Source organism: Actinoplanes sp. CA-252034, assembly GCF_050956125.1.
In the GTDB taxonomy this organism is placed as follows: domain Bacteria; phylum Actinomycetota; class Actinomycetes; order Mycobacteriales; family Micromonosporaceae; genus Actinoplanes.
Map to the genome: position 1 here is coordinate 5,754,931 of NZ_CP191846.1, position 223,005 is coordinate 5,977,935.

Annotated in this window: 223 protein-coding genes, 1 tRNA gene, 3 pseudogenes and 1 riboswitch (2 of these 228 cut by a window edge); of the genes and pseudogenes, 114 read left to right on the forward strand and 113 right to left on the reverse strand. The window is 70.3% G+C overall.

From position 1 onward, the window contains the following. From ACQPZW_RS26435 to ACQPZW_RS26465, 7 genes are all read left to right on the forward strand, one after another. Nucleotides 1–1,201, forward strand: the 3' portion of a protein-coding gene (locus ACQPZW_RS26435) for an MFS transporter (RefSeq protein ID WP_433788712.1). Its footprint begins 68 nt before the window's first position; only the last 1,201 of its 1,269 coding nucleotides appear in the window; the start codon falls outside the window, past its left edge; it ends in the stop codon at nt 1,199–1,201. A gap of 20 nt (nt 1,202–1,221) precedes the next feature. Further along, on the forward strand, nt 1,222–2,016 hold the full coding sequence (locus tag ACQPZW_RS26440; protein ID WP_433788713.1) for a nitroreductase family protein: 795 nt from the start codon (nt 1,222–1,224) through the stop codon (nt 2,014–2,016). Then, nucleotides 1,973–3,736 carry an asparagine synthase (glutamine-hydrolyzing) gene (gene asnB, locus ACQPZW_RS26445; protein ID WP_433788714.1) on the forward strand — a complete coding sequence of 588 codons (1,764 nt, stop codon included), beginning with the start codon at nt 1,973–1,975 and terminating at the stop codon, nt 3,734–3,736. Before ACQPZW_RS26440 ends, asnB begins: the two co-directional genes overlap by 44 nt. Continuing rightward, nucleotides 3,736–4,749, forward strand: coding sequence for a PrpF domain-containing protein (locus ACQPZW_RS26450; RefSeq protein ID WP_433788715.1), 1,014 nt, complete (start codon nt 3,736–3,738; stop codon nt 4,747–4,749). Before asnB ends, ACQPZW_RS26450 begins: the two co-directional genes overlap by 1 nt. Continuing rightward, entirely contained in the window at nt 4,746–4,982 is a 237-nt protein-coding gene (locus ACQPZW_RS26455; protein ID WP_433788716.1) for a hypothetical protein, read from the forward strand. The genes ACQPZW_RS26450 and ACQPZW_RS26455 overlap by 4 nt, the downstream gene beginning before the upstream one ends. A 68-nt stretch (nt 4,983–5,050) precedes the next feature. Further along, entirely contained in the window at nt 5,051–6,166 is a 1,116-nt protein-coding gene (locus ACQPZW_RS26460; RefSeq protein ID WP_433788717.1) for a dihydroorotase, read from the forward strand. A gap of 9 nt (nt 6,167–6,175) precedes the next feature. Then, a complete protein-coding gene (locus ACQPZW_RS26465; RefSeq protein WP_433788718.1) occupies nt 6,176–7,345 on the forward strand; it encodes a cupin domain-containing protein in 1,170 nt (389 codons plus the stop codon). Nucleotides 7,346–7,352: 7 nt separating this feature from the next. Here the strand turns inward: ACQPZW_RS26465 and ACQPZW_RS26470 are convergent, their stop codons facing one another. Next, entirely contained in the window at nt 7,353–7,886 is a 534-nt protein-coding gene (locus ACQPZW_RS26470; protein WP_433788719.1) for a GNAT family N-acetyltransferase, read from the reverse strand. Between the two features lie 119 nt (nt 7,887–8,005). On the opposite strand from ACQPZW_RS26470, the gene ACQPZW_RS26475 reads away from it, so the two are divergent. Next, a complete protein-coding gene (locus ACQPZW_RS26475; RefSeq protein ID WP_433788720.1) occupies nt 8,006–8,338 on the forward strand; it encodes a DUF1330 domain-containing protein in 333 nt (110 codons plus the stop codon). 74 nt (nt 8,339–8,412) lie between these two features. Next, complete coding sequence (locus ACQPZW_RS26480; protein ID WP_433788721.1) at nt 8,413–9,555, forward strand: cellulose binding domain-containing protein; 1,143 nt, start codon at nt 8,413–8,415, stop codon at nt 9,553–9,555. A gap of 47 nt (nt 9,556–9,602) precedes the next feature. Here the strand turns inward: ACQPZW_RS26480 and ACQPZW_RS26485 are convergent, their stop codons facing one another. Then, complete coding sequence (locus ACQPZW_RS26485; RefSeq protein WP_433788722.1) at nt 9,603–10,205, reverse strand: response regulator transcription factor; 603 nt, start codon at nt 10,203–10,205, stop codon at nt 9,603–9,605. Beyond that, a complete protein-coding gene (locus ACQPZW_RS26490; protein ID WP_433788723.1) occupies nt 10,202–11,314 on the reverse strand; it encodes a sensor histidine kinase in 1,113 nt (370 codons plus the stop codon). Before ACQPZW_RS26490 ends, ACQPZW_RS26485 begins: the two co-directional genes overlap by 4 nt. 109 nt (nt 11,315–11,423) lie before the next feature. Here ACQPZW_RS26490 and ACQPZW_RS26495 point away from each other — a divergent pair, with 109 nt between their 5' ends. Then, nucleotides 11,424–12,302, forward strand: a complete 879-nt coding sequence (locus tag ACQPZW_RS26495) for an ABC transporter ATP-binding protein (RefSeq protein ID WP_433788724.1) — start codon at nt 11,424–11,426, stop codon at nt 12,300–12,302. 11 nt (nt 12,303–12,313) lie between these two features. Further along, nucleotides 12,314–13,033, forward strand: a complete 720-nt coding sequence (locus ACQPZW_RS26500; protein ID WP_433788725.1) for a hypothetical protein — start codon at nt 12,314–12,316, stop codon at nt 13,031–13,033. Between the two features lie 119 nt (nt 13,034–13,152). Here ACQPZW_RS26500 and ACQPZW_RS26505 read toward each other — a convergent pair whose 3' ends face one another. Next, the gene (locus ACQPZW_RS26505; protein WP_433788726.1) at nt 13,153–13,614 is read right to left on the reverse strand and encodes a hypothetical protein; all 462 of its coding nucleotides are present in this window, start codon (nt 13,612–13,614) and stop codon (nt 13,153–13,155) included. A 342-nt stretch (nt 13,615–13,956) separates the two neighbouring features. On the opposite strand from ACQPZW_RS26505, the gene ACQPZW_RS26510 reads away from it, so the two are divergent. From ACQPZW_RS26510 to ACQPZW_RS26520, 3 genes are all read left to right on the forward strand, one after another. After that, the gene (locus ACQPZW_RS26510) at nt 13,957–15,411 is read left to right on the forward strand and encodes a cellulase family glycosylhydrolase (protein WP_433788727.1); all 1,455 of its coding nucleotides are present in this window, start codon (nt 13,957–13,959) and stop codon (nt 15,409–15,411) included. A gap of 47 nt (nt 15,412–15,458) precedes the next feature. Next, nucleotides 15,459–16,451, forward strand: a complete 993-nt coding sequence (locus ACQPZW_RS26515; protein WP_433788728.1) for a PaaX family transcriptional regulator — start codon at nt 15,459–15,461, stop codon at nt 16,449–16,451. Between the two features lie 137 nt (nt 16,452–16,588). Beyond that, on the forward strand, nt 16,589–17,890 hold the full coding sequence (locus ACQPZW_RS26520) for an extracellular catalytic domain type 1 short-chain-length polyhydroxyalkanoate depolymerase (protein ID WP_433788729.1): 1,302 nt from the start codon (nt 16,589–16,591) through the stop codon (nt 17,888–17,890). Between the two features lie 99 nt (nt 17,891–17,989). Here ACQPZW_RS26520 and ACQPZW_RS26525 read toward each other — a convergent pair whose 3' ends face one another. The 4 genes from ACQPZW_RS26525 to ACQPZW_RS26540 form a co-directional block, all read right to left on the reverse strand. Then, nucleotides 17,990–19,261, reverse strand: coding sequence for an ABC transporter substrate-binding protein (locus tag ACQPZW_RS26525; RefSeq protein WP_433788730.1), 1,272 nt, complete (start codon nt 19,259–19,261; stop codon nt 17,990–17,992). An 8-nt stretch (nt 19,262–19,269) separates the two neighbouring features. After that, complete coding sequence (locus ACQPZW_RS26530; RefSeq protein WP_433788731.1) at nt 19,270–20,361, reverse strand: hypothetical protein; 1,092 nt, start codon at nt 20,359–20,361, stop codon at nt 19,270–19,272. 117 nt (nt 20,362–20,478) lie between these two features. Continuing rightward, a complete protein-coding gene (locus ACQPZW_RS26535) occupies nt 20,479–22,569 on the reverse strand; it encodes a M14 family zinc carboxypeptidase (RefSeq protein ID WP_433788732.1) in 2,091 nt (696 codons plus the stop codon). Nucleotides 22,570–22,796: 227 nt separating this feature from the next. After that, nucleotides 22,797–23,480, reverse strand: a complete 684-nt coding sequence (locus ACQPZW_RS26540) for an L-2-amino-thiazoline-4-carboxylic acid hydrolase (protein ID WP_433788733.1) — start codon at nt 23,478–23,480, stop codon at nt 22,797–22,799. 176 nt (nt 23,481–23,656) lie between these two features. Between ACQPZW_RS26540 and ACQPZW_RS26545 the strand changes: the two genes are divergently transcribed. Both ACQPZW_RS26545 and ACQPZW_RS26550 read left to right on the forward strand, forming a co-directional pair. Beyond that, nucleotides 23,657–25,279, forward strand: a complete 1,623-nt coding sequence (locus tag ACQPZW_RS26545) for a phospholipase D-like domain-containing protein (protein WP_433788734.1) — start codon at nt 23,657–23,659, stop codon at nt 25,277–25,279. Between the two features lie 73 nt (nt 25,280–25,352). Further along, on the forward strand, nt 25,353–26,993 hold the full coding sequence (locus ACQPZW_RS26550; protein WP_433788735.1) for a glycoside hydrolase family 9 protein: 1,641 nt from the start codon (nt 25,353–25,355) through the stop codon (nt 26,991–26,993). Nucleotides 26,994–27,058: 65 nt separating this feature from the next. On the opposite strand, the gene ACQPZW_RS26555 is transcribed toward ACQPZW_RS26550, so the two are convergent. Further along, nucleotides 27,059–28,018: an ArsR family transcriptional regulator gene (locus ACQPZW_RS26555; RefSeq protein ID WP_433788736.1), complete on the reverse strand. Its 960-nt coding sequence runs from the start codon at nt 28,016–28,018 to the stop codon at nt 27,059–27,061. A gap of 106 nt (nt 28,019–28,124) precedes the next feature. Here ACQPZW_RS26555 and ACQPZW_RS26560 point away from each other — a divergent pair, with 106 nt between their 5' ends. Beyond that, nucleotides 28,125–28,997 (forward strand): alpha/beta hydrolase family esterase, encoded by an 873-nt coding sequence (locus ACQPZW_RS26560; protein WP_433788737.1) that lies wholly within the window; start codon nt 28,125–28,127, stop codon nt 28,995–28,997. Nucleotides 28,998–29,001: 4 nt separating this feature from the next. Here ACQPZW_RS26560 and ACQPZW_RS26565 read toward each other — a convergent pair whose 3' ends face one another. Then, nucleotides 29,002–29,874, reverse strand: coding sequence for an AraC family transcriptional regulator (locus ACQPZW_RS26565; RefSeq protein ID WP_433788738.1), 873 nt, complete (start codon nt 29,872–29,874; stop codon nt 29,002–29,004). 122 nt (nt 29,875–29,996) lie between these two features. Here ACQPZW_RS26565 and ACQPZW_RS26570 point away from each other — a divergent pair, with 122 nt between their 5' ends. The 4 genes from ACQPZW_RS26570 to ACQPZW_RS26585 all read left to right on the forward strand — a co-directional run bounded on the left by ACQPZW_RS26570 (nt 29,997) and on the right by ACQPZW_RS26585 (nt 32,913). After that, on the forward strand, nt 29,997–30,302 hold the full coding sequence (locus ACQPZW_RS26570; protein ID WP_433788739.1) for a putative quinol monooxygenase: 306 nt from the start codon (nt 29,997–29,999) through the stop codon (nt 30,300–30,302). Then, the gene (locus ACQPZW_RS26575; protein WP_433788740.1) at nt 30,302–31,228 is read left to right on the forward strand and encodes an alpha/beta hydrolase; all 927 of its coding nucleotides are present in this window, start codon (nt 30,302–30,304) and stop codon (nt 31,226–31,228) included. The genes ACQPZW_RS26570 and ACQPZW_RS26575 overlap by 1 nt, the downstream gene beginning before the upstream one ends. 2 nt (nt 31,229–31,230) lie before the next feature. Beyond that, nucleotides 31,231–31,986, forward strand: coding sequence for an SDR family NAD(P)-dependent oxidoreductase (locus tag ACQPZW_RS26580; RefSeq protein ID WP_433788741.1), 756 nt, complete (start codon nt 31,231–31,233; stop codon nt 31,984–31,986). 93 nt (nt 31,987–32,079) lie between these two features. Beyond that, the gene (locus tag ACQPZW_RS26585) at nt 32,080–32,913 is read left to right on the forward strand and encodes a hypothetical protein (RefSeq protein WP_433788742.1); all 834 of its coding nucleotides are present in this window, start codon (nt 32,080–32,082) and stop codon (nt 32,911–32,913) included. A 55-nt stretch (nt 32,914–32,968) separates the two neighbouring features. On the opposite strand, the gene ACQPZW_RS26590 is transcribed toward ACQPZW_RS26585, so the two are convergent. Together ACQPZW_RS26590 and ACQPZW_RS26595 are read right to left on the reverse strand one after the other, a co-directional pair. Continuing rightward, nucleotides 32,969–33,946, reverse strand: coding sequence for a glycoside hydrolase family 26 protein (locus ACQPZW_RS26590; protein ID WP_433788743.1), 978 nt, complete (start codon nt 33,944–33,946; stop codon nt 32,969–32,971). Between the two features lie 339 nt (nt 33,947–34,285). Further along, on the reverse strand, nt 34,286–35,038 hold the full coding sequence (locus ACQPZW_RS26595) for a class I SAM-dependent methyltransferase (RefSeq protein ID WP_433788744.1): 753 nt from the start codon (nt 35,036–35,038) through the stop codon (nt 34,286–34,288). A 115-nt stretch (nt 35,039–35,153) separates the two neighbouring features. Here ACQPZW_RS26595 and ACQPZW_RS26600 point away from each other — a divergent pair, with 115 nt between their 5' ends. Together ACQPZW_RS26600 and ACQPZW_RS26605 are read left to right on the forward strand one after the other, a co-directional pair. Further along, nucleotides 35,154–35,309 (forward strand): hypothetical protein, encoded by a 156-nt coding sequence (locus ACQPZW_RS26600; protein ID WP_433788745.1) that lies wholly within the window; start codon nt 35,154–35,156, stop codon nt 35,307–35,309. Nucleotides 35,310–35,653: 344 nt separating this feature from the next. Beyond that, nucleotides 35,654–37,258 carry a ricin-type beta-trefoil lectin domain protein gene (locus tag ACQPZW_RS26605; RefSeq protein ID WP_433788746.1) on the forward strand — a complete coding sequence of 535 codons (1,605 nt, stop codon included), beginning with the start codon at nt 35,654–35,656 and terminating at the stop codon, nt 37,256–37,258. A 42-nt stretch (nt 37,259–37,300) separates the two neighbouring features. Here ACQPZW_RS26605 and ACQPZW_RS26610 read toward each other — a convergent pair whose 3' ends face one another. Continuing rightward, complete coding sequence (locus ACQPZW_RS26610; protein ID WP_433788747.1) at nt 37,301–40,753, reverse strand: PQQ-dependent sugar dehydrogenase; 3,453 nt, start codon at nt 40,751–40,753, stop codon at nt 37,301–37,303. A gap of 167 nt (nt 40,754–40,920) precedes the next feature. Between ACQPZW_RS26610 and ACQPZW_RS26615 the strand changes: the two genes are divergently transcribed. After that, nucleotides 40,921–42,957 (forward strand): MMPL family transporter, encoded by a 2,037-nt coding sequence (locus ACQPZW_RS26615; RefSeq protein WP_433788748.1) that lies wholly within the window; start codon nt 40,921–40,923, stop codon nt 42,955–42,957. Here the strand turns inward: ACQPZW_RS26615 and ACQPZW_RS26620 are convergent. Further along, entirely contained in the window at nt 42,857–44,491 is a 1,635-nt protein-coding gene (locus tag ACQPZW_RS26620; RefSeq protein ID WP_433788749.1) for a tetratricopeptide repeat-containing diguanylate cyclase, read from the reverse strand. The two genes, ACQPZW_RS26615 and ACQPZW_RS26620, sit on opposite strands and share 101 nt — an antisense overlap. Before the next feature lie 121 nt (nt 44,492–44,612). On the opposite strand from ACQPZW_RS26620, the gene ACQPZW_RS26625 reads away from it, so the two are divergent. Next, nucleotides 44,613–45,830 (forward strand): lycopene cyclase family protein, encoded by a 1,218-nt coding sequence (locus ACQPZW_RS26625; protein ID WP_433788750.1) that lies wholly within the window; start codon nt 44,613–44,615, stop codon nt 45,828–45,830. On the opposite strand, the gene ACQPZW_RS26630 is transcribed toward ACQPZW_RS26625, so the two are convergent. Continuing rightward, a complete protein-coding gene (locus ACQPZW_RS26630; RefSeq protein ID WP_433788751.1) occupies nt 45,775–46,560 on the reverse strand; it encodes a glycosyltransferase family 2 protein in 786 nt (261 codons plus the stop codon). The two genes, ACQPZW_RS26625 and ACQPZW_RS26630, sit on opposite strands and share 56 nt — an antisense overlap. A gap of 155 nt (nt 46,561–46,715) precedes the next feature. Between ACQPZW_RS26630 and ACQPZW_RS26635 the strand changes: the two genes are divergently transcribed. From ACQPZW_RS26635 to ACQPZW_RS26645, 3 genes are all read left to right on the forward strand, one after another. Then, a complete protein-coding gene (locus tag ACQPZW_RS26635; RefSeq protein WP_433788752.1) occupies nt 46,716–47,450 on the forward strand; it encodes a S16 family serine protease in 735 nt (244 codons plus the stop codon). Then, nucleotides 47,444–47,800 carry a cyclic-phosphate processing receiver domain-containing protein gene (locus ACQPZW_RS26640; RefSeq protein WP_433788753.1) on the forward strand — a complete coding sequence of 119 codons (357 nt, stop codon included), beginning with the start codon at nt 47,444–47,446 and terminating at the stop codon, nt 47,798–47,800. The genes ACQPZW_RS26635 and ACQPZW_RS26640 overlap by 7 nt, the downstream gene beginning before the upstream one ends. A gap of 238 nt (nt 47,801–48,038) precedes the next feature. Further along, nucleotides 48,039–48,437, forward strand: coding sequence for an OsmC family protein (locus ACQPZW_RS26645; protein WP_433788754.1), 399 nt, complete (start codon nt 48,039–48,041; stop codon nt 48,435–48,437). A gap of 1 nt (nt 48,438) precedes the next feature. Here the strand turns inward: ACQPZW_RS26645 and ACQPZW_RS26650 are convergent, their stop codons facing one another. The 3 genes from ACQPZW_RS26650 to ACQPZW_RS26660 form a co-directional block, all read right to left on the reverse strand. Then, a complete protein-coding gene (locus ACQPZW_RS26650) occupies nt 48,439–48,906 on the reverse strand; it encodes a DUF4440 domain-containing protein (protein ID WP_433788755.1) in 468 nt (155 codons plus the stop codon). 341 nt (nt 48,907–49,247) lie between these two features. Beyond that, nucleotides 49,248–51,380: an ATP-binding protein gene (locus tag ACQPZW_RS26655; RefSeq protein ID WP_433788756.1), complete on the reverse strand. Its 2,133-nt coding sequence runs from the start codon at nt 51,378–51,380 to the stop codon at nt 49,248–49,250. A gap of 201 nt (nt 51,381–51,581) precedes the next feature. Further along, nucleotides 51,582–52,772, reverse strand: coding sequence for a sensor domain-containing phosphodiesterase (locus ACQPZW_RS26660; RefSeq protein ID WP_433788757.1), 1,191 nt, complete (start codon nt 52,770–52,772; stop codon nt 51,582–51,584). A gap of 233 nt (nt 52,773–53,005) precedes the next feature. On the opposite strand from ACQPZW_RS26660, the gene ACQPZW_RS26665 reads away from it, so the two are divergent. Together ACQPZW_RS26665 and ACQPZW_RS26670 are read left to right on the forward strand one after the other, a co-directional pair. Continuing rightward, a complete protein-coding gene (locus ACQPZW_RS26665) occupies nt 53,006–53,578 on the forward strand; it encodes a hypothetical protein (protein WP_433788758.1) in 573 nt (190 codons plus the stop codon). A gap of 43 nt (nt 53,579–53,621) precedes the next feature. Beyond that, a complete protein-coding gene (locus tag ACQPZW_RS26670) occupies nt 53,622–54,284 on the forward strand; it encodes a hypothetical protein (protein ID WP_433788759.1) in 663 nt (220 codons plus the stop codon). A gap of 135 nt (nt 54,285–54,419) precedes the next feature. On the opposite strand, the gene ACQPZW_RS26675 is transcribed toward ACQPZW_RS26670, so the two are convergent. The 4 genes from ACQPZW_RS26675 to ACQPZW_RS26690 all read right to left on the reverse strand — a co-directional run bounded on the left by ACQPZW_RS26675 (nt 54,420) and on the right by ACQPZW_RS26690 (nt 57,559). Next, nucleotides 54,420–54,572: a hypothetical protein gene (locus tag ACQPZW_RS26675; protein ID WP_433788760.1), complete on the reverse strand. Its 153-nt coding sequence runs from the start codon at nt 54,570–54,572 to the stop codon at nt 54,420–54,422. A gap of 461 nt (nt 54,573–55,033) precedes the next feature. Further along, nucleotides 55,034–55,288 carry a hypothetical protein gene (locus tag ACQPZW_RS26680; protein ID WP_433788761.1) on the reverse strand — a complete coding sequence of 85 codons (255 nt, stop codon included), beginning with the start codon at nt 55,286–55,288 and terminating at the stop codon, nt 55,034–55,036. 136 nt (nt 55,289–55,424) lie between these two features. Continuing rightward, a complete protein-coding gene (locus tag ACQPZW_RS26685) occupies nt 55,425–56,588 on the reverse strand; it encodes an IS110 family transposase (RefSeq protein ID WP_433788762.1) in 1,164 nt (387 codons plus the stop codon). Nucleotides 56,589–56,956: 368 nt separating this feature from the next. After that, nucleotides 56,957–57,559: a DUF998 domain-containing protein gene (locus tag ACQPZW_RS26690; RefSeq protein ID WP_433788763.1), complete on the reverse strand. Its 603-nt coding sequence runs from the start codon at nt 57,557–57,559 to the stop codon at nt 56,957–56,959. Between the two features lie 216 nt (nt 57,560–57,775). Here ACQPZW_RS26690 and ACQPZW_RS26695 point away from each other — a divergent pair, with 216 nt between their 5' ends. The 3 genes from ACQPZW_RS26695 to ACQPZW_RS26705 all read left to right on the forward strand — a co-directional run bounded on the left by ACQPZW_RS26695 (nt 57,776) and on the right by ACQPZW_RS26705 (nt 59,729). After that, nucleotides 57,776–58,342 (forward strand): hypothetical protein, encoded by a 567-nt coding sequence (locus tag ACQPZW_RS26695; protein WP_433788764.1) that lies wholly within the window; start codon nt 57,776–57,778, stop codon nt 58,340–58,342. 102 nt (nt 58,343–58,444) lie between these two features. After that, nucleotides 58,445–58,756, forward strand: coding sequence for a hypothetical protein (locus tag ACQPZW_RS26700; protein WP_433788765.1), 312 nt, complete (start codon nt 58,445–58,447; stop codon nt 58,754–58,756). Between the two features lie 127 nt (nt 58,757–58,883). After that, nucleotides 58,884–59,729 (forward strand): hypothetical protein, encoded by an 846-nt coding sequence (locus tag ACQPZW_RS26705; RefSeq protein WP_433788766.1) that lies wholly within the window; start codon nt 58,884–58,886, stop codon nt 59,727–59,729. Between the two features lie 284 nt (nt 59,730–60,013). Here the strand turns inward: ACQPZW_RS26705 and ACQPZW_RS26710 are convergent, their stop codons facing one another. After that, nucleotides 60,014–60,310 carry a hypothetical protein gene (locus ACQPZW_RS26710; RefSeq protein ID WP_433788767.1) on the reverse strand — a complete coding sequence of 99 codons (297 nt, stop codon included), beginning with the start codon at nt 60,308–60,310 and terminating at the stop codon, nt 60,014–60,016. A gap of 166 nt (nt 60,311–60,476) precedes the next feature. On the opposite strand from ACQPZW_RS26710, the gene ACQPZW_RS26715 reads away from it, so the two are divergent. The 3 genes from ACQPZW_RS26715 (at nt 60,477) to ACQPZW_RS26725 (ending at nt 62,703) form a co-directional block, all read left to right on the forward strand. Then, nucleotides 60,477–60,644, forward strand: coding sequence for a hypothetical protein (locus ACQPZW_RS26715; RefSeq protein ID WP_433788768.1), 168 nt, complete (start codon nt 60,477–60,479; stop codon nt 60,642–60,644). A 412-nt stretch (nt 60,645–61,056) separates the two neighbouring features. Further along, nucleotides 61,057–61,722, forward strand: a complete 666-nt coding sequence (locus tag ACQPZW_RS26720) for a hypothetical protein (RefSeq protein ID WP_433788769.1) — start codon at nt 61,057–61,059, stop codon at nt 61,720–61,722. Between the two features lie 291 nt (nt 61,723–62,013). After that, the gene (locus ACQPZW_RS26725; RefSeq protein ID WP_433788770.1) at nt 62,014–62,703 is read left to right on the forward strand and encodes a hypothetical protein; all 690 of its coding nucleotides are present in this window, start codon (nt 62,014–62,016) and stop codon (nt 62,701–62,703) included. A 47-nt stretch (nt 62,704–62,750) separates the two neighbouring features. Here ACQPZW_RS26725 and ACQPZW_RS26730 read toward each other — a convergent pair whose 3' ends face one another. The 7 genes from ACQPZW_RS26730 to ACQPZW_RS26760 form a co-directional block, all read right to left on the reverse strand. After that, a complete protein-coding gene (locus ACQPZW_RS26730; RefSeq protein ID WP_433788771.1) occupies nt 62,751–63,107 on the reverse strand; it encodes a hypothetical protein in 357 nt (118 codons plus the stop codon). Between the two features lie 153 nt (nt 63,108–63,260). After that, on the reverse strand, nt 63,261–63,851 hold the full coding sequence (locus ACQPZW_RS26735) for an SMI1/KNR4 family protein (RefSeq protein ID WP_433788772.1): 591 nt from the start codon (nt 63,849–63,851) through the stop codon (nt 63,261–63,263). Between the two features lie 163 nt (nt 63,852–64,014). Next, nucleotides 64,015–65,178, reverse strand: a complete 1,164-nt coding sequence (locus ACQPZW_RS26740; RefSeq protein ID WP_433788773.1) for an IS110 family transposase — start codon at nt 65,176–65,178, stop codon at nt 64,015–64,017. A 360-nt stretch (nt 65,179–65,538) separates the two neighbouring features. After that, entirely contained in the window at nt 65,539–67,905 is a 2,367-nt protein-coding gene (locus ACQPZW_RS26745) for a hypothetical protein (protein WP_433788774.1), read from the reverse strand. 1,024 nt (nt 67,906–68,929) lie between these two features. Next, on the reverse strand, nt 68,930–69,709 hold the full coding sequence (locus tag ACQPZW_RS26750) for a hypothetical protein (protein ID WP_433788775.1): 780 nt from the start codon (nt 69,707–69,709) through the stop codon (nt 68,930–68,932). Nucleotides 69,710–69,842: 133 nt separating this feature from the next. After that, nucleotides 69,843–70,244 carry a hypothetical protein gene (locus ACQPZW_RS26755; RefSeq protein WP_433788776.1) on the reverse strand — a complete coding sequence of 134 codons (402 nt, stop codon included), beginning with the start codon at nt 70,242–70,244 and terminating at the stop codon, nt 69,843–69,845. A 66-nt stretch (nt 70,245–70,310) separates the two neighbouring features. Further along, nucleotides 70,311–71,710 (reverse strand): IS3 family transposase gene (locus tag ACQPZW_RS26760; protein WP_433788777.1). Its coding sequence is split into 2 segments (ribosomal slippage): nt 70,311–71,377 and nt 71,377–71,710, totalling 1,401 coding nucleotides; the frame shifts between segments, so codons are not numbered across the junction. A 503-nt stretch (nt 71,711–72,213) separates the two neighbouring features. Here ACQPZW_RS26760 and ACQPZW_RS26765 point away from each other — a divergent pair. Continuing rightward, a complete protein-coding gene (locus ACQPZW_RS26765; RefSeq protein WP_433788778.1) occupies nt 72,214–73,113 on the forward strand; it encodes a hypothetical protein in 900 nt (299 codons plus the stop codon). Nucleotides 73,114–73,302: 189 nt separating this feature from the next. Here ACQPZW_RS26765 and ACQPZW_RS26770 read toward each other — a convergent pair whose 3' ends face one another. Then, nucleotides 73,303–73,992: an SMI1/KNR4 family protein gene (locus ACQPZW_RS26770; RefSeq protein ID WP_433788779.1), complete on the reverse strand. Its 690-nt coding sequence runs from the start codon at nt 73,990–73,992 to the stop codon at nt 73,303–73,305. Nucleotides 73,993–74,122: 130 nt separating this feature from the next. On the opposite strand from ACQPZW_RS26770, the gene ACQPZW_RS26775 reads away from it, so the two are divergent. Continuing rightward, the gene (locus ACQPZW_RS26775) at nt 74,123–75,220 is read left to right on the forward strand and encodes a hypothetical protein (protein WP_433797892.1); all 1,098 of its coding nucleotides are present in this window, start codon (nt 74,123–74,125) and stop codon (nt 75,218–75,220) included. A gap of 312 nt (nt 75,221–75,532) precedes the next feature. On the opposite strand, the gene ACQPZW_RS26780 is transcribed toward ACQPZW_RS26775, so the two are convergent. From ACQPZW_RS26780 to ACQPZW_RS26790, 3 genes are all read right to left on the reverse strand, one after another. Further along, the gene (locus ACQPZW_RS26780; protein ID WP_433788678.1) at nt 75,533–76,696 is read right to left on the reverse strand and encodes an ISAs1 family transposase; all 1,164 of its coding nucleotides are present in this window, start codon (nt 76,694–76,696) and stop codon (nt 75,533–75,535) included. Nucleotides 76,697–76,983: 287 nt separating this feature from the next. Continuing rightward, a complete protein-coding gene (locus tag ACQPZW_RS26785) occupies nt 76,984–77,703 on the reverse strand; it encodes a hypothetical protein (RefSeq protein ID WP_433788780.1) in 720 nt (239 codons plus the stop codon). 753 nt (nt 77,704–78,456) lie between these two features. Further along, a complete protein-coding gene (locus ACQPZW_RS26790) occupies nt 78,457–78,738 on the reverse strand; it encodes a hypothetical protein (protein WP_433788781.1) in 282 nt (93 codons plus the stop codon). A gap of 366 nt (nt 78,739–79,104) precedes the next feature. Here ACQPZW_RS26790 and ACQPZW_RS26795 point away from each other — a divergent pair, with 366 nt between their 5' ends. From ACQPZW_RS26795 to ACQPZW_RS26810, 4 genes are all read left to right on the forward strand, one after another. Then, nucleotides 79,105–79,962, forward strand: a complete 858-nt coding sequence (locus tag ACQPZW_RS26795; protein ID WP_433788782.1) for a tyrosine-type recombinase/integrase — start codon at nt 79,105–79,107, stop codon at nt 79,960–79,962. Between the two features lie 973 nt (nt 79,963–80,935). Continuing rightward, on the forward strand, nt 80,936–81,319 hold the full coding sequence (locus ACQPZW_RS26800) for a barstar family protein (RefSeq protein ID WP_433788783.1): 384 nt from the start codon (nt 80,936–80,938) through the stop codon (nt 81,317–81,319). A gap of 389 nt (nt 81,320–81,708) precedes the next feature. After that, nucleotides 81,709–82,877 (forward strand): IS3 family transposase gene (locus tag ACQPZW_RS26805; RefSeq protein WP_433788784.1). Its coding sequence is split into 2 segments (ribosomal slippage): nt 81,709–81,993 and nt 81,996–82,877, totalling 1,167 coding nucleotides; the frame shifts between segments, so codons are not numbered across the junction. A gap of 347 nt (nt 82,878–83,224) precedes the next feature. Further along, nucleotides 83,225–84,085 (forward strand): hypothetical protein, encoded by an 861-nt coding sequence (locus tag ACQPZW_RS26810; RefSeq protein WP_433788785.1) that lies wholly within the window; start codon nt 83,225–83,227, stop codon nt 84,083–84,085. Between the two features lie 175 nt (nt 84,086–84,260). Here ACQPZW_RS26810 and ACQPZW_RS26815 read toward each other — a convergent pair whose 3' ends face one another. The 4 genes from ACQPZW_RS26815 to ACQPZW_RS26830 form a co-directional block, all read right to left on the reverse strand. Next, nucleotides 84,261–84,794, reverse strand: a complete 534-nt coding sequence (locus tag ACQPZW_RS26815; protein WP_433788786.1) for a DUF6985 domain-containing protein — start codon at nt 84,792–84,794, stop codon at nt 84,261–84,263. 259 nt (nt 84,795–85,053) lie between these two features. Further along, entirely contained in the window at nt 85,054–85,998 is a 945-nt protein-coding gene (locus ACQPZW_RS26820) for a hypothetical protein (protein WP_433788787.1), read from the reverse strand. A gap of 46 nt (nt 85,999–86,044) precedes the next feature. After that, nucleotides 86,045–86,893 carry an NAD(P)-dependent oxidoreductase gene (locus ACQPZW_RS26825; protein WP_433788788.1) on the reverse strand — a complete coding sequence of 283 codons (849 nt, stop codon included), beginning with the start codon at nt 86,891–86,893 and terminating at the stop codon, nt 86,045–86,047. Then, on the reverse strand, nt 86,886–87,755 hold the full coding sequence (locus ACQPZW_RS26830) for an NAD(P)-dependent oxidoreductase (protein WP_433788789.1): 870 nt from the start codon (nt 87,753–87,755) through the stop codon (nt 86,886–86,888). Before ACQPZW_RS26830 ends, ACQPZW_RS26825 begins: the two co-directional genes overlap by 8 nt. Before the next feature lie 92 nt (nt 87,756–87,847). On the opposite strand from ACQPZW_RS26830, the gene ACQPZW_RS26835 reads away from it, so the two are divergent. Then, nucleotides 87,848–88,183, forward strand: a complete 336-nt coding sequence (locus ACQPZW_RS26835; protein WP_433788790.1) for a winged helix-turn-helix transcriptional regulator — start codon at nt 87,848–87,850, stop codon at nt 88,181–88,183. Nucleotides 88,184–88,200: 17 nt separating this feature from the next. Here the strand turns inward: ACQPZW_RS26835 and ACQPZW_RS26840 are convergent, their stop codons facing one another. The 4 genes from ACQPZW_RS26840 to ACQPZW_RS26855 form a co-directional block, all read right to left on the reverse strand. Then, the gene (locus ACQPZW_RS26840) at nt 88,201–88,710 is read right to left on the reverse strand and encodes a hypothetical protein (protein ID WP_433788791.1); all 510 of its coding nucleotides are present in this window, start codon (nt 88,708–88,710) and stop codon (nt 88,201–88,203) included. A gap of 21 nt (nt 88,711–88,731) precedes the next feature. Next, nucleotides 88,732–89,565 (reverse strand): hypothetical protein, encoded by an 834-nt coding sequence (locus tag ACQPZW_RS26845; RefSeq protein ID WP_433788792.1) that lies wholly within the window; start codon nt 89,563–89,565, stop codon nt 88,732–88,734. A gap of 74 nt (nt 89,566–89,639) precedes the next feature. Continuing rightward, on the reverse strand, nt 89,640–90,236 hold the full coding sequence (locus tag ACQPZW_RS26850) for a MarR family winged helix-turn-helix transcriptional regulator (protein WP_433788793.1): 597 nt from the start codon (nt 90,234–90,236) through the stop codon (nt 89,640–89,642). A 99-nt stretch (nt 90,237–90,335) separates the two neighbouring features. Further along, on the reverse strand, nt 90,336–90,878 hold the full coding sequence (locus tag ACQPZW_RS26855; protein WP_433788794.1) for a carboxymuconolactone decarboxylase family protein: 543 nt from the start codon (nt 90,876–90,878) through the stop codon (nt 90,336–90,338). A gap of 210 nt (nt 90,879–91,088) precedes the next feature. Here ACQPZW_RS26855 and ACQPZW_RS26860 point away from each other — a divergent pair, with 210 nt between their 5' ends. The 3 genes from ACQPZW_RS26860 (at nt 91,089) to ACQPZW_RS26870 (ending at nt 96,173) form a co-directional block, all read left to right on the forward strand. After that, complete coding sequence (locus ACQPZW_RS26860; protein WP_433788795.1) at nt 91,089–94,043, forward strand: family 16 glycoside hydrolase; 2,955 nt, start codon at nt 91,089–91,091, stop codon at nt 94,041–94,043. A gap of 73 nt (nt 94,044–94,116) precedes the next feature. After that, nucleotides 94,117–95,433 (forward strand): GNAT family N-acetyltransferase, encoded by a 1,317-nt coding sequence (locus ACQPZW_RS26865; protein ID WP_433788796.1) that lies wholly within the window; start codon nt 94,117–94,119, stop codon nt 95,431–95,433. A 179-nt stretch (nt 95,434–95,612) separates the two neighbouring features. After that, nucleotides 95,613–96,173, forward strand: a complete 561-nt coding sequence (locus ACQPZW_RS26870) for a hypothetical protein (RefSeq protein WP_433788797.1) — start codon at nt 95,613–95,615, stop codon at nt 96,171–96,173. Between the two features lie 159 nt (nt 96,174–96,332). Here the strand turns inward: ACQPZW_RS26870 and ACQPZW_RS26875 are convergent, their stop codons facing one another. From ACQPZW_RS26875 to ACQPZW_RS26895, 5 genes are all read right to left on the reverse strand, one after another. After that, the gene (locus ACQPZW_RS26875; RefSeq protein WP_433788798.1) at nt 96,333–96,854 is read right to left on the reverse strand and encodes a hypothetical protein; all 522 of its coding nucleotides are present in this window, start codon (nt 96,852–96,854) and stop codon (nt 96,333–96,335) included. Continuing rightward, nucleotides 96,847–99,063, reverse strand: a complete 2,217-nt coding sequence (locus ACQPZW_RS26880) for an Orn/Lys/Arg decarboxylase N-terminal domain-containing protein (protein ID WP_433788799.1) — start codon at nt 99,061–99,063, stop codon at nt 96,847–96,849. Before ACQPZW_RS26880 ends, ACQPZW_RS26875 begins: the two co-directional genes overlap by 8 nt. Before the next feature lie 99 nt (nt 99,064–99,162). Next, the gene (locus ACQPZW_RS26885) at nt 99,163–99,789 is read right to left on the reverse strand and encodes a DUF4352 domain-containing protein (RefSeq protein WP_433788800.1); all 627 of its coding nucleotides are present in this window, start codon (nt 99,787–99,789) and stop codon (nt 99,163–99,165) included. A gap of 120 nt (nt 99,790–99,909) precedes the next feature. Continuing rightward, nucleotides 99,910–100,221 carry a hypothetical protein gene (locus ACQPZW_RS26890; protein ID WP_433788801.1) on the reverse strand — a complete coding sequence of 104 codons (312 nt, stop codon included), beginning with the start codon at nt 100,219–100,221 and terminating at the stop codon, nt 99,910–99,912. A gap of 64 nt (nt 100,222–100,285) precedes the next feature. Further along, nucleotides 100,286–101,356 (reverse strand): cellulose-binding domain-containing protein, encoded by a 1,071-nt coding sequence (locus ACQPZW_RS26895; RefSeq protein ID WP_433788802.1) that lies wholly within the window; start codon nt 101,354–101,356, stop codon nt 100,286–100,288. A gap of 150 nt (nt 101,357–101,506) precedes the next feature. On the opposite strand from ACQPZW_RS26895, the gene ACQPZW_RS26900 reads away from it, so the two are divergent. Next, complete coding sequence (locus ACQPZW_RS26900; protein ID WP_433788803.1) at nt 101,507–103,480, forward strand: cellulase family glycosylhydrolase; 1,974 nt, start codon at nt 101,507–101,509, stop codon at nt 103,478–103,480. Nucleotides 103,481–103,538: 58 nt separating this feature from the next. Continuing rightward, complete coding sequence (locus ACQPZW_RS26905; protein WP_433788804.1) at nt 103,539–104,789, forward strand: SMI1/KNR4 family protein; 1,251 nt, start codon at nt 103,539–103,541, stop codon at nt 104,787–104,789. Nucleotides 104,790–104,796: 7 nt separating this feature from the next. Here the strand turns inward: ACQPZW_RS26905 and ACQPZW_RS26910 are convergent, their stop codons facing one another. Beyond that, nucleotides 104,797–105,276 carry a hypothetical protein gene (locus ACQPZW_RS26910; protein ID WP_433788805.1) on the reverse strand — a complete coding sequence of 160 codons (480 nt, stop codon included), beginning with the start codon at nt 105,274–105,276 and terminating at the stop codon, nt 104,797–104,799. Nucleotides 105,277–105,412: 136 nt separating this feature from the next. Here ACQPZW_RS26910 and ACQPZW_RS26915 point away from each other — a divergent pair, with 136 nt between their 5' ends. From ACQPZW_RS26915 to ACQPZW_RS26925, 3 genes are all read left to right on the forward strand, one after another. Further along, entirely contained in the window at nt 105,413–105,769 is a 357-nt protein-coding gene (locus tag ACQPZW_RS26915) for a YciI family protein (protein ID WP_433788806.1), read from the forward strand. Further along, nucleotides 105,766–107,007, forward strand: coding sequence for an RNA polymerase sigma factor (locus tag ACQPZW_RS26920; RefSeq protein WP_433788807.1), 1,242 nt, complete (start codon nt 105,766–105,768; stop codon nt 107,005–107,007). Before ACQPZW_RS26915 ends, ACQPZW_RS26920 begins: the two co-directional genes overlap by 4 nt. A 292-nt stretch (nt 107,008–107,299) precedes the next feature. Then, entirely contained in the window at nt 107,300–107,833 is a 534-nt protein-coding gene (locus ACQPZW_RS26925; RefSeq protein WP_433788808.1) for a hypothetical protein, read from the forward strand. 15 nt (nt 107,834–107,848) lie between these two features. Here ACQPZW_RS26925 and ACQPZW_RS26930 read toward each other — a convergent pair whose 3' ends face one another. Then, nucleotides 107,849–109,471 carry a diguanylate cyclase domain-containing protein gene (locus tag ACQPZW_RS26930; protein ID WP_433788809.1) on the reverse strand — a complete coding sequence of 541 codons (1,623 nt, stop codon included), beginning with the start codon at nt 109,469–109,471 and terminating at the stop codon, nt 107,849–107,851. A 141-nt stretch (nt 109,472–109,612) separates the two neighbouring features. On the opposite strand from ACQPZW_RS26930, the gene ACQPZW_RS26935 reads away from it, so the two are divergent. Continuing rightward, nucleotides 109,613–112,573, forward strand: coding sequence for a glycosyl hydrolase (locus ACQPZW_RS26935; RefSeq protein ID WP_433788810.1), 2,961 nt, complete (start codon nt 109,613–109,615; stop codon nt 112,571–112,573). 60 nt (nt 112,574–112,633) lie between these two features. After that, nucleotides 112,634–114,649 (forward strand): hypothetical protein, encoded by a 2,016-nt coding sequence (locus tag ACQPZW_RS26940; protein ID WP_433788811.1) that lies wholly within the window; start codon nt 112,634–112,636, stop codon nt 114,647–114,649. Between the two features lie 121 nt (nt 114,650–114,770). On the opposite strand, the gene ACQPZW_RS26945 is transcribed toward ACQPZW_RS26940, so the two are convergent. Next, nucleotides 114,771–115,610: a Vgb family protein gene (locus ACQPZW_RS26945; protein ID WP_433788812.1), complete on the reverse strand. Its 840-nt coding sequence runs from the start codon at nt 115,608–115,610 to the stop codon at nt 114,771–114,773. A 49-nt stretch (nt 115,611–115,659) separates the two neighbouring features. Between ACQPZW_RS26945 and ACQPZW_RS26950 the strand changes: the two genes are divergently transcribed. Continuing rightward, nucleotides 115,660–116,232, forward strand: a complete 573-nt coding sequence (locus tag ACQPZW_RS26950; protein WP_433788813.1) for a TetR/AcrR family transcriptional regulator — start codon at nt 115,660–115,662, stop codon at nt 116,230–116,232. A gap of 60 nt (nt 116,233–116,292) precedes the next feature. Here ACQPZW_RS26950 and ACQPZW_RS26955 read toward each other — a convergent pair whose 3' ends face one another. Beyond that, nucleotides 116,293–116,817: a TetR/AcrR family transcriptional regulator gene (locus ACQPZW_RS26955; RefSeq protein ID WP_433788814.1), complete on the reverse strand. Its 525-nt coding sequence runs from the start codon at nt 116,815–116,817 to the stop codon at nt 116,293–116,295. 111 nt (nt 116,818–116,928) lie between these two features. Between ACQPZW_RS26955 and ACQPZW_RS26960 the strand changes: the two genes are divergently transcribed. Together ACQPZW_RS26960 and ACQPZW_RS26965 are read left to right on the forward strand one after the other, a co-directional pair. Continuing rightward, nucleotides 116,929–117,822, forward strand: coding sequence for a TIGR03564 family F420-dependent LLM class oxidoreductase (locus tag ACQPZW_RS26960; RefSeq protein WP_433788815.1), 894 nt, complete (start codon nt 116,929–116,931; stop codon nt 117,820–117,822). Between the two features lie 10 nt (nt 117,823–117,832). Next, nucleotides 117,833–118,465, forward strand: a complete 633-nt coding sequence (locus ACQPZW_RS26965) for an MBL fold metallo-hydrolase (RefSeq protein WP_433788816.1) — start codon at nt 117,833–117,835, stop codon at nt 118,463–118,465. Here the strand turns inward: ACQPZW_RS26965 and ACQPZW_RS26970 are convergent. The 4 genes from ACQPZW_RS26970 to ACQPZW_RS26985 form a co-directional block, all read right to left on the reverse strand. Further along, on the reverse strand, nt 118,426–119,208 hold the full coding sequence (locus tag ACQPZW_RS26970) for a class I SAM-dependent methyltransferase (RefSeq protein WP_433788817.1): 783 nt from the start codon (nt 119,206–119,208) through the stop codon (nt 118,426–118,428). The genes ACQPZW_RS26965 and ACQPZW_RS26970 overlap by 40 nt on opposite strands. Nucleotides 119,209–119,279: 71 nt before the next feature. After that, nucleotides 119,280–119,768: a peptide deformylase gene (locus tag ACQPZW_RS26975; protein ID WP_433788818.1), complete on the reverse strand. Its 489-nt coding sequence runs from the start codon at nt 119,766–119,768 to the stop codon at nt 119,280–119,282. A 21-nt stretch (nt 119,769–119,789) separates the two neighbouring features. After that, nucleotides 119,790–120,332 carry a sigma-70 family RNA polymerase sigma factor gene (locus ACQPZW_RS26980; protein ID WP_433788819.1) on the reverse strand — a complete coding sequence of 181 codons (543 nt, stop codon included), beginning with the start codon at nt 120,330–120,332 and terminating at the stop codon, nt 119,790–119,792. A gap of 175 nt (nt 120,333–120,507) precedes the next feature. Next, a complete protein-coding gene (locus ACQPZW_RS26985; RefSeq protein WP_433788820.1) occupies nt 120,508–121,713 on the reverse strand; it encodes a chorismate-binding protein in 1,206 nt (401 codons plus the stop codon). 119 nt (nt 121,714–121,832) lie between these two features. Between ACQPZW_RS26985 and ACQPZW_RS26990 the strand changes: the two genes are divergently transcribed. Beyond that, complete coding sequence (locus ACQPZW_RS26990; protein WP_433788821.1) at nt 121,833–122,033, forward strand: DUF5999 family protein; 201 nt, start codon at nt 121,833–121,835, stop codon at nt 122,031–122,033. A gap of 114 nt (nt 122,034–122,147) precedes the next feature. Here the strand turns inward: ACQPZW_RS26990 and gcvP are convergent, their stop codons facing one another. Beyond that, on the reverse strand, nt 122,148–124,958 hold the full coding sequence (gene gcvP, locus ACQPZW_RS26995; protein WP_433788822.1) for an aminomethyl-transferring glycine dehydrogenase: 2,811 nt from the start codon (nt 124,956–124,958) through the stop codon (nt 122,148–122,150). A 76-nt stretch (nt 124,959–125,034) separates the two neighbouring features. Continuing rightward, nucleotides 125,035–125,122: riboswitch (glycine riboswitch) on the reverse strand. Between the two features lie 15 nt (nt 125,123–125,137). Here gcvP and mgrA point away from each other — a divergent pair. From mgrA to ACQPZW_RS27010, 3 genes and pseudogenes are all read left to right on the forward strand, one after another. Next, nucleotides 125,138–126,166, forward strand: coding sequence for an L-glyceraldehyde 3-phosphate reductase (gene mgrA, locus ACQPZW_RS27000; RefSeq protein WP_433788823.1), 1,029 nt, complete (start codon nt 125,138–125,140; stop codon nt 126,164–126,166). 17 nt (nt 126,167–126,183) lie between these two features. Further along, nucleotides 126,184–126,857 (forward strand): annotated as a pseudogene (locus ACQPZW_RS27005) (nucleotidyltransferase domain-containing protein). Next, a complete protein-coding gene (locus ACQPZW_RS27010) occupies nt 126,854–127,642 on the forward strand; it encodes a nucleotidyltransferase domain-containing protein (protein ID WP_433788824.1) in 789 nt (262 codons plus the stop codon). The pseudogene ACQPZW_RS27005 and the gene ACQPZW_RS27010 overlap by 4 nt, the downstream one beginning before the upstream one ends. On the opposite strand, the gene ACQPZW_RS27015 is transcribed toward ACQPZW_RS27010, so the two are convergent. Further along, on the reverse strand, nt 127,597–128,277 hold the full coding sequence (locus tag ACQPZW_RS27015; RefSeq protein ID WP_433788825.1) for a hypothetical protein: 681 nt from the start codon (nt 128,275–128,277) through the stop codon (nt 127,597–127,599). The genes ACQPZW_RS27010 and ACQPZW_RS27015 overlap by 46 nt on opposite strands. Nucleotides 128,278–128,315: 38 nt before the next feature. On the opposite strand from ACQPZW_RS27015, the gene ACQPZW_RS27020 reads away from it, so the two are divergent. Both ACQPZW_RS27020 and ACQPZW_RS27025 read left to right on the forward strand, forming a co-directional pair. After that, nucleotides 128,316–129,320, forward strand: a complete 1,005-nt coding sequence (locus tag ACQPZW_RS27020; protein WP_433788826.1) for an aldo/keto reductase — start codon at nt 128,316–128,318, stop codon at nt 129,318–129,320. 33 nt (nt 129,321–129,353) lie between these two features. Beyond that, nucleotides 129,354–129,935 (forward strand): pentapeptide repeat-containing protein, encoded by a 582-nt coding sequence (locus tag ACQPZW_RS27025; protein ID WP_433788827.1) that lies wholly within the window; start codon nt 129,354–129,356, stop codon nt 129,933–129,935. 61 nt (nt 129,936–129,996) lie between these two features. On the opposite strand, the gene ACQPZW_RS27030 is transcribed toward ACQPZW_RS27025, so the two are convergent. Beyond that, the gene (locus ACQPZW_RS27030) at nt 129,997–130,308 is read right to left on the reverse strand and encodes a DUF899 family protein (RefSeq protein WP_433788828.1); all 312 of its coding nucleotides are present in this window, start codon (nt 130,306–130,308) and stop codon (nt 129,997–129,999) included. A gap of 122 nt (nt 130,309–130,430) precedes the next feature. On the opposite strand from ACQPZW_RS27030, the gene ACQPZW_RS27035 reads away from it, so the two are divergent. Beyond that, nucleotides 130,431–130,772 carry a hypothetical protein gene (locus tag ACQPZW_RS27035; RefSeq protein WP_433788829.1) on the forward strand — a complete coding sequence of 114 codons (342 nt, stop codon included), beginning with the start codon at nt 130,431–130,433 and terminating at the stop codon, nt 130,770–130,772. Between the two features lie 102 nt (nt 130,773–130,874). Here ACQPZW_RS27035 and ACQPZW_RS27040 read toward each other — a convergent pair whose 3' ends face one another. Beyond that, a complete protein-coding gene (locus ACQPZW_RS27040) occupies nt 130,875–131,660 on the reverse strand; it encodes a hypothetical protein (protein WP_433788830.1) in 786 nt (261 codons plus the stop codon). Between the two features lie 25 nt (nt 131,661–131,685). Here ACQPZW_RS27040 and ACQPZW_RS27045 point away from each other — a divergent pair, with 25 nt between their 5' ends. The 3 genes from ACQPZW_RS27045 to ACQPZW_RS27055 all read left to right on the forward strand — a co-directional run bounded on the left by ACQPZW_RS27045 (nt 131,686) and on the right by ACQPZW_RS27055 (nt 133,756). Next, nucleotides 131,686–132,327, forward strand: a complete 642-nt coding sequence (locus ACQPZW_RS27045; RefSeq protein ID WP_433788831.1) for a nucleotidyl transferase AbiEii/AbiGii toxin family protein — start codon at nt 131,686–131,688, stop codon at nt 132,325–132,327. Further along, nucleotides 132,324–132,869 (forward strand): alpha/beta hydrolase, encoded by a 546-nt coding sequence (locus tag ACQPZW_RS27050; protein WP_433788832.1) that lies wholly within the window; start codon nt 132,324–132,326, stop codon nt 132,867–132,869. The genes ACQPZW_RS27045 and ACQPZW_RS27050 overlap by 4 nt, the downstream gene beginning before the upstream one ends. 116 nt (nt 132,870–132,985) lie before the next feature. Continuing rightward, nucleotides 132,986–133,756, forward strand: coding sequence for a class I SAM-dependent methyltransferase (locus tag ACQPZW_RS27055; RefSeq protein WP_433788833.1), 771 nt, complete (start codon nt 132,986–132,988; stop codon nt 133,754–133,756). Here ACQPZW_RS27055 and ACQPZW_RS27060 read toward each other — a convergent pair. Both ACQPZW_RS27060 and ACQPZW_RS27065 read right to left on the reverse strand, forming a co-directional pair. Then, nucleotides 133,738–134,142 (reverse strand): hypothetical protein, encoded by a 405-nt coding sequence (locus tag ACQPZW_RS27060; protein WP_433788834.1) that lies wholly within the window; start codon nt 134,140–134,142, stop codon nt 133,738–133,740. The genes ACQPZW_RS27055 and ACQPZW_RS27060 overlap by 19 nt on opposite strands. A gap of 30 nt (nt 134,143–134,172) precedes the next feature. Beyond that, entirely contained in the window at nt 134,173–134,514 is a 342-nt protein-coding gene (locus tag ACQPZW_RS27065) for an ADP-ribosylation/crystallin J1 (RefSeq protein WP_433788835.1), read from the reverse strand. Nucleotides 134,515–134,642: 128 nt separating this feature from the next. Between ACQPZW_RS27065 and ACQPZW_RS27070 the strand changes: the two genes are divergently transcribed. Next, nucleotides 134,643–135,761, forward strand: coding sequence for a winged helix DNA-binding domain-containing protein (locus ACQPZW_RS27070; protein ID WP_433788836.1), 1,119 nt, complete (start codon nt 134,643–134,645; stop codon nt 135,759–135,761). A 159-nt stretch (nt 135,762–135,920) separates the two neighbouring features. On the opposite strand, the gene ACQPZW_RS27075 is transcribed toward ACQPZW_RS27070, so the two are convergent. After that, nucleotides 135,921–136,328 (reverse strand): DUF6069 family protein, encoded by a 408-nt coding sequence (locus ACQPZW_RS27075; protein ID WP_433788837.1) that lies wholly within the window; start codon nt 136,326–136,328, stop codon nt 135,921–135,923. A 304-nt stretch (nt 136,329–136,632) separates the two neighbouring features. Here ACQPZW_RS27075 and ACQPZW_RS27080 point away from each other — a divergent pair, with 304 nt between their 5' ends. Both ACQPZW_RS27080 and ACQPZW_RS27085 read left to right on the forward strand, forming a co-directional pair. Then, complete coding sequence (locus ACQPZW_RS27080) at nt 136,633–137,838, forward strand: histidine kinase (protein ID WP_433788838.1); 1,206 nt, start codon at nt 136,633–136,635, stop codon at nt 137,836–137,838. After that, the gene (locus ACQPZW_RS27085) at nt 137,826–138,491 is read left to right on the forward strand and encodes a response regulator (protein ID WP_433788839.1); all 666 of its coding nucleotides are present in this window, start codon (nt 137,826–137,828) and stop codon (nt 138,489–138,491) included. The genes ACQPZW_RS27080 and ACQPZW_RS27085 overlap by 13 nt, the downstream gene beginning before the upstream one ends. On the opposite strand, the gene ACQPZW_RS27090 is transcribed toward ACQPZW_RS27085, so the two are convergent. Further along, nucleotides 138,488–139,216, reverse strand: coding sequence for a hypothetical protein (locus tag ACQPZW_RS27090; RefSeq protein ID WP_433788840.1), 729 nt, complete (start codon nt 139,214–139,216; stop codon nt 138,488–138,490). The two genes, ACQPZW_RS27085 and ACQPZW_RS27090, sit on opposite strands and share 4 nt — an antisense overlap. Before the next feature lie 194 nt (nt 139,217–139,410). On the opposite strand from ACQPZW_RS27090, the gene ACQPZW_RS27095 reads away from it, so the two are divergent. From ACQPZW_RS27095 to ACQPZW_RS27110, 4 genes are all read left to right on the forward strand, one after another. After that, nucleotides 139,411–141,756 carry an ATP-dependent Clp protease ATP-binding subunit gene (locus tag ACQPZW_RS27095; RefSeq protein ID WP_433797630.1) on the forward strand — a complete coding sequence of 782 codons (2,346 nt, stop codon included), beginning with the start codon at nt 139,411–139,413 and terminating at the stop codon, nt 141,754–141,756. A 29-nt stretch (nt 141,757–141,785) separates the two neighbouring features. After that, on the forward strand, nt 141,786–142,691 hold the full coding sequence (locus ACQPZW_RS27100) for a hypothetical protein (protein ID WP_433788841.1): 906 nt from the start codon (nt 141,786–141,788) through the stop codon (nt 142,689–142,691). A 122-nt stretch (nt 142,692–142,813) separates the two neighbouring features. Then, on the forward strand, nt 142,814–143,794 hold the full coding sequence (locus ACQPZW_RS27105) for an alpha/beta hydrolase (RefSeq protein WP_433788842.1): 981 nt from the start codon (nt 142,814–142,816) through the stop codon (nt 143,792–143,794). A 100-nt stretch (nt 143,795–143,894) separates the two neighbouring features. Further along, nucleotides 143,895–144,863 carry a helix-turn-helix domain-containing protein gene (locus tag ACQPZW_RS27110; RefSeq protein WP_433788843.1) on the forward strand — a complete coding sequence of 323 codons (969 nt, stop codon included), beginning with the start codon at nt 143,895–143,897 and terminating at the stop codon, nt 144,861–144,863. Here the strand turns inward: ACQPZW_RS27110 and ACQPZW_RS27115 are convergent, their stop codons facing one another. The 3 genes from ACQPZW_RS27115 to ACQPZW_RS27125 form a co-directional block, all read right to left on the reverse strand. Further along, on the reverse strand, nt 144,864–145,640 hold the full coding sequence (locus ACQPZW_RS27115; protein ID WP_433788844.1) for a hypothetical protein: 777 nt from the start codon (nt 145,638–145,640) through the stop codon (nt 144,864–144,866). It abuts the gene before it with no gap. Nucleotides 145,641–145,648: 8 nt separating this feature from the next. After that, complete coding sequence (locus ACQPZW_RS27120; protein WP_433788845.1) at nt 145,649–146,146, reverse strand: SigE family RNA polymerase sigma factor; 498 nt, start codon at nt 146,144–146,146, stop codon at nt 145,649–145,651. A 307-nt stretch (nt 146,147–146,453) separates the two neighbouring features. Beyond that, nucleotides 146,454–146,882 carry a YybH family protein gene (locus tag ACQPZW_RS27125; RefSeq protein WP_433788846.1) on the reverse strand — a complete coding sequence of 143 codons (429 nt, stop codon included), beginning with the start codon at nt 146,880–146,882 and terminating at the stop codon, nt 146,454–146,456. Nucleotides 146,883–146,945: 63 nt separating this feature from the next. Between ACQPZW_RS27125 and ACQPZW_RS27130 the strand changes: the two genes are divergently transcribed. After that, nucleotides 146,946–147,317: a YciI family protein gene (locus tag ACQPZW_RS27130; protein ID WP_433788847.1), complete on the forward strand. Its 372-nt coding sequence runs from the start codon at nt 146,946–146,948 to the stop codon at nt 147,315–147,317. Next, nucleotides 147,305–148,507 (forward strand): RNA polymerase sigma factor, encoded by a 1,203-nt coding sequence (locus tag ACQPZW_RS27135; protein WP_433788848.1) that lies wholly within the window; start codon nt 147,305–147,307, stop codon nt 148,505–148,507. Before ACQPZW_RS27130 ends, ACQPZW_RS27135 begins: the two co-directional genes overlap by 13 nt. A 144-nt stretch (nt 148,508–148,651) precedes the next feature. Here ACQPZW_RS27135 and ACQPZW_RS27140 read toward each other — a convergent pair whose 3' ends face one another. Continuing rightward, on the reverse strand, nt 148,652–149,281 hold the full coding sequence (locus tag ACQPZW_RS27140) for a phosphotransferase (protein ID WP_433788849.1): 630 nt from the start codon (nt 149,279–149,281) through the stop codon (nt 148,652–148,654). 201 nt (nt 149,282–149,482) lie between these two features. On the opposite strand from ACQPZW_RS27140, the pseudogene ACQPZW_RS27145 reads away from it, so the two are divergent. Then, a pseudogene (locus tag ACQPZW_RS27145) lies at nt 149,483–149,737 on the forward strand (transposase family protein); the annotation flags it as partial. 24 nt (nt 149,738–149,761) lie between these two features. On the opposite strand, the gene ACQPZW_RS27150 reads toward ACQPZW_RS27145, so the two are convergent. Further along, nucleotides 149,762–151,024 (reverse strand): PQQ-binding-like beta-propeller repeat protein, encoded by a 1,263-nt coding sequence (locus ACQPZW_RS27150; RefSeq protein WP_433788850.1) that lies wholly within the window; start codon nt 151,022–151,024, stop codon nt 149,762–149,764. Between the two features lie 344 nt (nt 151,025–151,368). Between ACQPZW_RS27150 and ACQPZW_RS27155 the strand changes: the two genes are divergently transcribed. The 3 genes from ACQPZW_RS27155 to ACQPZW_RS27165 all read left to right on the forward strand — a co-directional run bounded on the left by ACQPZW_RS27155 (nt 151,369) and on the right by ACQPZW_RS27165 (nt 153,054). Continuing rightward, complete coding sequence (locus tag ACQPZW_RS27155; RefSeq protein ID WP_433788851.1) at nt 151,369–151,500, forward strand: hypothetical protein; 132 nt, start codon at nt 151,369–151,371, stop codon at nt 151,498–151,500. 75 nt (nt 151,501–151,575) lie between these two features. Continuing rightward, nucleotides 151,576–152,214 carry a PCRF domain-containing protein gene (locus ACQPZW_RS27160; RefSeq protein ID WP_433788852.1) on the forward strand — a complete coding sequence of 213 codons (639 nt, stop codon included), beginning with the start codon at nt 151,576–151,578 and terminating at the stop codon, nt 152,212–152,214. Between the two features lie 141 nt (nt 152,215–152,355). Further along, a complete protein-coding gene (locus ACQPZW_RS27165; RefSeq protein WP_433788853.1) occupies nt 152,356–153,054 on the forward strand; it encodes a DUF1963 domain-containing protein in 699 nt (232 codons plus the stop codon). Between the two features lie 34 nt (nt 153,055–153,088). Here the strand turns inward: ACQPZW_RS27165 and ACQPZW_RS27170 are convergent. The 3 genes from ACQPZW_RS27170 to ACQPZW_RS27180 all read right to left on the reverse strand — a co-directional run bounded on the left by ACQPZW_RS27170 (nt 153,089) and on the right by ACQPZW_RS27180 (nt 155,776). After that, nucleotides 153,089–153,882 (reverse strand): IS5 family transposase gene (locus tag ACQPZW_RS27170; RefSeq protein WP_433797631.1). Its coding sequence is split into 2 segments (ribosomal slippage): nt 153,089–153,552 and nt 153,552–153,882, totalling 795 coding nucleotides; the frame shifts between segments, so codons are not numbered across the junction. 143 nt (nt 153,883–154,025) lie between these two features. Beyond that, entirely contained in the window at nt 154,026–154,844 is an 819-nt protein-coding gene (locus tag ACQPZW_RS27175) for an IS5 family transposase (RefSeq protein ID WP_433797632.1), read from the reverse strand. Between the two features lie 113 nt (nt 154,845–154,957). After that, entirely contained in the window at nt 154,958–155,776 is an 819-nt protein-coding gene (locus ACQPZW_RS27180) for an IS5 family transposase (protein WP_433797632.1), read from the reverse strand. A gap of 240 nt (nt 155,777–156,016) precedes the next feature. Between ACQPZW_RS27180 and ACQPZW_RS27185 the strand changes: the two genes are divergently transcribed. The 3 genes from ACQPZW_RS27185 (at nt 156,017) to ACQPZW_RS27195 (ending at nt 159,475) form a co-directional block, all read left to right on the forward strand. Continuing rightward, nucleotides 156,017–157,018, forward strand: coding sequence for a hypothetical protein (locus ACQPZW_RS27185; protein WP_433788854.1), 1,002 nt, complete (start codon nt 156,017–156,019; stop codon nt 157,016–157,018). 175 nt (nt 157,019–157,193) lie between these two features. After that, complete coding sequence (locus ACQPZW_RS27190; protein ID WP_433788855.1) at nt 157,194–158,048, forward strand: hypothetical protein; 855 nt, start codon at nt 157,194–157,196, stop codon at nt 158,046–158,048. A 263-nt stretch (nt 158,049–158,311) separates the two neighbouring features. Continuing rightward, nucleotides 158,312–159,475 (forward strand): IS110 family transposase, encoded by a 1,164-nt coding sequence (locus ACQPZW_RS27195; protein WP_433788856.1) that lies wholly within the window; start codon nt 158,312–158,314, stop codon nt 159,473–159,475. Between the two features lie 28 nt (nt 159,476–159,503). On the opposite strand, the gene ACQPZW_RS27200 is transcribed toward ACQPZW_RS27195, so the two are convergent. From ACQPZW_RS27200 to ACQPZW_RS27210, 3 genes are all read right to left on the reverse strand, one after another. Then, a tRNA-Ser gene (locus tag ACQPZW_RS27200) sits at nt 159,504–159,630 on the reverse strand. Between the two features lie 108 nt (nt 159,631–159,738). Next, nucleotides 159,739–160,332: an IS630 family transposase gene (locus tag ACQPZW_RS27205; RefSeq protein ID WP_433788857.1), complete on the reverse strand. Its 594-nt coding sequence runs from the start codon at nt 160,330–160,332 to the stop codon at nt 159,739–159,741. Continuing rightward, nucleotides 160,257–160,802, reverse strand: a complete 546-nt coding sequence (locus tag ACQPZW_RS27210; RefSeq protein WP_433788858.1) for a helix-turn-helix domain-containing protein — start codon at nt 160,800–160,802, stop codon at nt 160,257–160,259. Before ACQPZW_RS27210 ends, ACQPZW_RS27205 begins: the two co-directional genes overlap by 76 nt. A gap of 232 nt (nt 160,803–161,034) precedes the next feature. Between ACQPZW_RS27210 and ACQPZW_RS27215 the strand changes: the two genes are divergently transcribed. Continuing rightward, on the forward strand, nt 161,035–161,499 hold the full coding sequence (locus ACQPZW_RS27215; RefSeq protein WP_433788859.1) for a hypothetical protein: 465 nt from the start codon (nt 161,035–161,037) through the stop codon (nt 161,497–161,499). Nucleotides 161,500–161,914: 415 nt separating this feature from the next. Here ACQPZW_RS27215 and ACQPZW_RS27220 read toward each other — a convergent pair whose 3' ends face one another. Both ACQPZW_RS27220 and ACQPZW_RS27225 read right to left on the reverse strand, forming a co-directional pair. After that, the gene (locus tag ACQPZW_RS27220; RefSeq protein WP_433788860.1) at nt 161,915–162,904 is read right to left on the reverse strand and encodes a DUF4240 domain-containing protein; all 990 of its coding nucleotides are present in this window, start codon (nt 162,902–162,904) and stop codon (nt 161,915–161,917) included. A 306-nt stretch (nt 162,905–163,210) separates the two neighbouring features. Beyond that, on the reverse strand, nt 163,211–163,432 hold the full coding sequence (locus ACQPZW_RS27225; RefSeq protein WP_433788861.1) for a hypothetical protein: 222 nt from the start codon (nt 163,430–163,432) through the stop codon (nt 163,211–163,213). A 109-nt stretch (nt 163,433–163,541) separates the two neighbouring features. Here ACQPZW_RS27225 and ACQPZW_RS27230 point away from each other — a divergent pair, with 109 nt between their 5' ends. Next, the gene (locus ACQPZW_RS27230; RefSeq protein ID WP_433788862.1) at nt 163,542–164,084 is read left to right on the forward strand and encodes a DUF2716 domain-containing protein; all 543 of its coding nucleotides are present in this window, start codon (nt 163,542–163,544) and stop codon (nt 164,082–164,084) included. Between the two features lie 82 nt (nt 164,085–164,166). On the opposite strand, the gene ACQPZW_RS27235 is transcribed toward ACQPZW_RS27230, so the two are convergent. Further along, entirely contained in the window at nt 164,167–164,475 is a 309-nt protein-coding gene (locus ACQPZW_RS27235) for a hypothetical protein (RefSeq protein ID WP_433788863.1), read from the reverse strand. 385 nt (nt 164,476–164,860) lie between these two features. On the opposite strand from ACQPZW_RS27235, the gene ACQPZW_RS27240 reads away from it, so the two are divergent. The 6 genes from ACQPZW_RS27240 to ACQPZW_RS27265 all read left to right on the forward strand — a co-directional run bounded on the left by ACQPZW_RS27240 (nt 164,861) and on the right by ACQPZW_RS27265 (nt 172,077). Next, on the forward strand, nt 164,861–165,265 hold the full coding sequence (locus tag ACQPZW_RS27240) for a contact-dependent growth inhibition system immunity protein (protein WP_433788864.1): 405 nt from the start codon (nt 164,861–164,863) through the stop codon (nt 165,263–165,265). A 2,432-nt stretch (nt 165,266–167,697) separates the two neighbouring features. Beyond that, nucleotides 167,698–168,906, forward strand: a complete 1,209-nt coding sequence (locus tag ACQPZW_RS27245) for an acyl-CoA dehydrogenase family protein (protein WP_433788865.1) — start codon at nt 167,698–167,700, stop codon at nt 168,904–168,906. After that, nucleotides 168,903–169,676 carry an SDR family NAD(P)-dependent oxidoreductase gene (locus tag ACQPZW_RS27250; protein ID WP_433788866.1) on the forward strand — a complete coding sequence of 258 codons (774 nt, stop codon included), beginning with the start codon at nt 168,903–168,905 and terminating at the stop codon, nt 169,674–169,676. Before ACQPZW_RS27245 ends, ACQPZW_RS27250 begins: the two co-directional genes overlap by 4 nt. Further along, the gene (locus ACQPZW_RS27255; protein WP_433788867.1) at nt 169,669–170,403 is read left to right on the forward strand and encodes an SDR family oxidoreductase; all 735 of its coding nucleotides are present in this window, start codon (nt 169,669–169,671) and stop codon (nt 170,401–170,403) included. The genes ACQPZW_RS27250 and ACQPZW_RS27255 overlap by 8 nt, the downstream gene beginning before the upstream one ends. Next, a complete protein-coding gene (locus tag ACQPZW_RS27260; protein ID WP_433788868.1) occupies nt 170,400–171,422 on the forward strand; it encodes a phosphotransferase family protein in 1,023 nt (340 codons plus the stop codon). The genes ACQPZW_RS27255 and ACQPZW_RS27260 overlap by 4 nt, the downstream gene beginning before the upstream one ends. Before the next feature lies 1 nt (nt 171,423). Beyond that, on the forward strand, nt 171,424–172,077 hold the full coding sequence (locus ACQPZW_RS27265) for a histidine phosphatase family protein (protein WP_433788869.1): 654 nt from the start codon (nt 171,424–171,426) through the stop codon (nt 172,075–172,077). On the opposite strand, the gene ACQPZW_RS27270 is transcribed toward ACQPZW_RS27265, so the two are convergent. Continuing rightward, nucleotides 172,068–173,075 carry an AraC family transcriptional regulator ligand-binding domain-containing protein gene (locus ACQPZW_RS27270; RefSeq protein ID WP_433788870.1) on the reverse strand — a complete coding sequence of 336 codons (1,008 nt, stop codon included), beginning with the start codon at nt 173,073–173,075 and terminating at the stop codon, nt 172,068–172,070. The genes ACQPZW_RS27265 and ACQPZW_RS27270 overlap by 10 nt on opposite strands. 42 nt (nt 173,076–173,117) lie before the next feature. Here ACQPZW_RS27270 and ACQPZW_RS27275 point away from each other — a divergent pair, with 42 nt between their 5' ends. The 3 genes from ACQPZW_RS27275 (at nt 173,118) to ACQPZW_RS27285 (ending at nt 174,980) form a co-directional block, all read left to right on the forward strand. Then, nucleotides 173,118–173,825 (forward strand): MarR family transcriptional regulator, encoded by a 708-nt coding sequence (locus tag ACQPZW_RS27275; RefSeq protein ID WP_433788871.1) that lies wholly within the window; start codon nt 173,118–173,120, stop codon nt 173,823–173,825. A 2-nt stretch (nt 173,826–173,827) separates the two neighbouring features. Further along, entirely contained in the window at nt 173,828–174,211 is a 384-nt protein-coding gene (locus tag ACQPZW_RS27280; protein WP_433788872.1) for a VOC family protein, read from the forward strand. Between the two features lie 391 nt (nt 174,212–174,602). After that, nucleotides 174,603–174,980: a PRC-barrel domain-containing protein gene (locus ACQPZW_RS27285; RefSeq protein ID WP_433788873.1), complete on the forward strand. Its 378-nt coding sequence runs from the start codon at nt 174,603–174,605 to the stop codon at nt 174,978–174,980. 105 nt (nt 174,981–175,085) lie between these two features. Here the strand turns inward: ACQPZW_RS27285 and ACQPZW_RS27290 are convergent, their stop codons facing one another. Next, nucleotides 175,086–176,246 carry a pilus assembly protein TadG-related protein gene (locus ACQPZW_RS27290; RefSeq protein ID WP_433788874.1) on the reverse strand — a complete coding sequence of 387 codons (1,161 nt, stop codon included), beginning with the start codon at nt 176,244–176,246 and terminating at the stop codon, nt 175,086–175,088. A gap of 166 nt (nt 176,247–176,412) precedes the next feature. Here ACQPZW_RS27290 and ACQPZW_RS27295 point away from each other — a divergent pair, with 166 nt between their 5' ends. From ACQPZW_RS27295 to ACQPZW_RS27305, 3 genes are read left to right on the forward strand one after another with little or no spacing between them, the layout of a single operon-like run. Then, entirely contained in the window at nt 176,413–176,763 is a 351-nt protein-coding gene (locus ACQPZW_RS27295; protein ID WP_433788875.1) for a VOC family protein, read from the forward strand. A gap of 4 nt (nt 176,764–176,767) precedes the next feature. Further along, a complete protein-coding gene (locus tag ACQPZW_RS27300) occupies nt 176,768–177,112 on the forward strand; it encodes an ArsR/SmtB family transcription factor (protein ID WP_433788876.1) in 345 nt (114 codons plus the stop codon). Between the two features lie 2 nt (nt 177,113–177,114). Continuing rightward, nucleotides 177,115–177,588: an SRPBCC domain-containing protein gene (locus ACQPZW_RS27305; RefSeq protein WP_433788877.1), complete on the forward strand. Its 474-nt coding sequence runs from the start codon at nt 177,115–177,117 to the stop codon at nt 177,586–177,588. A 20-nt stretch (nt 177,589–177,608) separates the two neighbouring features. Here ACQPZW_RS27305 and ACQPZW_RS27310 read toward each other — a convergent pair whose 3' ends face one another. After that, the gene (locus tag ACQPZW_RS27310) at nt 177,609–178,307 is read right to left on the reverse strand and encodes a hypothetical protein (protein WP_433788878.1); all 699 of its coding nucleotides are present in this window, start codon (nt 178,305–178,307) and stop codon (nt 177,609–177,611) included. 180 nt (nt 178,308–178,487) lie between these two features. Here ACQPZW_RS27310 and ACQPZW_RS27315 point away from each other — a divergent pair, with 180 nt between their 5' ends. Next, nucleotides 178,488–179,180, forward strand: coding sequence for a SprT-like domain-containing protein (locus ACQPZW_RS27315; protein ID WP_433788879.1), 693 nt, complete (start codon nt 178,488–178,490; stop codon nt 179,178–179,180). A gap of 18 nt (nt 179,181–179,198) precedes the next feature. On the opposite strand, the gene ACQPZW_RS27320 is transcribed toward ACQPZW_RS27315, so the two are convergent. Both ACQPZW_RS27320 and ACQPZW_RS27325 read right to left on the reverse strand, forming a co-directional pair. After that, nucleotides 179,199–179,465, reverse strand: coding sequence for a tetratricopeptide repeat protein (locus ACQPZW_RS27320; protein ID WP_433788880.1), 267 nt, complete (start codon nt 179,463–179,465; stop codon nt 179,199–179,201). Between the two features lie 260 nt (nt 179,466–179,725). Then, a complete protein-coding gene (locus ACQPZW_RS27325) occupies nt 179,726–180,565 on the reverse strand; it encodes a hypothetical protein (RefSeq protein ID WP_433788881.1) in 840 nt (279 codons plus the stop codon). Between the two features lie 231 nt (nt 180,566–180,796). Here ACQPZW_RS27325 and ACQPZW_RS27330 point away from each other — a divergent pair, with 231 nt between their 5' ends. Beyond that, nucleotides 180,797–181,270, forward strand: a complete 474-nt coding sequence (locus ACQPZW_RS27330) for a DUF2231 domain-containing protein (RefSeq protein ID WP_433788882.1) — start codon at nt 180,797–180,799, stop codon at nt 181,268–181,270. 75 nt (nt 181,271–181,345) lie between these two features. Here the strand turns inward: ACQPZW_RS27330 and ACQPZW_RS27335 are convergent, their stop codons facing one another. From ACQPZW_RS27335 to ACQPZW_RS27355, 5 genes are read right to left on the reverse strand one after another with little or no spacing between them, the layout of a single operon-like run. Further along, nucleotides 181,346–181,888, reverse strand: coding sequence for an HdeD family acid-resistance protein (locus ACQPZW_RS27335; protein WP_433788883.1), 543 nt, complete (start codon nt 181,886–181,888; stop codon nt 181,346–181,348). 5 nt (nt 181,889–181,893) lie between these two features. Beyond that, nucleotides 181,894–182,292 carry a DUF7144 family membrane protein gene (locus tag ACQPZW_RS27340; RefSeq protein WP_433788884.1) on the reverse strand — a complete coding sequence of 133 codons (399 nt, stop codon included), beginning with the start codon at nt 182,290–182,292 and terminating at the stop codon, nt 181,894–181,896. Continuing rightward, on the reverse strand, nt 182,289–182,966 hold the full coding sequence (locus ACQPZW_RS27345; RefSeq protein ID WP_433788885.1) for a potassium channel family protein: 678 nt from the start codon (nt 182,964–182,966) through the stop codon (nt 182,289–182,291). The genes ACQPZW_RS27340 and ACQPZW_RS27345 overlap by 4 nt, the downstream gene beginning before the upstream one ends. Beyond that, the gene (locus ACQPZW_RS27350) at nt 182,956–183,183 is read right to left on the reverse strand and encodes a hypothetical protein (RefSeq protein ID WP_433788886.1); all 228 of its coding nucleotides are present in this window, start codon (nt 183,181–183,183) and stop codon (nt 182,956–182,958) included. Before ACQPZW_RS27350 ends, ACQPZW_RS27345 begins: the two co-directional genes overlap by 11 nt. Before the next feature lie 56 nt (nt 183,184–183,239). Further along, complete coding sequence (locus tag ACQPZW_RS27355) at nt 183,240–184,094, reverse strand: M48 family metallopeptidase (RefSeq protein ID WP_433788887.1); 855 nt, start codon at nt 184,092–184,094, stop codon at nt 183,240–183,242. 146 nt (nt 184,095–184,240) lie between these two features. Between ACQPZW_RS27355 and ACQPZW_RS27360 the strand changes: the two genes are divergently transcribed. Next, nucleotides 184,241–185,554: a diacylglycerol/lipid kinase family protein gene (locus ACQPZW_RS27360; protein ID WP_433788888.1), complete on the forward strand. Its 1,314-nt coding sequence runs from the start codon at nt 184,241–184,243 to the stop codon at nt 185,552–185,554. A 104-nt stretch (nt 185,555–185,658) separates the two neighbouring features. Here the strand turns inward: ACQPZW_RS27360 and ACQPZW_RS27365 are convergent, their stop codons facing one another. Continuing rightward, the gene (locus ACQPZW_RS27365) at nt 185,659–186,198 is read right to left on the reverse strand and encodes a hypothetical protein (protein WP_433788889.1); all 540 of its coding nucleotides are present in this window, start codon (nt 186,196–186,198) and stop codon (nt 185,659–185,661) included. 116 nt (nt 186,199–186,314) lie between these two features. On the opposite strand from ACQPZW_RS27365, the gene ACQPZW_RS27370 reads away from it, so the two are divergent. The 3 genes from ACQPZW_RS27370 to ACQPZW_RS27380 all read left to right on the forward strand — a co-directional run bounded on the left by ACQPZW_RS27370 (nt 186,315) and on the right by ACQPZW_RS27380 (nt 188,076). Further along, nucleotides 186,315–186,713, forward strand: a complete 399-nt coding sequence (locus ACQPZW_RS27370) for a hypothetical protein (protein ID WP_433788890.1) — start codon at nt 186,315–186,317, stop codon at nt 186,711–186,713. Nucleotides 186,714–186,735: 22 nt separating this feature from the next. After that, a complete protein-coding gene (locus ACQPZW_RS27375) occupies nt 186,736–187,149 on the forward strand; it encodes a DUF7144 family membrane protein (RefSeq protein WP_433788891.1) in 414 nt (137 codons plus the stop codon). A 159-nt stretch (nt 187,150–187,308) separates the two neighbouring features. Further along, the gene (locus tag ACQPZW_RS27380; RefSeq protein ID WP_433797633.1) at nt 187,309–188,076 is read left to right on the forward strand and encodes a YhjD/YihY/BrkB family envelope integrity protein; all 768 of its coding nucleotides are present in this window, start codon (nt 187,309–187,311) and stop codon (nt 188,074–188,076) included. Nucleotides 188,077–188,119: 43 nt separating this feature from the next. On the opposite strand, the gene ACQPZW_RS27385 is transcribed toward ACQPZW_RS27380, so the two are convergent. Continuing rightward, complete coding sequence (locus ACQPZW_RS27385) at nt 188,120–189,517, reverse strand: MFS transporter (protein ID WP_433788892.1); 1,398 nt, start codon at nt 189,515–189,517, stop codon at nt 188,120–188,122. A 21-nt stretch (nt 189,518–189,538) separates the two neighbouring features. Continuing rightward, nucleotides 189,539–190,090: an Rv1733c family protein gene (locus ACQPZW_RS27390; protein WP_433788893.1), complete on the reverse strand. Its 552-nt coding sequence runs from the start codon at nt 190,088–190,090 to the stop codon at nt 189,539–189,541. A gap of 104 nt (nt 190,091–190,194) precedes the next feature. Between ACQPZW_RS27390 and ACQPZW_RS27395 the strand changes: the two genes are divergently transcribed. Further along, nucleotides 190,195–190,683 carry a hypothetical protein gene (locus ACQPZW_RS27395; RefSeq protein ID WP_433788894.1) on the forward strand — a complete coding sequence of 163 codons (489 nt, stop codon included), beginning with the start codon at nt 190,195–190,197 and terminating at the stop codon, nt 190,681–190,683. Here ACQPZW_RS27395 and ACQPZW_RS27400 read toward each other — a convergent pair. The 6 genes from ACQPZW_RS27400 to ACQPZW_RS27425 form a co-directional block, all read right to left on the reverse strand. Further along, complete coding sequence (locus tag ACQPZW_RS27400) at nt 190,655–191,533, reverse strand: metallophosphoesterase family protein (RefSeq protein WP_433788895.1); 879 nt, start codon at nt 191,531–191,533, stop codon at nt 190,655–190,657. The genes ACQPZW_RS27395 and ACQPZW_RS27400 overlap by 29 nt on opposite strands. Next, a complete protein-coding gene (locus tag ACQPZW_RS27405; protein ID WP_433788896.1) occupies nt 191,499–192,446 on the reverse strand; it encodes a carbamate kinase in 948 nt (315 codons plus the stop codon). The genes ACQPZW_RS27400 and ACQPZW_RS27405 overlap by 35 nt, the downstream gene beginning before the upstream one ends. Then, nucleotides 192,446–193,447 (reverse strand): ornithine carbamoyltransferase, encoded by a 1,002-nt coding sequence (gene argF, locus ACQPZW_RS27410; RefSeq protein WP_433788897.1) that lies wholly within the window; start codon nt 193,445–193,447, stop codon nt 192,446–192,448. Before argF ends, ACQPZW_RS27405 begins: the two co-directional genes overlap by 1 nt. Nucleotides 193,448–193,548: 101 nt before the next feature. Further along, nucleotides 193,549–194,766, reverse strand: coding sequence for an arginine deiminase (locus ACQPZW_RS27415; protein ID WP_433788898.1), 1,218 nt, complete (start codon nt 194,764–194,766; stop codon nt 193,549–193,551). Next, entirely contained in the window at nt 194,763–196,094 is a 1,332-nt protein-coding gene (locus ACQPZW_RS27420; RefSeq protein ID WP_433788899.1) for an amino acid permease, read from the reverse strand. The genes ACQPZW_RS27415 and ACQPZW_RS27420 overlap by 4 nt, the downstream gene beginning before the upstream one ends. 61 nt (nt 196,095–196,155) lie before the next feature. Further along, nucleotides 196,156–196,992: a class II glutamine amidotransferase gene (locus tag ACQPZW_RS27425; RefSeq protein WP_433788900.1), complete on the reverse strand. Its 837-nt coding sequence runs from the start codon at nt 196,990–196,992 to the stop codon at nt 196,156–196,158. A gap of 180 nt (nt 196,993–197,172) precedes the next feature. Between ACQPZW_RS27425 and ACQPZW_RS27430 the strand changes: the two are divergent. After that, nucleotides 197,173–197,775 (forward strand): annotated as a pseudogene (locus ACQPZW_RS27430) (ribonuclease BN); the annotation flags it as partial. 27 nt (nt 197,776–197,802) lie between these two features. On the opposite strand, the gene ACQPZW_RS27435 reads toward ACQPZW_RS27430, so the two are convergent. Beyond that, nucleotides 197,803–198,399, reverse strand: a complete 597-nt coding sequence (locus tag ACQPZW_RS27435) for an HdeD family acid-resistance protein (protein WP_433788901.1) — start codon at nt 198,397–198,399, stop codon at nt 197,803–197,805. Between the two features lie 57 nt (nt 198,400–198,456). Then, complete coding sequence (locus tag ACQPZW_RS27440; protein WP_433788902.1) at nt 198,457–201,027, reverse strand: LuxR C-terminal-related transcriptional regulator; 2,571 nt, start codon at nt 201,025–201,027, stop codon at nt 198,457–198,459. Nucleotides 201,028–201,327: 300 nt separating this feature from the next. On the opposite strand from ACQPZW_RS27440, the gene ACQPZW_RS27445 reads away from it, so the two are divergent. After that, nucleotides 201,328–201,711: a DUF7144 family membrane protein gene (locus ACQPZW_RS27445; RefSeq protein ID WP_433788903.1), complete on the forward strand. Its 384-nt coding sequence runs from the start codon at nt 201,328–201,330 to the stop codon at nt 201,709–201,711. Here the strand turns inward: ACQPZW_RS27445 and ACQPZW_RS27450 are convergent. From ACQPZW_RS27450 to ACQPZW_RS27480, 7 genes are all read right to left on the reverse strand, one after another. Next, on the reverse strand, nt 201,708–204,326 hold the full coding sequence (locus ACQPZW_RS27450) for a LuxR C-terminal-related transcriptional regulator (RefSeq protein WP_433788904.1): 2,619 nt from the start codon (nt 204,324–204,326) through the stop codon (nt 201,708–201,710). The two genes, ACQPZW_RS27445 and ACQPZW_RS27450, sit on opposite strands and share 4 nt — an antisense overlap. A 112-nt stretch (nt 204,327–204,438) precedes the next feature. After that, nucleotides 204,439–205,410: a hypothetical protein gene (locus tag ACQPZW_RS27455; RefSeq protein ID WP_433788905.1), complete on the reverse strand. Its 972-nt coding sequence runs from the start codon at nt 205,408–205,410 to the stop codon at nt 204,439–204,441. Further along, entirely contained in the window at nt 205,407–205,604 is a 198-nt protein-coding gene (locus ACQPZW_RS27460) for a hypothetical protein (protein ID WP_433788906.1), read from the reverse strand. Before ACQPZW_RS27460 ends, ACQPZW_RS27455 begins: the two co-directional genes overlap by 4 nt. Nucleotides 205,605–205,607: 3 nt before the next feature. Continuing rightward, nucleotides 205,608–205,907: a hypothetical protein gene (locus ACQPZW_RS27465; RefSeq protein WP_433788907.1), complete on the reverse strand. Its 300-nt coding sequence runs from the start codon at nt 205,905–205,907 to the stop codon at nt 205,608–205,610. Next, nucleotides 205,904–206,542 (reverse strand): MGH1-like glycoside hydrolase domain-containing protein, encoded by a 639-nt coding sequence (locus ACQPZW_RS27470; RefSeq protein WP_433797635.1) that lies wholly within the window; start codon nt 206,540–206,542, stop codon nt 205,904–205,906. The genes ACQPZW_RS27465 and ACQPZW_RS27470 overlap by 4 nt, the downstream gene beginning before the upstream one ends. Next, entirely contained in the window at nt 206,500–208,326 is a 1,827-nt protein-coding gene (locus ACQPZW_RS27475; protein ID WP_433797636.1) for an MGH1-like glycoside hydrolase domain-containing protein, read from the reverse strand. The genes ACQPZW_RS27470 and ACQPZW_RS27475 overlap by 43 nt, the downstream gene beginning before the upstream one ends. Nucleotides 208,327–208,693: 367 nt before the next feature. Continuing rightward, on the reverse strand, nt 208,694–209,188 hold the full coding sequence (locus tag ACQPZW_RS27480) for a DUF1269 domain-containing protein (RefSeq protein WP_433788908.1): 495 nt from the start codon (nt 209,186–209,188) through the stop codon (nt 208,694–208,696). Nucleotides 209,189–209,323: 135 nt separating this feature from the next. On the opposite strand from ACQPZW_RS27480, the gene ACQPZW_RS27485 reads away from it, so the two are divergent. Genes ACQPZW_RS27485 through ACQPZW_RS27505 form a run of 5 tightly spaced genes read left to right on the forward strand, consistent with a single transcriptional unit; the run spans nt 209,324 to nt 212,984 of the window. Next, a complete protein-coding gene (locus ACQPZW_RS27485) occupies nt 209,324–209,551 on the forward strand; it encodes a hypothetical protein (protein ID WP_433788909.1) in 228 nt (75 codons plus the stop codon). Nucleotides 209,552–209,590: 39 nt separating this feature from the next. After that, entirely contained in the window at nt 209,591–210,034 is a 444-nt protein-coding gene (locus ACQPZW_RS27490) for a DUF7144 family membrane protein (protein ID WP_433788910.1), read from the forward strand. 19 nt (nt 210,035–210,053) lie between these two features. Continuing rightward, nucleotides 210,054–211,163, forward strand: a complete 1,110-nt coding sequence (locus ACQPZW_RS27495; RefSeq protein WP_433788911.1) for an AI-2E family transporter — start codon at nt 210,054–210,056, stop codon at nt 211,161–211,163. Next, nucleotides 211,126–211,620 carry a DUF1269 domain-containing protein gene (locus ACQPZW_RS27500; RefSeq protein WP_433788912.1) on the forward strand — a complete coding sequence of 165 codons (495 nt, stop codon included), beginning with the start codon at nt 211,126–211,128 and terminating at the stop codon, nt 211,618–211,620. The genes ACQPZW_RS27495 and ACQPZW_RS27500 overlap by 38 nt, the downstream gene beginning before the upstream one ends. Then, complete coding sequence (locus ACQPZW_RS27505) at nt 211,617–212,984, forward strand: DUF2252 domain-containing protein (protein ID WP_433788913.1); 1,368 nt, start codon at nt 211,617–211,619, stop codon at nt 212,982–212,984. The genes ACQPZW_RS27500 and ACQPZW_RS27505 overlap by 4 nt, the downstream gene beginning before the upstream one ends. Here ACQPZW_RS27505 and ACQPZW_RS27510 read toward each other — a convergent pair. Then, a complete protein-coding gene (locus ACQPZW_RS27510) occupies nt 212,957–214,366 on the reverse strand; it encodes a hypothetical protein (RefSeq protein ID WP_433788914.1) in 1,410 nt (469 codons plus the stop codon). The genes ACQPZW_RS27505 and ACQPZW_RS27510 overlap by 28 nt on opposite strands. Nucleotides 214,367–214,509: 143 nt before the next feature. Between ACQPZW_RS27510 and ACQPZW_RS27515 the strand changes: the two genes are divergently transcribed. From ACQPZW_RS27515 to ACQPZW_RS27525, 3 genes are read left to right on the forward strand one after another with little or no spacing between them, the layout of a single operon-like run. Then, nucleotides 214,510–214,929 carry a DUF6325 family protein gene (locus ACQPZW_RS27515; RefSeq protein WP_433788915.1) on the forward strand — a complete coding sequence of 140 codons (420 nt, stop codon included), beginning with the start codon at nt 214,510–214,512 and terminating at the stop codon, nt 214,927–214,929. Between the two features lie 9 nt (nt 214,930–214,938). Then, nucleotides 214,939–215,388 (forward strand): DUF6325 family protein, encoded by a 450-nt coding sequence (locus ACQPZW_RS27520; RefSeq protein WP_433788916.1) that lies wholly within the window; start codon nt 214,939–214,941, stop codon nt 215,386–215,388. Nucleotides 215,389–215,393: 5 nt separating this feature from the next. Further along, complete coding sequence (locus ACQPZW_RS27525) at nt 215,394–215,669, forward strand: SHOCT domain-containing protein (protein ID WP_433788917.1); 276 nt, start codon at nt 215,394–215,396, stop codon at nt 215,667–215,669. 73 nt (nt 215,670–215,742) lie between these two features. Here ACQPZW_RS27525 and ACQPZW_RS27530 read toward each other — a convergent pair whose 3' ends face one another. The 6 genes from ACQPZW_RS27530 to ACQPZW_RS27555 all read right to left on the reverse strand — a co-directional run bounded on the left by ACQPZW_RS27530 (nt 215,743) and on the right by ACQPZW_RS27555 (nt 221,845). Continuing rightward, entirely contained in the window at nt 215,743–216,774 is a 1,032-nt protein-coding gene (locus ACQPZW_RS27530) for a carboxylate-amine ligase (RefSeq protein ID WP_433788918.1), read from the reverse strand. Next, nucleotides 216,743–217,249 carry an RDD family protein gene (locus tag ACQPZW_RS27535; protein WP_433788919.1) on the reverse strand — a complete coding sequence of 169 codons (507 nt, stop codon included), beginning with the start codon at nt 217,247–217,249 and terminating at the stop codon, nt 216,743–216,745. Before ACQPZW_RS27535 ends, ACQPZW_RS27530 begins: the two co-directional genes overlap by 32 nt. Next, complete coding sequence (locus ACQPZW_RS27540; RefSeq protein WP_433788920.1) at nt 217,246–217,620, reverse strand: hypothetical protein; 375 nt, start codon at nt 217,618–217,620, stop codon at nt 217,246–217,248. Before ACQPZW_RS27540 ends, ACQPZW_RS27535 begins: the two co-directional genes overlap by 4 nt. After that, nucleotides 217,617–220,298, reverse strand: a complete 2,682-nt coding sequence (locus tag ACQPZW_RS27545; protein WP_433788921.1) for a cation-translocating P-type ATPase — start codon at nt 220,296–220,298, stop codon at nt 217,617–217,619. The genes ACQPZW_RS27540 and ACQPZW_RS27545 overlap by 4 nt, the downstream gene beginning before the upstream one ends. A gap of 9 nt (nt 220,299–220,307) precedes the next feature. After that, a complete protein-coding gene (locus ACQPZW_RS27550) occupies nt 220,308–220,805 on the reverse strand; it encodes a DUF6069 family protein (RefSeq protein ID WP_433788922.1) in 498 nt (165 codons plus the stop codon). Nucleotides 220,806–220,915: 110 nt separating this feature from the next. Then, nucleotides 220,916–221,845: a DUF3800 domain-containing protein gene (locus ACQPZW_RS27555; RefSeq protein WP_433788923.1), complete on the reverse strand. Its 930-nt coding sequence runs from the start codon at nt 221,843–221,845 to the stop codon at nt 220,916–220,918. Nucleotides 221,846–222,148: 303 nt separating this feature from the next. On the opposite strand from ACQPZW_RS27555, the gene ACQPZW_RS27560 reads away from it, so the two are divergent. Further along, nucleotides 222,149–222,511, forward strand: coding sequence for a MerR family transcriptional regulator (locus tag ACQPZW_RS27560; protein WP_433788924.1), 363 nt, complete (start codon nt 222,149–222,151; stop codon nt 222,509–222,511). Nucleotides 222,512–222,579: 68 nt separating this feature from the next. On the opposite strand, the gene ACQPZW_RS27565 is transcribed toward ACQPZW_RS27560, so the two are convergent. Next, a protein-coding gene (locus tag ACQPZW_RS27565) for an ABC transporter permease (protein ID WP_433788925.1) crosses the window boundary here: on the reverse strand, nt 222,580–223,005 show its 3' portion. It continues 357 nt past the right edge of the window; the window shows 426 of its 783 coding nt (coding positions 358–783); its start codon lies off the right edge, out of view — the gene reads right to left on this strand; the stop codon is at nt 222,580–222,582.

Sequence of the window (223,005 nt, forward strand, 5' to 3'; positions counted from 1 at the left end):
ATCCACCTGGACGATGCAGATAGCGCTGTTCGTGGCGGTGCTGCGAGACCACGACGTCGCGACCCTGGCCGTCGTCGAGCTGGCCGGCACGGTGCCCGCACTGGTGGTCATGCCGCTGGCCGGCACTCTGGCGGACCGGTTCGACCCGCGCCGCCTGGCGATCGCGTCGATGGTGTCGCAGGCGGTGTGTGTCGCGGGCATCGCGGCGCTGCTCGGCACCGGCGCCCTGTGGGCGGTGACCGCGCTCTACGCCGCACAGGGCGTCTGCAACACGGTGTGGGCGCCGGCCCGCCAGCTGTGGCTGCACCGGCAGGTCGAGCCGGCCGGGGTGGCCGGGGCCAACGCGGCTCTCGGCTCGATCAGTGGGCTGACCATCATCATCGGCGCCACTCTCGGCGGTGTGCTGTCGGCCTGGAGTCCGGCGTACGCGATGGTGGTGGCGACGCTCCTGCAGATCGCCGCGGCGGTCCCGTTGCTGCTGATCATGCGGCTGCCCGCGGCGCACACCGAACCGGCCGAGCCGGCCGGGGCCGCGCGCGCCACGTTCCGCCGGCAGTTGGCCGACGGGCTGAGCGCCGTCCGTCATCACCGGCTGGCCGCCTCCGTCGTGTGGATCGGGATCGCCTGGGGGTGCATCGGCGGCGCCTACTCCGTCCTGCTCGCCGGGCACGCCCTGGACGGCCTGCACATCAGCAGCGCCATGCTCGGCGTCCTGTACGCCGTCGACGGCGCCGCGGTCATCGCCGGCACCGTACTCGCGGCCCGGCTGCCGGCCCGCCACCACCTGCCCGCCTACGCCATCGCCTACATCGTGCAGGGCGCCTCCTGGGCACTGTTCTTCGTCGCCGGAGACGTCGTGCCGGCGGCGGCCGCGCTGGCCGTCATGCGGCTGAGCAGCGGTGTGATCATCGCGCTGGACACCACGATCCTGCTCGCCACCGTCCCGGCAGGGTTGCGAGGGCGGATCACCGGCCTGCACATCACGACCTATTCCGCCATGGCACGCGCCTCCCTGGCGCTGTACGGCGTCCTGCTGACCGTCGCCGACACACGGGCGCTGGGCATCGCCTCCGGGGCGGTGTCCATGGTGATCGGGCTGGCCTGGTGGTGGACGCAACGACGAGACAGCCCCCGCGCCTATCTGGCGGCGGTGAGCCCGCCCCACGCGGCGGCGACCTCCTCCAGACCGGGCGACCCCTGAGATCGATCGATCGGAGCGAGATGGAAACGATCGCCACCGACGTCCTCGCCACGATGCGCCGACGGGCGAGCTGCCGCCGGTTCACCGATCAGGACGTCCCGCCCGGGCTCCTCGACGAGATCATCAACGCCGGTCTCCGGGCGCCGACCTCCTTCAGCCTCCAGCCGTACGCGCTGATCGTGGTCCGTGAGCAGCGACGCCGGGCCGCGCTGGCCCGGGTGGCCAACGGCCAGGCCCACGTGGAATCCGCCCCGGTCTTCGTCGTGGTCTGTGTCGACCTGCCGCGCGTCGAGCGGCTGACCGGCCTGCACGGTCAGCTTGGCCGGGGCCGCCACGACGACGCCCTCCTCAACAGCGTCATCGACGCCTCGCTGGTCGGCATGTGCCTGTCGTTGGCCGCGGACTCGCTCGGGCTCGGCAGTGTGATGGTCGGCGCGATCCGTAACGACGCCCGCCGGGTGTCGCAGATCCTGCGGCTACCCGACGGCGTCTATCCGCTGTTCGGCGTCTGTCTCGGCTGGCCGGCTCGACCGGTCGCGGCGCAGCCCCGCCAGGGCGGCCCGGCGCTGGTGCACCACGAGCGCTACCACCCACCGGACGTCGGGGTCGAGGCCGGGCTCAGCCTGCCCGACGGCACCCCGGCCGGGTCCGCCGACGTCGACCACTGGCGGCGACAGGTCCGCAGCGGCGGCCAGAAGCTGCGTTCCAGCCGGCCGGTGCCCTGGCATCCCGACAATCTCGCACCCCTTCCGAGCGACGACGGAGATCACGATGTGCCGCATCATCGGTCAACTGGGCACCACGCTGTCCACTGAGGTGCTCCAGGCCGCCGCCAACCGGCAACGCGCCGGCGGCCCGGACGGGCAGTACCTGATCAGTGCACCCGGCTGGGCGCTCGGCGCCAACCGGCTGGCCGTCACCGATCTGCTGGGCGGGCGTCAGCCGTACTCCCTCGGTGGGGTCCATGTCGTGTTCAACGGCGAGATCTACAACCACCGGGAGCTGCGGGCCCGCCTCGACGGGCTCGGGTACCGGTTTCCCGACGTCTGCGACGGCTCCATCCTGCCCGCCCTCTACGTGGAGTACGGCGAGCGGTTCACCGACCACCTCGACGGCATGTACGCCATCGCCGTCGTCGACCTGCGCGCCGAACCGACCCTGCTGCTGACCGTCGACCACGCCGGGATGAAGCCGCTGTACCACCACTGCCACGAGGGTGTGCTGACGTTCGCCTCGGAGCCGGCGGCGCTGCTGGCCCTGCCGGGTGTCCGCCCCGACCCGCGCCCGGACGGGCTGGAGCGCTACCTCGCCACGAAGACGGTCTTCGGTGCGCGGACCATGTACGCCCACATCGACGTGCTCGAACCGGGAACGACCCTGACGTTCCGGGCCGGTGGAGTGCCGACGATCCGGCAACGGCAGCAGGACCCGACGCCGGCCGGCGGCCCCACGACGCTGGCGGAGGCCGGCTGGGCGGTGCAGGAGGAGCTGCGCCGTCAGGTCCGGGCGCTGAGCGTCGCCGACGTCCCGATCGCCGCCGTGCTCAGCGGCGGCCTGGACTCCAGCCTGGTCAGCGCCCTGCTTCGCGAGTCGGTGCCGGAGCTGCACACCTTCACCGTCGCCTATGCCGGCGACTGGCCCTTCGACGAGCGGCGGTACGCGACGGCGGCCGCCGAGCACATCGGATCGGTGCACCACACGGTGACCGTGGACCCGGCGGATCTGCCGGGTCTGATCCAGCAGTCCGTGACCAGGATGGGACAGCCGAACGCCGATCCCATCACGGTCAGCACCCTCGCCCTGTTCCAGGCCGTGCGGGAGAGCGGCTTCCCGGTCGCGCTGACCGGGGACGGCGCCGACGAGGTGTTCCTCGGCTACCGGCGGATGTCCGAGGCGTGGAGCACCGACGGCGACTGGCGGGGCCCGTACCGCGACGCTCTGGCCGCGATCACGACCGCCGGCCGCGACGCCCTCTACACCGGGGACTTCCTCGAGGGGGTACGGGCGACGCGCGGCGATGTCCTCCCGACCGGCTCGCGAGTCGCGGCGGTGACCGGGCTGGAGGTCGGCCGCCGGCTGCCCGCGTACCACCTGCGGCGGGTCGACCACCTCGCGATGGCGCACGGCGTCGAGGCACGCCTGCCGTTCTGCCAGCGGGCCCTGCAGCAGACCGCCCTCGCGCTGCCGGAGGAGCTGCGCATCGCCGGGACCGACGTGAAACGGGCACTGCGGGCAGCCGCCACGGAACTGGTGCCCGACATCGTGCTGAACCGGCCCAAGCAACCGTTCACCCTGCCGGTGACCTCGATGCTCAGTCCCGGCTCGGCCCTGCTGTCGTACAGCTTCGACGTGCTCAGCCCGTCCGCGTTGCGCCGCGGCGGACAGCTGCGGCCGGAGGCGGTCCAGAGACTGCTGCGCCGCCAGATCGTGCGCCCGAACGACGCCGACGCCGCCGCCATCTGGGCGCTGGTGGTCTACCAGACGTGGGTGGACGACGTCATGCCCGCACTGACCCGGCAGGAGGTGTCCGCCTGATGTGGGCCGACATGGCACGCGCGGCCGGCAGCCCCAGCGCCACCCTGGTCCTCGGGTTCGGCCGGCTGCCCGATCCCGGCGTCACGGCCACGCCCGCTCTGACCGCGCTACGGTACGCGGCCCTGGACGCCGGGCTCGGTGACGTCTCGAAGATCGCCCTGATCGGCCCGTCCCAGCGGCCCGGATGCGACCTCGACTACCGCTTCGTGCAGGTGCTCGCCGGTGACGAGCCCCGCTTCGAGCTGCGGGGCAGCTGCGGCCACTCGATCCTGGCGGCGTGCTGCGTCGCCCGGCGGCGGGGCTGGACGACGGCCGACACGGTTCGCGTCAACGTGCTCAACAACGGCGACCTGATGACGTGCCGGCTGACCGGCGAGTCCGCCGGGGAGCAGATCTGGGACGTCGCCGTCGAGCAGCCGCCGCACACCGTCGTCACCGACCTGCTGCTCACCCCGGACCCGCAGATCCGTCTGCGACATTCCGGCCGTGCGGTGCGGGCGTCGCTGGTCTCGGCGGGCAACCCCTACGTGTTCGTGCCCGCCGCCGACATCGGTGTCACCGACCCGAGGCGGCTGCTCGCCCTCGACGAGCCGCTGTTCGCCGGCATGTCCGCGCTGCGGGAGCAGGCCGAGGCGCTGCTCGGCTGGCCGGCCGGCGGCGCGTTCCCGAAGATCGCCGCGCTGCTGCCGGCCGGGCCCGGGGCGGTCGCCGTCCGTGCCGTCTCGGTGCCGCGCTGGCATCCGACGATGGCCGTGACCGGCGCGCTGTGCCTGGCCGCCGCGGTCAACATCCCGGGCACCACGTCGCACCTGGCCGCCGGCGCCGACCCGGCCGGCTATCCGAGCGTGACCATCCACACCGCGGGCGGCCGCCGGGTGGCCACCGCCGACGTCGACCGGGCTAGCGGCGCCCTGCGTTCCGTCGGCATCCGGCACAGCAGGGTCCGGGCGCTGCCACCCGTACCACTGCCGTTGCCGGCTCCCGCCGACGCGGTGAGCGGGGCCTACCGGTGACCCGGCCGGGCACCGGGGACCTCGACACCCCGTACGACCTGTTGGTCCGCGGTGGGATCGTCGTCTCGCCGGAGTCGGCCGTGCGCCGCGACGTCGCGGTCCGCGACGGGCGGATAGCCGCCCTCGCCGAGCCGGGCACGCTCCGGCGGGCCCACCGCGTCGTCGACGCCACCGGCCGGTACGTCCTGCCCGGGCTGGTCGATGCGCACGTGCACTTCCGCACCCCGGCCTGACCCACAAGGAGGACTGGGCGCACGGATCGCGGGCCGCCGCGGCCGGTGGGGTCACCACCGCGCTGGACATGCCGAACACCGTTCCGCCGCTGTTCACGCCGGAGGACCTGGAGAAGAAGGTCACCGAGGTCGCCGGCACCAGCCTGGTCGACTACGGGTTCCACGCCGGTGTCGACCCACGCCGCCCGGCGCTGGTCCGCGAGTTCGCCGGCGCCGGCGTCGCCTCGGTCAAGGCCTTCCTCACCGGGCACCACACGGCCCCGCACTTCCTGCGCGGCCCGGACGCCCTGCGGGACTTCTTCGCGCACGTCGAGGGCACCGGCCTGCTCGCGCTCTTCCACGCCGAGTGCGCCGAGGTCTTCGCGCTGCTCGACGGCTGGCGCGGCGAGCCGGACAGCTGGCGCGACTACGAGCGGCACCGCCCCCGCACCGCCGCCATCGTGGCGGTCAGCCGCCTGATCGACCTGTGCCGCGACACCGGCACACCGATCCACGTGCTGCACGTGTCGACGAGGGAGGAGGCGGACCTGCTCACCGCCGCCGGCGCCGCCGGGCTGCCGGCAACCTTCGAGGTGACCGGCCACCACCTCACCTTCACCGCCGACGACACCGCCGCCCTGGGCGCCCGCATCCGGTTGAGCCCGGCCATCCGCGAACGCGCCGACCAGGACCGGCTCTGGGACGCCGTCCGGTACGGGCACGCCCGTACCGTCGGCAGCGACCACGCGCCGCACGAACACGCCGACAAGCTACGGCCCCCGGCCCAGGCGCCGCCGGGACTGCCCGGCGTGCAGGAGCTGCTCGCGGCCCTGTTCACCGGCCTGCGACTGCGCGACCCCGGCGCCGACCCGGGCGAGTTGCTGCGCCCGGTCACCCGGCTGCTGGGCGCGGCGCCGGCCGCCCTGTTCGGGCTGGGCCACCGCAAGGGCCGGATCGAGGTGGGTCTCGACGCCGATCTGGTCCTCTTCGACGCCGAGCCCACCTGGTCGCTGGCCGAGGCCGACATCCGCAGCAAGTGCGGCTGGTCGGCGTACCAGGGGCGCGCCTTCGTCGGCCGGGTGACCACCACGCTGCGGCGAGGCGAGGTCGTCTACCAGCGCACCCCCGAGACGACCGTCTTCGGCACACCCTCCGGGGAGTGGATCCGCCCCCGGCCGGCGCCGCACCCGACCACCAGCATGTGAGGAGCAATCGTGTCCCCTTCGAGCCGCCGTGCCACCCTGCTCGACACCATCGGCCCCGACACCCTTCTCGGCCTCTACCTGGCGAAAGAGCCTCGCGTGTGGACCGGCATCGCCACCCAGGACGATCTGCTGAGCTGGGACGACCTCAACGAGCTGCTCAACTACCGGCCCTTCGACCCGGCGCGGATGCGGCTCGCACGGGATCGCCGGACGGTGGCGCACGAGTCGTACACCGTCGCGGGCCCGTACGGCCGGACCGTCAACCCGTCGCTGTTCCACACTCTGCTCCAGGAGGGGGCGTCACTGGTCGTCGACGCCGTGGACCGCATGCACCCCGGCACCGGAGACACCGCCGCGGCCCTGGAACGGCTCACCCGCTGCAACGTCCTGACCAACCTGTACGCCAGCTGGACCGCCACCCAGGCCTTCGGGCTGCACTTCGACGACCAGGACGTGCTGGTCGTACAACTGGCGGGCGCGAAGCGCTGGCAGTTCTACGCTCCGACCCGCGCGGCGGTCATGTTGCACGACCCGGTCGCCGCGCCGAGACCCACCGGGGAACCCGACCGCGACTTCGTCCTGCACGCAGGCGACGTGCTGTTCCTGCCGCGCGGCTGGTGGCACGGGGCCGCCGCCGGCGAGGGCACGCACTCGCTGCACGTGACCCACACGATGATCCCGGTCACCGGCATCGACCTGATGCGCTGGATCATCCCGCAGTTGCACGCCGAGGAGGTGTTCCGCCACGATCTGCCGGCGCACGCCGGCCCGGACGCCCGCGCCGCGTGGGCGCAGAAGCTGGCCGACTCGGTGCGGGCGATCGCCGCCGCACCGGACGTGCTGGACCGCTTCCTCGCCGAACGGGACGTGCGCTACGACGCCCGCCGGTCGACCGCGCTGCCCTACGCCGTCGACCGGGGGGAGCCGCCGGCCGGCCGGCTGCGCCTGATCGCGTCGCGCAGCCTCGTCGTGACCGGCCCGGACGGCTCGCCGCTCTTCGCGGCCGGTGGCATGCACTGGCGGCTGACGGCGCCCCGGCACCAGGTCGCGCTCACCCTCGCCGACGGTGCCGCGCACGACCTGGCCGAGTTGCGCGCCGTGGTGAAGCCGGAGGACTGGGACGACGTGCACACCTATCTCGGGGAGCTGGTGTTCCACGGCGTCGCCGTGTGGGAGTGACCGGCTCTCACCTGCCGTATCGGTCCCGGGTGATGGCGTAGACGTCGACCACCTGGCCGTTGCCCGGCACGGTGGTGCGCCGGTCGAAGGTCAGGCCGATCTTCTCCATCACCCGCGCCGAGCGCACGTTCGCCACCTGGCGGATGCTGACCAGGCGCTCCAGCCCCTGATCGACCAGTCCGAAGCGCAGCGCCGCCCGCGCGCCCTCGGTCGCCAGCCCGGCGCCCCAGAACGACCGTCCCAGCCGCCATCCGATCTCCACGGCCGGCATCACCTCGGGCAGGAAGTGCGGCACCGCCAGCCCGACCCAGCCGGTCAACTCGCCGGTCGCCGCCAGCTCGGCCGCGAACAGCCCGAAGCCGTGCTCGTCCCAGTGCTGCCGCATCCGGTCGAGGTGCGCGGCGGTCTCCTCGCGGCTCTGCACCGAACCGTCCCGGATGTAGCGCATCACCTCGGGATCGGCATACATCGGCGCGAGGGCGTCGACGTCGTCGTCCTTCCACTGTCGCAACACCAGGCGCTCGGTACGAAGCTCGATCATGCCCCGATTGTCACCGGCGCCCGCCCGCCGGGCGAGCCCTCGGCGTTACCTCGCGGGTAATCGTCACCGCCGTGCGGCGGCGGCACGATCAGGCGCATCACCACACCGGGAGGATCACCATGACCGCCTATGCCGTCGCCCACCTGCACACCCCGTCGAACCACGAGGACGTGCTGACCTACATCGAGTCGATTCAGGAGACCATGGAGCCGTACGGCGGGCGCTTCCTCGTGCACGGCGCGGACGTCGAGGTCGTGGAGGGCGTCTGGCCGGGTGCTCTGGTCGTGCTGTCGTTCCCGGACATGGCGTCCGCCCACGACTGGTACGCGTCGCCGGCGTACCAGAGGATCCTGCCGTTGCGCACCGACCACATCGCCGGTGACGTGGTCCTCGCCGAAGGCGTGGGCCCGGATTACGACGCCCGCACGACCGCCGCCGCCCTGCGCTCCTGATTTTAGGAACCTTTACTTATAGACTGTCGTCGATCTGCGGATCACCCCCGTCCCCCGCGAGGAGAGGTAACCGTATGAACGACAACAGGCGCCTGGGCGCCGCCCTCGGCATCGCCGTCGCATTGATTATCACCGGCTCCCCCGCCCCCGCCGGCGCGCAACCGGCCGCCCCGCAGCCGGCACCGCAGCGGTTCGAGTTCCCCGCCGAGGCACGCCGGCAGATCCCGTTCGTACAGGCCGCCACCACGATCCGACGCGTCCTCGAGCAGGGCGCGAGCACCGGTTACGCCGGGCTCGAGCTCCAGGACGACCGGGTCGTGCTGTGGTGGAAGGGCACGGTGCCCGCCCCGGTCCGCCGGGCCGTCGACACCGCACGGCGCACCGCTCCCGTCCGGATCGCCACCGCCACCCACTCGCTCAGCGAGCTGCGTGCGGCCGGCGCCCGGATCCGCACCTCCCTCACCGCCGGACAACCGCGGATCAAGTACGCCGTGGACGGCAGCCGCGTGGTCGTCGACGTCGCCGGGGCCACCGGCCTCACCACGGCGCGGATCCCGCAGGTGGGGGTGCCGGTCGAGGTCGTCGACCAGGGCGCGAGGGTCCTGACCAGCCGCCGCGACGACTGGCCGCAGTGGAAGGGCGGCGCCGACCAGATCAACGGCAACTCCCGCTGCACCACCGGCTTCCCGGTCCGCAACGCCGACGCGGAGTTCATCCTCACCGCCGGGCACTGCGGCAGCAACGGCGACACGATCCGCGACGGCGTCGGCGAGTTCGTCGGCACGTTCACCGGCGACCGCGACGATCACGACATCGCGCTGGTCCACACCCCGGGCGGGGCCGACAACGTGATGTACGTGAGTGGCCTGGACAGCAACCTCGTCACCACCGTCGAGGGCTGGGACTGGGTGTTCCCCGGCGAGTACCTGTGCCAGTCCGGGGGCTCCTCGGCCCGCGACACCGGCGGCCCGGTGTGCGGCCTGCGGGTCGAGAAGTTCAACACCGACTCCGGAGACGCCGTCGAGGCCCGGCAGGTCGACGGCCGGCCGGCGGTGCGCGGCGGCGACAGCGGCGGCCCCGTCTTCGGCCCGTCGGCCAGCGGCAACGTCATCGCCAAGGGCATCAACAACTACACCTACGTCGGCAACAACACGATCCTGGGCTTCCAGGACTTCGGCACCGCGACCCGCGACTACGGCATCTGGATCACCGACTGACACGGCGAGCGCCTGACCGGGGATTCCGCCGCCCGGTCAGGCGCTCGTCAGATCCAATCGTGTTCGCGGGCGTAGCGCGCCGCCTCGTGCCGGGTCTGGGTCTGGGTCTTCTGCATGGCGTTCGACAGGTAGTTGCGCACCGTCCCCTGCGCTAGGTGCAGCCGGGCGGCGATGTCCGCGACCGAGTAGCCCTCCCCGGTCACCCGCAGCACGTCGAGCTCACGGTCGGTGAGCGGGCAGTCGTCCATCACGGCGAGCGCGGACACGTCCGGGTCGATCCACCGCCGGCCGGAGTGCAGGACACCGATCACCGTCGCGATGTGCGCCGGCTCCGCCGACTTGCTGACGAAACCCTGCACCCCCGACTTCAAGGCCCTGCGGAGTACGCCGGGACGGGCGTGCCGGGTCACCATGAGGATGACCTGCCCGGGCAGGGCCGCACGGATCGTGGCGACCGCGGCCAGCCCGCCGACACCCGGCATCTCCAGGTCGATGACGAGCACGTCGGGCCGGTGCCGCAGGGTCGCCTCGACCGCGGCCGCGCCGTCGGCAGCCTCGGCCAGCACGGTGATGTCGGACTCCAGCGGCAGCAGCGCGGCCAGGGCCTTACGCAGCAGCGCCTCGTCGTCGGCGAGCACCACGGTGGTCATCGCGGCGCCGCCGTCGGAAAGGCCGCGGCCGTGACGAACTCGCCGCCGCCGACGGTGACCGTCAGCGTGCCACCGTCGTCACCCAACCGCTGCCGCAACGCCGCCAGGCCGCGCAACTCCGGCACCGAGTCCCCGGCGAATCCGTCGTTGCCGATCGTGATGCCGGACGGTGACACCACGATGCGGACCCGGGTGGCCTCGGAGTGCCGCAGGATGTTCGTCGTGGTCTCCCGCAGCACCTGACCGAGCAGCTCCCCGGCACGCGCGTCGACCTCGCCCTCGCGCGTGACCCGCACCCGGATCCCGGCCGCCTCGAACAGGTTCTTCGCGTTCTCCAACTCCGCGGACAGGTTCAGCCGGTGCTGGGCGTACGCCAGCTTCCTGGTCTGTTCGATGGTGTCGCTGACCAGCGCGTGGATCTCGCGCAGCTCCTCCTCGGCGCGGGCCGGGTCGCGGTGCACCAGCTTGCCGGCGAGCACCGCCTTGAGCTTCACCACGTGCAGGGTGTGGCCCTGGATGTCGTGCAGGTCGCCGGCGAAGCGGACCCGTTCCCGGATGACGGCCAGCTCCGCCTCCCGTTCCTTGCCCATCTCCAGCTCCTGGACGATGTCGTAGAACCGCTCCCCGACGAACGACAGCACCATGACCACCGCGCTGACGACGGTCGGTGTCAGGACGTAGCCGACCAGCACGTCACCGGAGTCGACCAGCAGTCGCGCCGCGCCGACCACGGCGACGTAGCCGACGAGCGCGGCCGCCGCCGTGTACCGCAGGCGCGGCAACCGCGGCACGACCAGGGAGGCGACGCTCGAGACCCCCCAGTACGCGTTGGGGGCGTCGATCACCAGCGCCCCGACCGGCCACACCGCCGCCGCGACGATCACGCACGGCAGGGCGACGCGCCCGACGTCGTTGGCCGTCCACCGCTCGAAGGCCACCAGCGCCGCGACGACGCCGGGCACCAGGACGAGCACGTGCCACCGGGTGTGCGCGTCGACCGCCACCACGACCACCGCGGCCAGCGTGAGCGGCGGCAGCGCGGTGGCCAGATTGAGCCTGCGCAGCCGACCCTGCGTCGCCTTGGTGATACGCAGCGATCTTGCGTTCATGCCCCCCAGTATTCGGGCGGCGCGGCCCGTCGGACAGTGACACCACGTCACATGTCGCCGTGACGTGACGGCCCTGACCAGGCGGCGGGCCCGCTGATGTCATCGAGTCATGTCAACGCCAGTCATCGAAGTCGAGAAGCTGAACCTGCGGTACGGCGACTTCCACGCCGTCCGTGACCTGTCCTTCGAGGTACGCCCCGGTGAGCTCTACGCCCTGCTGGGCACCAACGGCGCCGGGAAGACCTCGACACTGGAGATCGTCGAGGGCCACCGGACACCGACCTCCGGCACGGTACGGGTGTTCGGCCACAGCCCGCGCGACCGTGCCGCGGTCCGCCCCCGGATGGGCATCATGCTGCAGGAGAGCGGCTTCTCCCCGGACCTGACCGTGGCCGAGTCGATCCGCCTGATCGGCGCGCTGACCCGCCGTACCGACGATGCCGGCCGGGTGCTCGACGTCGTCGGGCTCACCGGCAAGGCCGGCACCGTCGTCGCCCAGCTCTCCGGCGGCGAGAAACGGCGCCTCGACTTCGCCACCGCGGTGTACGGCAGCCCGGAGCTGCTGTTCCTGGACGAGCCGACCACCGGCCTCGACATCCAGTCCCGGGACGCGCTCTGGGAGTCGGTCGACCGGCTCCGCGAGAACGGCACGACGATCGTGCTGACCACGCACTACCTGGAGGAGGCACAGCAGCGCGCCGACCGGATCGGGCTCATGCACCAGGGCGTCCTGCACCGGGAGGGCACGGTCGGCGAGCTGACCCGCTCCCTGCCCTCGCACATCCGCTTCCGGCCGGCCGGCCCCACCCCGGCACTGCCGCTGCCCGCCACCGCCGACGGTGACGGCACGGTCGTCATCGACACGTTCGACCTGCAGAAGGACCTGCACCTGCTGCTCGGGTGGGCGCACGACCACGCCGTCGAGCTCAGCGACCTGTCGGCCGGCGCGACCCGGCTCGACGACGTCTTCCGTACCCTCAACCGCTAAGGAGCCCGGCCGTGCTCGCCATCGCCCGCAGTGAGCTCATCCAGATCTTCCGCAACCGCCTGGTGCTGGTCACCGGCCTCATCATGCCGGTCGCGGTCAGCGCGTTCTTCATCTACCGCCACGAGGTGTTCGCCGCCCTCGGCAGTCTCGGCTACATCGCGGCCGTCGTCATGGTGACCGTCGGCGCGTTCGGCCTCTACACCTCCACGGTGACCACCCTGGCGTCGCGCCGGCAGAACCTCTTCCTCAAACGGCTGCGCTCGACCGCCGCGAGCGACGCCGGGATCCTCACCGGCCTGATCCTGCCCGCCACGGCCCTGGCCGTCGTGCAGGTCACCGCGATCCTGACGGCGCTGGCCGTGGTCTCGGACCGTCCGGCCGACGTCGCGCTGCTGGCCGCGGCGGTCGTCGCCACCCTCGCCATGATGGTCGGGCTCGCCCTGGCCACGGCCGGCCTGACGAACTCCCCCGAGCACGCCCAGGTGACCACGCTGCCGGTGAGCCTCGGCGTCATCTCGGTGGCGAGCTGGGTCGGCATCAGCGGCACCGAGGACCTGACCCTGCTCAAGCGCCTGCTGCCGGGCGGCTCGGCCACCGAGCTGGTGCTGAACGCCTGGAACGGCGGCGTCGCCCTCGGCGACTCCCTGCTGCTGCTGGCGCCGACCGCCGCCTGGGTCGTCGTCGCGGGCGTCCTGGCCGCCCGGATGTTCCGCTGGGAACCGCGCCGCTGAGCACGTGACCCCGCGGCGCCGCCAGGCGCGGGCGTGGCCCCTGTCGCGTCGATGCCCCTCACCGCCAACGGTAATGACGACGTGGCGGTGAGGGGCGTCGACAGGTCGGCGACCGAGGATCAGCAGTTCTTGAGATGCGGGCGGACCGCCGCCGGGACGACGTCGTCGCAGTAGCCGGAGGTGCCGCCGTTGACCGCCTGCCAGGCGCCACCGGTGTACTGGAAGACCACCTGGGCGTTGTCGGCCTGCTTCGGGTGCGTCAGGCCGAGCGCGTACCCCTGGTAGCAGGTGATGTCGGTCAGCGTGTCGGTCGGCGCGAGGTCCTCGCCGACCTTGCTGGAGCGCAGCGCCTTGAGCAGCGTCGCCTCCGACGGCGTGCAGTCGCCGCCGCCCGAGGGCTTCGCGCTGGTTTTCGGGGTGGCGGAAGCCGGCGCGGCCGGGGATCCCGCGGTGGGGGTGCCACCGGCCGCCGGGCTGCCGGCCGCCGAGCCGGGCGCGGTGGTGGCCGGGGCCGCGCTGCCGGTGGTCGTGGTGCTGGTGCTGCTGCACCCCACGAGAGCGACGGCGACTACAGCGGCCACGGCGAATGGCATACGAACGTTCACGATTCTTCTTCTCCCCGAGGTACCTGTCCCGCATCCCGTGATGCGCCGGACGACCATCAGCATCGTTGCCCGGTGCGACCGGCGAATCACGTGAACGTGCCAAGGCGGACCGGGACGGGTTCCGGACACCGCGGGATCCGGGGTGGACGGCGCGGGCCGTCGAGTCGGCGGCGGATCACAGTCGGTGACCGAAATTGCCCACCAGTACGACCAATCCGGCACACAGCGTCACCATCTGGCACACGGCTCGCGTTGCCGACCACGCCGACGACACCTACCGTCATCGATAGATGCTTCCGGCACGAAAGCGTGGTCCCCATGCGCCGTCTGTGCACCCTCACGCTGGCCGGCCTCCTGGCACTGAGCCTGACGCCGCAGGCCTCCCCCGCCCACGCCGCCGCCCTCGCGCCGACCCGGGCGAGCCGGATGGCCGAGGTGCTGACCGACAAGACGATCAACTACTACCCGTCGAACGCGGCCTGGACCTTCATGTGGACCAACTTCGACCCGGTGCGCATCGACACCGACCTGGCCCGGGCCGCGACCCTCGGCGCCACCGGCGTGCGGGCCATCATCTTCCCGCAGACTTTCGGATACCCCACCCCCACCACGGCGTACGCCCAGAAGCTCAGCCAGTTCATCGGCATCGCCGACGCGCACGGGCTGAGCGTGAAGCTGACCCTGTTCGACTGGTGGTCCGGCTACTCCGACGTGGCCGGGAGCACCGCCTGGGCACAGGCCGTCGTCGGGCCGTACGCCGACGATCCTCGGGTGATCGCCGTCGAGGTGAAGAACGAGTTCCAGCCCGGCGACGCCGCCGCGATCACCTGGGTCCGCCAGGTGATCCCCGCGCTGCGGGCCACCGCCCCGGCCATGCCGCTGACCCTCTCCGTCGACGGCGGCACCGGCGCCGCCGGCATGACGAGCATCAGGTCGCAGCTGGCCACCACCCCGCTCGACTACTACGACTTCCACTTCTACGGCGCCTCGGAGCGCTCGCTCGCCGAGATCCGCCGCGCCCAGAACGCCGTCACCCCGGACCCGATCGTGATCGGCGAGACCGGCCTGAGCACCCATACCGGCACCGACGGTGAACAGGCCGCCTACCTCGCCCGGGTGTTCCGCGCGGCCGGTGTGGCGGGGGTCGGCTCGGTGGCGCCGTGGACGCTCAACGACTTCGCCGCCGGCGCCATTCCGCCCAACTCGGCGGTGTCCACCATGCCCGCCCAGTACAAGTTCGGGCTCTACCGCACCGACACGAGCCCGAAGTTCGGCGCCGGCGTCGTCGGCGGCGCGTGGACGACCGGCGCGACCCCGAACAGCATCCTGAACCCCGGCTTCGAGGCCGCCGCGATCGACTCGCCGTGGCGCAACTACCTGCCGGCGGCCGGCACCGCCGTGATCACCGGCGAGCAGGCGCGCACCGGCACCAGGTCGGCGCGGTTCTCCGGCACCACCCGCAGCGGCAGCAATCTGCCGTCCCTGCTCGTCTCGCCGATCACCCCGGTGCAGGGCGGCCAGCCATGGCACGCCGAGGCGTACGCCCGGGGCGTCAACGCGACAGGCATCACCGAGATCGCGCTCAGCTGGTTCGACATCAACGGCGCCTGGATCAGCCAGAACACCTCCAACCGGCTGCCGGTCGGCAACTCCGGCTGGACGAGACTGTCGGTGGACGCCGTCGCCCCGGCCACGGCGACGAGCGTCCAGCTGCATCTGAAGTGCGGCGACAACACCGGGACCGTCTACTACGACGACGTCGCGATCAACTGAGACACGATCCGCCGCGGCGACCGGGAGATCGTCTACAGTGCGTATCCGTGGCCGTACCCGCCGGTGGTGTTCCGGCTGTCGATCCCTTCGATATCGAGGAGATCTTCCCCGACGTCGACACCGGATCGGTGCTGCCGCGCAGGCAGGCCGGCAGTTCTCCGCAGGGTCTGGCGGTCACCCTGGTCGCCGACTACACCCTGATCGCCCGGTCCTGGTTGCCGTCCGCGGCGATCGTGGCACTGCTGGGCGAGTCCGGGGTGAGCAGCGCCAGTGCCCGCACCGCGGTGAGCCGGCTGGCCCGTCGCGGAGTCCTGGAGGGCAACCGTCACGGGCGGCACAGCTCCTACCGGCTGACACCGGCCGCCGCGGCCAGCCTGGCGGCCGGAGGCACCCGGATCGCGGCCTTCGCGGCACCGGCCGACTCCTGGGACGGCTCCTGGACACTCGTCGCCTTCTCCCTGCCCCAGGAGCAGGGCACCCGACGGCGTGCCCTGCGCGGACAGCTGCGGTGGCTGGGCTACGCGCCGCTGTACGACGGACTGTGGGTGTCCCCACACGCACCGGGCCCCGCGGCCGCGGCACAGCTGGCAGCCGTGGGCATCGGCGCGATGACCGTGTTCCGCGCACGCCATCTCGACGTGGGCGCCGTCGCCGGCCGTGACCCCATCACCGCCTGGGACCTCGTCGCCGTCGCGCGGCAGTACGAGGCGTTCCTGCAGAACTGGGAGCCGCTGCTGCCTCGGATCCGGTCCGGCGCGGTCTCCGGCGCCGAGGCGGTGCAGGCCCGCACCGAGGTGATGGACACCTACCGGCGCTTCCCCGTGGTGGACCCGCTGCTGCCCACCCGGCTGCTACCGGCGGGATGGCTGCGCGGGCGCGTGCGCGAGACGTTCGCCGCGGTCTACGACGGGCTGGCCGACCATGCGCAGGAACACGTCCGGGCGGTGGTCACCCGCTGCGCCGGGGGGCCGTGGCCGGGAATCCGCGCCCACACGGTCGCCGAGCTGAGGACCGGGGCGGACCGGGCCGCGCGAGCCTGACCCGGAGCGTTCGGCGCGGTGCCGTCACCTCGCATAACAATCCACTTATGTCGATTGACAGTTGCTGTTCCCGGAGAGAGCTTAAGTGACATGTAACGGACCCGCGCTCCATCCCCCATCCCCGAGGAGTTCGGCACATGAGAATCCGACGCCTGCTACTGATCGCGGCGGCCGCCTCGCTGGCCACGGCCGGCCTCGTCGTCCCGGCACTACAGCCCGCGTACGCGGCCTCGCTCGTCGAGGTGACCGACTTCGGCGACAACCCGGGCGGCATGCGCATGCACCTCTACGCACCGGACAACCGGCCCGCCAACCCGGCCGTCGTCGTGGCCATGCACGGCTGCGGCGGCTCCGGCCCCGGCTTCTACCAACAGAGCGAGTTCGCCCGCCTCGCCGATCAACGCGGATTCCTCGTGATCTACCCGAGCGCGGAGCAGGAAGCCGGCTTCGGCAAGTGCTTCGACACGTGGTCGGACGCGGCCAAACGACGCGGCGGCGGCAGCGACCCCGTCTCCATCGTCTCGATGGTGACCTACGCCCAGCGGCGGTACGGCGCCGACCCGAACCGGGTCTACGCCACCGGCAGCTCCTCCGGCGGCATGATGACCCAGCACATGCTGGCCGTCTACCCCGACGTGTTCAAGGCCGGCGCGTCCTTCATGGGCGTGCCGTTCAACTGCTTCTCCGGGGCCGCCGACTATCCGCCCGGAAGCAGCCGGTGCACCGGCGGCAGCATGAACCGCACCCCGCAACAGTGGGGTGACGCCGTCCGGCAGGTCAACCCCGGTCACACCGGCCCCCGGCCACGCATCCAACTCTGGCACGGCACCAACGACACCCTCGTGCCGTACTCCCTGCTCGACGAATCCATCGAACAATGGACGAACGTCTTCGGGCTCGGCCAGACGCCCACCTCCACCGACACTCCACAGCCGGGTTGGAACCGCAGCCGCTACGCCGATGCCGCCGGCACCGTCCAGGTCGAGGCCTACCGCATCCAGGGCGCCGGGCACACCCTGCCCTCCACCGGCATGGCCGCGTACGCACTGGCGTTCTTCGGCATCACCACCGGCGGGCCCAGCAACCCGCCCAGCAGCCCGGCCGGCCCCTCCCCCGGCACCGGCACCTGCCGGGTCACGGCGACGGTCAACGCCTGGAGCACCGGCCTCACCGAGAGCCTGACCATCACCAACACCGGCGCCACCACGGTCAACGGCTGGTCCCTGGCCTTCACCCTGCCCGGTGGGCAGACCATCACGTCCGGCTGGAACGCCACCTACACGCCCTCCTCCGGACAGGTGACGGCCGGCAACGTCACCTACAACGCCGCCATCGCACCCGGCGCCTCGGTCGGCATCGGCTTCCAGGCCACTCACACCGGTGACTCCGCCAGACCGCCGGCGTTCACCCTCAACGGCAAGCCCTGCTCGACGACCTGACCGTTCCCGGTGACACCGCCGGCGCCCGCCACTCGGCCGGCGCCGGCGGTCACTGCGGCGGGTGCGAGACCTTGCCGACCGCGGTCGCCGACCACACCCTCAGCCGCAGGGGACGTTCAGCCAGTCGGTGCCGGGGATCGCGGCGCGGACCTGCTCGAGCTGGGCCAGGATGGCGTCGAGGCGGTCGGGTGACTGCACGTAGTCGAGCACGGCCCGGTAGAAGGCGTTCGTCATGGCGCTGGGCATCAGGTCGGACGCGTCGAAGCACAGCGCCGCCTGGCCGGTGAGGGTCTCCGCGATACGCCGGGTCACCGGGTCGCCGTAGATCGCCGGGTCGACGGCCCGGTTCGCGGAGAACACCGACCCCCTGCTCACCGTCGGCCAGATGCTCTGCGCCTCGTCGGTCGCCAGGAAGCGCATCAGCTCGCGCGCCTGCGGCTTGTCGGTGAACAGGGCGGCCAGATCGGCGGACACCTCCCACGCCCGGTCGCCGTCCGACGGGAACGGCACGAAGTCCAGGCCGGCGGCGTCACCGGCCACGAAGGACGCCTGGTGGTGCAGGAGACATCCGGGCGGGTCGGTGTGCATGGGCCGGCCCGCGTCGGCGAAGTCGGTGAGCAGCAGACCGCTCGCACCGCCCCGGACGAAGCCGGGCCGCAGCGCGATCTCGCCCCAGGCCGTCCACGCCCGGCGGATCTCCGGGGCGGTCCAGGCCAGCTGCCCGGCGGCCCAGCGCTGGTACGCCCCGGGGCCGGCCCGGTGCAGCACGAGATCCTCGATCCAGTCGGTGCCTGGCCAGCCGGAAACCGGGGTGGAGCCCAGGCCCATGCACCACGCGGCGGCCCCGCCCGTGCCGATCCGCTCACTGAGCCGGACCAGTTCGTCCCACGACGGCGGCTCGTCGCCGGACAGGCCGGGGACCCGGCGTGGGTCGTACCAGATGAGGCTCTTGAGGGAGGTCTTGACCGCCACGGCGTAGCGCGCGTCGTTCATCCGCTCCAGCCGCGACCACTGCGGGCTGTGCGACTGCTCGGCGCCCGCGTCGATGACGTCGTCCAGTGGGCGCACGGCAGCGCGGCGTACGTAGCTCGCGAGATCACCGGGGCTGGGCAGCACCGCGATGTCGGGTGGTGTGCCCTTCTGCACCTCGGCGGTCAGCACCTGGTTGAGCGCCCGGGTGCCCTGCAAGTCGACGCGGATGCCGGTCTTGGCGGTGAACCGGTCGAGCACCTGACGGAAGGCGGCGCCCTCCCCGCCGGTCCACGACGCGAGCACGGTCACACCCGTACCCTCGCCGCCCGTTCCGCACGCCGCGCTCCCGGTGAGCAGCACGGCGACGGCAGCCAGGGCGATGGCCCGCACGGTACGCATCGTCGCTCCTACCTGTACTCGTCGATGCGCGGGAAGAGCCCGAGCGGGACCAGTGCCATGGCGAGCAGCGCCGCGAGCACCAGGACCACCTGGCCGGTCGTGGTGTCGGCGGCCGCCGCGGCGTGCCCGTCCACGTCCCTGATGTGGGCGGTCAGGGCCTCCTCGCCCGGCGGCTCGCCGGCCCCGGCGGGCGTCACCACGAACCGGTCGACCGTCTCGCTGCACCCGGCCGGGCAGGTCTGGGCGACAAGCTCGCCGAGCATCTGCTGCCCGCGACGGTCGGTGGCCTCGATCCGCGCCTGCCACACGCCCACCAGCGCATCGCCGGCCTGCCGGGTGGCGGTCAACTCGCCGCGAGCGGCGAGATCGGACGACATCGCGGCGGCCATGGCCAGCATGGCGAGGGTTGCGGCGATCAACGGCGGGTTGAGGGTACGGCGGAAGCGCCGGCTAAGATAGACCTGGATGGCCACCAGCAGCGTGAGCAGCAGGACGGCCGGCACGATCCAGCCGGCCACCCAGCCCGGCGACATCCGGCCGGCCGTGAGCTCGGTGTCCAGTGCCCGTCGCTCGATGGCCAGCAGGCCGTCGAGCTGCGCGAGGATGCCGCCGTCGGGCATGTGCAGCAGGCGTGAGGCGGACCAGAGGTCGGCCCGGGCCAGCGCGGACGCCGGATCCTGCCGGAAGTGCGCGTCGGCCTGCTCGACGAGCGCGGAGTACGCGGCGAGCTGCCCCTGCACGAGCTGGATGCTCTGGCCGACCGCGGCGCCCGCGATGCTGTCGACGGCGAGCTGGGTGAGGCTCTGCGCGGCGACGGCTACCTGGTTCTGATACCGCTCGCCGGGACCGGTGAGGCCGACCGCCCCGGTCCGGAAGCTCGCGACGGCCGCCTCGTCGGCTTCCACCAGAGCGGCGTGCGCGGCGAGGATGTGCCTGATCGACGGCACCGAGTGCGCCTCGACGCGCTCGGCGGTGCCCCGTGTGCCCTGGAACACCCACGCCGACATGCCGAGCACCGCGACCAGCGCCAGCTCCAGCACCACGAGCGACCGCCACAGCGTGGCCCGGGTCGTCCCCGCACGAATCCCGAACCTGGTCACACGTCTCGCCTTTCCGTGCGGCGCCGCCCGCGAAGCACAGTAGCCGTGCGTGTCCACAGTGCTACCACGGGTCCGCCGGGGGAACCGTCGGCTCCCCCGGCGGCAGGTCCACCACGATCAGGGCTGCGAGGCCTGGTCGCGGGCGATGCGGACCAGCTCGACCAGGCCGCCCGCGTACTCCTGGGCCTCGGCCTGCGCCTCGTCGAACGGCGGCTGGAAACCGACACCCTCCCACTGCCCGGTGGCGTCGTTCCAGCGGTCGTTGCCGACCTCGAAGTTCCACGCCGTGATGCCGAGGTCGTAGTAGAGGTGGTCGGCCGAGTTGCCGGCCGCCGAGTAGAGCACGTCGGCGACCGGGCCGGTGTAGGCCGGCCACGTCACCGTGCCACGCTCGGCGGCGATGGCGCCGACGATGCGCTTGGCGCTGTCCAGGAAGAACTTCGACTCGTCGATCGACGGGCGGGGCAGCGTGACACGTCCCGGGACCTTGTAGGCCCCCGGCGACCACATGAAGTAGCCGCCGTAGCTGTGCACGTTCAGCGAGAACCTGATGTTGCCGTACCGGGTGGCCAGGGCGACCACGTTGCGGCTCTCCGCCTCGGACAGCTCGCCGGTGCCGGCGTGCGTGCCGGACAGGCAGTTCGGGCTGCCGCCGACATAACCGTCGAAGTAGGAGCCGACCGCGTAGTTGCGGTTCACGTCGACACCGAACGAGTCGCGGTTGCGCGGGTCCCGGGCCGCTCCGGTGCAGTGGTTGACCAGGTTCTTGCGCTGGAAGTTGAAGTCGTTGAACGAGTAGTTCGCCCCGTCCGGGTTCACCGTCGGGATGATGAAGACGTCCGTCGAGTCGACGAGCTCCCGGGTGGCCGGGTCGGTCGCGTAGTTGGCCAGCAGCCGCTCCGCGAACTCCAGCGTGACCAGCGGCGTCGCCCACTCCCGCGCGTGCTCCTGCGAGTAGGCGAGCACACCCGGCCTCGAGCCGTCCCGGACCTTGCCGATCCGCAGCGCCTGCACGGTCTGCGGGCCCCGCGGCACCTCGGTGCCCTCCAGGCCGTCGTCGAGGCGTACGGGCGCCACCACCGGCATCGGCAGCCCGGCCGAGCCGACCTCCACGAAGGCCCGGAACCGCTGCGGGAAGCGGGCGGTGATGAAGGCGGCGACCTCGTCGGTCGAGCTGATCACCTTGCCGCCGGCATCGGTGGCGAGACGCACGGTCAGGACCCGGTCGCGGTACGAGGCACCGAGCGCCCGGTTCGGCCGGCCGGGGTCGACCGTTCTGACCTGGACACCGTTCATCCCCTCGTCGCCGAAGCGGACCGACTCGACCACCACCGCCGCCGCCGCCGGGTCGCCGAGGTACGCGCTCGCCGTACGCCGGTAGCCCTGGGTCTTGTTCGGCAGTTTGATCACGTCGACCAGGGCCGGGTACTGCCGGTGCAGCCGGCGGATCCGGGCGCTGATGTCGGCCGGCGTCATGTAGGCGTCGATGAAGTCCTTCTGGTAGCCGCTCGGCAGCGCCGGCGGCGTGCTGCCCGGCCACGCCTGCGGGGTGATCGCCCGGGACGTCCCGCCCAGACTGGAGGTGGCGGTGATCGTCACCGGCTGGGCGGGCAGCGGCTGGGGCAGCGCGTAGTGGTACTGGTACTCGCCGGCGTCCTCGAACCGGATCAGCGGGTAGGAGCCGGTCGCGCCGCTCGCGGTCCGCCAGGTCACCGTGATCTCGGCGTCGGGATCGTCGGTGGCGGTCGTGGCGACCTGGGTCTGCAGGAAGGTGCGCCCGCCGGTGGTCCACCAGTAGGCCTGCAGGAACTGCAGGGTGTCGGCGGCCGCGGGCGCGACGGTCCGGCTCTCGGTGAGCCGCCGGGCGCCGTCGGACTCCCGCTGGATCAGCTGCACGGCGGTGGCGCCGCCGCCGGTCAGGGCGCCGAGCTCACGGTCGTCGACGACGACGTCGAGCAGGATCGCGCCGGGAACGGCCCGTGGTCGTGCGGCGACGTCGGCGCCGGAGGCAAGCAGGCGGTCGACGGCCGCCTCGTCGGGCAACTGGAATCGGATCAGGGCCCGCTCCCCGGCGGCGAGGGTGATCGGCGCCTCCGTGGGCGCCTGGGCCGGGGCGGTGACCGGGCCTGCGGCTGCCGGCTGGGTGGCGAGCAGAACGGCGGTCAGGACGGTGGCGGCGGTGGCCGGCCAGCGATGTCCGGACGACATGGAACCTCCTGCGGCTGTGAAGGATGTCGCTCCCCAACCCAGTCGATCCATCGGGATATGTCAATGATTTGCCGACATCCGCGTCACCCTGCCCGCGGCAGCCGCCCGGGCATCGCCGGCCGGCCGTGCTCCCGCGCCGGAAGTCAGGAGCGGCGGCGCCTGGTTCGCGGTGTCCCGGGACGGCGCCGCCGCCCACCTCCGGCAGCTGACCGGTCAGCTCCGGACGGTCATCGCCGACCGGGCCCGGCGATCAGCCCGGGCAGGTGCTCCTCGCGGGTGAACAGCATGCGGCAGGTCGTGCCGCTCGCGAAGGTCACCGGCCGGACGAATCTGAGGCGATGCCGCTCCGGCTCGATGGCGTCGGCCCAGTTGAGGTCGAAACGGCACAGGATCGGCTGCAGCTCGCCGCGCCCGGCCGCCATCAGGACCTCGTGGAACAGGCAGCGCCGCACGTCCAGCACATACGTGTCGTGATCGTCGAGTGGCCGCTCGAAGTGGAACGACGGGCCGAAGTAGGTCTCCTCCCGTTCTCGGCTGGCGTCGACCAGCGCGGCGAACGGGTCGTCGGCGTGGTCCAGCATTCCCCGCGTCCCGGCCAGGATGTCGTCGCGTAGTGGCCGGTTGAGGCAGTCCTCCACGATCGCGGCTGCCTCCGCCGGACCGCACACGGGTTCGACGACGTCGTACGCCGCGATCGCCAGCGCCGTGAACCGGATGTTGGCCGCGTCCATGGTGTTGGCGACGAGAGGCTCGATCGACGCTTCGAGGGTCGGAAGCCGGCGCCGCACCAGCTCGTCGACGGGCTCCGGCCAGCCGGTCCGCGAACCGAGCACCTCCAGCAGACGTACGAAGAACGCCCGCTCGATGATCGGAGTCCAGTCGGCCGGAGAGAACCGGGGTTGGTCACTCATGGTGGTGGTCCCTTTCGGGTCAGGACCACGCGGGGCACGTCGGAAGCCGTGGCTGGACGCCCCGTGCGGTCCGGGGTTGACCAGCGCGCTCCACCACCGACCGGCGCTGCAGGATGACCGCCCCAGTAGAGAGCCTCGTCATCGCGGCGTCAAGCCGGTTCCGGTCTAATCACGGGATGCCGCATGCATCGCCGCTGGCGGATCTGATCGCCCGGTACCTTCCGCCGGCCACCGAGGCGTGCCCGACCTTCACCGAGAACTCCCGTTTCGAGCCGATCATCGACGGCGTCACCTACTTCAGCGAGCTGGCCGGGCACATGGAGGCCCTCGGGCCCGGCGACGCCGTGTACATCGCCGGCTACCAGGCCGACCCGCACCTCGACCTGAGCGGGCGCACCGCCGGCGAGGCCGGTTACCGCCCGTTCACCGACGTGCTCGCCGAGAAGGCCGCGGACGGTGCCGATGTGCGCATCGTGCTCAGCGCGGCCGAGTTCTCCGGGGGCGTGCCGTGGCTGCCGGTCGGGCCGTTCCGGGCCAACACCCTGGCGGCGCGGGTGATCCGGGAGTGGAAGCCGTCGACCCGCGACGCCGCTTCCCCGCTGGAGAACCGGGTGCTGCTGGACTGGTCCGGGCCGGCGCTCGGCTCCAACCATCAGAAGCTGGTGGTGTTCAGCCACGGCGGGGTCCTCACCGCGTACGTCGGCGGTCTCGACCTCTCGCCCACCCGCTTCGACCACTCGCCGCACCGTCGTCTCCGGCTGGGTTTGCACCGGTGGGGCTGGCACGACGCGGCGGCACGTCTGCACGGCCCGGCAGCCGTACGGGTGCGGGAGACGTTCCAGTTCCGCTGGCGCAACACCACGCTCCTGCCGCCCCGGCTCATCGCCAGGAACCTGCCGCCGGAGTACTTCCCCCTGACCGGTGGCGAACGCACCGTGATCAACCCACCGGACGCGCCGAACGACCTGCCGCCGGCGCCGGAACAGCCGTCGCACCCGGCGGACGGGACCGCGGTGCAGGTGGTGCGCTCCTACCGTCCGTGGAGCCTGTATCGGCATCGCGGGTGGCGGCGGATGCGCCGGGCGAACGTGGTGCGGGCCGGCATCCACGAGATCTACCACGCGATGGCCACCGCGATCGGCGCGGCCGAGCGTTACATCTACCTCGAGGACCAGTACTTCCACGAGGCGCCCGGCGGCGACCCCCGATTCCAGCTGTACGGCGCGCTGCGCTCCGCGGCCTGCCGTGGTGTCAAGGTGATCCTGGTCGGGTCCGGCCGCAAGGACCCGGCCGACGGCGGTGACAGCACCGTGCCGCCGGTGATCACCCACGATCTGCGCCGCCGGGTGCTGGACCGCCTGCCGGCCGCCGCCCGCCGCAACGTGGTGATGTACCGGATCGACAACCTGACCGTGCACACCAAGTTGATGCTGGTCGACGACGTGTTCGCCAGCATTGGCTCGGCGAACTTCTTCAGCCGCTCGATGGTCGGCACCGACAGCGAGATCACCTCGACCTTCGTCACGACCGGCGACCTGGTCCGCGACCTGCGCGTCAGGTTGTGGGCGGAGCACCTGCGCACACCCCTGGACGATCGGCTCACCCCGGCGCTCGCCGACCTGGACACCGCCCTGGGGATCTGGCGCCGGGAGTGGCTGCCGGCCGGCTGCCCTGCTCAGACGTGGCGCCGTCCGGGGCTGCCGGCCGGTTTCGCCCCGACGGAGTTCGCCCTCACTCCGGCCCGCTATTCCTCCGCGGTGCTGCGCCGGGAGAGAAGGCTCGCGAGGACGGCCTCGTAGGCGAACCGACCGGGACCGGCGGGCCGCCCGGGGTCGTTGACAGCGGGCCGGACGACTGGGAGCGTTCCCAGACATGTCCTCTGTCGCGGTCAACCAGGTGGGGTATCCGACGTCCGGCCCGAAGCGGGCCACTCTGGTCACCGACGCCGTCGAGCCGCTGCCCTGGCAGCTCGCCGACGACGCGGGGCGGGTCGTCGCCGACGGGACGACCGACCCGCGCGGCACGGACGTCTCCTCCGGGCAGAACGTGCACACCATCGACTTCGGCGCCCACCAGCGGGCGGGCGCCGGGTTCACGCTGACGGCCGACGGTGCGACCAGCCACCCGTTCGCCATCGGCGCGGGCCTCTACCGCCCGTTGGTCGCCGACGCGATGAGGTTCTTCTACTGCCAGCGCAGCGGCATCGAGATCCGCGAGGACCTGCGGCCCGGCTACGGCCGCCCGGCCGGGCATCCCGGCGACCGTGACGTCCCGTGCGCCCCGGACGCCGGCGACTACCGCCTCGACGTGCACGGCGGCTGGTACGACGCCGGCGACCAGGGCAAATACGTGGTCAACGGCGGCATCACGGTGTGGCAGCTGCTGCACGCCTTCGAGCACCGCACCGGCCTCGACGACCTGGCGCTCGACCTGCCGGAAAGCGGCAACGGCGTCCCGGACCTGCTCAACGAGGTCCGCTGGGAACTGAACTTCCTGCTGCGCATGCAGGCGCCGAGCGGCCTGGCACACCACAAGATCCACGACCGCGAGTGGACCGGCCTGCCGACGCTGCCCCACCTCGACCCGCAGCCGCGGGAACTGCGCCCGGTGTCCACCGCGGCGACGCTGAACCTGGCCGCGGTTGCCGCTCAGGGCGCGAGGATCTTCCGCAAGCACGACGCGGACTACGCGGACCGCCTGCTGGCCGCCGCGCGGACCGCTTTCACGGCGGCCGGGACGCATCCGGTCCGGTACGCGCCGGTCGAGGACACCGTGGGCGGCGGGCCCTATGACGACGACGACGTCCGCGACGAGCTCTACTGGGCCGCGGCCGAGCTGTTCCTGACCACCGGCGGGCAGGAGTACGCCGACGCGGTGCTGGCCTCGCCCCTGCACACGGCCGACGTGTTCGGAACGTACGCCTTCGACTGGGCGGCCACCGCGGTCGCCGCGCGGCTGGATCTGGCTCTGACACCGAGCACGCTGCCCGGCCGCGACGACGTGCGCGCCTCGGTGGTCGCCGGCGCGGACCGCTACCTCGCCGTCCAGCGGGCTCACCCGTACGCGGTGGCCTACGCCCCGCCGGGCAACCAGTGGCACTGGGGCTCCAACAGCATGGTGCTGAACAACCTGGTGGTGCTGGCCGTGGCACACGACCTGACCGGCGAGGCCCGCTACCGCGACGCCGCCCTGGAGGGTCTGGACTACATCCTCGGCCGCAACGCGCTGAACCTGTCGTACGTGACCGGCTACGGCACCGACCACGCCCGGAACCAGCACAGCCGCTGGTACGCCCACCAGCTCGATCCGAGCCTGCCGCATCCGCCTAGGGGCACCCTGGCCGGCGGGCCGAACTCCGGGTTGCAGGACGAGGTGGCGCAGGCCCGGCTGGCGGGTTGCGTGGGCCAGTTCTGCTACATCGACGACATTCACTCCTGGTCGACGAACGAGCTGACCATCAACTGGAACGCACCCCTGGTCTGGGTCGCCGCCTTCGCCGCCGAACGCGACTGACCGGTCCGGCTACGGCGCGCTCGTCGCCGCCGGAGATCTCGCCCCACCCGAGCCGGCCGGCGGCGTCATTCGCCACCGGCCAGGGTGCGGCCGAGAGGCGTGGCGCGGTGCACGGTGGCGCCGCCGTCGCGGCGGCTGGACACCAGGCCCGCGGCGCGCAGCACGGACAGGTGCTCCGACGACGACGAGACGCTGATCCCGGCGTGCCCGGCGACCGACGAGGTGGTGTGCCGCCCCGGACCGGCGACGTGCGCCAGCACCGCGCTCCGGGTGCGGCCGAGCAGGCCCGCCAGCCGGTCGGCCGCCGCCCCGCCGCCCCACCCGGCCGGCGGCTCGACCGGATAGACGACCAGGGCGGGCCGGCCCTCGCGGATCAGCACCCGGGGCCGCGGCCCGGCGAACGGTGACGGCAGCAGGAACAGGCCGTGCCCGCCCAGCCGCACGTCGCCGGCCGGCCAGGCGTCCACCTCCAGCACGGGGCTGCACCACCGGATCCCGGGATGCAGGCCGGCGAACAGGCCTTCCGCGCCGGTCGCGGCATACCGGGCGGCGGCCTCACCGACAACCTGCCGATGGGTACGGGTCAGCGCCGCCCAGTCCGGCGCCAGCACCTGATGGAAGTACGCCCGCATGGCGGTGACCAGGGTGTCCAGCACCCCCGCGTCGGCGTCGGCGAACCGGCGTCGTGCCGCGCTCGCCGGGGTGTGGGCGTAGGCGGCGGACACCTGCGCCCGTACCTCCCGGGCCGGTGTCGACCGGATCACCGCGAGCCCGTCCTCGATCGAGGCCGCGCCGTCCCACGGGGTCACGAAGTCCGGCGCGGGCCCCTGCTCGGGGATCAGATGGTGCAACGGCCGCAGCGCCGCCCCGGACGAGGTCACCCGGCGGGCCAGCACCGGCAGGGCCGCGGCCACCGGCGGACGGCGCAGGGCCTGACTGGCCAGCAGCACGGTGCTGGCCGGGTGCAGGCGGTCGGTGAACCTGACCCGCGCCAGGTCCGCGTACTCCAGCCGGAGGCGCAACATCCGCCCAGCTTGCCACGGGTTTCGGTGCCACCCGAAACCGTTGACCGGGTGCGAGCGCCGACCGAGGCTGCACCCGAGACGATCCGCGCAGAAACGGAGAAGACCTTTGCGGCGTACGCTCATCAGCCTGCTCTTGATCTGTGGATTGTCCTCGGCCGCCTGCGGAACCGGCAGCGAACCGCCGGCTCCGGCGCCCTCCCGCCCCGCCACGGGCGACCACCGGCTCACCCTCGACGTCGGCGGCAGGGAACGGTCCGTGCTGCTGCACGTCCCGCCCGGCTGGACCGGCGCGTCGAAGCCGGTGCCGCTGGTGGTCGCCCTGCACTTCTACCCCGGCTCCGGGGAGCGCCTGCGCGACATGATCGAGATGGACGCCAAGGCCGACGAGCACGGCTTCCTCGTCGCCTACCCGGACGGCATGGCCGGCGGCTTCAACGCTCTGGTCTGCTGCGGTGCGGAGGACGACGTCGCCTTTCTCGAGGCCCTGACCGGCCGCCTGATCTCCGACTGGCGGGTGGACGCCGACCGGGTCTACGCCACCGGCATCTCCAACGGCGGCGACATGAGCTTCCGCGCCGCGATCGAGGCGACCGGCGTGTTCGCCGCGATCGGCGTGGTGAGCGGCGGCTACGGCGGACCGAGAACCGAGGCGGCCGGCTTCGTCCCGGCGAGACCGGTGTCCGTGCTGAGTATCGTCGGCAGGCAGGACAGGTACTACGACATCTTCGACGCCGGGCTGAAGAAGTGGCGCGAACGGCTCGACTGCGAACCGCAGCCGGCGCCGCCGCCCGCCGCCGACGGCGTGGAACGGTCCAGCGCACGCTGCGCGGACGGCTCGGACGTCGAGGCGTACGTGGTCACCGACATGGGGCACTCCTGGCCGGGCGCGAAGTCGGGTGAGCTGGCCCTGCCCGGCGCGCCGATCGTCGCCACCGACCTGCTGTGGGACTTCTTCGCCGCCCACCCCCGTCGTGGTTGACGCGTCACCTGACCGCGAGAGCGGCGTCCCGGCTCGGTGGCGCCCCGAACTGACGGCGGTACTCCCGGCTGAACTGTGACGGGCTCTCGTAACCGACCTGCCGGCTGACCCCGGTGACGTCGCCGGGCCGGGTGGCCAGCAGCAGCCGGGCCTGCTGGAGCCGGATCTGCTTCTGGAACTGGATCGGGCTCATCGCGGTCACCGCCTGGAAGTTGCGGTAGAACGCGGACACGCTCATCCCGGAGAGCCGCGCCAGCTCCTCCACCCGGAACGCCGCCGGATAGTGGTCGCGGATCCACCGGACCGCCCTGGCGACGTGCGCCAGGCTGCTGTCGGCGAGGCCGAGCTGGCGGACCACGGCACCCTGCTCGCCGGTGATGACCCGCCACAGGATCTCCCGTTTGATCAGCGGCGCCAGCACGGCCGCGTCCCGCGGGTGGTCGAGCAGGCGGACCAGCCGGAGCACCGCGTCGAGCAACTCGGCGGGCGCGTCGCTGACCGCCATGCCGGACGGGACGCCGGTGGCCGGGGGCAGATCGCCGGGGGCGGCCTGGAGCAGGATCTCGGCGACGACGGCGGGGCGCAGGACCAGACCGAAGCCGAGCGCGGGACGGGCGGCGGTGGCACCGATGAAGTAGCCGGTGACGGGCATGTCGACCGACGCGACCAGGTATTGGCCGGTCTCGTACTCATACACCCGGCTGCCGAGTGCCAGCCGTTTCGCGCCCTGGGCGATGACGGCCAGGACCGTGCCGGTCATCGACGGCTCCGGTGACTCCGGCTCCACGACGCGGGAGAGCAGCACGTCCTCGATGGCGGTGCTCTGATCGGCGCGCGCGTGGCGATCGACCAACTCCCGGAGCTCGGCCAGACTCATGAACTGATTCTCTCCACATCGGTAGGATCAGGCAAGTCTCAGCGAGCATCTGTCTAACGTCTGCGCAGCTCGTATTGCTTTCATTGAGTGGTCGAGATTCCACCCGATGAGAGGAAAGACCGATGATCGCAAGGCACGGTTTCTACGCCACCATGACCGCCCGGCCCGGCCGGGGCGCGGAGGTCGTGGAGCTGCTGCTCGACGCGCCGTCGCTGCCGCACGCCGACTGTGTCGTCTTCCTGGTCGGCCGGTCCGCCGCCGACCCGGACACCATCCATCTCACCGAGGGCTGGACCAGCGAGCAGGCCCACCAGGCGTTCTTCGCCACCGAGCCGGCGCGGGCTCTGGTCGCCGCCCTCCAGCCGCTGCTGACCGGGGAGTCCCGCTACACCGACGAGGTGCCCGTCGGCGGCAAGGCCGCGTTCTGATGCGGCCCGCCTACGACCCCGACCTGGCCACCCTGCTGGCCGGCATGCCGACGATGCCGGCGCTCGACACGCAGACCCTCGCGCACATCCGCCCGTACGCCTCGGCGCCCCTGCCGGACGGCCCGTTCGAGCGGCGTGAGGTCACCTTCTCCGCCCCGGACGGCGCGCAGATCCCGCTGACGATCCTGAGTCCCGCCGGCGCCGTCGCGGCCCCGTGCGTCTACTGGATCCACGGTGGCGGAATGGTGATGGGCGACCGCTACTCGCAGATCGACATCCCCCTGGAGTGGCTCGACCGTCTCGGCGCGGTAGTGGTGTCGGTCGACTACCGGCTCGCGCCGGAACACGACGGCACCACCCTCGTCGACGACTGCTACCACGGACTGCTCTGGGTCGCCGGGCACGCCGCCGAGCTGGGCATCGATCCGGCCCGCATCGTCGTGGCGGGCGCCAGCGCCGGCGGGGGCCTCGCCGCCGGAGTGACACTGATGGCCCGCGACCGCGCCACCCCGGCGATCGCCGGTCAGCTGCTGATCGGCCCGATGCTCGACCACCGCAACGACAGCCCGTCGAGCCGGCAGTTCTCCGGCGGCCCGGGTGTGTGGACGCGGGAGATGAACGACTTCGGCTGGCGGTCGGTGGTCGGCGAGCACGAGACGGTCTCCCCGTACGTCTCCCCCGCGCTCGCCACCGACCTCGCCGGCCTGCCCACCACCTACATCGACGCGGGCTCGGCCGAGGTGTTCCGGGACGAGGACGTCGCGTACGCCACCCGGATCTGGGCGGCCGGAGGCCAGGCCGAGTTGCATGTCTGGGCCGGCGGCTTCCACGGCTTCGACGCGCTGTTCCCCACCGCCCCGATCTCCGCCACGGCCAGACGGGCCCGCACCGACTGGCTCACCCGACTCCTCAGCGAGGTACGTTGATCATGCAGATCGCCATCGTCACCGGCGCCAGTTCCGGCATCGGCCAGAGCGCCGCCGTCCAGATCGCCCGCCGCGGCATCGGGGTCGTCCTCACCTACCAGGGCAACCGCTCCGGAGCGCTGGAGACCGTCGCCGCCGTCGAGAGCGACGGCGGCACCGCAGTCGCGCTGCCACTGGACCTCGGCCGCTCCGAGACGTTCCCGGCCTTCCGTGACGCGGTGGCCGGCGTGCTCCGCGACGTCTGGCAGCGCGACACCTTCGACCACCTCGTCAACAACGCCGGCGCCAGCCGCATCGCGCTGTTCGAGGAGACCACCGAGGACGCCTTCGACACGCTGATGCGGGTGCTGTTGAAGGGCCCGTACTTCCTGACCCAGACGCTGCTTCCGCTGCTGGCCGACGGCGGCGCGATCGTCAACATCACCAGCGGCGCGGCGACGACCGTCACCGAGCCCGGATATTCGGTGTACGGCGCCATGAAGGGTGGCCTGGTGGTGCTGACCCGCTATCTGGCCAAGGAGCTCAGCAGCCGTGGCATCCGGGTCAACTCGGTCGCGCCCGGCGCCACCCGGACCCGGCTCGGCGACAACGCCTTCGAGCGGTATCCCGAGGTGATCCCGGGGCTGGTCGCCAGGACCGCGCTCGGGCGGCTCGGCGAACCGGATGACATCGGATCGGTCGTCGCGAGCCTGCTCGGCCCCGACCTGGGCTGGGTCACCGCCCAGGACATCGAGGTCTCGGGCGGCTACGCCCTCTGACCGAGCGCGACGTCGCACGTCGGCCCATCGCGAGCGAACGGCGAGACACCGCCACGGGATTACCAAACGTTACCGATGGGTAACCGTAGGCTCATGCCAACGCCATCGGGCGCGGAGCCGGAGCCGGGATCCTCGGGCCGCCGGTGGGCACCGCTGCTCGCCGCCCTCGCCGCCGTCGCCACCGGGTTCGGGGCGGTCGCCGTCTTCATCGCCGAGCAGGACGAGCCGGCCAAGCTGTGGAACCTCGGAGTGCTGGTCATAGCCTCGGCCGTCATGGTGCTGACCCTGTGGCTCGTGCCGAAGCGCCGCACCGGTGGACGGTTCGATCACCGGTTCACCGGGGCCGTCGCGGCGATCTGCGTGATGGTTCTGGGCGCGGTGACCAACCCGTTCTACGCATCGTCGGCCCCGCCGCCGGTCCCGCCTCAGGTCTCGCCTCAGGTCTCGCCGAGCAGTCCGGCTCCGAGTTCGCCGACGGGCGATGTACGGATGCACGAGATCTGGCCGAGCAGTGCCCAGAACGATCCGCACACCATGGAGGAGGGTGGCTGGGCGGCGACCGACTTCCCCGTGCAGGCGCCGTACATCCGCTCGGTCGAGGTGGCCGCCGGCTCGGAGGGAAACGGCAAGGTCCAGCTGTCCGTGTACGACGAGCACCAGCAGGAACTGGCGTCGGGCGAGGCCGAGGTCCGGGATTGGCGGGCCAAGTACACCTTCGAGAAGCCGGTGGACGTCCGCGCTCACCTCGGCAAACGTCTGTTCCTGGTGGTCCGCAACCTCTGGCCCGAGAAGGTGCGGGTGTACTTCACCGAGTTCGACGCCGATCCGAGCGTCACCTCCTACCTGCCGTGCGCGAACAAGCGCCTGGCCCAATGCCCGAACCCGCAGGCACGTGACCTGAGCGCGATGGTCGTCGGCCGCTGGTAGCCGGCAGGACGCGACTGAGCCGCCATCCCGGGGTGGGGTGGCGGCTCAGTGCAGGTCAGCTCAGCTTGACGTTGAAGATCGGGTCGGCGGCCAGCTTCCGGAACGCGGTCAGCCCGGCCCGGGTGCTGTCGATGCTGATGTCACGGTTGCCCTGATCATCGCGCTTGGTGTCGAAGTGCACGATCGCCTTGATCGCCGGGCGCTTCCTCAACTCCGGCACCACACTGTCGTACACCGCCGACTTGTCCGTGGTCTTACCGATCCGGTGATACCCACCCCACTCGGCGACCATGATCGGCTTGCCCCGGTGCTTCGTGGTCGCCCACTCGTAGAACCCCAGACCGCCGCCCTTGGGCTCACGATCCAGCAGATCCGCGAACGTGCCGTAGTGGTAGTAGCCCTTCTCCACCGACACATACGAGTCCAGACCGATCCAGTCGACCACGTCGTCGCCCGGGTACAGGTCCTTCCACCACGACTGCGCCATCCACTTCTCGTTACCCATGTACGCCATCACGTTGACCACGTTGCCGGCACCCTGCGCCCGCAACCGCTCGATCGTGTGCCGGTACATCGCCGCGAAATCGGCGGCCTCCCAGCCGGAGCCCTTCGCCGGCTTCACATCGTTCTCCGGCTCATGATTGAGCACCAGGAACGTCTTCTTGCCGTACGCCTTGATCCGCGCGGCGAACGCGTCGATCCGCGCGTTCTGCTCACCCCGGGCGACCTTCGCCCAGTTCGACCCGTAGGCGATCTTCCAGTTCAGCAACAACACCCGCGGCTTGGCCGCATCCGCCGTCATCGCGATCTCGGCCTTGGTCGGGAACGGCTCATCACCCTTGTGATAGGTGTGAAAGATCGTCGCGGTCCGACCCGACAACGACTCCCAGTTCCTGTGCTCCAGGTCACGAGGCTTGCTGGTGAACCCACCAGCCGCACCACCCCACATCACCCCACACGACGCGACGAGCAGCGCATCGGTAGCGCACACCGGCGCCGCCACGGCGGCGGCCGGCGACACAACAGCGGTCACACCCGCGATCACGGCGGTCAGAGCTGTCAACACCATCGGCAGCTTGGCGCGTCGCAAAAATCTCTCCCCCGGTTGTCCGGCCTCGATATCGGCCGGGCATGAGAAAGAGATTCCAGGTCACCAGGTGCAGGCCCCGTGCCCGAACCGGTGCCGACCGGTAGCGGACCCCCAAACCCCCGGGCGAACGACTCGCCACGGTTGATCGGCACTGCCTGGAGGTGCTTTAGCCGAGCGGTGCTTCAGTCAAGCGGCGCCTCAGCCAAGCGGTGCCTCAGCCAAGCGGCGTTTCAGCCGGGCGGCGCTTCAGCCGGGCGGCGCTTGAGCCGGGCGGACGAGGCGTCAGTGGGCGACGACGAAGAGGCGGTCGGCGGTACGGCGGCCGACTCCCGGGCTGATCTGCACGGTGCGAAGGCCGCTGTCGTGCAGAACGGCGCGCAACTCCGCCTCGCTCCACGGCTGCATGGCGAAGGTGTAGCCGGACCGTTGCTCCGGCATCCCCGGGCGGGCGAGGTCGTACTCTTCCTCGACGCGAAGCGTGCCCTCGCTCCACGTGGTGCGGCTGGTGAAGGTGAGCCGCGCCCCGTCTCCGAGGTCCACCTGCCTGCGGTGCGTCGCGCCGTCGGCCCGGCTCTGCGAGGCCCGTTCCTCACGAACGTCGAGGAACAGCAGACCGCCCGGGTTCAGGCATCCGGCCAGGGAGCGCACCGCCGCCGCCCGCTCCCGATCGGAGATCATGTCGTTGAGGACGCCACGGCAGGTCACCGCGTCGTAGACGGGCGGAACGTCCAGCTCGCAGAGGTCGGCCGAGATCGCCCGCGCGGACGGGCACCGCGTCACGGCCAGGGACAACAGATCCGCCGAGGCATCCACGAGATCCACCCGATGGCCGGCGGCGACGAGGCCGGCGGCATGCCGCCCGGTCCCGCACCCCGCGTCGAGGACCACGGCAGGGGTACGCCCCACGCTGCGCAACCGATCATGAACCGCCCCCACCCACGGCTCCACCGGATCCGTGATCAGCAGATCGTAGGCCTCGGCATGCCGCGCATAGAACGGCCGCTCGGAGCTGCCCCGCGCCGACGAAGAGACCACCGTCGAACACTACCGCCGATCCCCGTTTGGCGAACCGGCGGCCGGGAACACCGGGGCCGACCGCTGACCAGGAGGCGAGAGCGGAGCGCCCCGGCATGGATTCCTGTCGATCGCCTTGGGCACCGCACTGTCCGGCACCCTGGCCGGCTACTACAGCCCCGACCGGGAGACCGTCTACTTCGGCGTCCTCGGCGGGATCGCCATCGTGCTCGGCCTCGCCCTGGCGACCGCCGCCAAACCGATATGCCGGCTCATGAGCGGAATCCGGTGACAGCCGGCCCGGGCGCTCGTAGCAGGACGTCGATGGGCCCGCAGGTCGAGGGCCGGTGAGATTCGGCACGACTCGTCCGCAATCAAGATATTGAAGCAATTAAACGTCGCGGCAATACTGTGTTCGCATGTTGGACCACAACGGGGGGAACGGCAGTGTGTCCGCAGTGAGGTAAGGCTGCCCGCGATCATCCGGCGGGCCCTTCGGCGGCGACTGTGAATCATCCGCGGCGGGTGCGATGGCATCCGCCGGGTGAGGTTGCGCCCACAAGCCTGCCCAGGAGGTTCGGGCCACCGCGTGCGGCACGCTGACCAGCCTTCATGTGCGAGAGGAGTCTCAACCGAGTGAATGCGGTTCGTAATTGGCGGTATGCGGTCGGCGCCGCGATCACCGCGGTTCTCACCGCCGGGCTGTTCGCGTCGGCCCCGGCCGGTGCCGTCGGTGGTGACGTGCCCAGTGGGGCGGCGTACGGCTTTCTGGCCAAGGTGACCGTCGGGGAGCCGGGAGTCGGGCAGTCCTGCACCGGTGCGCTGGTCGGCGCGCGGTGGGTGGTGACCGCGAAGAGCTGCTTCGGTGCGAGCGTGGTGGCCGGGCCGCCGGCGGTGAAGACGAAGGTGACGGTGGGCCGGCTGGATCTGTCCGACGCGTCGGCCGGGTATGTGGTGCCGGCGCTGAAGGTCCTGCCGCACCCGGACCGTGACGTCGCGCTGGTGCAGCTCGCGGCCACGGTCACCGGTGTCCGGCCGATCCCGGTGTCGGCGCAGGCCCCGGCCGTCGGCGAGGTCGTCTCGGTGCTCGGGTTCGGGCGTACGGCCGGTGACTGGGTGCCGAGCTCCCCGCGGATGGCCTCGTTCACGGTGTCCGCTGTCGACGGCGCGCTGACCGCCGTCGCGGGCACGACCGACACGCAGGTCGGACCGTGTCGTGGTGACGCCGGCGGCCCCGGTGTCCGTACGGTGAACGGCGCCCTTGAACTGGCGGCGATCACCCACAGCGGTGGTCAGGGCGGCTGCCTCGGCGCGCCCGCGGACGCCGCCCGGGGCGGCACGCAGACCCGGCTCGACGACATCGCCGGATGGGTGCGGCAGAACACCGCCGAGGTCACCGTTCAGACGCTGAAGTCGCAGAACAGCGGCCTGTGCCTGGCGCTGCCGAGCAACTGGACCGCTCTGCCGGCGATCGCGATCCAGTGGTCCTGCAGTGGCGCCGCCGACCAGGACTGGCAGCTCAACCAGCGGGCCAACGGCGAGTACGAGATCCGCAACGACCGTAGCGGCCACTGTCTGGCGCTCGAGGGCGGTGCGACCAAGGACGGCACCCCGGTGGTGCAGTGGACGTGCCGTGACAACGTCGACCAGTACTGGCAGCTGACGAAGGACGCGAACGGCTACACCGAGCTGCGTAACTCGTTCAGCGGCAAGTGCCTGGCCGTGCAGGGCGGCGACGTCGCGATGAAGAACGGCGCGCAGGCGCTGATCTGGCCGTGCCGGGAGTCGAACCTGGATCAGAACTGGACGATCACCGCGCGTACCCCCGGCGGTTGGGTTCGCAGCGCGCACAGCTCGCTGTGCATGAGCAACGGCGTCTCGCTGGCCGACGGCGCGCACGCGGTGCAGGCGGCCTGCAGCGACCTCAACGACATGGAGTGGACGCTGCGGACCCGCAAGGACGATCTCGTCGAGGTGCGCAACGACCGTAGCGGCCAGTGCCTGGCGATCGAGGGCGGCGTGACGACAGCGGGAACGCATCTGCTGCAGTGGCCGTGTCGCGACAACGTCGACCAGTACTGGCGGGTGGAGGCGACCACGCAGGGCACCGTGGTGCTGCACAACAACCACAGCAGGATGTGCCTGGCCATCCAGGGCGGGGTCAAGACCGACGCGCACCTGCTGCAGTGGAACTGCAACGGCAACGCCGACCAGTACTGGACGGTCGGCCGCAAGGCGTGAGTGGTGAGGCCCGGGGACCTGTCGGGTCCCCGGGCCTGCGCGTCAGGACGCGTAGATCGAGTACTTCGCGGTCCAGCGGGTGGACGTACCGAATGAGGCCGGCCATGTGCCGAACGGACGTGAAGCGCTCCAGGCTCCCTGGTTGTCGCCGCCGGAGTCGTAGCTCATGTTGTTGTCGCCGTTGGTGTTGTACATCAGCCAGTACGCCGTGTTCGGCGCCAGCGTCGCGGTGACCGGCCGGCTGTTCCATGTGCCGGCGGTCAGCGTGCCGGACGTGCTGGAGGCCACCAGGGCTCCGGGCGAGCCGTTCGCGTCGGCGTAGATCGCCACCTGGTACTGGTTGGCCGGCGCGGCCTGCACGGTGGTGAGGTGCACCGAGATCTGGCTGATCGTCAGCGCCGTGGCGCCGTTGACGAACCGCGAGCCGTTCATGAAGTTCATGTCGCCGACGTCGAGCAGGGTGCCGACCTGGTCGTGGCCGAACCGCGGGCTGCTCGCGCCGGCTGTGGTGAACGAGAACCGGTGCTCGGCCGCGAGCGCGTTGCCCGCCGTGTCGGTCACGGCCGTCCGCACGGTCACCGTGTACTGGGTCGACAGGGTCAGCGCCGCCGACGGGGTGATCGTCGCCGTCTGCGTGGCCGCGTCGTAGGTGACGGCCCGGTCGACCAGCGTGCCGCCCGGGCCGCGCAGCTCCAGGTTCGCCGACGTGATGGTCCCGGCCGCCATCGGCTCACCGAAACGCACGGTGACCGGCGTGGTCGGGGCCACCCCGGTGACGCCGCCGGCCGGGTTCGTGGAGGTCACCGTCGGGGCCGTGGTGTCGGCGCCGGTGGTGGCGTAGAGGGAGAACTTGGCGTTCCACCGGGTGGACGTGCCGAACGACGCCGGCCAGGTGCCGAACGGGGTCGACGCGCTCCACGCGCCCTGACCGGCCGTACCGATGTCGTAGCTCAGGTTGTTGTCGCCGTTGGTGTTGTACATCAGCCAGTACGCGGTGTTCGCGGCCAGTGCGGCGGTGATCGGCCGCGTGTTCCACGAGTTGGCGGTCACGGCGCCGGACGTGCTGGTGGCGATCCGGGCGCCGGGCGAGCCGTTCGCGTCGGCGTAGACGGCCAGCTGGTACTGGTTGTTCGGGGCGGCCTGCACGTTGCGCAGGTAGACCGACATGGAGGTGACCGCGGCCGGCGCGGAGCCGGTGACGAACCGGGAGCCGTTCATGTGGTTCATGTCGCCGGTGTCCACCGCGCCGCCGACCTGGGTGTGACCGATCCGCTGCGGCGCCGGGACGCTCGTGTAGGTGGCGGTGTAGCTGGTGGCGGCGGTGGGCGCGGTGACGACGTGGGTCGCCGCGCCACCGTCGGACCAGGACGCGAACGTCGAGGACCCTTGCGGCGACGGCGCGGACACCGAGTTCGTCGACCCTTGGATGACGGTACGGGTGAACGGCGTGACCTGCGAAGCGGACCCGACGGTCAGCTGGAGCCCGGCCGGGACCGTGCCGAACGTCAGGTCGACAGTCTTCGGGTCGAGCCGTCGCGTCACGGTATGGGTGAGGCCGTCCTGGTCGGCGGCGACGAGCTTCAGCTCCAGGTACGACGGGTACTCGTGGTCGGGCGCCTCGAAGGACCCGGACGAGACGTCGTTCCAGGTCCGGATCGCGTGCTCGTGACAGTTGTCGGCGGCGGAGCAGTGGTGCATGACCAGGCTCCAGTCCAGGGCGGACGCCGGGAGGGCGCCCTGCTGCGGGTCGGTGGCGTGCCCGGTGAAGTCGATGGTGTCGCCGACCTTCCAGGTGACGCCGGTCGCCGGGGTGTCGATGACCGCGGTCGGCGCCTCGTTGCCGGGTGTGACGGCGACCGTGCCGGTGTGCGTGGCGTTCAGGGTGTCGGTCACGGTCAGCCGCGCGGTGTAGGAGCCCGCCGTGGTGTACGTGTGGGTGGCCGTCGCCGAGGTGGAGTCGGTGACCCCGTCGCCGGTGAAGTCCCAGGCGTAGCGCAGGCGGCCCTCGTCGGCCGGGTCGGGGTCGGTGGAGCCGGTGCCGTTGAAGGTCACGGTCAGCGGCGCGGGACCCTGGGTCGGTGAGGCGTCGATGACCGCGCTCGGCGGCTGGTTGCCCGGGAAGTAGCGCACCCGGCGCACGGTGCCGCCCAGGTCGACGTAGTACAGCTCGCCGCCGGGGCCGACCTCGAGGTCGACGGGGCCGGCCGCGTCGGAGACGAACGTCTGCAGGTTGGCCGGGTCGGGCAGGCCGCCCGGGGTGGACGGCAGCGACGCCCAGATGCAGCGGCGCGAGTAGTCGGCGAAGAACACCGCGCCGTGGTACGCGGCCGGGTAGGGTCCGCCGGCCGTCGGGTAGAACGCCACGCCGGTCGACGACGAGCTGCCCGTCGGGCAGGCCTCGCCCGCCACCAGCTTGCTCGCGTGGTTCCAGGCCACGAACGGTAGCGTGTGCGTGCCCGCGGGCTGGGTGTAGAGGGTCTCGCAGACCGGGAGGTTGGCGCTGTCGTACCCCGGCTGGCGGTTGTTGCCCTCCCAGCACGGCCAGCCGAAGTTGGTCACGCCCGCGGTCGGGTCGACGACCCGGTTGACCTCCTCCCAGGTGGTCCAGCCGGTGTCGGAGATCCAGGTCTCGTTGGTGCCCGGCCGCATCGTGATCCGGTACGGGTTGCGCAGCCCGTGGGCGACGCTCCGGCGGGTGTCCGGGTCGGTGGCGCCGATGCCCGGGTTGCCCGCGGCGGCGGCTCCGGTGGCCGGGTCCAGGCGCAGCAGCGTGCCGTCCAGCTGGGTCTCGTCGCCGGCGGTGCGGACGTCCTGCGCCCGCATCGCGCCGCCCTCACCGGCCGGGTCGGCGCATGGGTTGGTCGGCGCGCCCGAGGGGAACTGTCCGTAGTCGACCGCGCTGAAGCTGGCCCCGTCCCCGGCGGCGACGTAGAGCATCCCGTCGGCGCCGAAGGCGATGTCGCCGATCGAGTGGCTGGGGAACTGCTGGCACCAGTCGTGCAGCAGCACCTGCTCGGCGCCGGTCATGGTGTTGCCGTCGGCACGCAGCCGCGACAGCCGGCCGGTGACCACGCAGCGCCCGTCGTTGGCGTTGGCGCAGACGTCGTTCCAGACCGGGGCGGTCTGACCGGGCGGCGCGTCGTAGGTGTAGAGGACGTAGACGTACGGGTCGGCCGGGAAGCTCGGCGCCAGCGCCATGCCGAGCAGGCCCCGGTCCCACTGGTTGTGCACGTTGGCCGACAGGTCGGCGAAGACCGTGGGGGTGGTGTCGGCGAGGTCGTCGAAGATCTTGATCCGGCCGCCCTTCTCGGCGACCACGACCCGCCCGTCGGCGGCGAACTCCAGGTCCACCGGGGAGCTCAGTCCACTGAAGACGATCTGTTCCTGGAAGCCGCTGGGCAGCGCCACCGCGGTCGCGGGCTGCGAGCCGGCGAACGACGACATCGTGACCACGGTCGCCAGCGCGACGAATCCACCGAGCACACGCCGAAGCACGGGCACTCCCTCCCCGAAATATTGATGAAGCCTAAATAGACGCCGAGCACTCGGGCCGTCGGCTGTCCGACTCGACTGGTCGCCGACCGGCCAGAACCACCGGTACGTCCGGCGGATGGATCCATCGACGGCTGGCGGCCTAAGGGACGAGGTGTTTGCATGTGCCGATGATGTTGGCTGCCCTCGGCCGCACGGGTGGCCGCCGGCGACGGCTCCTGCTCGCCGTCTGGCTGATCCTGATCACCGCCGGCGTCGTGCTGGGCGGTCGGGTCTTCGACCGGCTCACCACCGGCGACGATCTGCGCCCGGACGCCGAGTCGCAGCTCGCCGAGCGGCGGGCCGAGCGGTTGCAGCCCGAGGGCCCGATGATCGTCGCCGTCGTCGGCGGGCGCGACGTGTACGACCCTGCGCTGGTCGCCGACGTCACGGCGGTCACGACCGGGATCCGGGCCCTGCCCGGCGTGGCCGAGGTGCAGGATCTGTACGGCGCCCCGGGCGGCCGGATCGGCGCGGACAACCGCAGCTCGCTGATCCGCGTCGAGCTCGACCGCACCCTGCCCGACGACCACCGGGAGCGGGTCGAGGACGCGGTCGCCGCTGCGCTGCACCGCATCGACGCGCCCGAGGTGCTGGTCAGCGGGGAGACACTGGCGGAACGCGCGTTCGCCGAGCAGGCCGTCGCGGATGCGGCGTTCGGTGAGTCGGTCGCGATCGCGGTGCTCGCGGTCCTGCTGGTGGTGATCCTCGGCGGACTCGTGGCGGGCGCGATCCCACTCGTGGCGGCGCTGGCGACCGTGTCGGTGACGTTGCTCGGCCTGTACGCGCTGAGCGCCGTCACCGGGATCGGCCAGTTCACCGTCAACGTGGTCACGCTGCTCGGGATCGGGCTTTCGGTCGACTACGCGCTGCTGGTGGTGGCGCGGTTCCGGGAGGAACGCGACGCTCGGCCCGGCACGCCGGTCGAGGAGCTGCTCGCGCGTACGACGGCGACGGCCGGGCGCACCGTGTTGGTGTCGGGACTCGCCGTGGCCACGACGATGGCCGGGCTGTCCGTTTTCGGCGAGCCGATGCTCAGCGCCATGGCGTTCGGCGGGACGGTCGCGGTGCTGGTCGCCACCACGGCCGGGCTCACCGTCGTACCCCCGCTGATCGCCGTGGCGCACCGCCGCATCCCGACCGCCCGCGCCCGCAACCGGCCCGGTCTGCTCGCTCGGCTCACCCGCATCGCGCAGGACCGGCCCGGACCGGTCGCCCTCGCCGTCACGGCCGGTCTGCTCGTGATGTCGCTGCCGTTCCTGCTCGGCGTCGACCTGCAGAACTCCGACGCCCGCGCGCTGCCCGCCACCTCCGAGGCCCGCCGGCTGCACGAGACGGTGCAGCGCGACTTCAGCGGCGGGCAGGCCGACCCGGTCGTCGTGGTGGTCGACGCCGACCCGGCCGACGCCGCCGTCCGGGACTTCCTCAACACGCTCAACACCCTCGACGGCGTCCTGCGGGTGGCGCCGCGCCCCGACGTCACCGCGCCGGCGGCCATCGTCGACGTCACCCCCTCCTCCAGCGGCCACGAGGTCGTCCGTGCGGTCCGGGCGCTGGACCCGCCGTTCCCGGTGCTCGTCGGCGGGGCGGCCGCGGAGCTCGTCGACCGCCGCGACTCGGTGGCCGCCCGGTTCCCGATCGCGCTGCTGGTCGTGGTGCTGTCCACGGTGGTGCTGCTGTTCTGGCTGACCGGCTCGCTGGTGATCCCGGTCAAGGCGCTGCTGATGAACGCGCTCACCCTGCTGGCCGCCCTCGGCGCGCTGGTCGTGGTGTTCCAGTGGGGCGCCGGCGACGCACTGCTCGGTTTCCAGTCGTGGGGCGCGATCGACGTGACCACACCGGTCCTGCTGTTCGTGTTCCTGTTCGGTCTGTCGATGGACTACCAGGTGTTCCTGCTGGCCCGGATCACCGAGGACCGCGACGTGCACGCCGGAGTCGTGAAGTCCGGCCCGGTGGTGACCGCGGCCGCCCTCTGCATCGGGGTGGTGTTCGCCGGTTTCCTGCTCGGAGACCTGATCGCGGTCAAGGAGATCGGTTTCGCGATGGCGGTGGCGCTGCTTCTCGACGTCACGGTGATCCGTGGCCTGCTGCTGCCCGCCCTGATGACCCTGCTCGGCGACTGGAACTGGTGGGCCCCGGCCCCACTGCGCCGGCTGCGTCGGAGCTGACCCGGTTGCGGCCGCCTCGTTTGGCGGCGTAGAGGTTGCGGTCGGCCGCGCTGAGCACCTCCGACGGGCGGACCGGGTGATGGCCGTAGGCGACGCCGATGCTCACCGTCACCGGCAGGTCGCCGGTGAGCAGCTGCCAGGGATGATCCTGTACGGCCACCCGCAACGCCTCGACCCGTGCCAGCGCCTCCTCCCGCGGCAGGCCGGCGAGGACGACGAGGAACTCCTCACCGCCGAGCCGCGCCGTGAAGCCGCCGTCCTCCGGGACCGCCTGGCCGACCAGCCCGGCGAGCGCGATGAGCACCTGGTCGCCGATGTCGTGTGAGCAGTTGTCGTTGATCGACTTGAAGTGGTCGGCGTCGACGATGGCGACCGTCACCGGCCGTACGCTCGTCCCGCCGGTGAGCAGCGACGGCAGGTACGCGTCCACGTACCTCCGGTTGCGCAGTCCGGTCAGCGGGTCGCGCAGCGACTGCTCGCGGAAGCTCTCGGCGTCCCGGCGGGCCTCGGCCGTCTCGAACGCGGCCTGCCGGATCCGGGCCTGCGCCTCCCGCTCGCGGGAGCTGAGCTCCTCACTGGCCTCGTGGAACGCCTTGTACGCGACGAACGCGGCCCGGAAGTCACCCAGCGTGGCGCACAGCTCGGCCTGCTCGCGCTGCACGTTGGCCCGCACCCGGGCCAGCGCCGGCGCCGCGGCCAGCACGCGTGCCCGGTCGAGCGCGGCCTGCGCCTCCCCGGTCGCACCGGCCTGGTGGTAGGCGGCGGCCAGGGTGAGGGCCGCCTCCGCCTCGGCCTCCGGATACTCCGGGTCGAACTCGCCGGCCACCAGGCTCTCGGCAGTCGCCACCGCCTCCCGGGTACGGCCCAGGGCGAGCTGGATGCGGGCCAGGGTGTCGAGCATCGGCGGGATCGGCGCACGCCCGTCGCCGTCGAGCAGGGCCAGCAGCCGGGTCATCACCGGCTCGGCCTGCTCGGGGCGGCCCGCCGCGAACAGCGCGTAGGCGAGGTCGTTGAGCACGTAGGAGCAGAACAGCGTGTCCTCGGCGGTCAGCGCCACCCGCTCGGCCTCCTGATAGCGGCCGACCGCGGACTCGATCGACCGGGTCCGGTACAGCGACTCGGCGAGGGCCATCAGATGCATCACCCGCAGCCGCGGGCCCGCCGAGCCCGGCAGCAGCTCCAGCCCGCGCAGCGCGTGGTCGAGCTGGCCGGCGTAGTCGCCCATGTTGGCCGCCACCCGCGACAGCAGACGATGCACCCGGGCCTGCAGCATCGGCAGGTCGTGCTCGGCGGCACGGAACTCGACGGTCCGCAGGATCCGGGTCGCGTCGCCGGTGGTCTCCGCCTGCCGCAGCAGCGCGTCGGCGGCAAGCGCCTTCCCGCGCAGCTCCAGCTCGACGTCGCCCGCGGCCCGGCCGGCCTCCTCCGCCTCGGCGGCGCACCGCAACGCGGCCGCCGGATCGAACACGAAGGACGCCTCCAGCTCGCGGACGGCCGCCGCCAGTGCCGTGGTGCCGCTCGATCGTCCATCCACGACAGCCGAGATTAGTCGGCCCGGCGGTCCGCGCAACGCCCCTCGGAGACACATGTGCCCGCGACGGCGTGTTGCCCACCTGCTGCCGAATCGAGGCCGGCCCGGATGGGATGATCACTTCATGAGCCCGCCCGTCACCGTGGATCTGGCGCTGGTCGGGGGCGGCGGCGCGGCGTCACTGGTTCTCGCCGCTCTGGACCGGCAAGACCTTTCCGGGGTACGGGTGGCAGTCGTCGACCCGGTGCACAAGAGGGGCCAGGACCGTACCTGGGCGTTCTGGGGCAACCCGGGCACATTCCTCGACCCGCTGCTCAGCGCGAGCTGGGACGCGGTCGACGTGATCACCCCGTCCGATCACCGCACTCTGGCGTTGCGCCCGCTGCGGTACGCGATGCTGCGGTCGGCGCCGCTCTACGAACTGGCCGCGGCGGCCGAGCAGCGGCTCGGGGCGATCCGCCTGACCACGGCGGCCGGAGCGCTGGACGACGACGGGTCACGGGTCGTCGTACGGGACGAGCAGGGCACACCACTCGTCGACGCCGGCTGGGTCCTCGACTCCCGGCCGTGCCCGCCCGCGCGCTCCGGTCGTACCCATTGGCTCCAGCATTTTCGGGGTTGGTGGCTGGAATCCGAACGGCCGCTGTTCGATCCGCAGCGAGCGGTCCTGATGGACTTCCGGACCCCGCAGCCGGCCCGCGGTGTGTCGTTCGGTTACGTCCTGCCGATCAGCGACCGGTTCGCCCTGGTCGAGTACACCGAGTTCTCGCCGTCGGTGCTGACCGGCGACGAGTACGACGCGGCGCTGCGCGGTTATCTCACTCTGCTCGGCATCGACGAGGGCGACGTCCGGGTGGCCGAGGTGGAGAACGGCGTCATCCCGATGACCGACGGCGTGTTCGAGGCCCGGCCCTCGCCGCGGGTGGTCCGGCTCGGCACCGCGGGCGGGGCGACCCGGCCGTCCACCGGTTTCACCTTCACCGCCATGGCCCGCCAGGCCGACCGGATCGCCCGGGAGGTCGCGGCGGGCCGCCCGCCACTGCCCGGCCCCGCGTACCCGGCCCGGCACCGCTGGATGGACGCGGTGCAGCTTCGAGCCCTGGACCGTGGCCTCACCGACGGGGTGGCGTTCTTCGGCAGGCTGTTCGACCGCAACCCACCCGAGCGGGTCCTGCGGTTCCTCGACGGCGCCACCTCGTGGCGGGAGGATCTGACCCTGATGGCATCCGCTCCCCTGCTGCCGATGATGCGGGCCGCCGCCGGTGACGCGGCCGCCCGGCTCGCGGTCACGCGGCCAGCGCGTAGGCGGCGTAGTGGGCGGCGCGGCGGCGGCCGTGGATGACGAGGGTGTCGCGGAGGGTGCGGATGATGGTGGAGCTGCTGACGGTGGAGCCGGCGGTGCGGGTTTCGAGGCGGACCGGGGCTGCCTTGACGTCGGTGATGCCGGCGGCCTTGGTGGCGACGAACAGCTCCAGGTCGAAGGCGAAGCGGCGCTCGCGCAGGCGGGGCAGGACGGTGTGGAGCACGTCGCGGCGGATGATTTTGCAGCCGGTCTGGGTGTCGCGGACGTCGAGGCCGAACATGGTGCTGACCAGGGTGGAGTAGGTGATGGAGATCAGTTTGCGGGTGCGGGTGGCGCCGCTGACCGAGGCGGTGTGGCGCTTGTCGGCGTAGACGACGGCGTGGCCGCCGGTGCGGGCGAGCAGCAGGTAGTCGACCAGGTGCTGCGGGTCGATGTCGCCGTCGGCGTCGATGAAGCCGATCCAGGCGCCGGTGGCGGCGGCGAAGCCCTGGTGCAGTGCGGCGCCTTTGCCCTGGTTGATCGGGTTGTCCAGGACGGTGACCCCGGCGATGCCGGCGATGGTGGCGGCGGAGCCGTCGGTCGAGCCGTCGGACACCGCGATGACCTCGAACGCGATCGCGGCGTCGGTGAGGCAGGCGACCAGCCGCTCGACGGTCGGGCGCAGCGCCGCACCGGGGTTGTAGAACGGCACGACGACGCTGAGCTCGACCCCGGCACGACCGGTGGCGGTGGTGGCGGGAGCGGCGGCGGCGACTGCGGTGGCGTTCATGCCCGCTCAGATCGGATCGCCACCTCAAGACAACCTCTGGACGCTCTCAGGACCCGCGCAAGGAATCCGCTCGCTCGACCTGCCTCGACGCCGATCCGAGGCCACATCGGGAGGCCGGACCCGACCCGGATCACCTCGACGGATAGGGTACGGCGGTGCAAAAGCGGGGTGTCCTGATCGGGGCCGGTGCCCTCGTCACCGTCCTTCTCACCGTCGGTGCCTGGTTCGCGCCGGTGCCGTATGTCGTGCGCCAGCCCGGCCCGGTCCTCGACGTCCTGAGCCCGACCGTGATCACCGTTACCGGCGCGGACGTCTCCGCCTCCACCGGCAAGCTGCTGCTCACCACCGTCGAGATCGTCGACGGGATCGACACGGCCACGGCCGCACGCACCTGGTTCGAGGACCGGGACGCCCTCATCCCCCGAGAGGCGATCTTCCCGGCCGGTCAGAGCACCGAGCAGGTGCTGCAGGCCAACCAGGCGCTGTTCACCACGTCGGAGACCACCGCGATCGACGTCGCCCTCGGGAAGGTCGGCCGCCCCACCGGGGTGCGGGTGACCATCGACGTGAAAGAGGTCGGCGGGCCCAGCGCCGGTCTCATGCTCACGCTGGGCATCATCGACAAGCTCACCCCCGCCGACCTCACCGGCGGCCACACGATCGCCGGCACCGGGCAGGTCACCGCCGACGGCGCGGTCGGCCCGATCGGTGGCATCCCCCAGAAGCTCCACGGCGCCGACGTCGACTACTTCCTGGTCCCGGCCGACAACTGCGCGGAGGCGGTCGGCGCCGTCCCGCCCGGCCTGACCCTGGCCCGGGTCGCGACCGTCGACGACGCGCTGCTGGCGCTGAAGACCATCGCCGCCGGCGCCCAGCCGGCCACATGCTGACACCGCTGGTCCTGCTCGTCGACGACCTCCGCTCCTTCGTCGACGGCCGGCCGGCCGAGGTGGCGCGCACGAGCACGGCCGGCGCCGAACTACTCGGCCGCCATCGCGGGCGCCGGATCGATGAGCTCTGGCTCGATCACGACCTGGGCGGCGACGACACCATCTGGCCGGTGGTGGAGGTACTCGAACACGCCGCCTTCGACAGCCGGCCCTTCGACGTCGGCGTCATCGTCATCCACTCGGCCAATCCCGCGGGGGCGGCGAAGATGGCGCAGGCCCTCCGCCGCTGGGACTATCCGGTCAGGGTCGCGTCGGGCGATCCGGCAGTGGGCTACCGGCACGCTGATTGATCCGGTGAACCACGGCGCGCCGGTCGTCGGTGCCCCTCAGCCAGAGCAGCGTCTGCGCCGAACGCGACGGGCTCACCCGGCTCCCGGGCCGCCTCGGGGCTGACCTCTTCCGGCGCCGACGATGCCGCGATCACGGTGGGATAGGTTCGGTGGCATGGCGGATGACACCCAACGCGCTGTGACTCTGCACCGCACGAGCCTCGGCCGGTACGAGGTTCGCAACGCTCGCGGAGGCACGATGACCATCGGCGTCGGAGAGGGCACGGACTTCACCCCGGTGGAGCTTCTGCTCGCCGCGCTCGGCGGCTGCACCGGCGCGGACGTCGACTTCATCACCAGCAAGCGAGCCGAGCCGGACGACTTCACCGTCCACGTCACCGCCGACAAGATCCGCGACGAGACCGGCGGCAACCGCTTGACCAACCTGGCGATCCAGCTGCTGGCGGCGTTCCCGGAGGGCCCCGCCGGCGATGCGGCCCGCGAGATGCTGCCCCGTGCCGCGCGCATGTCCCACGACCGTCTCTGCACCGTCTCCCGAACGGTCGAGCTGGGCACGCCGGTCGACACTCACATCAGCCCGTCGCCGCCCGGATCCCCCGCCGATGAGAGCGCGCCGTCCCCATCACCGACACGATGATTCAGCCGCCCGGGAAGGCGGACGACACGCCATCCGCTTGTCTGATCGGCGTGTTCTGAGCGGCGGCGAGCCACCACCGGCCTTCGCGTTCGATGAGCACGTAGAGGGCCATCTCGGAGAAGCCGCCCGCAGCGAGTGCCTGTCGGCGGATCTGAGTCACAATGACGCCGGGCGCGGGCGCCAGGACTGACACGACCTCGAACCGGGAGGCCGGCGCCGGGGGCGCGGTCAGCGGCGCGACCAGGCCCATCATTCGATGGTGAATCGCGTTCAGCCCCTCGAAACCCGCCAGAGTCGCCCCGTACGGGCTGCCCCAGAGGATGTCGGCGGCGAACCAGGCGTCGTAGACGTCGGCGTCCAGGCCGTCTCCGCCTCGTTGCAACTGCGCCGCCAGCTCCGCGGCGACATTCGCTGCGGTCGTACCAGCCGCCGGGTCGTCCAGCACCACCCGTCGCGTGATCTCTTCCATCAACCGCTCCTCGCCGTCGGTACGTGCATGCCGGGAACGCTAAGAGCTGAAGCGAGGGTGAGGTCAAGCCGTTGCCAGATCGGATCAGCCGCCGCGACAGCAGGCATCCTCTTCTAGCCGTGTGGTGAATGCTTGAGCCTGTCGGCGCCGCCGGCCCGTGCCGATGAGAGGCGTCTGCCACCGTCCCCAGCCCGACGCGGCTTGCGTCATGGGGTTCGATGACGCACATCCTTGAGGAGATGACCCGACCATCTCCGGCAGCCGAGTGGGGCCGATGACGGTTGGACCCCGTACCGAGATCGATGCTTTTGATCCTCCGGTCCGGAGGTCCCGCCGACCGGTCAGCGCCCGGCGGCGGTGACGGATGAGCCTTGATCGCGGGCCCCACTGCTGTGGACGCCGGCCGTGCTGCCGCACGCGGGAATGTCGGCCGGAAGGGTGAACATGAAACACGACCCGCCGCCCGGATTGTTCGTGGCGGTGATCGTGCCGCCGTGACGCTCCACGATCCGCTTGCAGATCGCCAGGCCAAGCCCGGTGCCGACGTAGCCACTGCCGGCATGGGCACGGTGGAAATTGGCGAAGATCACGTCGTGCTGGCCGTCCGGGATGCCGATGCCGTTGTCCGCGATACAGACCCGCACCAGATCGCCCTCACGTGCGGCGGTGACGGTCAGGGCCGGCGTGACACCCGCGGCCGTGTACTTGATCGCGTTCCCGATCAGGTTGTCCAGCAGCTGCCGCACCAGCACGGGGTCGGCCCGCACAGCCGGGAGCTCGCCGAGCGTGAAGCACGGCTCGGGCTCGCCCCCGGCGACGGCGGCGTCCGCACGGGCGCCCGCGATCTCGGCAACCATGACGGCGAGGTCCAACCGGGCCGGAGCGGGAATGGCATTGCGGGTTGTCGTGTACGCGAGCAGGTCCTCGATCAGCGACCGCATCCGTCCCGACGCACGGGACAGGCGGGCCAGGTCGGCACGCACCCGGTCCAGCCCGGGGTGGTCCGGCACCTCGTCCAAGGCGTCGAACATGGCGTTCGACCACCCGTCCACGCTGGCCAACGGATTGAGCAGGTCGTGCGCCACCACGCCGGCGAAGTTGGTCAGCTCGTCACGGTGACGGCGTTCCGCCGTGACGTCGTGATACAGGACGACCGCGCTGCGCGTGCCGTCCGGATTCGCCAGCGCGGTGGCGGTGACCTGGAGAAAACGGCCCTCGGGCACTTGCGGGTTGCGGACCAGCATCTCCACGCCGCGAACCTTCTCCCCGGCAAGCGCTTTCCGGTACGCCAGCTCCTCATCGGCATAGCGCGATCCATCCGGCCGGAAGAACCCGTAGTAGACACTGTCGGAGATCTTCGCGTCCGGGTTGATCCGGCCGCCGAGCAAGCGAACCGAGGCAGGGTTGCGCAGCAGCGCCCGGCCCTCGGCGTCGATCACCGCCAAGCCGTCGGCCATCGAGTCGACGATCTCGGTCATCAGCTCGGCATGCCGGGATGCCTGTTCCCGCTGCACGGCAAGCTCGGCCATCAGCCGGTCCCGCTCGTCGCGCCCCAGCGCCAGGGCCAGCCCCACCACCGCGACCATCGCCGCGAACGCCTGCAGAACGAAGGCGCGAAGTGCGATGCTGTCGATGCTCGCGAACGGGCCGAGGCTCTGCACCGTGAAGAACGCGGCGATCGCGCCGACGGCCAGGCTGTGCGCGACCATGAACGGCGTCGACAGCCGGGTCGCCACCCACACCGTCAGACCGAGCAGGGCGGAGGAGATCGGAAGGCGGTCGCCGTAGCGGAAGGCCGCCACATAGAGGACGGTGGCGCAGACCGCGAGGGCCGAGTACTCCGCTATCCGCCAGCGCGGCCTGTCGCGCAGCGCGGAGATCCAGTGACGGTGCCAGCCCGCCAGGAAACCGTGCTCGGCACGGTACCGGCCGACGGCTTGCCCGATACAGAGCCCGGCCGTCCCGATGATCAGCGTGCTCGCGGCATTGCGTGCCACCCACCCCACCACGAACACCCACGTGTAGTCCTCGCCGAGCAGCCACCGAACGGTCGAGCCCACCATCGCCCCGCACACGGTGGAGACGCCGGCCACACCCAGCAGAGCCCAGAGGTCGCGGGGTGATTGCATCGGGTCCGTGCCGTCCGCGCCCCAGAGAGAGGGCCGCCAGCGCCGCAAGAGCGCAACGAAGACCAGGGCCTGGACGGGATTGGCGGCAGCAGCCGCCACCGACGTGGCGACCGGAGCCCCGGTCAGCAGGTTCACGAAGTACGAGATGACGACGATCGCAACGGCGTCCATCCAGAAATACCGGGTACGCCGCTGAACGCAGAACCAGATCGCCGCGACACCGGCGGCGGGCCAGACCATGGCCAGTCTGGTGCCCTCGGTCACGGTGAGGCGCCCGACGATAGCCGCCGCCAGGTACACCGACGCAAACGCCACGGTACGGGCCAGGGAGACCCAGCAGCTCATCGTGACCTCCGCACGAGACGTGACCTATGTCAAATCGGCTGATTCTCTGATCCGCTGAGGCCGCATCTGCTGGGACTTGGGGCTTTATTCAGACCGGCTACCGGTTGGTGGTCAGCTCTCGCATGCCGCTACCGGCGGGACCAAACGAATTCGGTCACCGCGCATTCGGCGAGGCCCCGCCGCCGCGGCGATATGTGCCGCTCAGTGACAGGCGGGAGCGAGCGCGTACTCATCGGCCAGGTCCCCGGCCGGTACCGCCCGCTCGAACAGCCAACCCTGGCCGAGCTGGACACCCAGAGAGGTCAGAGCGGCCGCGTCCGCCGCGGTCTCGATGCCCTCGGCGACCACGGTGGCGTCGATCGCGCCGGCCAGGTTGACCAGGGCCCGCACGACCACCGCCAGGACATGATCACCGGCGACCCCGCTGATGATGCTGCGGTCGAGCTTGATGACGTCCGGGCCGGTGGCGACGATGTGCCGCAGAGAGGAGTAGCCGGCGCCGACGTCGTCGATGGCCAGCCGCATGTTCCGGGCCCGCAACGGCGCCAGGACGGCGCGCAGGTGGTCGTAGTCGTCGACGGGATCGTGCTCCGACAATTCGAGCACGATCCGGTCCAGGGGCAGCCCGGCCAGAAACGCCGCTCCGGCCTCGGTGAACAGGGTGGCCGGCGAGATGTTCATGGCGATGTACCCGGACACGTCGGGCAGGTGGTCGGCTGCCCGGCGCAGTGCGGCCAGTTCGAGGGCCACCCGTTCGCCGATCAGCTCGGCCTCGGCGAACACCTCGTCCGGAGGCTGTCCCCATTCCTGCGGGAACCGGCTCAGCGCCTCCGCACCGACCCGGCGGCCACCGGCCAGCTCGACGATCGGCTGTAGGAGAACCACCGGGCCGCCCCGGTCCAGCAGGGGACGCAGCCGGCCCTCGATGCCGGCGTTGCGGCGCCGCTTGTCGATGTCCGGTTCAAGGATCAGTGCGGCGGCGTGGGCCAGCACCTCCATCAAAGCCCGGTCACGATCGGTCAGCAACGGGTCCGCCTGCATTCCGGCGCCACAGAACGTGCCGTACACGGTGCCGTCGCTCAACTCGACCGGCGCCGAGATGTAACTGCGGATCCCGGCTGCGGCGCCGGGCAGGCTCATCGCGAGTGGGAACAGAGTGACGTCCGGCATCACCGGGGGCAGGGCGCCGTCCAGGATCGCCTGGCAGAACGTGGTTTCCTGGGGATGCATCGTGCCCTCCAGCCCCGCGAACGGGAGGGCCGTGTCGACCACTTCGAGGTGCTGAGTCGTCCCGTCCAGGCGGCTCAGGAAGGTCAGGTCCATGCCGAGCGACTTACGGGCGGTGTGCAGCAACTCCGCCACCTGCCCTGCCGCTTGCGAGCGTTCCGGCACCACCGCCTCCTCGTGACCCGCGACAATCCCTCCAGACCCCCCATCGGCGTCGAGCCCGGGACCCTGAGCGGGGAGGCGGGGCGGGGCTTACGCCTGACCGCTTTTCAACCCCATCAAGGGCCGATCCTCTGGTACGGGTACGCCGGGTCCCGCCGTTGCCCACCCCGCCGGGCCGCGTGGATACGCGGGGCTCGTGAGTCAGCAGTGGGCTGCTCTGACTACAGTGCGCGTCCATGGGACACGTCATGGCCCGCCTCGCCGGCTACGGCGTGGTTCTGGTGCCGTATTGGCCGTACACGTTCGCGCGTTCCGGCGCAGCGCCCGACGCCGTGCTGGTGACGAACTGGCGGGAAGACGGCCCAGCCACGGCGCTCGTCGATCCGGCAGACCCGCAGTCGGCGCCGGGCATCGTCGACGTGAGTCCCGGCCCGGATCACCCGTTCTGGGCCATCGAGACCAGCAACTTCGATGTGGCATGGCCCTCCCACTTCGACATCGAGTCGACGCTGCCGCCGTACTGCCTGGTGGGCGAGAACGACGCGTCGATCTCCGTGCAGGGCCCGGCGCACATCCCCGACCCCGACATACTGATCGCCGCGGGCCAGACGGTTGTCGAGCGCCGCACGATGCGCGGTGACGTGCAGGTCATCGAGGTGGCGTACGAGCACGAGGGCGAACAGTGGTGGCAGGGGCACTATCTACTCCCGCGCAAGGGCGGACGCGTACTCGTCTTCACCGCGCAGACCCGTGAGCCGCACATAGCGACCGCGCGCCAGGGCCTGGAATGGATGCTGGCTCTGGACTGAGCGTGCCGACTGCCCCTTCCTCGTACCGACGGGCATTGGTTCCGTGTTCGCCGAAGCGGCCCTACCGACACGTCGTCATCCCCAGTACCGTCTTCACCTCATGGGGATGCATTACGGGCTCATCGCGGCCACGGCCACGCAGCAGGAGTTCCTCGCCGAACTCACCCGGCACGCCGGCGAGTTCGAGGTGGGTTCACCGGCCACTCCTGGCGACGAGATGACCATCGGTGAGCGCAACGGGCATACCTTCGTCCTCGACACCTCCATGATGCTGTCGAGTGAGGACGACATGGTGCTCGCGATGTCGGACCGCCTCGGCACGGTGGTCTGCGCCGGCGCGGAGACGGTGTCGGGGACCTACTGGATCACTGCCGCGAGGGATGGTGTCCCGCTGCGCTGCGTATTCGTCCAGCACGCCGGGATGACCCGCGGTATGGCAATCGGCGATCCGCTTCCGACCGAAGCCGACCACCCGATCGAGGATGTCGACGGCGACGGGATCTTCGCTGCCCTGGCCTGGCTCGGTTTCGACGCCGCGGGCTGGCTCACCGAGGCCGCGTCCGACGGCCTGCGCTGGTCCGGCGACCGGACTCCGCAGAGGGGGCAGATCGGCGACATCAAACGATCACACTACGAGCGTTACCAGCGTCCCGATGACGACAACTGGCTCTCCCGGGTAACGGCCGTCGTCCGGGACGAGCCGTAAAGGCCGAGATCGAACGTGTCGAGGTCGTCGAAGGTGAAGGCGTGACACACCTGCGCCACCACTGGCCGAGGTTCGTCCCGACGACCCGCCATGAGCTCATACCGCGACTGTCGACGTCCGTACCGTCGCCTGCGTTCATTCGCTTCCCGACAGCGAAGCCGTCGGCGCGACGACGGCGTAGGCCGAGAGCACGTCGGATTGGTCTCCTCGCAGGTCGACAATGATCGGCTCCGCCGGCAGGTCGCCGAGGCCGATAACCGTCAGTTCCGCGTCGCAGAGAATCTCCACGGCGACTATTGCATCGTCGGAGGTACCGGGTTTGCCGCTACGCACCTCAACTGACAGCGTCTTACCCGGTGTCGCCGACGTACAGGCAGCCTGTACTCCATACTCCAATCCGGCACGTGCATTGCGACGCAGCACGCTCTGGCTGTCGGGGTGACCATCCTTCTGGGCGAGTACGCGGCGAGACACCTCACCAGCAACGGCGGAGGGCGGCTGGAGCCGATGGGGCAGTGTACTGGCGGAATCAGCGGGGACCGGGGACGGTGTGTTCTCACGATGGGGTGGAGCAGCCGCCTCTGGTGTGGATGTCGGATGGTTCGTACACCCCGCGAAAGCGGCCGCTGCCAGCAGAGCGAAAAGCACGGCGGCACGCCGGGATATTGACATGGGCCCATGATGCCAAGTGGCGGCGAACCGATCACGAGCACACTGAACTGCTGGCGAGTCGCGCATTCGGGCCCCGCTCAATCACCGATGAACACCGGATCGCCGTGCCGCTCAACGCAACGCTCCGCCGCGGAGATCGTGACGACCAGCGTGCGGTAGTCGGAGCTGTTCTGCGGTTCTTCGCCGGTCTCCTGCCCTCTCCTGTCACCGTCCGCGCTCGGGTCGGGCGGCGCCGTCACGACCGGTGGTCGGCGGTGACGGACTGGCGTCTCGTCGTGCCCACGAGCGGACGCCGGCGTGAAGTTCCCCTTCATCACCTCCGTGGTCGACACGTGCTTCGAGGTCGCCTGCGGGCCGCTCAGTCTCAATGAAGCCATCCACCAATTCCGGCTTCGGGTTGTCAACCGAGACTGAGATAGGGACTGATCAGCCCCGCCATCCGGCGTCTGCTTCTGGCGCCCCTCTGTGTCAAGAGGTTGTGAGGAGCGGTGTTCTATGGTGGTCTTCGGCGGGTCCGGGAAGTGACTTCTCCGAAGTGTCGGCCTGGGGATTTAGGCCGGCCGCGCTGGATTGCAGAGTCGCCCCCACGTGTCCTCCCGGGCCCGTCCTGAGCCGTCTCGCGTCGGCGGTCATCTGTCGGTAGACGACGTCGGAGAGCCGGCGTTTCAGGGCTCGCATCGCTTCCATGGTGGTCTTACCCTCAGCGAGTCTGCGCCGGTAGTAGCGGCGCCCTTCGGTGTCGTTGCGCAGCTGGACCACGGCCATGATGTGCAGGACCCGGTTGATGCGCCGGTTGCCGGCTCTCGACAGGCGGTGTCGTTTCTGGTCGCCGGATGAGGCGTCGATGGGTGCGGTGCCGTTCCAGGAGGCGAAGTGGCCACGGGTCGTGAACCGGCTGATGTCACCGATGTCGCCGATCAGCCGGGCGGCGCCGGACGGGCCGATGCCGTGCAGTTTCTGCAGCTCACTGCCGGTCGCGGCGACCAGTTCGGTGAGTTCCGCGTTCGCGACCTTGATCTTCTTGTCGATGGTGACGAGTTCATGGATCAGTTCGGAGGCCAGCCAGCGGCGGGTCTTGCCGACGACGTCACGCGGGCGCACGGTGTTGAGCAGCACCCGGGCCTGCTGAGCGGACAGGAACTTCTTGGCCCCACCGGGGATCAGTTCCAGCAGCAGATGGTGCAGCCGGGACACGATCTCGGTGCGGGCGTTGCCGAGCTGGTCGCGGCGGTCAACGAGCAGCCGTAACGCCACGGTGATGTCGTCGACGACGACCTGCCGCAGGTCAGGGGTGCGTAGGGCGACGACGGCGACGCTGTGGGCGTCGACCGGGTCGGTCTTGCGGCCTTGGCCGGTGGAGAAGACTCTGGCGCGGGCGGACAGTTTCGCCGGCACGTCCAGGACGGTCTCGCCGTCGGCCACCAGGCGCTGGGCGACGTGCCGGCCGATGCCGTTGCAGCCCTCGACGGCCCAGATCCGGTCGGTGTGTTTGCGGCCGGCGGCGAGCATGGCCTGGTAGCCGTCGGTGTCGGTGCCGAACCGGCCTTTGCCGAGCACCCGCTCGCGCTGGTCGATGACCTCGATGGTGGCGGAGCGTTTGTGCGGGTCTACGCCGATGACGACCTGGCCCATATCGTTGTCCCTCCGTCGAGCCGACAATGTGTCGGCGGGAGGGCAGCGCTACTTTGAGCTGGGCAGTCCCCTCTTGAGCCACTCCACGCCGCGGTGACCGGCAGACCGCACGCCAAATGAGAGTCACACCAAACCGCGGTGGACAGCCGCAATCAGAGCGTTCCGCCGGTCACCTCGACCAAGCCTGGCCGGGCTGCAGTCGTACCACCAGTAAATAAGTAGCCGCGATCAGCGTGCGAGCCATCGGTGAGAGGCATGACCCACCGGTGGACGACCCGGCCGGCACCGGCCTCATACCGACGGACCTCACCCTGAAGGGGAACGTGATCACTGAAGATCAACGACCCTGTCGGATGAGGTGCGCTCGATCATGAGGTGGCGGCCCCGCGGCGGGCATGCCACCGAGTGGACAGCACCACGACCAGTGGCCAGCACGCCTGCGCGCCGGCGGCCGAGCGTTCCGCCAGTCCCACTCGACCGCCAATGCTGAGAACTCCACCGAACCAGACAACCAATCCGAGCAACACCACCGCCGCGGCAACGGACACCACTGGTCGGAGCGCCACCGGACCTCTGCCGCCCCAACGGCAGGCCAGCGCCGGCCACACCCCCAGAGCCACGAAAGCCACCACAGCCGCGCCCGCATGCGCCGGCGCGGCCCCCGTCACCGGAAGCGGAAACACCGCAACCAGCATCGTCGCCAGGCCACCAAGGCCGAGCACGACCCGACCCGCTGACGATGCCCCTGACAACCCCAGCGCGGTAACACCGTGGCAGGCCCCGACAACCAGCAACGCCACCGTCATCAACCACCGGTCAGTGGCACCCTGCGCCGCCAGAGAACTGATCGTCGCCACCGTACTGTCATAGCCCTCCGGCTGCCGTTGTGCAGCCAGGGTCCATCCGCCGATCAGGACAGCGGGGGCCGCCGCCGAGGACAGCAACGCCCACCAAGGCGTAGACGAGCGCACGGTCACATTGTGCCGGAACCACATCCCTCAACGGGGTCATGCGCCTTCCCCGCAACATACCGTCACTTCCGCACGGTCAGCGCCCCTGCCATCGGGCAGCGTGAATTGCCGATGAGCGGGCGGCGAGCAGATCGACCACCGCGAGATGGCGTGATGTGCGATGCCCACCCCGCATATTCAGATGCTGTCGTCGGGTCTGAACGTCACACTGCCGTGGTGGAGACCTTCAGGTGTGCTGAGTGCGGAAACGCGCTGAGCGTCCCGGTTCGGTTGGTGGAACTGCCAGCGCAACCGCACTCGTCACTTCTTGACTGCCACCATGTCAATCCGCCACTTCTCGACCCCAGGACCTATGCGATCGACGAGTCGGCTTATGGGTACGATCAGGTGGTCGACACCTTCGTGCTGTCGCCCGGCGATGTACGTGGCACCCGAATCGTCCACGACCTTGCAGTCATCGGTTGCTGGTCTCTCGCCGGCGGAAATCTATGTGTGGCCTGCGAAAGTTGCGGCGTCCTGGTCGCTTCGCGGACGGACGACTGCCGGGTGGCTCAGGAGACGCGCTTCCACCCCTCCGTAGTCGTCCGAGAAACCACCGCCGATGACGTCGATGACACCGCAGATCCGTTCGCGCTGATCGCAGCCTGGGACAACGCCCCGCCCGAGACCAGACGGCACGGCTGGCTACCAAAACCAACGCGTCCTCGACCCGAGCTCACCGCAACCCGCTGGGGCAGCCGAGGATTGAGAAGAGATCTCTATCGAGACGATCCGCCAGCTTGACGGAGCACTGTCATGCCGATGAGAGGGCGTTGTCAGGGCATTCATCCTGGGCCGCAGGTAGTCACAGCCGTGAGAGGCGAACTGGGCTGACATCCTGATGCGATGCGAAGGCTTACGGAAGACGAGTTCAAAGCCACCACCGTGCCGGAGAAGGAACGTGTCGGCTTGGACGAAGAACCGCCGTTCGACTTCTGGGAGTACTTCGAGCTGATTCCTCCAGAGGACTTCGGCGAGTATGACTTCTCGGAGGGACGGGTGTCCTACGCCTGGAACATGTGCGGGACGGTCTACCAGCACGTCCTGGTGGAGTGCGAAACATCCAACGTTTACCTGGTCCTGGTGCTCGATGTTCCTGGTCGCTCGGTTGCCGGCCATCATCTCTTGGACCTGAACCGGATCTACGGCTTGACGTAAGCAAGGCGCGAATCACTCACGGATCGCCCCCCAGTGCGACCGGGCCAGTTGCCGACATCCTGTCGTGCCGATGTGAGTGCGTTCTAAAGGTCTCGCCTTCCGAGGATCTGGCCGGTACGGTCCGCCTGTGGCGCTCACGGATCTACGGCATGGGTTTCGCGACGATGATCAACGGCGATGGGCCCAAGCCCTCGTGATGGATTGCCTCGCTGATGATCGCGAGCAGGAGGAATGCCGCGTCCTGATGAAATTCTGGTGGCAACTCTCCATGACATATCAGGAAGTAACCGAGGCGGAACTTGACCGCCACGTCAAGCCGGTCAAACGCGAAGCCGTGCAGAAGCTCATCGACGCGATCAGGAGCTCACCGGACGCGATCGATGCATGGATTACCGCCACCGACCGCCAGTTCTCGCTCGTACAAGATCGCGGCTACGAGGCTCACCGTTCGCGTACGGCACGTACGGACGACGAAATCTCAGCGGATCTGGACTCAGCGGGTATCGAGTTCCTCGAACGGATCACGACAGAAGTTTCGTACCCGCTGCCGGCCTCCGGTGCGGGCCCCGCTTCCTGCCGGCCGGAGGATGGTCGATTCGACTCCACGCCCGACGAGGTTGTCCACGTCGATGCCCCGGACATGCCGGCCAAGGTGAACGCCGGCTGGTGGCGCATGGCTCACGAGTTCGGTCTCTTGGACGAGAGACGCGAGTTCCTCCTCGGCATCGACTACAGCGGCCCCGAGTCAGTCGAGTCCGAGTACGGCTGGGCACGTGTCCGACTGGCCGATAAATGGGACCTGGCCGGCAGTGGATCAACAACACTTCGAAGCCACTTTGCCGGGGTCATGACCGAACGCTTCGTGCCCGAGTTCACCATGCTGTCGCTTGACCAGAAGATGATGTTGAACACGACGGTCTGGGGCGACGCAACCGTGAGCACCATCGTCATCCGCCCCGATCGACTCGGCTAACCCGGTGCTCTGCGAAATTCACTCATCTGCCGCTGATAGGGTGCGCCGGGTAACCGGACTCGAAACCGGCTCATCCCATACTTCTCGGGTGCTCAGCGTGAGCGTGGCGCACTTTCCCATCCGCTTTCGCCCGGCGCGCGAGCAGGAGACTAGTTGACGCTACCGCAGTGGCACGAGTCGCTTCGCGGCCCTACTCTCCTGCCACGATCCGATCGGTACGCGGCGTCGCGGCAGCCGCGGGCCGGCCGACGCCCGCTCGTGCCGGGACGAGCGCGTCTCTCGGGTCAGTCGCCCACGAACCACAGGTACAGATGGGAGCCGCTCTCGACTTCCCTACTCAGCCTTTCGGCTTCCACCGCGGCGCCTTCTCCGATGACGGTTCGAACATGTTGATCGGAGAGCTCTCGCCGCAGCCTCTCAGTCTGCCGTGAGTTGAAGATGGCGTCCGCATATGGCAGCAGGCTACTGAGGCACGGGAAGATCTCCGGATCCAGCTGCGCCAGTGCGTCGGACCATCGGATGCCATGGGAGCCATGGGTGACTACCTCACCGCTCTCACTACGCACCTGCATGTCGATCACTACGACGCCCTTCCGTCGCCCAATTCAGCATCGCCGGCGACATACTGTCATGCCGCGTTCCGCTCGCCGTCCGGCGTGGCGGCTGCTGGCCGGTGCCGCCTTGCGCCGGCGTACGGATGCCCGGTCCTGAACTTAAGTGAGTGCGGAGGCGTTCAGCGAGAGTCCGATGATCGAGATCAAGTATCACCAGGCAGGTCCGCACGTGAGCCATGGCCGCGAGAACCAAGGTAGAGGTGACCTGGCCGCAGTCAGCCGCGATGACTTGCGCTGGTACTACTTCTTGTCCGACGTGTCCTTCAAGATCGATGAGGCCGACCTGACTCCGCCCTGGTAATGGACGCCTGTAGTCGATCTGCTGTGGTCGTTGCAAGGCGTGCTCGATCAACTGGAGGGGCGAGCACGCTGAGGTCGACTTCACCGAGAACGCTGAGCTGATCAGGTTTGCTCCGGCCGGCGAGCGGGTGCGGGTGTCGTGTACCTATTCGCCGCGGAGGCGGCCTGCGAGCTGGTTGCCCTCAAGGTCGCTTGGCTGAGTTTCGGACATGCGGTTCTAGACCAGCTCTATGGTGAGCACCCGCGACTCGCGGGCAACCCGGTGCTGGCGGAATTCCGGCGTTGACTCCCGTTGCCCGTCAGATCGCAGGCGCGCTCGGCAGGTAGTTACCTGGTCGCTCATGCCGCCGCGTTCGCGTGTCAGGTTCGTGGCGTCGCGAACCTGGCGGCCCGCCGTATGTTAGACATCGCGCATGAACCTGTCGGCCGTTCCGGATGGTGTCCGGTCCGTGATCACTGCCGAGGTTGCGCGGGAGATCGCTGTTCCGTACACCGATCAGGTCGTATTTCCCGAGACGGTGATGATTGACCTGCCGGAGTCGGTCGATCGAAGGTTCCCCGGCTGGGCAGGTCCCGTTCTGGTCCTCTCTGTCGAGAACCAGGGCGTCTGCGCCTGGGGTGTTCCTCTCGGCGGTGAGAACCCTGAGGTCCTTGTCGGTGGTGATATCAAGAACGCTGGTGGCTGGGCGCGCGGTACCACGCGGTACTGCCGTGACGCGGCTGAGTTCGCGGCGACACGGCGATGGGACGAGTCGTGCTTTTCGCAAGGTCCGTTGTTGCAGGCGCAGGCCGCCGAACTCGACGATGTCACGCTCAACGCGCTACGGCGCCGATATGCGCCGGGGCAGGCCACGTCAGGTTGGCCGGGTCATACCGTCCATCGGTGGGAGCGAGACGGCGCGATGATCATGCTCTGGGAGAGCCGAGGTCAATGTGACTGGTTCATCTCCGCACAGACCGTCATCGCGCTGCAAAAAGAGGCATCGGCCGTTCTGCCGCTGTCCGATCTACGCACCTCATTGTGGTCCGATGATCCTGAGGGAGTAGATGTTCTACGCCAGGTCCGGCAGGTGGGTTGAACGCACTGTCATGCCGCGATCCGCACAGCGGTCGCCCGCCCTGGTTGCGGCCGTGGTCGGCTGCTTATGGGGCGCGTCAAAATGGTCAGTCGGAACGGCGGAAGCCACTACCGTGAGAAGGGCCCACCTGACCGCAGCGGACGAGGTTGAACCCCCAAGGTGATCGAGAAGCCCAGCGCGGTACACGTCATCGTGCCCCAATGACTCCGCCGGTTGTGCTGGGCGGGTCCCGACCTACCCGCCTTCGGCGATTGGATGTCTCCCACCAGCCGGTTTCCATACGATCAGCCCGTGGTGCTGTCTCTCAAGCTGACCGCCGTCCGGAGCTCTGATGTGGCCTCGGTTGCCGAGTCGGTTGCCGGCTTTGCTGCTCTGCACGGGGTGCCGTCTGAACTCGTGCCTGTCGAGGCGGCCATGAGGCGGAAGGCGGTTATCGTCGTGCCGCCGGTGAACGGCTGGACGGTGATCGGCTGGCCGCGCTTCACGAGTTTCCCGATCGGGGTGTCTCGTTGGCTGTCCGCGGAGCTGAACACTGTCGCCAGCGTCGTTGACGTCTTCGACGACGACTGGAGCCACGTTGCCATTTCAGACGGAGTCGTCCGGGACAGGTACTCGACGACGCCGCTAAACCAAGTCTCGCCAGGGACCACATCGCGCGAGGCGAACCGTCGCTGGGGTGGGAATCCCCGCGCCGTAGGCGTGACGTTCGGGGTTGATCCGGACCCGATTGCGCCCTATTTCGCCGGGGTTGGCATTCGTTTGCTGAAGGCTCTCTGGCATCGGGCCCGGCCGTCGTACAGCGGCAAGGTGTGGCCGGACGACAGCTTCGCACTGTGGAAGGTGTGGGCTTTCGTCGATTTGTGGCGCCATTTAGGCATCACTTATCCGGAACCGCAGGCTGCCGAGGGCGAACACCGGATCGGAGTGGCGTACGAGACATTCGACTCGCCGCCGCTGTCCACAGATTCCGATGCAGACTGATACGTGGATGGCGCGCACTATTCTGCCGCGGATAGTGGTGTTGGGGATCAAGCAGAGCGCCAGCCGGTGAGCCACCATGCCTCGCCGCCGGTGCTTTGGTCGGGTTCGCCTGAGACGACCAAGACCGCGCCGGAACCGGTCGTCAGAAGCAGTGAGCCGTCGTCGTTCACCCGCGCGGTGTCGATGGCTCTTCCATTGAGAGCCAGAGCTGCGGTCAGCCACGCCATGTCGTCGTCTGCGTGGCCGTCGACGGAGCTGGTCGCCTCGATCCGCCAGGCAGTGTCGATGTAGAGCCGTGTCTCCTGAGCTGGCGTCGGCCGGTTATCGCATAGGCCGAGAAACGGCCATGCCTGTCGATATCCGATCTCCACCACGAAGGAGCCGCCGACCCTTTCCGCATCCATGGAGTCATTCTTGTCTGCGACCGGTCCGCGTGCTCTCATGCCGCGATTCGCGTGCACTAAAACCGCAGCTCCTGCGGATCCGACCTGGCCGAGACCCTACACTTCTATGGCCAGCGGCGATCAGCGCTCAAGAAGCGACCTGGTTCTGGCTGATCAGCCGGCTTCATTGACAGAGCGCCAAATCACGAATAACTCGGGATCCGGCTCGGGCAACGCATCGCCGTACGGCCCCTCACATGGCACGCGTGCGTCCATCGCCTCGGCTGTCGCCGCCAGCAGATGTGCGGTACTGCCCCACTCGACTCTGTCATGGTGTTCCTCACCGTTGCACCACCCGACACAGCCCCTCAGGTCGCCCTTCCGCAAGTCTACGTAGAGGTAGCCACCGCAGCCGTCGATACCGATGGGTAGAAACAAGTCGAGGAAAGGCAACGACATCTCACCTGCCAAGTCATCGGAACTGGTGAGCTCTCCCATGGCGCGCCAGCCGTCAAGGTGCCTGCGCCGGTCTTCCAGGCTGTCGGCAATCGATAGTGGCTGACACTCCGGCGGAAGGCAGAAGACCATGGACGTCATGCCGTCCGCCAGTAACCACCACTGCTTCAGGTCCTCGGGAAGGCGCACCCCGATTTCGCGTTCGGCGTCTGCGATGGCCTGCGGACTCGCTGGCGGAGCGATAGCCGGCATCGCCCAGGACACGTTCATCGACAGCCACCGCACAATGCGTGTCCAGGACTGCTCCACCGTCGCCACCATAGATCAATTCTCGGATATGCGAAGGAAGGACGCGGGGGAACTCGACATCCTCACTCGCGGCTCGCCGACTGCCTCGGGCACCCAACGCACGTCCGAATAGCCAAGATCCACCAACTTAAGATCATGTGCACTCATCTGGCGCCCCTCTGTGTCAAGAGGTGGTGAGGAGCGGTGTTCTATGGTGGTCTTCGGCGGGTCCGGGAAGTGACTTCTCCGAAGTGTCGGCCTGGGGATTTAGGCCGGCCGCGCTGGATTGCAGAGTCGCCCCCACGTGTCCTCCCGGGCCCGTCCTGAGCCGTCTCGCGTCGGCGGTCATCTGTCGGTAGACGACGTCGGAGAGTCGGCGTTTCAGGGCTCGCATCGCTTCCATGGTGGTCTTACCCTCAGCGAGTCTGCGCCGGTAGTAGCGGCGCCCTTCGGTGTCGTTGCGCAGCTGGACCACGGCCATGATGTGCAGGACCCGGTTGATGCGCCGGTTGCCGGCTCTCGACAGGCGGTGTCGTTTCTGGTCGCCGGATGAGGCGTCGATGGGTGCGGTGCCGTTCCAGGAGGCGAAGTGGCCACGGGTCGTGAACCGGCTGATGTCACCGATGTCGCCGATCAGCCGGGCGGCGCCGGACGGGCCGATGCCGTGCAGTTTCTGCAGCTCACTGCCGGTCGCGGCGACCAGTTCGGTGAGTTCCGCGTTCGCGACCTTGATCTTCTTGTCGATGGTGACGAGTTCATGGATCAGTTCGGAGGCCAGCCAGCGGCGGGTCTTGCCGACGACGTCACGCGGGCGCACGGTGTTGAGCAGCACCCGGGCCTGCTGAGCGGACAGGAACTTCTTGGCCCCACCGGGGATCAGTTCCAGCAGCAGATGGTGCAGCCGGGACACGATCTCGGTGCGGGCACTGCCGAGCTGGTCGCGGCGGTCAACGAGCAGCCGCAACGCCACGGTGATGTCATCGACGACGACCTGCCGCAGGTCAGAGGTGCGTAGGGCGACGACGGCGACGCTGTGGGCGTCGACCGGGTCAGTCTTGCGGCCTTGGCCGGTGGAGAAGACCCTGGCGCGGGCGGACAGTTTCGCCGGCACGTCCAGGACGGTCTCGCCGTCGGCCACCAAGCGCTGGGCGACGTGCCGGCCGATGCCGTTGCAGCCCTCGACCGCCCAGACCCGGTCGGTGTGTTTGCGGCCGGCAGCGAGCATGGCCTGGTAGCCGTCGGTGTCGGTGCCGAACCGGCCTTTGCCGAGCACCCGCTCGCGCTGGTCGATGACCTCGATGGTGGCGGAGCGTTTGTGCGGGTCTACGCCGATGACGACCTGGCCCATATCGTTGTCCCTCCGTCGAGCCGACAATGTGTCGGCGGGAGGGCAGCGCTACTTTGAGCTGGGCAGTCCCCTCTTGAGCCACTCCACGCCGCGGTGACCGGCAGACCGCACGCCAAATGAGAGTCACACCAAACCGCGGTGGACAGCCGCAATCAGAGCGTTCCGCCGGTCACCTCGACCAAGCCTGGCCGGGCTGCAGTCGTACCACCAGTAAATAAGTAGCCGCTGACCGAGTACCGGCCCACGTGCTCCGAGGTCCCGATTGCTGGCGCGGCCGCTGTTGGTCGACTTTTGCCGGGAAGGCACCCCTGCTAGATCGCGGATCGTGCTGACCCGCTCAGCGGCGTGGGACCACGCCGGTCACGGTGTCAGTAGCGGTTCGACGTATTGGACCAGGCGGATGTTGCTGCTGGTAGGTAGGCGTTCGGTGGAGCCGTCGCGCAGGGACAGCCGTACGCCCGTTGCTGGTCCGGCTTCGATGTAGGCCGCTCCGTAGGGGAATAGCACGTGGTCGGCATCCTCCCAGGTGGGGCTCATCTTGTAGGTGCCAGTGGATCTGGTCACGCCGTCGAACGGCAACCACCATGCCTGCGCCGTCGGATCAGGCTCGACCGGGAAGAGGGTCACCGCGGGCGGATGACCGCGTACGGTCCACAGCGCGCCTGCTCCGGGGACGAGTCCGGCCCGCGAGTCGATCCGCACGTGCACGGTCGTTCCGTCGGGTCGGATCACGGTGGTCCCGTCAGTTGCGGGTCTGATCCCGGTGCCGCTGAGCGGATCGATGTACGCGAGCTGGTGGGGGTGCTGTTGGGGATCGCTTCCGGGGACCCAGCGCATGGTGACGCGTTCCTGGACGGACGGAGTCTCGGGTGCTCTGTCGGTGAAGTAGACGGCGCTGTCATGGACGCCGAGCATGTGGATATCCCGGTCCTGCGGCCAAGGCATGTTGGTGGACGACCCGTCGGCCAGGTCGACCACCTTGAGCTGGTTTCGCGTCGACCGGCCGGAGTGCTCGTATACGCGGTGAGCCACGCGTCGGCCGTCACCGAACAGCGCCACCATGGGGGTGCCGATCTCGCCGATCTCGGTCATTTCGCCGGTGTCGGAGACCAGCCGGGCCGGGCTGCCGTGACGCATGACCAGAATGCCGTGCCGGGTCTGTACAGCGCGGCTGTAGTCCTTGCTGTGCCAGTCACGTCCGCCGAGTCGCGCGAGTTCCACGGGGTTACCGTCGTGCCAGGTGACGACGGTGCCGTTCGTCTCGATCATGCCGGCTCGGGGAGGGAAACCGAGCGGCGGCAGATCCGGAACGGTCCGCTTTTTGGGGCGTATACCCGAAACGAAGAATTGAGCAGTCGGCGAGCCGGCGGGCCCTGCGCCTTGCGCGGCTGCTTCCGACGGCCGGAGGGTTCGCCGGATCTGCGACATGATCGCCTCGACCTCTTCGACGTCTAGCACCTCGCTAAGGAAGGCCTCCACCTCGTCGTCGCCCATCTCCTCGCGGATGGCGGACTCGGCCGGCTCGGCGGGCGCGGGCTCAGGGAGCGCCGGTTCAACCTTCACCGGTTCAGCGAGCGCCGGTTCGGGCCGGCGTCCCCATATCAGCCGCAGGGGCTCTTCGTTCAGGACGTGAAGGAGACCGGTCTTCTCGGCGTAGGCGACAGCGCCGCGTAGGTTGTCCTCGTCGACGAGGAGCCGTACGGCCAGCAATGCGGCGCTGACCTCCAGGGGCATCGTCGGCGCCCATCGCAGGACTGCGGCCACGTCCTCCGCCAGGCTGGAGAACCGGCTGCGCTCGCGGGCTTCCCGCAACTGCCGGACACGCTCGGCAGGCAGCTTGAGCACGGTGTCGACAGACGCGGGTCGTCCGGCGCGAAAGCGGTCCGGTTCCTCGTGCTGCAGGATGCCAGCCCTGACCAGCAAAGGCAGCGCTTCGCGCCGGGTTCGCACCGGCGCTGCGCCGAGTTCGGCGGCGATCTCGTCGACCCGGCCCTGTTGCTTGGCCTGGTGAGCGAGTGCCGCCACGCGCTGATCGGCGTTGCGCTGATCGAGGTCGGCGTGGCCGGTCGTCGGTCGCCGCGCCGGATCAGGCCACAACGGCTCGTCGAGTCCCGTTTCGGGATGGTGGTGGGTACGCCACCATTGGTCGAGTTGCTCGACGGTCAACCAGCCGCCGTGGTCGCGGGCCAGGTTGCCGACGAGGTAGGCGACCTCCATCAGCCCGTGTGGCAGTTCCTCGTGCCATCCATTGCCGCCCCCGCCAACCGCCGATGCCGACCGGGCGAGCCACACCGGCGGATCCAGCGCCGCGTCGGACCAGAAACGTAGCAGCCACGTATCACCCCGCCGCGCGATACGCACCCGATAGCGAACCGCGTCGTCCAGGTCGAAGTCCGCCTGCCAGGGGCTACCGCCGGTCAACGTGCACAGCGCCAACCCACCGGAAGCCGCGTGGTACGGCGTTTCCAGCACGTCGTCGAACTCCATGTCCGGCTCGGGTGGGGCGTCATGAAGCTCCAGCCGTACCACCACCTGATCATTGCCGGCCTGGGCGGCGATCCACCCCGCACCGGCACCGGCGAACGTGCCGGCCGGTGACGTTCCGTCGTTGCCGCGCGGCGGATTGTTCTCCTGCAGATCGGCTGCTCGACCTCGCACGTCCTGCAGAAGCAGTAGCCCATACTCGGGCCAGTAGTCATCGGTCTCGTACACCCGCACGATGCCCATGCACCCGAAACTAACAAGACTCAGCATGCGGTACAGGTAGATGGCCTCACGCAATACAGCGCAGAAGGCCCGCGGAAGTCAGGCGGCACCAGCAAGCCCATTAGACGACTCAGGTCCCCCGAAGCCACCGGAGTCTCCGCCGAGCATGGACGTCCGTGTGCGACGGGCGGCAGCGAACCATCACACAACCGGACCCCGCAACACAGTCAACTTTTCCGGCAGCTATATCAACAAGTCATTGAACTGCTGAGTGAAGTGCGTTCACCCATCGATCAGGAGCATCAGGATTACAAGCTTCCGGCTCTGTCGTATCGGCCCTTCATATTGATGCCAGCCTGAAATTCGGCGTTCGGGTACGGCTTGAAAGTCAGCAGATCGCGCCAGAAATGACAATCACCCTCGTAGCTTCCCTGGCACGCTTACCCTTCGAGTTGTGACTGACTCGCCAGATGAGATACCTGTGACCGAGGAGCGCTTTTGGCCTCTTATGGCGGCTGCGATGGCCACCCTCGGGCTTCTCCTGCTGTTGTGCTGCTCCGGGACTTTATGGCAGGGCATGTACGCCCAATGCGCGGGTCACGAAAGCATAAAAGAATGCAAGCCAGAAAATCTTGGGGTTGTCAAGTGGGCTCCTTCCTGGGGAAGTGGAATCGGCCTTGCGGTCTCAATTTTCGGATGCTGGATCTGGCCACGCCGGGAACTGGCCGGCTGGCTGATCCTGGGATACATTTCGGCATTCTTAGGATTCGCCCTAGCCATGGCAGCCAGGTGATCGACGGCATGGATTGCACTTCGGGAGTTCGTGAGGCCGCTCACATGCCAAGCCCCACCAAGCGTCGGATTCCCTGCGGCCTGCAACGCACTGTCATGCCGCTGTCCGCGCTCGCGCCGGGCGCCGCCGGCACGGCTGGCAACTGCTGCGCTGGGCGTAGCGTCTTGTCGTGCCGATGAGCGCGAACTGGGTCTTGTTGAGTGAAAACGTCGGTGCGGGTTCCCTGTGCCCGGCCCTCGCCGTCGCTGACCGTCATGCTGGTGGCGTTCTCGGCCTCGTGATGGTGTCGGGCTGTAGGCCGAATTCCTGCGGTTCGGCGTCGATCCGGCGCGCCACAGCGGCGCGGATCGCCCCGGCGTCGTCCCCGAACGGCCCCGAGTACTCGTGGTACAGCGCGCCCAGTCGCCACTCATAGTCCGGGTCCGAGTCGGTGTGAATCCGGCGGATCACGGCCGCGAGGTCCGGCAGGCCAAGGTAGTCGGCGCCAGCAGCCCCTGCTGCGACCAGCTGTAGGGGCTGGTCCAAGCGGACCCACCCAACGCCGCCGGACATCACCGCGTTGTGCAGCAGCATGAGATTGCCGAAGTGGCGCAGCCCCGCCGGGCCGCCCTCAGTGCCTGCCAGCACCAGATCGTAGGCCTTGTCGAGCGCCTCCTCGACGACATCACCAAGTCGCTCATGCAGTGGGTCATCGCGCCATTCCGGCAGCTTTCGCCACGCGTGAATCGCTTGCAGCCGCTCCACGTCGCCCACGCTCCGCAGTGCCTCGAGACCATGTCCACGAGGCAACACAGCGCCGCCTGGCATGGCAACCCGAGCGCCCCGCATCGTTACGACCTCATCGCCGTCGACACCGGGCTGAACAAGAAAGTGGCTCATGATCGACGTGCGTAGGAGGACCGAGCAGTGGTCGTCGCCGATGATCGACACTACGACCCTCGCATGCGGCGGGGCAGCCGATCGGCGGTCCCACCAAAACACACTGTCCGGACCGGCCTCCGGCGAATTGTAGACAGCCTCAAGTTCGTCCATGCGCAGATATCGTTGCCGCCCGGGGTTGCCGAGCGGACGGAAGGTGAACGATGAACTTCCGCCTGACATGCAGCACAGCTTTCCACTCGGCATCCTCATTTGCCGCTGATCGTGCGCATCGGCTGCTGTCGGGCTACGTAGAGTAGAAGCCGTCCCAGGGAGCAGTGAAGCCGAGACCGTCCGGATATAACTCCACCCAGTCGGTATGGACATCGTCGCCGGTCCGGTCGCCGGACTCATCTAATAGCCCAAACAACACTCCGTCGGACTCAATCTGGAACAACCGGACAGTGATGTCGCACTTGACCATCCCCGGGAGTTTTGAAACCAAGCCGTCGAGGGTCGTCCCGAGTGCGGCTCCGGCCGGTATCGGAATGATCTTGGACTCGCGATAGGTGCCGTCACGATCGAAGAGATGCATGTAGGCGTGACGGTCCCACGCACTCGCGAAGAACTGGCCACCGTTGTAGCGGCCGACCTTGTCGGTTCGGTAACCCTCTTCATAGGCGATTGGTATGAGGTCCGGTATCGGCATGATGCCACCGTACTGGCCGGGCCATCAGTCATCCGGAACGTGTCAAGGATTTGAGGCCAGCGGGAGTTAAGCGGCTTGAAGTTCCGGCTCCGGCTTGTTGATCCAGACCTGTTTGGGCAGGTCGAGGATCTTGGGTAGGAGCCGGTCGGTGCCGAAGCGTTCCGGGTGGGCTGCGCGGGCCGCGGCGAGGGTGTCCTCGCGGTCGGCGCGGACCGTGTGGTGGCGGCCGTGGTGGACCTCGGCGGGGGTGTGCAGGCCGATTCCGGAATGCCGGTGGCAGTTGTTGTACCAGGTCACGAAGTCGGTCATGAACACCCGCGCGTCCGCGAGGGACGCGAACCGGTCCGGGAAGACCGGCGCGTACTTCAACGTCTTGAACCAGGCCTCGCTGTAGGGATTGTCGTTGGACACCTTCGGCCTCGAGTGTGACCGGGTCACGGTCAGGTCTTCGAGCAGGTCCGCCACCGATTTCGAGGTCATCGACGTACCCCGGTCGGCGTGAACCACGTGCGGGATGCCGTGGACGTCGAACACCTCCCGCATCATCGACGCCGCGAGCGGGCCGGACTCACGGGAGTGCACCCGGACGCCGACGATGTAGCGGGAGTAGACGTCGATCATCACGTAGGCGTCGAAGTAGGAGCCCTTCACCGGGCCGGCCAGCTTCGTGATGTCCCAGCTGAACACCTGCCGTGGCCCGTCGGCGACCAGCTCCGGGCGAGCGCGGGCCGGATGTCGGGCCAGCCGGCGACGCTCACGGACCTGCCGGTGCTCACGCAGGATCCGATACATCGTCGCGATCGAGCCGACGTAGACGCCCTGGTCGAGCAGAGCGGCGTAGACCTGTGCCGGAGCAGCGTCGACGAACTGCGGACTGTCCAGCAGCCGCAGCACCCGGTCGCGTTCGGCCGGGGTGAACGCGTTCGCCGGCACCGGACGCGGCGAAGGTGACGGGCTCGGCCGGCGCCGGTCCCGATCGGCGCTGGACCGGCAGATGCCGGTCATCACCGCCGCAGCCCGGGTCGTGGTCCCCGCACCCGTCAACGCCTGGAAGGCGTCCATCAGCGCTTGCCGAGCCCGAAGACGTCCGGACCGTCCGGCTCGCTCCTGGAGATGTCCTCCAAGAGCTCGTGCGCTTTTCCCATGATCGTCAACGCCGTCTCCGTCCGCGCCAGCTTCGCCTGCGCCAGCGCCAGCTCCCGCCGCAACCGGGCGATCTCGGCCTGCTCGACACTGGGCCGCCCGACCGTCTCACCAGCAGGTTTACCCTGCAACAATCCCGCGTCCCGGGACCGGCGCCACTCCGACATCAACGATGAGTACAAGCCCTCGCGCCGCAGAAACGCCCCGCCCTCACCGGCCGCGACGGCCTGCTCATAGCCGGCCAGCAACTCCAGCTTCTGCCCCGGCGTGAACGACCGGCGTGCCCGAGGCCCGTCCGCACGCGGACCCTTCTTGCGACTCATGACCCCATCCTGGACGGCCACGACGTCAACAGCAGTATTCAACGACTCTCGATCCTGAACTCGCCCTGTCCGGCGGACTTGCTATGAGCCGCTGGCCCCAACTCACCCTGACAGACAGGGATCACCCGGTGCAGCATCGACCTGCACTCAACTGTCGCCGACAGCGCGCGGCGGCCGGCGAGGGATCGTCACGCCAAGTGACGCCTGGCCCGGCTAACCCGGCGTACGCGGTAGGACAGGCCATAGCGCAGGTACCAGCGCACTGCCACCACGATCACCTCGGCCGGGAAGCGGAACCCGGCGAACGCGGATCGAGGATGAGACCAGGAACGGGACGGAGCAACGGACTTCACCGGTCAACACTGCCTGACCATCCGATCGGCCGATGCAACAGAGCCGTTCCGCCAAGCCGGCGCTGGGCGCACACGGCCGATGAGCCTGGCCAGGATGGGCTGACTCCGGCCGGCGGCCCGGCCGCGACAATACCCATTACAGTCGCATTCGTGAGCGCAGATCAGGGTCTTGTCCGGGTGTCCGATTCGTACGGCGTACGCCGCACCCGAGCCGGATCGATCCTCGCGGATGACGGGACAAACTATCAGGTCAAGTGGGATGACACCGATGAGGAAGAGCTTGTCCCACGGGTCGCCGGCGTTCACGTCGCGACGAGGGGTTCGCTGCGTTTCCTGGCTCTGTCCGACTCCCGGCTGTTCCACGCCGTCTTCGCCCAAGAGCCCCTCGCGGTGGTTCTCCACCTGTTGGCCGAGTCGTCGGTCCCGCTGAAGGTGCGAGAGATCCGGGAGCGTCTGGCCGAGCTCGGTCTCCGGAACGAGACCTGGGCCCGGCACGGGCCCCGCGCGCTGGCGGTTCTGCCCAAGTGGCCAAATGTCGTCCGACGGCAGAAGGGCGACACTCTGGCCTACGCCTGGGTGGGGGACAACCTTCCCGAACTCCCGTCAGAGGCCGAGCCTGACCCGGAGCCGGCACCTACGCCCGAGCCCGTGTCGAAGACCGCTCCTTCTCCCGCCAAGCCGATCGCGGCTGCGACACCGGCCGAACCGGCGTTGCCGTCCGCCGAGCGCCTTCGGCGCCAGATGAGCGCCGCGCGGAGCCTCGGCGAGGTCGCTCGCCTGCTCACGCTCCCGAGAGAGTTTGTGGCTGAGTTGTCACCGGAGGTGGTCGCCTCCGCGCTCCGCCGGGTCGCCGCTGAGGATCGGCTGGTCGCGGGCTGGCTCGACGCCCTGACCGCCTCCGGGCCGATCGGTGCGCTGACCGAGGAACTGGCGACGGCCCGGGCGGCGAACACCGCACTCCAGAGCCGGGTCGATGAGCTGGAGGAGTGGTGGACGGCCCTCGAGCAGAGCACCGATCCGGGCGCCGCAATCCGTCAGCCGGGTAGTTGAGGAGCTTCTGGTGCGCCGGCTCGGAAGTGCGCAGGAAGGACGATCCGCACCGCCTTCTATCATCCTTCGTTAGAACACGCCGATTTTCTGTACCCCGGGTACGAGTAGCGCGTCCTCATTTGGCGCGAGTCGCGCGCCGAAGAGCGTCAGGGATTGCCTGACGCTCACCGCTGTCCGTTCGTGCCGATGTCAGCGCGTCCCGGCATCGTCGGAGATACCCAGCCACGGGTCGGCCCGTAGGGCGGAGAGGGTCTCCAGGTTGTATTCGGTGGCAGTCGCAACGAGCGCATCGAGGGCCGGGAACTCCTCCACGCCTCCTTGAGTCAGCCAGCACACCCGAGGCGGCAATGCGAGGTCGAGCAGGACGATGCTCAGGTTTGATTCGGCCGCACCAATGACGAGGTAACGATCGCGGGAAAGCCCGAACTGCCAGCCGCTGCCCTCGTCGTACGCCTCGACGATCACCCAGGCTTCTTCGGTCGCCGGCCCGTCGAGCAACTCTGAGATCGGGAACAGGTCAGTCTGTCCGTCGAGTCCGGTCCAACCATCGCAGTAGGTCAAAAACTCTGCATATGACGGGGGCAGGTTGACACGTTGCCTGAGCGCACCCAGCTTCGATGGGTCCGCGCCCGGATTGGGACCGCCGTGCCGAAAGATCGCATGGACGTCGGCCAGCTCGACGTCATGGTTAACGGCTGCTGCCCGGTCCATCACATCTCGAACCCTGAGTTCCACGTCAGCCTTTCCGTTGCCGGTAGTCGTCAGCCACGCCGCGGCGATTTGTTGGATCGATGATCCACCGTTGCAGGCAATTCGGCCGAACAAGCCCATTCGGTGGCCGACGGTTCGATAGGCATGGGTCCAAGAGTTAACTCTCATGCCGCGATCCGCTCGCCGCCCAACGTCACGGCCGACCGACGCCGGCCGGTGCCCGCTCGTGCCGATGTGAGTGCATTCCACGAGCGGAATTGCAGGTGCATCACAGACTCGCTATTGAGACCATGCCGCGATGGATTATCAGCAGATTCGGTCGGCGGCCGAGCGCCAGGTCGGGCTCCTCAGGGCGAACGAAGCCCGGTCGACCGATACCACGGAGCAGCGTCTACGGGAACTGGCGACCGACCCGCTTCGGCCGGTGAGGGTGTGGACCGCCCGGAACCCGAACACCCCTCCGGACGTCGTCGCGATCCTCCTGCAAGATGCGGACTGTAGCGTACGAAATGAGGCTTTGTATCACCTGCGAACTCCTGCGGCGGTACTGCAAGTTCTGGCTCGCCAGGAAGCAGAGGAGGTGGAAGCGGCCCTACTCCCGAATGGGACCACCCACAAACGTCACGTCGTCGCGCACCATCCGAACACGCCGCCGCAACTGCGTGATGAGCTGATTGCGGCCGGTGTCTGCCCGGGGCGTCTCTGCGGCATGGCGGCCGAGTTCTTCAGGAGGGTCGAGTTCTTCCGTCGGCGCGGGGGCGGCAACCCGCGCGCCGAGCAGGGAGAGCGAGCCTCGGCACCGGGCCCGTCCCCGCACACGGACAGTCCTCCGGTCGCGGGCGATGTCACCGGTATCGTGCCGGACGCGCCGGCGGCGGGCGAAGAGAGATGGTTGTCGGTACTGCGTGCCTTGGACGAGCCGGGCAGGTTGGGATCGGCCGTCGGCTTGGAGTTCCCGAGCGGCTTCGATCGTGCGGCGATGCAGACTCGCTTCGATCAGTTGGCCGAGGGATTGAGCGAGGCCTTCGGCTGTCGGCTGCTCGGAGGGCAGGGTCCACAGCAGGACGCCGCTCGCTTCGGCGTCATCCGGATCCCAGCCGAGGTCACCCGCACGTACGACCAGCGAAGCGGGACCTGCTTGCCGTTGGCGGTCATCCTGAGCAATTTCGGTGCCCTGACCGCTTGCCGGCCGTACCGTGTCGGGCCCGCACCTGACGCCGACCGAACGCCGCCGGTACATCAGGCGGATTACCGCCGCATCGAGCAGGTGTCGGCGGAGTTGCAGCTCCGGCTCGTCCCTCAGCACGTCCTGGATGCCCCATACGAAGGCCCCAATCAATGGGTGTTCGGGCCTGCCGAAGCGACGTGGTTTTGGCGGTTCTTCGACTACCTATGAAACACCTCGCCCACGTCCGGCCGGCAGGAGGACTGGCTGGAAGGCTGTGGTTCAGCGCGTCGTACATGGTGCCATGGCCACGCCGGTGCTCCGGAGCCAGAGACAACCCGGCCAGCGACTTCACCGGCCTGTCGGTGCACAACAGGGCGTCCGTCAGCTCGAACAAGACGTCCGCCTTGCCTGTTCAGGCGCTGGTTGAGCTGCTCGCGGACCCCCCAACACATCGATCGCTTCCGCCCTATCCGTCATGACCGCCATAACGAGCATCGATAGGTGCCAGATGCGCCCCGTCCTCAGGGCCCCGGCAAAGTCCTAAATGAGGCCGAGAAGTGCCAGTGGGCGGCTGCTGTCGCGGGCGTGGTGCCGGTTGGCGGCGGCGATGTTGGTGGTTCCGGCCGCTCGTAGCGCGCTGATGGCGGCGTCGCGGAGGGCTGCCATGACGTGTGGTCCGGTGCCGGTGCGGATTTGGCTGCGATCTTCGTCGTAGGTGACGTCGCGAACCCAGTGGATCTTGTTCTCGATGGTCCAGTGACCGCGGATCCAGTCAGCCAGCTGGGCCGGCTTGGCCTGGTGAAGGAGTAGGTCGGTGATGGCGTAGACGGTTTCGGTGGTGAAGCGTCGGGGCTGGTCGAGACGGCGTCTGCGGCGGCGGATCTGCAGGGCCTGGGCGGCGTGCGGGAAGTCGATGCCGGCCGCGACGGTCAGGATCTTCAAGGTGCGGATCTCTCGGCGGCCGTGGCCGCGGTCATCCTGGCGGGCAGCTTGCGGGACCTGTCTCCACGGCAGTCTTGAGAGTTGTTTGTGCAGGTGAGGCTGGTTTCCTTTGACGGTCAGGATCCAGTGGGCGCCGCGTTCGGCGAGGTAGTCGACGTGTTCGCGCTGGCAGTGCATGGCGTCAGCGGTGATCACGGTGTCGCGTAGGTCGCCGATCTGGTCGAGCAGCGGACCGAATCGGGTGATTTCATTGGTCTTGCCGTCGACATCAGTGCTGGCCAGGACGATACCGGCGTTCTGATCGCAAGCGGCCAGGACGTGTCGGGCGGTGCTGTCGCCGGTGCGGGATCCGCGCAGTGTCTTGCCATCGACCGCGATGGCCTGCCGACTCGCCGGGGTCTCGGCCCGGCCTGCGAGCCAGACAGTGATCGCGGTGGTCAGCAGCTGCGCGTCGAGGGCCTGCAAAAGCCGGCGGATCATTGCTTCGGATGGGCGCCGGCCAGGGGTGATGCCCAAGGTGAGAGCGGTCGTGGCCGGCACGTCGGCGACCCACTCGGCGATCGCGGTGTAGGAACGGCAGCCGGCGATCACCGCGCAGACCGCTGCGACAACCACCACCGTCAGCTGATGCCGGACCCCTCGCCGGGCCCGCGGATCGGGCAGCTCGGCCAGCGCTGCCACCAGCCCGCCAGCGGTTTCGGGCACGGTCAGAGCCGGTGTACAGGACAAAGAGGAGATCAGAGATGATGGCAGTGCGGGCATGACTCACTTCGGATAGATCATCGTGGCGTAGGAACCTTGATGATCTTCTGAATCGGTCATGCCCGTCTTGCTGCACCGAACAGCGGCGCTTCTACCCCAGTCCACTCAAGTCGGACACCACCACGACTTTGCCGGGGCCCTGGCCCCGTCCTGACCTGAGGGAGCTTCGTCACCGCCGGCAGGCCAAAGGGGACCCTACGAATGCGGATGGCGATGAGTGGGCGCTATCCTGGGTCGAAGGGGCGCGGATAAACCCCATGGTGGTAACGAAGGTTGGCTGGCTCGTCTTACTGAAGTGCTTGCGTGACTTTGAGTAGATCTTCTGGCGGAAGTCCACCCAGCCGTCGAGCCGCGTATTCGTTGTCGCTGACCAGCACGTCACCGTGCACGGACCACCTGCCCCCGCGGTCTTCGAGTAGTTGCCGAGCGGCTTCCACAGCCGTCTCGCGCGGGCACGCGGCATTACGGACTGCCAGGAGTGCGTCAGCCACCTGGTCCACCATGTCAGTCATTGAATCGCCGTCTCCCAAGGCGCGCACCAGCAGAAGCAGCCGCTGTGCCGATGACCCCAGGACGCCCCGTTCGACCAGTCTCTGGGCCTCCGGCCAGGACACCCCAGGCCCGAAGGAGTGTGCTCCGACCGAGGCGACGGCGATACACCGGCCGTCTCCGGGCAGGACCACGAACTCATGGCCCTCCGTCTCATCGATCACATACCAGTTGATCAGCGCGAAGTCTCCGGCTTGAGTTCCGAGCCTCAGGACCGGCCACTTACCCGACTGCTCGATCTCTTTCCACAGGTCGGTCATCTGGTCGAAGACGCCCTGCTCGCCGCCGAACAAGGCATCCAGGAGTTCCTCGTCAGCTCCGTCGTAGAGCAGGCTCGCCCAGAACTCCGACCGGTCGAGGAGCCACGATCCGTCAGACAGGAGTTCCGGTTGCAGGACCTCAGGGGGAATGCCGTCGAAGCTATTGAGGTAGTCGACGGTCTCGTCATGATTCAACACATACTCATGATCGCAAAGCGGCTCCGAAGCCGAACCCCCGCTTCTGCCGCTGACAGCTCGGACATCCGCTACTCTTCGTCCCACCACTCGAGGCGACCATCGACTGCCCTCGGAACCCGACCGTTAATCGCTGTTCCTGCCGTCATCGACTCGGCAACTCGCGTGAGAAGGGCACCCAGACTGGGCCAGTCCGGTCCTTCGAAAATCCACTCTTCGTGATCGAACCATCCGAGACACCTGGTAGCAGGTCCAGGTCGTAAATCGATGAACAGGTCGCCACCACCACCGTCAGCGGCAATGGGCAGCCAGAGCGGAGACCACACCCCGTTACACCTCGTACCCGCCGGCCCAGCCGCCGGGTCATCGAGATGATTCGACTCAATCAACTCGCGCCGCGCCGAACGCTCCGACATGTCAAGCCACCTGCGACGACTCAGTAGAGCCCATTCCACGGAGTAGGCGTGAACATGGATGGGAGCAGGCTGCATCGCCCCGACATCCCATCCGCGGCACGCCACCACATGACCAAGTCCGCCGGCAAACGGCACGCCCAACTGGCGCCCTGCCGCCGCTATGGCCTCCTCAGCAGCCGGTGCACGAAGCTCAGCCGCGTCGCTCGGACAGTTGCTCACGAGCCATGCGACGATCGTCTTCGACGGGTGTTCCACGCACCTAGCATTCCTGACCGCTACGACTACGAAGCCATATTCGTGTAACACGGGGATGCACTCAACTGCCGCTGTCCGCTCGCGATCAACTGAGTGCGACTTGCAGCCGATCAGGCCAGTTCTCGTGGGCCAGATCAGCCGCGACCAGCACGTCGCGCCAGTCCCTCTGGGCCATTGCCAGAGCTTGCAGAAATCTATGACTGTCTCCGTCGGCTACAAGCAACACCGCAGCCTGAATACGCTCGATGCCCTCGACGGGGTCGTCCGACTCCGAATGAACGACTTCGGCCAGAAGGCTCAAGATCGGCTCGATCTCATCCGATGCGAAGTGTTGGTGAACATAGCCTCGGAGCCGACCGCTGACCATGAGCACCAGTATGTCCGGTGGGCACAACAGCGGGATAGAGGTCATCTCACGCCTGGCTCATCGGATGGACTCACCTGCCGCCGCGAGCACATGTGGTGCCCGCTGATCGGGTGCCGAGCGGTGGTCATCGCTTGGGGAGAACCTCACGAAGATGCACCGCCGCCCGGCACCCCGAATAGTAGGGGCCGCACCGTGCGCGGGGCGCCGACGAGAGCACGACACACGATCAGTGCCAGCGTCGGCTGGTCGAAGCGTGGGAATATGACGACCTCATCATCACTCCAGTTCCACCCGGTCTCCTCGGACTCGCGCCTGCTGACGGCAGCAGTGGCTGCGTACCTCGGCCGGTACCGTGGCCAGTCCCGCATGCACACCGACTCCGACCTCAAAGTCTTCCTACGCTGGTCAGCCACGCAAACGCTGAACCCGCTGCACGCGGCACGAACTGACATCGAGCGCTACGTGCGCTGGCTCCAGGACGTCCGGCTGTACCAGCCGTCGACGGTATCCCGGCGGCTGTCCGTGGTGATCGGCTTCTACCGCGTCTGCGTTATCGACCAGATCCTGCCGCACTCACCCGCCGACTACGTCCGCCGGCCACTGGTCCCGCCCGAGTCACCCACGCTCGGCCTCAGCCATCTGCAGTTCGAGGCGATGATCACCGCCGCCCGCCTGTCCGCCAACATCAACGACTTCGCCCTCGTCGCCATGTTGGGCCTACTCGGGCTGCGGATCTTCGAGGCGTGCGGTGCCAACATCGCCGATCTCGGCGAGGAACACGGCCACCGCGTACTCAAGGTCCGCGGCAAGGGAGGCAAGGTCGTCCTGGTGCCATTACCGCCAGCGGTGGCACGTGCGGTCGACCTCGCCGTCGACGAGCGCGATGACGGACCGATCCTGCGCAACGCCCGCGGTGCCCGGATGGACCGGCATGCCGCGACCCGCTGGCTCAAGCACCTGGCCGAGACCGCCGAGCTGCGGATCCCGAAGATGCACCCGCACATGCTGCGCCACACCTTCGTCACCACCATGCTCGACGCCGTCGTCAGCCTCCGCGACGTCCAGATCGCCGCCCGCCACGCCGACCCCCGCACCACCATCCGCTACGACCGTGCCCGCAAGAACCTCGACCGCCACCCGAACTACATCCTCGCCGCCTTCATGGCCTCCGGAACCTGGCCTGATCAAAGGCGCGGACGTGCCGATGAGCGGATGAACGGATGAACGGATGCATTGAGGGTTGCGGGTGCTGATGCTCCGCCGTCCACGAAGGCGCCCCGCTCGTAGCGTCTCCGGCCCGGTAGGGTCGCGGGGTGACGACGAGCGCCGGTCCCGAGGCTGACCGTCCGCCGGAGCAGCGGCGGTGGACGTGGGGGCATCCGATCGGCCCGCGCTGGCTGCTCCTTGGCGACGTCGGCTTCGAGGGCTCCTACGAGGACGACATCCCGCTGGCGCTGTGCGCGGAGATCCAAGGACTGTTCGTCGACCTGCCGCCTCGGCCGCGGGAGCGGTTCACGCTTGTCGGCTGCACCCCGGACGGCGCGCTTGCCGATCTGCTCGATCGGCTGTCCGCCGAGGCACTCGGCACCGAACGAGCCTGGCTGGGTGACATCTCGATAATGGCGCCTCCGCCACACTCGCCGCCGTCCTGGTGGGGCGAAGATCTCGGCGACGTCGTCGTGCTTGCTCAACGGTCGAACACCATGTTGCCGGAAGCCGTGGACATTGATCTCGACGGGTTCGTCCACGTCTACGACCGCACGGACGCGGTGGTACGTCCCAGCGGCGTCAACGAATTCGTCCTTCTGGGCCGAAACGAGGTGCGCTATAGCACATGTCGGGACGTCACCGGCGTGTTCCGTGAGCAGGCCGCACCGCCGGTGCCGCAAGTCCGGCTTCTCGGTTGCCGACCGGAAGCTGCATTGCTGACCGCGCTCGGCGCGGTCAGGCAGTCGACCAAGGCCGCCCAGCGTCGCCGCCGGATCCGTGCCGGGGTGTACATGGTGGCCGCAGATGGTTCGGTCAGCCCGGTGATCGGCGCCGTGGTGTCCGGAACGGTCGATGCAGGCGAGCCGTCGCGGCTCGGTGAAGGACTCCTCGACGTGACCATCGACAGCGACCCGCAGGAACCGCTGCCGCTAGGGATCCTCGGCATCCTGGAGCATTGGTACTCCGGACGGCCCGCCGAGAAGAATTTGTGGGCCGGCTACGACCGGGAGCTGCGCCACCTCTGGGCCGGAGTGGCGCTCGCCCACCGGTCCGATGCACCCGACCGGCCAGCCCGCACCACGTACGACCTCGACGGCCGGTTCGTGACCGACATCGAAGGGTTCTACTGCGCGATCGGCGAAGCAATCAACGGCCCGGGGGATACTTCGGCTGGAACCTCGACGCGCTCGACGAGTGTCTCCCCGGGAGGTTCGGCGCGGTGGCACCGTTTCGGCTGGTGTGGCACGACTCGGCCGTCGCCCGCGAGCACCTCGTCGCCGGCTACGACCCGCGTCGGCTGGGGCCGGCGATCACCTTGGATTACCTGCTGGACATGCTCGAGGCGCACCATGTGAAGATCGACTTGCGCTGAGCCGTGAGCCGACGCCGACTACGTCAGCCGGTCGAACCCGACGAAGGACCGGAATCAGACGATGCAGGCGCCGGTCCACCGATCCTCCATGATCGGGTGCGTGCCTATGCCGCAGAGAACGCGCACTCGGTCTCGTCTCGGCCCGCACCGGATCACCCGTCGTAGCCACTATTAGTGACGTAGCTGGCAATCCCCTGGTCCACCCGAGACGCCGGAGCAGAGCCGGAGGTTAAACGACAAGCTCAGCCACAGGGTCATGCCATGGCTCGCGATGACCAGGGGTCGCCCATCGGCCCGAGCAGTCCAGAAGCGCACGCCTTCGGGTCTGCTGCACGCATAGGTGACATCTGAGGTGGCTTGCCGTGACGGCGGGCTGGAAGGATGTTGCTGTGCCCAAGCCCTACCCTCGTGAGTTCCGCGACGACGTCGTGCGGGTCGCCCAAGGCCGTGACCCGGGTGTGACGGTCGAGCAGATCGCCAAGGACTTCGGGGTCCATCCGATGACGCTGTTCAAGTGGCTGCGCCAGGCAGGTATCGACGAAGGCGTCAAGCCGGGCGTCAGCGTCAGCGATTCGGCCGAATTGCGCGAGGCCCGTAAACGGATCAAGCTCCTTGAGCAGGAGAACGAGGTCTTGCGCCGGGCCGCGGCGTATCTGTCGCAGGCGAACCTGCCGGGAAAAGGCTCTACCCGCTCGTGAACGAGCTGGCCGCCGATGGAATCCCCGTCGCGGTGACGTGCCGGGTGCTGAACATCGCTCGACAGCCCTACTACCGGTGGCTTTCCCGCCCGGTCACCGACGCCGACCTGGCCGAGGCGTACCGGGCGGACGCGCTGTTCGACGCTCACCGTGACGACCCGGAGTTCGGCTACCGGTTCCTGGCCGACGAAGCCCGCGCGGCCGGACAATCGATGGTGGAACGCACCGCGTGGAAGATCTGTTCTCACATGGGCTGGTGGAGTGCGTTCAGCCGCCGACGACGGCGCGGCAAGGGTGGCAAGCCGGGCCCGCCGGTACACGATGACCTCGTCAGACGTGACTTCACCGCCGACGGCCCGAACCGGTTGTGGCTGGCCGACATCACCGAACACCACACCGGTGAGGGCAAGCTCTACCTCTGCGCGATCAAGGACGTGTGGTCCAACCGGATCGTCGGCTACTCCATCGACTCACGGATGAAGTCGAGGCTGGCCGTCAACGCTCTGCACAACGCCGCCGCCCGGCGCGGCGAGGTAGCCGGGTGCGTGCTGCACACCGACCGCGGGTCGCAGTTTCGCAGCAGGAAGTTCGTCCATGCCCTGAACCAGCACTACGTGCTCGGGTCGATGGGCCGAGTCGGCGCCGCCGGCGACAACGCCGCCATGGAGTCGTTCTTCGGCCTGTTGCAGAACAACGTTCTCGATCGCCGGAGCTGGTCGAGCCGGCAGCAGTTGAGGACGGCGATCGTCACCTGGATCGAGCGGACCTACCACCGCCGTCGACGCCAACGATCGCTGTCCCGGTTGACGCCTGTCGAGTACGAAACCATCATGACCTCACCGGCCAGTCAGGCCGCGTGACTTGATCTGTCACCTATTGGTGCAGCAGACCCGGGCCTCCCAGCCGGTGCAGTCCGTGCCGGTCACATACGCGCGCCGACGTGCCTGGAAATCGCCCTCGTACGGCTCGTTGCAGGCCACCTCGTTAAACCTTTGGTCGGTGTACACCGAGCCGGCCGGCTCCAACGTCTGCCATGCCTTCGGCTCCTGGCTCGCGACCAACAGGGCGTGGGCCGGCAATACCCGCGCGAGCGCCCTCGCCTCGCGCCCCCTCGCTACTGAGCTCCCAAGCGGCAGCGGGAACGTCGGGACCAAATGCCGGCCTCGCATGCCGCATCAGAAACAGCTTCACGCCGGCATGATCCGGCATGTTTCTGCATGCCGGTCACATCGCCGCCGCCATTACTCTTCTCGCTCGGGATTCGCACCAACCGGAGCAAGATCAACTCACTCTCATGCCGCTGAGCCCGCGCCGGGCAGAGGCCCTACCACGGTCGTGGCTGGGTGTGGCGAGGCTGCGGTTGAGTCCCTCGGTGCTGCGTGGTGTGATCGCCGATGTGACGGTGTGGAAAGCGGCTGCTTATGAGATTGTCGGCCGTACGGATGTCATGGCAGAGGTCGCTGCCGAGCTACTTGCGCTGCAGGAATGGGCAGGTGGGCCCCTGCCGGCTGCTGTCGAGGAGTGGTTTCGGTTCGGTGGCGACCAACGACTTGATTCGGTGAGCTGCAACCGCATCACGCGAACCGAGAATCTCACCGGTCCAACCGTCGCCCGCTTCTTGGAGTCCGGCTATCTCCTGCTGGAGACCGATAGTCAGGAGTGCTGCAGGTGGGTGGTCCCAGTTCCCGGCGAGGATGGTGACCCACCTGTGTATCTCATTGACCCTGAGGATGACGCCTGCGCGTCGCGAAGTCGCTACGCCGACACCTTCTCGGACTACGCCTTCACCACAGCGTGGGACGCAGTGCTGTGGAGCGGCGAACTGTCCGCCGAGTTCGACCACCCGCTGCCGCCTGGCGCCCTCTTCGCCCTCGGGAGCCGCTTGACCAGACTTCCGGAGACATACGGATGGGCGATGAACCAGGGTTGCGACAGGGTGTATCGCTTCGACGGGAGTGCGAAGGTCGCCGTGGCCGTCGCCGACGGCGTAGCGCTATGGAGCGCCATATCTGCTCCCTCCAACGCTATGCGAGAAGCCTTTGCAGAAATTGTTGGCGCGCCGGTGTGAGCGGTCGACTGCCACTGCGGAGGTGCACCCGGTGGTCGGCATCCGAACATCTGCTGTCGCGTACGGAGCACATACCCATTTAGCCGCAGACGATGTGCCAGGGCCTACCGCCTGTGGTCCTGTGACGCCAGTCTGCCCGGTCGGCCTAGAACTCCTCGATACAGCGTGGTTCCCTTCAGAGCGCCCGGTACACCACGCCTTCGAGCCGGTCGTCGTCGTATGCCGCCGCGTTGGTGAGGTGGCCGTCGTACGGACCTACCTTGGTCACTGTGACACCCTCGCGGAACACGATCTGCAGACCGTGTTCCGGTTCCCAGTCACACTCTCCTTCGATCGAGACATAAACCCTCTGGTCACCATAGGGATCCCGGCTGACCAGTAGTTCGCTTCCCAGACGGACATGATCGAGGACACGGTCCGGCCCTTCGATGGCGACGCACCCACCGTCATCTCCGTCGGCCATGACCTGGTCCGTGACGTCGCGGTAGTAGGCGAAGATCGATGACGCAGCAGCTTCTATAGCTGATCGATCGAGTGCCAGGAAGTTACGGATCGCCGCGTGGAAATCGTCTGGCGCGGAGTCGTCGGCATAGCCCTCGAGAGCGAACCGGCATTCTGCTCCGCCCAGCACCGCTACTGGTACCGCCTCACTCCGATACCAGCCGAGGTCGGCATCCTCCACGATCGCGCCCAGGCCCACAATGTGCACGTCGACACCGTAGCCGGTCTCGTTGCAGCGCACTCTCCTGCGCTGAGCGCGCGCGCCGACGGCCTTGACGCCCGTCGCGGAATGTTTCTGCGGCAGTCCTTGGCACGGCCGACTTCGAGGTCTGGGAACTGCCGTAGGAAACCGGTTCCGGTGGTGTTGTCACGCTGACGTGGCTGAATTCGCTGCGTCGCGGACGGGTTGAAACGGACCGGGAGGCAACGGTCGGCCCGGGGTCGGAGGTCGCTGTATGAGCCGCCGGTCAAGCAACGTCGGCAAGGGCGATGCGGTACCAGTTGAGGGCGTGGAAGACGTGTAGGTCAGGACCGCGGGCGATGGTCCAGGCTTCGGCGGGGAGCGGTTCGCCGTCGGGCAGGACGAGGCGGAAGGTGCCCGCGTCGTGCAACTCGCCGTCGCCCAGGAGGGTCATGGCGAGACGGGAGCGGGAGTCGCCGTAGCCGCCGACGAGCCCGGCCCGCTCGCCGTCCACCATGAGATCGGTTGCACCGCCGGCCACGTCGTTGTGCCAGACGGTCATCTCGGTGCCGGTCACCCGTACCAGCGGGAAGTCTGAGTAATAGCAGGCCCAAGCGCTCTCACCGAGGACGTTGAGGGCGTAGCAGTCGTCGATCGGGGGTGCCTGGTCGGCGGGGAACCGCCACGCCGGTGTGCCGTCGGATCCGAACCGGATCAGGCCGGGGGCGCCGATCGGCCGCTCGGTTCCGGCCGAACCCCAGCCGTAGTTGCCGTAGACGCCCTCGTCGAAGTATCCGACCCAGGCCTCACCGGCCGGTGTGGTGAGCACATGCTGGATCCCGTCACCGAAGACGTGTTCGGCGCTCACCGTGCCGTCCCGCTCGTACACGGTCGCATTGCGCTCCGCACCCTCCGGCCGCCACCGGCAGCGACCCGCGACCACGAGGAATCGCCCGCCGGGTAGCGGCTGTGCGGCGGCGTACGCCGGTGGGTTGGAGCTGATCCGAACCGTCTCCGTGCCCGACCCGGATTGCACGGTGATCGCGGGAACCGGGCCGCGCCAGAGCGCGATCGCCTCGCCGTCCGGGCCGATCGACACCCTGGTCAGCTCGCCGTCGTCACCGGACGGGGTCAGCCGGCCGTGTGCACGCAACCGGAGGACCGGTAGCTCCACCATCGCAGCGGACCGCCGCCGGTCGTCCTCGGCCAGGAACTCCTCGACGCTGGGCACTCGCCCATTCAATCACTGTGGACGGGGGCTCATCGATCATCCGGCCTCAGTTGCCGCGCAGCAGGGTTGCCAGGACCGACAGGTCGGCGTCACCGTGTCCCTTCTCGACCGCCCGCTTCAGCAGCTCCCCCATCGGCTCGACCAGGCCGGTGTGCAGGCCCCGCTCGCGGGAGGCGTCGAGGAGGTGGGGATAGGCGAGCGCCTGCATCCGTACCGCCGAGGTCGTCGTCGTGTGGTCGTCGGCGTCGATTGCGGCGGCCGTCTGCGGCAGCGCGCCCGACATCGCGATCAGCCAGCGAGTCAGCAGCGGTTCGGCACCGGCTACCGGGATGCCTTCGGCGCGGAGCAGCGCCGCGGCGTGCAGGAAGCCGCCGAACATGCCGTACATCGCGGTGAGTAGTGCCAGGTCGTGAACGGCGGCCCGGCCGGGGTCCGCTCCGACGTACTCGATGGTGCCGAACCGCGCCAGCAACCCGCGATGCCGTTCGAGGGTGTCGGCGGCGCCGCTGTAGAAGACGAACGCGGCGGGGCTGCCGATCATGGGCGGGACCGCCATGATGCCGCCGTCGAGGTAGGCCATCCGCTGGCCGGCGGCCCAACCGGCCAGGTCCCTGGCTTGCGCGGGGGTGCTGTTGGTGAGGTTGACCAGGGTGTGGCCGGGCACGGCGACCAGGGTCTCGCGGACGGCCGCGTCGTCGATCAGGCACACCACGGTGACCGGCGCGGCCCGGATCGCCTCGGCGGCCGTCGCGGCGACTGCGGCGCCCCGGGCCGCCAGCGGTGCGGACCTGCCGTCGGAGCGGTTCCACACCGTGACGTGGTGGCCGCCGTCGAGGAGCGCCGCGGCGAGCGCGGATCCCATGGCGCCGAGTCCGAGCACCGCGACGTCACTCACCGTGCACCGCCACCGTACGGGCCAGGCGGGCGAAACTGTCCGCGCCGTACCCCGCTTCGACCGGCCGTCGTGCCGTTGTCAGCGCGGCCTCGAGGATGCCCGTGTCGAGCCGGTGTGCCTGTGCCGAGCGCAGCACGTTGATCATCCCGGCGACGGCCGACCGCAGGTCCGAGACGTCACCGTCGAAGCGGTCGTCGTCGAGCCGTCCGGCGAAGTCGTCGATGATGGCGGGCAGCAGGTCGCTGATGCCCCGGGCGTGCGGCGCCAACTCGGTCGCGGTGATCCCTTCGGCGCGGGCCAGCGCGAACGCGTGCACGAGCCCACTCATGGCCGTCCAGAACAGGTCGAGCAGCGCGACGTCGTACCCCGCCGCCCGTCCCGCCTCGTCGCCGAGGTGCAGTGCCGTGCCGCCGAGAGCCCGCAGCGTGGGCAGGTGGGCCTGGTACAGGTGCTCGGGGCCGCTGTAGAGGATCACCGCGCCCGGCCCGCCGATCGTCCCGGCCGGGGTCATGATCACCCCGTCCAGGTAGTCGATGCCGTGCCGCGCCGCCCATTCGGCGATCTCGCGGGCCTCGGCGGGTGTGCCGGTGGTCAGGTTGACGAGGGTCCGTCCGCGCAGAGTCGCGGCGACCGGGGTGATGATGTCGCGCAGCGCGGCGTGGTCGATGACGCATGGCAGCACCAGCCGGCTCGCGGCCACCGCCTCTTCGGCTGTGTCGGCGAGCCGGGCGTGATCGGCGGCGAGGGCGGCGGCCCGGCCGGCGGTGCGGTTCCAGACGGTGGTGTGGTGGTCGTGGCGCAGTAGTGCGCGGGCGAGCGCCCGACCCATGGGGCCGGCGCCGAGAACGGTCACGTTGGTCACGACGTCGATGGTGTCGCCGCTCCTGCGAATCGGACAAGTACCTACTATTTTGTCAGGTACTTACCAAAACCTCAGCATGAGAGGTCACGACCATGAAGAAGCGTGAGTACAACTGTGGCCTCGACGCGGCGGTGGACGTCGTGGGTGGCAAGTGGAAGGCGCTGATCCTGTGGGCGCTGCACGCGGAGCCACGACGGTTCGGCGATCTGCATCGCAACGTGAGCGGCATCAGCGAGAAGATGCTGATCCAGCAACTGCGGGAGATGGAGGCGTACGGCCTGGTGCACCGTGAGGTCTACCACCAGGTCCCGCCGAAGGTCGAGTACTCGCTGACCGATTTCGGGCAGTCGCTGAACCAGGCCCTGATCCCGCTCGGCGAGTGGGGTGAGCGGCACATGGCCGCGATCGAGGCGATCCCTCGCGACTGACCCGGTGCGGTGCCCCGTTACGGGAAGGCGGATCCGCCCTTGAGATCGAGCGCGGCCCGCATGATGGCCACACAGCGGTCGCGGGCCGCGTCCACACGGTCGCGGTCGTAGTGCTTCTCCAGGTTCATCTCGCCGTCGCTGGTGCGCAGCGGTTTCTGCCAGGCCGCTTTCATCTGCTCGCCGACCTCGGCCTTCGCCTCGTTGGCCAGGTGCCGGTAGGCGGCGGCGACCGCGGGCGCCTCGATGTCCAGCAGCGCCTGATGGAACGCGAGCCGCGAGTAGATCCGGCTGACCTCCTCGGTCAGCTGCTGACGCCCGTCGACCGAGCCGGTGCGGCGCCGGATACGGTACGGCATCTCGGCGTAGTCCTCGATGACGCTGAGCGCCTCACCGAACGCCCGGGCCCGCCGCTCCCGTCGCGCCGCCCGCTGGTTGAGCGCATAGGTCAGCAGCGCGGTGAGCACCGCACCGACGATGGCGATGACGGGCACGAGCACCGCCGTGGTCTGCGCGGCCGTCCACCCCATGGTGCGAGGACCCTCCGGACGTCAGATCTGGTGAAGGACGTCGATGATTCTCGCAGCAGCGCCCGGCTCCCACTGATCCGGGCCCGGCCCGAAGAGCCGGTTGATCCCGTTCTGGCACGGCAGCGCCGCGAACGACTCCGGGGCCTCGTCGAAGTGGTGGCGCAGCCACGCGACCGCCTCCCGGTGAGCGGCGCCCGGCGCGGCGCGATAGACCAGGTCGGGGACGTTGAAGAGCAGACATTCCAGGAGGTACGACGGAGCGGCTCCATCGTCGAGCAGACGGTGCCGCTCGGCCCAGCGCCGGGCACGTTTCACCGTCCGGACCGTCTCCTTGAAGCGGCCGCCGGTGCGCAGGTCCTTGGCGTCGCCGTTGCGCCGGTGCTGCTTCGGGAAGTTGACGATCGGCCGCCCCTGGAGGTCATGGAAGAAGACGCCCTGCTCGTAGTGGCCCGAGCCGGGATCGGGCGACCACCGGTGCTCGGTCGCGACGAGGATGTCGACCATCTCGGCGAACAGCGAGTCGGGATCGTCCACGTTGAGGCAGCGCCGCCCCATCCGCACGACGTGGGACTCCCCCAGCACGGCCAGGACGTCGTCGCGGAAGGCCTGCCAACGGGCGCCGGGCTCGGTGAGCAGGCCGACCCCCGACTCGGTGAGCGGGCCGGCGCCCGGCTCGGTGAGCATCAGGACCAGGTCGATGTCGCTGTCGTGGTCGAGGTGGGTGCCGTTGACCCGCGACCCCTGCCCGAAGATCTCGAAGGGCCGCCCATAGCCTCGCAGCCCGTCGCGCAGCTCGCTCTCGGCCCAGGACAGGAGGAACTCGCCGGGCGATGGACCGTCCACTGGCCGTCGCATCGAAACCGGACGAGACCGCATGGTCCCAGTATGCCTCGCCGCGCCGCCGCCACGCTCGGGCGCCGGGCCCGGGGTCAGGCCGGCTCGTGGTCGGGGCAGGTGACGCGCAGCTCCGCGTCGCCGAAGGGCGCGTCGACGAAGTTGCAGTGGTGCGGCCGCTCCGGGTCCCGGTGGGCTCGGGGCACGTAGAAGCGGCAGGTCAGGCACATCTGGGAGACCGGGATGGCACGCCGGTCCTGCAGCTCGCGCATCAGGGTCGTCATGCCGCGCAGCATGGCGGCGAAGTCGTCGGGGGCGAGCGCGGCCACGGCGTCGCCCAGTCTCTCCGACTGGACGTGCAGGCGGGCCGCCTCCTCCCGGCCGGCCGGGGTGAGGCCGAGCAGCATGGCCCGCGCGTCGCCGGGGTCACGGCTCGCGTCGAGGAGCTCCTTCTTGCGCAGCGCCTTCACGGCGTCGGAGACGGTGGGCGGGGTGGAGGCGAGCGCGGTGACGATCTCACCCTGTCGCAGGGCTCCCGCCCGGCCTTGCAGCAGCAGGATGATGTCGGCCTGCAGTGGGGACAGGTGGTGCGGGCCGGCGTTGCGCCACGCCTCCATCCGCACGGCCTGACCGAGCCGGGCCAGACCGACCAGGAGCTGACCGGTCGGCGGCATTCCCGGCACGTCGGCCATGCGACCCACCCCCTCGGGGGCCATCGTACTTTCCTTGGCAGTGGCAAGTGATCGTGGTGCGCCCCGGAGTCGGGGCGCACCACTACATGGCACTGCCAACTATTCAGGGCGCGAAGCGACCGCGGGGAAGTCCAGCGTGGTCTGGCCGACCGAGTTGAAGTAGTTGGTGAAGGTGTTGAGCGCGACCGCGGCCACGATCTCGCCGATCTCCCCGTCGCCGTAACCGGCCGCCCGGACCGCGGCGAGGTCCTCGTCGGCGACGAAGCCCTTGCTGGCGATGACCCGCTTGGCGAAGGTCAGCGCCGCCTCGGCCTTGGGGTCGGAGGCACGGGCGTCGCGGCCGGCGACCAGATCCTCCTCGGAGACACCCGCCCGGGCACCGAGCACCGTGTGCGCGGCCAGGCAGTAGCCGCACTCGTTCTCCACGGCGGCGACCAGGGCGATCTGCTCCTGCACCCGAGCCGGCAGCAGCCCCTTGGACAGGGCGCCGGAGAACTGGAGGTAGGCGTCGAGCACGGCGGGCGAGTTGGCCATGGCCCGCATCATGTTGGGCGTGACGCCGAGGGCGCGCTCGACCCGGCCCAGCAGCGTGCGGGCCTGACCCTCGGCGGTGGCGGGGTCGACGGTGGCGATACGAGACATCAGATTTCCCTTCAGAGAACTGTTGGCAGTGCCAAATATAGGGTCGAGCCGCGCCCGTGTCTCTGTGGCCTCGAGCACATGCCGCGAACGGAACTTTTGGTCCGTACGACAAGAAGTTTTGCATTGGATCATTGAAAGATCTGGACGTCCTAATAGAACTGCTCCAGGATGTTCACAACCTTGAATCACACCCGTTACCGGGGAGCGCAGATGAGACGTCTGTCCGTGGTCACACTTCTGATTTCCGCCGCCATAGTGACGCCGACACCGGCGTTCGCCGCCGACCCACCACCGCAGGAGCCGGGGGTGACGCTCCGGACCTTCGACATCGGGGCGCCGCTCAGCCGGGTCTGCGAGCTCAAGCCCGGCCAGACGCCCAACGTGGACAAGCTGATGCCCACGATCGACTGGACGACAGACGAGCAGTTCGGGCTGCAGTCCAACTTCGTCACCCACGCCGTCGCCAACCTCACCACGCCCTCGGCTGGGTCCTACACCTTCCGACTGACCAGCGACGACGGCTCGAAACTGTGGATCGGCGACAAGCTCGTCATCGACCACGACGGCCTGCACGGCAACGTGCCCAAGGACGGCACCGTCGACCTGGCCGCCGGCCTGCACCCGCTGCGCGTCGAGCACTTCGAGCGCGACGGCGGCCAGGAGCTGCGCCTGGCCTGGCAACCGCCCGGCGCGGGCGACTTCACCATCGTGCCGACCAGCGCACTGAGCACGGACGCCGGAGTGGTCCGGGTGACCGCGCCCGGCCGCAAGGAGTGCGTCTCCGGCGCCGACACCCCGGGCGACGGGCTGCCGCTGACCGCGGTCAACCCCGGCTACACGCTCACCGATCTGCGCCCGCCCGGCTTCGAGCCGCAGGTCACCGGCATCGCCTGGCGGCCGGACAAGAAGATGGTGATCACCACCTGGGGCGGCACGGACAAGGTCGAGGGCAAGGTCTTCCTGGTCGAGAACGTGACCGGCAAGACCGGGCCGGGCAGCGTGAAGTACAAGGAGATCGCGAGCGGGCTCAAGGAGCCGATGGGTGTGGCCGTGGTCGACGGCATGGTCTACGTGTCGCAGAAGCACGAGCTGACCGAGCTGCGCGACACCGACGGCGACCAGGTGCTCGACACCCGGCGCACGGTCGCGGTCTGGCCCTTCGGCGGCAACTTCCACGAGTTCGCGTTCGGGCTGCTCTACCGCAACGGCAACTTCTACCTCAACCTCTCCGTGTCGATCAATCTCGGCGGGGCCACCACCGACCCGCAACCGGTCGGCGGGCGCGGCACGCACATCGTGGTCAACCGCAAGACCGGTCAGGTCACCCAGGTCGCCGGCGGCCTGCGCACCCCGAACGGCATCGGCTGGGGACCGGACAACTCGATCTACGTGACCGACAACCAGGGCGGCTGGCTGCCCTCGTCGAAACTCATCAAGATCAAGGACAACGCCTTCTACAACCACTACACCAACCCGGACGGTACGTTCGACGCGCAGCCGACGACCCGCCCGGTGCTCTGGTTGCCCCAGAACCAGATCGGCAACTCGCCCAGCACGCCGGTGCTGCTGGACTCCGGTCCGTTCCGTGGCCAGTTCCTGATCGGCGACGTCACCTACGGCGGCCTGCAGCGTGCCGCTCTGGAGACGGTGGACGGCGTCGAGCAGGGCGCGGTGTTCCGGCACACGCAGGGCCTGGAGGCCGGCGTCAACCGGGTGTCGGTCGGCCCGGACGGTGCGATCTACCTCGGCGGCCTGGGCGCGGACGGCAACTGGGGCCAGGAGGGCAAACTGCGGTTCGGCCTGCAGAAGCTCACCCCGAACGGGGTCTCGGTATTCGACATGAAATCCATGAAGGCCACGAACGACGGCTTCAAGATCGAGTACACCGAGCCGCTGTCCGACGCGACGATCACGAAGTTGCCCGCCGCCTACCAGCTCCAGCAGTGGCGGTATGTGCCCACCGCACAGTACGGCGGGCCCGAGGTCGACACCGAGACCCTGACGGTGACCGCCGCGAAGGTCTCCTCCGACCGCAAGACCGTCACCCTGACCGTGCCCGGCCTGCGCGCCGACCGGGTCGTCTACCTGCGCTCGCCACGCCCGTTCGCGTCCCGTGACGGTGAGACGCTGTGGAGCACCGAAGCCTGGTACACGATGAACGAGCTGCCCGGCAAGCAGCCGCAGCAGGTCTACTACGAGGCCGAGGAGGGCAACCGGGAGGGCGCCGCGGGCCTGGCCACCGACCACCGCGGATACTCCGGCATCGGGTTCGCCGCCGGATTCGGCCAGCTCAACGCCTCCACCACGATGCACGTCACGGTGGACAGGGCCGGCGACTACACCATCGGAGCGCGCTACTCCAACGGCCCCAACCCGTTCAGCGGCACCAAGACGGTCAGCCTGCACGTCAACAATCGCAAGATCAAACAGGTGTCGCTGCCGACCACCGTCACCTGGGACGAGTGGGCCACCGCCTACGAGACGGTCAGCCTGCGCAAGGGCCTCAACACCATCACGTACCGCGTAGACGCCCTCGACACCGGCCACGTCAACCTCGACCTGATCAGCGTTCGCGAGCTCGGCAGGCGCATCACGCTCTTCAACGGCAAGGGCCTGGACGACTGGCAGCACACCGACGGCCGCCGTCCGCAATGGCCGATGGTCAGCGGCGGGGCGACCGAGGTCTGCTGTGGCGACCTGCGCACGAAGGACGCGTACGGCGACTACAAGCTGCACGTCGAGTTCAAGGTTCCGCTGCTGCCGCCCGACGTGACCGGGCAGAACCGTGGCAACAGCGGCGTCTACCAGCAGGAACGCTACGAACTGCAGATCCTCGACTCGTTCGGGGACACCACTCCGGCCGACAACGAGGCCGGTGCGATCTACACGGTCAAGGCGCCGGACATCAACGCCGCCACCGCGCCGGAGACCTGGCAGACGTACGACATCACGTACCGCGCCGCCCGCTACGGCGCGGACGGGGCCAAGACCGCGAACGCCCGGATCACGGTCGTCTGGAACGGCCGCAAGATCCACGACAACGTCGAGATCCCGAAGGGAACCGGCGGCAACATCCCGGAGGGCCCGTCCACCGGCGCCATCCGGCTGCAGGACCACGGCAACAAGGTCCAGTACCGCAACGTCTGGATCGAACCGGCCGTCTGACGGCCCCCCCCAGTGCGCCCCGGTGACCCGTCACCGGGGCGCACCCCTGTCCGGCTCTGATAGAACGTAAGTCATGCTGACCGCAGACACTCGTTACCAGGTTCGGGTCGGCCGCGCCGGCGACGCCGACCACCTCGCCGATCTGCAGGCCACCACGCAGCTGCAGCCGGCCGCCGGCGGCGAGCCGCACGCGGGCATCGCGGCCTGGGTGCACGACCTGATGGACGGCCATCCGTCGGCCGGCCCGGCCGACTTCCTGGTGGCCGAGGACGTGGCCACCGGCCGGCCGGCGGCCAGCCTGGTAGGGCTGCGGCAGGACTGGTTCCTCGGCGGGGTGCGACTGCCGGTCGGCCAAGTCGAGCTGGTCGCGACCGCACCCGAGCACCGCGGCAACCGTCTCACCGAGATCCTGTTCGCGGCCCTGCACGAGCGGTTCCGGGCCGACGGCGTCACCCTGCAGATGATCGAGGGGATTCCGTACTTCTACCGACGGCTCGGCTACGACTACGCCCTCGCCGACGACGGCGCGCCCAGCGTCCCCGCCGCCTCCCTCCCGGCCGTCAGCAGCGGCGCCGGGCTCACCGTGCGGCCCGCTACCGTCGCCGACGCCGACGCCCTCGCGGCCATCGATTTGCGCCTGACCGTCGAACCCGTGCTCAGCTGCCCCCGCGATCGCGGCGCCTGGCGGTACGAGATCTCCGGCCGCCGCCACGACGACATCTCCCGCTACGAGGTGGCCGTGCTGGCCGACGGCCCCGACGTGCGGGGCTACCTGGTGCACAGTGTCCAGCTCTACGGCGCCGGTGAGCTGGTGCTGTTCGCCGCCGCCTGTGACCGGCCGGAGGACTGGGCACGGGCCGTCCCGGTGATGCTCGCCTACCTCGGTGTGGTCGGCAGCCGGTTCGCCGCCGCGTCGGGAGAGCCGTTCACCCTGGTCCGGCAACGCCTGAGCCCGGCACACCCGCTGGTCCGGATGGGCCCGCCCGGTGTCGCAAAACGGGCCCGCGGCTGGTTCATGCGCGTCGGCGATCCGGTCGATCTGCTCTCCCGGCTACGGCCGGTGCTGCACGATCGCTGGCACGCCGCCGGGCTGCGATGGCCCACCGACTCCCTGACGATCAACACGTACGGCCACGCCGCCCGCCTGGAGTTCACCGACGGTGAGCTGACCGGCGTCGTCCGCGGCCACCCGTCGATCAGCCCGGCCACCGACCCGGACACGCACGCCGCCGTCCCCCCGGCCGCCCTGCTGCAGCTGGCCCTCGGTTACCGCACCCTGCCCGACGTGCTGAACTCGTGGCCCGACTGCGTGCCCCGCGACCATCTCACCGAGCACTTCCTGACCGTGGCGTTCCCGCTGGTCGAGGCACGGCTCTGGCCCCGCGTGTGAGAGCATGCCGCTCGGCTCCTCGACCGAACGTATGGCCCCCGCTGAGCCCGGCGTCCCTTTTCGCACCGCTGCGTTGCTGGTAGGCAGAACGTCTACCTTGACGTGCGGAGGTCCCCGCCATCGCCACCACCACTTCACCACGATCCGGCCCGCCCGAACCGTCGGGCTGGCGCCGGTCGGTGAGCGCTCCCCATATCGGCTCGCTGGTCGCCATCGCGGGGCTCGTCGTCGCCGTCGTCAGCGCGCTCATCGCGTACCTCGCCTGGCGGGGTGACGAGCGGGAGCGGCAGGGAGCGGCCCCGCCGTCGCCGGCGGCGTCATCGCCCCCGGCGGTCTCGTCGCGCCCGTCCGCGCCCGCGCCGTCGGCCGGTCCGCTCCGGTTCCGGCTCGCCGCCGATCGCGTCGACGCCCGCACGGTGGAGGTGACGCCCATCTCCACGGGTGCGGCCCGGCCGGGGCTGACCTACTGGTTCGTGCTCGCGGTGAGCTGGGGGGACGGCAACACCGACTACTATCCGCGTGCCGAGTTGCACGGCGGCGACGACCCCTTCCTCGTCACCATCCCCAAGGACGCCGATGACAAGGCGACCCGCGCCGGCCGGGTCTACGCCTTCGACGCGCGGGAGACCGAGGACGCGCGGACCCGGCTGGAGCGCCAGAAGACCCGCACCGGTGAGGACTACTTCCCCGAGGAGACCGGCGATCCCGTGTCGACGGCCGTGCCGCTGCCCTTCAACTGAGTCCGCGCCGGGGCTTGCCGGGCATCAACCGGGATCTCGGCCGGGGCGTTCCCCAGGACGACCGGCAGCGTCTGGCGGCCGCTGCGCCCGGGGTGAGAGCCCCGCGCCCTGGTCGACGGCGGCCCGCACCCCCAAGCCGTGAAGTCGAAAGCGCGGGCGTCAATGATGCCCGCGCCTTCTCGTCGCCAGCACACTGACGAGCCCGACACCGATCAGGAGGACCCCGGACCATCCGACGGCCGGGCCGGTGACCGGCAGATCGGCGCGACCCTCGACGACACGGACCTCGCTGACGCCGGTGATCGGGGCCAGCCCGTCGGCGGAGAACGTGATGGTCATCCGGCCGACGTCGCCGGGCTCGGCGGCCCTCGACGCGGTCACCACCACGGGCAGGTACGCCTCGACCGTCTCGCCCTCGAACGACAGACCACGCGGGTCGGAGCAGATCACCCGGGTCGACGACGGCGCGGTGCACTCGCCTCCGCCGTCCGCGCTCGGCGTGATCCGTACCCCGGACGTCCCGCGCAGGTCGTAGGTGACCCGGACCCCGGTGAGCTTCGCCGGGCCCGTCGTGGACCACAGGCTCGGGCCGAGCGGATCGATGGCGGCGCCACCCACCGGCACCTCGACGTCGGGAAAGGCGGCTTCGACCGGCCCCGCGCCGGCGATTCGATCACGCAAGACAGGCAACCGTTCGGTGAAGGCCGTCCTCGTCGACGACGCCGTGGGTGATGCCGGTGAAACCCGGCCAGCGCTGGGCCAGGATCTGCTCGTGCCGCAGGAACCGCACGATCGACGGGCTGATCCGCTCGCCCGGGACCAACAGCGGAATGCCCGGCGGGTACGGCGTGAGCAGCACCGCCGTGGTCCGCCCGGCCAGTTTCTCGACCGGCACATGCTCCACCCGCCCGGCCGCCATCGCCGTCCACGCGTCGGCGGGGATCGTCACCTGCTCGACCGGCTCGGTGTAGATCGCCGTGGTCAGCTCGGCCAGGTCCGCGTCCCGGTAGGTGCCGTGCAGGGCTTCGCAGAGATCGCGCAGTCCGCGCCGGGCGTACTCGGGGAAGGCCGTGGCGAACGACGGCATCAACCGTTCGATCGCGGCGTTGCCGTCGTAGGCGCTCTTGAACCGGTGCAGCTCGGCGACCAGGGAGTTCCACCGGCCCTTGGTGATGCCGATGGTGAAGAGCACGAACAGCGAGTACAGGCCGGTCTTCTCGACGACCACCCCGTGCTCGGCCAGGTAGCGGGCCAGGACGACGCCGGGGATGCTGGGTGAGCCCGGCTCGCTGAACTCGCCGTGCACGGTCAGGCCCGGGGTGGTCAGGGTGACCTTGATCGGGTCGAGCATGGTGAACCCGTCGTCGACCCCGTCGAAGCCGTGCCAGCTGGCGTCCGCGGTCAGCTCCCACTCGGCGCGCTCGGCCAGGCCGGTGCGGGGCGGGGTGTCCGGGCCCCACACCCCGAACCACCAGTCACCGTCGGCGGCCCGCTCCTCGCCGACGCGGATGATCGCGCGCCGGAACTCCATGGCCTCGGTGATCGTCTCCTCGACCAGGGCCGGGCCGCGCCGGCCGGCCATCATCTCGGCCGACACGTCACAGCTGGCGATGATGGCGTACTGCGGGCTGGTGGACGTGTGCATCCGGTACGCCTGGGCGAAGACCCGCTCGTCGAAGTGCCCGTCGGCGGTGTCCTGGACGAGGATCTGCGACGCCTGCGACAGACCGGCGAGCAGCTTGTGGGTCGACTGGGTGGCGTAGACGACGGTCCGGCCGGTGCGGTCACGATCGTTGGCGACACCGTGCATGCCCTCGTACAGCTGATGGAATCCGGCGTGCGGGAGCCAGGCCTCGTCGAAGTGCAGGGCGTCCACCACGCCGTCGAGGCTGCGCTTCAGCTCGTCGGCGCGGTAGATGATCCCGTCGTACGTGGACTGTGTCAGCGTCAGCAGCCGGATCCGCCGGCTCTTGTCGGTGATCAGCGGGCTGGCCTCGATCTTCTCCTGCAGCGCCGCGGCGGTGAACTCGCGCCGCGGGATGGGCCCGATGACCCCGGCCCTGTTGCGCGTCGGCATCAGATAGATCGGTACTGCCCCGGTGAGGATGATGGCGTGCAGCACCGACTTGTGGCAGTTGCGGTCCACCGCCACGATGTCGCCCGGCCCGACCAGCGAGTTCCACACGATCTTGTTCGACGTGGAGGTGCCGTTGGTGACGAAGTAGAGGTGGTCGGCGCGGAACGTGCGGGCGGCCAGGCGCTCGCTCTCGGCGATCGGGCCGGTGTGGTCGAGCAGCTGCCCCAGATCCTCCACGGCGTTGCACACGTCGGCACGCAGCAGGTTCTCGCCGAAGAACTCGTGGAACAGGGTGCCGACCGGGCTCTTCAGGAACGCGGTGCCACCGGAGTGGCCGGGGCAGTGCCAGGAGTAGGCGCCGTCCTCGGCGTACCGCATGAGGGCCTCGAAGAACGGCGGAGCCAGTTGGCCCAGGTAGTGGCTCACCTCGCGGTGGATCTTACGGGCCAGGAAGTCAGGCGTGTCCTCGTACGCGTTGACGACCCCGTCGATGCGTGCCAGCACCGTCTGCGGGAGCCGCCGGGCCGTCAACTGCTCCCCGAAGAGCAGGATCGGAACCCGGTCGTTGTACGCCCGCACGGTGTGCACGAACGCGGCGGCGGCGTCGACGTCCGGTTCGTCCGGCCGCACCGTGTAGAGCACGGCCGAGCTCGACCGGGCGATGTGCGCCAGCATCCCGGTGTCACGCCCGTCCGCACCGAACCGCCGCAGCTCCAGACCGGCCCGGACCAGGGCGTCCTCGAGCATCTCCAGGGGCCGCCGCGCATCGGGCGGCCCCTGCGCGGGCGTGACGATCGTGACCGGAAACGACACCGTGGACCGTCCTCTCAGCACCGGGGTCGCCGTGACCCTATGCAGGCCGGAGGCGATCGGTCCGGTGAACCCGGCGCGGGTCCCCGATGCGGGTGAGGATCATCCGGCGCGACCGCGTTTGAGCGGGGCCCTGACCCCATCGGAGAGCGGGGAGTCGTGCAGTTCGAGGGTGGCCAGCTCGACACCCTTCGGCACGTCGAAGACGAGTCTGCCGGAGGCCTTCTCGCCGGGACCGAGCTTCTGCACGAACGCCTCCACGCCACGGTTGGCGTAGAGGCCGGCCAGTTCGTCGCTGTCATAGGCGGTGCCGGTGGTGTCGTACGCCGTCTGGGCCTGGCCCAGGAAGTACTTCGAGCTCTCACCGATGTTGCGCACGGTCAGGCTGATCACGCAGAACCGGCCCTCGGCACTGCGTTTCAGGTGCTCGAGGCCGACCGTGGCCCGCGAGCAGTCCACCCGGGTGACGGTGAACTCGAACTTCCCGTCGCGCACCGCCTCGCCGAAGGCGGGACCCGACGGGACGGCCCGGACCGGTTGCGCCGGCGGGCCGGGGGTGGGCGTCCCGGCCGCCGGCAGACCGTGGCTGAACTGCTCGGCGGCGATCCCGGCGGCGAACAGGGCGACCACCGCGATGGTCGACACCAGGACCGCCACGGTCACCTTGACCGGCGAGACACGTTTGGCGGCGCGGACCGGCCGGCGCTGCTGACGAAGGTCGTGCGACATCTGACCACTCCACGGGGCCGGGCCGAGTTCACTCCCCTCACTGTCAGCTACCGACCGGTGTCGAACCAGTTAACATGCCTGATCGGTGGCATTCTTCGCTCGAAAGGACAATCGTCGCGGCTACCGCCCGGCGGTCACCGCCGCGATCGCCTCCTCGCGGGTGCCGCCGAACCGCAGCGGCACGAAATGACCGCCCTGGTCCCGACCGCAGCGAACCAGGGCCCCCGCCACCAGCCCGGGCCGCGGTGGATCCCATGTCACCAACGGCGAGAACCTGGTGTCCGCCCCGGCGGACGCGTCGGCGATCCTCTCCGAAGCCTGGATCTCGGGCGACGGCTGATCCGACATCCACCCGAACACCCGCCCGGCACGCACCTCGGCGCCGTCCAGGGTCGCGCACCACAGCGGGTACGCCTGCGCGATGACCGCCATCCGGCCGCCCCCTCTCTCCCCCGGGCCCCATTCTCCGGCAGTCAGGTGCCGGGTGCGCCCGTTCTCAGGACAGCAGGCTTCCGTACGGTCCGGACAGGATCGCGTTCTTCTGGGCCTGGCTGAAATGCGTGTTCGGGTAGGAGTAGAACGACGCGGACATCGGGGTGCCGTCGGTCGACGTGGAGTCGGGCAGTCCGAAGGCGTGGCCCAACTCGTGGACCATGCCGCCGTACCAGCGGTTCATCGGTCCGTTGACACCGGCCGCGCCGTCGGCGTCGTGTCCGCTGAGCACCACCCACCCGGGGCTGGCGCCACCGCCGGACTGGTTGGTCTCCTCGGCGCTGATCAGGCCGACGCACAGCCACCGGCTGTCCGGGTTATCGATGCCGTACCGGCGCATCAGCTCCTGGTGCATGTTGCCGACCACACACCAGTAGTGGTCGCTGCCGGTGCAGTTGGTGGTGATGTACCAGTTCCGGTCGTGCTCGCCGTCGACCACCTCGACCACGGTGTCGTTGAGCCTGAACGTGCGGCCGAGCTCCTGCCGGTAGTAGCTCTGGGCCTCACGCATGACGGCCGCGATGCCGTCGGGATAACGCCGGTCGAAGGTGACGTCGGTGGGTTTGAGCCAGAACACCCGGACCGTCTTGGTGGCCACCGGGCCGGACGGCGACGGGGACGGCCCGGCGGTCGGCGACGAGGTCGGGGTCACGCCGCCGGTGCAGGCGACACCGTTGAGAGTGAAGGCGGCGGGGACCGGGTTGCTGCCGGTCCACGATCCGTTGAAGCCGAACGAGGCGCTGCCACCGGTGGTGAGGGCGCCGTTGTAGGAGGCGTTGACCGCGGTCACGGCCGTGCCGGTCTGGGTCACGGTGGCGTTCCAGGCCTGGGCGACGGTCTGGCCGGCGCCGTACGACCAGCGCAGCGTCCATCCGGTGACGGGGTCGCCGAGGTTGGTGACGGCGACGCTCGCGCCGAAACCACCCTGCCACTGTGAACTGATCGTGTAGGTGATCCGGCAGCCGGCTGCGGCGGCACTGGCGCCCTGGGCCGCGACGACCGTCACGGCGGCGAGGACGGCCGCGCCGGCGATCGCCGGCAGGATACGGGCCCGTCGAGTTCTCAATTGAAACATGTCTATCAAGGTGCGCGCCGAAAACGTTTTCGGCAAGCCCGCATAAGCCCTTACTTAAACGCTCTAAGTTTCTGCTCGCGCGCCGTTGACCCGCGCAGGACACCGGCTTACCGTGACATCGGCCACAGTCGATACAGGTAGGAGTCGTCCATGAGGAGCCGCATCGTCGTTCTTCTGGCGGCGCTGGTCAGCGCGCTGGCCGCGACCGCACCCGCCACGGCGGCCCCACCGTCACCGAGCGGATTCGTCGTCCGGGACGGCCACCGGCTGCTGCTCGACGGCAGGACGTTCCGATTCGGCGGGACCAACAACTACTACCTGTTCTACAAGAGCCGGGCCATGGTCGACGACGTGCTCGACGACGCGCAGGCCGCCGACTTCACGGTGCTGCGCACCTGGGCGTTCGGCCTGATCGGCAACGCCGACGGCAGCAACTCGGTCGCCCCCGCCCCGGACGGCGTCTACTTCCAGTATTGGGACGGCGAGAAGCCCGCCTTCAACGACGGCCCGAACGGCCTGGAACGCCTCGACTACGTCATCGCCGCGGCGCGACAGCGCGGGATCAAGCTGGTGCTGCCGCTGACCAACAACTGGTCCGACTTCGGCGGGATCGATCAGTACGTACGGTGGCGCGGCGGTGCCTACCACGACGAGTTCTACACCGACCCGGTGATCAAGGGCTGGTACAAGGACTACATCAACCATGTACTGGATCGCGTCAACACGATCACCGGCGTCAAGTACCGGGACGACCCGACCATCATGACGTGGGAACTCGGCAACGAACCCCGCTGCAAGGGGTCCGGCGTCTACCCGCAGAGCAGCACCTGCACCACCGCCACGGTCACCGCATGGGCCGACGAGATGTCCCGCCACATCAAGTCGGTCGACACGAAACACCTGGTCAGCGTCGGTGACGAGGGCTTCTTCTGCGACGGGCCGGACGCGCCGGACTGGATCGACAACTGCGGCGAAGGCGTGGACACCATCGCCCTGACGAAACTACCGGCCATCGACGTGATGTCGTACCACCTGTACCCGGACGGCTGGGGCAACCGCACCCCGCAGTGGGCGTCGGACTACATCACCCGCCACAACGAGGCCGCCCGGCGGCTCGGCAAGGCGGTCATGCTCGGTGAGTTCGGGTGGAAGAACAAGAACACCCGCAACCCCGTCTACCAGCGATGGCTGAACGACTTCGCCCGTACCGGCGGCAGTGGTTTCCTGTATTGGATCCTCTCCGGCTCCCAGGACGACGGCTCGCTGTACCCCGACTACGACGGCTTCACCGTCTACTGCCCGAGCCCGGTCTGCACCACGATCAGCAACGCCGCCGATGAGCTCGCCTTCGGACAGCGGTCCCGGCCGCCGGTCGCCGACCACGACACCGCGGTGACCGAGTTCGACACCGCCGTGACCCTGCGGCCGACCGCCAACGACATCAGTTACCGCAGCCCGGTCCAGACCGCCGGCGTCGACCTCGACCCGACCACACCCCAGCGACAGCGGACCGTCACGGTCACCGGAGGCACCTTCTCGATCACCGCCGCAGGAGTCCTGACCTTCACACCGAACAGCGGTTACGTCGGTAAGGCGATCGCCTCGTACACGGTTCGCGATCAGGCCGGCCGGCTGTCGAACACGGCGACCGTGACGGTCACCGTGAAACCGGACCCGGCAGCGGTGGCGGTGCTCGCCTCGTTCGAGACCGGCACCGAGGGCTGGGCGTCGGCATCGTGGCAGGCCAACGGCGGAACCGTGGCCCAGACCACCGACTTCGCCACCCACGGCACGCACGGCCTGCGGGTCGACGCGGCCGACGGCGGCTGGTTCGGCGTCACCTTCGCCGAGCCGATCGACCTGTCCACCCGCAGCGCCCTCGCATACGACCTGCGGACCAGCCCGGCCGCCGGCACCAACGCGGCGATCGCGGTGCAGACCGGTTCCGGCCTCGCCTGGTGCCAGTCCGGCTTCACCTGGATCAACCAGGACACCACCACCACGGCCACCATCGACCTGCTGTCCTCGATGTCCTGCGACAGCACCGCCCTGGCCGACGTCCGCGTCCTGTGGATCTACATCAACCCGGGCACCGTCCACCTCGACAACGTCCGCGCCGAATAGCCGCCTGCCATCGGCAGGGGACAGCGACGATCCCCTGCCGATGGCATGCTTCGCGATCATGAGATTTCCCTTCGTCACCCCGGTCCGGGCGACGTTCGATCCGGACTACCGATACCCGCAGCACCGGTGGCCCGACCCGGGGCGGCCCATGACCGTGGCCAATGACGGGCGGCCCACCGATCCCGGGGTGCTGACCGAGATGGAGGGGCTGGTCACGGCGTTCGCGGCGCGTTACGAAGCCGAGCAGCGCAAGGAGCCGAGGTGGCAGGCCGGCTACTCCGAGGCCGAGATCGCCGCCGCGGAGGCCCGGATCGGACTGCGACTGCCCGAGGACCTGCGCGCCTTCTACCGGTTCGTGCACGACGACAACTACGAGTCCGGGATCGCCGGCCGGCTCAAGCCGGTGCCGCTGGAACAGATCATCGAGTGGCAGGGCGAGGTCGACGAGCTCACCTTCAACGGCGAGACCGGCCTGTTCGCCGACGATCCGGTCGTGAACGAGTTGCATCCGTACGGCCGGGTCCGGCGCCTCTCCGGCAACGATCGCTGGCTGCCGTTCGCCAGCGACTACGCCATGAACTTCGGTGTCGTCGACCTCGACCCGGCGCCGGGCGGCCGGTACGGGCAGATCTTCACCTACGGGCGGGACGACAGCGAGTACGTCGCCCCGTCACTCACCCACCTGATCCGGGCCAAGCTCGAGGACTCCACTCCCCTCGACCCCTTCACGGATCCGGGCGCCTGGGAGGCACCGGACGCCGAGTGGATGGTGGACCTCGGCGACCGGCCGCTGGCCGAGCTGGTGGCCGCCGAACAGGATCCAGCGCGGGTGCAGTCGGTCCACATCCGCGCCACCGATGAGCTGCGACTGCGTGACCTGGCCGGACTCATCTCGCTGCGCACGGTCCGGGCGTTCGACGTGCGCTCGAAGGCCGCGTGGGCCGACCTCGAACTGCCCGCCGACGCGCCGGTGGAGCTGGTCAGCGTCAACGCAGCGCGTTTCGACCTGGGGCGGCTCACCGGCGCCTCCCACCTGGCGTACCTCACCCTGTCCGGCAACGAGGAGCCGGTCCGCATCGCCGGGCTGGCGGACCTCCCCCACCTGCTCCGGCTGGACCTGTCCGAGGCCCTGGTCGACGACGTCACCGCGATCGCCGCGTTCCCCGCCCTGCGGGCGCTGTCCCTGAACGGCGCCCAGTGGCGGGAACTGCTGGCGTCGGGCTGGAACCCGCGCACGCTGGCCGCCGCCCAGCTCACCGGCGAGTACACCGACGAGGACAAGGCCGCTTTCCAGCGCGCGACCGCCTGACCTCCGGTCAGGCCGGTGGCCGGAGTTCGTGCACCGGCGACGGGGCGGCCAGCCGGACGTCGCCGTCGCCGGGTGGGAACGCCGACCACGGACGTACCCACGTGAACGCCTTGCCCGCGAACCATCCGTAGACCGCGGTCAGCCCGGTCATCCCGGCCACCAGGGCCCACTCGCCGTCCTGCGCCATGATGACGGCGCCGGACAGCCCGCCGAGGGTGCTGCCGGCCAGCACGACCCCGCAGGTCGCGGCGATGACCGTGGTGACCCGGGCGCGCCGCCGTCGCTGCCGGGCCCGCCGGTCGCTGGCGTCGGCGCTGACGACGACGCACTCGACCGGCTCGTCACAGGTGGCGCAGAGGTACCGGGCGGTGGCCTCCCCTGTGGCGGGCCGTTGCACGCTCAGCGGCTGCAACTCCCAGATCGTCTCGGCATGTCCCCACGGTTCCGCGATCCGATGCCCGAGCTGCCAGTCGTCCTCAGGGGTCACCCTGACGATCATGCCGTGCCGGGGCAACCACCGCCGGCAGCGAAACTCGCCGGGGCCGCCGTCGATCCGCGCCCGCTCCGGATCGTCGTAGGGTTGAGGGCCTGTTCCGGTCCTCGACCGAGAGAGGACGACGTTCATGGCCAAGTTCATGCTCCTGATCCACGGTGACGCCGCGCAGTGGGAGGCGATGACCGCCGAGGAGTGGGTGGCGCACGACGCGGCGCACGCGGCCTTCCGCGCGGCGGCCGGTTCACGGGTCGTCGGCGGCGAGCAGTTGGAGCCGGCGCCGACCGCCACCACCGTGCGCGGTGGCGTGGCCGGCGAGCCGGTCATCACCGACGGCCCGTTCCTGGACACCAAGGAGGGGCTCGGCGGCTTCTACCTGCTCGAAGCCGGTGACCTCGACGAGGTGATCAAGCTGGTCTCGCTGCTGCCCGAGGTCCGTGCGGCGCACAGTGCCGTGGAGATCCGGCCCGTCGTGTTCCACGGGTGAGCGACGAGGCGGTCGCGGCGGTCGCCGAGGCGCACCGCCGGGAGTGGGCCCGGATCGTGGCCACGACAGCGCTGCTGACCCGGGATCTGGATCTCGCCGAGGAGTGTGCCCAGGACGCCTACGCCCAGGCGTTGCGTGTCTGGGCGCGCTCCGGGGTGCCGGACCGGCCCGGCGCCTGGCTGACCGAGGTGGCCCGCAACGGTGCCCGTGACGTGCTGCGTCGCGAGGCACGGTTCCGCCGGGCGCTGCCGCTGCTGGTCACCGACGGCACCGTGCCCGGCCCGGAGGACGCTCTGGCCGCCGACGACCGCCTCCGGCTCATCTTCACCTGCTGTCATCCGGCCCTCGATCGTGCCACTCGGGTGGCGCTGACGCTGCGCCTGGTGAGCGGGCTGTCGACGGCAGAGGTGGCGCGGGCGTTCCTGGTGCGGGAGGCGACCATGGCGGCCCGGATCACGCGCGCCAAACGGAAGATCGCGACGGCGCGGATCCCGTACCGGGTGCCGTCGCCCGACCAGCTCGGCGCGCGGGTCGACGCGGTCCTGCAGGTGGTGCACCTGATCTACACGACCGGGCACACCGCCCCGGACGGTCCGCGGCTGGTCCGCCGGGATCTGTGCCGATCCGCCGTCGATCTGGCGCGCCTGCTGCACCTGCTGATGCCGTCCGACACGGCGGTCGGCGGGCTGCTCGCGCTGATGCTGCTCAACGAGGCGCGGGCGGCGGGCCGGGTCGGCCCGGACGGCCGGTTGCGGCTGCTGGCCGAGCAGGACCGGTCACTGTGGGACGCCACGCTGATCGCCGAGGGGACGGCACTGCTGTCCGACGCGCTACGCCGCGGCGCCCCGACCCGGTATGCCGTCGAGGCCGCGGTCGCCGCCGTGCACGCCGAGGCGCCGAGCTGGGACGACACCGACTGGGAGGAGATCGTCGGGCTGTACGGCGTACTACGCACGATGTGGCCGTCCCCGGTGGTGGACCTCAACCGGGCCGCCGCCGTGGGCATGCGCGACGGCCCACAGGCGGGCCTGGACGCCCTGGAGCCGCTGCTGAACGAGCCGGCGCTGGCCACCTACCCGTACCTGAGCGCCGCCCGCGCCGACTTCCTGCGCCGCCTGGAACGCCTCCCGGAGGCGGCCACCGCCTACGAGGAGGCGCTGGCCCTGACCGCCAACGCCGTGGAACGGGCACACCTGGCCGACCGTCTCGACGAGGTCCGCCACTCCCCCGGCGGATGACACGCTCACCGGACAACCCTCAGGAAAGGGGCGCGGTACGCCGATGACAGCGGCCGTGCCCCTGCCCAGCAACCGAACGTTACGCCGTCTCGCCTACACAGCCGTGGCTGCTACAGCCGTCGCGCTGGCCTTCCAGGTGGGCCGGCGCCCCCGGCCCGGGCAGCCTCCGGAGCCCGAGCCGCCACCGGCAGTGGTGAAGCCGCCGGCACCGCCCGCACTCCGCCGTCGCCCCTGGCGGCGGGTGCTACTGGCCGTCTCCGTTCTGGTCGTCACGGGCGGCACCCTCGCTGTCGTGGCTGACGAGCTCGACGGATACGCCTGCCTGTCCGGCCCGGAGATCGCCCCGGACACGGCACCCACCGACGTGCCCGGGATGAGGCGGGTGCCGCGGCTCGAGAGTCTGCCGAGCCGCGGGCCGAGGATCACGGGCGGCGACGTCGCCGAGATCCGCGACACCTTCACCTACGAAGTGGCGCGCGAGGTCTCGGTGCGGGGTACGAACGATGTGGAGCCGGGCACGAATCTGCAGCCGTCAGCCGGACGGCGACTCGTGTCGGTGAAGATCCGGGAGCACAACATCAGCCGGCGAGGCGGGTACCTGCTGACCGTGAACCACCGGATCTGGCTGTGCGACGCGGACGGCACCTGGTACGAGCACGATGCCAAGCTGACCAAGGCTCTGACCGGCGAGGCGATGGGCATCGACGCGGGTATGCAGTTCGATCACCGGGTGGTGTTCCAGATCTACGAGCACTCGCGGCCCCATCTGGTTCGCGTGGGTGGTGGCTACGGGGAGACCGCGTCGGGTGACTGGAAGGTCGACTGAGCAACCTTGCGGCGGTCACCCCTCCTGGATGTCCGGAGCTGACACCTCGATGACACACCGGTCACGGCCGGCGTGTTTGGCCTCGTAGAGCAGCTTGTCGGCGGCGCCCAGCACCCGCCGCTGGGTGTCGCCCGAGGTGGACTCGATGGCGCCCACGCTCACCGTCACCGGCAGGTTGCCGGTCAGCGGCTGCCACGGATGGTCCGCGACCGAGGCGCGGAAACGTTCCAGCAGCGGGGCCGCCTCGGCCGTGTCGTGACCCGGCAGGACCAGCAGGAACTCCTCGCCTCCGAGGCGCGCCGCGAACGCCCCGGGCAAGCGGGCCGCCTCGATCAGCAGGTCGGCCAGCTCGACCAGGACCCGGTCGCCGACCTCGTGGGAGCAGATGTCGTTGACCCGTTTGAAGTGGTCCAGGTCGACCAGTGCGACCGTCACCGGGGCCGTGGCCAGCAGGCCGGGGAGGGTCTCGTCGACGTAGCGGCGGTTCGGCAGCCCGGTCAGCGGGTCACGGCGGGCCTGCTCACGGAAGCGCTCGGCCTCCCGGCGCGCCTCGGCGGTCTCGAAGACGGCGTGCCGGGCCCTGGCCTGCGCGTCACGCTGCTGGGAGTGCAACTCGCGCTCGGCCTCGTGGAAGCGCTTGTAGACGGTGAACGCCCGCCCGGTGTCGCCGCACGCGGCGTGGAGCTCGGCCTGCTCCTGCAGGACCCGCACGCCGACGCCGGCGAGGTCACGCTCGTGACAGAGTGCGGTGCAGCGGTCCAGACTCTGCTGGGCCGCGCCGGTGTCACCGAGGTGCCGCTGCGCGGTCGCCAGGGTCAGAAGGTACTCGGCCAGGCCGTCGGCGTCGTCGGGCCCCGCGATCTCATACGCCTCGACGTTTCCCAGCGCCGTCTCGGCCGCCTCCTGGTAGCGGCCGCGACCGATCTGGATCATCGCCATCGTGTCGAGGGCGTCCGCGGACAGAACGCCGCCGCCCGCCTCGGTCACCATGCGCAGGCGCTGCATCGCGGTCCAGGCCCGCTCGTGGTCGCCGGAGAGGTGCTCGGCGTACGCCTGGTTGTTGAGCACCACCAGGTGCAGATCGACGTCCTCGGCGGCGACGGCGACCTGCTCGGCGTGGCCGTACCGGGTGCGGGCCGCCTCGATCGAACCGCCCTGCGCGAGGACGTCGGCCAGGCGCAGCAGGATGACGCCGCGGGCCCGGGGCGAGGTGTCGCCGTCGAGTGCCTCGACCGCGCGGACGGCGTGCTCGAGACCGGCGGCGATGTCGCCGAGGTTGTCGTGCAGCGTCGACAGCTGCTGGTGGCTGCGGGCCAGTAGCGGCCGGTGCCGGTGCTGCTGTGCCCAGGCGTTGACCTCGGAGCAGATGGCCGTGGCGGGGGCCAGCTCGCCGGAGCGCCGGCGCATGTTGGCCTCCAGCAGCCTGGCCCACAGATACAGGGCGTGCTCGCCGCAGGCACGGGCCTCGGCGGCGAGCTCGGCGGAGCGGGTCAGCACGTGCGCGCCGTCGATCCCGAACCGGAACTCCAGCGACTGGATCTCGGCGGCGACGGCGGCCGGGGAACGGGCAGGCGGGTGTGCGGCGGCGGGTGTGGGCGCCGCGGACGGGATCGAGCCGGTGCTCATTGATCCGCTCACCCGCCCATTATCGGCGGGCTGACCGGGAAGCCAAGGACTCCAGCCTGGGTAACCAGTTGGAAACATTGACGGAACTATCTGTACACAGTTACCGTCTGCATCCAGAGAGCGCTCTCACACCCCCCCACCGGAGGCTTTCCCATGCGATTGGCACGTTCGGCGGCCGCCCTCGTGGTCGCGGTCAGCTCGGGCATCTTGGCGGTATCCCTCACCGGCAGCGCCGACGCCGCCACGATCGGGGCCGGCAGCTACACCGAGACACTCCCGGCCGGGGCGAGACTGCCCAGCGGCTGCGGCTCGGTGTCGACCAACCCGCGGGAGAACGTCACCGCGAACGCGCCCGCGGGCGCCGTGCCGACCAACGACTGGTGGTCGTCGCTGCTGTTCAAGAAGGGCGACGACTGCGCGTTCTCTCAGCCGCTGTACGCGCACCCGCTCGCCTACCGGCCGGTGTCGAGCGGTCTCGGGTTCTCCTACGAACAGACGCCGGCGATCAGCGGCAGCGCCACCGGTCTCGGCGAGTACCACTACCCGTACGCGCAGAAGTTGGTCGTCGGGGTTGCGGGGTTGAACGCTCCGAAGGCGCTCGTCGACGGCTGGACCGACTGGACCGTGACGCCGTCGTGGAGCGACGGCACCCGCACGCTGAAGGCGACCATCGGCCACGGGCTGCCGCTGACATACTTCCAGGCCACCGGCGGGGACGCGCTGATCAGCGTGACCGGACCCCCGACCGCCTGGTCCAACAGCGGCAACCGGCTCGGCTTCTCGATCGCCGGGCAGGACTACGTCGCGTGGGGGCCGGCCGGCTCGACATGGACGGCGAGCGGCAACACCTTCCGCTCGACGCTGGCGGGCAAGGGGTACTTCACCGTCGGCGTGCTGCCGACCACGACCGCCGACACCACGGCCGGGAAGATCGCGATCGCCGACTCGTGGAACGCCTACGCGCACAACCACGTGACCGGCACCCGTGTCACCTACGGCTACAACCAGGCGAGCGGCACGGTGGACACGACCTACGGGTTCACCACCACCGCCCGCGAGGGCAGCGGTTCGGGCACGGTCATCGCGCTCTACCCGCATCAATGGCGCTACCTCACCGGATCGACCCCCGCGACGCAGACGTACGTCTCCCCGCGCGGCCGTATGAAGATCGTGACCGGCACGCAGTTCCGCACCACGATGAAGTACACCGGTGTGCTGCCGGAGATCCCGGCCGTCGCCGACAGCAGCGGCGCCGACCTGACGACGGTCACCAACTACCTGAACGCCGAGCTGAACAACCCGGCCGACTTCCGCGGCGACGACACCTACTGGACCGGCAAGGGACTGGGCCGGGCCGCCCGGATCGCGGAGATCGCCGACCAGCTCAACCTCACCGGCGTGCGCGACGCGGCACTCACCGTCATCAAGACGCGGATCACCGACTGGTTCACGGCATCGCCGGGCAAGGCCGCGCGACTGTTCTACTACGACCGCAACTGGGGCACGCTCATCGGCTACCCCGCGTCGTACGCCTCCGACGAGGACCTCAACGACCACCACTTCCACTACGGCTACTTCGTGGCCGCGGCGGCGACCCTCGCCAAGTTCGACCCGAACTGGGCGGCCACCGGCCAGTACGGCGGCATGGTCGACCTGCTCATCCGCGACGCCAACAACTACGACCGTGGTGACACGCGCTTCCCGTACCTCCGTGACTTCGACATCTACGCCGGTCATGACTGGGCGTCCGGGCACGGCGCGTTCGGGGCGGGCAACAACCAGGAGTCGTCGTCGGAGGGCCAGAACTTCTCCAACGCGCTCATCCAGTGGGGTCAGGCCACCGGCAACAGCACGGTCCGGGACGCCGGGATCTGGCTGCACACCACGCAGGCCGCGGCGATCAACGAGTACTGGTTCGACGTCACCGGCGAGAACTTCCCCAGCCAGTGGGGCCACAACTACGCGGCCATCGTCTGGGGGTCGGGCGGCGCCTACGCCACCTGGTTCAGCGGCGAGCACGCGCTGGTCGTCGGGATCAACATGCTGCCGATGACCGGTGGGCAGCTCTACCTGGGCGACCACCCGGAGTCGGTGCGCAACACCTACGCCGAGCTGGTGCGCAACAACGGCGGCGAGCCACAGCAGTGGCGCGACATGCACTGGCAGTTCCTGGCACTCGGTGACGGCGACGCCGCGCTGTCGAAGTTCCGGGCGAGCGGCGGCAACTACACCTCCGAGGAGGGCGAGAGCAAGGCGCACACCTTCCACTGGATCCGCAACCTCGCGGCGCTCGGCACGATCGACAAGACCGTCACGGCGAGCCATCCGCTGGCCAAGGTGTTCACCAAGAACGGCGTGAAGACGTACGTGGCGTCGAACATCACCGACAGCACGCTGAACGTGACGTTCTCCGACGGGCGGACGATGAGCGTCGCGGCCGGCAAGACCGCCACCGTCGGCGGCCTGACCTGGAGCGGCGGCAACGCCAACGGCGGCGGGGTGGTCAGCCCGTCACCCAGCACGCCGACGTCGCCGTCACCGTCGTGCACCACCGGGACGCTGCTCTCCCAGGGCCGCCCGGCCACCGCGTCGTCGACCGAGAGCGCCGACTTCCCGGCCGCCAACGCCGTCGACGGCAACACGGCCACCCGCTGGTCGAGCGCCTTCGCCGACCCGCAGTGGCTGCAGGTCGACCTCGGTACGGTGCAGTCGCTGAGCCGGGCGGAACTGGTCTGGGAGGCGGCGTTCGGTAGCGCGTACACCATCCAGACCTCGGCCGACGGCAACACCTGGGCCACCGCCGCGACGGTCACCAACGGCGACGGCGGGACCGATGCGGTCACCCTCTCCGGGAGCGGGCGGCACATCAGGGTCAACGGCACCTCCCGGGGTACGCCGTACGGCTACTCGCCGTTCGAGCTGCGCGTCTACGGCTCCTGTGGCACCACCACGTCGCCGACCACCCCCGCCACGACCACCTGGGCGGCGAACACCGCCTACCCGGTCGGGGCGGTCGTGACCTACAACGGGACGCGGTACCAGTGCCGTCAGGCGCACACCTCGCTGACCGGCTGGGAGCCGCCGAACGCCCAGTCCCTCTGGCTGGCCCTGTAGCACCCGGTGAGCCGGCGTCCTCCTCACCGGGGACGCCGGCTCATGATCTAGGGTCGTCCCGTGTTCACGGGGCTGGACGACATCGACTGGGAATCGCTCACACACGCCTACGGCACGGCCGAGGACGTACCGGGATGGGTGCGGGGGCTGGTCGACTCCGATCCCGCGGTTCGTGAGCAGTCCCTCGACGCCATGTACGGGGCGGTGCACCACCAGGGCGACGTCTACGACTCGACGGTGGCCGTGGTGCCGTACCTGATCGAAGCTCTGGCCGTGCCGCGACTGCCCGGCCGGGACGGCATCGCCGAGCTGCTCACCAGCATCGTCCAGGTCGGCGACTGGCCGGACGAGGCCGACCTCGACGAGGACACGATCGTGATGCGCCGCCACGCCGTGCGGGCGCACACCCTCGCGGTGGCGGCGGCGCCGGTGCTGCTGCGCCTCGCCGACGACACCGACCCGGAGGTCCGCGCCGTCGCGCCGTCGCTTCTGGTCGCCCTGGCGCCCGCGGTTCCCGACCTGGCCGGCCTGCTCCTCGGCCTGCTCGGCAGCGAGACCGACCTCAAGGTCAGGACCGGGCTGTTCGAGGCCCTGGGCAGCCTGCCCCTCGACGACGCCACCATCGGCCGACTGCTCGAGCTCGCCGGGTCCGCTCCCGCGTCGACCGCGGTGGCGGCCCTGATCGCGGTGGCCCGCAACGACCCGTACCGGGTGCCGCTCGACGGTGTCCCGGAGCTCATCGAACGTGCCTACGCCGAGGAGGGTCCCGCCGCCGGCCCGGCCGGATTCGAGACCGACACCCTGATCGGGTCGCTGCGGGTGATGCGTGAACAGAGCGACGAGGGACGCCGGGCGCCGCACTGCACCCGCATGATCGAGGACCTGACCGACCCGCTCGGCGCGCGCGTGGCGGAACGGATCGCGATCGTCACGCCGCTGCTCGCCTCCACCCACGACGACCTCGCCGGTGACGCGCTGTTCGCCGTGAACAAGCTGATCGAAGGCCGGCGCGGCGACTACCGGGAGGCCGTGACCCGGGTCGCCGGGCTCCTCGAACGGCCGCCGCGGGTGGCCGGGTGGGCCGCCGGCATGCTGAAGGACTGGGGCCCGGTGTCCGCGCCCGCGGTGGAGACGGTCGCCGCCCGGCTGGCCGCCATCGACGCGCAGCCGTGGCGTGACGGGCTGCCGGAGTGGACCGTCCGGTACTCGGCCGACCTGCCGGGCCTGCATCCCTACCTCGATCTCCTCGCCGGGTTCGGCGACGAACGCGCCCTGCCCCCGCTGCTGACCGGACTGACCCTGCCGCAGCGCCCGAGAGACATCGGGTACCGGCTCGCCCGCTATCCCGGTCACGCCGAGCGGATCACCGCCGCGATCCTGCCGCACTTCCCGGTCCTGGCGGCCGCCGACCGGGAGCCCACCGAGTGGTACGCGTTCCAGACCGCGCTACGGGCCTTCGGAGCGGATGCGGCGCCGGCCGTGCCGTACCTGCTCGCCTCGCCCCTGCGTGACTGGTCCGCGTCCACACTCGGCCGGATCGGTCCCGCTGCGGCGGCGGCCCGGACCGCTCTGCACCAGGCGGTCACCAGCGACGACCCGCGCCTGGCGGCGGCGTCGGCCGGGGCCCTCTGGCGCATCGACCGGTGGCCGGGCGCCCTGGCCCGGTTGACCTCGCACCTGGACGGCCCGGCCTCCCGCGAGGCATTCGACGAGATCACCGCGATGGGCGCCGCCGCCGCTCCGGCCGCCGCCCTGGTGGCGACATACCTCGACGCGCCCCCGGACCGGCACTGGTGGACACCGGCGCGTGCCGCGCTCGCCCTGTGGCGGCTCACCGGCGACGCCGACCGGGTCGCACCGGTGCTGGCCGCCGCGTGGCGCGGCAATCCGCAGACCCGTCCGGCGATCGCCGCTGCGGCCGGCGGCCCCCTGGCGGTGGCGCTCGCACCACTGTTCCGCGACGAGATCGCGGCGTCCCGGCGGTTCAACGTCTCGGACAACACCTGGTCGACGGCTCAGGTCACCGAGGACGAGGAGCTGCTCGCCTCGTGTCACCGCCTGCTCACACCGCCATAGTGGCGATGACGGCCGCCGGCTCCCGCGGGCGCGTCGTCACGACGTCGTGGCCGGATGTCACGTCGACCGGGCGACGCCGGGGTGGCTTCCACGACGGCGGCCACCTCGGCGCGGATCTCCCTCATCCGTGCGCCACCAGGGATCCGCTCTCCATCGCCACCCACACCGTGCCGCCGTTGACCCACAGACCGTGCGGCTCCCGGCCCGGCAGGGCGTGCAGGGTGACGTCGCCGTCGGGGGTCACCCGGGCCAGCTCGCCGGAGCCCCACAGCGTGACCCAGCAGCCGCCGTCGGGATCGGCTGCCACGGCGTGCGGACGGCACACGGGGTCGTCGAAGCGGACCTGCCGCACCGTGCCGGACGCGTCGACGAGACCGACGCAGCCCCCGGCGATGTCGGCATACCAGACCCCGGAGTTGCCGGCGGCGACACCGACCGGCGCGGCGGGGGCCCGCCCGCCGGGCAGCTCGATGATCCGCACCGTGTCGCCGGACACCCGGGCCAGCGCCCCGGCGCCGTTGAGCGCGGCCCAGGCACTGCCGTCGGCGGCGACGGTGATCATCGCCGCGCGGGCGTCCGGGACCGGCAGGTCGACCATGGTGAGGTCGCCGGCGGTCGTGACCCGGCCGATCCGGTTCAGTCCCGGGGCGGTGAACCAGACTCCCCCGTCGGCGGCCGCCGCGATGCCGTAGGGGGCCGAGCCGGGCGGCACCTCGATCACCGTGTGGGCGCCGCCGGTGTCACGCCGGACCAGGCGGTCGTCGCTGCGGGTGCACCAGATCGCGCCGTCGGTGGCGACGGTCAGCAGCATCGGGCGGGCGTCGAATGCCTCGTGCCGGAGACCGTCGGGGGTGACCCGGGCCAGTCCCGGTGGGTCCAGGATCGTCGTCCACAGCGTGCCGTCGTGGTCACCGGCCACCGCGTAGGGCGCCCATCCCACCGGAAGAGTCACCTCGGTCATGTCGTACCTCCCCGCTCCAAACTAACGCTACAGATGTAGCATTAACCAGATGGAGCCGACTCCGCAAGCACCCCCCAGAGCCGCCCGGCCCGGCGGCCGCACCGCCCGCACCCGCGATCGCGTCCTCGACGCCGTCGCATCACTGCTACTGGAGGGCGGTTTCGACGCTGTCACCATGGACGCCGTCGCCGACCGTTCGGGAGTTCATCGCACCACCCTCTACCGGCGCTGGCGCGACACCGGAGGCCTGCTCGCCGACTCCTTCGACGCCGCCCGGGAGCACCCGTGGCAGCCGCCGGACACCGGTTCCCTGCTCGGCGACCTGACCGAGATCAATCACCAGATCGTCGGCGCCCTGACCGCGGAGCCGTCGATCACCCGAGCCCTGATCACCGCATCGTTCCGCTCGCCGGCGGCCGCCCGGGCACTGCGGGCGTTCTGGGAGGACCGCTTCTCCACCGCGGCCGTCGTCGTCGAACGGGCCGCACCCACAGCCGACGCCCGGACCGTCCTGATCGCCTCCTGCGCGCCGATCTTCTACGAGCTGGCACTCATGCGCTCCCCCGCAGCGCCCGACATCGCCGCTCGGTATGCCCGCATCGGCGCCGCGGCGGCCGCCTGACGGCCGCGGGGCTCGGAGCACCCCGCGTCGCGCGGCCGTCGAACTGCAGGCGCGCCGGGATCAGCCGAGCCGCAGGCCGCGGGTCACCAATCCGAGCAGCCGGTCGAGCCGGCCCGGCTCTCCCGGGGCTCGCTCACTGGCCCAGGCGATCGCGTTGACGACGGTCAGCACGTCGTCGACCCGATCGGGAGAGCCGGCCCGGTCCAGCAGGGCCGCACCGACGGCGCTGATCTCGTCGTGGCAGTCGGCGAGCGTGGACCCGGCGCCGGCGAGCGACTCGGTGGCGACCAGCCCCCGCATGGCGGTCGCGTGCACGGCCACGGCACGCAGCCAGGTGTGCACCGCCCGCACCGGGTCGGGGTCGCCGAGCAGTCCGCGCCCGTGCGCACAGAGCGCGGCGACATCTTCGGCGATGATCGCGACCAGCAGCGCCTGCGCCGACGGGAAGTGCCGGTAGAGCGTCCCCGCTCCCACCCCGGCACGCTGGGCGACCTTGTTGAGGGAGGCGCCCGCCCCGTGCGCGGTGAACTCGGCCCGCGCCGCCGCCAGCACCCGCTCTCGATTCTGCTGGGCGTCGCTGCGCATCCGACCTCCCGTTGCGTGACCGGAGAACCTCTCCGTATGCTACCGCCCATCAACCGGAGAGGCTCTCCGGAACGATCGGCCGACGCCGGATGACAGGAAGGGTGCAACCGCATGAGGACGAGCATCATGATCGGCGAGGTGCGGGGGCCGGCAACCGCCGCCGACCTCCGCGACCAGGCGGCCGCCGCGACCGGCCTCGACGGCATCTGGGCAGCCCAGGCCCTCGGCTGGGACGCCCTCACCGCGCTGACCATGGCCGCCGCGCAGGCGCCGGACCTCTCGCTGGGCACGGCGGTGGTCCCGATCCGCCAGCGCCACCCGCTGGTCCTGGCGAGCCAGGCCCTCAGCGTCCAGGCCGCCACCGGCGGCCGCCTCACCCTCGGCGTCGGCACCGGGATCGGCGCGATGACCACCGGCATGTTCGGCCTACCGGCCGACCATGCGGCGCGCTACCTGCGGGAATACCTCGACATCCTGCTGCCGCTCCTGCGCGGCGACCCGGTCACCCACTCCGGCGAGTTCTTCACCCTCAGCGGTACGGTCCACCTGCCCACCGATCCTCCTGAGGTTCTGGTGGCCGCTCTGAGTCCTCGGCTGCTGCACCTGGCCGGTTCGCGGACCGCCGGAACCGTCACCTGGATGGCCGGCCCCCGCACCCTCGAGTCCCACGTGGTCCCCCGGGTGACCGCCGCGGCCGGCTCGGCGGGCCGCCCCGCACCACGTATCGTCGCCGCCCTGCCCGTCTGCGTGACCAACGACCCCGGCGCCGCCCGCGACCATGTGGCCGCCCGTTTCGGCATGGCCGCCCACGTCCCCGAGTACCGCGCCGTCCTGGACCGCGAGCACGTCCCCGGCCCGCAGGACGTGGCGCTGATCGGCGACGAGAGGGAGGTGACGGCCGCCTTGGGACGCCTGGCCGCGACCGGGATCACCGAGTTCGCCGCGGCCCCGGTCGGCACCCTCGCCGAGCAGCACCGCACCACCGAGCTCCTCCGGAGCGCATAGGGTGCGGTGCATGCGACTGGTCAAATTCACGCACGCCTGCGTACGACTGGAGAACGGGGACCGCCGGGTGCTGGTCGATCCGGGTGCCTGGGCCGAGGACGAGGCGTTCGACGGGGTCACGGACATCCTGGTGACACACGAACACGACGACCACGTGGACCTGGGCCGGATCGCCGGTCTGGTGGGCTCCCGGCCGCTGCGCCTCCACGGGCCCGCGTCGGTGCGGGCGCTGGCCGACGAGGCCGGGATCGGCGAGGCCGTCACCGTGGTGGCCGCCGGTGACGTGTTCGACGTGGCCGGGTTCGCGGTGACCGCGGTCGGCGGGCGGCACGCCGAGATCTACGACGGCCTGCCCGGCTGCCCCAACCTCGGCTACGTGATCGACGGCGTCTACCACCCGGGCGACTCGTACTTCGTCCCGGACGTCGAGGTCCACACGCTCCTGGTCCCGGCTGCCGCGCCGTGGGGCCGGCACCGGGAGGCCATCGAGATGACCCGGTCCATCGCACCGGCCCGAGCGTTCCCGATCCACGACCGGGCGCTGACGACCGACGTCGGTTACGGCAACTTCGACGCCTGGATGGAGGCCAAGGGCAATACCGCCTACTCCCGGGTGCCGCTCGGCGAGTCGGTCACCCTCTGATCCGGACGGCCGGCCGCCGAGGTGAAGACGGCCCTCCATCGGGTGGGGAGCGTGGTTCCGGCGGCGGCGACCAGATCGACCGAGAGCGGATGCAGGCCGTCGACGGCGAACGCCTCGACCTCCGAGCGGGTCAGCGGCCACGGCGGGCCGTCGCCGGCGCTGTCGATGCGGGTGGTCGCGGCGGCCAGCACGATCAGGGTGCCGCCCGGCGCCACGAACGTACCGACCGTGCGGATCGCGGCGGAACGGATCGTGACCGGCAGGGCCTGGACGTTGTTGCTCTCCAGGACCAGGTCGAAGGCGTGCCGCCACTCGCCGGGCGGATCGAGCAGGTCGGCGACCACGTAGCCGACGGCGCTGCCGGGGTGACGTTCACGGGCCAGGTCGATGGCGGTGGCCGAGATGTCGAAAGCGGTCACCCGGTAGCCGAGCCCCGCAAGGTACTCGGCGTCCCGCCCGGGGCCGCAGCCGACGACGAGCGCTCGGCGGCCCTCCCCGGCGGGCAGGGTGAGCGCCCGCAGATGGGCGCTGGGCGCCGGGACATCCCAGGGGACCTCGGCGTGGCCGGCGCGCGACTCGGCGTACAGCTGCTCGAACCATCCGGTGGGGTCGCCCGCGGCCAGTGACGCGGCGGCGAACCTGCGGGCGTCCACGGCGGACGGCGAGACAGATGCCGCCGCGGCAGAGGCAGTCCCCGACCCGGCGGCGCCGTCCGCCGCGAACCCGGCGCCGTCCGCGGGCACGAGACCGGCACCATCCGCCTCCGCGGGCACGGCGGCGGCGGAACCCGGAGATCCGGCGGACGGGTCCGGGGTCATCGGGGGACGACCCGGCGCATCTCGCGCAGGGCCTGGCGGCGGACGTCGCCGGTGAGGGTGTCGACGTAGAGGCGGCCGTCGAGGTGGTCGGTCTCGTGTTGCAGGGCGCGGGCCAGGAAGCCGGTGCCCTCGATGACGAGCGGCTCCCCGTGCTGGTCGAAGCCACGGGCGACGACCGACTCGTACCGCTTCGTCTCGTAGCCGAGGCCGGGCAGCGACAGGCAGCCCTCCTCGTCGGCCTGCTCGCCGGCGAAGTCGCTGAGGACCGGGTTCACCAGGTGGCCGACCACACCGCCGACGTTGTAGGAGAAGACGCGCAGGCTGACGCCGATCTGCGGGGCGGCGACACCGGCCCGGCCGGGTTCGCGGACGGTGTCCTCCAGGTCGCGGACCAGCTCACGCAGCTGCGGGCCGAAGTCGGTCACCTCGTCGGCGGGCGTACGCAGAACCGGGTCACCGAAAATCCGAATGGGCCGTACTGTCATGCCGCAAAGGCTAACCGGTCGTTACGCGGCGAACAGGGTGGGCCGCTCGGTCCGCAACATGTGGCGCAATTTGATCAGCGATCGGCGGGTCTGTGACTTCACCACGGTGATCGGGACGTCCAACTCCTGGGCCACCTGTTCCACACTGTGGTCGGCGAAGTAGCGCAGCAGGACGATGGCGCGGTCCCGGACGGGGAGCCGGGACAGCGCGTCGAGCAGGGTGAGCCGCAGCTCGGGGCTGATCGAGTAGACGGGCTCACGCAACTCCCCCGGGACCGTCTCGGTGGAGCTGCGGCGGCGCCGATGGTCCAGGTAGACCCTGAGCAGGACCTTCTGGGCGTACGCCACCAGGTTGTCGCTGTCGACGGCCCGTTCCCAGCTCAGGAACAGCTTGGTCAGCGTGGTCTGGGTGAGGTCCTGAGCGAGGTGCCAGTCGCGGCAGAGCTGGAAGGCGCTGCTGTGCAGGCGGGCGGTGGTGGCGTGGGCGAAGCCCGCGAAGTCCGGCCGAACCGGGCGGATGGTCGTCCGGATCGGGGCGACCGGGTGTTCGAGGAGCTCAAGCATGTCCGCGATCTCGTCTCTGTGCCAGCCACCGGACACGCAGGGTGCCACTGTGGACCGTCTCGGTGCCGCGCGGACGTCAAAGTACGCGCTCGACCCCACCCAGGGGGGCGGATGCCGACAGTGGCACGCATTCGGTAGAGACGGCTCGGAGAACGCTATGAGCCCGCTGTGCAGGTCAGCGACCCCGCAGTGCGGCGCGCACCGGACCGGTCTTGGCGGCGGCCTCGTCCACTTCGGCGACCGGGTCGCTGTCGATGGTGATGCCACCGCCGGCCCAGACGTGGGCGCGGGCGCCGTCGAGGGCGACGGTGCGGATCGTCAGGCCGAGATCGAGGTGGTCGTGGCCGATCCAGCCGAGCGCACCCATGGCGGCGCCCCGGCCGACCGGTTCGAGGGCGGCGATCTGCGCGAGGGCGGCCAGTTTGGGGGCACCGGTGACGCTGCCGCCGGGGCAGACGGCCCGCAGCAGATTGGCAAGGCCCACGCCGGGGTCCAGGTCCGCCGACACCACCGACTCGGCCTGCCACAGACCCGACCATTCGCGTACGGCGAACAACTCGTCCACCCGCACCGGCCCGGTCCCCGGAAGCCGGGCGAGGTCGTTGCGTTCCAGGTCGACGATCATCACGTGTTCGGCGCGCTCCTTGGCGGAGGCCAACAGATCGTGACGGCCGGCGGCGGTGGCGGGGCGGGTGCCCTTGATCGGCCGGGTGACGACCCGCCCGTGGCGGACCTCGACGAGGGTCTCCGGGGAGGCGGTGGCGATGGCCCAGCCGTCGGCGGCGAGCACACCGCCGTAGCGGGCGCCGGCGAGGGCGGCGACGCGGCGCAGGGCGGGGACGGGATCTCCGGTATAGGCCGCGGACGCGTGCCCGACGACGTTGACCTGGTAGACGTCGCCGCGTGCGATGGCGGCCCGGACCGCATCGACGGCGGTGGCGTGCCGCTCGCGGGTCCAGCTCTCCCGCCACGGCCCGAGGCTCCACCGGTCACCGGACATGTCACCGGTCGGTGTGACATCACGGGCATGTCGGTAAACAACGGCGTATACATCAGGAATGCCGGGCACAGGAGAGCGCGATCCAATGACACCGCCTGCCATCACGGCCCCCGCATCGGCAGATACGTAGAGTGATGCCCCACAGACCTCGCCATCGCCGATCGTCTGGTATTTGTCACCCGTTCGGCCGAGGTTACGCACCGGTAGTCCGTTGTCGGCGAGGAACTCCGCCACAAGCTCGGCAGGGTCACCGGGATCACCCTGATGCCATCGAAAGGTGCTTAACGCGTGGTGACGGGCATGGCAGCTCGCCGGGGCACCCGGCGGACGACCGATCGGAGGTAGCGGACAGTGGTCGACGACCGCTCCGGCGTGGAGCATGGGAGACGAGGATCCGCGCGCCGACGCCGTCACCGGGTTGAACCAGTGTCGTTCGATGTGAGGTAACGTTCGTCACCGCAATTGTGAACCTTCACACAGCCCCCAACCGGAGTAAACCGATGTGCCAGCACCTGATCAACTGCCCCCCAGCCGACGCCACCGACCGTGAGGCCGCACGCATCATCGCGACCTTCCAGGAGCAGGGATGGAGCCTGCTCTGCAACGGCGTCATCGTCTTCGAGGACACCGGTGAACTGCTGCCGGACGGCACCACGATCGAGCCGCACCGTGGGCCGGCTGTGCACGCCCTGGCAGCCTGAGACACTTCACGACACGCGACGCAGCGTAGTCAATCGAGGACTACGGAAGCAGCGCAGGCCGCGATCATCGACGACCGCGACCTGCGCAACGGGAAAAACTGAGCCGTGGACGGGTCAGTCCTCGAAAGCTTCCGGCGACGGGCAGGAACACACCAGATTCCGGTCGCCGAAGGCCCCGTCGATACGCCGAACCGGCGGCCAGTACTTCGCCGTCCGGTCCACGCCCTCCGGGAAACCGGCCACGGAGCGTGAGTACGGGTGGGTCCACTCGTCGATCATGACCGACGACGCCGTGTGCGGCGCGTTCGCGAGCGGGTTGTCGCCCGCGGGCCACTCCCCCGCCGCGACCTTGTCGATCTCGCCCTTGATGGCGATCATCGCGGCGATGAAGCGGTCCAGCTCCGCGAGGTCCTCACTCTCGGTCGGCTCCACCATGAGGGTGCCGGCGACCGGGAACGACATCGTCGGCGCGTGGAAGCCGTAGTCGATCAGCCGCTTCGCCACATCGTCCACGCTGACGCCGGTGGCCTTGGTGATCGGGCGCAGGTCGAGGATGCACTCGTGCGCGACCAGGCCGTTCTCACCCGCATACAGCACCGGGTAGTGCTCGCGCAACCGCGCCGCGACATAGTTTGCCGACAGGACCGCCGACGCGGTCGCCGCCGCCAGACCGTCCGGGCCCATCATCCGGATGTACGCCCACGAGATCGGCAGGATGCCCGCGGACCCGTGCGCCGCCGCCGACACCGCGTGGTGATCACCCTGCTGCAGCGGGTCGCCCGGCAGGAACTCGGCCAGATGCGCCCCGACCGCGACCGGGCCCACACCGGGGCCGCCACCGCCGTGCGGGATGCAGAACGTCTTGTGCAGGTTGAGGTGGGAGACGTCGGCGCCGAACTTCCCCGGACGGGCGTAGCCGACCAGCGCGTTCAGGTTCGCGCCGTCCACATACACCTGGCCGCCCGCCTCGTGCACCTTCGCGCACAGGTCGGCGATCGACGTCTCGTACACACCGTGGGTCGACGGGTAGGTCACCATGATCGCCGAGAGCTGGTCACGGTGCTTGGCGATCTTAGCGTCCAGGTCGGTCAGGTCGACGTTGCCGTCGGCGTCACACGCCACCACGACGACCCGCATGCCGGCCATCACCGCGCTGGCCGCGTTCGTGCCGTGCGCGGAGGACGGGATCAGGCAGACGTCACGGTGCGCCTCGCCGCGGGACCGGTGGTAGCCGCGGATCGCCAGCAGACCGGCCAGCTCACCCTGTGAACCGGCGTTCGGCTGCACGCTGACCGCGTCGTAACCGGTGATCTCCGCCAGCCAGGCCTCGAGCTGGGCGACCAGATGCTCGTAGCCCTCGGTCTGCGAGGACGGCGCGAACGGGTGGATGTTCGCGAACTCCGGCCAGGTGACCGCCTCCATCTCGGTGGTGGCGTTCAGCTTCATCGTGCAGGAGCCCAGCGGGATCATGCCGCGGTCCAACGCGTAGTCACGGTCCGAGAGCCTGCGCAGGTAGCGCAGCATGCTCGTCTCCGAGTGGTGGGTGTTGAACACCGGATGCGCCAGAAACTCGGACGTGCGCACCAGAGCGTCCGGCAGGACACGCGGACCGGTCACCTTCTCCGGCGCGCCGAACGCCGCCAGCACCGTCGCGACGTGCTCGTCCGTGGTCGTCTCGTCGGTCGACACCGACACGTGGTCGGCGTCCACCAGACGCAGGTCGATGCCGGAGTCCGCAACCGCGGCGACGATCTCGGCGGCCCGGCCGGGCACCCGAACGGTGATCGTGTCGAAGAAGGCAGCGGTCGTCACCTCGACCCGGGCCGCGGCAAGGCCGGCCGCGAGCGCACGGGCCCTGCGGTGGGTGCGAGCGGCGATGTCGTACAGCCCGCGGGGACCGTGGTAGACCGCATACATGCTCGCCATCACGGCCAGCAGCACCTGCGCGGTACAGATGTTCGACGTCGCCTTCTCACGGCGGATGTGCTGCTCACGGGTCTGCAACGCCAGCCGGTAGGCCTGGTCGCCGTCGGCGTCCTTCGAGACGCCGACCAGACGGCCGGGCAGCGACCGCTCCAGGCCGGCGCGCACGGCCAGATAGCCGGCGTGCGGGCCACCGAAGCCCAGGGGCACACCGAACCGCTGGGTGGTCCCGGCGGCGATGTCCACACCGATCTCGCCCGGAGCCCGCAGCAGCGTGAGCGCCAGCAGGTCGGCTGCGACCGTGACCAGCGCGCCCTTGGCGTGGGCGGCCTCGACCAGCGCCGCGTGGTCACGCACGGCACCGGAGGCGCCCGGATACTGCAGATGCAGCCCGAAGAGCTCCTCCGGCAGCTCGTCCTTCTCGACGTCGACGAGCACCACGGAGATGCCGAGCGGTTCGGCCCGGGTCCGCAGCACGGACAGGGTCTGCGGGAACGTGTCGGCGTCCACCGCATACACGTTGCTCTTGCTCTTGGAGGAGCGTCGCGCCAGCGTCATCGCCTCGGCCACCGCGGTCGCCTCGTCCAGCATCGACGCGTTCGCCGTGGTCAGACCGGTCAGGTCGGTGACCATGGTCTGGAAGTTGAGCAGCGCCTCCAGGCGGCCCTGGCTGATCTCCGGCTGGTACGGCGTGTAAGCCGTATACCACGCCGGGTTCTCCAGCACGTTGCGCTTGATCACCGCGGGCGTGACCGTGTTGTAGTAGCCGAGACCGATCATCGGGGTGGCGAGCACGTTACGGTCGGCGATCGACCGGAGCTCGGCGATCGTCTGCTCCTCGGTGATCCCGGCCGGTAGGTCCAGATCACCGTGGAAACGGATCGACTCGGGGATCGCGGCGTCCATCAGCTGCTCGACCGAGCCGTAGCCGATCGCCTTCAGCATCGTGGTCTGCTCGTCGGCATCCGGGCCGATGTGCCGGGAAACGAACGGGGACGTCATGCGCGACTCCTGGCGTGAGAAGGTCGAGGAACAACCTCCCCCTCTGTCATACCCAGACTGCGGCATTTCAGAGTTGCCAACCTGCGCGGTCCTTTTGCCTGAAAGTTTCCGGGGAGGATTTGCCTCTTCGGCGCCGCGTCAGCGGACTCTCCCGCGCTGGGATCAACCTACCAGCGGGCATGGGCAAGACCGGGAGTCCTAGGGTGTGCGATGTGACGTACTTCCCTGCCGCCGACCGCTACGCCGACATGATCTACCGGCGTGCGGGCCGCAGCGGCCTCAAGCTCCCCGTCATCAGCCTGGGCCTGTGGCACAACTTCGGCGACGGCCGTCCCGCCGACCGCCAGCGCGACATCGTCCGCCGGGCCTTCGACCTCGGGGTGACGCATTTCGACCTGGCCAACAACTACGGGCCGCCGCCCGGCAGCGCCGAGACCAACTTCGGCCGCATCCTGCACGCCGACTTCACCGCCCACCGCGACGAGATGATCATCTCGACGAAGGCCGGCTACACGATGTGGGACGGCCCGTACGGTGACTGGGGCTCCCGTAAATACCTGGTCTCGTCACTGGACCAGTCCCTGAAGCGGATGGGCCTGGACTACGTCGACGTGTTCTACCACCACCGGCCCGACCCGGAGACCCCGCTCGAGGAGACGATGACCGCGCTCGACGCGATCGTCCGCTCCGGCAAGGCCCTCTACGTCGGCATCAGCAACTACAAGAGCGAGGAGGCCGCCCGCGCCGCCGACATCCTGCGCGAGCTGGGCACGCCGCTGCTGATCCACCAGCCGTCCTACTCGATGCTCAACCGGTGGATCGAGCACGACCGGCTGCTGGACACCCTGGAGGCGGCCGGAGCCGGCTGCATCGCGTTCAGCCCCCTGCAGCAGGGCCTGCTCACCGACCGCTACCTGACCGGCATCCCGGACGACTCGCGGATCCGCACCAGTGTGTTCCTCAACGAGAGCGCCCTGGACAACAAGACCCTCGGCCGCCTGCACTCGCTCAACGACGTCGCCAAGCGGCGCGGCCAGACACTGGCCCAGCTCGCCCTCGCCTGGGCGCTGCGCGACGAGCGGATGACCAGCCTGATCATCGGCGCGTCCAGCGTGCAGCAGCTGGAGAACAACGTGGCCGCGCTCGGCAACCTCGCCCTCGACCAGAGCGAGCTGGACGAAATCGACGCGACGGTACTCGATCTCTAGCCGTATCCTGCGTGCTCATGATCGACCTCGTCGAACGGCACACGGCCCTCGCGGTCGTGGTCGGGTCGCGCGCCTATGGACTCCAGGGGCCCGGATCCGACCACGACCGGCGGGGTGTCTTCGTGGCGCCGACCCGTGACTTCTGGCGCCTCGACAAGCCGCCCACCCACCTCGACGGGCCGGCCGAGGAGCAGTTCTCGTGGGAGATCGAACGGTTCTGCACGCTCGCGCTGCAGGCCAACCCGACCGTCCTCGAAGTGCTGTGGTCGCCGCTCGTCGAGTTCCGCAACGCCGACGGCGAGGCTCTGCTCGGGGTGCGGCAGGCGTTCCTGTCACAGCGGCTGGCCGAGACGTACGGCGGATACGCGCGCGACCAGCTCACCAAGGTCGCCAACCGGCGCGAGCGGACCGGCGAGGTCAACTTCAAGCAGGCCATGCACATGATCCGGCTGCTGATGGCCGGGGCGCACGTGCTGCGTGCCGGTGAGGTCCTGGTCGACGTGTCACACCTGCGCGACGAGCTGCTGGCCGTCAAACACGGCGAGACCCCGTGGGAACGGATCGCCGCATGGGCCGGGCGGCTCCAGGACGAGCTCACCGACGCGGCCGCCTCGACGTCGCTCCCCAAGCCCCGGACCGGGCCGCTGTGGACCGGGTGCTCGTGGCCGTACGAGAAAGGAATCTAGGGTGACCCTCGACGTGCCGGAGTGGGCCGCGGACGCCACCACCGCAGTCCCGTATCCCCTGGTCTTCGCCACCGTGAGCGGCGCGCACCTGTACGGGTTCGCCTCCGTCGACTCCGACCTCGACCTGCGCGCCTCGCACGTGCTGCCGGCGCACGAGGTCGTCGGCCTGCGCACCGGCCCGGAGACCGTCGAGCGCTCGGGCGACCGCGACGGCGTCGAGCTCGACATCGTCAGCCACGACCTGCGCAAGTTCGCCAAGCTGCTGAACAGCCGCAACGGGTACGTACTGGAACAGCTGCTCTCGCCGCTCGTGGTGGTGACCTCCGAGCTGCACGCCGCCCTCAAGGACCTGGCGCCCCGGATGATCACCAGCGGCCACGCCCACCACTACCTGGGCTTCGCCCACGGTCAGCAGCGCCTCTACCACAACACGGGACGGATCAAGCCCGCCCTGTACACGCTGCGGGTGCTGCTCACCGGCATACACCTGATGCGCACCGGCGAGGTCGTCTGCGATCTGGGCGTGCTCGGCGCGAGGATCGCCTACGTGCCGGAGCTGATCGCCGCCAAGCGCGAGGCCGAGAACGGCCCGATGCCGGCGCGGGCCGCAGCCTATCTCGCCGCCGACATCCCCGCGCTGCGCGCCGAGCTGGAACAGGCCAGAGACGAGAGCGCACTTCCGGGGTACGCCGACCCGGCGGCCGTGGACGAGCTGCACGACCTCATCGTGCGCACGCGCCTCGGTCAGACCTCGGTGGCCACCGGCAGCAGCCCGTCCGCCGTCGCGTAGAAGAGGTAGCCGCACAGCTCGGGGTGCCGGCGGTTGAGAGCAGCCGGGTCACCGCCGGTGACCGCGAGCACCGGCTGCCGGGCGGTCAGCTCACGCAGCGTCGCGAACGGCCAGTCCACCCCGAGCGCCCGGCGCAGACGGGCCATCAACGCGACGTCACCCACCGGCACCCGGTCGACGTGGATGTCGGCGACGGCCGGCAGTTCCCACCAGCCCAGGGACGCGCTGTGCCGGCAGCCCGGCAGGTGCGCGCCGTCGCGGGCCTGCGCCCGCCACCAACCAGCGTCGATGGGGATCGTCTCGTTGAACAGCAACGCGTCGACCGGTCTCGCCGGACCGCGCGCCGCCACGGCCCTGACCTCCTCGGGCAGCCGGACGCCGTGCTCCTCCACGTAGTGCGCGAGGCCCTCGGGCCAGCAGAAGCTCTCGCCGTCGGTCAGCTCGGCCGACCCGTTCCACCGGCCGCACAACCGGCATCGGGAGCGGCCGGCCATCGCCATGAAGGGCGTCCCCGACCGCAGGTAGGCGGCCACCCGCTCGTCCGGCTCGCCGACGGCGAACGCGCAGACGTCTGGCCAGCCGTCAGGGGCTTGCGGGCCATCCCAGTAGCCGATGCCGCGCAACATTCGTGTCACGGTGGTGAATCTACGGGGGTACTGGAATGATCTATGCCATGGAGTACCGGTATGTCGGGGGCAGCGGACTTCGCGTCAGTGAGCTGTGCCTCGGAACGATGACGTTCGGCAACGAGTCGGACGAGACCACCTCCCACGCGATCCTCGATCGCTACGTCGAGGCGGGCGGTGACTTCATCGACACCGCCGACGTGTATGCGGGCGGCGTCTCGGAGAAGATCATCGGCCGCTGGCTGGCCCGGCAGGAACGCGACTCGCTGGTCATCGCGACCAAGGGGTTCTGGGCGACCGGCGAGGCCGGCAACGATCACGGCGCCGGGCGCAAGCACCTCATCTCGGCGGTGCACGCCAGCCTGCGACGGCTCGGCACCGACTACATCGACCTGTACCAGCTGCACTGTTTCGACGAGACGACACCGGTCGAGGAGACCCTGTCGACGCTGGACACGCTCGTTCGTACCGGGAAGGTCCGGCATCTCGGGGTGTCCAACTACGCGGCGTGGCAGCTGCAGAAGTCGGTGGACGTCGCCCGGTTCCGCGGGTGGGAGCCGTTCGTGGCAGCGCAGCCGCTCTACAACCTCATCGACCGGGAGATCGAGACCGAGCTGGTGCCGGTCTGCCGCAACGAGGGCGTCGGCATCATCCCGTGGTCACCGATGCGCGGCGGCTGGCTGACCGGCAAGTACCGGCGCGGCATGACGTCGGCCCCGGCCGGCAGCCGGTGGGACGGCGACAAGCAGCCGTGGCTCGGCAACTGGCAGGACAGCGTCGACGAACGCGTCTGGCGGGTCACCGACGCCCTGATCGACGTCGCCGCCACGGTCGACCGCAGCCCCGCCCAGGTGGCGCTGCGCTGGCTGCTGCAACGACCCGGCGTGACCGCCCCGATCATCGGCGCCCGCACCCCCGAGCAGCTGGCCGACAACCTCGGCGCGACCGGGTGGAGCCTCGACGACAAGAGCCTGGAGCAGCTGACCACCGCCGGGGAGCAGCCGCTGCCGTACCCGCACGCGTATCTGGCCCGTTCCCCGCGGCGCCGGTGAGTCTCTGTCGTACCTCGCGGTTAGGCTCCGGCCGTGAAGACCATCACCACCCGAGACTGGGATGCCGGAGCCGGTAAGGAACGTCGTCACGAGCAGGTCCAGTTCTCCGGGCTGGACCTGTGCGAGACCGACCTGGAGGGCGTCGAGTTCTCCGAGTGCGTCTTCCGTGACACCCGGTTCAACTGCTCGCAGCAGACCGACGTGGCCTATCTGAACTGTCGTTTCGTCAACTGCAACTTCTTCGACGCGACGTTCACCAACTGCAAGGCGGTCGGCAGCGGCTTCGAGGGGTGCACCTTCGACCTGACCAGGGTCGACGGCGGTGACTGGTCGTTCACCGGGTTGCAGCGCGCCGACCTGGGCACGGCCACGTTCACCGGCGTGCGCATGCGCGAGGCCGACCTGACCGGCGTCCGGGCGCGCAACGGCACGATGCGCTGGCTCGACCTGTCGGCCGCCCAGCTGACCGGCGCCGACTTCACCGGCTGCGACCTGCGCGGCACCGACCTGCACGCCTTCGACCCACGGACGGTGGAGATGCGCGACGCGGTGATCACCGCCGACCAGGCCGTCGTGCTGGCCATGTCGCTCGGCCTGCAGATCCGCGACGCATGAGCCGCACCCGGCCGCCGCGTCCGTTCGACGGGGCGGCCGGGCCTGGAATCTGATCCGGCCCCTATCGATCGTCCGGTCGTCGCGCTCGGCCGCTGAGCGTCAGTGACAGCCGCCCCGGCCGAGGCCGTCCTCGACGGTCACGCCCGGCCGGGTCCACTGCGGCGCGGGCCGGCCGGCCGGTCCACCGGTGGGGACACCGTCGGCGCCGGTGCGCCAGTACCAGCACGGATCGTGGTCCGCGCCGCGCCCGGGCGGGTTGTCCTGCGGCCGCGATGGCGTCGCCCTGCCGGGTGTGCGCCTTCTCCCGGATCAGAAGCTCGTCCCGCGCGGCCTGCCAGGTCGCCTGATCGACAACGGGTGGCGTGCTGGTCATTGGTGTCCTCCACGTCTGCTCGATGGTCGTTCTCGAGGTAGACCACCGAACCACCCGAAACTCATCTTCCTAGGCCACTAGGCGTTTGCCTTCCGTACGGTGTGCCGGTTTACGCTGTTGGCATGTCTGTGAGTGCCGCCCCCGTTACACACCTCGCCCGGCCGCACCGGCCCGTGGTCGTGGCGGGGAGCCTCGGCGAGTTGTGCGGGCCGACCACCGGGTTCGCCGAGCTGCCATTGCGCCTCTGGTGGCATCCACAGCGGGCCTTCGACCTGAGCCAGCACACCATGCTGCTGTGGATGTATGAGAATGTGCTCCGCGAGGCCATCCGCATCGACGAGCTGCGCGACCACCTCGACGGGGCGACGCTGGTGCGGGTGTGGCCGGAGCTCAACCTGCCCCGCGGTGTCCGCGCCGCCTGGGAGGCCCGCCACCCACGGTTGCGCCTGCGCGCCGCCGCCTGACCGGCGGGTCACCGCGCCGCCCGACACGCGGTCACCTCGCCGCCTGACACCCGGTCACCGCGCCGCCTGACGTTTCCGGTCACCGCGCCGCCCGACACCCGGTCACCGTCCGTCACGGCCGTTCGCCGTTCGTCGTTCGCCGTCCGTCGCGGTGGACCACAGCTCCGGGTTGCGGTAATGGTTGTGGGCCCCCTGCCGTAGGACCGCCCGCAACCGCTCCAGATGCTCGGTGTCCGGCGGCAGGTCAAGCCGGTCGAGCAGGGCCAGCGCCTCGGCCGGCTCCAGGCTCCCGTAGTAGTCGTGATAGCTGAGCAGGATCCCCCGGAACAGCGCCGGCGCCAGTGACGGCATGGCCGCGACAGCGGAGTACACGAGCCGTTTGCCGCTCCACGGCACCGGCCCGGAGTTGCGGAGCACCCGATCGGCCCGCCGCTGCAGCGCCTCGTCGCCGGGTAGCCGCTGGAGGTCGTCGCCGAGCACTTCAGCGAATGCCCGCTCGGACGCCCGGTGGTCCTCGAACCACTCCACCCACAGCGTGTACAGCAGTTGATCAGGAACCGACGGCCTCTCCAGCCGCGCTCGCACACCCGCCCAGAACGCCTGGGCCGCCGCCTGATCATCGGTGGCGCCGTTGTAGTACGGGTTGAGGAAGAACGCCAGCTCGGTCGTGACCCAGAACTCGTCGATCAGGTCGAGCAGCCCGAGCGTGATCCGGACCCGCTCGGCCGGCGCCCGGCCCTCGTCACCGAGCATGCACGCCGCCCACTCGTGCGCCAGCTCACCGTCCGACATCTCCGCGTCGTCCTCGGTGGAGTGCCAGCGGCCCGGCCCCAGCCGGGTCACCCCCTGGGCCGCCAACCAGATCAGCGCGTCGTCTGCATCGGACATCCGCGCAGTGTGCCAACCTTGCCGGGTGAGCGTCGACGACTTTTACCGGGACGTGGCCCGCATCGCCCTCGCGGTCGCCGACAAGCACGGCTTCGTTCTCGGCGGCGGGGTCGCCTGGCTGGTCAACGGCCTGGTCGCCCGCCCCACCGAGGACATCGACCTGTTCACCGACACGGCCGGCGGGGTGGTGGCCGCCGCCGGCGAGGTCACGTCCGCGCTGACCGCGGCCGGCTACCGGGTGGTCCGCGAGGAGGCCGACGAGCTGTTCGCCGGTATGGACGCCGACATCCAGGAGTTCCTGGTGGCCGGCGAGCACCGGGCGCTGCGCCTGACGCTGTGCCGCCTGGACCGGCACCGTGCCCCGGTGGTGATGGACGTCGGACCGGTCATGCACCTCGACGACCTGGTCGCCACGAAGGTCGCCGCCCTGGTCACCCGGCGGGAGGTCCGCGACTACATCGACGTGGCGGCGGCGCTGGAACGCTATCCCCTCGACCGGGTGCTGGAGTTGGCGCACGCCGCCGACCCGGCGCTGGACCCGGAGGAGATCGCCGACGCCGGCCGCTACCTGGACCGGCTCGACGACGCCCGGTTCGCCCTCTATGGTCTGGACCGGGCTGCGATCGCCGCCCTCCGCGACCGCCTGAAGGACTGGCCACGCACGTGAGACTCACCGGCATCCTGCTGCCCGGCCGCCTCTACACGACCGCGGGCACCCTGTTCGATCTGGCCGACGCCGTCCTGGCCGGCCAGGGCGACGCCGTCGAGCACGTGACCTGGCTGGCGCCGGAGGGTCTGCTCGACATCGACCCGGAACCGTTCGTCCGGGTGCACGCCGTTGCCGCCCTGCACCGGATCGACCCGTCGACACGTCCGATTCTGATCGCCAAATCGCTCGGCACGCGCGCGGCCGGCCTCGCCGCCGAGCTTTCCCTGCCCGCGATCTGGCTCACCCCGCTGCTGACCGATGCCACGGTCACCGCCGCGATCACCGCCAACCGGGCGCCCGCCCTGCTCCTCGGGGGCGACGCCGACCCCTACTGGGACACCGCGGCGGCCCACGCCACCGGCAAGACGGTCGTCACGATCCCCGGCGCCGACCACGCCATGCGCGTCCCCGGCCCGATCCGGCGTTACACCGACGTCCTCGCGACGATCGGGACGAACATCGAGCAGTTCCTTCATACGGTACGGTCCGGGCAGCCCTGAACAGCACTGTCGCCGTTCCCGAGAGTCGGCGCGAGGGGTGCGTACCCCCGAGGATCCCGACGCGACCGCCGGGCCGAAGCGATCCGCCGACGCCGATCGACCGCTATGGTCTGACGGTGACCGTCTCGCCATCAGCGAGGGCCGTCCAGCAGTATGCGACGACCTCGGCGAACCTGACCGCCCGCATGGCGCTGCACGCCTACGGGACGAACCCGCAGGACTGGTTCACGTTCGTGGCCGCGCGGCTGCCCGCCGGGGGTGACGTCCTGGAGGTCGGTGCCGGGACCGGCGCGCTGTGGTCCCGGGTGGACCGGCGCGGCATGCGGCTGACCCTGACCGACTTCTCCGCCGCCATGTGCGACCGGCTGCGCGAGGTCGACGACGCCACGGTCCAGCGATGTGACGCGACCCGGCTGCCGTTCGCGGCGGGCTCGTTCGACACACTGATCGGCAACCACATGCTGTACCACCTCGACGATCCGCGGGCGGCGCTGCGCGAGTTCGCCCGGGTCCTGCGGCCGGGCGGACGGGTGTTCGTCGCCGTGAACGGCCGTGACCACCACACCGAGATCACCGCGCTCGGCCCGGCTGTCGGGCGGCCCGACCTGACCCTGTCGGCCGTCCACAACGATGTCACCGCCGAAACCGTCCCGCAGTGGATGGCCCGCCACTTCGACGCCGTCACCGTCGAGCGTTACCCCGGCGACCTCGCGGTGCCCTCCCCCGAGCCGGTCCTCGCGTTCCTCGCCAGCGTCGCCGCCGAGCCGCTGACCCCCGCCGAGCGGTCCGCCGCCCGTGACCTCGTCGCGGCCCGGATCGCGGCCGACGGCGTCTTCCGCGTCCGCCGGCACACCGTCCTGATCAGCGCTCAGAAGACCCGGCAGTAGAGGCCGGCCCCGGTCGCACGGGCCCGTCCGGCCAGCGCGGCGACCTCGGCGACGATCTCCTCGGCCAGCTCCTCGTCGATCTCCTCGCCCTCGTCGGCCCGCAGCCGCACCCAGCGCGCGGCCACCCCCGAGACGTCACCGGCCAGCGCCCCGGTCAGCGCCGACGGGAAGACCAGCACGAGGGGGCCGTCGTCCCCGAGCACGTCAGGGCCCTCCACGTCGTCGGCGTCCCGCCCGGTGAGCAGGCTCTCCCACTCCTCGATCGACTCGAGGGCGTCGAAGTTTCCGTACGTCACCATGTCCGCGTCCGGGCCCGGACCGTCCTGCACGGCCCCGGCCGCGGACTCGTCGTCGGCCGCGATGAAGAACTCGATGATCGTGCTCACCGCCCCATGATGCCCGCCGGCACCGGGTGATCAGCGGAACTCGGCGACGACGGCGATCGTGCCGACGATGTTGGCGTTGAACTCGTCCAGTTCCTCGGCCGGGATCCAGTACTCCAGGATGGTGCGCCCGCCGACCTGATGAACCTCGTACCGGTCGAGGAACGAGCGCCGGACCTCGAACCGGGTCACGTAGCCGACGCCGGAGGCCGGGACGTTCCAGTCCCGGGCGATCATGGAGGCGTACTCCTCGTTCAGCACCGGGTAGAAGATCGGCTGGTCCGGCAGCCGCGCAGGCCACTCACGCCAACCCGAGCCCTCGACCAGCGCCAGCTCCTCCGGCCCGGTCGGCCGCCACAACGTCACCGTCTCCACGGCCCCATGATCGTCCAGCCGGGCCCGGCCTGCCATTCCATTATCGAGCCCGCCGGACGGTCGAGCCCGCCGGACGGCGCCACGACCGCGGCTTCCGGGGCCGGAGAGCCGGTGCGGGAGAATGGCTCGTGGAGTTCTCCCTTGAACAGGTTCTCGCCTGGCGGATGGAGCGGCAGTTCCTCGCCGCTGTGGCAGCGGAGTCGGCGGTGGCGGTCGTCGGGCGGCTGTGCGGTGTGCAGGCCCAGGTCGCCTCGGCCGCAGAGCACGCCGTCGCGGTGCGGCTCGCGGCGCCTGCCACGGGTGCGGTCGAGGCAGCCCTGGAGCGGCGCGAGCTGATCAAGGTGTGGGCGATGCGGGGCACGCTGCACCTGCTCACCGTCACGGACGCGGCCTCGTGCCTGAGCCTGATGGCCGACGCCCGTACCTGGGAGAAGGGCGCGTGGCAGCGGACGTTCGCCACCACCGGGCAGATCGACGCCATCGCGGACGCCGTCCGGGAGATCCTGCCCGGCCGGGCCCTCACCCGCGAGCAGTTGGCGGCGGAGATCCTCCAGACGACGCGCGACGATTCGCTGGGTGAGTTGCTCGGATCCGGTTGGGGCACGGTGCTCAAGCCACTGGCCTGGCAGGGGCTGGTGTGCCACGGGCCGACCGACGGGAACAGGGTCACGTTCACCAGCCCGGCGACGTGGGCCGACGGATGGACCGGCCTGCCCGCGCCGGACCCGGCAGCCGCGCGGATCATCCCGGCCTATCTCGGTGCGTTCGGCCCGGCCACGATGGAGGCGTTCGACCAGTGGCTGATCCGGGGCGCGTCCCGCCGGGCGTCGTTGCGGCGCTGGTTCGCCGATCTGAGCCGGTCGGGCGACATCACCGAGGTGTCGGTCGACGGGCAGGCCGCATTCGCCCGCACCGCCGACCTGGACGACATCGCCGCCGCCGTCCCGGTCCCGGGAACACGGCTGCTGCCGGCGTTCGACCAGTTCGTGCTCGGGCCCGGCACCAGGGACGAGCGGCTCATCGCACCGCACCGGCGGGCGCTGATCAGCCGGACCGGCGGCTGGATCTCGCCGGTCGTGGTCGACCGGGGCCGGATCGCGGGCACCTGGGAGCCGACCGGCGACGGCCTCACCGTCAGCCTGTTCGCCGAAGCGGAGCCGGTGCCGCACGACTCACTGGCCGGCGAGGCGAACCGCATCGCGAAGATCACCGGCGGGTCCGCCACACTCCGCGTCGCGACCGTCTGACCAGCCGCCACGGCAACTGAACGGCGGCTCGCGGCACCTCGGGTCGGGCTTACCTGAAAGCCGGAAGGTCCGGGGTCGGGCTCGCGTCCGTTGCTCGCGGGCCTCGGCGGTGACGGTGCCCTTCGACACGGGGTGCCGGCGACGGGCGACTCCGGGTTTTCAGCGGCAGCGACGGCCCGGCAAGCCGAGGATCAACGCGGCGCCGACGGTCAGGTGGAGGCCCAGCAGGGCGAGGCGGCTGCCGAGACCGATGCCGGCCAGCGGGCCGGCGAGCGAGAGCAGCAGCACCGCCGTGGCGATGATCCGGAAGGTCCTGGCCGGGCGGCGCGCCGTGCGTTCCAGGAGGGCGAGCAGTGCCCACGCGGCGGCACCCGCGACGAGCGCGGCGGTGACCACGGCGATCGGGCCGACCGTCTGGATGGTGCCGCCCTGACGGACCGCGAGCTCGGTGCCGGCCCAGTTGTGCACCGACCAGAGCAGCAGCGCACCGGTGGCGCCCGCCGCTACGGTGATCGCCCGGCCGTTGGTGCTGGAGTGGAGGGTCTGCTGCTTCGTGTTCGTCGTCATGGGCATCAGCGTGGCGGGCGGGGGCGGGCGCCCACATCGGGCCGAAGACGGCGCACCACCAACTTTGGATGGTGTCGGTGGGCGGCGTTCGCTGGTTAGCCTCGCCGAGCGGACGGAATCCGAAGCCGGAAGCGAAATCGAGCCGGGCGCAGATCGAACCGGGCACGGATCGAACCAGGCACGGATCGAACCGGGCGCAGATCGCGCGCCGGGCGCTAGCCGGAGCCGGCGCGGACCGAGCCGGCGCGGACCGAAAGCCGGACGCGGGACCGGGTGCGTGGGGATCGGGGCGGGGATGGACGGGATGCGGAACGGCTGGGGGCTCGCGGTTCTGCTCGGTGGCTCCGGGCTGTTGATCGCGGCGACCGTGGTCGGCCGGTGGAGCAGCGACCCGAAGGATCCGCTGCTCATGCTCGATGTCGCGGCCGGTGTGGTGGCCTGGGTGCTGACGCCGCTGCTGGTGTGGCGGCCGGTCGGTGCGACGGCGGCGCTGACCGTGCTGGCCGTGCTGTCGCCCGCGGTGACGCCGTCGGCGACGATGGGGGTACTGCAGGTGGCGCGGCGCCGGGACCGGACGGCGGCGATCGCGGTGTCGGTGGGCGGGATCGCGGCGCACGCGGTTCAGGGGGCCTGGCGGGTCAACACCGGCATGTCGTACGGCTGGTGGCTGGCCCTGGTGACGATCGCCTACGGGGCGCTGCTCGGATGGGGTCTGTGGGCGCGTGCCCGGGAGGCGCTGATCCGCACTCTTCGGGAGCGGGCGCAGCGGGCCGAGGCCGAGCAGGGCCGGCGGGTCGCGGAGGCACGGATGCTGGAGCGGCGGCGCATCGCCCGGGAGATGCACGACGTCCTGGCGCACCGGTTGTCGCTGCTGGCGACGTTCGCGGGGGCGATGGAGTTTCGGCCCGACGCGCCGCCGGAGCAGATGTCACGGGCGGCGGGAGTGGTCCGCAGCGGGGTGCATCAGGCGCTCGAGGAACTGCGGGAGGTGATCGGGCTGCTCCGGGAGGACGACGGCGGGGACGGGGTTCATCCGCAGCCGGTGCTCGCCGATGTGCCGCGGCTGGTGGCGGAGTCACGGGCGGCGGGGACCGAGGTGCTGTTGCGGGAGTCGGTGGACGATCCGGCGGAGGCGCCGCCGACGGTGGCGCGGACGGCGTACCGGGTGGTGCAGGAGGGTTTGACCAACGCCCGCAAGCACGCCGCCGGGCAGACCGTGCGGGTGACCGTCAGCGGCGGGCCGGGCGCCGACCTCGTGGTCGACGTCCGAAACCCACTGGCAGGCCCGGACACGCCGCGGCCCGGCAAAGCAGGCCCGGACAAGCCGCGGTCCACCGAAGCGAGCCCGGACACGCCGCCAGCCGAGGAGGCGGACCGGGGCATGCCGGCGTCCGGCGGGGCGGGGCTGGTGGGGCTCACCGAGCGGGTTCACCTGGCCGGCGGGAGGCTCGACCATCAGGTGACCGACGGTGAGTTCCGGCTGTACGCGTCGATACCATGGCCGGCGTGAACGCCCGGCCGGTGCGGGTGCTCGTCGTCGACGACGACGCGCTGGTTCGCGCCGGGCTCACCATGATGCTCGACGGGGCGCCCGGCATCGCGGTCGTCGGGGAGGCGTCCGACGGCGACCAGGTGCCCGCCGCCCTGGACGCGCACGCTCCCGACGTGGTGCTGATGGATGTGCGGATGCCGCGGGTCGACGGCATCACCGCGACGAGACGGCTGCGGGCCCGGCCGCGGCCGCCCGAGGTGATCGTGCTGACCACGTTCGACACCGACGAGAACATCCTGCACGCGCTGCGGGCCGGGGCCAGCGGCTTCCTGCTCAAGGACACCCCGCCGGCCCGGATCGCCGAGGCGGTCCGGCAGGTGGCGGCGGGCGAGCCGATCCTGTCACCGCGGATCACCCGCCGGCTGATGGACCGGGTGGCCGTGCAGGCGGGGGCGTACGCGCAGGCCAGAGCCACCCTGGCGACGCTCAGCCCCCGCGAGCGGGACGTGGTGGTCGCGATCGGCGGCGGGCTCGGCAACGCGGAGATCGGCGCCGAGCTGGACATGACGCTGGCGACGGTGAAGAGCCACGTCTCGCACATCCTGACCAAGCTCGGCCTGGACAACCGCACCCAGATCGCGCTGCTCGCCCATGATGCGGGGCTGGCCTAGCCGAATTCGTATCCGGTGGGCGGGCCGGTGCGCTCCCAGCGCACGCCGGTGACCGTGCGGGTACGGCCGTCGACGGTCACGCGGGCGCCGGGCGGGTCACCCTCGTACGGTTCGACGAGCACCGCGTCGAGGATGTGCCGGGCCCCGTCGACCGAGCCGCGCAGGCTGGTCGACCGCAGCACCCGGCCGAGGGTGATCGCCGCGTCCCGCAGCCGGCGGTCGGCGCCGGACTCCCACTCGGCGAGTGCGGCGTCGACGCGGGCCCACAGCCGCCACCGGTCGTGGTCGAGCAGCAGGCGGGCGGCCCGGTCGACGGCGGCGCAGGTGATGTCGACGGCGGACTCCTCGCCGAGCTCGGCGGCCCAGGTCAGCTCGTCGGGCGGGGGCAGCAGCCCGGGTGAGTCGTGCAGGACCACGGCGTACAGCATGCCGAGGACGGTCTCGCGGGCCTCGCCCACGTAGAGCGGCCCGAACGCCCGCATCGGCGGGAACCGCCGGACCAGATGCGCGGCCCGGCCGAGTGGGAGGTCCGCGGCGAGCCGGGTGTCGGTCACCCGTGCGTGGAAGGTCCGTTGTTCGCGGGCCGCGAAAATCCAGGCCCGGTGCTCGTCGGCGATCAGCCGTGCCGCCACCGAGTAGGAGACGCCGAGCTGGGCGGCGAGCGCCCGGATGGCCCGTTTGCGGGCGCGGTCGGGGACGGGCCGGCGGGTGCGGGTACCGGTCATGGGGCCTCCCTGACTCGTGTTGGGTCCATTCTCCGTTGTACGCTCGCAGAGCAGCGCGCCTGCACGAGCGTAGCGATGCCCCCCACGCGGGCGCCGCCCCACGCCAAGAGGCTCAGACTCAGCGCACACCACTCCAGGCTGCCTTCCTTGATGAAGCGGAGTGCGTGGGGCTTCGCGTCGAGGACGTGAGTGTCGTGTTCGAACGGTTCACCGACCGTGCCCGTCGAGTCGTCGTGCTGGCCCAGGAAGAGGCCCGGATGCTCGACCACAACCACATCGGGACCGAGCATCTGCTGCTCGGCCTGGTCCAGGAGGGCGAGGGCGTCGCGGCTCTCGGGATCGCGCCGGAGGTGATCCGGCGCGAGATCGAGCAGATCATCGGCCGGGGGCACGAGATCCCGGGTGGGCACATCCCGTTCACCCCGCGGGCCAAGAAGGTCCTGGAGCTGTCGCTGCGGGAGGCGCTGCAACTGGGCCACAACTACATCGGCACCGAGCACATCCTGCTCGGCCTGCTGCGCGAGGGCGAGGGTGTGGCCGCGCAGGCGCTGCTCAAGCTGGGCGCCGACCGTGAGCTGGTGCGGCAGCGGGTGATCCAGTCGCTCGCCGGGAGCACACCGGTCACCGCTGCGGCGCCGGTCAAGGAGACCATCCTCGACCAGTACGGCGACAACCTCACCCAGAAGGCGCGCGAGGGCAGGCTGGACCCGGTGATCGGCCGGGAACACGAGATCGAGCGGGTCGTGCAGGTGCTCTCGCGCCGCCGCAAGAACAACCCGGTACTGATCGGCGAGCCCGGCGTCGGCAAGACCGCCGCGGTCGAGGGGCTCGCCCAGGCGATCGTGAGCGGCGACGTCCCGGACACGCTGCGCGGCAAACAGCTCTACACCCTCGACATGGGCTCGCTGGTGGCCGGCTCCCGCTACCGCGGCGACTTCGAGGAGCGTCTGAAGAAGATCCTCAAGGAGGTACGGACCAGGGGCGACGTGATCCTGTTCGTCGACGAGATCCACACCCTGGTCGGTGCGGGCGCCGCCGAGGGGGCCATCGACGCCGCGTCACTGCTCAAGCCGGCGCTGGCCCGCGGGGAGTTCCAGCTGGTCGGGGCGACCACCGTGGCCGAGTACCGGATCATCGAGAAGGACAAGCCCCTGGAGCGGCGGCTGCAGAGGATCGAGGTGGGCGAGCCGACGCTGGCGCACACCATCGAGATCCTCAAAGGGCTGCGCGACCATTACGAGGCGCACCACCGGGTGTCGTTCACCGATGCGGCGCTGGTGGCGGCGGCGACCCTGGCCGACCGGTACATCTCCGACCGGTTCCTGCCGGACAAGGCGATCGACCTGATCGACGAGGCCGGGGCCCGGACGCGGATCCGGGCGGTGGGCCGGGACGTCTCCGCCACGGTGCGACGGGAGAAGGAGGCCGCCATCGACGCGCAGGACTTCGAGCTGGCCGCCCGGCTACGCGACCGGGAGCGGCGGCTGATCGCCGACGAGGAGCTGCGCCGGGAGGAGATCGGCGACGAGCAGATCGCCGAGGTGCTGGGCCACTGGACCGGCATCCCCGTGCACCGGCTCACCGAGGAGGAGTCGGCCCGTCTGGCGCGCATGGAGGAGGAACTGCACCGGCGGGTCGTGGCGCAGGACGATGCCGTTGCGGCTGTGGCGCGGGCGATCCGGCGTACCCGCGCGGGGTTGAAGGATCCGAAACGACCGGCCGGGTCGTTCATCTTCGCCGGGCCGTCCGGAGTCGGCAAGACCGAGCTGTGCCGCTCGTTGGCCGAGTTCCTGTTCGGCTCCGAGGACGCGCTCATCCAGCTGGACATGTCCGAGTTCCACGACCGGCACACCATGTCGCGGCTGGTCGGGGCGCCGCCCGGTTACGTCGGCTACGACGAGGGTGGCCAGCTGACCGAGAAGGTACGCCGTAAGCCGTTCTCGGTGGTGCTGTTCGACGAGATCGAGAAGGCCCACCCGGACGTGTTCAACACGCTGCTGCAGATCCTGGAGGACGGCCGTCTGACCGACGGTCAGGGCCGGATCGTCGACTTCAAGAACACCGTCGTCATCCTGACCACCAACCTCGGCACCCGCGAGGTGGGGCGGTCGATCGGCTTCCAGACGTCGTCGGCGCCGGCGTCGGCGTACGAGCAGATGAAGTCCCGGGTCGGTGACGAGCTGAAGCAGCACTTCCGCCCGGAGCTGCTCAACCGCATCGACGACACGATCGTCTTCCACCAGTTGCGGGAGACCGAGATCCTCCGGATCGTCGACATCTTCACCGCCCGCATCCAGGCCCAGCTCCGGAACAGGGACATGACCCTGGAGCTCACCGACGCCGCCCGCGAGCACCTCGCCGCCAGGGGATTCGACCCGGTGCTGGGCGCCCGCCCGCTGCGCCGGACCATCCAGCGCGAACTGGAGGACACCCTGTCCGAGCAGATCCTCTTCAACGATCTGCGCCCGGGCCAGACCGTCGTGGTGGACTGCGAGGACGACCGGCTGGTGTTCCGGGGAGCCGTGCCCGCGGGGCAGTGACCGACGGCTATGACGCCTATGCTGCCCCGGTGCGTGTCATCTCCAAGCTGCTCACCGTCGTCTGGGTTCTCGCGTTCCTCGCGCTGATCGCGGGTTTCGTCGCCTACACCCCCCTGGCCCGCAAGTACGCCAGTGATCATCTGTACGTCGTCGACAACAAGCAGACGATCACGGTGACGACATCGTCCGGCGAGGTGGTGAGCCTCGGCGTACGGATGCCGAGCGCGGTCAGTGGGTTGTGGGCGTCCCCGGACGGGATGACGCTGACGTTCGCCGGCCACCAGCCGATCGTCCTGATGCAGCCGAAGCCCCAGACCTGGGGCGACGAGATCACCACGAACCTGAAGGACATCTCCGAGGACCAGACCGCCACCGGCCGGTACTTCGTGCCCGAGGTGGCCGGGCAGACCGTGCTGGACGGCAAGATCACCGGCACGGTCGTCTACCCGGTCGGCGGTCTGGTCTCGTTCCGCAACGAGCAGACCATCATCGACGTGCCGGTGAAGATCACCGTGGAGCCGTCCGGCGCCGGCCAGGAGTCCGGCGACAACCTGACCCGGCTGGTGTACGGGATGCTGGCCGCCACCGGTGTGCTGATCCTCTTCGCGCTCGGCATGATCGTTCGCGCGGTCGTCCGGCACGGGTTCAGACACGCCAACAGCGCGATCATCACGTTCGTGGTCATCGCGGCCGCGTTCGTCGGCATCGGCTACCTCGCCGAGAAGGCGGCCGTTCCCGACGTGAGCGACGTCGACGTGCTCGGCGCGCTGCCGGTCACCCCGCTGCAGTTCCTCACCTGCGTCGCGGCGGCGATCTTCCTCACCATGGTCGGCATCCTCCTGGGCGGCGAACCCGACGCGCCGGAGACCACCCCGGCCACCCCAGCCACCCCGGCCACCGCGGCCACCGCGGCCACCCCGGAGGAGCAGGCCTGACGGTCACCCGCCGGATGGCGGGGGATTCCGCCGGATGGCGCTCGATCGGGAGCAGGGGCCGGACCATGCTGGTGACACCGGTCACATGGCGGTGATCCGGTGGTAACCGAAGGAGGCCGTTCGTGACCGCTGTCCTGCCCTCTCCTCCCCCGTTCGACGCCGAGCTCGGGGCGGCGCTCGCCGTGCTCGGGGAGCAGCTTCCGCCCTCGCTGACACCCGAGATGATTCCGATCATGCGGCAGGGCGCCGCCATCATGGGGGCTCCCAGCGACGACGACCTGCGGCGGGACGGGAAGTTCACCGTCGAGGAGCGCAGCGTTCCCGGGCTCCACGGGGACCCGGAGATCTCGCTGCTGATCTGCCGGCCGACCGCCGCCACCGGGACTCACGGCTGCCTCTATCACACCCACGGCGGCGGGATGATCCTCGGCGACAACCGGGCCGGGATCGACCTGATGCTCGACCTCGCCGAGGAGTTCGGGCTGGTCGTGGTGTCGGTGGAGTACCGGCTCGCGCCCGAGACGCCGCACCCGGGACCGGTGAACGACTGCTATGCGGGCCTGCTGTGGACGGCGGCACACGCCGACGAGCTCGGCTTCGACGCGGGGCGGCTGATCGTCGCCGGGGGCAGCGCGGGCGGTGGGCTGGCGGCCGCACTGGCACTGATGGCGCGCGATCGGGGTGGACCGGAGCTGCTGGGACAGCTGCTGATCTGCCCGATGCTCGACGATCGCAACGAGAGCGCTTCGGCCGTACAGATGGAAGGTCTCGGGGTGTGGGATCGCACCGCCAACCGCACCGGATGGGGTGCGCTGCTCGGTGATGCGGCCGGAGGGCCGGACGTGTCGCCCTACGCGGCGCCGGCCCGCGCCGCCGACCTGGGAGACCTGCCGCCCGCGTTCATCGACGTCGGCAGCGCCGAGACGTTCCGGGACGAGGACGTCGCCTACGCCGGCCGGATCTGGCAGGCCGGCGGGCGCGCCGAGCTGCACGTATGGCCGGGCGCGTTCCACGGCTTCGACATGATGGCGCCGACCGCGGTGATCTCCCAGGATGCGCGGCAGGCCCGGTTCCGGTGGCTGAACCGCCTCCTCAACACCTGACCTCGGCGGCCCTTCCGGTGGCTGAACCGCCTCCTCAACACCTGACCTCGGCGGCCCTTCCGGTGGCTGAACCGTCCGTTCAACGCCTAACCTCGGCGATATGAAGGACCTGGCCGTGCGCCTCGCCGCGCTGGATGCCGACGCCAGCGCGGCCGTCCAGGTGATCGCCTACTTCGACGAGCTGGTCGAAGCGGGCGCGGGGCTGCAGAGCATCGTGCGCGGCGCGGCCGTGCTGGCCGGCTGCCCGGCCCGCCTCGACGACGACACCCGCCGGGTGCACATCCGGATGCTGCCGGACGGCACCGCCGCGCTCGGCCGGTCTCTCGACGAGGACGATCGGTGGCCGGGGGTGCCGGCGGGCAGCGCCATGATGCGGCTGGAGCGGTCCGGGACGGCCGGCCCGGTCGACGCCATGGTGCTGGAACGCGCCGCGGCCGCCGCCCGCACCGTGCTGGACCGGACCCGCGGCCGGGCGCCGGCCACCGACCAGCCCGCCATGGTGGAGTTGCTGGTCGACGCGTCGGCGCCGCCCGACGCCCGGCTGCGGGCCGCCCGGCTGCTCGGCCTGCCGACCGACGGCGCGGCGTACGCGACGGTCCTGCACGGCGGCGCAGTCCGGGTCCTCAAGGGTGACGCCGACCCGCCGCCGGAACGCGCCGGAATCGGACCGGCCGGGCCGATACTCGACCTTCCGGTCTCACACGAGGCGGCACGCATCGCGGTCCGGTTCACCGCCGCCGGCACCGACGACGACCCCGGAGAACCCCTCATCCGGTACGCCGCACTGGGCGCCCTGGCCGAGCTGAGGCACGTGCCCGAACCCGGTGCTCTGCCGGACGTCCGGATCCTGGAGCAGCCCGCCGCCCCGTGGCTGCCGGCGACCCTGCACGCGATCACCACCACGCCCAGCCTGCGGGCCGCCGCCGCCCGCCTGCGGCTGCACCACTCCACCCTGCAGGACCGGGTGGTCCAGGCCGAGCACCTGCTCGGCTGGAGTCTGCACGACCCGCACGGCCTGTTCCGTACCCACCTGGCCCTGGTCCTGCGCCGCCTGCACCGCAACCCGTGATCAGCGGCCCATCTGCTCGGCCACGTCGATCGCGATCGCCTCGAGCTGGGCACGGGTGAACACCGGCGCCGGGGCCGACGGTGCGCTCCCGTCCCCGCCGAAGTAGTTGGGCGCGCTCAGCTGCACCGCGTGCTTCCGGTCGGGCAGTTCCACGTCGACGCCGTAGAACAGCCAGCCTGGGCCGGGCTTCTCGACGTAGCGGACCAGCCGCAACCCGGACGGGCTGCGCGCCGCCTCGCACCCGGCCACGGCCTGGTTGCACTCGTAGAACGGCTGGCACGTCTCGCCGCCCGGGCAGCTGACCGCACGCAACGACAGGTAGAAGCCACCCTTGCGACCACCGGCCGTGACCCCGGACCGGGCCCGGAACGTCTCGTCGTTCAGTGCGAACATCACCGGATGCCCGTCCGGGGTGCGCTTCTCCCCCGGCACATCCGGCATGTAGATCCACCGGACCGCGGGCGCGTGCTCGGCCGCCGCCCGCTCCAGGACGGTCTGCAGCCGATCGAGGATCTGCTGTCTGCCGGCCGCCGTCCCCGCCTGCAGGGCGGGCGCCGACGGTGATGCGGCGGCGGCCGGAGGGGCGGGGGCCGGCTCCGGCTCCGGCCCGGCTCCCGGCAGGAGACCGGCGCCGACCGCAACGGCGGCGATCACGGCCACCGCGGTCGACCCGCCGGCGGCCAGGTGCCGAACCCGGCGGCGGCGACGGGTACGCCGTACCACCGCGTCCACGTCGACGGTCGACGCCGGCGCCGCACCGATGAGCTGATCGAGCATGACTTGGTTCACTGTGGCCTCTCCGATGCGTAGCTGAGCGCGCGCAGAGCCTCCAGGGCCCGCGCCGACTGGCTCTTGACCGTTCCCGCGGAGACACCGAGCAGCTCCGCGGTCTCCTCGACCGATCGATCGAAGTAGAAACGCAGGACGACGACGGCCCGCTGCCGACGGCCGAGAGCCGACAGCAGACCGATCAGCCGCTCGCGGTCGCCGACCTGGTCCGGTGGGCTCCAGCCGGGGTCGGGCACGTTCTCGGCCGGGCGCTCACGCCGCCACGGCCGGCGGCGCTCGTCGATCCAGGCCCTGGTCAGAACACGCTGGGCGTACGCCTCCGGGTTGTCGGCGGCCGCCACCCGCCGCCAGTTCTCGTAGAGCTTGCCCACGACGGTCCCGACCAGGTCGTCGGCCATGTGCCAGTCGTGAGACAGCAGGTACGCCGCCCGCCGCCAGCGTTCCATCCGGTTGCCCACGAACTCCCGGAACTCGTCCTCTTCGGACCTTTTCACGGTCCTCCTCCCCCACCTCTCTGCGGGCACGACGGAACGACCGGTGTTCGAGGTTGCATGCTTCGAGGGAAAGCCGGGCAGCGGTCAGCGTACGGTCGGCGAAGCGTTGGAGGATGTGCTGATGACGGACGCCCGGCTGCTGGTCGTGCCGGCAGTCTGCGGCACACGGGCTTCGAGGTCGCGGCGGTGGGCACCGGTGGCCTCGCCGTCCATGACCCGGGCAGTGACCGTGCTGGACGAGCTCCTCGCTGAACCCGCCGGCCCACCGGAGAGGCCGGTCGCCGGCGGGCCGACGCGTCCGCACGGGTCAGGCGCTGGGCGTCAGGTCGGTGGAGGCCCGGAAGGAGCCGTCCATCTCGAAGGGCACCGACTCGTGCTCGTGGGTGACCAGCCAGTGGCTGTCGATGCGGCGCAGGCCGAGCGTCACCCGGAACCACAGGGTGAACGGCTCGGTCGAGCCGCGGGGCACCGCGCTCAGGCTGTCGATGCTGGTCGCGAAGGCCACGTCACCGTCGGTGGTGATCTCAAGGCGGGTGACCTCGCGGCGGGGCGGTGCCTCGAACCCGGCCATCCACTGCTCGAGGACGGCCGGGTCCCGGCGGTCGCCGGGCTGGCGCAGCGGCGGGGCGAGGCTGTATTCGACGAAGCCGGGCGCGTAGTGGGACAGGATGGCTTTGGCGTCGCCGGTCTGCAGCAGCGCGGCCTTACGTTCGATGACTTCCTGGATCTCGTTCATGCCGGGGTGTCGAAACCGGGACGGCCGGTTTCGACACCGACGACGAGAGAAAAGGAGAAAGCCATGAAATATCTGATCCTGATCCAGTCGAACCCGCAGTCGCTGGCCGTCTGGGAGACGCTGACCGAGCAGCAGCGCACCGACTTCGGGCTCGGTCACCTGCGGCTGACCGCGCAGATGCGCGATGCCGGGGTGCTGGTGGCGAGTGAGGGGCTGGGCGATCCGGCGCTGGCCGTCCAGGTGTCGGTGCGCGACGGCGAGACGATCACCTCGGACGGGCCATACGCCGAGGTCAAGGAGCATCTGGCCGGCTTCTACCTGATCGACGTCGCGGATCTCGACGAGGCGGTCGGGTGGGCGGCGAAGGCGCCGGACGCCGCGTACACCCGGGTCGAGGTGCGCCCGATCCTCGACATGAGCACGTGGGAGATCTGACCGGACTGCCGGATCTGCTGCGCGAGTGCGCGCCGCAGGTTCTGGCCGCGGTGGTGCGCCGCTACGGTGATTTCGACGCCTGCGAGGACGCGGTCCAGGAGGCGCTGATCGCGGCCGTCCGGCAGTGGCCGGAGACGGGTGTGCCGGAGCAGCCCCGGAGCTGGCTGATCACGGTGGCGAGCCGCCGCCGGGTGGAGATGCTGCGCAACGAGATCGCCCGCCGGCGGCGTGAGGAGACGGTCCGCCACGAACCGGAGCCGGAGGTCCGCGGCGACGACGAACTGGCGTTGCTGCTGCTCTGCTGCCATCCGGCGCTGAGCGTGCCGGCACAGATCACGCTCACGCTGCGGGCCGTCGGCGGGCTGACCACCGCGGAGATCGCCCGGGCGCTGCTGCTGCCGGAGGCCACCGTCGGGCAGCGCATCAGCCGGGCCAAACAGCGGATCCGCGACGCGGGCGCCCGGTTCGAGACGGCGGCCCCGGCCGAGCGGCTGGTCGCGGTCCGGCACGTGCTGTACCTGATCTTCAACGAGGGGTACACGGCGAGTTCCGGCGACGAGCTGAACCGGGTGGAGCTGACCCGCGAGGCGATCCGGCTGACCCGGCAGTTGCACCGCCGCCTGCCCGATGACGGCGAGGTGGCCGGCCTGCTCGCGCTGATGCTGCTCACCGACGCGCGGCGACCCGCCCGGACCGGGCCGGACGCCGCTCTGGTGCCGCTGGCCGACCAGGACCGCGGCCGCTGGGACACCGCCATGATCGCCGAGGGCGTCGGGATCATCACCGCCGCGCTGGCGTCGGCCCCGATCGGGCCGTTTCAGCTGCAGGCCGCGATCGCCGCGGTGCACGACGAGGCGGCGCGGGCCGAGGACACCGATTGGCCACAGATCCTCCTTCTGTACGGGATGCTGCACGCGCTCGCCCCGGGCCCGATGGTGACGTTGAACCGAATCGTGGCGACGGCCATGGTCGACGGGCCGCGGGCGGGGCTCGCCGCGCTGGAACTGGTGGCCGATGATCCGGTCCTGGCCCGGCACCACCGGACCGCCGCGGTGCGGGCTCATCTGCTGGAGCTGGCCGGTGATCGGGCCGGGGCGCGAGAGCAGTACCGGCTGGCGGCCCGGCTCACGCTCAGCCGCCCCGAGCAGCGCTACCTGGAGTCCCGAGCGGCGCGCCTATCGTCGTGCTGACATCCCGAAGAAGGCACCCGAGACCGAACTGCGCCCCCGGGAGATCAGCCTGCCGCAACGAACTGGTCCACGGACGGCCTCGCTCCTTCGACTACAGAATTCGTCGACCTCAGGGACGTGGCACGACCCGCGGCAGATTCGACGTCAAACCTCGGGGAAGTCACCGAGCTCCGTTACGGCGGTCTCGAGATCCGCGTCAACGCCATTCGTGATCATCCGTGTGAAGGTGGAGTCTCCGGCGGCGGCCGCCCGCCGGATGCCGTCGGCTGAGGCGCTCACTCGCTGCCGGACGATGTCGATGAACTCGGTGATCGAACCGTCCCAGCCATAGGAGTCCAGGAACAGCCGAAGCCGGCGCGGTCGTTCGGCGAAAGCGGTGAAACCCTCTGCGGCCACCACGTGGCGCGCGTGCAGAGGCACCCACCCGAAGGCGGTGAACGCCAGATCCCACTCGACCGTGACGGGTCCCGCGAAATCCCAGTCGAAGAACCCGACCAGACGATCCCCGTTCCAAACCGCATTGTACGGTGCCGCATCGTTGTGGCCGATGATCAGGCCGGGCCGCCACTGCGTCTCGTTTCGCCACAGGGCACCGGCGGAAGGAACGAAACCGGCGGCAGCCGTGTGAAAGTCACGCAGCCACTGCGCGACCTGCCGCAACGCGTCGTCGCTGTGGACCCAGCCGGGCCACGGCCGCGCCGTCCCGACCACTGTGCCAGGCAGAAAGGAAAGCACCTCGCGGCCCTGATCGTCGAAACCCAGCGCCCGGGGCACCCGGTTGAAGCCGACGTCGTGTAGATGGCGTAGCAGGTCATGCACCGCCGGTGTCCAGGGCCCGGCAACGCGACGGACGGTGTCACCGACCCGTACCGCGCCACCGTCATTTCCACCGGGAAGACGCTGCGCTTCGATCACCACGACATTCTGTCGCTACGTGACCACCGAGCGGCAACCTGTTTCCGCTCGCCGGCACATGGCATGACCGACGCGCTGACCCGCGCATACGTGATGACCCGCGCGGACAAGGGCTACCAGGGCGCCCGCTGCAGCGTGCGCACCCCCGTTCAAGCAGCGTCGCTTCCGGCCGAAGCTGTCACGCCGGCAGAAGGCGGTCAACCGGGCGCACGCGAGGATTCGCGCCCGCGGTGAGCGCGTTGGCCACGCTCAAGACCTGGAAGATCCTGGCCGGGCCTCGCTGCTGACCGCGCCGCCACCTCGATCGTGCGGGCCACCACTATGCAGGATGAGAACGGCTCAATAGGTCAGCCGGTAAACCGAGAAGGACTTGGCGTCCGCGTCGTTCTGTACGCCGTAGGCGCCGCGCACCAGGTTCGGAGCGGCGGGCAGCGTGTGCGCCACCTGCTCGCCGGTAGCGGCGTCGACGAGCGCACCCTGCGTCGTCGTCCAGACGAAGACCCGCCCCTCCACCATCGAGCGCACCGTGACACCAGCCTCCTTCACCTGCGTCGGGGGGAGGCTCCAGCTGCCCTTCTTGGTGCCCAGGTCGTACGCGAAAATGGTGTTCGCCTCCTTGCCTCCACCGCGCACCTCGCAGACGACGGCGGTCTCACCGTCGGAGACGCAGGTCGGGAACGCCGCGGCCTCGGGTTCGGTATGCAGCACCGTGCCGCTCTTGGCTTCGCGGAGTTCGACCTTCGCGTCGTAGCTGGTGATATCACCGGGGTCGGCCGGTATCGGCACGGCGACCACCCCGGTACCGGTCAGGCCGAGGGAGCCGCGTGTGTACATCGGGCTGGACCAGCGCTCTTCGCCGGTGGCCGCGTCCAGGGCCGTCACCTTGTCGATCTTTTCGTTGGTCACGATCACGGTGCCGTCATCGAGGCCGACCGGCCGTAGCCCCGGCTTCGACCAGAGCACCTTGCCGGTGGCGACGTCGAGCACCGCGGTGGTGCGCTTCTCGGACGAGCCCGGCAGGGCGTTCCGCTTGTCGAAGGCGAGGACGAAGCTGTCGTCGGCGCCGAGCACGGTGTTCACCCCGGGAACCGCGGTGTGCCAGCGTTGGGTGCCGTCCAGGTTGAGGGCGAGGACGCCCTTCTCGGCGCCGCCTGTTTCGATGCCGGCGCCGGTGGTGGCTTTCCCGTACGGCAGGAGCACCGTCAAGCCGGAGAGAGCCGGTGACCCGGCGCAGCCCAGGGCCAGCCCGTCCACCTGTTCGACCTTCCAGGCGGGGGTGTCCGGGGCGGCCAGCGTCTGCGCGGTCAACCAGCAGTTGTCGGCACCGCCGAAGGCGAGGCTGATGATGGAGTCGTCGGTGAGCAGGGCGTGGCCGGCGCCACGGGTGACCGCCTCGGGCTCCACCCCGGCCGGCGGCCCGCCTGGAACCGGCGCCGCACTGGGCGCGACGCTGACCGCAGGAGCCGGCGGGGACGGATCATCGCCCCCGGTCTTGCCGCAGCCAACCAGCAGCGCGGCAGTCAATACGGATACCGAGCCGAGAAGCACAGGTTCCCGCTTCACGTGTCCCCCGATCGAACGTGTGGGCGTCAGGCCGTCCATTGTCGAGGATGGATGTGCGTTCCGGTAACCCGGTACGGCGGCCCCGCTGCGGAGGCTGTACAACTCCGTAGGAACATCGTCTGCACGCCGTCTGTCCCACACGACGTTCGCCGCAGCGGCCCCGACGGTGGGAGCCTCGCCCTCATCGATCAGCAACGCCTGCCGACCCGGGCCAACCTGCAGAACCAGGTTGGAAAAGGCTCACCGACGACGGGACCGGCGGTGCACCGGCACTGCGCGGATCGCGACAGATCAGTGCGGCCTCATATTCTGCGGGTCAGCCGTTTACCGCTGCGGCCCGAATCGAGCATGAGCGGCAGGATGCCGGTCGGTAAAGTAGGTGGGTGAGCGCCAACGAGCTGACCCGCCTACTGGACGACCTCGCCACGGTCGTCCGCTCGACCGCGCCCGGTCTCGCGCGGCTCCGCCTGACACGGGCCGAGCTGGAGACCGCGGCGGCCGCGCCGGATCTGTGAAGGGATCCCGCGCACGGGCGGGCGGTCGGCGTCCGCCTCGCCGTCGTCACCCGTGAGCTGACCCGCGCCGAGACGGTGCGCCAGCGGCTCGACGACGCGCGAGCGCTACTCTCGCTGGCGGTCGACACACACGACGATGTGGTCCTCGCCGACCTGCGAGCCGAGGCCGACGCGCTGAGCGACGCCGTCGCGGACTTCGGGATCCGGATGAGCCTCGACGGGGCCTTCGACCTGCGGGGCGCCGTGGTCGTCGTTCGAGCAGCCGGAACCGGCGAGGACGCGGCAACGTTGGTCGTGACCGTGCTGCGGCGGTACCTCGAATGGGCCGAGCGGCACGGCCACGTCATCGCGATGCCCGACGACGTCCCGCCGGGATCGCGCCTACGGCAAGGAGCGCTGATCGTGGCCGCGCCGTACGCGTACGGCCTGCTGCGCGCCGAGGCCGGCCGGCATCGCGCCGGGGCGGCCGAGGTCACCGTCACCGTGGCTCCGCTGGTCGAGGACGATGATCCGGAGACCGTCCGGGACCAGGATGTCCGAGTGGATGTGATGTGCACGCGGAATCCGGCCACGGCGTCGGTTCGATTCACACACCTGCCGACCGGCTGGAGCGTGTCATTCCGTAACGACGCGCGGGCGGGGCAACAGCGGGAGATCGCCTACCGGGTGCTCCGTTCGCTGCTGCTCGTAGCGGACGTCGACAACCGCAACTGACCGCGCTGCTCAGCCGGCTCACGGGCCGTCCTGCCCGTGCTCGACCGCGGTGTCATACCTCGCTGCGCGCCCGGATCGCGGCATGGCGAAGTGGTCCGGCTCGGCGGAAGCGTATTGATCAACGTTGGCATACTCGCCCGCATGGCAGCTATGGATCCCTTTCGTGACGAGGCCCGCAGCCGCGGGATCCCCGAGGCCGAGGTCGAGCGGTGGCTCGAGACGGTCCGCCCGTGCGCGGCCCTGGAGGAGACCGACGAGCCCGCGGGCAGCCCGGTGGCCGGGCTCCTCGGCGGGCAGCCCGACGTGACCGTAGCGGGCAAGCCGTTCCTCGCCCTGGTCGACTTCGCGGCAGTACCGGCCGACGCCACCGACATCCCGCTGCCCTCGGACGGCACGCTGCTGTTCTTCGCCGACCTCGAGGACACCGACCCCGAGGATGACTGGCACCAACTCGTCTACCTTCCGGCCGGCACCGCGGTCGCGATGTCCGGCAAGCCCGCCGAGCTGCACCTGAAGGTCGAGCCCTCGCTGCCCAACCGCGGCACCGACAGCGCGCGGTTCCCGCACGGCCACGAGCTGGGCTCGGTCTGGTGGGAGACCAACGGCCAGATGCGCGACGGCGGTGCCGTGCAGCTCGGCGGCTACCCGTGGGTGTGGAACGTCGACCCGGTGACCGACTACGACCGCGGCCCGGACGACGATTGGGTGCTGCTCGCCACGATCAGCCGCGGCGAACAGTTCGGCTCCGACCTGGGTCGTGCGACCTGGGTCATCCGACGGGCCGACCTGGCGGCGCGTCGCTTCGACTGCGCCGAGGCCTACTACGACTCGTTCGACTAGATTCTGAACCCGCGTTCGACCTGACTAAGAACTCCTAACTCTTTGTGGTTCGGAGGCGGCGCCAGCAGATGAGGGCACAGCCGAGTTTGAGCAGGGCTTCGTGGATGTCGTCGCGGATCTCCCAGCGGATACGCAGACGACGGAACCAGTGCAGCAGTGCGAAGGTCTGCTCGACGACCCAGCGCAGTTTGCCGAGTCCGGAGCCGTGCTCGGTGCCGCGGCGGGCGATGACTGGGGTGACACCGAGTTCGCGGACCTGGGCGCGGTACTTGTCGTGGTCGTAGCCGCGGTCGGCGTAGACCTTCGGCGCCCGCTGCCGGGGACGTCCGCGTTTGCCGCGGATCGGTGGCACCGCCTGCAGTAGCGGGAGTAGTTGGGTCACGTCGTTGCGGTTGCCGCCGGTCAGCAGCACCGCAAGCGGAACACCGCCGGCGTCGGTGATGAGATGGTGTTTGGAGCCCGGCCGGCCGCGGTCTACCGGACTCCGGCCGGTTTTGGGCCGCCCTTGAGCGCTCGGACGTGGCTGCTGTCGACCACCGTCCGGGACATGTCGAGCTTGCCTGCCGCGCGTAGCTCGGCGAGCAGCACCTCGTGCAGGCGTTGCCAGACGCCGGCGTTGTTCCAGTCCCGTAGCCGGCGCCAGCAGGTCATGCCGCAGCCGAAGCCGAGCTCGCTGGGTAGCCATTCCCAGCGGATGCCGGTGTAAAGAACGAACAGGATGCCGCAGAGCACCTTGCGGCCATCAACCGGTCGACGACCAGGACCCGATCGTGGCCGCTGTTTCGGGATCAGCGGCGCGATCCGGGCCCAGAGGTCGTCGTCGACCAGCCACGGTTGCGGGTCGCGCTTCCTCACGTTCCGACAACGAGCACACCAAAGATCAGGTCATACCGATGCACCCGATTGAGTTAGGAGTTCTAAGAGGGCATCTGATCCCGGCATGTCCGTTCGGCAGTGAAATGCAGTGATAGTCAACGCCAGGTTTGGGTGCATTCGCCGGTCAGTCTGAGCATGATCGTGTTAGACATCGCCCACTGGACCATCGCCACCGAACGCTGCGGGAGCGCCTCGTAGTCGCGGACTAGGCGCCGGTGCTGCATCAGCCACCCGAACGTCCGCTCGACCACCCATCGACGTGGAAGGACATGAAATCCCTTCTCTGCACGGCGCGGCACCACCTCGACGTCGATGCCGAGTCCTGCGCCATGACGCAGCACCGTGTTCTGGTAGCCGCCGTCAACCCAAACCTTGCTCACCCTCGGGTGGTCTCCGGCAAGCGTGCTCAGCAGACCCTTGCCGGCGGCAGTGTCGGACACCGACGCCGCGGTGACCACTACCGCCAGCAGCAGCCCGAGAGTGTCGGTAGCGATGTGCCGTTTCCGTCCCTTGATCTTCTTCGCCGCATCGATTCCCTGCTCGGATTCCTTTACGTTGCAAGACGTCTTGACGCTTTGAGCATCCAACACCGCGGCGCTCGGCTCGGCATCTCGGCCGAGAGCCTCACGCACCCGCGACCGCAGAAGATCGTGGATACGAGCCGTGGTGCCGTCCTTCTCCCACTTGGCGTAGTAGTCATAGACCGTCTTCGCCGGCGGGAAGTCGTGTGGCAGGTACTCCCACGCCATGCCGGTCCGTGCCACATACAAGATCGCATTGACGATCTCCCTCAGATCATGGACCGGCGGCTTGATCCCCAAGCCCCGCCGCGCCTCACGCCACTGCACCAGAACAGGCTCGATCAACGCCCACCGGGCATCCGACAGGTCCGTTCGATATGGAAGTCGCCCCATCCCCATGCTCGACCAACGAACGATCAAAGCCGATGGCGTGCGCGAACGTGAACTATCCCCTTAGAGGGCATCTGATCCCGGCATGTCCGTTCGGCAGTGAAATGCAGTGATAGTCAACGCCAGGTTTGGGTGCATTCGCCGGTCAGTCTGAGCATGATCGTGTTAGACATCGCCCACTGGACCATCGCCACCGAACGCTGCGGGAGCGCCTCGTAGTCGCGGACTAGGCGCCGGTGCTGCATCAGCCACCCGAACGTCCGCTCGACCACCCATCGACGTGGAAGGACATGAAATCCCTTCTCTGCACGGCGCGGCACCACCTCGACGTCGATGCCGAGTCCTGCGCCATGACGCAGCACCGTGTTCTGGTAGCCGCCGTCAACCCAAACCTTGCTCACCCTCGGGTGGTCTCCGGCAAGCGTGCTCAGCAGACCCTTGCCGGCGGCAGTGTCGGACACCGACGCCGCGGTGACCACTACCGCCAGCAGCAGCCCGAGAGTGTCGGTAGCGATGTGCCGTTTCCGTCCCTTGATCTTCTTCGCCGCATCGATTCCCTGCTCGGATTCCTTTACGTTGCAAGACGTCTTGACGCTTTGAGCATCCAACACCGCGGCGCTCGGCTCGGCATCTCGGCCGAGAGCCTCACGCACCCGCGACCGCAGAAGATCGTGGATACGAGCCGTGGTGCCGTCCTTCTCCCACTTGGCGTAGTAGTCATAGACCGTCTTCGCCGGCGGGAAGTCGTGTGGCAGGTACTCCCACGCCATGCCGGTCCGTGCCACATACAAGATCGCATTGACGATCTCCCTCAGATCATGGACCGGCGGCTTGATCCCCAAGCCCCGCCGCGCCTCACGCCACTGCACCAGAACAGGCTCGATCAACGCCCACCGGGCATCCGACAGGTCCGTTCGATATGGAAGTCGCCCCATCCCCATGCTCGACCAACGAACGATCAAAGCCGATGGCGTGCGCGAACGTGAACTATCCCCTTAGAGGATCAGATGCCCTCTAACGCCCAGCTCGAACTGGAGTGGCCGCAGATCCAGGATCGAGCGCCAGCGGACTGCTGGCACGCGGCCAGCGCCTCTCATGCTGGCCGCAGGAAATCCGCCGAGTCTTCCAAACCTGGAGTCCCAAGTAACAGACATCAACTGTCCGGCCGTCACTGCGTGAACCTTCAGGTCGGCGGCGGCGGTGTGGGGCAATCTACGCCTTACCTGCGGCATGAGAATGCGTTCGAATCTGGAATTGAGTCGATGGAGCCCTCGGCTGTTCTGTGGTGCTACAAAGGCGGCATGCAGCTTCACGGCTATGACGAGCGGAAGCGGCCACCCGATTGCAGTTGGCTGGACGTCGAGTCTCTGATGGCGGGTTTCGGCGTGGACCGGACGACTGCACAGCGTGTGGTCGAGGAAGAACAACGTCGTCAGTACCCGACAGCCGGCACGCGGGCTGTAGACGGGTCGTCACTGCTCCATCAGCCAGCCTTCTGGATGGCTCACCTAGGGGAGGCGATTGGGGAGGTTTACGGTCTCGAAGCCATTTTTGGATCGCCCGCGAAAGAGGCATGGGAATCCGGTTCACTGCCTCACCAGCGGCTGGACGCATGGCCGGTGCTCACCGTCCCACTGCCGATAGGCGGGGTCATGTACATCATCTACCGCACAGAGCATCGGTGGCATCTGGGGCGGGAGTGCGCATGGGTGCAGAATCCCGCGGAGCACACGACCGATTTTTGGCTCGTTGCACCTTCTGGACAAGGGCTACTGATCGCGAGTCTGGCCCCTGCGCTGTTGGGGCCTGGGCTGCGCTGGCAAGAGGCGAAGAGCATCGCGCAGGTGGGTGGCCCAGGTCGGCTCTCAATAGCGCGTCGCCTCCTCCTGCTTGCGCCCATCATCGGTGACAGGGACGCCGGCCCCGAAGCCGTTGCCTGGCTTGCCCAAGCGCTGTCGCTTGTCGGTGCTGTTGACCGTTCATCACCTGTTGTTCGAGAAGTCGCGGAGAGTCTCGTATTCAAGAACCTTTTCTTCCGACATGTCCGGTGGAGGAGAGAGAACGACGCATGGGTGTGCGATGGCGGTGACAGCCCCCGGAACCCAACTGGTCGTACGTCTTTGTGTCCGCAAGATCTGCAACGCGCTTCCGAGTCAGTCAGGCCCTTCGATCGGTAGATACAGCAAGCTGGGCGTACTCATCTCGTCACGACAGCACGCTGGCATGTCGTGGTCGTCCACCGGCCGTGACGGCGGCCCGGTCCGGGCACGGATCGCGGCAGATGAGGGTGCGGTCCGTTCGGTAGCCGTCCGCGTGCGGTAGTGGCGGTTACCCCTACGGCATGCTTATGGAGTGGCACATCTGGAGTCGTTCCTGAGATTCGAGCACGCGTATCACGGCGGGCTGCATTGCTACGTGGTTCGTGCAGGGGAGGCGGATGTGCCGAACCCGATCTGGCGAGGTCTGTGGGAGCAGGAGTATCCCGACGATGCGGACCAGAACCCCTGGTTCCGGCACGCGATCAACAACAACGACGGTGAGGCTCTGGCGGTGTGGCGGGCGCTGGCCTGGGCGTTGACCAGAGGCCGGAGCCGGTTCGCCATTCCGGCTTACTACCGGGACGAGACGGCTCAGCGGCTGGGCATGACGCGTGAGGCGGTTCGGCTGGTCAGGTGGGAGTACGAAGTCAACGTCGAGGAGCCGGATTGGCCCGCCGCGGATACCGGGTTTGTTTTGGCCCGCGCCTGCGTTCCGCTGCGCCCAGCGCCGGATCCGTGGCAACGAGAACACGCTGGATTCGCCGGCCTGTTCGAGCTGCTCAGCTTTCGTCACCTGACCGACTTCGCTCTAACGGTGAGCGGTGACGCCTCTTCGGAGATCACGATGTTCGCCCTCCGCGATCCGGGCCGGGCCCGCTCGTTGGCCTCAACCTTGGATCAGGCGGATCGTCCCGCGCTGACGGAGATCCTGCAGCCCGGTGACATCTTCCTCAACTTGGCCGTGATGCACGATCTCGGCGCCGGTGCTGCCAGCTATTTCACCGTCAAGACCCCGGAAGCCATCGACGAGGTCGACCAGTTAGCCGGGCACTTCAGCGAGGCGTTTCGCCGCTATGCAAGCCGAGCTGAGGAGATCCGGACCTTCGGCGAGTTCCACACCGCAATCGACAATCTGCTGGCGCCGACTCACGGCCTCGGGACCAATTGACGACGCCCCTTCAACAGCACGCCACCATGCCCACAGTGCGGCTACTTGTTTCATTGATCTACGACCGCAGCCCGGCCAGGCTTGGTCGAGGTGACCGGTGGGATCGCTCTGTCGCGGCTGTCCATCGCAGGTCTGGTGTGACTCACTCATGGCATGCGCCTGCCGGTCACCGCGGCGCGGAGTGGCTCAAGAGGGGTATGCCCAGCTCAAAGTAGCGCTGCCCTCCCGTCGACCCATCATCGGATCGAGGGAGAGGTAACCAGATGGGCCAGGTCGTCATCGGCGTAGACCCGCACAAGCGTTCCGTCACCATCGAGGTTATCGACCAGCGCGAACGCGTGCTGGCCAAGGGCCGGTTCGGCACCGACACCGACGGTTACCAGGCCATGCTCGCCGCCGGCCGCGAACACACCGACCGGATCTGGGCCGTCGAGGGCTGCAGCGGCATCGGCCGGCACGTCGCCCAGCGCCTGGTCGCCGACGGCGAGACCGTCCTGGACGTCCCGGCGAAGCTGTCGGCCCGAGCTCGGGTGTTCTCCACCGGCCAAGGCCGCAAGACCGACCCGGTCGACGCCCACAGCGTCGCCGTCGTTGCTTTGCGCACCTCTGAACTGCGGCAGGTCGTCGTCGACGACACGACCGTGGCGTTGCGGCTGCTGGTCGACCGGCGTGATCAGCTTGGCCGTGCCCGCACCGAGGCCGTGTCCCGGCTGCATCACCTGTTGCTCGAACTGGTGCCGGGTGGGGCGAAGAAGTTCCTGTCCGCTCAGCAGGCGCGGGCGCTGCTCAACACCGTGCGCCCGCGTGACGTCGTCGGCAAGACCCGCCGCTGGCTGGCATCCGAACTGATCCACGAGCTCGTCACCATCGACAAGAAGATCAAGATCGCGAACGCCGAACTGACCGAGCTGGTCGACTCGACGGGCAGCCGACTGCGGACGCTTCACGGCATCGGTCCGTCCGGCGCCGCCCGCCTGATCGGCGACATCGGTGATGCCAGCCGGTTCACCAGCCGCGGGCACTTCGCGTCCTGGAACGGCACCGCGCCCATTGACGCGTCCTCCGGCGACCAGAACCGGCACCGGTTGTCGCGGGCCGGGAATCGGCGCATCAACCGAGTTCTGCACATCATGGCCGTCGTCCAGCTCCGCAATGACACCGAAGGACGCCGCTACTACCGGCGCAAACTCGCCGAAGGCAAGACCACCATGGAAGCCATGCGCGCCCTCAAACGCCGGCTCTCCGACGTCGTCTATCGGCTGATGACCGCCGACGCCAAGCGGCTCAGGACGGGCCCGGGAGGACAAGTGGGGGCGACTCTGCAATCCAACGCGGCCGACCCAAACCCCAAGGCCGACACTTCGGAGAAGTCACTTCCCGAACCCGCCGAAGACCACCTTAGAACACCGCTTCTCACCGCCTCTTGACACAGAGGGGTGCCATGACAGTGCGTTGCGGGCCGGAGGGGATTTGAACCCCTGGTGGGGCATGGCACGCCAGTGGCCCCACGCGCTTCAAGCCGCCGTGCGTACCCAGCTGTCGGCTCATCGGCGCTGCAATAACCCGGCTCTGCCACCGGCCCGCCGCAGTATCGCCGGAACCGGCTCCACCCAGCACCCGGTTTACTTCGGCGCTACGAGCGTTGTCGGCGGCAGAAGCGTACCTCTTTACTGAGCTTTTGGAGTCAGGGTCAGGGCGGTGCCAGACCGCTGGTGGCGAGGAATCCTGAGGCGAGACTGGGCCGGTACTGCATCCGTTTGAGCCGGTTCTTCGCCACCCGGAACAGGTCGTCGATGCCGCCGGGTGCGAGGTTGGCCATGCTGCGTTTGAGGCTGGACCACATGTTCTCGACGGGGTTGAGTTCGGGGGCGTAGCCGGGGAGGCGGTAGACGCGCAGCCATGGTCGGGCGGTGATCAGGGCGCGCATCTTGGCGGACTTGTGCTGGGGCAGGCCGTCCCAGAGCAGGACGATCGGCGCGCCGAGATGCTGGTGGGCGGCGTCGAGCAGGTCAGCGAAGTGGTCTTCGCCGAAGCCTTTCGGCTCGCCTTTTCGTCCTCGGTGGACCATGGTGCGGTAGATGATCCGCGGCTGATGTCCGGCGCGGTAGGCGACGATCCCGGCGAGGGAGAGTTTGCGTCCGCCGCGGCCGGCGACGGTGACGATCGGGGTGGTGCCTCGCCGGGCCCAGGTCCGGGCCCGGGCTGGTCTCAGCGAGATGCCGGACTCGTCGGCGAAGCAGATCCACGCGCCCAGCCTGCGCGCGACTCTTTTACCGCGGGCCACTGATACCGCTTGAAATGGTCGATGGCGGCCTCGTCGCGTTCGGCGGCCCGGTGGACCGGCTGTTGCGGCGTGTAGCCAGCGCGGCGCAGCGTTTCCCACACGGTGGCGATGCCGACGGTGAGGTGGAACATCCGGCCGATCAGCGTGCGGACCCGGGCCAGCGTCCAGCGCTGGTCCTCGTCCCAGCCCGCCGCGGCCGGGCCCTGCTCCAGTCTGTCGATCAGCTTCTGGACCTGGACCTCCGACAGCACGGGGTCGGGTCCGGGTGCCCCCTTGGAGGCCAGGGCCTGTTCACCGCCGGCCTTCCAGGCCCGCCGCCACGCGTACGCCGACTTCGTCGAGATCTCCAGCTCGGCGGCCACCTGCGGTGCGCTCACTCCGTCAGCGAACATGCGTGCCGCCTGCCGGCGTATCTGTTCCCGGCGGGCGCGTTGCTGCGGGCCGACCCCGCCGCCATCCCCGTATCGCATGCCCTAAATAGACACCGCTGCCATACAGCTAGGAATCACCCAAAGCGGCGATATGGACATGCGAGTGACCTCAACTCCGATAGCTCAGTAAGCGGGATCGTCAGCGCTTCGGTAGCCGGGCGGCGGCTGTCAGATCCGCCTAGTGGCCGGCAGACTTGACCTGAGGTCCAACGGATCTTCGCCGCTTCGCGCGGCGCAGGTTAGGGCGTGCGTTCGCCCCTATGATCTTGCCATGAGGCTGTATCGAGTCGTGGCGGCAACACTTTCGTTGATGACCCTGGCGGCCTGCTCCGATGACGCGCCGGGTCAGCCGACCGGCACCGTCGTGACCTACTCCTGCTGCAACGAGCAGGATATCGACAAGCAGTACCGGGCTGGCGAAACGTTCAGCCTGCACTGGGCGGTAGCCGCGCAGGAGGGAACACCCGGATCCTCTGCCCCCGAATTGAACGCGCGACTGGTTGGCCCCTTCGATAACGTCGCGGAGCTGAAGCAAGCCACGACAGGGACCACGGCGTCCGAGTCGTTTGCTGCCACACCCCTTCATCCATCCGATTCGCTGGCGGACAGGCCGGTAAGCAGCATTGTCATACCCTTCGACGCCGAGCCCGGCTACTACAACCTGATCTTCTCCGAGCAGCGAGGAGGCAGCAAAGTCGAGGGCGCAAGCATCGTTCGCATCATGGCAGCCGGGTAGTGCATGAGATCGCCGCCGACAGTGTCCAGCGCGCATTCACTTGGCAGTTCAAACGCGCTCTCATCGGCAGATTAATCAAGCTCGCGGAGCATAGGCGGCTCCTGGGGGCCACCCTTCAGCCCGGCACCGAACCGGCAAGCCTCCCCGGTCCGTCGAGGTCGCGACCTCACCGCCGGACACCGCCTACCTGATCGGCGAATGGACCTGCAGTCACCGGTCGTGCAGCTCAGTGGTGACGACCACACCTGGCTGGCCCTCGACCGGCCCTCCCAGGAACCCACCGGTCGTTTGGCTCGACGCCGACCTCCACCAGCAACTCCCGATCGCCCCCGACTTCCGGACCTCCGCGCAACGCCTCGCCCCGGCCAGCTCCTACCCCGGCCCGCCAAGCCCCCTCCGCGCCGACCAGAGTCGGTCACTCCTGGTGGGCAGGTTGCCGATCCGGTACGGCCTCGACCTGCCAGCGTGCCACCTTGCCAAAGCCGACGACCGCATTCCAGCGGGTCGGCCCCGCCAACGCCAGGTCGCTGCACTCGGACCGGCCGCCGACAGCAAGGACGCCACCGCCGGCCGCCGTCAACGTGTCGACATGGGCTCGGTAGTCGGGGAACGCCGCGAAGAACCGCCGCCACGCTGCGATGCACTGCGCCCGGCCGGTAACCGTCGTGCCCTCGGCGTCGACGAACGTGTGATCGTCGGTCATCAGCGCGGCGAGACCGTCGAGATCCCGATCGTTGATGCGTTCGGTGAAGGCTTCCACCACGAATCGTGGTTCGTTTGTCGGGGTGCCGAGGTAGGTTACGTCGCCCGGCAGAATCACGTCGGCGAGCGCGTGGTTCCCGACGAAAAGGGCCTCCAGGCGAGGCAGCCGCAGCCCCGAGGGCAGCGGCTCCGGCCCACGGTCGTCCGGCAGGGTCTCCTCGAACCGGTCGATCGCCGCACACAGGCCGTCCGAGTCGCCGGTGACCTCCTCGTAGGCTCGGTCCGCGGCGAACTGGACGCCCTCCGCCATGAAGGCGTACCTGTCGAGTCCCGCGGTCGCCATCCGCTGCACCGCCGGATGGTCGGCCAGGTTGTCGAGGTCGGCGAGGACCCGGTCGTACCAGGATCGCCCGAGGCCGACCATCCCGGCGCAGAGGTCGGTGAATCCATCGTCGCCGAAGCCGGTCGTCAGCAGGTAGAACGCGCGGCGAATGCCGTCACGACCGGCGACGCGGCCTTGCAGCCGCGAAAAGCGGACCTCGAATGCGGCGATCTCGGGCAGACTCAGCCGTGTCAGCCGGGCCACGAGAGCATTGCCCAGCAGTTCGTCGAAGGATTTCGCTTCGCTGTCGTAGTCGTCCCAGTCCACGTTCGCGTCGGCCCGGGCGGCCTCGATGATCTCCCAGCACTGGTCGGTGTTCACGGCCGCATGCTCGCACAACTCCCGCCCACGCGGCGACAATCGGCTGCCATCGACCAGCCGCGTTGACCTAGCGGCTGCTACCGGCTTCGATTTCCACGACTGACAGGAGCGAAGGTCTCTACAACGCTCGGTGCCCGCAGCCCAGATGCCGGGCACGTGACCGACAGCGCCTTATCGGCGGCATGAGAGTGAACACGACTTGTCACTCGCCCTGCGGACTCCGACTGACCGACTACAGAAGGTCGAGGAGAGTCTCGAACCGGGCGGTCAGGATGGGATCGACCTCACCACGCATCCGGACGCTAATCACGCTCCCCCGACTGCCTGGGCCAGCGACACAGTCAGCGGCGGAGTTCCTGCCAACGGATAGTCGAACCAGCCGTCGGGCGACTCGTCGTCGGTCGGTTCAAGCGCTCCGATGAGCGCGACCTCGTCGAGTTCACCGTAGTCGTACCCGATATACCTGCTGACGTGCTCCAAGAACCGAACCACGTTGCCTTCGGACACCCAGCCCTCGATCGATCGCACCGCTGGATTATGCGGTACTGCCATCGTCCGCAGGTGCCGACCATCCGCACAGCGGCGGCGAACTCGCAGCGGCAAATGAATGCTTTGCTCATGGCCAGCCGGATCCCGGATGACCGAAGCGCGCCGGGATGCGACGATCTGTCGCGTGAACGGGCCGGGGTGGGACAACGATGCATGGCAGCAGATCCGAAACTACGAGCAATTCTGGACTCCGTTCGACGACCGCTTCCACTTCCGGCCGGGGACTGACCCCGCCACATGGCCAGCGATCAAGGAGCCAGCCGGTTCGGTGACGTTCGACGTCAGTTCTGTCTTCGAACGTGCCGGCGGCTTCTCCGCCGACGAGGACGCGTTGAACGAACAGGTTCTCTCCGCCATGACTACCGTCTTCTCTGCTGACCTTCCTCTGGTCGCTCTCGATTGGCAGCACACGTCCTACTGGTTCTGGCCTCATCGGCAGGCCGTCGAAGGGCAGTCGTGGCGTATCTCGGCTTTCCCCAACGGCGACTACCACGCGTTCCTCACCCAGGATCTCAAACAGGGGATCTTCGGCCATCCCTGGGAGCAAACGATCTGCGTGTTCGGCAGCGAACTGACCGAGGTGCTCGTCCCGGAGTTCGCCATGTGGCTGCCTGTGAAGCGCAGGAATTGACCCCGTTTGCCGTAGCCGGGACCGGCGGAGCCCATCACGGCGCTGACGTCCACGTCGAAACAGGCGCGCACCTCGCGGCAAATCAGTGCGGTGCGCCTGGGAAGCTGAGGCTGCTTATATAGCCGGCCGTCGTCCAGGCAGTGGTGCCGTCTTGGCGACCGAGTACCTCAATGGTGAACGGCGCGAAGTCGTTGGTGCTGTCACGAGTCTCGAAGCCCTCCGAGGAGAGGATCTCCTTCATGACGCGGAGCATTCCTTCAAGGACCATCATGTAGTGATCGAATGTTGGCGTGCCCACGCCCGCCGCCATGGCGGCGTCCATCAGTACATGGCTGGTGTGCCATTCGATGCGAACCGGCGCGTGGCAGTCCGCGAGCTTGTCGACCCGCACCTCCGCACCTCCGTAGACGAGTTGACGACTCATATTAGGAGACACGGCAGGAAGCCCAGCGGCAGCAAGCGCGTCTCGAACGATTCTCTCCAGAAGTTCCCGGCGAGCCATCACCTCGTGTGTCGCCAACTCGATCATAGCCACGTTCCTACCAGGCGTTACTCGGCTACTTGCCTCACTTCCTCAAATGAATTCAGCACTACGTTGTCGGTGAGCCGCCGACAACTCCGTGGGTTCCGGCCGGCTCGGTGCCGGCCCTACACGCGTGCCGCCAAGGGGCAGGGGCAGAAAATGATTGTCAGCGGCAGTTGAGTGCTTCGATTGTGAATTTCGGATCGATGCGAGGAAAGCCGTCAGTCACTCCCGACGTCGCTACCCTGGCCGGATGACGACGATCCAGCACATCGAAGGGCAGGATTGGGGCGATCCCTCAGGCGACGGCTCGTCCCTGATTCAACGCTGCACGCGATTACGGCGTAAGCCTCTGACGGACTTCACCGTCGAGGACCTTCGGGTCATGCTCGGGCAAGGGCTGGCAGTGTCTATCCTGCTACCCCTCGCCGTGGACGTCCTGGTGACCGACCCACTCGTCGAGGGCGACTACTACCCCGGCGATCTACTCGAAGTGGTCTTACGACTACCGCACTCGGCATGGGCCTCCATGCCGGAGCGGCGACAACAACTGGCGGCAGCGCTGGCAAACCTCGATCCGGTCGGAGCAGGACTACCTAAGACTTCTCACGACGCAGTCATGTCGCTCGTCCGCCAGCACGTGCCGCCTGCTCGGTAGCCGGCGTTCCGGCTACCTACGGATATTGCCGAAAGATCCGCGTGCTCGGACGGCGGCAGAAGAGGGCAGCCGGACTGGCGGGTAGAAGCCTTCGTGCAGAACTTGGTCGATCAGCATGGGGTCGGTTCTGCGGAGTAGCCGCATCGATGCGCGGAACAGACATCCGCGTGGTCCCGGTGCCAGAGGTGGAAATCACGTTCCAGCATGCGAGCGGTCAACGCGAGCCGGCGTTGCCGCATTCGAGGGATGTTCGATGGCAATGCCGTGAAAGTCTCTGGGAGAACCGCAAGTGAGCTGGTGACCTGCTCCCCGTCGACCATCTGCAGGAGCACTCGGCACTCCCACCAGCGCCGACTATCGTCAGGCCAGTAGTAGTCGGCTGGGTCGGGAAACAGGTAGTGCCTGGCATCGGGATCCAGATGTGCGTACAGCACAGGGCTGCTGGAACCCAGACCGAGTCGGTGGCGGCCTGCTTCCTCGTAAAGGGCGTGCATCTGGTCGCGTCCCACAGCCTTCAACACTCGTGCCGCCTTAGGCAAGGGGCGCCGGCCAGAAGGCGTCCCAACCGGCCAACCGGCCAGCACCTGGAGCCGTCGCCACAAATTCCAATCGGCGAAGTTCTTCGTCGGCGTCGGCAACGGCGGTGGCGGTGTCCACCGGAATCCAGCGTCTGCGATATGGCGCAGCATCCACTTCCGTCCCGACTCTCCTGCGGTATTCCAGGTCCAGCTCATCGGCCGCGCCTGCATCGCTTGCTCGCGGCGGCCGGCAGGCCCGGTCCGGCGGTATCGCCGTGGTCGCTGAGACCGAGCCATCAAGGGCGCGTTGTGCACGAGATCGGCAAGGAAAGAGATCAACTCCAGGACCTCGGTCGTCGAGGTCTGCGGCTGGCGGGAGGGCTTCCTGGCAGCCGCACGTATCTCTATCAGCGCACGGTAGGCGAGAAGTCCAGCAACCGTACGATCATCAACCTCACCGGCCCTCGGCCAGAAGAGCCTGGCCGGACTCCACCGACTGGGCGGGCGAGGGCTCACGAGGGATGAATCCTGCTCCGGCGACATGGGGACATCATTACTGGCACTCGCGACCCCACGGTTGCGCACCCGTGGCCGCCAGGGAACCAGCTCTGAGCGCCATTGCGGCGCCTTCTCCGCGGCAGATCAGTGAACGCGATCATGGCCTGCCATCTGTTGGCTGCTATGACGCGTTTTCTTGCCGCGAGGACCGGACTCGAAAGCCTAGATTGGAGATGCAGGGCGGGCCGGCTTCCGGCCTACTGGCAACGCCGGTTCGCCGAGCATGCCCGCGCTTGTGATTGAGGGCAGCATCGAAAGCAGCGATCAGGAGACGTTCAGTGCCGGCAAAACGGGGAGTCTTGTTTCAGGCACTTGGCACTGCACTGGTAGCGGCCCTCTCCGCATTGGCGTGGCGCGCATGGCTGGGCTGGGATACCGAGTACCAAACTGATCCAGCCACCGGCCTGGATTCAGGTCCATACGAGGTGTGGCAGATCGCCGGTTGCAGCGGCTCACTACTGATCCTCTTGGTCGGCGCCGAGCTGTTCGGTGTGCGAGCGTTGCTAGCGTCGGCGGCCCTGACTCTCGGGTTCACTGCGGCGTGGACAAGTCAAGCAGCACGCTCGGACACAACCGGCCTTTACGGTGTCGGCGCGCTTATGTTGCTCGCAGGACTGTGCACGGCGACCGCGATGGTCTCCGGAGCTGTGATGGGCATGCGTGATCGGCGCAAGCGCACGTTTCCGGACCGGTGAGAGAGACACCCTGCTCGCTCACGCGGTCCATTACTGCCCCTGGAATGGGACGACGAGAACGCACTCAACTCGGCAGATCAGTAAGATTGGCGGGCTTTTAAGGTCGCGCCAAGCCGGCGGAGACGATGTCACGGCGGCTTCGGCTATTCGGCGGCCTGTCTCGGCTCTGCGGTCATCGCGGGCGGAGTCGACCCCGCCATTGACGCGGGTCACGCCGACGTCGCGGTATTCGATGGTTTGGATGACGGATCTGGCGGATGAGCCCAAACGGTGGAGGCCGTCACGGTGCTCCGACAGGCGCGGGGCACTTCAAGCGGTGGACGGCGTGACGGCTTCGTGGTGCCGACGATCCTGTGCGCCAGGCTGTTGAAGGCGGTGGCCGCCAGGAGCAGGCGGGAGCCGTCTGGCAGACGCTGGAGACGACCAGCAACATCAGCGGTACGGCGACGGGCGCTCGTCGAACTACCGAGTCCGGCCGACGACGACCGGAACGAGATCGACACTTGCGGATACGGCGCGGTCTGTGGCTCTCGTCGCCGGGAGGTGTGGATCTGAGCCCTGCTCCCCTCGATGTGAACGGGGGCGCTCGGGTGTCGTACGGAATCAAATGTTTGTCGCTTTGGATCAAGCTCGGCCGGAGGCCGGGTTTTAGCGTGTGGGGATGGATTTCTCCCCCTCCGCGCGGGCCGCGGAACTGACCGGGGCGGTGCGGGACTTCATCGACGCCGAGATCGAGCCGGTGGAGCGTGTGCTGCAGCAGCGGGCCGCGGCCGCGCGCCGGGCCGGTGAGCCGGTGTCGTGGCGGGTGCCGGACGAGGTGCGTGAGCTGCAGCGACGGGCGCGCGAGCGTGGGCTGTGGAACCTGTTCGAGGAGTTGAGCAACGTCGACTACGCGCCGATCGCGGAGGCGACCGGCTGGTCGTTTCTGGCGCCGTACGTGTTCAACTGCAACGCGCCCGACACCGGGAACATGGAGGTGCTCGCCAAGTACGGCACGCCGGAGCAGCAGGAGCGCTGGCTGACTCCGTTGCGTGACGGCACGATCCGCAGCGGCTTCGCCATGACCGAGCCGGGAGTCGCGTCGTCGGACGCCACGAACATGCAGCTCACCGCCGTGCTCGACGGTGACGAGGTGGTGCTGGACGGGCGCAAGTGGTGGACCACCGGCGTCGGTCACCCGGACTGCCGGGTGCTGATCGTGATGGGCCTGACCGACCCGGACGCGAACCGCCACGCCCGGCACTCGATGGTGCTCGTGCCGATCGACACGCCCGGTGTGAAGGTCGAGCGGATGCTGGACACGATGGGCTTCCTGGACGAGCCGTTCGGGCACGGTGAGGTGTCGTTCACCGGGGTCCGCGTGCCGGCCGCCGACATCATCGCCGGGCCGGGGCAGGCGTTCGCGATCGCGCAGGGGCGGCTCGGGCCGGGCCGGGTGCACCACGCGATGCGGATGATCGGTCTCGCCGAGCGGGCCCTGCACCTGGCCTGCGAGCGTGGTCTGGCCCGGACCGCGTTCGGCAAGCCGATCATGAACCTGGGCGGCAACCGGGAACGGGTCGCCGACGCCCGGATCGCCATCAACTCGACCCGCCTGCTGATCCAGCACGCGGCGTGGAGACTCGACACCGGCGGCCCTCTCGCCGCGCTGTCCGAGGTCAGCCAGATCAAGGTCGCCGCCCCGAACGTCGCCCAGCAGGTGATCGACTTCGCCATGCAGATCCACGGCGGTGCGGGCCTGTCGAGTGACTTCCCGCTCGCCTCGGCGTGGACGGCGGCCCGCGCGGTACGGATCGCCGACGGGCCGGACGAGGTGCATCGTGGTCTGATAGCCCGGATCGAACTCGCCACCCATGGAGCTGCCCGATGAAACGTGTCCTGATCACCGGTGGCGCCTCCGGCCTCGGCGCCGCGCTGGCCGCCGTGTTGAAAGCGCGCGGCGACCGGGTGCTCGTCACCGACGTCGCCGAGGGCGCCGACCAGCGCCTCGACATCACCTCGGAAACCGACTGGGCGACCGCGCTGGAGCGGGTGCGTGACGAGCTCGGCGGCCTGGACGTCCTGGTCAACAACGCGGGAATCGCCGCCGGCGGGCGGATCGACCGGCTCAGTGCCGAGCACTGGCAGCGGGTTCTGACGGTGAACGTGCTGGGCGCGGTCAACGGCTGCCGCACGTTCACGCCGTTGTTCAAGGAGCAGGGCGCGGGCCACATCGTGAACGTGGCGTCGGCGGCGGGGCTCATGCATCCCCCTTCGATGAGCAGCTACAACGCGAGTAAGGCGGCCGTGGTCGCGCTGTCGGAGTCGTTGCGCTACGAGCTGGGCCCGTGGGGCGTGGCGGTCTCGGTGGTGTGCCCGTCGTTCTTCCGGACCAACCTGGCGCAGTCGTTGTCCGGGGACGACCCGCAGATGGAGCAGGGCGCGGTGCGGCTGATCAACGGGGCGCGCCGGGGCGCCGACGAGATCGCCGCCCGGGTGGTGCGCGACGTGGACGCCCGGAAGTTTCTGATCTTGCCCGACTCGGACGGGCGCACAGCCTATCGGGCCAAGCGTTTCGCCCGGTTCCTCTACGACCGGAGGATGTTCGCCCTCGGCGCCAAGATCCGCCGTGAGGAGCGGGCCGAGGTGCCGCATGAGTAAGGGTGTCGTCCTGATCACCGGGGCCAGCGCGGGCCTGGGCGAGGAGATGGCCCGGCAGTTCGCGGCCCTGGGTTACGACCTGGCCCTGTGCGCCCGCCGCATCGACCGGCTCGAGAGGCTGCGTGACGAGCTGCCGACGAAGGTCATCGTCAAGGAGCTCGACGTGACCGACGACGAGGCCGTCTTCACGGTGTTTCGTGAGTTCGCCGCCGAGTTCGGCCGCGTCGACCGGGTGATCGTCAACGCCGGGCTCGGCAAGGGAGCACCGCTGGGCACCGGCCGGCCGGATGCCAACCGGGAGACGGCCCGCGTCAACTTCCTCGGTGCGCTGGCCCAGGCCGAGGCGGCGCTGGAGATCTTCCGCGCCCGGAAGGGCGGCCACCTGGTGATCATCTCGTCGATGTCGGCGCTGCGCGGCATGCGCAGGTCGATGACCACCTACGCCGCGACCAAAGCGGGGGTGGCCGCGCTGGCCGAAGGGTTGCGCTCGGAGCGGATCCCCGGCGTGGACGTGTCGGTGATCTACCCCGGTTACATCCGCTCGGAGATGAACGAGCACGTGCAACAGAAGACCCCCTTCATGGTCGACACCGCCACGGGTGTCCGGGCGATGGTCGCGGCGATCGAGAAACGCAAGGCCAAGGCTTACGTCCCGGCGTGGCCGTGGGTGCCGATCGGCGCGGCGATGCGGCTGCTCCCCCTCTCCGTCGTCCGGCGACTGGCGTGACCGGGCCGGTCCGCGCGGAGGACGCCTTCGACGTCGACGCGGTGACCGCCTGGCTCGGCCTGAAAACCACACCGGAGGTACGACAGTTCTCCGGCGGCGCCTCCAACCTGACCTATCTGCTGCGCCTGCCGGATCACGAGCTGATCCTGCGCCGCCCGCCGACGGGCCGGAAGGCGGCGACCGCCCACGACATGTCCCGTGAGTACCGGATCCAGTCCGCCCTGGCGCCGGTCTTCCCGTACGTGCCGAAGATGGTCGCGCTGTGCGAGGACGAGTCGGTGATCTGCTCGCCGTTCTACGTGATGGAACGCGTCCACGGCCACATCCCCCGCCGGGAGCTCGGCGTCGACCTGCCACCGGACCGGGTGCGCGCGCTCTGCACCGGCGTCGTCGATCTGCTGATCGACCTGCACGGCATCGACCCGGCCGCCGCCGGCCTCGGTGACCTGGGCAAGGGGGCCGGCTACGTGGCGCGGCAGGTGGCCGGCTGGTCGGAGCGCTATCGGGCGGCCCGGACCCGCAACGTCGGCTCGTTCGAGCGGGTGATCCGCTGGCTGGAGGCGAACCAGCCCGCCGAGCAGCGGATCTGCCTGATCCACAACGACTTCCGGTTCGACAACGTGGTCTTCGATCCGGACGACCCGGCCCGGCCGGTGGCGCTGCTCGACTGGGAGATGGCCACGCTCGGTGACCCGCTGATGGATCTGGGCAGCGCGCTGGCGTACTGGGTGCAGGCCGACGACGGGCCGGTGTTCCGCGCGTTCCGGCGGCAGCCGACCCACACGCCCGGCATGCTGACCCGCCGCGAGGTGGTCGAGCACTACCACGCGTGGACCGGCCTGCGGATGACCGCGTTCCACGAGGTGTTCGGCCTGTTCCGGCTCGCCGGTATCGTGCAGCAGATCTATTACCGCTACCACCACCGGCAGACCCGCAACCCGGCGTTCCGGCACTTCTGGATCGCGAGCCTGATGCTGGAACGCCGCTGCCTGCGCATCATCCGCGCACGGAAGGACTGAGGTGCCCCGTCTCCTGCTGATCCGCCACGGTCAGGCGTCGTTCGGCGCCGACGACTACGACGCGCTCTCCGAGATCGGGCACGAGCAGGCCCGTACCCTCGGAAGGTCTTTCGCGGAGCGCGGCATCCGGCCGGCCCTGCTGGTCCGGGGCGCCATGCGCCGCCACGACGAGACGGCCGCCGGGATCGTCGAGGGCCTGAAGGAGCCGGTCGAGACGGTCGTCGACGCGGGCTGGGACGAGTTCGACTTCCATCACGTCGTGACGATCCACCGGCCGGACTTCCGGACCGGGACGGCCAGGGCGTTCCAGGAGGTCTTCGAGGCGGCGACGGCCCGGTGGTCCTCCGGCGAGCACGATGGGGAGTACGCCGAGTCGTTCACCGCCTTCCGGGAGCGGGTCACGGCGGCGCTGGAACGCGTGCGGGAGCTGCTGCGCGTTCACCGCGACATCGCCGTGGTCAGCTCGGGCGGCCCGATCGCGATGGCCGCCGGCCTGCTCACCACCGGCTCGGCCGCCGGGTGGGCGGCGCTGAACCGGGTGTCGGTCAACACCGGCGTCACGAAGGTGATCGCCGGGAGCCGCGGCCTGTCGCTGTCGACGTTCAACGAGCACACCCACGTCGAGGCCGACCCGCGCCTGCTCACCTATCGCTGAGCCCGCCTGCGCAACGCGGTCGGGCTCATCCCCCACCACCGTCGGGCGCACCGGCTCAGCACCGCCTGCTCGGCAAACCCGAGCAGGCGGCTGACCTGCGCCAACGGCATGTCGGTGGTGGTCAGGTAGGCGCGGGCGCGGGCCCGGCGCACGTCGTCGAGGATGTCGCTGAACCCCTGCCCCTCCACGACGAGCTGCCGCTGCAGGGTGCGCGGGTGCACGGCCAGCGCGCGGGCCACGTCGGCCAGCTCGGTCGGCCCGGTGCCGAGCGCCTGTGACACGACGGCCCGCACCCGGGCGGCCGGCCCGGTCCGCGGCCCGGGTGACTGCCGGGCCAGGAAGGCCAGCGCCAGGCCGCGCAGTGTGGCGTCGACCCCGGCCAGCGGCTGCCGCATCAGGCTGGTCGGCACCCGCAGCACCGCCGCCGGGCGCGCGAACCGCACGGCCGCGCCGAACGCCTCGGTGTAGCGGGCGGCCGGGGCGACCGGCTCGTGCGGCAGATCCACCGACCGCAACCCGTACCCACCTCCGACCAGGAATCCGACGGCCCGGTGCAGGAAGAGCATGGTCATCTCGGTGGCCTGCGGCAGCGGCCGGATCCACGCGCCGAACGCATACCGCAAGCCGGTCACGCCGGGCGCCCCGTCCGGGTCGGAGACCACCGACAGTGACAGGTCGCGGGCATGCACGAACATGTACCGCGAGGTGCACTCGATGGCGTCGGCCACCGACGGCGAGTTCTGGATCGCCACGGCCAGCGGGCCGAGCAGGCTCATCTCCTGCGCCGAGGCGACCCGCAGGCCCAGGTCGGGGCAGCGCAACGCGGCCGCCGCGGTCTCCAGCACCGCGGCGATCGCGGTGTCCTCGACGAGCAGGTCGTCGGCGTCGAGAGCGCCGGGCGGCAGGCCGGCCTGACGCGCGAACCGATCCGCGTCGCCACCCAGACCCTCCACGGTCTGCCGGAACCGCTGCAGCCCCGCCGACCTCACCAAGGACATCGCAGCAGATTACATCAAATCAGTTTGATGTATTGTGCGGGTATGGGGACCGACGCGCCTCCGGCGTTCCTCACCGCGGCCGGCCATCCGCTGCGGTGGCGGCTGTTGACCGAGCTCGCCCACAGCGACCTGGCCGTCCACGAGCTGACCGCCCGGCTCGGCCGCCCACAGAATCTGATCTCTTACCACCTCGGCAAACTGCGCCGGGCCGAGCTGATCACCGCCCGACGCAGCAGCGCCGACGGCCGCGACACCTACTACGCGCTGCACCTGCCCCGCTGCTCGGCCCTGCTCACCGGCGCCGGCGCGGCCCTCCACCCGGCACTGCGCCTGCGCCCGCCGTCGCCCGCGCGTCCACGCCGCGCCCGGGTGCTCTTCCTGTGCACCGGCAACAGCGCGAGATCACCGATGGCCGAGGCCATCCTGCGGGGTCAGAGCGGCGGCACGGTCCGGGTCCGCAGCGCGGGCGTCAACCCCAAACCCCTCCAGCCGTACGCCGTACGCGCTCTCGCCGCACGCGGGATCGATCCGCCCGAAACCGGCCCCACGCACGTGTCCTCGCTGACCGGCGAGCGGTTCGACCACGTGATCACGCTGTGCGACCGGGTCAAGGAGGTGTGCCCGGCGTTCGACAGCCCACGGCGGGCGCACTGGAGCATCCCCGAGCCGTCCGACCCGCCCGACTTCGACCGTCTCGCCGACCAGCTCACCGAGCGGATCGGCTTCTTTCTGCACACCCTCGAGGAGTAGTGATGAGCGACAGCACCGTCCACGTCCGCTACCTGGTGGACGACGTCCAGGCCGCGATCGACTTCTACACCGCCCACCTCGGGTTCGAGTCGATCACGACGTTCCTGCCCGCGTTCGCCGACGTGCGCCGCGGCAACCTGCGCCTGCTGCTCTCCGGCCCGGCCAGCTCGGCCGGCCGCGCCATGCCCGACGGCCGGGTGCCGCAGCCCGGCGGGTGGAGCCGCATCCATCTGGTCGTCGACGACATCGACGCCGAGGTGACCCGGCTGCGCGCCGCGGGCGTCCCGTTCCGCAACGACGTGATCAGCGGCCCCGGCGGCCGCCAGATCGTCCTCGACGACCCGGCCGGCAACCCGGTCGAGCTGTTCCAGCCGGCCGGCACCTGAACGTCCGCTCGCTTCCCCGCGCCGTACAGGCCGGGTGGAGTCTCGTGCCGCCCGGCCGGCGGCGGGCCCCACAGCAGAGCTGCTCGCCGCCGCAGCGGCCGAGGTGATGATCGTCCTGTCCGGCGGCCCGCTACCCCACTGACCCGAACCCGGCGGCTCGCAAGACGCCGCCCACCGAGCCTCAGCGTGCCGAATACCGCGCCGGGCGACCAATGACAGCGCCCCACTGTCGCTTCCACTCCCCTCTGAGCGACGGCCGGCGGTGGGACCGCACGGGCGAGGGAGTGAGCTCACGGGGACGGGTGAAGGTTCGTTCATTCACCGCAATGTGCCGCATGACCGGATTTGCCCATGGGTAGGCATCCTGACGTACCCCGAGAGGAGGCCCCCCATGATCACCACCGATCAGCTCCGCACCCTGACCGGCCTCGACGTCCACGACCGGGACGGCGATCGGATCGGCACTGTGGGCCGCATCCGGCAGGACGACGCCGGCCGCCCGGCGTGGGCCGGGGTCCGGACCGGCCTGTTCGGCCGCACCGAGTCGCTGGTGCCGCTGGAGGGCGCACACCTCGACGATGACCGGCTGGTGGTGCCGTTCGCCCGGGCCGTCGTCAAGGAGGCGCCGGCCGTGGACACGCCTCCGGACGAGCCACTGACACCGCACGACGTGCGACGGCTCTGCGATCACTACGGGCTGCTGTGGTTCGGCGCCGAGAACGTCCGGATCCTCCGGCCCCGGCTGCCCGGCCGCCGGTCCATCGGCTGACCAGACGGCAGCCGGGCCGAACGGCGCCGGCCTGGTGACACCGGCGTGCTCGGCGAGCAGGTCGCGACTGCTCGAGCGCCCAGGAGACAGGACCGGGCCGCCGTGTCAGCCGGTGCGCCCGATCACGGTCAGGCCGAAGTTCCTCGTGGTGCCGAACTGCGTGGGCATGTGCTTCGGGATGATCGACTTGGTGAAGTAGCCGTACACGCATCGCTGCAGCCCGCACAGGGTGGAGGCGAGGCCGGGCACGGTGTTGGTGAGGATCGACGGCACGTTGGCGAGCGTGCCGAGCAGCGTGGTGTAGCCGGTGACGACGAACGGCGCGAAACCGACGATCCGGTACGCGGCCGGCAGGATGTTGGTGGCGCCGACCGTGCTGTCGAAGATCGGTACGAGAACGGGCTGGCCGGAGGCGCGGGCCTCGGCCAGTTCGCCGGTGCAGGTGATCGCGGAGAGCAGGTTCAGCGCGGGCGCTGTCACCCAGTTCTGCAACCCGGTGGTCGAGGTCGTCACGTTCAGGTGGCAGTCGCCCAGCGCCGACAGCCACGCATAGCCGCTGGACGAGGTGAGATCGAGCGGGTTCTTGCACCAGGACAGCAGCGGGTTGTTGATGGCGATGGCGTTGTCGACAGGTGGCTGAAGGCCGAGCATCGAGTAGAGGCCGGTCTGCTGCAGCAGCGGATCCAGTCCGGGCAGCGCGTAGAACTTCGTGCCGCCGTTGGTCATCCGGTCCCAGTCGCATTTGGAGACGCCCATGGCGAGGGCGTTCGTCGCGATCGGCACACCCCATACCACCCGGGCGCAGGCTCCGACCTGTTTGCCCTGGTAGGCGCCTCCGGTCAGCGCTTGCGCGAAGATCGGGGGCACGAGTCGCGTGTTGTCGGTGGTGCGGGTGCTGGTGCGTACCTCCGCGGTGTCGTAGTTGCCGGTGATCGCCGGCTGCGGCGGGCAGGTCGCGGCGGTCCCCCAGACCGGGCAGTTCTGGTTGTTGACGCAGACCTGCGCGTCGGCCCTGGTGTCCTTGGCGTTCTTCTCCGCGTAGGTGCGGGCGTTGGCGGCCTGCCCGGCGCTGGTGCAGACGGCCGGGTCGGCGATGCAGGCCTGCGCCACCTTCCACGACGCGAAGTCGGCGCCGCTCTGCAACTGCTCCTTCTCGGCGTAGAGCAGGCCGACATCGATGACGACGGCGCCGATCCCGAAGATGAGGACGGCGCTCATCATGGCCGCGATGATCGCCACCGCACCCTCGTCGCCCTCTCGCCGCATAGGGGCAAATTACCTGTTTCCGGCTACCGCCCGGATCGCCTCTCGAAGATCGAAGTGCCCGACGATTCCTCGGCCCCATCCGTCAGTTGACGCTAACGTTAGCGGGGACTAACGTTAGCGATGCCCGGCCGGATGGCCGGGATCAACGAGACAAGGGGGTACGGCCATGGGCCGTCCAGTGGCGTTCTTCGAGATCGTCAGCACCGACGCGGAGCGGGCGCGCGGCTTCTACACCGGCCTGTTCGGATGGTCGGCCGCCGACCAGGAGGGTGGCTACGCCCTGGTCGACACCGGCGCCGGGGAGGGCGCGATCGGTGGGGGGATCGGGCCCGCCGAGTCCCCGGAGGAGGCCGGTGTGAAGATCTACGTTCAGGTCGACGACCTGGAGAAGACTCTGGAGCAGGCGGTCGCGCTCGGCGGGACGACCCTGGTGGAGCCGGCCGCTCTGCCCGGTGACTACGGTCGGTTCGCGGTGTTCGCCGATCCGGACGGCAACCCGGTGGGTTTGTGGGGATGAGCTGATGTTCGAGGACGAGTCCGAGACCGACGACGCCTTCCGGGCGCTGGCGGAGCCGCGACGACGGGCGATCCTGCGCCTGGTCGCCACCGACGAGCTGGCGGCCGGGGAGATAGCCGCGGCGTTCGACGTGACTCGTACCGCGATCAGTCAGCATCTGACCGTGCTCCGCGAGGCCGGGCTGGTCAGTGAGCGGCGAGCCGGGACCCGGCGGATGTACCGGGCCCGGCCGGAGGGCCTGGCCGGTCTGCGGGAGTTCCTCGATGCGATGTGGAGTGACGCGCTCGACGTGGGGCGACGTCTGGTCGAGGCGGAGGCGGCCGGAGAAGAGCGGACGGACGTGGCCTGAGCATGAGCGACGACGTCCGGCCGTTGCGGCGGCCCCCGATCCGGCAGTCGACGCTGGTTCGCAGCGACCGGGAGCACACGTTCGAGGTGTTCGTCCGCGACATCGGCGTGTGGTGGCCGACCCGTCCGCATTCACTCGGCCAGGAGCGGGTCGTGTCGGTGACCGTCGAGCGTGAGCTGGGCGGGCAGGTCTACGAGACGTGGGCCGACGGCTCCCGGGTCGGCTGGGGCGAGGTGATCGTCTGGGATCCGCCGGAACGGTTCGGCATGACCTGGACGATCCTGCCGGCCGCCACCGAGGTCGAGCTGACGTTCACCGCACTGGCGCCGGCCCTGACCCGGGTCGCCCTGGAGCACCGCGGCTGGGACCGGCTGACCGAGGAGCAGTTCGCCGGCGCCACCTCGGTGACGGGCGGCTACGAGGCCGGCTGGAAACGCATTCTGGAGATCTTCACCGACCATGTGGAAGGGGCTTGACGGCGCCCGAGCGGACGGGGTCACCAGCCGCCGTTGAGGAAGGCCAGCAGGGCCGGCGCCGGATCCGCCGCGGTGGTGGCGTTCGCCACCGCGATGACGACCAGCGGCAGCGCCACCGCGGCCGGGCCGACCGCCCACCACCGGCGGCCACCGCCGCGCCGCCAGAGGTGACGGCTCAGCCCGGCGAGCGCCACGGCCACCACGGCGGCGATCACGACCATCGCCACGTGGTAACGGGCGAAGTCGGTGATCATCGCCTCGACGGCGGGCGCGGGCGGGGCGCCGGAGGTCAGGGATCCCGCCAGGTCGTCACGGACCGGCTCCAGCGGCGCCGACGGCGATCCACCGTCGACCAGCATCGGCAGCAGCGACGCGAACGGCGCCACCATGCCCTGCACGTTGGCCATCACCAGCGCCACCGCGAACAGCGCCGGGACGGCCGCCAGCGCGGCGAGCAACGGCCGCCGAGCGGCCCGCACCACGATCGCTGCCAGCACGACCACGAGCAACCCGGCGGTGACCGCCTTGACCAGGTGATATCGCAGCCAGTAGTCGACGAGGCCGGTCAGCGCCGGCGGAAACTCCGGCGCACCGGACTGCCAGTACTCGGCGACGGCCTGCCGGACGGCCGCCGCCAGAGCCGGCTCCGAGGCGAAACCCGTGCCGGGCGGGTACGCCACGAGCAGGGTCGGCGCCATCACGAAGGCCGTGACCAGCACGAACGTCAGCGCCGGAAGTAGCCACGGCGCGAGGTCACGCGGGTGTCCGATTCTCCACTGGAGGGACGGTACACCGCGGCCGCGACCTCACGGGCCGTCCCGCCACGACGACGCCGCGCATGATCACCAAGCCCTGGGAGAGCCCGCCCGGCGGGCACGTCATGATAGGGGGGTGACGACGTGGAGCGGCGCGCTGTGGACCTGAACGAGGCGCGGGAACTCGCGGACAATCTGATGACCCGGCACGGGCTCGCCGACTGGACCTTGACCTTCGACGATGCCAAGACACGCGCCGGGATCTGCCGCCTGGCGGACCGGGAGATCGGGCTCTCCCGGCCGTTGATCCGGCTGTATTCGCCAGAACAGGTGACCGAGACGGTGCTGCACGAGATCGCGCACGCCCTGGCCGGTGCGGGCCACGGCCACGACCGGGTGTGGCGGGCGATCGCCGTGCGGATCGGCTGCTCCGGCACCCGGTGCGTGCCGGAGGACGTGCCGCGGGTCGAGGGCGTCTGGGAGGGCGTCTGCCCGGCCGGCCACCGGACGACGGTGCATCGCCGCCCGGTCCGGGTGCGGTCGTGCTCACGCTGCTCACCGGTGTTCGACCGGTCGGCGCTGTTCTCCTGGACCCGTAACGGGGCGGCGGCGCCGATGCACCCACGGTATGCGCAGGAGCTGGCCCGGCTCAGCTCCGGCCCGCCCGCCGTCGCGCCGGTGGTGGAGCTGCCGGTGGGCGCCCGGGTCCGGTTGACCGGCCGGGGAAAATACGGTGGGCTCGCCGGCACCATCGTGAAGCGGGGCCGGTCGCGATACCAGGTGCAGACGAAGGCGGGCCTGCTGAACGTCCCGTTCCCGCTGGCCGAGCCCGCCTGACCGGCGACGACGGACCGGTCATCCCAGCCAACTGCGGTCCAGATCCTCGGCGTACGCGCTGATCGCCCGCCGGTACTGCCGGATGTCCTCGGCCCCCGTGGTGTCGGCGAGCAGCCGCAGCAGGTCGGCGACGGCCTCCCGTGCGTCGCCGGTGTTGTACCGCAGCATGGCCCGGAACACCCGCAACGGCCGGTCGCCGGGGAACCTCGCCAGCCCCTGCGCGAACACCTCGGCCGCCTCCGTGTCGCGGCCGAGGGCCCGCAGGGTGCTGCCCAGCCCCAGCACCGCGTCGCGTAGGTCGGCGTCCGGCAGGCCCCCGCGATCGCCGCGCGGTAGTGCGGGACGGCCTCCTGCTCCAGGTCGAGCACATCGTGCACCCACGCCGTCTGGTAGGCGACGATCGCGTCGTCCGGAAACTCGGCCCTCAGGGCGAGCAGCAGCTCGCGGGCCTCGGCCGCGCGGCCGTCCGTGCGCAGTCCGACCGCGCGGGCCAGCCGTCCGTCGTAAGGATCCGTCGTCACCGGGAGATGGTGTCATGCCGGCGGTCACGGCAGCGGCGCCTCGGCCGGGGTCATGGCGGCATCGATGGTGTCGAGGATCTGGTCCACCTGCGGGCGCAGCAGCTGCCATTCGCGGCCGGCGGCCAGCGCCTCGTTCTCCGCGTCGACGGCCACGGCCAGATCGCGCAGCAGCACCGCCATCTCCCGAGCGCGGGCCTGCCGGGCCCCGTCGATGTTCTGTGCGCCGAGGGCACCCCAGCGCGCCGACAGGCCGGTCAGGTCGTCCCGGACCGGCGGCCAGGCCAGGCCACGTCGTTCGGCCTCCCGCATCGCCAGGACGCTGAGCAGCCGGGAGTCGGTGATGGTCCGGGTCTCGGCCGACAGCGAGCCGGCCTCGGCGTCCCAGGTGGACGTGCGCTTGGAGCGGGCGATCAGGACGGCCGCGGCGAGTCCGCCGAAGAGCAGGAAGAGCAGGAACCAGCCGAGGAACCCACCGGAGTCGTCCTCGTCGGCGACCGTGACGACGGCCGCCGACGACTGCGTGGGCTCGGGCGCCGTCGTGGTGGTGGTGGCCACCGGCACCTTGGTCACCGTGACCTCGACGGTCCGGGTGTCGACCGGCTCGGGCTTCTCGGTCGTCTTCGTCGGCTCCGGGTCCTTGGTCCTGGTCGGCTCCGGCTCCTCGGCCTTCTCGGTCGTCTTGGTCGGCTTCGGCTCCTCCGGTTTCTCGGTGGTCCGGGTCGGCTCCGGTTTCTCCGGCTTCTCGGTGGTCCGGGTCGGCTCGGGCTTCTCGGTACGGGCCGGAACGGTCCGGTCGACTGTCGCCTCCGCCGAGGGGCGTGTCGACGGCAGCGACCCGACGTCGCCCTCCCCGGTGCACGCCACTAACCCCACCAGGCAGAACACCACACCGACCGGCAGCAGTCGTCTCATCGCCCTCTCCCACTCTCGCTGGTAGGCCTCAGCGTCCGGCCATCTCCCCCGGCCGGGCATCCCTCGCCCCGGATGAGCCGGGCGGGGCGGATTCACCCGCGCGGGATGACGTCGGCGCCGAGCCGCCGACCGACGCTTGGCCGGTCCGGTGACACAGGCGTGTACGGCAGGGGGAACCGCCGCATGCAGAGCCGACTCCGACTGGCGGGCCACGGTGTGCAGCCGTTGCTGCTGATGTTCCCGCTGGGCTTCTTCTGGATGGCGTTCGTCTTCGATCTGGCGACCCTGCTGGGCGCACCCGCGCTGGTCGGCACGCTGGCGTACTGGAATCTGGTGGCCGGCCTGTTCGGTGGTGTCCTGGCCACGGCGGTCGTGGGATTCGACGCGTTCACCGCCACCGAGGCGGCCGGCGCGCGGATCGGGTTCCTCAGCCTGCTGCTCGACGTCGGCGTGCTGATCGTCTTCGCGGTGCTCACGCTGATGCGGGTCCGCGGCGCGGATCGCGTCGCGGACCCGGGGCTGCTGCTGCTCGAAGGCGCCGGGCTGGTGGTGGCCGCGTTCGGCGCCTGGTTCGGCGGCCGGTTCGCCGACCCCCGCGCCCCGATCGCCGAACCGGCCGTCACGACCCGCTCCGCGGGCCTGCCGCTGAGCGAATAGGACCGCCGTCAAGCAGGTGAGACCCGCGACGGGCCGGACGTTGAGCAAAAGGACGTTGAGCAGACAGACCGGACGTCAGCCGCGATCGACGGCCGGCTCGGGCTGGCGCAGGCCGGCGATCGAGGCGGCGATCAGGCAGATCCCGCCGAACACCAGGGTGGTCGCCCCGACCAGGACGAAACCGGCGAGGCCCAGGCCCGGCCAGATCAGCAGCGCCAGCGCGCCCAGCACGGCGAACAGCCCGACGACGATCCGCCAGCCGCCGCCCGCCGACCGCCGCCCCAGGGACAGGAAGATCTCGCCGATCCCGTCGAACAGCCAGCCGATCGCGACGATCAGCAGCATCAGGCTCAGCGACCTGGTGACGTCGGCCAGGCAGACGATGCCGGCGCCGGCGACGAGCAGGCCGAGCAGGATCCCCGCGACCCGGTGCAGGGCCGGCAGCCCGTCGGCGACGAACATCTGCAGGATGCGGATACCGCCGGCGATCAGCAGGTTGAGGCCGAAGAGGAACGCCACCACCCGCAGGGTGGCCTGCGGCCAGGCGAACGCCAGGATGCCGACGCCGACGGCGAGCACCCCGGCGGCCAGGCGCAACCAGGTCCAGGTACGTGACATCGGGCTCACCGGGCCTCTCGGCCGTGCACGGCCAGCGCGTAGATCACCAGCACGTCGACCGCGATGACGACGGCGCACCAGAACGGATAGGCGGGCAGGAAGAGCAGGTTGCCGAGGGCGCTCATCCCGGCGATGCCGATGCCGACGACCCGCGCCCACATCTGCCCGAGGAACACCCCGATGCCGGCCGCCATCGCGAGCAGGCCGAGCGTCGCGTGGAACACGCCCCAGACGGTGTAGTCGAAGTCGACCACCAGCCCGGCGGTGGTGGTGATGTAGTACTCGTCCCGGATGATCGCCACGATGCCCTCGATCAGCTGGAAGCTGCCGAGAAGCATCATGATCACGCCACTGAAGATCACCATGCCGAGCCACTGGCCCGGCTTCGCGGTTTCCGTCGTCATTCCGGCTCTCCTGAGGTGGGGTTTTCGGCTGCGGCCCGCCAGGCCCGCGGCCGCCAGTTCTCCACCACCTTGGCCACTGCCGTGACCAGGAACAGCTGGCCGAGCAGGGCCTCCAGCACGGCGATGCTCTGGGCCGGGTTCGTGGCCGGGACCATGTCGCCGTATCCGGTGGTGGTCATCGTGACGAAACTGAAGAACAGCGCCTCGGACATCTCCGGGTCGCCGTCCGCGCCGAACAGCGGGCCCGTCTGGAGCACGGCGACGCACTCGTAGCCGAACCCGAACGCCATGCCGATCAGCAGGTACGCGGCGAGCGCGCCGAGCATCGTCTGCACGTCCACGCCGCCGTGCCGGCCCAGATCCCGGACGATCGCGAACGGGGCCAGCAGGTAGAGCGCGCTCGCGGCCAGGAACGTGAACCCGACCAGCGGCGAATCGTGGACCAGGAGGTCCACCCCGGCCGCGACCAGGGCCAGTACGAACACTCCGGCGGCGGCCAGGCGCATCCCGATCCGGGCCCCGGAGACCCGTAGCGCCTGCCACACCGTCAGCGTCTGCACGAACAGCAGCAGCGCGACCATCGGTCGGCTGTCGGCGAGCAGCGCCAGCACGTACGTCCCGATGATCATGAAGAGGACCAGGCCGTACCCGCCGCGCAACCGTTCAGAACGCACCCGGGTCCTCCGGGGCCGGCAGCCGGCGCACCTCGATCAGCCGCAGGCCGAGGCCGTGGATCCGGGAGATGAGGCCCACCACGGCCGACTGGTCGGGCAGCGAGCCGTGCAACACGGTCTCCGGCGGCTCCACGCTGACCGTGAGGTCTCGCAGCTCCACGAGCAGCTCGTCCGGGATCGCCCCGGAGACCCGTACCTGATATGTCGCCTCGGGCATGACTCGTCCCTCCCTGTCGTTGCGGTCAGTTGACGCCCGCGCCCGCCGACGGCACGTCATCCCGGAGGGATGACGGACTCCGCGCCGCGCACCCGCGCGTGGAACAGGCCCAGGCGGAACAGCCGTTCCAGCCGCCGGACCGTGAACGGGTGGGACATCGGCAGCTGGGCCAGGCCCACCCAGAAGCCGCGCAGTGCCTGCCCCTGCCGGACCAGCTGCTCCACGTCGGTGGTCTGCTCGGTGTGCCGGCCGGAGGCGAGCAGCACCAGGCCGGTCGCGCCGCGCGGGGACAGATGGGCGCCGTGCCGGTCGCACGAGTACTCCCGCAGCCGGGACAGGGCCGGGCCGAGTAGCGGGATCCGCTCGGAGTAGCAGACCGACAGCTGGTACCACAGCGAGACGTGGTGCAGGCGGATGTGCCCCAGCTCGTGACCGAGGATGAAGCGCAGTCCGTCCCGGTTGTTCTCCCGCAGGTTCACGAACAGCTCGTTGGCCAGGACCACGTAGTCGTGGCCGGTGGCCTGGGCGGCGAACGCGTTCAGGGTGCCGTTGCCGTTGGCCAGGAACAGGTTCGGGCGGCGCCGCAGGCCCAGCTTGTGGGCGTAGTCGTCCATCGTGCGGTAGATGTCGCCGTACTGCTTCGGCGACAGCTCCACGGCGGTGCCTCGAATCGACGCCCGCTGCATCTCGCGAGCCACCACCAGGCCCGGCACCAGCAGCAGCAACCCGACGAAGGCGGACCGGACAGCGGTCGCCCAGCCGGTGTTCTCCAGTCGTTCCGGCAGGTAGGGCAGGGTGGCCGCGGCCTGGAGGATGAACACGACGATGAGCACGTTGAGGATCACCATGAACGCGTAGAACGGCAGCTCGGCCGGATGCCGCAGCCGCGTCGGCCTGGAATGCGTGGACACGACGGATCTCCTGTCTCCCGGTTTGCCGTGACCCTCCGCCGGGCGGCTGCGCCGCGCCTCATCCCACCGGAGTGAGGACGGGCACCGCCGGCCCGGCGAGGCTCACGGGCAAAACCGTTCAGCTGTACGCCAGGAGGTGCACCGCCATGCCCGAGGCATCCGTCGTGACCCCCGGCCGGGCATGGCTGGCCCGGTCGTCGTTCGTCGCCGCCATCGCCGCCGTAACCCTGGTCCTGGCCGTCGCCGGCCTGCGCGGCGGCATCGGGCTGCTGCTCACCGCGGCGCTCGCGGGCGCCGCCGGGCTCGCCGGGGCGTGGTGGTTCCTCACCCACCGGGGGCTGTGGCGCGGGCTGGCCGGAACCGTCGTCGTGCTGGCCCCGATCGTCGTGGCGGTCGTCTACATGCGGCACCGGCTGCTCTGGGTGGTCCTCGCGTTCGCGCTGCTCTGGGCGGTCGCGGTGGCGGCCGGGCGGCGGGCGCTGACCGAACCCGGCAGCGGGCCGGCGGAGATCGTGACGACGGCTCCGCTCCGGCCGTACCTCATCATGAATCCCCGCTCGGGGGGCGGAAAGGTCGAGCGCTTTCGCCTCGCTGAGCGGGCCCGCGCCCTCGGCGCGCAGGTCTTCCTGCTCGACGGGCCGGCCGTGGACGTCGCCGCGGTCGCCCGGCAGGCGGTCCGCGACGGCGCCGACCTGCTCGGGGTGGCCGGCGGCGACGGCACGCAGGCCTTGGTCGCCGGGGTCGCCGCCGAGCACGGGGTGCCGTTCCTGGTGATCTCCGCCGGCACCCGCAACCACTTCGCCCTCGATCTCGGCCTGGACCGGGAAGACCCGTCGACCTGCCTCGACGCGCTCACCGACGGTGTCGAGGTACGCGTCGACCTGGGTCTGATCGGCGACCGGACGTTCGTGAACAACGCGTCGTTCGGGGCGTACGCGGTGGTGGTGCAGAGTCCCGCCTACCGCGACGACAAGGTCGGCACCACTCTGGAGATGCTGCCGGACGCGCTGACCGGAGCGAGCGGCCCGCATCTGCGGCTCACCGTCGACGGGGTCACCGTCACCGGGTCGCAGGCCGTGCTGGTCAGCAACAATCCCTACGCGACCGGGGACATCGCCGGGCTCGGTGAGCGTCCGCGCCTCGATCGGGGGGTGCTGGGCGTGCTGGCGGTGACCGTGCGCGGCGCCGCCGACGCCGCCCGCCTGGTCAGCGGACGGGGGCGGGCCCGGGCGCTGACCGTCCGCGCCGCCACCGAGGCGATCGTCGACGCCGACACACCGTCCGTGCCGGTCGGGATCGACGGCGAGGCGGTGCTGCTGCCGACACCGGTGCGCTGCGTCATCCGGCCCGGCGTGCTGCGGGTGCGGGTGCCGCGGCAACGCCCGGGAACCCGGCCGGCGTCGCCCGAGATGGACTGGACACGACTGCGGCGGCTGGCACTCGCCAGCCGCCGCCGTTAGCCGATCACCGCCGGCGTACCACCCGGCGGGTCACGCGCCGTGCGGTGCGCCGGCCGGTCCGCCGGGCCACTCTCCTCGAACCGAACATGACCTACTCCTCTTCCTCACGCGGCCGCAGCCGTCTCCAGGTCGTGCAACTCCTTGGCCTCCTCGGCCGCCAGCAACCCGATCCCGACCAGGTCCAGCGGGCTGATGAAGCCGTCGGCCAGGCGGAACCCACCGGCCCGGGCGATCGCGTCCCGCAGCGGCACCGCCCAGTGATGCTCGATCAGCAGCAGCGCCGCGGCGGTACCCGCCGGGATGTCGGACAGCACGTCCCAGGCCTGTGGGTCGTCGAAGACCGCGACACCGTCCTCGGCCACCGCCGCGCCCAGCTGCGCCCCGGCCGCCGCGCCCGTCTCGCCCTCGATGCCGAGGCCGATCAGCGCGCCGACCTTGCTGCCGAGCTCGACGGCCTCCTCGGTGGACAGGTTGCTCAGATGCTCCGCCTCCAGCCCGCCGTTCGCGTCCTTGAAGACGGCGAGCGCGTCGATCACCCGGACCGTGTCGCTCTGCCGAAGGCGCTCCAGCTCGGCGATCACCTCGCCATGGAAGTTCGGATGCGGGAAACCCAGCACGATCAGCTGGACGGGACCGATGGACATCTTCCACTCCTCAGATCTGCGTCACCGACGACGTCGATCCTCGGCCCGGCCGGTGGGCCACCGCCTCATCCGGTACGGGTGAGGGCCGGACGGACGCGGACGGGGACCCTCACCTCATGAGACGACTACTCCCGTACACCGCGGGGCTCCTCCTGCTCACCGGATGCTCCGGGGAGCCGGCCACCGTGCAGGCCGCCGTCTGCGAGAGCTACCAGGCCGTACAGAACACCGTCGAGCACATCCGGCAGACGAACGTCTCGGAGAACGGGCTGTCCGCGCTCCGGCCGTACCTGCGGCAGCTGATCGAGCAGCTCCAGCAGTTCGTGACCGACGCGCAGGCCCAGTTCGGGCCGCAGACGGACGTGCTGCGGGCCGCCGTCGACCGCCTGTCCGCCAGCGTCGACACCGCACGCACCGACCCCAGCCTCACCAACCTGTCGGTCGTCCGCGGTGACGTGGCCGGCGTACGCACCGGGGCACAGAACCTGCGCGCCACCATCCAGGCGACCTGCTGACCACGTGGTGAAGGAGGCCGCCGTGCGTGTCGAGACAAGCCGGGCGACCGGTTGGGTCGCCTGGGTGCTGTTCGCCGGCGTGATGCTCGTGCTGCTCGGCACGGTGCACCTCTACGCCGGCTCGATCGGCCTGATCCGGCCGGAGATCCTCGCCGGCACCCGTTCCGACCTGCTCCTTCCGGTGTCGCTGACCGCTCTGGGCTGGTTCCATGTGGCCATCGGCACGATCGCGATCGTCACCGGGGTCGGCCTGTTCCGCGGGCTGCTGTGGGCCCGGTTCACGGCGATCCTGCTCGCGGGCGTGTCGGCGCTGGTGAACTTCACGTTCGCCGCCGCCCACCCGGTCTGGTCGGCCGTGGCCGTCACGCTCGCCGCGATCGTCGTGTGGGCGGCCGCCGCCCACGGTGACGAGGTGGCCGACGCCCAGGGGACGTGAGCCGGGCGCCCCGGTGATCGGGCGGCTCGACGACCTGCAGCGACGGCGGGGCCCACTCGGGTTCGGGTACGCGGTGATCTGCAAATACCTGGACGACGACGGGCCCGCGAGGCCGCGCTGATCACCTACTACGGATTCCTCAGTCTCTTCCCGACCCTGCTGCTCGGGGTCGCGGCCGTGTCACAGGCGCTGGCCCGCCGGCCGGAACTACGGCGGGACCTGATCGCCGCGATCGTGCCGCCGACACTCCAGCCCGGCATCGAGGCGTCCATGGCGACCCTGTCCGCGTCGTACACCGCCCTGATCGTGGGGGTCGCCGGCCTGATCCTCTCGGGGACCGGGGTGGTGCTCAGCGCGTACGACACCCTCAATCACGTCGCCGCCGTGCCCATCCGTCGGCGGGCCGGCATCGTCTCCCGCTATCTGCGGGCGCTGGCCGCCCTGGCGGCCGTCATCGCCGGCGCCGTCGGCATCGGCGGCCTCACCGTCGTCGCGCCCGCCCCCGTGGCCGTCCCCGCAACGTGGGCGGTGGCCGGCCTGGTCCTGCTGGCGGTCGCCCGCATACTGCTGACCCGCCCGGCACCGCTGCGGTCACTGTGGCCGGCCGCGGCGATCGGCGCCCTCGGCGTGACCGGGCTGCTCACACTCGGCGCCGCCGTCCTGCCCGAGCTCGTCCGCCGGGCCGGGCGCGTCTACGGCGGGTTCGCCACCGTCGCCGGCTTCTTCACACTGCTCTACCTGCTCAGCAACATCCTGGTGCTGGCGGCCGAGATCGCCGCCGTCCGGCACGCCCGGCTGTGGCCGCGGGCGCTCGACCCGTCCCGCCCGACCGAGGCGGACGCCCGGGCCATGAGTCTGCTGGCCCGCGAACAGGAGCGTCTGCCCGCCGCCGAGATCACCTACACTCTCCGCCCGCCCGGCTCCTGAGGGCTCTGGTGTGGTTCCACGATGACGGCCGGAATCGCCGGAATCAGGCGGGGCGGGTGCGGGGCAGGAACCAGGCGGCGGTGAGGCCGATCAGCCCGGCGGCGGCCACCGCGAGCATCGCCCACACGTACGCGCGGCCGGGCTCCGCACTGGAGACGCCGGCCACCAGGATGGTCCCGGCCAGGGCGGCGCCCAGCGAGGATCCCAGGTTGGAGACGCTGCGGGACAGCCCGGAGATCTCGCCCTGCAGGTCCTCGCCGAAGCTGGACTGGACCACGTTGACCGACGGCGTGAGCATGCCACCCAGGCCGAGGCCGATGATGAACAGACCCGGGACGAGCGACCAGATGCTGTCGGCGCCGCCACCGAGGGCCAGAAGCAGGGCGATGCCCGCGACGGTGACGGCGAACCCGGCGAGGATCAGGGTGCGCTGGGCACGGCGGCGGGCCATCCGCTCGGCGAACAGTGACGACAGCAGCACCCCGACGGTGGTGGCGGTGAAGACGGCGCCGGTCTCGATGGCGTTGTAGCCCTTGACCACCTGCAGATAGGTGGACACGACGAAGGACGTGCCCATCACCATGAGCCACTGCATGTTCTGGGTGATCAGGCCCAGGTTGGACGCCCGGTTACGGAACAGGCTGGTCGGCAGCAGCGGTTCGCGGCCGGCCCGCTCCCTGGCCCGGACCGAGAGGAAGAACCAGGTGAGCACCAGGACGCCCGCGATCACCAGGCCCACGGTGAGCCGCGGGTCGTCGTCGGCGGCCAGGATGCCCAGGACGATCAGGACGAGACCGGCGGCGGACAGCACGGCACCGCCGACGTCGAACGGCCGGCTGTGGTCGGCGGGCAGCGGGTCGTGGACGGCGCGCCGGGCGAGCAGCACGATCAGCACGACGATGAGGGCCTGCACGACGAAGGCGGCGCGCCAGCTCACGGCGTACGCGATGAAGCCGCCCAGCAGTGGGCCGGCGACCGCGCCGATGCCGCCCATCGCGCTGATCGCACCGAAGGCGCGCGCCCGGGAGCCGATGTCGCGGAACAGCAGGGTGGTGAGGATGTAGACGGGCGGGATGAGCAGCGCCGTACCCACCCCCTCGAGGATCGAGTAGCCGACGACGAGGACGGCGAGGTTGGGGGCGACGGCGCTGAGCAGCGCGCCGCCGCCGAAGAGCAGCAGGCCGAGCTGGAGGCACCGCTTGCGGCCGAGGCTGTCGGTGAGCTTGCCACCCGGGATCATCAACGCCGCCATCACCAGCAGGAACAGGGTGATGGCCAGTTGCACGCCCTGAACCGACGTGTTCAGATCGGCGCTGATGTCGGTGATCATCACGTTCATGTTGGAGCCGGCGAAGCTGCAGATGAACTGGGCCAGCGCGAAGGCGATCAGCGCCCGGCGCAGCCCGACCGGGAAACGCCCGGTCCTGGTCCGTTCCACCATCGGTTGTCTCCTACCGGAAGCCTATGAGAAGGGGCGGTGGTCGCGGCTCCAGCGGGGGCCGATCTCGCTCCACGCCCGCTGCCAGGCCCGCGCCCGGTAGCGGTCGAGCAGAGCCGTCCCGATGCGCCGGAGCCCGTTCGCGGCGGCGGCCACGGTGCCGACGACCACGATCGCGACGAGGGTGGCCTTGCCGACGGGGTTCCGGTCGCCGGGCTCGGAGCGCAGGTCGCCGGCCCTGTTGACCCAGATGCGTACCTCGTCGCCGGGCTGCCTGACGGGGGCGACGGTGATCTGGCCGGTCCGCCGGACACCGTTGGGCGCGGTCCAGGTGGCGTGCGCCGCGTACGGGCTGGCCCGCAGTTGCGCCGCGGTGCCCTCGAGACGGGCGGTCACCTCGTGCAGGTTGTGCCGTTCCCACGAGATCGCCCGCTGGTCGGCGTCGTGGCTGGCGCCCGCCGCCCACCAGGCCAGCACCGGCGCGCCGAGCAGGAAGATCGAGAAGAGGCTGACCAGCATCACCGTCTCGAGCCGGTCCGAGCCACGCCACAGTGGGTTCTTTCTGCGGACGAACATGCTCCGAAGGATCGTGCGCGGCGCACCGGAGCGGTTCATCCCCGCCGGATGAGGGAGACGCGCACCGGCTCGGCGAAGCTCGACTCCGGCTCTGGGAGGTGGGCATGCCGATCTGGCTCCGGCTGCGGCACGAGACCGAGGAGGCCACGGCCTCCGGTATCTACGGACTGATCGTCGGCGCGGCGGTGCTCGTGGCGTCGCACGCGGCGACGGCATGGCGGACGACGATCGCGGTTCTGGCCACGTTGACGATCTACTGGGTGGCCGAGCGGTACGCCCGGATCGTCGCCGAACGCATCCACGAGGGCCATCGTCCGACGTGGCACACGGTGCGGCACCAGCTGGCGAGCGGCTGGGAGATGGTGACGGCGAGTGTCCTGCCGCTGCTGGTGCTGCTGGCGGCCCGCCTGGCGGGAGCCACGCAGGAGACGGCCGGGATCGCGTCGCTGTCGTGCACGACCGGCCTGCTGTGCATGGCCGGCTGGTGGATCGGCGCGGACGGCCGCCTGCATCCCCTGGAACGGCTGGTCTCCACCGTCACGGCCGGCGCGTTCGGCGCGGCCCTCATCGTGCTGAAGACGCTGCTGCACTGACCCGGCCGGCCCGCCAGCCGTCCGGGCCGAGCACCCGCTCACGGACCTCGACGTGGCCGTCCCGGACGCTGATCAGGCTCCACGAGCAGCCGGTGCCGCGCAGACGCCGGCTGGTCGCGGTCCCGGCGACGACGAAGGCCGTGCCGCCGCGGAAGCGCACGTCCGGCACGTGGGTGTGCCCGGCCAGCACCAGGTCGACGCGCGCGTCGCGGACGGCGTCGAGCAGTCGGCCGCGGCCGATCAGCGCGGCCGACCCGGTGGCCAGCGGCGGATGGTGCAGCGCCAGCACCCGGATGTCGCCGGCGGGTGCGGAGCCGAGAACGCGGACCACGTCACCGGCCTGCCGGACGCTGACGCGCCCGTTCTTCCACCGCCAGCGCGGCATGGAGTTCAACCCCAGGGCGGTCACCGGTCCGGCGCGGCGGACCGGCTGCGGGTCCGCGTCGATCCAGGAGTGCCAGCGATGGTACGGCCGAACGACGCGCCGCCACGACGCAAGAGGCAGGTCGTGGTTGCCGACGACGGCCAGAACGGGCCCGGGCAGGCGCCCGAGCAGGTCCCGTGCCTGCCGGAACTCCACCGGTCGGGCCCGCATGGTGAGGTCCCCGGTGACGACGACGAGGTCCGGCCGGGCCGCCGTCACGTCCGCCACGACGCTGTCCACCGCGTACCGGTAGTGGGCGCCGAGGTGCAGGTCGGACAGGTGCGCGACGACGGCCGGCCGGTTCATGGAGGCGCCGGCCCGGCCCGGCGGCGTCCGGGCCGGGCCGGCGTGGCGAGCGGCGCTGCACCGCTCGCCGGTGGGGTGGTCGCACTCACCGGGGCGGGTGCAGGTCGTGCGGGCCGCCATAGTCGCCGCCCGGTGTCACGACCGTTCCTGCCTTGCCGGCGAGGATCGCGGCGGCGTCCTCCAGAGCGCCGATCGCTGCCAGATCGCCGGTTAGCTCGACGAAACGGCAGACCGCCTCCACCTTCGGCCCCATCGATCCGGCCGGGAACCGTTCACGGCGCAGCTCGGCGGGGGTGGATCTGGTGATCGGCTGCGGGTCCGGCCCGCCGAACCCGCGTATCACCGCGGACACGTCGGTGAGCAGCAGCAGCGCGTCGGCGTCGAGCGACTCGGCGAGCACCGCGGTGGCCAGGTCCTTGTCGACGACGGCTTCGACTCCGGCGAGCCGGCCGTTGTCGTCGCGGATGACCGGGATCCCGCCGCCGCCGGCGCAGACCACGATCGAGCCGCCGTCCAGCAGCTGACGGATGATGCGGGTCTCGACGACCCGCTGCGGTTGCGGCGACGGGACGACCCGGCGCCAGGCCGCACCGTCCCGGGCCACCTGCCAGCCGCGTTCGGCGGCGAAGCGGCGGGCGGTCGGCTCGTCGTAGACGGCGCCGACGAACTTCGACGGCGCACCGAACGCCGGGTCGGCCGCCGAGACCAGCGTCTGGTCCAGGATCGCGGCGACCTGACGGCCGGGCAGCGCGTTCTGCAGGGCCTGGAGCAGCCAGTATCCGATCATGCCCTGGGTCTGCGCGCCGAGGACGTCGAACGGGTACGGGACGGCCAGTGCCGGGTCGGCCGCGCTCTGCAGGGCGAGCATCCCCACCTGGGGCCCGTTGCCGTGGGTGACGACCACCTCGTGCTCGGCGGCGAGCGGGGCCAGGGCGGCGACCGCGCGCAGGGCGTTGGCCCGCTGGATCGCGGCGTCGGGTCGCTGCCCGCGTTCGAGCAGGGCGTTGCCGCCGATGGCGATGACGAGGCGCATCAGGACCCCAGGGTGGCGACCATGATCGCCTTGATCGTGTGCATCCGGTTCTCGGCCTGGTCGAAGACGATCGAGTACGGCGACTCGAACACCTCGTCGGTGATCTCCAGAGAGGCCAGTCCCGTGTGCTCGTAGATCTCCTGGCCGACCTTGGTGTTGCGGTCGTGGAAGGCCGGCAGGCAGTGCATGACCTTCACCGCCGGGTTCCCGGTGGCCCGGACCGCGCCCATGTTCACCTGGTACGGCTGGAGCAGCCGGATCCGCTCGTCCCAGGCCGCCTTGGGCTCGCCCATGGACAGCCACACGTCGGTGTAGAGGAAGTCGGCGCCGCGGACGCCCTCGGCCACGTCCTCGGTGTGGGTGATCCGGGCGCCGGTGGTCTCGGCGATGCTCTGCGCCGCCTTGATCACCTCGTCCGGGTTCCATCGGGACTGCGGCGCCACCATCCGTACGTCCATGCCCATCATCGCCCCGCCGATCAGCAGCGAGTTGGCCACGTTGTTGTGCGCGTCGCCGAGGTACGCGAACGCGACCTCGTTGTCGTGTTTGACCGTGTGCTCGCGCATGGTGAGGATGTCGCAGAGGGTCTGGGTGGGGTGCCACTCGTCGCTGAGCCCGTTCCACACCGGCACGCCCGAGTAGCGGGCGAGCGTGTCCACGTTCTCCTGGCCGAAACCGCGGTACTCCAGGGCGTCGTAGAAGCGGCCGAGCACCCGCGCGGTGTCCTTGACCGACTCCTTGTGGCCGAGTTGGGTGCTGCCCGGGTCGAGGAAGGTGACGTGCGCGCCCTGGTCGTGGGCGGCGACCTCGAAGGCGCAGCGGGTCCGGGTCGACGTCTTCTCGAAGATCACCGCGATGTTCTTGCCGGCGATGCGCGGGACCTCCGTTCCGGCGTACTTGGCGGTCTTGAGCTCGGCGGCGAGTCGGAGCAGGAACTTCCACTCCTGCGGGGTGAAGTCGAGTTCCTTGAGGAAGTGGCGGTTACGCAGGTTGAACGACATCTCGTATACCTCCGGACGAGGGGCGATGGACGCGGGGGGGCGATGGACGCGGGGGGGCGATGGACGCGGGGCGAGGGGCGAGGGGCGAGGGGGATGGGCGATCAGGCGTCGCGCTCGATCGGGCAGGTCATGCACCGGGGGCCGCCCCGGCCCCGGCCGAGCTCGCCGCCGGCGATGGTGATCACTTCGACGCCCTGCCGTCGCAGGTAGGTGTTGGTGGTGACGTTGCGCTCGTAGCCGACGATCACCCCCGGCTCCACGGCCAGGAAGTTGTTGCCGTCGTCCCACTGCTCCCGCTGGGCGGCGCGGATGTCCTCGTTGGTCTCCAGCACCTGCACCTTGTCCACGCCCAGGGTCTCGGCGATGGTGGCGAACAGGTCGTCGTTGCGGACCACGCGGAGCCCGTCGGCGTCGCTGTCGGGCAGCACGGTCCACGACCGCAGCGACTCCTGCAGGTACGGGTACAGCACGAAGGTGTCCCGGTCGATCATCGTCATGACCGTGTCCAGGTGCATCATGGCGTGCGAGTGCGGCAGCTCGATGGCGATCACCTTGGTCGCCGCCCCGGCGGTGAACAGGCTGCGGGCCAGGTTCTCCACACCCATCGCGGTGGACCGCTCCCCCAGCCCGATCATCACCGCCCCGTTGCCCAGGACGTGGATGTCGCCGCCCTCCAGGGTCGCCGGCTGGTGCGGCTCGTCGTCACCGCCGTACCAGACGGTGAAGTCGGTGAGGTTGAACATCGGGTGGAACCGGTAGATGGCCGCGCTGTGCACCGACTCGCGCAGCCGGGCCGGCATCGCCATCGGGTTGATGCTGACGCCGCCGTAGATCCACGCCGAGTTGTCCCGCTGGAACAGGTGGTTGGGCAGCGGGGTCAGCACGAAGTCGTCGGCGTTCATCAGCTCCCAGCGCAGGCTGTTGACGGTGAACCCGGCGAGCTCGTTCTTGAGCACGCCACCGATCAGGTAATCGGCGAGCCGCTCGCTCTCGGCCTGCTCGGCGAGAAGGCGCAGCGGCCCGGCCAGGGTGGGGCCGACGGTGTCGTCGGTGACGATGCGGTCCAGCACCCAGTTGCGGGCGGCCGGGACGTCCAGCACGTCGGCGAGCAGCTGGGCGAAGTAGTGCACCCTGACCCCACGCTCGCGCAGCACCTCGGCGAAGGCGTCGTGCTCCTCACGTGCCCGCCGCGCCCACAGGATGTCGTCGAAGAGCAGGTCACGGACGTTGTCGGGGGTGAGCCGGCTGAGCTCGACCCCGGGGCGGTGCAGGATCACCTGACGGAGCCGACCGGTCTCCGAGTCGACGTGAAAGCTCATGGAGCACTCCTTCTGCGCATGGACGCGTACACGGGTATGCCGATCAGGCCGGCGGCCCCGGCCATCAGGAACGGGCCCCAGACGACGAACCAGTCGTCGCCGGAGTTGCGCGAATACCAGATGAAGAGAATCGAGAAGACCAGCGCGAGCACGGCGACGATCAGATCGGCCACACCACCCTCGCGGCGCCACTTGAGCTTGGCCAGCGCCGAGAAGGCGTACGGGATCGCGGCCGTGATGCCGCTCATCAGCACCAGCGTGTTGAAGACCGTGGCGCCGCTGGCCCCGGCGTAGCTGATCACCATGGCGACGGTGGCGAGCACGCTGGAGGCGACGATGCCGGCGGCCGGCACCCCGCGTTTCGAGATGCGGCCGAACAGTGCCGGGAACAGCCCGTCGCGGGCCGCGGCGAGCGGCATCTCGGCGCAGATCATGGTCCAGCCGTTGAGGGCGCCGAAGCCGGAGACGATGACGGCGAGCGCCACCAGGTCACCGGCCCATTCGCCGCCGGCCATCATGTTCGCGGCCACCGAGTAGGACGCCTTGTTGGCGTCCTCGGCGAGCGCCGACGTCGGCACGATCCCGAAGATGGCGACCATCGACAGCAGGTAGACGACGGCGGCGCCGAGCGTGCCGATCACGGTCGCCCGCGGCACGTTGCGGCTCGGGTCGCGGACCTTGGCGGCGGCGACCGCGGCGCACTCGACACCGAGGTAGCTGAACAGGCAGATGGCCATGGCGCTGCCGATCGCCGTGAGGTCGGACTCGCCGCTGACGTTGGCGGGCCTGAAGTTGGCGGTGCTGATGAAGAACAACCCGACCGTGGACATGATCACCAGCGGGATGAACTTCACGATCGTGGTCCAGAACTGGACGACGCCCATGTTCTTCACGCCGGTCAGGTTGACCAGGGCGGGCAGCCAGATGCCGAACAGCGCGATGACGATCGACCAGATCGTCACACCGTCCTTGTTCACGAAATGCTCGACGTAGTAGACCCAGCCGGTCACGATGGCCGCGTTGCCGGCCCACGCGGTGATCCAGTAGGACCAGGCATTGGCGAACCCGACCCCGTCACCGAACGCGGCGCGGGCGTAGGCGTACGGGCCGCCGTCGGCCGGCATCCGCTTCGACAGCGACGCGAACATCACGGCGAGGGCGAGCGCGCCGACCGTGGTCAGCACCATCGCCACGATGCTGATCGGCCCGATCGAGGCGAGCGAGTAGGGCAGATTGAAGATCCCGACGCCGATGATGGTGCCGAGGATCAGCGCGGTGGCCTGCGGCAGGCCGAGAGTGCGGGTCTCGGTCGCCTTGAGGTCGGTCATGGCCGCAGCCTCTCCGAAGAGGATCCCGGCGCGAATCACTCCGGCCGGATGAACGGGGGTGTCAGGGCGCGGCCGGCTCGAACCGGCCGAGCTCGTCGATGCCCTTCTGGATCACGCCGTAGCTCGACTCGGGCACCGGCTGCCACGCGCCGGCCAGCTCGCCGAGCGGCTCGGACACGATCAGCCGGGTCTCGTCGGACAGCCCGCGCAGCGTGGCCTGCCCGGGGTAGAGCTGCCGCAGCGCCGAGATCTCCGTGCTGTAGAAGAGCGAGCGGCTGCGCCCCTCGCTCGAGTAGCGGAAACACCAGGTCCGGTCACCGTCGGTGGCGGCCACGGTCATCTGGAGCGGATCGGGTACGCCGTACGCGCGGCCCACCGACTCGACCAGTCCGGCCATCCGTTCCACGGCGGCCACCGGCCGGTCGCGCAGCCCGTACGTGAGGGCCAGGTGGAACATCACCTCGGAGTCGGTGGACCCGGCCATCGACGGGTAGAGATCGGGGTCGACGGCCAGCACGAGGTCACGTTTGAGCCGGTGGAACTCGCGGATCGACCCGTTGTGCACCCAGAGCCACTCGCCGTACCGGAAGGGATGGCAGTTGGTCTGTTGCACCGCGGTCCCGGTGCTGGCCCGGATGTGGGCGAGGAACAGCGGCGACACCGTGGACCGGGCGATCTCGCGCAGGTTGGCGTCGTTCCAGGCCGGGCCGGTCCCGCGGTAGAGGGCCGGCTCACCGCCCCCGTCGCCGGTGTACCAGCCGACGCCGAAGCCGTCGCCGTTGGTGGTCTCCACCCCGAGCCGGGCGTGCAGACTCTGGTCGATCAGGGAGTATCGGGGCCGGTAGAGCAGTTCTTCGAGCCGGATCGGGGACCCGGAGTAGGCAATCCAGCGGCACATGGCGTCATGGTGGTCGCCGTGCGGCCGGCGGGGGCTCACCCCCGGCGGATGAGGCCGTCCGGTGGGCGGGCCGCCGAGCATGACGGGATGAGAGTGCTGGCCGCCCTGCCGGGCCGGGTGCGGGAGAGGGTCCTGACCGTCCTCGGCGAACTCGTCCGCGTGCAGATCTTCGACCGGTCGATGACCCTCGCCGCGCAGGCGTTCACGTCGGTCTTCCCACTGCTGATCATGCTGAGCGCGCTGGCCGGCGGCCGGATCCGGGACCGCCTGGGATCGTTGCTGCGGATACCGGACTCCACCGCGCGGCTGCTCGACGACGCGCTCGCCGGCAGCCGCAGCAACGCGTTCGGCGTGGCCGGCTGCTTCATCGTGGTCCTGTCGGCGACCGGGCTGGCGCGGGCGCTGGTCCGGGCGTACCGGACGGTCTGGCAGGTCACCGGCGGCCGGACCGGCGCCGCGGCGACCGGCTGGCAGATCGGCACGGTGTTGATCCTGGTCGGGTTCGTGGTCGGGATCCGGCTGCTCAGCGGCCTGACCGGGATGCTGCCGGCGCCCCGGGCCGGGCAGATCGTGGTGACCGCGGTGGCCGACGTGGCGCTGGCCGTCCTGCTGCCGCGGATCCTGCTCGGCCCGGTGGTGCCGTGGTCGAGACTGCTGCTGACCGGTGTGCTGTTCGCGGCCGCGATGGTCGGGATACGGGCCGGTGGCGCCGTCTACCTGCCGCGGGCCCTGGAGACCAGTGCCGGCCGGTACGGCTCGATCGGGCTGGCGTTCACCTGGATCGGCTGGCTGTACGTGCTGTCGTTCTGCCTACTGTTGACCGCGGTCCTCGCCGGTGTGCTGCATGTGCCGGATCAGGAACGCCAGGACGACCTCCCCGAGGCCGGCCACCAGGCTCCCGGCGCCGGTCAGCACGACGAGGGTGGTCAGCGACAGGTCGGGCAGGACGACGAAGGCGACACCGAGCAGGATCGTGAGCACGCCCACGACCAGCAGCGCGGCCCGTAGCGCCCCGTGCCGGGTGGCTCCGGCCAGCACCAGGGCGAGCCCGCTGAGCACCCAGGTGGTGCCGAAGACGACCGCCAGCACGAGCAGGCCGGTGATCAGGTTGCGCAGGCAGGCGAGGCCGGCGACCAGCACGATGATGCCGACGACTCCGGAGAACACGTGCCCGGCGACGCTGCGGCCGGTCGGCAGGAACGCCGCGACGATCCGGGCCAGGCCGCCGGCGGCCAGCCAGACGCCGGTGAGCACGGCCATCACCTTCAGGGAGATGTCCGGCCAGATCAGGACGGTGAGTCCCAGAGCCACCGAGAGCAGCCCGGTGACCAGCAGCGTCCACCAGGGGAACGGCTGCGTGCGGAGTTCGGTGGCCGTGCCGGGCCACATCGGTGCGGTGTCGGTCATGCGGCCAGGCTGGGTGACCCCCGGCCGCGCGGGGATCACCCGGAGCGGGTGAGCCGTTCAGATCAAGCCGGAGTGGCGGGCGGTGACCACGGCCTCCCGCCGGCGTCCGGCTCCGAGCTTGCGGTAGATCGAGCGCATGTGCGCCTTCACCGTGTTGACCGAGATGCCGAGGTTCTCGGCGATCTCGGCGGCGGTCAGGACGGTCGGCAGGTAGTGCAGGACGTCGACCTCCCGCTCGCTGAGCGGTCCGGCGGCCGGCAGCGGCGAGATGATCGGGATCTCGCCGGTGATCTCGTTGAGCACGCTGTCGCGGGCCGGGCCGCGCAGCTCGGTGAGCCACTGCTGCCGTTCGGCGAGGACGATCAGCCGGTTCGTGTCGATGGTGCGGAACGGCCGGCGGATCAGCTCGGGCTCGGCCGAGGCCAGCGCCCGGGCCAGCGCGTCGCTCGCCACCGAGCTGCGGCCCTGGCCGTCGGCGGCGAGGGCGGTCAGGACCCAGGCGCTGGTCGCGGCGATCCGGTCGGATCCGTCGCGTGCCCGGGCCAGCAGCGCGGCGGCCGCCGGCGGATTGCCGGTGGCCAGCAGGGCACGGGCCAGGTTGACCTGTTCGGCGGGGACGAGAGCGATCCGGGTGCCGTAGGCGGCCACGACCGGGCCGGGGTCGCCGGTGGCGAGCCGGATCTCCGCCCCGGCCAGATCGAGCAGGCGATCGATCTGCGATGCGGCTAGTGGCGGCCTCGCCTCACTACGGAGCTGACCCAGGAGGGTACGGGCACCGGCCGTCTCGCCGCGGTCCAGCAGCAGCCGTACCCGGATCACCCCGGCCACGATGGACTGGGTGACCTCCGGGACGGCGCCCAGCGCGTGCAACCCCTTGCGCAGCCAGTCCTCGGCCTCCGGGTCACGGCCCCGCTCGGACTCGATCATCGCCTGGGCCAGGTAGGCCGGGGCGACCGCGGCGTCCCCCTTTCCGTCGATGCGGCGGGCGGACTCCACGGCGGCGGTCGCGTGGTCCTCGGCCTCGCGCAGCGCCCCCTGGAAGACGGCGAGCTGGGCCAGCAGTCCGAGCGAGTTGATCTCGACTAACGGCACCTCGGCGGTCCGGGCCGCGGAGACGGCCGCCCACAGGTAGCGGTCGGCGTAGTCGAACCGGCCGCTCCAGAGCAGAGCCGTGCCCTTGTTGTTGAGGGTCATTGCCCGGTACTCGACCAGGGACGGCGCGTGTTCCCAGCTCAGCCGGGAGAGGTCGGTCAGCAGTTCGGTGGATGCGCGCAGCAACTGCGGCATGTCCCCGCGCCAGCGGATCACCGCCCCGTTCTCCAGCACGGCCAGCGCGACCTCGACCAGCGCCCGGGCGCTGTCGACGCGGCCGGTGAGCAGTGGCGGGATCGCGGCGATCAGGCGGGGCACAGCGGCGAGGTCGCCCCGCGCGTAGGCGAGGACCACCTGGCAGACCGCGAGCTCGGCGGTCGACGCCAGCCGGCCGACCGGAATCCGCCGCAGCACCTCCAGCAGCTGTGGCCGGTCGGCCGAGGTGAACAGGGGTAGTCCCCGCCGGACCAGGATGTGGGCCACCAGATCCCAGTCGGCGGCCGCGGCGGCATGGGTGAGCGCGGGCAGGGCCGCGCCCTCCGCGTCGTGCCAGCGGGCGGCTTCCAGGTGCAGCCCGGCCGGGGCGTCCGGCCATCGCCGGGCGACCCGGCGGCGCAGAGCGGCGCGCAGCATCGGGTGGTAGCGGAACCAGCGCCCGCCACCGGCCCGCTCGACGAACAGGTTGTCGCGGGCCAGGTCCTCGAGCAGGTAATGGCCGTGCCGCTCACCGGTCAGGACGTGTGCCAGGGGACCGCAGATCCGGTCCGGGAGGCTCGTGCGCAGCAGGAACCGGCGAACCTGGTCGGGCTGCTCGCCGAGCACCTCGCGCAGCATGTAGTCCTCGATGACGTCGTCGGCGCGCACCGGATCGGGGTTGTCCAGGAGCAGGCGCACACCCGCGCTCCAGCCCTCGGTGCGGCGCACGATCGCGGTGACCCGGTCCGTCGGCATCCGGCGGGCGCCCAGGGCCAACAGCTCGGCCGCCTCCTCCGGCCGGAAGCCGAGGTCGGCGGCGCGGATCTCGGTCAGCTCGCCACCGGCCCGCAGGCGGTGCAGCGGCAGGTCCGCCTCGCGGCGGGTGATGAGCACGAAACGGACCTGCCGCAGTCTCAGAAGTCCGGCCAGCCCGCCCAGGATCCGCGGGTCGCTCACCCGCTGGAGGTCGTCGAGCACCACCACGACCCGCCGGGAGCACCGGACCAGCCCGGCGGCCAGGGACTGCCGGAACTCGACCGCGCCGGCGCCCGGCCCCGGGACGACGCCGCCGGGCGGGAGCCCTCCGGCGGCGTGCAGCGCGAGATACAGATCGGACCAGAAGACGTTCGCGTCGTCGTGCCGGGCGTCGAGGGTGAGCCAGGCGACCGGGCCGCCCAGTGACCGGGCCGCCGCCCACGAGGCGACCAGCGCCGTCTTGCCCCACCCGGGCCCGGCACAAACCAGGGTGGTGCCCCGGCCGACCCCGTCGTCGAGCATCGTGGCGAGGCGGGCCCGCCAGATCAGCCCGGCCTGCAGCCGGGGTGGCGTGGTGTGTTCCACCGATATTCGGATCGTGGCAGCACTGACCGACCGTTCACGCATGTCGCCCCCAATTCACGGCTCACGCCTCCGACCAGGCGACGCTTCGCGTAGCGTCCCGGCGCGGCCCCCAGCTGACCGGCCCCACCGAAACACAGAACGTATCGATGGGGCAACCACCCGTATTCGCGTGCAGAGTGCATCAAACCCGTTCGTCCAGCTGCAAGTTGCATTGATCACCGGCAATTCATTCGCCCCGAACGAGGCACCTCTGTGGCCGGAACGAGACGCTGGCCTCCCGTACCGACCGGAGGGAAGCCGATGCCGACAACCGAGGACACCGATCTGGCGGGCGTGGTCACGTTCGCCGGCGTCATGCTGCTCGTCCTGGGAGCGTTCCAGTCCCTGGAGGGCCTCACCACGCTGCTTCGCGACAGCGCCTACCTGATCACCGCCGACGGCGCGCTGATCGAACCCGACCCGGCCGTGTGGGGGTGGAGCCACCTGGCCCTCGGAGCGGTCTCGGTCGCCGCCGGCGCCGGCATCCTGCACGGACGGGCGTGGGCGAGGGCGGTCGGCGTGGTGCTCGCCTCCGTCGCCGCCATCGCCCACTTCCTTCTACTGGCCACGGCGCCGCTGTGGTGCACCGTGCTGATCTGTGTCGAGATAGTGGTCGTCTTCGCGCTCTGCCGCCGGCCGGCCTAGAGCAGTCGCAGTGCGCGGGCCCGGCGCACCGCCTCGTTGCGCCGGGACGCCGACAGCTTGCGCAGGATGCTCCGGACGTGGGTCTTCACCGTGTTGACGGAGACGTACATCGACGCGGCGATCTCCTCGGTCGGGAGCATCTCGGCCATGCCCCGCAGGACGTCCAGTTCGCGCTTGCTCAACTGCTCCACCACCACCGGGTCGGCGGTCGCCGTGCCGGGCCGGACCGGCGCGCCCAGGGACCGGTACTGCTGTGCCAGCCGGTCGTCGTCGCGCAGCAGCCGGCGCAGCTCGCCCCACACCTGGTTCACCGGGCGACGGCAGGACTCCGCGGCGGCCAGCCGCAGCGCCCGCCGCAGCGAGTCCCGGGCCGCCGCCGCGTCGTCCCGGCCGGCCGACAGCATCGCCAGCATCAACCAGGCGTCCAGGGCGATCGGCACCCGCGTCCGGGACGCGTCGGCGATCGTGCGCGCCAGCTCGTGGGCCGCCGCGGGCTCGCCCCGGGCCAGCAGCAGAGCGGCCCGGGCCAGCACCGCGTCGGGTTCGGGCGAGTCGGCGAACCCGGCCAGCAGGTCGTCGGCCTCGTCGACTCGGCCGGCCAGCATCAGGAGCCGGGCGCGGACCAGGCGCACCTCCCGGGTCAGCCAGCGCGGTGCGCCGCTGTCGGCCGCATCCGAGGCCTCCAGCACCCCGATGGCCTGCCGAAGCTCGCCGCGCGTCTGCAGACGGCGCGCCCGGACCAGAGCGAACCCGGCGGGCGCGGGCCCGGTCGCGCCCGTGCCGCACATCGACTGCACCGCCCGCAGACGGCGATCGGCGGCCTCGATGTCGTAGCGCTCCAGCGCCACCCAGGCCAAGGCCACCTCGGCGGTCGCCGGCCATCGCTCACGGGGCAGCCCGCACTGCCGGGCCAGATCGATCGCCTGTCTCGCCGCCGTCTCGGCACGGCTCAGCCGGCCCCGGAAGGCCTCCAGCAGCGCCAGGTGCTCCAGGCAGGACATCCGTACCGCCTCGGCCCCGGGCGGCGCGCTCGCGACAGCCTCGGCGAGCACGGCGGCCGCCTCGTCGACCTGGCCGGACGCGCTGCGCGCCCGGCCCTCGGCGGCGTAGAGCAGCATCGTCAGCTCGGGGCGCCGGACCATCCGGCGCGCGGGCACCGAGGCGAGGAAGGTACGCGCCACCGGCGCCACCTCGTCCACGTCGTCCGGTCCGGGCTCCTGGGCCAGCAGCAGGCGCATCAGGAAACCGGCCAGGGTCAGCCCCTCCGCGCAGCCGCTGCCGCGCAGGCTGAGCAGCTTGCCGGAGAGGGCGAACTGCTCGGCGGCGCGGGTCCGGTCGCCGTCGCCGTAGGCCAGCGCGGCCCGTACGAGCACCGGCTCCGGGTCCTCCAGGTGCTCGGGCATCGGGGCGAAGAGGCCGCCCAGCCGCCCGGAACCGCCGTCCACGACCAGCGTCCCGACCGCGTAGTCCTCGATCACCATCCGCGCGGCGCCGGCCCAGTCCCCGGCCAGGGTCGCGTGCCCGACCGCCTCGACGAGGTGCCCGCGGGCGGCCAGCCACAGCGCGGCCCGCTGGTGCAGCAGAGCCAGCTCGTCCGGGTCGCCCAGGGACAGCTGGGCGCGCAGCAGCTCGGCGAAGAGCCGGTGGTAGCGGTACGGCCCGGCCCCCGAGCCGACCGCTTGGACGAAGGCGTTCTCCCTGGTCAGTTCGGCGAGCATGCGGGGCGCGTCGGAGCGGTTGGTGACCGCGGCGGCCAGCTCCGGGGTGAAGGTGTCGAGCACGCTGGTCTCCAGCAGGAACCGCTGGGTCTCGAGGGGCTGCACGCGCAGCACCTCACCGACGAAGTACTCGGCGATCGTGGACTCGTTGCCGGAGATGGTGTCGACCAGCCCCTTGGTGTCGGAGGTGCGCTGGAGCGCGCACGCGCAGAGCCGGATGCCGGCGGCCCAGCCCTCGGTGTGCTCCAGCACCGTGGCGAGCTCCGGCTCGGCCAGCTCGACTCCGTGCAGGCGCATGAGGCGCGACACCTCGGCCGCGGTGAACGCCAGGTCGGCGGTGCGCAGCTCCTGGAGCTGGCCGGCGAGCCGGTAGCGGTAGAGCGGCAGGGGCGGGTCCCAGCGGCCGGTGAGCACCACGCGCAGGCGGCCGGTGTGGCTGAGCACGTACTCCAGGCTGATCGCCCAGTCCCGGCCGGGCAGTTGCGAGGCGCCGTCGAGGATCAGCACGACCGGGGTCGGGTGCTCCTCGACGGCGGCGGCCAGGCGACCGAGGAAGCCGCGGGTGATCACGCCGCCGGTGACCGGCGGCAGCTCCACCCCGGCCCGGCGCAGCCCCTCCACCAGGTATTCCCAGAAGGTGGGGAGCTGCTCGTCGCCGTGCTCCAGGGTGATCCACGCGACCGGGCGGCCACCCGCCACGCCGCGTGCCCAGGAGGCCAGCAGCTGGGTCTTGCCGCTGCCGGCCAGGCCGGTGATCACGGTGACCGGGCCTTGCACCCCCTCGGTCACGCGGTCGAGCAGGCCCGGCCGGACGACCATGAACGGTGGAGCGTCTGGGACCGCGAACTTGGAGGTGAGTAGTGAGCTGTCCGAGTCATTGATCATCTCGATGGACAAGGTGGCTACCTCCGATGGTCGCCGATTGGATCTCCTCGTTCAGACTCGTCGCCGCGTCCGGCCCTCGCATCGTCCGGATCGGATAGTCCGGTGACAGGCAGTGTCAGGAGTATTAACGCAACGTCACGACATGAATCCCCCACGGTGGAAGATCGACGAACAGGCCACCGCCGGCCAGCTCGTCGCCGTCCCGCGTGAAGATCCGCCCGTCCAGCAGATCGGTGAGCTGCCACGATCGGCCCGCGAGCCCCGGCCACGGCAACTCGACCCGGGCCTGGGCCGGCTGGTCGCTGAAGTTGATCACCACGACGGTGCGGGGAGTCTCGCCGTGCCACGCCCAGGTCAGCAGCTCCCGGTGACTGGGATTGTCCGGCCAGCCGCGGGTCTCCAGCATCCGCCACTCGCCCCGCCTGATCGATCCGGCGGCGGACAACAGGCCGCGGTGGAAGGACACCGAGTCCGGGTCGGCCGGCTCGTCCGGGAACCGGGCCAGGAAGACCGGCAGACGCGTACGCCGCCCCTCGAACTGCCCGTCGTGCCACAGCGTCGCCCCGGGCAGGGTGGCGATCGCCACCGCGGCGGCCCGGCCCCGCCCGCCCGGCAGGACCGTCGCCGCCCGCGGCTCGTCGTGATTCTCCAGGAACCGCAGCAGACCGTCTTGGTAGTCCCGGTCGGCGGCCAGATGCTTGCGCACCGACTCGGCGTCCTCACCGGCCAGCCGGTCGTAGAGCCGCTTGTCGTAGCAGTGGTCGAACCCCTGCCGCTGCAGCGTCCACTCCATGTCCCAGTAGGCCTCGGCGATCATCACGATCCCCGGATGCCGCTCCCGGACCCGGCCCAGCACGTACGGCCAGAACTCCTCGTCCGGCGCCGGCCCCACGTGCCGCCCCCAGGTGCCGGCGAACACCTCGTTGGTCAGCAGCATCGCCATGTCGCAGCGGATACCGTCGCACTGCTCGCCGATGTCGCCCAGCACCGCCGCGGTCGCGTCGCGCAGCCCCCGGTCGAACGCGTTGAGCTGTGCCACGTCCGGCCACGGCGGGAAGTACGGGTCCCGCCCGTGCGCGAGCACCCGCCCGTTCACCGTGAACCAGCCCCCGGATCCCCGGCCTGGTCGGCGGCCGTGCCCTGGACGAACCACTCCGGGTGCGCCGCGGTCGCCGGATGGTCCGGGGCCACGTGGTTGGGCACGTGGTCGAGGATCAGCCGCACCCCGCGGGCGCGCAGCTGGGCGCGGGCCTCGGCGAGACCGGCCGGGCCGCCGAGACGCTCGTCCACCCGCTAACGGCGTACACAGTAGGGCGAGCCGACCACGTCGGCGTGGCCCACGTCCGGCAGCGCCTCCCGGAACGACCGTTGCAGCTGCTCGTTCGTGCGCGCCAGGGCCAGCCCGGCGGGACTGCGCTCCCAGACGCCCATCAGCCAGACCGCGTCGATCCCGGGCGCGGCCACTTCGTCCCACACCCGCGCCGGCACGTCGGCCAGGGTGACGTCCCGGCCGTACCGATGGCTCAGCCCGGTCAGCCAGGGCCAGGTGAAGATCTCGTAGATCGCCGGTGCCGACTGCCAGCCGCTGCTCATCGCCGCTCCTCCCTCTCCGGCGCCGTCCGCAGCACGCCGGTCATGCCGTTGTCCAGCAGGTCGATGCCGGTCAGCCCGGCGAACACGTTCGGGAAGACGGCGACCAGGCCGGTCCATCCGGTCTGGTGGGTGGCGCCCAGGCCGGCCCCGTTGTCGCCGTGGAAGTACTCGTTGAAGGTGATCAGGTCACGCCAGTGCTCGGAGGTGTAGACGTCCTGGCCGCCGTGCACCGGGCGGGCGCCGTCCGGGCCGGGCAGGAAGATCCGGGTGAGCCGTTCGGAGATCTCCCGGGCCACCTCGAAGAGCGTCATCTTCACCCCGGAGCCGGTCGGGCACTCCACCGTGAAGTCGTCGCCGTAACCCACGTACAGGTTCATCAGCGCCCGGATGACCAGGACGTTCGCCGGGAACCAGATCGGGCCGCGCCAGTTGGAGTTGCCGCCGAACATGCCGCTGTCCGACTCGGCCGGCTGATAGCCGACCGAGAACGTGTGGTCGCCGAGGCGGAACTCGTACGGGTGTTCACGGTGGTGACGCGAGAGCGAGCGGATCCCGTACGGGCTGAGGAACTCCTCCTCGTCGAGCAGGCGGCTCAGGATGCGCCGCAGCCGGGTCTCGTCGAAGAGGGCCAGCAGGTGCTCACCGTGCCGGCCGCCAACCCGCCCCGCGACAGCACCGAGTTGACGCTGGGGTGCCGGTTCACGAAGTCCTGGATGCCCTCGATCAGCTGCGGATGGCGGGCGGTCACCGCCGCGTCGTACACCGTCACCGCCGCCAGCGGCAGCAGGCCCACCAGGGACCGGACCGGGAGCCGTTGCGCGCTGCCGTCCGGCAGCCGCAGCAGGTCGTAGAAGAAGCCGTCCGCCTCGTCCCACATGGCCGCCCCGCCGGCCTCCCGGTCGACAGCCACCGCGATCCATGCGAAGTGCTCGAAGTACGCCTGCGCCTGCTCCAGATAGACCGGATCCTGGCGGGACAGCTCCAGGGCGATCGACAGCATGCTCTGGCAGTAGAGCGCCATCCACGCCGTGCCGTCCGCCTGGTCGAGATAGCCGCCGGTGGGCAGCGGCGCGCTGCGGTCGAAGACGCCGATGTTGTCCAGCCCGAGGAACCCGCCCTGGAAGACGTTGTTGCCGTCGTGGTCCTTGCGGTTGACCCACCAGGTGAAGTTCTTCGCCAGCCGGTGGAAGATCGCCTCCAGCCAGGCGTGGTCACCGCGGCCGTTGCGGGACTTGTCCAGCTCGTAGACGAGGAAGGCGGCCCAGGCGTGCACCGGCGGGTTGACGTCGGAGAAGTTCCACTCATACGCCGGGATCTGCCCGTTCGGATGCAGGTAGCGCCGCCCGAGCAGCAGGTTCAGCTGGTCCTTGGCGAACCCGAGGTCGACCAGGGCCAGCGCGATCGACTGGAACGCCAGGTCCCACGCGGCGAACCACGGGTACTCCCACTTGTCCGGCATGGAGATGACGTCGTTGCAGATCATGTGGAACCACTCGCCGTTGCGGGTGCCCTGCGACGCGAGCGGATCCCGGCCGTGCCCGGTCAGCCAGCGTTCCACGTCGTATCCGAAGTACTGCTTGCTCCAGAGCATCCCGGCGAGCGCCTGCCGGACGACCTGCCGTTCGTCGTCGCCCAGTCCCGGGGCGAGCAACTCGCGGTAGAAGTCGTCGGCCTCGGCCCGCCGCCGGTCCACCACCCGGTCGAAGGCCTCCGGATCGGCGTCGGCGGGCGGCGCCTCGGCCAGCCGGAAACGGACCACCCCCGACCCACCGGCCGGCACCTCCAGCGTCACCAGGGCGGCGGCCTTCGTCCCGGTCGGGTCCGGGTTCACCGCGGCGGTGTCGCCGTGCACCACGTACCGGTCGAAGGCGTCCTTGACGTACGGCCCGGTCCCGGCCGACTCGTTCTCGGTGAACAGCAGCGGGGCGTCGCCGAGGACGGTGAACCAGCGGGTGCCCAGCCGATGGTGCACGGCCTCGACGCCTCCGGCACCCGCCCGCAGCACCGGTTTCGGCTCGGGCCGGTCCCAGGACCAGGTGTTGCGGAACCACACCGTGGGCAGCAGCCGCAGTGACGCCGCCTCCGGGCCGCGGTTGTGCACGGTGATCCGGCCGAGCAGGTTCTCCGGGCCGGCCTTGGCGTACTCGATCTCCACGTCGAAGTACCGGTCCCCGGCGAAGATCCCGGTGTCGAGCAGCTCGTACTCGAAGTCGTCGCGCCCACGGGCCCGGTTGGTGGCGAGCAGGTCCTCGTACGGGAACGCCGCCTGCGGATACTTGTAGACCATCCGCTGGTAGGAGTGGGTGGGCGTGGCATCGACGTAGAACCAGTACTCCTTGACGTCCTCGCCGTGGTTGCCCTCGCTGTTGGTCAGCCCGAAGAACCGCTCCTTCAGGATCGGGTCCCGCCCGTTCCACATCGCCACGGCCAGGCAGAGGGTCTGCTGGTCGTCGCTGAATCCGCCGATGCCGTCCTCACCCCAGCGGTACGCCCGGGAGCGCGCATCGTCGTGACTCAGGAAGTCCCAGGCGTCCCCGCCCGGGCTGTAGTCCTCGCGGACCGTCCCCCACTGCCGTTCGCTGAGGTACGGCCCCAGCGCCGCCAGGGAACGGCGGCGGTGTCGGCGTCACGCAGGCGCCTCTGCTCGGCGCTCGTCTCGTTGGTGGTCATGCCGTCAGGTTCGGCCCGGACCCGGGGCGGTCACGTCCCCCGGCACGGATGAATAGCGCAAGGGGGCGCCGCCCGGAATCGACCGGGCGGCGCCCCTCTCCACCTACCTCGGCGGACTACCGCTGTTCACCGCCGTGCAGTGCCTCCTGCAGCTCCGCCTCGGTCTCCTTCGGCAGCGACGACTTGAGGACGGTGCCGCCGTACCGGCTCAGCGCCTCGACCGCCTTGTCGGGCGTGACCGCTTCGACGACCAGGAACAGTGCCGACGTGCCGGGCTGCAGCTCGTCCCGGATCCGCTGCTGGAACTCCTTGTTGATCGCACCCTTGGCGAGCTTGCCGGTGAGCGCCCCGAGACCGGCGCCGACGGCCATGCCGAGGATCGGGATGAAGAACAGCATCCCGAACAGCAGGCCCCAGAACATGCCCCACGTCGTGCCGCCGGCCACGGCGTGATGGTTCGTGGTCACGTGGAACTTGCCCTCACGGTCCCGGATGATCGTCGCGATCGCGTCCGGCTGGATGATCAGGTCCCTGGCCAGGCGGTTCGCCTCGAGCGAGGCCGCCGTGGCGGTGGTCTCGTCGGGGTACCCGATGGCGACCAGTGTTGCCATGTCGTATCTCCTTCCATGCCCTTCGAGGTCCCGATCAGTCAGCCACGGGAGGTCGTCGACGGTCCTCATCCCTGTGGGAGGAGGTATGCGGCCCGGCGACTCGGGAGTCTCGACGCAGACGAGAGGAGAGGCGCCATGCACGAGCGCTACGAGATCCGGGTCCGGGGCTTCCTCGGTCCACTGCTCCGCCGGGCGCTCGGCGATCCACCCTGCCGGGCGCTGCCACATCAGAGCACCATCCGCGGGCGGCTCTCCGACGCCGACCTGGAGCGGCTGCTGACCCGGCTGGACCGGTCCGGGGTGGAGGTGGTGTGCGTTTCATCCGTCACGGATGGCGTGCCCGCCCACCGCCCCACCACATGATCGACCCGCTACGACCGACCCCTGACTAGGGAGAAGACCATGACCGACACTGAGGCGCGGCAGTCCTACGAGGACCCGTACGTGCCGCCGTCACCGCGGCAGCCGTCCGGCTGGGTGGGGATGGTGGTGTTCGCCGGCGTCATGCTGCTGATGCTCGGCTCGTTCCAGGCGGTCGAGGGTGTGATCGCCCTGTTCCGCGACGAGTTCTACCTGACCACCAAGAGCGGTCTCGTGGTGCCGGTGGACTTCGACACCTACGGCTGGACGCACCTGCTGCTCGGCCTGATCGCGGTGTGCACCGGTCTCGGCATCCTGGCCGGGCAGATGTGGGCGCGGGTGGTCGGCATCATCGTCGCCTGTCTGAGCGCCCTGGTGAACCTGGCGTTCCTGCCGGCGTACCCGATCTGGTCCGTCATCGTCATCGCCATGGACGTGCTGATCATCTACGCCCTCACCGCCCATGGCCGTGAGGTCAAGGCCTGACGAAGGAACCGGCCCTGCCGTGCTGCCGCGCGGCGTGCTGGTCCTGCTCGGCACGGCCAGCCTGGTCGTGGTCGTGGGCGGGATGCGCGCCGTGGCGGATCTGGCCGGGCCGGTGTTCCTCGCGCTGATGCTGACGGTCACGGCCAGCCCGCTCACCGCACGGCTGCGGCGTCATGGCGCGCCGGTCTGGCTGGCCGCCACGGTCACCGTCGTCACCGTCTACCTGGGGCTGTTCGCCCTGGGTGGCGCGCTGGCGGTGTCGGTGGCCCGGCTGATCGACCTGCTGCCGGAGTACCGGGACGAGCTCGCGGGGCTGCGCGACGACCTGGTCACCGGGCTCGGCGCACTGGGCGTCGACGCCGAGCAGCTGCGGACGGCGGTGGCGGCGGTGGAGCCCGGCACCTTCGCCCGGATCGTCGAGGCCCTCTTCGGCGGGCTGGCCGGCGCTCTCGGCGACTCCGTGTTCCTGCTGGCCGTCCTGCTCTTCATGTGCCTGGACGTGGTGGGCTTCCCGGCCCGGCTGGCGTCCGTGACACCCGAGCGCCCGCAGGTGGTCGCGGCACTGGAGTCGTTCGCCACCGGCACCCGCCGCTATCTTCTGGTGACGACCGTGTTCGGGCTCATCGTCGCGGCGTGCGACACGGCGCTGCTGTGGTGGCTGGGCATCCCGCTGCCGCTGCTGTGGGGGCTGCTGTCGTTCATCACCAACTACATCCCCAACATCGGGTTCGTCATCGGCGTCGTCCCGCCGGCGCTGCTCGGGCTGCTCCAGGGCGGCCCGCAGCTGATGCTGGGGGTGATCGTCCTCTACTGCCTGGTCAACTTCGTCATCCAGGAGATCATCCAGCCGAAGATCGTCGGCGACGCCGTCGGCCTGTCGGTCACGGTCACGTTCCTGTCCCTGGTCTTCTGGGCGTGGGTGCTGGGCCCGATCGGCGCGCTGCTCGCGGTCCCGCTGACGCTGCTCGCCAAAGGCCTGCTGATCGACGTCGACCCGTCGACCCGCTGGCTGAACAGCCTGCTCGGCGGCGGTCCGCCCTCGCCCACCAGGGATGAGGCGCGGGCGCCGGCCCCGGCCGACGATGACGGCCATGACCACGTTCACGGTATGGAAGTTCGACCAGGCTGAGCGGGCCGAACGCGCCGCCTACATCATCAAGCAGGCCGAGGCCGAGGGCCTGGTGAAGGTCCTGGACCACGCGGTGGTCACCTGGCCGCACGGCGCCACGCGACCGGAGACCCACCACGAGCACGAGTCGGGCCACCGGCACACCGGCTGGGGCGCCTTCTGGGGCCTCGTCCTCGGTGGCCTGTTCCTGGCGCCGATCGCCGGAGCCGCGGTCGGCGCCGGCATCGGCGCCCTGGTCAAGGCCACCGAGGGGACCGGTATCGACCGGGATCAGCTGGAGACGATCCGGGCCGAGATCACCGAGGGCACGTCGGCGCTGTTCCTGGTCACCGAGCACGGCGACCTGGACCGCCTCGGCGAGCGCTTCCACGGCCTGCACAAGAGGCTGATCGCCACCAACCTGACCGACGGTGAGCGGGAGATCCTGCTCGAGACGTTCAGCGGCGGCAACCCGTGAGCGGCGCACCCGAACGTGATCCGGGCGCACGCGCCGCGGCCGGCAAGGCCGCCCGGAGACGGGCGCCCCTCGACGGCCACGCCGCCTTCGAGCCGGCCCCGGACCGTCCCGACCCGGTCGCCCTGCTGCGCGAGCAGGAGGACGGCCGGGTGCCGGAGCTGCTGCCGATCCGGCACGAGCGGATGGCGGCGTCGCCGTTCGCGTTCTACCGGGCGGCCGCCGTGACGATGGCCGCCGATCTGGCGGCCACCCCCTCGACCGGGCTGATCAGCCGACTCTGCGGTGACGCCCACCTGCTCAACTTCGGTGTCTACGCCTCACCCGAGCGGCGGCTGGTCTTCGACCTCAACGACTTCGACGAGTCCCACCCGGGCCCGTGGGAGTGGGACGTCAAACGCCTGGTCGCGAGCCTGGCACTGGCCGGCCGGGAGAACGGCTTCAAACGGCGCCAGCGGGAGGCCGTGGTACGGGCCACCGCCCACCACTACCGGGAGGCGATGCGCGGGTTCGCCGCGATGCGCGAGCTGGACGTCTGGTACGCCCGCGCCGACATCGACGAGCTGCGTCAACGCCTCCGTGGCCGGCGCGCCCGGCGGATCGAGAAGGCCGGCACGAAGGCCCGTTCCCGGGACAGTCTGCAGGCGTACCACCGGCTGACGGTCCTCGACGGCGATGGCCGGCGACGGTTGGCCGCCGACCCGCCGCTGCTCGTGCCGATCGCCGACCTGATGCCCGACATGGCCCGCAAGCTGGTGGAGGAGCAGATCCGCGAGCTGCTGGCCGGGTACCGGCAGAGCCTGGCCGACGACCGGCGGCGGCTGTTCGACGCGTTCGAGTTCGTCGACCTGGCCCGCAAGGTGGTCGGGGTCGGCAGCGTCGGCACCCGCTGCTGGGTGGTGCTGCTGACCGGCCGCGACGACCGTGACCCGCTGCTGCTGCAGGTCAAGGAGGCCGGGCCGTCCGCGCTGGCCGGCCGGGTCGGCCAGGTCCCGGCACCGGACTGGGACAGCGACGGCCGGCGGATCGTCTCCGGGCAGCGGATCCTGCAGGCCGCCAGCGACATCTTCCTCGGCTGGCACCGTGCCGAGGGCTTCGACGGCCGGGCCCGCGACTTCTATGTGCGGCAGCTGCGCGACTGGAAGGGCGGCGCCGACGTCCCGTCGATGGACCCGGAGGGCATGCGCGCCTACGGGCGGCTGTGCGGGTGGACGCTGGCCCGGGCACACGCCCGCGGCGGCGACCGCATCGCGATCGCCGCCTACCTGGGCTCGACCGATCGGTTCGACCGGGCGATGGCACCGTTCGCCGAGGCCTACGCCGACCGGACCGAGGCCGATCACGCGGCCTTCGCGGCCGCCTCCTGAGCGCGCGCCAGCAGCGTCACCCCGATCTCGTACGCCGCCAGCAGCACCGCGATCACGAGCAGCGCCGTCCACGACGACAGGACGAGCGCGAGCACCACGGCGACGATCAGCCCGCCGACCCGTACCGCGTCGAGGTGCCCGGTGATGAAGCCGGGCGCCCGCCGCGCCCCCACCGTCGCACCGTGCCACGCCGCGACCGTGATCGCGCGGGCCCGTCCCCGCAGCCACACCGGGAACCGGCCCGGTCCCGCCAGCCAGGCCAGCACCGCGATCGCCGCCCCGATCCAGATCAGCTGCTCACCACGGGTGCGCAGCAGACTGAACACGGTGGTCATGGCCGCGTCCACGCCGTCGCGGTAGACACCGGCCGGCACCTCGGCGAGAAGCCGCCCGCGGACTGCCCGCAGCAGCGCGGTGATCGCGACCGACGCCACCACCAGCCAGATCCCGAACTGGGCGGCCGTGCGCCGCCGTCCCGGCGACACCGCGAACGCGGCGATCAGCAGCAGGATCGTGGCGCCGGTGAGGAGCAGCAGGTGACGTTCGGCGGCGGCGACCGCCTGCTGCGCCTCCCACAGCCGCCCCGAGTCGTAGACGGTGAACCGGGCGAAGTCCGCCGGCAACTGCACGCCGACCGCCTCGGAGACCCGCAGCCGCAGGTTCTCCGGGAGAGCGCCGCTACTCAGATCGGGCAGCGTGATCTGCTTGCCGAACAGCGTCGGCAGCTGATCGCCGAGCTCGCGCAGCACCTGGTTGATCAGCGGCAGCAGGTCGATCTCGACACGGTCCTCACGGGCCGTGACGACGGTGCTGGTCCCCTCGACGACCGCGAGGGCCCGCTGGTGGACCTGCCGGTTCACCGTCACCCAGATCGCCTGGAACCGGTCGCTGCCCATCACCTTCACCACGGTGGACCGGACCTGCTCGCGCAACTGCCCGGCGATCGGGCCGGCCGCGAACGCCGCCTGCTGCGGCAGCACGTCACGCAGCCGCTGTTCCACGTCGAGCACCCGGAACAGCTCGGTCGTCGCGTACTGTGCCACGGCCGCGTTGACCCGCGGGTCCTGCGGCAGCGGCGCCACCGTCGCGACCCAGCGCTCGGTGTTCAGGGTGGTTCGCGCGGCCCACCATCCCACCACTCCGGTGACCAGCGCGAACGCGGCCAGGGCGGCGAGCACGGCGGCCAGCGCGCCCCGGCCCGGCCGCCTCCGGCGCCGCACCTGCAGCCGGTCCCGCAATGCGGCGACCTCTGCTCTCAGCCGCTCCAGCTCTCCTTCATCCCCGGGTACGGCCGTCGCGTCCCGAGGTGGCGCGGTGCCCTCCACGGGGCCGGGGGCCGTCTCCGGAGGCGCACCGGGACCGGTGGTCGACTGGCTGGTCATCGCTCCTCCTGCAGCTGTCCGGACTCCTCATCGACGCTCCCGGACCCGGCCGGTGGCAACCTCATCCGGCGCGGATGAACGCCGGGCCAGACTCATCCGCCGCGGATGACGTTCCGGCGGCCGCTGATGAGCACCCTGGGCACATGGCATTGGGGCCGCTCGAACTGATGGTGTTGTCGTTTCCCGCGGACCGGCTCGGCGAAGGCGTCCGTGTGACGCTCGCCCTGCTGGCCCTGGCGGGTGAGATGCGTGTCGTCGACGCGCTGGTGATCCGTACCGACACGGCCGGCGGCGCGTGCGTGGTGGAGCTGACCGAGCTCCCCTGCCTGCGCGGCGACCCGGCAATGGCCCGGCTGGCCAGCGGGCTGATCACCGAGTCGGACATCGACGATGTGGCGGGGATGGTCGACGAGCACACCGACGCCCTCGCCGTCCTTCTGGAACACCGCTGGGTCCAGGACCTGGCCGGGCCGGTGGCCGCGTCGAGCGGCAGCATCGTGGCCCTCACCCACATCCCGGGAGCGCCGTGGCACAGCCGTGTCGCGGTGGCGTCCCTGACCTAGGGAGAGCGTATGGAGCTGCAGGAGATGGGACCGGTGGACTACCTGTGTGTGGAGTTCCCCGACGGCAGCCTCGACGGGACCGCGTTTCCGCTGCTGGTGGATCTGGTCGATCGGGGCATCATCCGGGTGCTGGACATCCTGTTCCTCCGCCGGGAGCACGACGGGACGGTGACGGCACTGGACGCCCGCGACGTCGAGCCGGCCGGGCTGGACGTCTTCCACGGCGCGGCCTCCGGCATCCTCGGCGGTGACGACCTGCGCCAGGCCGGCAGCGTGCTGGAACCCGGGTCGGCCGCGGTCGTGCTGGTCTACGAGAACGCGTGGGCGGCGCCGTTGGCGATCCGGTTGCGGCGCAACGGCGCCCACCTCGTCGCGGGCGGGCGGATCCCCGTACAAGCGCTGCTCGCGGCTCTGGACGAGTCGGAGACCGTGACCGTCTCCGCCGCCGGTGGGAGGTGATCGTGATGGGTCTTCTCCGTGGCATGGCCCGCACCGCGGTGATCGCCGGGACGGCGACCGCGGTCTCCAACCGGGTGTCGCGCCGGCAGGCCGGCCGATGGTCGCGTCAGGCCGAACAGCAGTACGCCGAGCAGCAGTACTACGCCGGCGCAGAGGACGACCAACCCGATCCGACGTCACTGAAACTGGACCAGTTGCACCGGCTCGGTGAGCTCAAGGAGCAGGGCGTCCTCACCGAGTCCGAGTTCGAGCGGCAGAAGGCGCAGATCCTGGCCTCCTGATCCGGACTCCCGCGACCCGCGCCGGTCACCGTCGTGCATGCCCGCCACGGTGGCCGGTGCGCCGCGTGGTGGGTCAGATCCGGACCGGCACCGTCCCGGCGGCCAACGCCCCGACGAAACCGCTGGTGGGACCGTACCGCTGCCAGAGTCGCCGTTGGCGTTGCGCCCCGGTGCCCTCGCGCCGCAGACGCTCGATCCCGGCGTAGACCTCGCCGGTGTCGCCGGCCGCGTCCAGCTGCGGGGTGATCTTCTGCAGCAGCCGGGCGGTGCGCAGGACGCCGCCCCGGGCGACCGCGAGCAGTTGCTCACTGACCAGCTGTCGCGGGGCGGGCAGCAGCTTGTCGCGGCGGCGGATGTCCTCTATCAGCGTGGCCACCAGCGCCCGGGTGACGCCGGCGAGCAGCACCGTGTCGTCGACCTCGAGGCCGGTGTCGGCGACACGGACCTCGATCGTGGGGTACCGCGCCGACAGCCGGGCCAGGAAGTAGACGCCGGAGGCGTCCACGGCCGTGCCGGACGCCACCAGCGAGCGGACCTCGCGGTCGTAGCTGCCGGCGTCGGGCCACACGTCCGGCGGCCGGAACGTCGGCCAGTGCAGCTGGTTCTGGTAGCGGAAGCTGGCCCATCCGGTGTCGTTGTCGCCGTACACCGGCGAGTTCACGGTGAGGGCGAGCAGGGCCGGCAGCCACGGCCGGATACGGGACAGCACCGCCGTGGCCAGCTCCCGGTCCGGGATGCCGATGTGGACGTGACAGCCGCAGGTGCCGCCGGCCGCGGTCGCCTCCGGGAACCGCTCGGCGAGCACCCGGTAGCGGTCGTCGGCGCTGAGCGCGCCGAGTGGCCCGGCCCGGAACGGTGGTGCCCCGCTCGCGACCAGATAGGCCCCGGCCGCCTCGGCCGCTTCGGCGGTGGTCAGGCGCAGCCGGCTCAGCTCCCGCCGCAGCTCGCCGAGGCCGGTGCAGACGGACGTGGCCGTCTCCAACTGGTAGGCCATGTACTCCGGTTTGATGCGCTCGTCGCCGCCGGTGCGGCGGATCACGTCCGGGGCGGCCGGCGCGACCGCCCCGTCCGGATCAAGTAGTAGGAACTCTTCCTCGACTCCCATGGTCAGCACCCCTCGACGGTGCGATGGGGGAGGTTCCGGGCGCCTCATCCTCTCGGGGTGAGCTGCGGACCACGGTGGTGCCGGCCAGTTTGTCGTGCAGGCCCTGATGTCTGCGGTCGAAGAGCAGCCACAGCGCGAGGATCGGCAGGTACGCCAGCAGCAGCGCCCGGACCAGCCCGGCGAACAGGCGCGGTCGGCGCCCGGCGCGGTCCACCACCCGCAGCCCGAACACCAGCTGGCCCGGGGTGCGCCCGGCCAGGATCCAGAAGGCCGCGCAGTACGACGCCATGATCGTGGGCAGGAAGATCACGTAGGTGGAGAGCACGATCCGGGCCAGCTCCCGGCCCTCGCTGCCGAGCAGGGCCGAGGCGACGAGGCCGAAGACCACCGTCGCCACCCCGGCCATCACGGCCACGATCAGCGCGTCCAGCAGGTACGCCGTCGACCGGCTCACCAGCCCGGCGTACCGGTTCATGCCGGCGTCTCGGGGTTCCCGTTGCGGGTCCAGCGCAGGGTGAGCCGGTCCACCGCGTCGTCCCCGGCAGCCGCGCCGGCACGCACGCGGCCGACGACCTCGCCGACCATGTTGTCGCGCTGCCCCCGCACCAGGGCACGGATCCGCTCCGGCTCGCGTTCCAGCAGCTCGAGAACCCGGTCGAGCTGGATCTCGACGACCCGCTCGACCAGTGGCGAGGTGGCGATCGCGGTGATCAGCGCGTCGACCATGCGGACCCGCCGGGCGGCGCCGCGCTCGGCCAGCTGCTTCTGGTCGGCCAGCGCCTCGGCGGCCCGGGAGACCGCCCCGATCGCGACGTCACCCCATTGGAGCAGACCGGGCACTCTCATCGCCGCCTCCTCAGGACGACCTTGCGGATCTCGGTCGGGACCACCACGAGCGCCCCGGCGACCAGGCAGATCAGCCACTGGCCGACGTCCAGGCTGACGGTCTGCAGCATCCTCTGGAACAGCCCGAGCTCGGTGGCCAGCACGATCGCGGCCGCCGACATGCCGGTGGTGATCAGGAAGCGTTTGTCGTCGAAGGTCTCCAGGCTGAACACCGAGCGGACCTCGCTGCGCACGGTGAGGGAGAAGGCCAGGTTGGCGATGGAGAACGCGGTCAGGCCCATGGTCCGGCCGGTGTCCAGGTCGTACGCCCCGTCGGCCCACCAGATCAGCACCAGGGTGATCACGCCCATCACCAGGCCGAGCAGACCCAGCCAGCCGAGCGTGGCACGGGACAGCAGCGGCTCGTCGGAGCGGCGGGGCCGGTGCCGCATGATGTCCGGCTCCGCCTTGCCGTAGCCGAGCCCCACCGACTGGAAGACCTGGGTGGTGAAGTTGAGCCACAGGCTCTGCAACGGCAGGAACGGCACACCGGCGGCGATGTTGACGATGCTGGCCCCGAGGAACGTGATGATCATGCCGACCAGCACGCCCATCTGGAAGAAGATGTACTTCTTGAGGTTCGCGTAGAGGGCACGGCCCAACTCGACGGCCTTCACGATGGTGGCGAAGTCGTCGTCGGTGAGGATCATCGCGGCGGCTTCCTTGCTCACCTCGGTGCCGGTGATCCCCATGGCGATGCCGATGTCCGCCTTCTTCAGGGCGGGCGCGTCGTTCACCCCGTCGCCGGTCATCGCGACGATGTGGCCCTTGCGTTTGAGGACCTCGACCAGGCGTACCTTGTGCTCCGGGGTGACCCGGGCGATCACGCCGATGCCGTCGATCTCGCGGTCGGCCTCCTCGTCGCTCATCGCGGCGAACTCGGCCCCGGTGATGGCCCGGCCGCGGATACCGAGCTTGGCGGCGATCGCCGCGGCGGTGACCGCGTGGTCGCCGGTGATCATGCGAACCTCGATGCCGGCGGCGTGCGCCTGCTCGATCGCGGCCTGCGCCTGCGGGCGCGGCGGGTCCACGATCCCGACCAGCGACAGCGGCTCCAGCCCGGTCAGCAGCGGGAGCAGATCGGCGGCCGGGTCGAAGTCGGCCGGGTCGAAGTCCCTCCGGGCGGTGGCCAGCACCCGCAGGCCCTGCTGGGCGAGCCGGGTGTTCTCCGCCAGATATCGGACCGCGTCCTGATCGGCGACGTCGCAGCGGGCCAGCAGCTGGTCCGGTGCGCCCTTGACGTAGCAGCGGATCACCTCGCGGCCGTCGTCGGTGGTCATCCGGTGGAAGGTGGCCATCAGCTTGTAGGCGGCGTCGAACGGCAGCTCCGCCACTCGCGGGTGACGTTCCCGGGTCGCCTCGCTGTCCAGTCCGCCCTTCTCGGCCAGGACCACCAGCGCGCCCTCGGTCGGGTCGCCGATCATCGTCCCGTCCCGGACCACGGCGTCCGAGCAGAGGATCATCGGCAGCAGGTATTCGTCGAGGGGCTCGTCCGGGTCCCCGGCCACCTTCTTGATCGCGCCGTCGGTGGAGTAGCCGCCACCGGAGACCGTGTAGCGGCGCCCGGGGATGACCAGCTCGACCGCCGTCATCTGGTTGAGCGTCAGCGTGCCGGTCTTGTCGGAGTTGATCGCCGACGTGGACCCCAGCGTCTCGGTCGAGCGCAGTCGTTTCACGATCGCGTTCGACTTGGCCAGCAGCTGGGTGCCGAGCGACAGGATGGTGGTCACCACGGCCGGCAGGCCGGTCGGGATCGCCGACACCGCGAACGCGACCGCCGCGGTGAACACGACGCCGAACTCGTTGCCGCGGGCCAGGTTGATGATCACCGAGGCGAGCAGGGCGAACCCGGCGATCAGCAGGATCTGGTTGGTCAGCCGGCCGAGCTGGCGGGTCAGCGGCGTCTGACCGTCCTTCTCGGTCTGCAGCATGCCGGAGATCCGGCCCACCTCGGTGCTCATGCCGGTCGCGGTGACCAGCAGCTCCCCCGTTCCCCGGGTCACGTTGGTGTTCATGTACGCCATGTCGGACCGGTCGCCCAGAGCGGTGTCCGCCGACGCCACCGCGGCGACGTCCTTGGCCACCGGCAGGCTCTCCCCGGTCAGCGCCGACTCGTCGATCTCGCACGTCGCCGCGCGCAGCAGCCGCCCGTCGGCCGGCACCACGTCACCGGCCTCGATCAGCACGATGTCACCGGGGACCAGTTCCTCGGCGGGGATCTCGGTCAGGGCGCCGTCACGCCGTACCCTCGCCTTGATGATCATCATCTTTTGAAGCGCGTCGATCGCCGCGGCCGCCTTGCCCTCCTGGTGCAGGCCCAGGGCCGCGTTCAGCAGGGTCAGCGCGATCAGCAGGATGCCGGTGCCGTACTGCTTCAGCGGGTAGAGGCTGCCGACGCCGGCGGCCAGCAGGACGATCTGCATCGGGTCGGCGTACTGCCGGACGAAGGACCGCCACCACGGCTCCTTCTTCGCCTCGGCGAAACGGTTCGGGCCGTGCTCGGCCCGGCGCCGGACGACCTCCTCCCCGCTGAGGCCGCGATGCCGGTCGACGTTCTCGGCCTCGAGCGCCTCCGGGACGGACAGCACGTGGAAAGCGGGCGCCTCCGCAGCGTTCGGCGGCTCGGTCATCGTGGCCATCGGGTCTCCTTACCGGTACGGGCGGGGGTGTGGACGCGATGCGGGACGGGGGGTCACCGGCACGATCGCCGTCTTCGCCGTGCCCGCGACCAGGGAGCCGATCGCGACACCGAGCACGAAGTTCAGCCCCGCCGTGTACAGGCGGACCCCCAGCGACGCGTCGACGACGAACGGCGCCAGCATGCCGACCATGGTCGCCAGCGCGATCACCCAGCCGAAGAACCGCATCGGCCGGGGCGTGGTCAGCAGCAGAACGTGGATCAGTCCGGTGGCGGCCAGGGCGGACACGGCGGCGCCGAGGGCGTACCAGCCGGTCGAGGCGTCACCCCAGACGCCCTGCCCCTTCGGCGCCAGCACCGCGATGCCGAACAGGCCACGGCCGAGCAGGATGCCGGCGATCGCGATCAACGACGCGACGGCGGCGGTCGCGGCGCCGCCGGCCCATAGCTTGCCGGCGTTGACGACGGGGCTCGGCCGGGGATCACCGGGCGTGTTCAATCCGGACATGAGTCCTCCTCGCGAGACACGGTTGCCGGCACCGAGCGTCGCCGCGCCCGGGGTCGCACCGCCTCATCCGGCGTGGATGAACCCACCCGGCGCCTCGAGGACCAGGCGTCTCAACCCGCCCGGGGCGGCTCGGCGAGCCGGCCGGCACCCGGCAGCGCCGACGGCATTCGGCGGGCCACGCCGGCCAGCAGGTCGGCGAGCTGGATGCGGGGGTCGTCACGGGAGTCCGCAGTCACCAGCCCGGCCAGCGGCGACGGGCCGTCACCGACGGCCAGCGCCCGTTGCAGGCGGGCCAGCCGTGCGGCGGTCAGGGCACTCTGCTCGTCGTGGATCACCAGGATCGGGCGCTGCCGGGCACTCCAGTGCCGGATCGTCGCGGCCAGCGCCGCGATCATCGGCTCCAGCGGTGGCGGGATCGTCCGGTCGCCGTCGTCGAGGCGGGAGACGATCGCCGTGACCCGGTCGTCGGTGATCCGCTCGAGGACCGCGCCGGCCGGGCCACCGATCCGGGCCAGCGTGTCGCGGGCCTGGAGGAACCGCGCGGCGCCGGCACGTCCGGGGATGCGGCGCCGGGTACGGACCATGTCGGCGAACGCGGCCAGGAAGCGGTCCCAGTCACCGCCCACCGACCGGGCCCGGTACAGGTCGTGGGCCTCAGGCAGCGGCCCGCGCGTCAGCGACCGGTAGGACGGCTCGGCCAGCAGCAGCTCGACGACCTGGGTGACCAGGAAGAGCTCCTTGTCGATCCGGTGCACGTGCGCCCGGCCGCGCAGGGCGGTCATCAGCCGGTCCAGGGCCACGGCCGCGTCGGGGCGGCGCAGGAACCGGCCCGACTTCAGCTCGTACGCCGACAGGCCCAGCCCGGCGATCAGGTCGACCGCCTCGGCCACGGACAGGTCGACGCTCGCGTGCGTGATCACCGGCTCGGTCGAACGCAGCAGATTCGCCCCGGAGAACCCGGACTCGTCACAGGCGATCTCGAGGACCGCGCCGCCCGGCGCGCCGGCCGGCGGAAGCCCGCCCTGCAGGGGTGACCTCACCCGGGTAGCTCCGGCATGCCGACCATGCTCGGCGCTCCGCCCGCCGCCGACAACCGAATTCACGCCTGCCCTCGACGCACGGGCCCGGATCCACCGCCCCGCCACGATGGCCGATACGGCGCATCTGGCGACGTTTCGATACGTTGCGAGTGGATCGAACGATTCGCCGGATGGCTGCGGACCGGGGTCATATCGTTTCTCGTAACTTCCGGCCGGGGGATCGCGTAATCGCCGCGCAAGTTGCACGATGTCCTTACCGGACGTCATCTCGGCACGGTGATCGTGGCCGTTTGAGGAGGGCACATGCGGATCGGCGACGCCGCTGCGGCGGCCGGAACCACACCCCGGGCGCTGCGCTTCTACGAGGCGAACGGGTTGCTCCCGCCACCCCAGCGGACCGTCACCGGTCAGCGGATCTACGGCCCGCGTGACGTGGCCCGGCTCCGGATCATCCGGCAACTGCTCGACCTCGGCCTGACCATCGCCGACCTCCGCGAGAGCGCCGGCCGCCTGCACCTGCTGGAGGGCAGGACCCCTCCGGAGTACGGCACACCCGGCGCCTGTGCCGAGCCGACCGGAGTCGCCTCCCGCCGTGTCGGCACCCTGACCGCCGAGATGGCCCGCCTGACCCGGCTCCGCGACCGGCTGGCCGCCCGGACCCGCTGACCGCGGCGCGCCGGTCCCTCAACCGTCGTTCACACGGCTGAGGGACCGGCGCACCACCGGGGCCCGGCTCAGCGGGCGGCGCGCTTGTTGTACTTGCGCTTGGCCCACACGTAGGACAGAGCCGCGATCACAGCGCACCAGACCAGGGCGATCACCGCGCTGTTGCCGATGCCGGTGCCCAGCAGCAGTCCGCGCAGCGTCTCGATGATCGGGGTGAACGGCTGGTACTCGGCGAACACCCGCAGAGCGGACGGCATGGTGTCGGTGGGGACGAAACCGCTGCCCAGGAACGGCAGCAGGCTCAGGAACATGGGCGTGTTGCTGGCCGTCTCGACGCTGTCGGCGACGATGCCGAGCGCCACCGCGAACCAGGTCAGCGCGAACGCCGTCGCGGTCAGCACCCCGGCCACGGCCAGCCACTCCAGCGGGGTGGCGTTCGACCGGAAGCCGATCAGCAGGGCCACCCCGAGGACCGCGAACAGGGCGATGAAGAT

What these genes read in the sequence shown, in the direction of transcription:
- ACQPZW_RS26440 (WP_433788713.1), top strand. Translation starts at nt 1,222, where the DNA reads ATGGAAACGATCGCCACCGACGTCCTCGCCACGATGCGCCGACGGGCG.
- asnB (WP_433788714.1), top strand. Translation starts at nt 1,973, where the DNA reads ATGTGCCGCATCATCGGTCAACTGGGCACCACGCTGTCCACTGAGGTG.
- ACQPZW_RS26450 (WP_433788715.1), top strand. Translation starts at nt 3,736, where the DNA reads ATGTGGGCCGACATGGCACGCGCGGCCGGCAGCCCCAGCGCCACCCTG.
- ACQPZW_RS26460 (WP_433788717.1), top strand. Translation starts at nt 5,051, where the DNA reads ATGCCGAACACCGTTCCGCCGCTGTTCACGCCGGAGGACCTGGAGAAG.
- ACQPZW_RS26470 (WP_433788719.1), bottom strand. Translation starts at nt 7,886, where the DNA reads ATGATCGAGCTTCGTACCGAGCGCCTGGTGTTGCGACAGTGGAAGGAC.
- ACQPZW_RS26475 (WP_433788720.1), top strand. Translation starts at nt 8,006, where the DNA reads ATGACCGCCTATGCCGTCGCCCACCTGCACACCCCGTCGAACCACGAG.
- ACQPZW_RS26480 (WP_433788721.1), top strand. Translation starts at nt 8,413, where the DNA reads ATGAACGACAACAGGCGCCTGGGCGCCGCCCTCGGCATCGCCGTCGCA.
- ACQPZW_RS26485 (WP_433788722.1), bottom strand. Translation starts at nt 10,205, where the DNA reads ATGACCACCGTGGTGCTCGCCGACGACGAGGCGCTGCTGCGTAAGGCC.
- ACQPZW_RS26490 (WP_433788723.1), bottom strand. Translation starts at nt 11,314, where the DNA reads ATGAACGCAAGATCGCTGCGTATCACCAAGGCGACGCAGGGTCGGCTG.
- ACQPZW_RS26495 (WP_433788724.1), top strand. Translation starts at nt 11,424, where the DNA reads ATGTCAACGCCAGTCATCGAAGTCGAGAAGCTGAACCTGCGGTACGGC.
- ACQPZW_RS26510 (WP_433788727.1), top strand. Translation starts at nt 13,957, where the DNA reads ATGCGCCGTCTGTGCACCCTCACGCTGGCCGGCCTCCTGGCACTGAGC.
- ACQPZW_RS26520 (WP_433788729.1), top strand. Translation starts at nt 16,589, where the DNA reads ATGAGAATCCGACGCCTGCTACTGATCGCGGCGGCCGCCTCGCTGGCC.
- ACQPZW_RS26525 (WP_433788730.1), bottom strand. Translation starts at nt 19,261, where the DNA reads ATGCGTACCGTGCGGGCCATCGCCCTGGCTGCCGTCGCCGTGCTGCTC.
- ACQPZW_RS26535 (WP_433788732.1), bottom strand. Translation starts at nt 22,569, where the DNA reads ATGTCGTCCGGACATCGCTGGCCGGCCACCGCCGCCACCGTCCTGACC.
- ACQPZW_RS26540 (WP_433788733.1), bottom strand. Translation starts at nt 23,480, where the DNA reads ATGAGTGACCAACCCCGGTTCTCTCCGGCCGACTGGACTCCGATCATC.
- ACQPZW_RS26545 (WP_433788734.1), top strand. Translation starts at nt 23,657, where the DNA reads ATGCCGCATGCATCGCCGCTGGCGGATCTGATCGCCCGGTACCTTCCG.
- ACQPZW_RS26550 (WP_433788735.1), top strand. Translation starts at nt 25,353, where the DNA reads ATGTCCTCTGTCGCGGTCAACCAGGTGGGGTATCCGACGTCCGGCCCG.
- ACQPZW_RS26555 (WP_433788736.1), bottom strand. Translation starts at nt 28,018, where the DNA reads ATGTTGCGCCTCCGGCTGGAGTACGCGGACCTGGCGCGGGTCAGGTTC.
- ACQPZW_RS26565 (WP_433788738.1), bottom strand. Translation starts at nt 29,874, where the DNA reads ATGAGTCTGGCCGAGCTCCGGGAGTTGGTCGATCGCCACGCGCGCGCC.
- ACQPZW_RS26570 (WP_433788739.1), top strand. Translation starts at nt 29,997, where the DNA reads ATGATCGCAAGGCACGGTTTCTACGCCACCATGACCGCCCGGCCCGGC.
- ACQPZW_RS26575 (WP_433788740.1), top strand. Translation starts at nt 30,302, where the DNA reads ATGCGGCCCGCCTACGACCCCGACCTGGCCACCCTGCTGGCCGGCATG.
- ACQPZW_RS26580 (WP_433788741.1), top strand. Translation starts at nt 31,231, where the DNA reads ATGCAGATCGCCATCGTCACCGGCGCCAGTTCCGGCATCGGCCAGAGC.
- ACQPZW_RS26585 (WP_433788742.1), top strand. Translation starts at nt 32,080, where the DNA reads ATGCCAACGCCATCGGGCGCGGAGCCGGAGCCGGGATCCTCGGGCCGC.
- ACQPZW_RS26615 (WP_433788748.1), top strand. Translation starts at nt 40,921, where the DNA reads ATGATGTTGGCTGCCCTCGGCCGCACGGGTGGCCGCCGGCGACGGCTC.
- ACQPZW_RS26625 (WP_433788750.1), top strand. Translation starts at nt 44,613, where the DNA reads ATGAGCCCGCCCGTCACCGTGGATCTGGCGCTGGTCGGGGGCGGCGGC.
- ACQPZW_RS26630 (WP_433788751.1), bottom strand. Translation starts at nt 46,560, where the DNA reads ATGAACGCCACCGCAGTCGCCGCCGCCGCTCCCGCCACCACCGCCACC.
- ACQPZW_RS26640 (WP_433788753.1), top strand. Translation starts at nt 47,444, where the DNA reads ATGCTGACACCGCTGGTCCTGCTCGTCGACGACCTCCGCTCCTTCGTC.
- ACQPZW_RS26645 (WP_433788754.1), top strand. Translation starts at nt 48,039, where the DNA reads ATGACCATCGGCGTCGGAGAGGGCACGGACTTCACCCCGGTGGAGCTT.
- ACQPZW_RS26650 (WP_433788755.1), bottom strand. Translation starts at nt 48,906, where the DNA reads ATGGAAGAGATCACGCGACGGGTGGTGCTGGACGACCCGGCGGCTGGT.
- ACQPZW_RS26655 (WP_433788756.1), bottom strand. Translation starts at nt 51,380, where the DNA reads ATGAGCTGCTGGGTCTCCCTGGCCCGTACCGTGGCGTTTGCGTCGGTG.
- ACQPZW_RS26665 (WP_433788758.1), top strand. Translation starts at nt 53,006, where the DNA reads ATGGGACACGTCATGGCCCGCCTCGCCGGCTACGGCGTGGTTCTGGTG.
- ACQPZW_RS26685 (WP_433788762.1), bottom strand. Translation starts at nt 56,588, where the DNA reads ATGGGCCAGGTCGTCATCGGCGTAGACCCGCACAAACGCTCCGCCACC.
- ACQPZW_RS26700 (WP_433788765.1), top strand. Translation starts at nt 58,445, where the DNA reads ATGCGAAGGCTTACGGAAGACGAGTTCAAAGCCACCACCGTGCCGGAG.
- ACQPZW_RS26715 (WP_433788768.1), top strand. Translation starts at nt 60,477, where the DNA reads ATGATCGAGATCAAGTATCACCAGGCAGGTCCGCACGTGAGCCATGGC.
- ACQPZW_RS26720 (WP_433788769.1), top strand. Translation starts at nt 61,057, where the DNA reads ATGAACCTGTCGGCCGTTCCGGATGGTGTCCGGTCCGTGATCACTGCC.
- ACQPZW_RS26730 (WP_433788771.1), bottom strand. Translation starts at nt 63,107, where the DNA reads ATGGATGCGGAAAGGGTCGGCGGCTCCTTCGTGGTGGAGATCGGATAT.
- ACQPZW_RS26740 (WP_433788773.1), bottom strand. Translation starts at nt 65,178, where the DNA reads ATGGGCCAGGTCGTCATCGGCGTAGACCCGCACAAACGCTCCGCCACC.
- ACQPZW_RS26745 (WP_433788774.1), bottom strand. Translation starts at nt 67,905, where the DNA reads ATGGGCATCGTGCGGGTGTACGAGACCGATGACTACTGGCCCGAGTAT.
- ACQPZW_RS26750 (WP_433788775.1), bottom strand. Translation starts at nt 69,709, where the DNA reads ATGGACGAACTTGAGGCTGTCTACAATTCGCCGGAGGCCGGTCCGGAC.
- ACQPZW_RS26755 (WP_433788776.1), bottom strand. Translation starts at nt 70,244, where the DNA reads ATGCCGATACCGGACCTCATACCAATCGCCTATGAAGAGGGTTACCGA.
- ACQPZW_RS26770 (WP_433788779.1), bottom strand. Translation starts at nt 73,992, where the DNA reads ATGAGAGTTAACTCTTGGACCCATGCCTATCGAACCGTCGGCCACCGA.
- ACQPZW_RS26775 (WP_433797892.1), top strand. Translation starts at nt 74,123, where the DNA reads ATGGATTATCAGCAGATTCGGTCGGCGGCCGAGCGCCAGGTCGGGCTC.
- ACQPZW_RS26780 (WP_433788678.1), bottom strand. Translation starts at nt 76,696, where the DNA reads ATGCCCGCACTGCCATCATCTCTGATCTCCTCTTTGTCCTGTACACCG.
- ACQPZW_RS26790 (WP_433788781.1), bottom strand. Translation starts at nt 78,738, where the DNA reads ATGGTCAGCGGTCGGCTCCGAGGCTATGTTCACCAACACTTCGCATCG.
- ACQPZW_RS26795 (WP_433788782.1), top strand. Translation starts at nt 79,105, where the DNA reads ATGCACACCGACTCCGACCTCAAAGTCTTCCTACGCTGGTCAGCCACG.
- ACQPZW_RS26810 (WP_433788785.1), top strand. Translation starts at nt 83,225, where the DNA reads ATGTTTCTGCATGCCGGTCACATCGCCGCCGCCATTACTCTTCTCGCT.
- ACQPZW_RS26835 (WP_433788790.1), top strand. Translation starts at nt 87,848, where the DNA reads ATGAAGAAGCGTGAGTACAACTGTGGCCTCGACGCGGCGGTGGACGTC.
- ACQPZW_RS26840 (WP_433788791.1), bottom strand. Translation starts at nt 88,710, where the DNA reads ATGGGGTGGACGGCCGCGCAGACCACGGCGGTGCTCGTGCCCGTCATC.
- ACQPZW_RS26845 (WP_433788792.1), bottom strand. Translation starts at nt 89,565, where the DNA reads ATGCGACGGCCAGTGGACGGTCCATCGCCCGGCGAGTTCCTCCTGTCC.
- ACQPZW_RS26850 (WP_433788793.1), bottom strand. Translation starts at nt 90,236, where the DNA reads ATGGCCGACGTGCCGGGAATGCCGCCGACCGGTCAGCTCCTGGTCGGT.
- ACQPZW_RS26855 (WP_433788794.1), bottom strand. Translation starts at nt 90,878, where the DNA reads ATGTCTCGTATCGCCACCGTCGACCCCGCCACCGCCGAGGGTCAGGCC.
- ACQPZW_RS26860 (WP_433788795.1), top strand. Translation starts at nt 91,089, where the DNA reads ATGAGACGTCTGTCCGTGGTCACACTTCTGATTTCCGCCGCCATAGTG.
- ACQPZW_RS26865 (WP_433788796.1), top strand. Translation starts at nt 94,117, where the DNA reads ATGCTGACCGCAGACACTCGTTACCAGGTTCGGGTCGGCCGCGCCGGC.
- ACQPZW_RS26885 (WP_433788800.1), bottom strand. Translation starts at nt 99,789, where the DNA reads ATGTCGCACGACCTTCGTCAGCAGCGCCGGCCGGTCCGCGCCGCCAAA.
- ACQPZW_RS26890 (WP_433788801.1), bottom strand. Translation starts at nt 100,221, where the DNA reads ATGGCGGTCATCGCGCAGGCGTACCCGCTGTGGTGCGCGACCCTGGAC.
- ACQPZW_RS26895 (WP_433788802.1), bottom strand. Translation starts at nt 101,356, where the DNA reads ATGTTTCAATTGAGAACTCGACGGGCCCGTATCCTGCCGGCGATCGCC.
- ACQPZW_RS26900 (WP_433788803.1), top strand. Translation starts at nt 101,507, where the DNA reads ATGAGGAGCCGCATCGTCGTTCTTCTGGCGGCGCTGGTCAGCGCGCTG.
- ACQPZW_RS26905 (WP_433788804.1), top strand. Translation starts at nt 103,539, where the DNA reads ATGAGATTTCCCTTCGTCACCCCGGTCCGGGCGACGTTCGATCCGGAC.
- ACQPZW_RS26915 (WP_433788806.1), top strand. Translation starts at nt 105,413, where the DNA reads ATGGCCAAGTTCATGCTCCTGATCCACGGTGACGCCGCGCAGTGGGAG.
- ACQPZW_RS26935 (WP_433788810.1), top strand. Translation starts at nt 109,613, where the DNA reads ATGCGATTGGCACGTTCGGCGGCCGCCCTCGTGGTCGCGGTCAGCTCG.
- ACQPZW_RS26945 (WP_433788812.1), bottom strand. Translation starts at nt 115,610, where the DNA reads ATGACCGAGGTGACTCTTCCGGTGGGATGGGCGCCCTACGCGGTGGCC.
- ACQPZW_RS26950 (WP_433788813.1), top strand. Translation starts at nt 115,660, where the DNA reads ATGGAGCCGACTCCGCAAGCACCCCCCAGAGCCGCCCGGCCCGGCGGC.
- ACQPZW_RS26955 (WP_433788814.1), bottom strand. Translation starts at nt 116,817, where the DNA reads ATGCGCAGCGACGCCCAGCAGAATCGAGAGCGGGTGCTGGCGGCGGCG.
- ACQPZW_RS26960 (WP_433788815.1), top strand. Translation starts at nt 116,929, where the DNA reads ATGAGGACGAGCATCATGATCGGCGAGGTGCGGGGGCCGGCAACCGCC.
- ACQPZW_RS26965 (WP_433788816.1), top strand. Translation starts at nt 117,833, where the DNA reads ATGCGACTGGTCAAATTCACGCACGCCTGCGTACGACTGGAGAACGGG.
- ACQPZW_RS26975 (WP_433788818.1), bottom strand. Translation starts at nt 119,768, where the DNA reads ATGACAGTACGGCCCATTCGGATTTTCGGTGACCCGGTTCTGCGTACG.
- ACQPZW_RS26980 (WP_433788819.1), bottom strand. Translation starts at nt 120,332, where the DNA reads ATGCTTGAGCTCCTCGAACACCCGGTCGCCCCGATCCGGACGACCATC.
- ACQPZW_RS26985 (WP_433788820.1), bottom strand. Translation starts at nt 121,713, where the DNA reads ATGCTCCACGCCGGAGCGGTCGTCGACCACTGTCCGCTACCTCCGATC.
- ACQPZW_RS26990 (WP_433788821.1), top strand. Translation starts at nt 121,833, where the DNA reads ATGTGCCAGCACCTGATCAACTGCCCCCCAGCCGACGCCACCGACCGT.
- gcvP (WP_433788822.1), bottom strand. Translation starts at nt 124,958, where the DNA reads ATGACGTCCCCGTTCGTTTCCCGGCACATCGGCCCGGATGCCGACGAG.
- mgrA (WP_433788823.1), top strand. Translation starts at nt 125,138, where the DNA reads ATGGGCAAGACCGGGAGTCCTAGGGTGTGCGATGTGACGTACTTCCCT.
- ACQPZW_RS27020 (WP_433788826.1), top strand. Translation starts at nt 128,316, where the DNA reads ATGGAGTACCGGTATGTCGGGGGCAGCGGACTTCGCGTCAGTGAGCTG.
- ACQPZW_RS27030 (WP_433788828.1), bottom strand. Translation starts at nt 130,308, where the DNA reads ATGACCAGCACGCCACCCGTTGTCGATCAGGCGACCTGGCAGGCCGCG.
- ACQPZW_RS27035 (WP_433788829.1), top strand. Translation starts at nt 130,431, where the DNA reads ATGTCTGTGAGTGCCGCCCCCGTTACACACCTCGCCCGGCCGCACCGG.
- ACQPZW_RS27040 (WP_433788830.1), bottom strand. Translation starts at nt 131,660, where the DNA reads ATGTCCGATGCAGACGACGCGCTGATCTGGTTGGCGGCCCAGGGGGTG.
- ACQPZW_RS27075 (WP_433788837.1), bottom strand. Translation starts at nt 136,328, where the DNA reads ATGACGACGAACACGAAGCAGCAGACCCTCCACTCCAGCACCAACGGC.
- ACQPZW_RS27080 (WP_433788838.1), top strand. Translation starts at nt 136,633, where the DNA reads ATGCGGAACGGCTGGGGGCTCGCGGTTCTGCTCGGTGGCTCCGGGCTG.
- ACQPZW_RS27085 (WP_433788839.1), top strand. Translation starts at nt 137,826, where the DNA reads ATGGCCGGCGTGAACGCCCGGCCGGTGCGGGTGCTCGTCGTCGACGAC.
- ACQPZW_RS27090 (WP_433788840.1), bottom strand. Translation starts at nt 139,216, where the DNA reads ATGACCGGTACCCGCACCCGCCGGCCCGTCCCCGACCGCGCCCGCAAA.
- ACQPZW_RS27110 (WP_433788843.1), top strand. Translation starts at nt 143,895, where the DNA reads ATGAAGGACCTGGCCGTGCGCCTCGCCGCGCTGGATGCCGACGCCAGC.
- ACQPZW_RS27115 (WP_433788844.1), bottom strand. Translation starts at nt 145,640, where the DNA reads ATGCTCGATCAGCTCATCGGTGCGGCGCCGGCGTCGACCGTCGACGTG.
- ACQPZW_RS27125 (WP_433788846.1), bottom strand. Translation starts at nt 146,882, where the DNA reads ATGAACGAGATCCAGGAAGTCATCGAACGTAAGGCCGCGCTGCTGCAG.
- ACQPZW_RS27130 (WP_433788847.1), top strand. Translation starts at nt 146,946, where the DNA reads ATGAAATATCTGATCCTGATCCAGTCGAACCCGCAGTCGCTGGCCGTC.
- ACQPZW_RS27150 (WP_433788850.1), bottom strand. Translation starts at nt 151,024, where the DNA reads ATGGACGGCCTGACGCCCACACGTTCGATCGGGGGACACGTGAAGCGG.
- ACQPZW_RS27165 (WP_433788853.1), top strand. Translation starts at nt 152,356, where the DNA reads ATGGCAGCTATGGATCCCTTTCGTGACGAGGCCCGCAGCCGCGGGATC.
- ACQPZW_RS27175 (WP_433797632.1), bottom strand. Translation starts at nt 154,844, where the DNA reads ATGGGGCGACTTCCATATCGAACGGACCTGTCGGATGCCCGGTGGGCG.
- ACQPZW_RS27180 (WP_433797632.1), bottom strand. Translation starts at nt 155,776, where the DNA reads ATGGGGCGACTTCCATATCGAACGGACCTGTCGGATGCCCGGTGGGCG.
- ACQPZW_RS27195 (WP_433788856.1), top strand. Translation starts at nt 158,312, where the DNA reads ATGGGCCAGGTCGTCATCGGCGTAGACCCGCACAAGCGTTCCGTCACC.
- ACQPZW_RS27210 (WP_433788858.1), bottom strand. Translation starts at nt 160,802, where the DNA reads ATGCGATACGGGGATGGCGGCGGGGTCGGCCCGCAGCAACGCGCCCGC.
- ACQPZW_RS27215 (WP_433788859.1), top strand. Translation starts at nt 161,035, where the DNA reads ATGAGGCTGTATCGAGTCGTGGCGGCAACACTTTCGTTGATGACCCTG.
- ACQPZW_RS27230 (WP_433788862.1), top strand. Translation starts at nt 163,542, where the DNA reads ATGACCGAAGCGCGCCGGGATGCGACGATCTGTCGCGTGAACGGGCCG.
- ACQPZW_RS27240 (WP_433788864.1), top strand. Translation starts at nt 164,861, where the DNA reads ATGACGACGATCCAGCACATCGAAGGGCAGGATTGGGGCGATCCCTCA.
- ACQPZW_RS27245 (WP_433788865.1), top strand. Translation starts at nt 167,698, where the DNA reads ATGGATTTCTCCCCCTCCGCGCGGGCCGCGGAACTGACCGGGGCGGTG.
- ACQPZW_RS27250 (WP_433788866.1), top strand. Translation starts at nt 168,903, where the DNA reads ATGAAACGTGTCCTGATCACCGGTGGCGCCTCCGGCCTCGGCGCCGCG.
- ACQPZW_RS27255 (WP_433788867.1), top strand. Translation starts at nt 169,669, where the DNA reads ATGAGTAAGGGTGTCGTCCTGATCACCGGGGCCAGCGCGGGCCTGGGC.
- ACQPZW_RS27270 (WP_433788870.1), bottom strand. Translation starts at nt 173,075, where the DNA reads ATGTCCTTGGTGAGGTCGGCGGGGCTGCAGCGGTTCCGGCAGACCGTG.
- ACQPZW_RS27275 (WP_433788871.1), top strand. Translation starts at nt 173,118, where the DNA reads ATGGGGACCGACGCGCCTCCGGCGTTCCTCACCGCGGCCGGCCATCCG.
- ACQPZW_RS27280 (WP_433788872.1), top strand. Translation starts at nt 173,828, where the DNA reads ATGAGCGACAGCACCGTCCACGTCCGCTACCTGGTGGACGACGTCCAG.
- ACQPZW_RS27285 (WP_433788873.1), top strand. Translation starts at nt 174,603, where the DNA reads ATGATCACCACCGATCAGCTCCGCACCCTGACCGGCCTCGACGTCCAC.
- ACQPZW_RS27290 (WP_433788874.1), bottom strand. Translation starts at nt 176,246, where the DNA reads ATGCGGCGAGAGGGCGACGAGGGTGCGGTGGCGATCATCGCGGCCATG.
- ACQPZW_RS27295 (WP_433788875.1), top strand. Translation starts at nt 176,413, where the DNA reads ATGGGCCGTCCAGTGGCGTTCTTCGAGATCGTCAGCACCGACGCGGAG.
- ACQPZW_RS27300 (WP_433788876.1), top strand. Translation starts at nt 176,768, where the DNA reads ATGTTCGAGGACGAGTCCGAGACCGACGACGCCTTCCGGGCGCTGGCG.
- ACQPZW_RS27305 (WP_433788877.1), top strand. Translation starts at nt 177,115, where the DNA reads ATGAGCGACGACGTCCGGCCGTTGCGGCGGCCCCCGATCCGGCAGTCG.
- ACQPZW_RS27330 (WP_433788882.1), top strand. Translation starts at nt 180,797, where the DNA reads ATGCAGAGCCGACTCCGACTGGCGGGCCACGGTGTGCAGCCGTTGCTG.
- ACQPZW_RS27335 (WP_433788883.1), bottom strand. Translation starts at nt 181,888, where the DNA reads ATGTCACGTACCTGGACCTGGTTGCGCCTGGCCGCCGGGGTGCTCGCC.
- ACQPZW_RS27340 (WP_433788884.1), bottom strand. Translation starts at nt 182,292, where the DNA reads ATGACGACGGAAACCGCGAAGCCGGGCCAGTGGCTCGGCATGGTGATC.
- ACQPZW_RS27350 (WP_433788886.1), bottom strand. Translation starts at nt 183,183, where the DNA reads ATGCCCGAGGCGACATATCAGGTACGGGTCTCCGGGGCGATCCCGGAC.
- ACQPZW_RS27360 (WP_433788888.1), top strand. Translation starts at nt 184,241, where the DNA reads ATGCCCGAGGCATCCGTCGTGACCCCCGGCCGGGCATGGCTGGCCCGG.
- ACQPZW_RS27365 (WP_433788889.1), bottom strand. Translation starts at nt 186,198, where the DNA reads ATGTCCATCGGTCCCGTCCAGCTGATCGTGCTGGGTTTCCCGCATCCG.
- ACQPZW_RS27370 (WP_433788890.1), top strand. Translation starts at nt 186,315, where the DNA reads ATGAGACGACTACTCCCGTACACCGCGGGGCTCCTCCTGCTCACCGGA.
- ACQPZW_RS27385 (WP_433788892.1), bottom strand. Translation starts at nt 189,517, where the DNA reads ATGGTGGAACGGACCAGGACCGGGCGTTTCCCGGTCGGGCTGCGCCGG.
- ACQPZW_RS27390 (WP_433788893.1), bottom strand. Translation starts at nt 190,090, where the DNA reads ATGTTCGTCCGCAGAAAGAACCCACTGTGGCGTGGCTCGGACCGGCTC.
- ACQPZW_RS27395 (WP_433788894.1), top strand. Translation starts at nt 190,195, where the DNA reads ATGCCGATCTGGCTCCGGCTGCGGCACGAGACCGAGGAGGCCACGGCC.
- ACQPZW_RS27400 (WP_433788895.1), bottom strand. Translation starts at nt 191,533, where the DNA reads ATGGCGGCCCGCACGACCTGCACCCGCCCCGGTGAGTGCGACCACCCC.
- ACQPZW_RS27405 (WP_433788896.1), bottom strand. Translation starts at nt 192,446, where the DNA reads ATGCGCCTCGTCATCGCCATCGGCGGCAACGCCCTGCTCGAACGCGGG.
- argF (WP_433788897.1), bottom strand. Translation starts at nt 193,447, where the DNA reads ATGTCGTTCAACCTGCGTAACCGCCACTTCCTCAAGGAACTCGACTTC.
- ACQPZW_RS27415 (WP_433788898.1), bottom strand. Translation starts at nt 194,766, where the DNA reads ATGAGCTTTCACGTCGACTCGGAGACCGGTCGGCTCCGTCAGGTGATC.
- ACQPZW_RS27420 (WP_433788899.1), bottom strand. Translation starts at nt 196,094, where the DNA reads ATGACCGACCTCAAGGCGACCGAGACCCGCACTCTCGGCCTGCCGCAG.
- ACQPZW_RS27425 (WP_433788900.1), bottom strand. Translation starts at nt 196,992, where the DNA reads ATGTGCCGCTGGATTGCCTACTCCGGGTCCCCGATCCGGCTCGAAGAA.
- ACQPZW_RS27435 (WP_433788901.1), bottom strand. Translation starts at nt 198,399, where the DNA reads ATGACCGACACCGCACCGATGTGGCCCGGCACGGCCACCGAACTCCGC.
- ACQPZW_RS27445 (WP_433788903.1), top strand. Translation starts at nt 201,328, where the DNA reads ATGCCGACAACCGAGGACACCGATCTGGCGGGCGTGGTCACGTTCGCC.
- ACQPZW_RS27465 (WP_433788907.1), bottom strand. Translation starts at nt 205,907, where the DNA reads ATGAGCAGCGGCTGGCAGTCGGCACCGGCGATCTACGAGATCTTCACC.
- ACQPZW_RS27475 (WP_433797636.1), bottom strand. Translation starts at nt 208,326, where the DNA reads ATGTGGAACGGGCGGGACCCGATCCTGAAGGAGCGGTTCTTCGGGCTG.
- ACQPZW_RS27480 (WP_433788908.1), bottom strand. Translation starts at nt 209,188, where the DNA reads ATGGCAACACTGGTCGCCATCGGGTACCCCGACGAGACCACCGCCACG.
- ACQPZW_RS27485 (WP_433788909.1), top strand. Translation starts at nt 209,324, where the DNA reads ATGCACGAGCGCTACGAGATCCGGGTCCGGGGCTTCCTCGGTCCACTG.
- ACQPZW_RS27490 (WP_433788910.1), top strand. Translation starts at nt 209,591, where the DNA reads ATGACCGACACTGAGGCGCGGCAGTCCTACGAGGACCCGTACGTGCCG.
- ACQPZW_RS27500 (WP_433788912.1), top strand. Translation starts at nt 211,126, where the DNA reads ATGACCACGTTCACGGTATGGAAGTTCGACCAGGCTGAGCGGGCCGAA.
- ACQPZW_RS27510 (WP_433788914.1), bottom strand. Translation starts at nt 214,366, where the DNA reads ATGACCAGCCAGTCGACCACCGGTCCCGGTGCGCCTCCGGAGACGGCC.
- ACQPZW_RS27515 (WP_433788915.1), top strand. Translation starts at nt 214,510, where the DNA reads ATGGCATTGGGGCCGCTCGAACTGATGGTGTTGTCGTTTCCCGCGGAC.
- ACQPZW_RS27520 (WP_433788916.1), top strand. Translation starts at nt 214,939, where the DNA reads ATGGAGCTGCAGGAGATGGGACCGGTGGACTACCTGTGTGTGGAGTTC.
- ACQPZW_RS27525 (WP_433788917.1), top strand. Translation starts at nt 215,394, where the DNA reads ATGGGTCTTCTCCGTGGCATGGCCCGCACCGCGGTGATCGCCGGGACG.
- ACQPZW_RS27530 (WP_433788918.1), bottom strand. Translation starts at nt 216,774, where the DNA reads ATGGGAGTCGAGGAAGAGTTCCTACTACTTGATCCGGACGGGGCGGTC.
- ACQPZW_RS27535 (WP_433788919.1), bottom strand. Translation starts at nt 217,249, where the DNA reads ATGAACCGGTACGCCGGGCTGGTGAGCCGGTCGACGGCGTACCTGCTG.
- ACQPZW_RS27540 (WP_433788920.1), bottom strand. Translation starts at nt 217,620, where the DNA reads ATGAGAGTGCCCGGTCTGCTCCAATGGGGTGACGTCGCGATCGGGGCG.
- ACQPZW_RS27545 (WP_433788921.1), bottom strand. Translation starts at nt 220,298, where the DNA reads ATGGCCACGATGACCGAGCCGCCGAACGCTGCGGAGGCGCCCGCTTTC.
- ACQPZW_RS27550 (WP_433788922.1), bottom strand. Translation starts at nt 220,805, where the DNA reads ATGTCCGGATTGAACACGCCCGGTGATCCCCGGCCGAGCCCCGTCGTC.
- ACQPZW_RS27560 (WP_433788924.1), top strand. Translation starts at nt 222,149, where the DNA reads ATGCGGATCGGCGACGCCGCTGCGGCGGCCGGAACCACACCCCGGGCG.